At 38.3% G+C, this 230,686-nt stretch carries 198 protein-coding genes, 10 tRNA genes, 2 other RNA genes and 4 pseudogenes (2 of these 214 running past the window's edge); 101 read left to right on the top strand and 113 right to left on the bottom strand.

The annotated features are described in order from the left end of the window. Positions 1 to 144, top strand: partial view of a hypothetical protein gene (locus tag AC1M9E_RS09185; protein WP_481588997.1) — the 3' portion only. 54 nt of this gene lie to the left of the window's left edge; only the last 144 of its 198 coding nucleotides appear in the window; the start codon falls outside the window, past its left edge; its stop codon occupies positions 142 to 144. A 162-nt stretch (positions 145 to 306) separates the two neighbouring features. Here the strand turns inward: AC1M9E_RS09185 and AC1M9E_RS09190 are convergent. Both AC1M9E_RS09190 and AC1M9E_RS09195 read right to left on the bottom strand, forming a co-directional pair. Beyond that, positions 307 to 916 (bottom strand): annotated as a pseudogene (locus tag AC1M9E_RS09190) (HAD family hydrolase). 294 nt (positions 917 to 1,210) lie between these two features. Next, positions 1,211 to 1,591 (bottom strand): Mpo1-like protein, encoded by a 381-nt coding sequence (locus tag AC1M9E_RS09195; RefSeq protein ID WP_180028595.1) that lies wholly within the window; start codon positions 1,589 to 1,591, stop codon positions 1,211 to 1,213. Between the two features lie 214 nt (positions 1,592 to 1,805). On the opposite strand from AC1M9E_RS09195, the gene AC1M9E_RS09200 reads away from it, so the two are divergent. Further along, positions 1,806 to 3,272 carry a CYTH domain-containing protein gene (locus tag AC1M9E_RS09200; RefSeq protein ID WP_488224712.1) on the top strand — a complete coding sequence of 489 codons (1,467 nt, stop codon included), beginning with the start codon at positions 1,806 to 1,808 and terminating at the stop codon, positions 3,270 to 3,272. A 39-nt stretch (positions 3,273 to 3,311) separates the two neighbouring features. Here AC1M9E_RS09200 and AC1M9E_RS09205 read toward each other — a convergent pair whose 3' ends face one another. Next, positions 3,312 to 3,959, bottom strand: a complete 648-nt coding sequence (locus tag AC1M9E_RS09205; protein ID WP_481607667.1) for a TetR/AcrR family transcriptional regulator — start codon at positions 3,957 to 3,959, stop codon at positions 3,312 to 3,314. 117 nt (positions 3,960 to 4,076) lie between these two features. Here AC1M9E_RS09205 and AC1M9E_RS09210 point away from each other — a divergent pair, with 117 nt between their 5' ends. From AC1M9E_RS09210 to AC1M9E_RS09220, 3 genes are all read left to right on the top strand, one after another. Beyond that, complete coding sequence (locus AC1M9E_RS09210) at positions 4,077 to 5,315, top strand: MFS transporter (RefSeq protein ID WP_488224713.1); 1,239 nt, start codon at positions 4,077 to 4,079, stop codon at positions 5,313 to 5,315. Positions 5,316 to 5,706: 391 nt separating this feature from the next. Then, entirely contained in the window at positions 5,707 to 5,931 is a 225-nt protein-coding gene (locus AC1M9E_RS09215) for a hypothetical protein (RefSeq protein WP_488224714.1), read from the top strand. 383 nt (positions 5,932 to 6,314) lie between these two features. Then, a complete protein-coding gene (locus AC1M9E_RS09220; protein ID WP_092767123.1) occupies positions 6,315 to 7,004 on the top strand; it encodes an aspartate/glutamate racemase family protein in 690 nt (229 codons plus the stop codon). A 168-nt stretch (positions 7,005 to 7,172) separates the two neighbouring features. Here the strand turns inward: AC1M9E_RS09220 and AC1M9E_RS09225 are convergent, their stop codons facing one another. After that, entirely contained in the window at positions 7,173 to 8,882 is a 1,710-nt protein-coding gene (locus AC1M9E_RS09225; RefSeq protein ID WP_481607669.1) for an ATP-binding cassette domain-containing protein, read from the bottom strand. A gap of 144 nt (positions 8,883 to 9,026) precedes the next feature. Beyond that, complete coding sequence (locus AC1M9E_RS09230) at positions 9,027 to 9,659, bottom strand: hypothetical protein (protein ID WP_035268706.1); 633 nt, start codon at positions 9,657 to 9,659, stop codon at positions 9,027 to 9,029. A 115-nt stretch (positions 9,660 to 9,774) separates the two neighbouring features. On the opposite strand from AC1M9E_RS09230, the gene AC1M9E_RS09235 reads away from it, so the two are divergent. Together AC1M9E_RS09235 and AC1M9E_RS09240 are read left to right on the top strand one after the other, a co-directional pair. Further along, entirely contained in the window at positions 9,775 to 10,164 is a 390-nt protein-coding gene (locus AC1M9E_RS09235; RefSeq protein WP_092767127.1) for a DUF3144 domain-containing protein, read from the top strand. A 141-nt stretch (positions 10,165 to 10,305) separates the two neighbouring features. Beyond that, entirely contained in the window at positions 10,306 to 11,370 is a 1,065-nt protein-coding gene (locus AC1M9E_RS09240; RefSeq protein WP_481954493.1) for an amidohydrolase family protein, read from the top strand. Positions 11,371 to 11,423: 53 nt separating this feature from the next. On the opposite strand, the gene AC1M9E_RS09245 is transcribed toward AC1M9E_RS09240, so the two are convergent. The 5 genes from AC1M9E_RS09245 to AC1M9E_RS09265 form a co-directional block, all read right to left on the bottom strand. After that, a complete protein-coding gene (locus AC1M9E_RS09245; protein ID WP_481607672.1) occupies positions 11,424 to 14,213 on the bottom strand; it encodes a M16 family metallopeptidase in 2,790 nt (929 codons plus the stop codon). A 72-nt stretch (positions 14,214 to 14,285) separates the two neighbouring features. Further along, a complete protein-coding gene (locus AC1M9E_RS09250) occupies positions 14,286 to 15,113 on the bottom strand; it encodes a PhzF family phenazine biosynthesis protein (RefSeq protein ID WP_092767133.1) in 828 nt (275 codons plus the stop codon). 172 nt (positions 15,114 to 15,285) lie between these two features. Continuing rightward, on the bottom strand, positions 15,286 to 15,411 hold the full coding sequence (locus tag AC1M9E_RS09255) for a hypothetical protein (RefSeq protein ID WP_257219857.1): 126 nt from the start codon (positions 15,409 to 15,411) through the stop codon (positions 15,286 to 15,288). A gap of 104 nt (positions 15,412 to 15,515) precedes the next feature. Next, on the bottom strand, positions 15,516 to 15,707 hold the full coding sequence (locus tag AC1M9E_RS09260; RefSeq protein WP_035268717.1) for a hypothetical protein: 192 nt from the start codon (positions 15,705 to 15,707) through the stop codon (positions 15,516 to 15,518). Positions 15,708 to 15,941: 234 nt separating this feature from the next. Then, positions 15,942 to 16,493 (bottom strand): M23 family metallopeptidase, encoded by a 552-nt coding sequence (locus AC1M9E_RS09265; RefSeq protein WP_035268718.1) that lies wholly within the window; start codon positions 16,491 to 16,493, stop codon positions 15,942 to 15,944. A 304-nt stretch (positions 16,494 to 16,797) separates the two neighbouring features. Between AC1M9E_RS09265 and AC1M9E_RS09270 the strand changes: the two genes are divergently transcribed. After that, on the top strand, positions 16,798 to 17,580 hold the full coding sequence (locus AC1M9E_RS09270; RefSeq protein WP_035268720.1) for an rRNA large subunit pseudouridine synthase E: 783 nt from the start codon (positions 16,798 to 16,800) through the stop codon (positions 17,578 to 17,580). A gap of 127 nt (positions 17,581 to 17,707) precedes the next feature. Continuing rightward, entirely contained in the window at positions 17,708 to 18,103 is a 396-nt protein-coding gene (gene uraH, locus AC1M9E_RS09275) for a hydroxyisourate hydrolase (protein WP_481588988.1), read from the top strand. A gap of 16 nt (positions 18,104 to 18,119) precedes the next feature. Here uraH and AC1M9E_RS09280 read toward each other — a convergent pair whose 3' ends face one another. Both AC1M9E_RS09280 and AC1M9E_RS09285 read right to left on the bottom strand, forming a co-directional pair. Beyond that, a complete protein-coding gene (locus AC1M9E_RS09280; RefSeq protein WP_488224715.1) occupies positions 18,120 to 18,824 on the bottom strand; it encodes a hypothetical protein in 705 nt (234 codons plus the stop codon). A 128-nt stretch (positions 18,825 to 18,952) separates the two neighbouring features. Beyond that, positions 18,953 to 20,656 (bottom strand): M61 family metallopeptidase, encoded by a 1,704-nt coding sequence (locus AC1M9E_RS09285; RefSeq protein WP_488224716.1) that lies wholly within the window; start codon positions 20,654 to 20,656, stop codon positions 18,953 to 18,955. A 179-nt stretch (positions 20,657 to 20,835) separates the two neighbouring features. Between AC1M9E_RS09285 and AC1M9E_RS09290 the strand changes: the two genes are divergently transcribed. From AC1M9E_RS09290 to AC1M9E_RS09305, 4 genes are all read left to right on the top strand, one after another. Then, positions 20,836 to 22,146 carry a D-alanyl-D-alanine carboxypeptidase family protein gene (locus AC1M9E_RS09290; protein ID WP_488224717.1) on the top strand — a complete coding sequence of 437 codons (1,311 nt, stop codon included), beginning with the start codon at positions 20,836 to 20,838 and terminating at the stop codon, positions 22,144 to 22,146. Positions 22,147 to 22,268: 122 nt separating this feature from the next. Further along, positions 22,269 to 23,555, top strand: a complete 1,287-nt coding sequence (locus AC1M9E_RS09295) for an NAD(P)/FAD-dependent oxidoreductase (protein WP_481586420.1) — start codon at positions 22,269 to 22,271, stop codon at positions 23,553 to 23,555. A gap of 135 nt (positions 23,556 to 23,690) precedes the next feature. Continuing rightward, the gene (locus AC1M9E_RS09300) at positions 23,691 to 24,173 is read left to right on the top strand and encodes an FKBP-type peptidyl-prolyl cis-trans isomerase (RefSeq protein ID WP_092767151.1); all 483 of its coding nucleotides are present in this window, start codon (positions 23,691 to 23,693) and stop codon (positions 24,171 to 24,173) included. Positions 24,174 to 24,304: 131 nt separating this feature from the next. Then, positions 24,305 to 25,717, top strand: coding sequence for a cryptochrome/photolyase family protein (locus tag AC1M9E_RS09305; RefSeq protein ID WP_488224718.1), 1,413 nt, complete (start codon positions 24,305 to 24,307; stop codon positions 25,715 to 25,717). A 37-nt stretch (positions 25,718 to 25,754) separates the two neighbouring features. Here AC1M9E_RS09305 and AC1M9E_RS09310 read toward each other — a convergent pair whose 3' ends face one another. Together AC1M9E_RS09310 and yaaA are read right to left on the bottom strand one after the other, a co-directional pair. Continuing rightward, positions 25,755 to 26,339: an HD domain-containing protein gene (locus AC1M9E_RS09310; protein ID WP_488224719.1), complete on the bottom strand. Its 585-nt coding sequence runs from the start codon at positions 26,337 to 26,339 to the stop codon at positions 25,755 to 25,757. 33 nt (positions 26,340 to 26,372) lie between these two features. Further along, positions 26,373 to 27,152, bottom strand: a complete 780-nt coding sequence (gene yaaA, locus AC1M9E_RS09315) for a peroxide stress protein YaaA (protein ID WP_481595921.1) — start codon at positions 27,150 to 27,152, stop codon at positions 26,373 to 26,375. 123 nt (positions 27,153 to 27,275) lie between these two features. On the opposite strand from yaaA, the gene AC1M9E_RS09320 reads away from it, so the two are divergent. Continuing rightward, complete coding sequence (locus tag AC1M9E_RS09320) at positions 27,276 to 27,905, top strand: alpha/beta hydrolase (RefSeq protein ID WP_035267316.1); 630 nt, start codon at positions 27,276 to 27,278, stop codon at positions 27,903 to 27,905. A 67-nt stretch (positions 27,906 to 27,972) separates the two neighbouring features. Here the strand turns inward: AC1M9E_RS09320 and AC1M9E_RS09325 are convergent, their stop codons facing one another. The 4 genes from AC1M9E_RS09325 to AC1M9E_RS09340 all read right to left on the bottom strand — a co-directional run bounded on the left by AC1M9E_RS09325 (position 27,973) and on the right by AC1M9E_RS09340 (position 33,258). Next, positions 27,973 to 28,347, bottom strand: a complete 375-nt coding sequence (locus tag AC1M9E_RS09325; protein ID WP_488224720.1) for a hypothetical protein — start codon at positions 28,345 to 28,347, stop codon at positions 27,973 to 27,975. 111 nt (positions 28,348 to 28,458) lie between these two features. After that, positions 28,459 to 30,705 (bottom strand): bifunctional prephenate dehydrogenase/3-phosphoshikimate 1-carboxyvinyltransferase, encoded by a 2,247-nt coding sequence (locus AC1M9E_RS09330; protein WP_488224721.1) that lies wholly within the window; start codon positions 30,703 to 30,705, stop codon positions 28,459 to 28,461. 19 nt (positions 30,706 to 30,724) lie between these two features. Next, complete coding sequence (gene pheA, locus AC1M9E_RS09335) at positions 30,725 to 31,834, bottom strand: prephenate dehydratase (RefSeq protein ID WP_035267321.1); 1,110 nt, start codon at positions 31,832 to 31,834, stop codon at positions 30,725 to 30,727. 281 nt (positions 31,835 to 32,115) lie between these two features. Then, positions 32,116 to 33,258 carry an acyl-CoA dehydrogenase family protein gene (locus tag AC1M9E_RS09340; RefSeq protein ID WP_481607681.1) on the bottom strand — a complete coding sequence of 381 codons (1,143 nt, stop codon included), beginning with the start codon at positions 33,256 to 33,258 and terminating at the stop codon, positions 32,116 to 32,118. 211 nt (positions 33,259 to 33,469) lie between these two features. Between AC1M9E_RS09340 and AC1M9E_RS09345 the strand changes: the two genes are divergently transcribed. Beyond that, entirely contained in the window at positions 33,470 to 34,471 is a 1,002-nt protein-coding gene (locus AC1M9E_RS09345; RefSeq protein WP_481607682.1) for a glycosyl transferase family protein, read from the top strand. A 50-nt stretch (positions 34,472 to 34,521) separates the two neighbouring features. On the opposite strand, the gene AC1M9E_RS09350 is transcribed toward AC1M9E_RS09345, so the two are convergent. Then, positions 34,522 to 34,788: a YeaC family protein gene (locus tag AC1M9E_RS09350; RefSeq protein WP_035267325.1), complete on the bottom strand. Its 267-nt coding sequence runs from the start codon at positions 34,786 to 34,788 to the stop codon at positions 34,522 to 34,524. Between the two features lie 2 nt (positions 34,789 to 34,790). Beyond that, positions 34,791 to 35,732: an NAD(+) kinase gene (locus AC1M9E_RS09355; protein ID WP_092767167.1), complete on the bottom strand. Its 942-nt coding sequence runs from the start codon at positions 35,730 to 35,732 to the stop codon at positions 34,791 to 34,793. 227 nt (positions 35,733 to 35,959) lie between these two features. Here AC1M9E_RS09355 and mrcB point away from each other — a divergent pair, with 227 nt between their 5' ends. Further along, positions 35,960 to 38,356, top strand: a complete 2,397-nt coding sequence (gene mrcB, locus AC1M9E_RS09360) for a penicillin-binding protein 1B (RefSeq protein WP_092767169.1) — start codon at positions 35,960 to 35,962, stop codon at positions 38,354 to 38,356. A gap of 26 nt (positions 38,357 to 38,382) precedes the next feature. Continuing rightward, on the top strand, positions 38,383 to 38,952 hold the full coding sequence (locus AC1M9E_RS09365) for a tetratricopeptide repeat protein (protein ID WP_481607683.1): 570 nt from the start codon (positions 38,383 to 38,385) through the stop codon (positions 38,950 to 38,952). Between the two features lie 30 nt (positions 38,953 to 38,982). On the opposite strand, the gene AC1M9E_RS09370 is transcribed toward AC1M9E_RS09365, so the two are convergent. After that, positions 38,983 to 39,885 (bottom strand): thiamine phosphate synthase, encoded by a 903-nt coding sequence (locus tag AC1M9E_RS09370; protein WP_481607684.1) that lies wholly within the window; start codon positions 39,883 to 39,885, stop codon positions 38,983 to 38,985. Positions 39,886 to 40,021: 136 nt separating this feature from the next. Here AC1M9E_RS09370 and hemP point away from each other — a divergent pair, with 136 nt between their 5' ends. Then, positions 40,022 to 40,192: a hemin uptake protein HemP gene (gene hemP / locus AC1M9E_RS09375; RefSeq protein ID WP_035267337.1), complete on the top strand. Its 171-nt coding sequence runs from the start codon at positions 40,022 to 40,024 to the stop codon at positions 40,190 to 40,192. Between the two features lie 101 nt (positions 40,193 to 40,293). On the opposite strand, the gene AC1M9E_RS09380 is transcribed toward hemP, so the two are convergent. The 5 genes from AC1M9E_RS09380 to tsaA form a co-directional block, all read right to left on the bottom strand. Continuing rightward, positions 40,294 to 41,625, bottom strand: coding sequence for a sensor histidine kinase (locus tag AC1M9E_RS09380; protein ID WP_481607685.1), 1,332 nt, complete (start codon positions 41,623 to 41,625; stop codon positions 40,294 to 40,296). Between the two features lie 12 nt (positions 41,626 to 41,637). Continuing rightward, complete coding sequence (locus AC1M9E_RS09385; protein ID WP_481591355.1) at positions 41,638 to 42,303, bottom strand: response regulator transcription factor; 666 nt, start codon at positions 42,301 to 42,303, stop codon at positions 41,638 to 41,640. Positions 42,304 to 42,448: 145 nt separating this feature from the next. Then, positions 42,449 to 42,826, bottom strand: a complete 378-nt coding sequence (locus tag AC1M9E_RS09390; protein ID WP_481607686.1) for a NirD/YgiW/YdeI family stress tolerance protein — start codon at positions 42,824 to 42,826, stop codon at positions 42,449 to 42,451. Positions 42,827 to 42,928: 102 nt separating this feature from the next. Further along, a complete protein-coding gene (tfpB, locus tag AC1M9E_RS09395) occupies positions 42,929 to 44,686 on the bottom strand; it encodes a type IV pilus assembly ATPase TfpB (protein WP_481607687.1) in 1,758 nt (585 codons plus the stop codon). Between the two features lie 128 nt (positions 44,687 to 44,814). Further along, positions 44,815 to 45,534, bottom strand: a complete 720-nt coding sequence (gene tsaA, locus AC1M9E_RS09400) for a tRNA (N6-threonylcarbamoyladenosine(37)-N6)-methyltransferase TrmO (protein WP_481607688.1) — start codon at positions 45,532 to 45,534, stop codon at positions 44,815 to 44,817. Positions 45,535 to 45,639: 105 nt separating this feature from the next. On the opposite strand from tsaA, the gene AC1M9E_RS09405 reads away from it, so the two are divergent. Continuing rightward, a complete protein-coding gene (locus tag AC1M9E_RS09405; RefSeq protein WP_035267346.1) occupies positions 45,640 to 46,419 on the top strand; it encodes a ferredoxin--NADP reductase in 780 nt (259 codons plus the stop codon). 125 nt (positions 46,420 to 46,544) lie between these two features. On the opposite strand, the pseudogene AC1M9E_RS09410 reads toward AC1M9E_RS09405, so the two are convergent. After that, a pseudogene (locus tag AC1M9E_RS09410) lies at positions 46,545 to 47,719 on the bottom strand (IS3 family transposase). A gap of 185 nt (positions 47,720 to 47,904) precedes the next feature. Between AC1M9E_RS09410 and AC1M9E_RS09415 the strand changes: the two are divergent. From AC1M9E_RS09415 to AC1M9E_RS09435, 5 genes and pseudogenes are all read left to right on the top strand, one after another. Beyond that, positions 47,905 to 48,117 (top strand): annotated as a pseudogene (locus tag AC1M9E_RS09415) (AHH domain-containing protein); the annotation flags it as partial. Positions 48,118 to 48,122: 5 nt separating this feature from the next. Continuing rightward, complete coding sequence (locus AC1M9E_RS09420) at positions 48,123 to 48,668, top strand: hypothetical protein (protein WP_481607689.1); 546 nt, start codon at positions 48,123 to 48,125, stop codon at positions 48,666 to 48,668. Positions 48,669 to 48,877: 209 nt separating this feature from the next. After that, positions 48,878 to 49,306, top strand: coding sequence for a transposase family protein (locus tag AC1M9E_RS09425; RefSeq protein ID WP_481607690.1), 429 nt, complete (start codon positions 48,878 to 48,880; stop codon positions 49,304 to 49,306). Positions 49,307 to 49,314: 8 nt separating this feature from the next. Further along, positions 49,315 to 49,533, top strand: coding sequence for a hypothetical protein (locus AC1M9E_RS09430; protein ID WP_481607699.1), 219 nt, complete (start codon positions 49,315 to 49,317; stop codon positions 49,531 to 49,533). Between the two features lie 49 nt (positions 49,534 to 49,582). Next, positions 49,583 to 49,693 (top strand): hypothetical protein, encoded by a 111-nt coding sequence (locus AC1M9E_RS09435; RefSeq protein ID WP_481595909.1) that lies wholly within the window; start codon positions 49,583 to 49,585, stop codon positions 49,691 to 49,693. Positions 49,694 to 49,730: 37 nt separating this feature from the next. Here the strand turns inward: AC1M9E_RS09435 and AC1M9E_RS09440 are convergent, their stop codons facing one another. The 13 genes and pseudogenes from AC1M9E_RS09440 to cxpE form a co-directional block, all read right to left on the bottom strand. After that, the gene (locus AC1M9E_RS09440) at positions 49,731 to 49,991 is read right to left on the bottom strand and encodes a hypothetical protein (protein ID WP_481607691.1); all 261 of its coding nucleotides are present in this window, start codon (positions 49,989 to 49,991) and stop codon (positions 49,731 to 49,733) included. Between the two features lie 118 nt (positions 49,992 to 50,109). Continuing rightward, positions 50,110 to 52,293 (bottom strand): annotated as a pseudogene (locus tag AC1M9E_RS09445) (RHS repeat-associated core domain-containing protein); the annotation flags it as partial. Positions 52,294 to 52,415: 122 nt separating this feature from the next. Further along, a complete protein-coding gene (locus tag AC1M9E_RS09450; protein ID WP_092768994.1) occupies positions 52,416 to 53,129 on the bottom strand; it encodes a tetratricopeptide repeat protein in 714 nt (237 codons plus the stop codon). Positions 53,130 to 53,150: 21 nt separating this feature from the next. Then, positions 53,151 to 57,941 carry an RHS repeat-associated core domain-containing protein gene (locus AC1M9E_RS09455; RefSeq protein ID WP_488224722.1) on the bottom strand — a complete coding sequence of 1,597 codons (4,791 nt, stop codon included), beginning with the start codon at positions 57,939 to 57,941 and terminating at the stop codon, positions 53,151 to 53,153. A gap of 17 nt (positions 57,942 to 57,958) precedes the next feature. Then, complete coding sequence (locus AC1M9E_RS09460; protein ID WP_488224723.1) at positions 57,959 to 61,537, bottom strand: type VI secretion system Vgr family protein; 3,579 nt, start codon at positions 61,535 to 61,537, stop codon at positions 57,959 to 57,961. A 258-nt stretch (positions 61,538 to 61,795) separates the two neighbouring features. Beyond that, the gene (gene ahpF / locus AC1M9E_RS09465; RefSeq protein ID WP_481590248.1) at positions 61,796 to 63,361 is read right to left on the bottom strand and encodes an alkyl hydroperoxide reductase subunit F; all 1,566 of its coding nucleotides are present in this window, start codon (positions 63,359 to 63,361) and stop codon (positions 61,796 to 61,798) included. Between the two features lie 171 nt (positions 63,362 to 63,532). Then, positions 63,533 to 64,453 carry a hypothetical protein gene (locus AC1M9E_RS09470; RefSeq protein ID WP_481593039.1) on the bottom strand — a complete coding sequence of 307 codons (921 nt, stop codon included), beginning with the start codon at positions 64,451 to 64,453 and terminating at the stop codon, positions 63,533 to 63,535. Positions 64,454 to 64,470: 17 nt separating this feature from the next. Further along, on the bottom strand, positions 64,471 to 65,601 hold the full coding sequence (locus AC1M9E_RS09475; protein WP_488224724.1) for a toxic anion resistance protein: 1,131 nt from the start codon (positions 65,599 to 65,601) through the stop codon (positions 64,471 to 64,473). 8 nt (positions 65,602 to 65,609) lie between these two features. Further along, positions 65,610 to 66,392, bottom strand: coding sequence for a tellurium resistance protein (locus AC1M9E_RS09480; protein WP_488224725.1), 783 nt, complete (start codon positions 66,390 to 66,392; stop codon positions 65,610 to 65,612). A 127-nt stretch (positions 66,393 to 66,519) separates the two neighbouring features. After that, a complete protein-coding gene (locus tag AC1M9E_RS09485) occupies positions 66,520 to 68,931 on the bottom strand; it encodes a CSLREA domain-containing protein (RefSeq protein WP_488224726.1) in 2,412 nt (803 codons plus the stop codon). A 12-nt stretch (positions 68,932 to 68,943) separates the two neighbouring features. Continuing rightward, positions 68,944 to 70,734 carry a rhombotarget A gene (gene rbtA / locus AC1M9E_RS09490; protein ID WP_488224727.1) on the bottom strand — a complete coding sequence of 597 codons (1,791 nt, stop codon included), beginning with the start codon at positions 70,732 to 70,734 and terminating at the stop codon, positions 68,944 to 68,946. Between the two features lie 179 nt (positions 70,735 to 70,913). Then, positions 70,914 to 71,621, bottom strand: a complete 708-nt coding sequence (gene hda / locus AC1M9E_RS09495) for a DnaA regulatory inactivator Hda (RefSeq protein WP_035266869.1) — start codon at positions 71,619 to 71,621, stop codon at positions 70,914 to 70,916. Positions 71,622 to 71,636: 15 nt separating this feature from the next. Then, positions 71,637 to 72,860: a chloramphenicol efflux transporter CxpE gene (gene cxpE, locus AC1M9E_RS09500; protein WP_481951984.1), complete on the bottom strand. Its 1,224-nt coding sequence runs from the start codon at positions 72,858 to 72,860 to the stop codon at positions 71,637 to 71,639. Between the two features lie 135 nt (positions 72,861 to 72,995). Between cxpE and purM the strand changes: the two genes are divergently transcribed. Beyond that, complete coding sequence (gene purM / locus AC1M9E_RS09505; protein WP_035266866.1) at positions 72,996 to 74,066, top strand: phosphoribosylformylglycinamidine cyclo-ligase; 1,071 nt, start codon at positions 72,996 to 72,998, stop codon at positions 74,064 to 74,066. An 18-nt stretch (positions 74,067 to 74,084) separates the two neighbouring features. Next, positions 74,085 to 74,714, top strand: a complete 630-nt coding sequence (gene purN, locus AC1M9E_RS09510; RefSeq protein ID WP_481595881.1) for a phosphoribosylglycinamide formyltransferase — start codon at positions 74,085 to 74,087, stop codon at positions 74,712 to 74,714. Positions 74,715 to 74,729: 15 nt separating this feature from the next. Here purN and AC1M9E_RS09515 read toward each other — a convergent pair whose 3' ends face one another. After that, positions 74,730 to 75,539 (bottom strand): alpha/beta fold hydrolase, encoded by an 810-nt coding sequence (locus AC1M9E_RS09515; RefSeq protein WP_481607608.1) that lies wholly within the window; start codon positions 75,537 to 75,539, stop codon positions 74,730 to 74,732. Then, positions 75,536 to 76,549, bottom strand: coding sequence for a signal peptide peptidase SppA (sppA, locus tag AC1M9E_RS09520; RefSeq protein WP_035266860.1), 1,014 nt, complete (start codon positions 76,547 to 76,549; stop codon positions 75,536 to 75,538). The genes AC1M9E_RS09515 and sppA overlap by 4 nt, the downstream gene beginning before the upstream one ends. 131 nt (positions 76,550 to 76,680) lie before the next feature. Here sppA and AC1M9E_RS09525 point away from each other — a divergent pair, with 131 nt between their 5' ends. After that, positions 76,681 to 77,616, top strand: coding sequence for a lysophospholipid acyltransferase family protein (locus tag AC1M9E_RS09525; RefSeq protein WP_035266859.1), 936 nt, complete (start codon positions 76,681 to 76,683; stop codon positions 77,614 to 77,616). Here the strand turns inward: AC1M9E_RS09525 and AC1M9E_RS09530 are convergent. The 3 genes from AC1M9E_RS09530 to AC1M9E_RS09540 all read right to left on the bottom strand — a co-directional run bounded on the left by AC1M9E_RS09530 (position 77,613) and on the right by AC1M9E_RS09540 (position 82,090). Next, the gene (locus AC1M9E_RS09530; protein ID WP_488224728.1) at positions 77,613 to 80,102 is read right to left on the bottom strand and encodes a DNA internalization-related competence protein ComEC/Rec2; all 2,490 of its coding nucleotides are present in this window, start codon (positions 80,100 to 80,102) and stop codon (positions 77,613 to 77,615) included. The two genes, AC1M9E_RS09525 and AC1M9E_RS09530, sit on opposite strands and share 4 nt — an antisense overlap. Before the next feature lie 82 nt (positions 80,103 to 80,184). Then, on the bottom strand, positions 80,185 to 80,862 hold the full coding sequence (lolD, locus tag AC1M9E_RS09535; RefSeq protein WP_035266856.1) for a lipoprotein-releasing ABC transporter ATP-binding protein LolD: 678 nt from the start codon (positions 80,860 to 80,862) through the stop codon (positions 80,185 to 80,187). After that, positions 80,855 to 82,090: a lipoprotein-releasing ABC transporter permease subunit gene (locus AC1M9E_RS09540; protein WP_035266853.1), complete on the bottom strand. Its 1,236-nt coding sequence runs from the start codon at positions 82,088 to 82,090 to the stop codon at positions 80,855 to 80,857. The genes lolD and AC1M9E_RS09540 overlap by 8 nt, the downstream gene beginning before the upstream one ends. Before the next feature lie 23 nt (positions 82,091 to 82,113). Here AC1M9E_RS09540 and AC1M9E_RS09545 point away from each other — a divergent pair, with 23 nt between their 5' ends. After that, positions 82,114 to 82,689 carry a PilZ domain-containing protein gene (locus AC1M9E_RS09545; RefSeq protein WP_035266851.1) on the top strand — a complete coding sequence of 192 codons (576 nt, stop codon included), beginning with the start codon at positions 82,114 to 82,116 and terminating at the stop codon, positions 82,687 to 82,689. Between the two features lie 9 nt (positions 82,690 to 82,698). Here AC1M9E_RS09545 and AC1M9E_RS09550 read toward each other — a convergent pair whose 3' ends face one another. After that, a complete protein-coding gene (locus AC1M9E_RS09550; RefSeq protein ID WP_481607606.1) occupies positions 82,699 to 83,607 on the bottom strand; it encodes a DMT family transporter in 909 nt (302 codons plus the stop codon). 23 nt (positions 83,608 to 83,630) lie between these two features. Continuing rightward, positions 83,631 to 84,098: a YaiI/YqxD family protein gene (locus AC1M9E_RS09555; protein WP_035266848.1), complete on the bottom strand. Its 468-nt coding sequence runs from the start codon at positions 84,096 to 84,098 to the stop codon at positions 83,631 to 83,633. A gap of 269 nt (positions 84,099 to 84,367) precedes the next feature. On the opposite strand from AC1M9E_RS09555, the gene AC1M9E_RS09560 reads away from it, so the two are divergent. The 6 genes from AC1M9E_RS09560 to AC1M9E_RS09585 all read left to right on the top strand — a co-directional run bounded on the left by AC1M9E_RS09560 (position 84,368) and on the right by AC1M9E_RS09585 (position 88,036). Beyond that, positions 84,368 to 84,443, top strand: a tRNA-Glu gene (locus AC1M9E_RS09560). A gap of 108 nt (positions 84,444 to 84,551) precedes the next feature. Further along, entirely contained in the window at positions 84,552 to 85,964 is a 1,413-nt protein-coding gene (locus AC1M9E_RS09565; protein WP_481607605.1) for an amino acid permease, read from the top strand. 214 nt (positions 85,965 to 86,178) lie between these two features. Continuing rightward, positions 86,179 to 86,254 (top strand) — tRNA-Glu (locus tag AC1M9E_RS09570). Between the two features lie 24 nt (positions 86,255 to 86,278). Beyond that, a tRNA-Glu gene (locus tag AC1M9E_RS09575) sits at positions 86,279 to 86,354 on the top strand. Positions 86,355 to 86,399: 45 nt separating this feature from the next. Beyond that, positions 86,400 to 86,475 (top strand) — tRNA-Glu (locus AC1M9E_RS09580). Positions 86,476 to 86,632: 157 nt separating this feature from the next. Further along, entirely contained in the window at positions 86,633 to 88,036 is a 1,404-nt protein-coding gene (locus tag AC1M9E_RS09585; protein ID WP_481609781.1) for an iron-containing redox enzyme family protein, read from the top strand. A gap of 59 nt (positions 88,037 to 88,095) precedes the next feature. On the opposite strand, the gene AC1M9E_RS09590 is transcribed toward AC1M9E_RS09585, so the two are convergent. The 6 genes from AC1M9E_RS09590 to AC1M9E_RS09615 all read right to left on the bottom strand — a co-directional run bounded on the left by AC1M9E_RS09590 (position 88,096) and on the right by AC1M9E_RS09615 (position 98,193). After that, a complete protein-coding gene (locus AC1M9E_RS09590) occupies positions 88,096 to 89,340 on the bottom strand; it encodes an NADH:flavin oxidoreductase/NADH oxidase family protein (RefSeq protein ID WP_481590238.1) in 1,245 nt (414 codons plus the stop codon). A 102-nt stretch (positions 89,341 to 89,442) separates the two neighbouring features. Next, positions 89,443 to 91,020, bottom strand: a complete 1,578-nt coding sequence (locus tag AC1M9E_RS09595) for a dipeptide ABC transporter ATP-binding protein (RefSeq protein WP_488224729.1) — start codon at positions 91,018 to 91,020, stop codon at positions 89,443 to 89,445. Continuing rightward, positions 90,998 to 92,008 carry an ABC transporter permease gene (locus AC1M9E_RS09600; RefSeq protein ID WP_488224730.1) on the bottom strand — a complete coding sequence of 337 codons (1,011 nt, stop codon included), beginning with the start codon at positions 92,006 to 92,008 and terminating at the stop codon, positions 90,998 to 91,000. The genes AC1M9E_RS09595 and AC1M9E_RS09600 overlap by 23 nt, the downstream gene beginning before the upstream one ends. Positions 92,009 to 92,011: 3 nt before the next feature. Next, complete coding sequence (locus AC1M9E_RS09605) at positions 92,012 to 93,082, bottom strand: microcin C ABC transporter permease YejB (RefSeq protein ID WP_481607600.1); 1,071 nt, start codon at positions 93,080 to 93,082, stop codon at positions 92,012 to 92,014. An 11-nt stretch (positions 93,083 to 93,093) separates the two neighbouring features. Further along, entirely contained in the window at positions 93,094 to 94,941 is a 1,848-nt protein-coding gene (locus tag AC1M9E_RS09610) for an extracellular solute-binding protein (protein WP_488225208.1), read from the bottom strand. Positions 94,942 to 94,980: 39 nt separating this feature from the next. After that, positions 94,981 to 98,193 carry a LysM peptidoglycan-binding domain-containing protein gene (locus AC1M9E_RS09615; RefSeq protein ID WP_488224731.1) on the bottom strand — a complete coding sequence of 1,071 codons (3,213 nt, stop codon included), beginning with the start codon at positions 98,191 to 98,193 and terminating at the stop codon, positions 94,981 to 94,983. Positions 98,194 to 98,408: 215 nt separating this feature from the next. On the opposite strand from AC1M9E_RS09615, the gene dnaQ reads away from it, so the two are divergent. The 3 genes from dnaQ (at position 98,409) to nudC (ending at position 102,354) form a co-directional block, all read left to right on the top strand. Continuing rightward, positions 98,409 to 99,836 (top strand): DNA polymerase III subunit epsilon, encoded by a 1,428-nt coding sequence (gene dnaQ / locus AC1M9E_RS09620; protein ID WP_488224732.1) that lies wholly within the window; start codon positions 98,409 to 98,411, stop codon positions 99,834 to 99,836. A gap of 119 nt (positions 99,837 to 99,955) precedes the next feature. Continuing rightward, on the top strand, positions 99,956 to 101,596 hold the full coding sequence (locus tag AC1M9E_RS09625; protein ID WP_481607597.1) for a chemotaxis protein: 1,641 nt from the start codon (positions 99,956 to 99,958) through the stop codon (positions 101,594 to 101,596). Further along, positions 101,596 to 102,354, top strand: a complete 759-nt coding sequence (gene nudC, locus AC1M9E_RS09630; RefSeq protein WP_481607596.1) for an NAD(+) diphosphatase — start codon at positions 101,596 to 101,598, stop codon at positions 102,352 to 102,354. The genes AC1M9E_RS09625 and nudC overlap by 1 nt, the downstream gene beginning before the upstream one ends. 23 nt (positions 102,355 to 102,377) lie before the next feature. On the opposite strand, the gene AC1M9E_RS09635 is transcribed toward nudC, so the two are convergent. The 4 genes from AC1M9E_RS09635 to AC1M9E_RS09650 all read right to left on the bottom strand — a co-directional run bounded on the left by AC1M9E_RS09635 (position 102,378) and on the right by AC1M9E_RS09650 (position 105,376). Continuing rightward, entirely contained in the window at positions 102,378 to 103,259 is an 882-nt protein-coding gene (locus tag AC1M9E_RS09635; RefSeq protein ID WP_092766808.1) for an alpha/beta hydrolase, read from the bottom strand. Further along, positions 103,259 to 103,951, bottom strand: a complete 693-nt coding sequence (locus AC1M9E_RS09640) for a BON domain-containing protein (RefSeq protein ID WP_035266827.1) — start codon at positions 103,949 to 103,951, stop codon at positions 103,259 to 103,261. The genes AC1M9E_RS09635 and AC1M9E_RS09640 overlap by 1 nt, the downstream gene beginning before the upstream one ends. 64 nt (positions 103,952 to 104,015) lie before the next feature. Then, positions 104,016 to 104,432, bottom strand: coding sequence for a YraN family protein (locus AC1M9E_RS09645; protein ID WP_488224733.1), 417 nt, complete (start codon positions 104,430 to 104,432; stop codon positions 104,016 to 104,018). Positions 104,433 to 104,446: 14 nt separating this feature from the next. Beyond that, on the bottom strand, positions 104,447 to 105,376 hold the full coding sequence (locus tag AC1M9E_RS09650; protein ID WP_488224734.1) for a penicillin-binding protein activator: 930 nt from the start codon (positions 105,374 to 105,376) through the stop codon (positions 104,447 to 104,449). A gap of 11 nt (positions 105,377 to 105,387) precedes the next feature. On the opposite strand from AC1M9E_RS09650, the gene rsmI reads away from it, so the two are divergent. After that, on the top strand, positions 105,388 to 106,230 hold the full coding sequence (rsmI, locus tag AC1M9E_RS09655; RefSeq protein WP_481588939.1) for a 16S rRNA (cytidine(1402)-2'-O)-methyltransferase: 843 nt from the start codon (positions 105,388 to 105,390) through the stop codon (positions 106,228 to 106,230). Positions 106,231 to 106,270: 40 nt separating this feature from the next. Here rsmI and AC1M9E_RS09660 read toward each other — a convergent pair whose 3' ends face one another. From AC1M9E_RS09660 to AC1M9E_RS09680, 5 genes are all read right to left on the bottom strand, one after another. After that, positions 106,271 to 106,519 carry a hypothetical protein gene (locus AC1M9E_RS09660; RefSeq protein ID WP_035269751.1) on the bottom strand — a complete coding sequence of 83 codons (249 nt, stop codon included), beginning with the start codon at positions 106,517 to 106,519 and terminating at the stop codon, positions 106,271 to 106,273. Positions 106,520 to 106,689: 170 nt separating this feature from the next. Next, positions 106,690 to 107,928 carry an FAD-dependent monooxygenase gene (locus tag AC1M9E_RS09665; protein ID WP_481591808.1) on the bottom strand — a complete coding sequence of 413 codons (1,239 nt, stop codon included), beginning with the start codon at positions 107,926 to 107,928 and terminating at the stop codon, positions 106,690 to 106,692. After that, positions 107,925 to 109,133 (bottom strand): FAD-dependent oxidoreductase, encoded by a 1,209-nt coding sequence (locus AC1M9E_RS09670; RefSeq protein WP_481607593.1) that lies wholly within the window; start codon positions 109,131 to 109,133, stop codon positions 107,925 to 107,927. The genes AC1M9E_RS09665 and AC1M9E_RS09670 overlap by 4 nt, the downstream gene beginning before the upstream one ends. Positions 109,134 to 109,328: 195 nt before the next feature. Then, a complete protein-coding gene (pepP, locus tag AC1M9E_RS09675) occupies positions 109,329 to 110,648 on the bottom strand; it encodes a Xaa-Pro aminopeptidase (protein WP_481607592.1) in 1,320 nt (439 codons plus the stop codon). A gap of 82 nt (positions 110,649 to 110,730) precedes the next feature. After that, a complete protein-coding gene (locus tag AC1M9E_RS09680; protein WP_092766815.1) occupies positions 110,731 to 111,351 on the bottom strand; it encodes a UPF0149 family protein in 621 nt (206 codons plus the stop codon). A 65-nt stretch (positions 111,352 to 111,416) separates the two neighbouring features. On the opposite strand from AC1M9E_RS09680, the gene AC1M9E_RS09685 reads away from it, so the two are divergent. The 4 genes from AC1M9E_RS09685 (at position 111,417) to AC1M9E_RS09700 (ending at position 113,916) form a co-directional block, all read left to right on the top strand. Beyond that, positions 111,417 to 111,968, top strand: coding sequence for a hypothetical protein (locus tag AC1M9E_RS09685; protein ID WP_035269763.1), 552 nt, complete (start codon positions 111,417 to 111,419; stop codon positions 111,966 to 111,968). Positions 111,969 to 111,970: 2 nt separating this feature from the next. Next, positions 111,971 to 112,255 carry a cell division protein ZapA gene (locus AC1M9E_RS09690; protein WP_180027932.1) on the top strand — a complete coding sequence of 95 codons (285 nt, stop codon included), beginning with the start codon at positions 111,971 to 111,973 and terminating at the stop codon, positions 112,253 to 112,255. A 101-nt stretch (positions 112,256 to 112,356) separates the two neighbouring features. Then, a non-coding RNA gene (gene ssrS / locus AC1M9E_RS09695) (6S RNA) lies at positions 112,357 to 112,540 on the top strand. A 401-nt stretch (positions 112,541 to 112,941) separates the two neighbouring features. Continuing rightward, positions 112,942 to 113,916, top strand: a complete 975-nt coding sequence (locus AC1M9E_RS09700) for a hypothetical protein (protein ID WP_481607591.1) — start codon at positions 112,942 to 112,944, stop codon at positions 113,914 to 113,916. Positions 113,917 to 114,170: 254 nt separating this feature from the next. Here AC1M9E_RS09700 and AC1M9E_RS09705 read toward each other — a convergent pair whose 3' ends face one another. After that, positions 114,171 to 115,427, bottom strand: coding sequence for a putative solute-binding protein (locus AC1M9E_RS09705; RefSeq protein ID WP_481607590.1), 1,257 nt, complete (start codon positions 115,425 to 115,427; stop codon positions 114,171 to 114,173). 225 nt (positions 115,428 to 115,652) lie between these two features. On the opposite strand from AC1M9E_RS09705, the gene AC1M9E_RS09710 reads away from it, so the two are divergent. The 5 genes from AC1M9E_RS09710 (at position 115,653) to AC1M9E_RS09730 (ending at position 121,256) form a co-directional block, all read left to right on the top strand. After that, positions 115,653 to 116,267 (top strand): 5-formyltetrahydrofolate cyclo-ligase, encoded by a 615-nt coding sequence (locus AC1M9E_RS09710; RefSeq protein ID WP_481607589.1) that lies wholly within the window; start codon positions 115,653 to 115,655, stop codon positions 116,265 to 116,267. Between the two features lie 116 nt (positions 116,268 to 116,383). Next, positions 116,384 to 118,810: an endopeptidase La gene (gene lon / locus AC1M9E_RS09715; RefSeq protein ID WP_035269773.1), complete on the top strand. Its 2,427-nt coding sequence runs from the start codon at positions 116,384 to 116,386 to the stop codon at positions 118,808 to 118,810. A gap of 156 nt (positions 118,811 to 118,966) precedes the next feature. Then, a complete protein-coding gene (gene rlmH / locus AC1M9E_RS09720; protein ID WP_035268469.1) occupies positions 118,967 to 119,449 on the top strand; it encodes a 23S rRNA (pseudouridine(1915)-N(3))-methyltransferase RlmH in 483 nt (160 codons plus the stop codon). A 100-nt stretch (positions 119,450 to 119,549) separates the two neighbouring features. Further along, positions 119,550 to 120,326 carry a DODA-type extradiol aromatic ring-opening family dioxygenase gene (locus tag AC1M9E_RS09725; RefSeq protein WP_092766821.1) on the top strand — a complete coding sequence of 259 codons (777 nt, stop codon included), beginning with the start codon at positions 119,550 to 119,552 and terminating at the stop codon, positions 120,324 to 120,326. 153 nt (positions 120,327 to 120,479) lie between these two features. Then, on the top strand, positions 120,480 to 121,256 hold the full coding sequence (locus AC1M9E_RS09730) for a DUF4377 domain-containing protein (protein ID WP_481607588.1): 777 nt from the start codon (positions 120,480 to 120,482) through the stop codon (positions 121,254 to 121,256). Between the two features lie 51 nt (positions 121,257 to 121,307). On the opposite strand, the gene gdhA is transcribed toward AC1M9E_RS09730, so the two are convergent. Then, on the bottom strand, positions 121,308 to 122,651 hold the full coding sequence (gene gdhA / locus AC1M9E_RS09735; RefSeq protein WP_481586470.1) for an NADP-specific glutamate dehydrogenase: 1,344 nt from the start codon (positions 122,649 to 122,651) through the stop codon (positions 121,308 to 121,310). A gap of 336 nt (positions 122,652 to 122,987) precedes the next feature. Here gdhA and AC1M9E_RS09740 point away from each other — a divergent pair, with 336 nt between their 5' ends. Next, the gene (locus tag AC1M9E_RS09740; RefSeq protein ID WP_180027938.1) at positions 122,988 to 123,779 is read left to right on the top strand and encodes an RnfABCDGE type electron transport complex subunit B; all 792 of its coding nucleotides are present in this window, start codon (positions 122,988 to 122,990) and stop codon (positions 123,777 to 123,779) included. After that, on the top strand, positions 123,780 to 124,481 hold the full coding sequence (gene nth / locus AC1M9E_RS09745; protein ID WP_481597251.1) for an endonuclease III: 702 nt from the start codon (positions 123,780 to 123,782) through the stop codon (positions 124,479 to 124,481). Here nth and AC1M9E_RS09750 read toward each other — a convergent pair. The 4 genes from AC1M9E_RS09750 to AC1M9E_RS09765 all read right to left on the bottom strand — a co-directional run bounded on the left by AC1M9E_RS09750 (position 124,478) and on the right by AC1M9E_RS09765 (position 127,337). Further along, the gene (locus AC1M9E_RS09750) at positions 124,478 to 124,630 is read right to left on the bottom strand and encodes a hypothetical protein (protein ID WP_481607587.1); all 153 of its coding nucleotides are present in this window, start codon (positions 124,628 to 124,630) and stop codon (positions 124,478 to 124,480) included. The genes nth and AC1M9E_RS09750 overlap by 4 nt on opposite strands. Positions 124,631 to 124,705: 75 nt before the next feature. Then, positions 124,706 to 125,365: an adenylate kinase gene (adk, locus tag AC1M9E_RS09755; protein WP_035268488.1), complete on the bottom strand. Its 660-nt coding sequence runs from the start codon at positions 125,363 to 125,365 to the stop codon at positions 124,706 to 124,708. Positions 125,366 to 125,440: 75 nt separating this feature from the next. Beyond that, a complete protein-coding gene (locus tag AC1M9E_RS09760; RefSeq protein ID WP_035268489.1) occupies positions 125,441 to 126,757 on the bottom strand; it encodes a DUF445 domain-containing protein in 1,317 nt (438 codons plus the stop codon). 64 nt (positions 126,758 to 126,821) lie between these two features. Next, positions 126,822 to 127,337 carry a hypothetical protein gene (locus AC1M9E_RS09765; protein ID WP_035268492.1) on the bottom strand — a complete coding sequence of 172 codons (516 nt, stop codon included), beginning with the start codon at positions 127,335 to 127,337 and terminating at the stop codon, positions 126,822 to 126,824. Between the two features lie 236 nt (positions 127,338 to 127,573). On the opposite strand from AC1M9E_RS09765, the gene mrdA reads away from it, so the two are divergent. Together mrdA and rsmD are read left to right on the top strand one after the other, a co-directional pair. Next, positions 127,574 to 129,619 carry a penicillin-binding protein 2 gene (gene mrdA / locus AC1M9E_RS09770; protein ID WP_488224735.1) on the top strand — a complete coding sequence of 682 codons (2,046 nt, stop codon included), beginning with the start codon at positions 127,574 to 127,576 and terminating at the stop codon, positions 129,617 to 129,619. After that, positions 129,620 to 130,171 carry a 16S rRNA (guanine(966)-N(2))-methyltransferase RsmD gene (rsmD, locus tag AC1M9E_RS09775; protein WP_035268497.1) on the top strand — a complete coding sequence of 184 codons (552 nt, stop codon included), beginning with the start codon at positions 129,620 to 129,622 and terminating at the stop codon, positions 130,169 to 130,171. 4 nt (positions 130,172 to 130,175) lie between these two features. Here rsmD and AC1M9E_RS09780 read toward each other — a convergent pair whose 3' ends face one another. From AC1M9E_RS09780 to sdhC, 10 genes are all read right to left on the bottom strand, one after another. Continuing rightward, on the bottom strand, positions 130,176 to 130,655 hold the full coding sequence (locus AC1M9E_RS09780; protein WP_488224736.1) for a hypothetical protein: 480 nt from the start codon (positions 130,653 to 130,655) through the stop codon (positions 130,176 to 130,178). A gap of 77 nt (positions 130,656 to 130,732) precedes the next feature. Further along, a complete protein-coding gene (sucD, locus tag AC1M9E_RS09785; protein WP_035268498.1) occupies positions 130,733 to 131,623 on the bottom strand; it encodes a succinate--CoA ligase subunit alpha in 891 nt (296 codons plus the stop codon). Between the two features lie 12 nt (positions 131,624 to 131,635). Beyond that, on the bottom strand, positions 131,636 to 132,802 hold the full coding sequence (sucC, locus tag AC1M9E_RS09790; RefSeq protein WP_481593074.1) for an ADP-forming succinate--CoA ligase subunit beta: 1,167 nt from the start codon (positions 132,800 to 132,802) through the stop codon (positions 131,636 to 131,638). Positions 132,803 to 132,969: 167 nt separating this feature from the next. Then, the gene (gene lpdA, locus AC1M9E_RS09795) at positions 132,970 to 134,403 is read right to left on the bottom strand and encodes a dihydrolipoyl dehydrogenase (RefSeq protein WP_035268502.1); all 1,434 of its coding nucleotides are present in this window, start codon (positions 134,401 to 134,403) and stop codon (positions 132,970 to 132,972) included. A gap of 60 nt (positions 134,404 to 134,463) precedes the next feature. Beyond that, positions 134,464 to 135,675, bottom strand: coding sequence for a 2-oxoglutarate dehydrogenase complex dihydrolipoyllysine-residue succinyltransferase (odhB, locus tag AC1M9E_RS09800; protein ID WP_092766828.1), 1,212 nt, complete (start codon positions 135,673 to 135,675; stop codon positions 134,464 to 134,466). 17 nt (positions 135,676 to 135,692) lie between these two features. Further along, positions 135,693 to 138,515, bottom strand: a complete 2,823-nt coding sequence (locus AC1M9E_RS09805) for a 2-oxoglutarate dehydrogenase E1 component (RefSeq protein ID WP_481591793.1) — start codon at positions 138,513 to 138,515, stop codon at positions 135,693 to 135,695. Positions 138,516 to 139,254: 739 nt separating this feature from the next. Beyond that, positions 139,255 to 139,965 (bottom strand): succinate dehydrogenase iron-sulfur subunit, encoded by a 711-nt coding sequence (locus AC1M9E_RS09810; protein WP_035268507.1) that lies wholly within the window; start codon positions 139,963 to 139,965, stop codon positions 139,255 to 139,257. 14 nt (positions 139,966 to 139,979) lie between these two features. Then, positions 139,980 to 141,878, bottom strand: coding sequence for a succinate dehydrogenase flavoprotein subunit (gene sdhA, locus AC1M9E_RS09815; RefSeq protein WP_035268510.1), 1,899 nt, complete (start codon positions 141,876 to 141,878; stop codon positions 139,980 to 139,982). A 12-nt stretch (positions 141,879 to 141,890) separates the two neighbouring features. After that, entirely contained in the window at positions 141,891 to 142,256 is a 366-nt protein-coding gene (gene sdhD, locus AC1M9E_RS09820; RefSeq protein WP_035268511.1) for a succinate dehydrogenase, hydrophobic membrane anchor protein, read from the bottom strand. Continuing rightward, positions 142,256 to 142,654, bottom strand: coding sequence for a succinate dehydrogenase, cytochrome b556 subunit (gene sdhC, locus AC1M9E_RS09825; RefSeq protein WP_179997761.1), 399 nt, complete (start codon positions 142,652 to 142,654; stop codon positions 142,256 to 142,258). Before sdhC ends, sdhD begins: the two co-directional genes overlap by 1 nt. Positions 142,655 to 143,695: 1,041 nt before the next feature. Here sdhC and gltA point away from each other — a divergent pair. After that, positions 143,696 to 144,970 carry a citrate synthase gene (gene gltA, locus AC1M9E_RS09830; protein ID WP_035269948.1) on the top strand — a complete coding sequence of 425 codons (1,275 nt, stop codon included), beginning with the start codon at positions 143,696 to 143,698 and terminating at the stop codon, positions 144,968 to 144,970. Positions 144,971 to 145,127: 157 nt separating this feature from the next. Here gltA and AC1M9E_RS09835 read toward each other — a convergent pair whose 3' ends face one another. Genes AC1M9E_RS09835 through AC1M9E_RS09845 form a run of 3 tightly spaced genes read right to left on the bottom strand, consistent with a single transcriptional unit; the run spans position 145,128 to position 148,535 of the window. Continuing rightward, entirely contained in the window at positions 145,128 to 146,705 is a 1,578-nt protein-coding gene (locus tag AC1M9E_RS09835) for a flavin-containing monooxygenase (protein WP_488224737.1), read from the bottom strand. Positions 146,706 to 146,720: 15 nt separating this feature from the next. Then, complete coding sequence (locus AC1M9E_RS09840) at positions 146,721 to 147,566, bottom strand: SDR family NAD(P)-dependent oxidoreductase (protein WP_488224738.1); 846 nt, start codon at positions 147,564 to 147,566, stop codon at positions 146,721 to 146,723. A 15-nt stretch (positions 147,567 to 147,581) separates the two neighbouring features. After that, positions 147,582 to 148,535, bottom strand: a complete 954-nt coding sequence (locus tag AC1M9E_RS09845) for a metal-dependent hydrolase (protein ID WP_488224739.1) — start codon at positions 148,533 to 148,535, stop codon at positions 147,582 to 147,584. Between the two features lie 282 nt (positions 148,536 to 148,817). Between AC1M9E_RS09845 and AC1M9E_RS09850 the strand changes: the two genes are divergently transcribed. The 3 genes from AC1M9E_RS09850 to AC1M9E_RS09860 all read left to right on the top strand — a co-directional run bounded on the left by AC1M9E_RS09850 (position 148,818) and on the right by AC1M9E_RS09860 (position 152,285). Next, complete coding sequence (locus AC1M9E_RS09850) at positions 148,818 to 149,306, top strand: hypothetical protein (protein ID WP_488224740.1); 489 nt, start codon at positions 148,818 to 148,820, stop codon at positions 149,304 to 149,306. A gap of 341 nt (positions 149,307 to 149,647) precedes the next feature. Continuing rightward, positions 149,648 to 151,273, top strand: coding sequence for an NAD+ synthase (locus AC1M9E_RS09855; RefSeq protein WP_180027943.1), 1,626 nt, complete (start codon positions 149,648 to 149,650; stop codon positions 151,271 to 151,273). After that, on the top strand, positions 151,266 to 152,285 hold the full coding sequence (locus AC1M9E_RS09860; protein ID WP_488224741.1) for a hypothetical protein: 1,020 nt from the start codon (positions 151,266 to 151,268) through the stop codon (positions 152,283 to 152,285). Before AC1M9E_RS09855 ends, AC1M9E_RS09860 begins: the two co-directional genes overlap by 8 nt. 35 nt (positions 152,286 to 152,320) lie before the next feature. On the opposite strand, the gene AC1M9E_RS09865 is transcribed toward AC1M9E_RS09860, so the two are convergent. Continuing rightward, positions 152,321 to 152,397, bottom strand: a tRNA-Met gene (locus AC1M9E_RS09865). Between the two features lie 256 nt (positions 152,398 to 152,653). On the opposite strand from AC1M9E_RS09865, the gene AC1M9E_RS09870 reads away from it, so the two are divergent. Further along, entirely contained in the window at positions 152,654 to 152,962 is a 309-nt protein-coding gene (locus AC1M9E_RS09870; protein ID WP_488224742.1) for a hypothetical protein, read from the top strand. 57 nt (positions 152,963 to 153,019) lie between these two features. On the opposite strand, the gene AC1M9E_RS09875 is transcribed toward AC1M9E_RS09870, so the two are convergent. The 4 genes from AC1M9E_RS09875 to coaD form a co-directional block, all read right to left on the bottom strand. After that, positions 153,020 to 153,096 (bottom strand) — tRNA-Met (locus AC1M9E_RS09875). A 72-nt stretch (positions 153,097 to 153,168) separates the two neighbouring features. Continuing rightward, an RNA gene (gene rnpB, locus AC1M9E_RS09880) (RNase P RNA component class A) lies at positions 153,169 to 153,550 on the bottom strand. A 28-nt stretch (positions 153,551 to 153,578) separates the two neighbouring features. Further along, on the bottom strand, positions 153,579 to 153,842 hold the full coding sequence (locus AC1M9E_RS09885) for a YfhL family 4Fe-4S dicluster ferredoxin (RefSeq protein WP_092766836.1): 264 nt from the start codon (positions 153,840 to 153,842) through the stop codon (positions 153,579 to 153,581). Position 153,843: 1 nt separating this feature from the next. Then, positions 153,844 to 154,335, bottom strand: coding sequence for a pantetheine-phosphate adenylyltransferase (gene coaD, locus AC1M9E_RS09890; protein WP_035269911.1), 492 nt, complete (start codon positions 154,333 to 154,335; stop codon positions 153,844 to 153,846). 139 nt (positions 154,336 to 154,474) lie between these two features. Between coaD and smpB the strand changes: the two genes are divergently transcribed. Then, complete coding sequence (gene smpB / locus AC1M9E_RS09895) at positions 154,475 to 154,951, top strand: SsrA-binding protein SmpB (protein WP_035269908.1); 477 nt, start codon at positions 154,475 to 154,477, stop codon at positions 154,949 to 154,951. Between the two features lie 29 nt (positions 154,952 to 154,980). Here the strand turns inward: smpB and AC1M9E_RS09900 are convergent, their stop codons facing one another. From AC1M9E_RS09900 to rluD, 4 genes are all read right to left on the bottom strand, one after another. Beyond that, positions 154,981 to 156,300: a hypothetical protein gene (locus AC1M9E_RS09900; RefSeq protein WP_481595849.1), complete on the bottom strand. Its 1,320-nt coding sequence runs from the start codon at positions 156,298 to 156,300 to the stop codon at positions 154,981 to 154,983. 236 nt (positions 156,301 to 156,536) lie between these two features. Continuing rightward, positions 156,537 to 157,832, bottom strand: coding sequence for a hypothetical protein (locus AC1M9E_RS09905; RefSeq protein WP_488224743.1), 1,296 nt, complete (start codon positions 157,830 to 157,832; stop codon positions 156,537 to 156,539). 332 nt (positions 157,833 to 158,164) lie between these two features. Continuing rightward, on the bottom strand, positions 158,165 to 158,905 hold the full coding sequence (gene pgeF / locus AC1M9E_RS09910; RefSeq protein WP_488224744.1) for a peptidoglycan editing factor PgeF: 741 nt from the start codon (positions 158,903 to 158,905) through the stop codon (positions 158,165 to 158,167). A gap of 17 nt (positions 158,906 to 158,922) precedes the next feature. Next, entirely contained in the window at positions 158,923 to 159,975 is a 1,053-nt protein-coding gene (gene rluD, locus AC1M9E_RS09915; protein WP_481591785.1) for a 23S rRNA pseudouridine(1911/1915/1917) synthase RluD, read from the bottom strand. A 71-nt stretch (positions 159,976 to 160,046) separates the two neighbouring features. On the opposite strand from rluD, the gene AC1M9E_RS09920 reads away from it, so the two are divergent. Continuing rightward, positions 160,047 to 161,063, top strand: coding sequence for an outer membrane protein assembly factor BamD (locus tag AC1M9E_RS09920; protein WP_488224745.1), 1,017 nt, complete (start codon positions 160,047 to 160,049; stop codon positions 161,061 to 161,063). 129 nt (positions 161,064 to 161,192) lie between these two features. Then, complete coding sequence (locus AC1M9E_RS09925; RefSeq protein ID WP_481586485.1) at positions 161,193 to 163,088, top strand: DNA primase; 1,896 nt, start codon at positions 161,193 to 161,195, stop codon at positions 163,086 to 163,088. A 19-nt stretch (positions 163,089 to 163,107) separates the two neighbouring features. Here the strand turns inward: AC1M9E_RS09925 and hemA are convergent, their stop codons facing one another. After that, entirely contained in the window at positions 163,108 to 164,391 is a 1,284-nt protein-coding gene (gene hemA / locus AC1M9E_RS09930; RefSeq protein ID WP_481607576.1) for a glutamyl-tRNA reductase, read from the bottom strand. 76 nt (positions 164,392 to 164,467) lie between these two features. On the opposite strand from hemA, the gene AC1M9E_RS09935 reads away from it, so the two are divergent. The 11 genes from AC1M9E_RS09935 (at position 164,468) to panD (ending at position 170,571) form a co-directional block, all read left to right on the top strand. Beyond that, entirely contained in the window at positions 164,468 to 166,180 is a 1,713-nt protein-coding gene (locus AC1M9E_RS09935; RefSeq protein WP_481607575.1) for a tetratricopeptide repeat protein, read from the top strand. A gap of 6 nt (positions 166,181 to 166,186) precedes the next feature. Beyond that, positions 166,187 to 166,771, top strand: coding sequence for a lipoprotein insertase outer membrane protein LolB (gene lolB, locus AC1M9E_RS09940; RefSeq protein ID WP_481607574.1), 585 nt, complete (start codon positions 166,187 to 166,189; stop codon positions 166,769 to 166,771). Between the two features lie 12 nt (positions 166,772 to 166,783). After that, complete coding sequence (gene ispE, locus AC1M9E_RS09945) at positions 166,784 to 167,614, top strand: 4-(cytidine 5'-diphospho)-2-C-methyl-D-erythritol kinase (protein ID WP_481591781.1); 831 nt, start codon at positions 166,784 to 166,786, stop codon at positions 167,612 to 167,614. Positions 167,615 to 167,619: 5 nt separating this feature from the next. Then, positions 167,620 to 167,694 (top strand) — tRNA-Gln (locus tag AC1M9E_RS09950). A 31-nt stretch (positions 167,695 to 167,725) separates the two neighbouring features. Then, a tRNA-Gln gene (locus AC1M9E_RS09955) sits at positions 167,726 to 167,800 on the top strand. 19 nt (positions 167,801 to 167,819) lie between these two features. After that, positions 167,820 to 167,894: transfer RNA gene (locus AC1M9E_RS09960), tRNA-Gln, on the top strand. Between the two features lie 91 nt (positions 167,895 to 167,985). Next, positions 167,986 to 168,060, top strand: a tRNA-Gln gene (locus tag AC1M9E_RS09965). 36 nt (positions 168,061 to 168,096) lie between these two features. After that, complete coding sequence (locus AC1M9E_RS09970) at positions 168,097 to 169,050, top strand: ribose-phosphate pyrophosphokinase (RefSeq protein ID WP_035269283.1); 954 nt, start codon at positions 168,097 to 168,099, stop codon at positions 169,048 to 169,050. Between the two features lie 98 nt (positions 169,051 to 169,148). Beyond that, positions 169,149 to 169,445, top strand: a complete 297-nt coding sequence (gene rplY, locus AC1M9E_RS09975) for a 50S ribosomal protein L25 (protein ID WP_035269282.1) — start codon at positions 169,149 to 169,151, stop codon at positions 169,443 to 169,445. 19 nt (positions 169,446 to 169,464) lie between these two features. Then, complete coding sequence (gene pth, locus AC1M9E_RS09980; protein ID WP_481607573.1) at positions 169,465 to 170,043, top strand: aminoacyl-tRNA hydrolase; 579 nt, start codon at positions 169,465 to 169,467, stop codon at positions 170,041 to 170,043. 147 nt (positions 170,044 to 170,190) lie between these two features. Continuing rightward, the gene (panD, locus tag AC1M9E_RS09985) at positions 170,191 to 170,571 is read left to right on the top strand and encodes an aspartate 1-decarboxylase (RefSeq protein WP_035269276.1); all 381 of its coding nucleotides are present in this window, start codon (positions 170,191 to 170,193) and stop codon (positions 170,569 to 170,571) included. A gap of 58 nt (positions 170,572 to 170,629) precedes the next feature. Here panD and AC1M9E_RS09990 read toward each other — a convergent pair whose 3' ends face one another. Continuing rightward, complete coding sequence (locus AC1M9E_RS09990; RefSeq protein WP_180027954.1) at positions 170,630 to 171,136, bottom strand: DUF1289 domain-containing protein; 507 nt, start codon at positions 171,134 to 171,136, stop codon at positions 170,630 to 170,632. Between the two features lie 91 nt (positions 171,137 to 171,227). On the opposite strand from AC1M9E_RS09990, the gene trhO reads away from it, so the two are divergent. The 3 genes from trhO to AC1M9E_RS10005 all read left to right on the top strand — a co-directional run bounded on the left by trhO (position 171,228) and on the right by AC1M9E_RS10005 (position 173,373). Next, on the top strand, positions 171,228 to 172,160 hold the full coding sequence (gene trhO / locus AC1M9E_RS09995) for an oxygen-dependent tRNA uridine(34) hydroxylase TrhO (RefSeq protein ID WP_035270894.1): 933 nt from the start codon (positions 171,228 to 171,230) through the stop codon (positions 172,158 to 172,160). Between the two features lie 195 nt (positions 172,161 to 172,355). Continuing rightward, on the top strand, positions 172,356 to 172,697 hold the full coding sequence (locus AC1M9E_RS10000; protein ID WP_481607572.1) for a hypothetical protein: 342 nt from the start codon (positions 172,356 to 172,358) through the stop codon (positions 172,695 to 172,697). Between the two features lie 67 nt (positions 172,698 to 172,764). Continuing rightward, entirely contained in the window at positions 172,765 to 173,373 is a 609-nt protein-coding gene (locus AC1M9E_RS10005; RefSeq protein ID WP_481607571.1) for a DedA family protein, read from the top strand. 25 nt (positions 173,374 to 173,398) lie between these two features. On the opposite strand, the gene AC1M9E_RS10010 is transcribed toward AC1M9E_RS10005, so the two are convergent. Further along, positions 173,399 to 173,923, bottom strand: a complete 525-nt coding sequence (locus AC1M9E_RS10010) for a YecA/YgfB family protein (protein ID WP_179997742.1) — start codon at positions 173,921 to 173,923, stop codon at positions 173,399 to 173,401. A 66-nt stretch (positions 173,924 to 173,989) separates the two neighbouring features. Then, positions 173,990 to 174,196 (bottom strand): PA3496 family putative envelope integrity protein, encoded by a 207-nt coding sequence (locus tag AC1M9E_RS10015; RefSeq protein ID WP_092766845.1) that lies wholly within the window; start codon positions 174,194 to 174,196, stop codon positions 173,990 to 173,992. 351 nt (positions 174,197 to 174,547) lie between these two features. Between AC1M9E_RS10015 and rpoD the strand changes: the two genes are divergently transcribed. From rpoD to AC1M9E_RS10050, 7 genes are all read left to right on the top strand, one after another. Then, positions 174,548 to 176,431: an RNA polymerase sigma factor RpoD gene (gene rpoD / locus AC1M9E_RS10020; protein WP_488224746.1), complete on the top strand. Its 1,884-nt coding sequence runs from the start codon at positions 174,548 to 174,550 to the stop codon at positions 176,429 to 176,431. 127 nt (positions 176,432 to 176,558) lie between these two features. Further along, positions 176,559 to 176,846: a YbeD family protein gene (locus AC1M9E_RS10025; RefSeq protein WP_481607614.1), complete on the top strand. Its 288-nt coding sequence runs from the start codon at positions 176,559 to 176,561 to the stop codon at positions 176,844 to 176,846. A gap of 129 nt (positions 176,847 to 176,975) precedes the next feature. Then, positions 176,976 to 177,632 carry a lipoyl(octanoyl) transferase LipB gene (gene lipB / locus AC1M9E_RS10030; protein ID WP_035267889.1) on the top strand — a complete coding sequence of 219 codons (657 nt, stop codon included), beginning with the start codon at positions 176,976 to 176,978 and terminating at the stop codon, positions 177,630 to 177,632. Between the two features lie 77 nt (positions 177,633 to 177,709). Beyond that, positions 177,710 to 178,243, top strand: a complete 534-nt coding sequence (locus AC1M9E_RS10035; protein ID WP_035267888.1) for a hypothetical protein — start codon at positions 177,710 to 177,712, stop codon at positions 178,241 to 178,243. 2 nt (positions 178,244 to 178,245) lie between these two features. Continuing rightward, the gene (locus AC1M9E_RS10040; RefSeq protein ID WP_481607569.1) at positions 178,246 to 179,430 is read left to right on the top strand and encodes an iron-containing alcohol dehydrogenase; all 1,185 of its coding nucleotides are present in this window, start codon (positions 178,246 to 178,248) and stop codon (positions 179,428 to 179,430) included. 267 nt (positions 179,431 to 179,697) lie between these two features. Next, positions 179,698 to 181,092: an APC family permease gene (locus tag AC1M9E_RS10045; protein ID WP_035267885.1), complete on the top strand. Its 1,395-nt coding sequence runs from the start codon at positions 179,698 to 179,700 to the stop codon at positions 181,090 to 181,092. A 307-nt stretch (positions 181,093 to 181,399) separates the two neighbouring features. Continuing rightward, on the top strand, positions 181,400 to 182,917 hold the full coding sequence (locus AC1M9E_RS10050; RefSeq protein WP_481607568.1) for an outer membrane protein transport protein: 1,518 nt from the start codon (positions 181,400 to 181,402) through the stop codon (positions 182,915 to 182,917). 36 nt (positions 182,918 to 182,953) lie between these two features. On the opposite strand, the gene AC1M9E_RS10055 is transcribed toward AC1M9E_RS10050, so the two are convergent. Beyond that, on the bottom strand, positions 182,954 to 183,406 hold the full coding sequence (locus tag AC1M9E_RS10055; protein WP_481591775.1) for a hypothetical protein: 453 nt from the start codon (positions 183,404 to 183,406) through the stop codon (positions 182,954 to 182,956). 167 nt (positions 183,407 to 183,573) lie between these two features. Here AC1M9E_RS10055 and AC1M9E_RS10060 point away from each other — a divergent pair, with 167 nt between their 5' ends. Next, the gene (locus AC1M9E_RS10060; RefSeq protein ID WP_488224747.1) at positions 183,574 to 184,653 is read left to right on the top strand and encodes a hypothetical protein; all 1,080 of its coding nucleotides are present in this window, start codon (positions 183,574 to 183,576) and stop codon (positions 184,651 to 184,653) included. Positions 184,654 to 184,714: 61 nt separating this feature from the next. On the opposite strand, the gene AC1M9E_RS10065 is transcribed toward AC1M9E_RS10060, so the two are convergent. The 4 genes from AC1M9E_RS10065 to cysG form a co-directional block, all read right to left on the bottom strand. Then, positions 184,715 to 185,689 carry an isopenicillin N synthase family dioxygenase gene (locus AC1M9E_RS10065; protein WP_481607566.1) on the bottom strand — a complete coding sequence of 325 codons (975 nt, stop codon included), beginning with the start codon at positions 185,687 to 185,689 and terminating at the stop codon, positions 184,715 to 184,717. A gap of 108 nt (positions 185,690 to 185,797) precedes the next feature. After that, positions 185,798 to 187,132, bottom strand: coding sequence for a solute carrier family 23 protein (locus tag AC1M9E_RS10070; RefSeq protein ID WP_481607613.1), 1,335 nt, complete (start codon positions 187,130 to 187,132; stop codon positions 185,798 to 185,800). A 450-nt stretch (positions 187,133 to 187,582) separates the two neighbouring features. Further along, positions 187,583 to 188,062: a tRNA (cytidine(34)-2'-O)-methyltransferase gene (locus tag AC1M9E_RS10075; protein ID WP_035267879.1), complete on the bottom strand. Its 480-nt coding sequence runs from the start codon at positions 188,060 to 188,062 to the stop codon at positions 187,583 to 187,585. A 28-nt stretch (positions 188,063 to 188,090) separates the two neighbouring features. After that, positions 188,091 to 189,476, bottom strand: a complete 1,386-nt coding sequence (gene cysG, locus AC1M9E_RS10080; protein WP_481595839.1) for a siroheme synthase CysG — start codon at positions 189,474 to 189,476, stop codon at positions 188,091 to 188,093. Between the two features lie 199 nt (positions 189,477 to 189,675). Here cysG and AC1M9E_RS10085 point away from each other — a divergent pair, with 199 nt between their 5' ends. The 5 genes from AC1M9E_RS10085 to AC1M9E_RS10105 all read left to right on the top strand — a co-directional run bounded on the left by AC1M9E_RS10085 (position 189,676) and on the right by AC1M9E_RS10105 (position 194,688). After that, positions 189,676 to 190,926: a dienelactone hydrolase family protein gene (locus AC1M9E_RS10085; RefSeq protein ID WP_481595838.1), complete on the top strand. Its 1,251-nt coding sequence runs from the start codon at positions 189,676 to 189,678 to the stop codon at positions 190,924 to 190,926. A 45-nt stretch (positions 190,927 to 190,971) separates the two neighbouring features. Next, positions 190,972 to 191,493 (top strand): flavin reductase family protein, encoded by a 522-nt coding sequence (locus AC1M9E_RS10090; protein WP_179997732.1) that lies wholly within the window; start codon positions 190,972 to 190,974, stop codon positions 191,491 to 191,493. Positions 191,494 to 191,523: 30 nt separating this feature from the next. After that, positions 191,524 to 192,609, top strand: a complete 1,086-nt coding sequence (locus AC1M9E_RS10095) for an LLM class flavin-dependent oxidoreductase (RefSeq protein WP_179997731.1) — start codon at positions 191,524 to 191,526, stop codon at positions 192,607 to 192,609. A gap of 60 nt (positions 192,610 to 192,669) precedes the next feature. Continuing rightward, the gene (locus AC1M9E_RS10100) at positions 192,670 to 193,512 is read left to right on the top strand and encodes a hypothetical protein (RefSeq protein WP_035267867.1); all 843 of its coding nucleotides are present in this window, start codon (positions 192,670 to 192,672) and stop codon (positions 193,510 to 193,512) included. A gap of 156 nt (positions 193,513 to 193,668) precedes the next feature. Beyond that, positions 193,669 to 194,688, top strand: a complete 1,020-nt coding sequence (locus tag AC1M9E_RS10105) for an AraC family transcriptional regulator (RefSeq protein ID WP_481590631.1) — start codon at positions 193,669 to 193,671, stop codon at positions 194,686 to 194,688. A 57-nt stretch (positions 194,689 to 194,745) separates the two neighbouring features. On the opposite strand, the gene serS is transcribed toward AC1M9E_RS10105, so the two are convergent. The 5 genes from serS to rplU form a co-directional block, all read right to left on the bottom strand. Next, positions 194,746 to 196,017, bottom strand: a complete 1,272-nt coding sequence (gene serS, locus AC1M9E_RS10110) for a serine--tRNA ligase (protein ID WP_179997729.1) — start codon at positions 196,015 to 196,017, stop codon at positions 194,746 to 194,748. 112 nt (positions 196,018 to 196,129) lie between these two features. Further along, positions 196,130 to 196,915, bottom strand: coding sequence for an RsiV family protein (locus AC1M9E_RS10115; protein ID WP_481607564.1), 786 nt, complete (start codon positions 196,913 to 196,915; stop codon positions 196,130 to 196,132). 110 nt (positions 196,916 to 197,025) lie between these two features. Then, positions 197,026 to 197,724 (bottom strand): outer membrane lipoprotein periplasmic chaperone LolA, encoded by a 699-nt coding sequence (gene lolA / locus AC1M9E_RS10120; protein WP_035267863.1) that lies wholly within the window; start codon positions 197,722 to 197,724, stop codon positions 197,026 to 197,028. 217 nt (positions 197,725 to 197,941) lie between these two features. Beyond that, complete coding sequence (rpmA, locus tag AC1M9E_RS10125; RefSeq protein WP_035267862.1) at positions 197,942 to 198,199, bottom strand: 50S ribosomal protein L27; 258 nt, start codon at positions 198,197 to 198,199, stop codon at positions 197,942 to 197,944. Positions 198,200 to 198,218: 19 nt separating this feature from the next. Further along, entirely contained in the window at positions 198,219 to 198,530 is a 312-nt protein-coding gene (gene rplU, locus AC1M9E_RS10130; RefSeq protein ID WP_035267860.1) for a 50S ribosomal protein L21, read from the bottom strand. A gap of 407 nt (positions 198,531 to 198,937) precedes the next feature. Here rplU and sdsA point away from each other — a divergent pair, with 407 nt between their 5' ends. From sdsA to AC1M9E_RS10170, 8 genes are all read left to right on the top strand, one after another. Next, entirely contained in the window at positions 198,938 to 199,915 is a 978-nt protein-coding gene (gene sdsA, locus AC1M9E_RS10135) for an All-trans-nonaprenyl-diphosphate synthase (RefSeq protein ID WP_035267858.1), read from the top strand. Positions 199,916 to 199,938: 23 nt separating this feature from the next. After that, positions 199,939 to 201,990, top strand: a complete 2,052-nt coding sequence (locus AC1M9E_RS10140) for a site-specific recombinase (protein ID WP_481607563.1) — start codon at positions 199,939 to 199,941, stop codon at positions 201,988 to 201,990. A gap of 163 nt (positions 201,991 to 202,153) precedes the next feature. Next, positions 202,154 to 202,789 (top strand): phosphatase PAP2 family protein, encoded by a 636-nt coding sequence (locus AC1M9E_RS10145; RefSeq protein WP_035267854.1) that lies wholly within the window; start codon positions 202,154 to 202,156, stop codon positions 202,787 to 202,789. Next, positions 202,789 to 204,030 (top strand): efflux RND transporter periplasmic adaptor subunit, encoded by a 1,242-nt coding sequence (locus AC1M9E_RS10150; protein ID WP_035267853.1) that lies wholly within the window; start codon positions 202,789 to 202,791, stop codon positions 204,028 to 204,030. The genes AC1M9E_RS10145 and AC1M9E_RS10150 overlap by 1 nt, the downstream gene beginning before the upstream one ends. Positions 204,031 to 204,042: 12 nt before the next feature. Next, positions 204,043 to 207,219, top strand: coding sequence for an efflux RND transporter permease subunit (locus tag AC1M9E_RS10155; protein ID WP_481607562.1), 3,177 nt, complete (start codon positions 204,043 to 204,045; stop codon positions 207,217 to 207,219). Further along, positions 207,219 to 208,670, top strand: a complete 1,452-nt coding sequence (adeK, locus tag AC1M9E_RS10160; protein ID WP_035267849.1) for a multidrug efflux RND transporter AdeIJK outer membrane channel subunit AdeK — start codon at positions 207,219 to 207,221, stop codon at positions 208,668 to 208,670. Before AC1M9E_RS10155 ends, adeK begins: the two co-directional genes overlap by 1 nt. Positions 208,671 to 208,768: 98 nt before the next feature. After that, positions 208,769 to 209,119 carry a YbjQ family protein gene (locus AC1M9E_RS10165; protein ID WP_092766864.1) on the top strand — a complete coding sequence of 117 codons (351 nt, stop codon included), beginning with the start codon at positions 208,769 to 208,771 and terminating at the stop codon, positions 209,117 to 209,119. 9 nt (positions 209,120 to 209,128) lie between these two features. Continuing rightward, positions 209,129 to 209,569: a YbjQ family protein gene (locus tag AC1M9E_RS10170; RefSeq protein WP_092766865.1), complete on the top strand. Its 441-nt coding sequence runs from the start codon at positions 209,129 to 209,131 to the stop codon at positions 209,567 to 209,569. A 159-nt stretch (positions 209,570 to 209,728) separates the two neighbouring features. On the opposite strand, the gene AC1M9E_RS10175 is transcribed toward AC1M9E_RS10170, so the two are convergent. Continuing rightward, a complete protein-coding gene (locus tag AC1M9E_RS10175; RefSeq protein ID WP_035266703.1) occupies positions 209,729 to 210,535 on the bottom strand; it encodes an SDR family NAD(P)-dependent oxidoreductase in 807 nt (268 codons plus the stop codon). An 18-nt stretch (positions 210,536 to 210,553) separates the two neighbouring features. After that, positions 210,554 to 211,234 (bottom strand): hypothetical protein, encoded by a 681-nt coding sequence (locus AC1M9E_RS10180; RefSeq protein ID WP_481590626.1) that lies wholly within the window; start codon positions 211,232 to 211,234, stop codon positions 210,554 to 210,556. A 187-nt stretch (positions 211,235 to 211,421) separates the two neighbouring features. Here AC1M9E_RS10180 and AC1M9E_RS10185 point away from each other — a divergent pair, with 187 nt between their 5' ends. The 3 genes from AC1M9E_RS10185 to AC1M9E_RS10195 all read left to right on the top strand — a co-directional run bounded on the left by AC1M9E_RS10185 (position 211,422) and on the right by AC1M9E_RS10195 (position 215,748). Next, entirely contained in the window at positions 211,422 to 214,316 is a 2,895-nt protein-coding gene (locus AC1M9E_RS10185; RefSeq protein WP_488224748.1) for a valine--tRNA ligase, read from the top strand. A gap of 62 nt (positions 214,317 to 214,378) precedes the next feature. Then, positions 214,379 to 215,311: a GAF domain-containing protein gene (locus AC1M9E_RS10190; protein WP_488224749.1), complete on the top strand. Its 933-nt coding sequence runs from the start codon at positions 214,379 to 214,381 to the stop codon at positions 215,309 to 215,311. Continuing rightward, on the top strand, positions 215,308 to 215,748 hold the full coding sequence (locus AC1M9E_RS10195) for a Panacea domain-containing protein (protein ID WP_488224750.1): 441 nt from the start codon (positions 215,308 to 215,310) through the stop codon (positions 215,746 to 215,748). Before AC1M9E_RS10190 ends, AC1M9E_RS10195 begins: the two co-directional genes overlap by 4 nt. 99 nt (positions 215,749 to 215,847) lie before the next feature. Here the strand turns inward: AC1M9E_RS10195 and AC1M9E_RS10200 are convergent, their stop codons facing one another. The 5 genes from AC1M9E_RS10200 to AC1M9E_RS10220 all read right to left on the bottom strand — a co-directional run bounded on the left by AC1M9E_RS10200 (position 215,848) and on the right by AC1M9E_RS10220 (position 222,225). After that, positions 215,848 to 216,222, bottom strand: a complete 375-nt coding sequence (locus AC1M9E_RS10200; RefSeq protein ID WP_488224751.1) for an endonuclease domain-containing protein — start codon at positions 216,220 to 216,222, stop codon at positions 215,848 to 215,850. A 121-nt stretch (positions 216,223 to 216,343) separates the two neighbouring features. Next, positions 216,344 to 217,288, bottom strand: a complete 945-nt coding sequence (locus tag AC1M9E_RS10205; protein WP_488224752.1) for a hypothetical protein — start codon at positions 217,286 to 217,288, stop codon at positions 216,344 to 216,346. A gap of 269 nt (positions 217,289 to 217,557) precedes the next feature. Continuing rightward, positions 217,558 to 219,279: a thiamine pyrophosphate-dependent enzyme gene (locus tag AC1M9E_RS10210; protein WP_488224753.1), complete on the bottom strand. Its 1,722-nt coding sequence runs from the start codon at positions 219,277 to 219,279 to the stop codon at positions 217,558 to 217,560. A 188-nt stretch (positions 219,280 to 219,467) separates the two neighbouring features. Beyond that, a complete protein-coding gene (locus tag AC1M9E_RS10215; protein WP_488224754.1) occupies positions 219,468 to 220,505 on the bottom strand; it encodes a molecular chaperone DnaJ in 1,038 nt (345 codons plus the stop codon). Positions 220,506 to 220,563: 58 nt separating this feature from the next. Then, the gene (locus AC1M9E_RS10220; protein WP_481593897.1) at positions 220,564 to 222,225 is read right to left on the bottom strand and encodes a sensor domain-containing diguanylate cyclase; all 1,662 of its coding nucleotides are present in this window, start codon (positions 222,223 to 222,225) and stop codon (positions 220,564 to 220,566) included. A gap of 309 nt (positions 222,226 to 222,534) precedes the next feature. On the opposite strand from AC1M9E_RS10220, the gene AC1M9E_RS10225 reads away from it, so the two are divergent. Next, a complete protein-coding gene (locus AC1M9E_RS10225) occupies positions 222,535 to 223,212 on the top strand; it encodes a YetF domain-containing protein (RefSeq protein ID WP_092766869.1) in 678 nt (225 codons plus the stop codon). 82 nt (positions 223,213 to 223,294) lie between these two features. On the opposite strand, the gene AC1M9E_RS10230 is transcribed toward AC1M9E_RS10225, so the two are convergent. Next, the gene (locus tag AC1M9E_RS10230; RefSeq protein WP_488224755.1) at positions 223,295 to 224,287 is read right to left on the bottom strand and encodes an NAD(P)H-quinone oxidoreductase; all 993 of its coding nucleotides are present in this window, start codon (positions 224,285 to 224,287) and stop codon (positions 223,295 to 223,297) included. Positions 224,288 to 224,417: 130 nt separating this feature from the next. On the opposite strand from AC1M9E_RS10230, the gene AC1M9E_RS10235 reads away from it, so the two are divergent. The 3 genes from AC1M9E_RS10235 to AC1M9E_RS10245 all read left to right on the top strand — a co-directional run bounded on the left by AC1M9E_RS10235 (position 224,418) and on the right by AC1M9E_RS10245 (position 229,988). Then, positions 224,418 to 224,708, top strand: a complete 291-nt coding sequence (locus AC1M9E_RS10235) for a hypothetical protein (protein WP_179997712.1) — start codon at positions 224,418 to 224,420, stop codon at positions 224,706 to 224,708. Between the two features lie 138 nt (positions 224,709 to 224,846). Beyond that, positions 224,847 to 227,306, top strand: coding sequence for a glycerophosphodiester phosphodiesterase family protein (locus tag AC1M9E_RS10240; protein WP_488224756.1), 2,460 nt, complete (start codon positions 224,847 to 224,849; stop codon positions 227,304 to 227,306). A gap of 264 nt (positions 227,307 to 227,570) precedes the next feature. After that, entirely contained in the window at positions 227,571 to 229,988 is a 2,418-nt protein-coding gene (locus tag AC1M9E_RS10245; protein ID WP_488224757.1) for a glycerophosphodiester phosphodiesterase family protein, read from the top strand. A gap of 56 nt (positions 229,989 to 230,044) precedes the next feature. On the opposite strand, the gene AC1M9E_RS10250 is transcribed toward AC1M9E_RS10245, so the two are convergent. Continuing rightward, positions 230,045 to 230,686: the 3' portion of an SDR family oxidoreductase gene (locus AC1M9E_RS10250; RefSeq protein ID WP_481588891.1), read on the bottom strand. Its footprint extends 234 nt past the window's final position; 642 of the gene's 876 nt are visible here — the last part of the coding sequence; its start codon lies off the right edge, out of view; it ends in the stop codon at positions 230,045 to 230,047.

Below are 230,686 nucleotides of genomic sequence, written 5' to 3' on the forward strand. Positions count from 1 at the left end.
GACAGTATTCCTAGTAAGATTCAATCAGATCCATCACTAGAAAATAGAGAAAATATATTACTGATAGGAAAAGCTCTAAGTCATATTTTTGAACTCCAAAATAATATTTATAAAATTCGACCTGATTTAAAAAACTTAGGATGAGCTCTATTATGTTAAATAGTCGCATTTAATTATTTGATTCATCACTTAATCCATTCAATTCTATAAAAAAGTTATCATATGAGTTAATTATATCATTCATCATACGTCCTCTTTATTTATTCTATTGATGGCTCGCTCTAATTCATCATAATGATGAATACTCTAATCTGTAATAGGTTTTTTTAGTATTTGATTTGGGTGAAAAAAATAGTTTTCATACCAACATTTTTTGCACCTTCTATATCAGCTTTAAGATTGTCACCAATAAAAATACAATCAGAAGGTGAACAATTTAACTGGTAACAAGCATAAGCAAATATTTTTTTATCGGGCTTTCTTAAGTCAATCGCTTCTGAAACTATGATAGTCGAGAAATATTCGGTAAGACCTAAAGCATAAAAATTATGTTCCTGAAAGGGGCTTTTTCCATTGGAGACTAACCCAATCTTATATCCCTTTTGATAAAGATCTGAAATGACTTTTTGGACGTCATCAAAACCAATTGAAAATTTATTGAAATCAGTAATGTAAGAATTAAGTAATTCATCAACAGTAAATTTTTTATATTAAAATCTTTGATTAATTGACTGTAAACGATATCTTTCCAAACATTTCCATTATCATCCAATTCAATAAATTTTTTTATAAATGCATCTTTTAGTTCTTGTGGTACTAATTGGAAAAAATTTACTTGCCAACATATAAAACGAATAAGTGACTCATTCCTATTCAAAATAGTTTGATCCAAATCAAACAGAAGTATGTTTCGCATTAAAAATACTCACTCTCATAATAAAAGTTCTATATATAGTTCATCTTCTTTTTTCAGTATTATTTAAATTAACATAATATGTATTATATGCGGTTTAACAGAATAATACCGTTAACTCATCTAACTGAATACGTTAATTTTTTTATTTAATCCCAATATTTATAATTTGGATTTATTCATTGGATCTTAAGCCTTTCCAGCTATCATATAATCATATTTTTGTGTAGCTTTCTTAAAACATTTCATGACAAAAAAAGCCCAGAATCTGCTGAGCGTTTTTAACAATATATAAATTTAGCTATCAATTTTATCAAATTTACGATCTTTCAAACTCAAGTTTCCGCGCAAAATATCCGATAACATTCTCCAGTCTGAAATAAAGCTATACAACGGTTGTTTAAAGCTTGCTGGCTTATTTTTTTCAAAAACAAAATGCCCCACCCACGCGCATGCGTAGCCTGAAACTAATCCGTAGACTAGATATTTAGCTTTACGCTGACGAATCGCTTGAGTAAAAAAATAAATACCGATTGAGCTACCTGCTGCATGTAAACGACGACTCATAATGCTGCGGTGTTCAGTCAAATAAAAACGATAAAATTCTGAGTAATTCTTGATGGGTAATTGAAATTTAGCTTCTTCTTGCGATGAAGACGGCTCTACATAAGCATTCATTGTTGTATTCCTGTCCTTTTTTTGACCACCTTAATTCAAAAAATTGCACTTGAAAAGCTTATCTTACAAATATTGTGATTAATCATTCATTCAAGTAAATGTAAGTGAATTGTCAAGATTGTGGTTCTAACTGAATCAGTTACAATTCCCTTAAATTAAAAGGCAATCAAATGTCTTACTTCTATGAAAATGATTGATCAATTAGGAAAATCACATGCTTGAAATTGAATTAAAGTTTCAGATCCCAGAAGCTCGACGGAATGCGATTTTAAAAGCAATCGATCCAAAAAAGTCTGAACTCATTCAAATGCAAGCAAAGTACTATGACACTCCTGATCGCCTACTCTCTCAGCATGGGATAGCCATTCGACAACGTCTTGAAAATACCAATTGGGTTCAAACCTTAAAAGCGACGAAAAGTAAAAGCCATTTACACCGTTTCGAACATAATCATGATTTAGGTAATCTTGAGGCTGCACCGAATTTAGATTTATCTATTTATTCAGATAATTCCGAAGCTTATGAGGTCTTAAATGACGCATTGAAAGGTGATTTTGACCAATTAGTCTTGCAGTTTGAAACAGACATTCAACGTACAGTTCGAGTGATTAGCTTTGAAGATGCTGAAATTGAAGTGTGTCTAGATATTGGCGTTGTACGATCAGATGATCGAGAACATGAGATTCATGAAGTAGAGTTTGAACTCAAACAAGGAAAAGTTGAAACATTACTAGCGTTTAGTTTTGAGTGGGTCAAAAAATATCAACTTTGGCTAGACGTTCGCAGTAAGGCTGAGTTTGGTAATTTATTGGTTTCAAATTTAGTTGTAAGCCCAGCGCGAACTGAAAAAGAATGGATCGTTGCAAAAAAAGAAAGCGCAGAAAAAACGATTCGGATGATGATTGGTCATCATATGCAACATTTACTGCCGAATATTGCTGCGATTTCTGCGGAAGTGGCTGAACAGGAACACATCGAACAAGCACATATTGCTTTGAACTATTTGTTTTTAAGTCTATCTATTTTTAAAGACTGGACATCAAAGAGCACAGATAAATGGGCACATCAGTTATCTGCATTTAAAAATCATTTTGAAAACCTAAAACATTATGAGCATATGCAACACACCTTAGGCGCTATTCTGCAAAACCCTAAAACTGCTGAAATGCTCAGTAAAGATGTGCTCTACGCCCGAGAAAAATTAAACAACTTAGTCAAATCTACCCAAAACGTTCAACACTATCTTGAACTTTTGAGTTTTAGTTTAGGCAATTCCAAGAAGGTGCAAACCCAAGACCTCAAAACCTATGCTCAAAATACGCTTCAACAGCAGTATAAAGTTTTACAGGAATGTCTGAATGAAGCTGATCCTTCTAACTTTGAAAGTCTTGACCAATTGGCAATACATTTAAGTGAATTAAGATTCAGTTTCCCAGTCTTAACACAAATTTTTGATGTGAAAAATTTACAAAAATACGGCAAGGCGCTTAATGATGCACATTATGCAGCTGAACAATATCAAGTATTATCTTCCTCATCATCCTACTTACAGCAAACAGAATTAGAAGCCAGTGACTGGTTCGCCTTAGGTTGGTTGACGGCAAAGCAAGAAATTTACGCTGAAAAACTTTTGGAAGCGACTGAACAATTCCTAGTCAGTCGAAAATTTATCAAGTCATAAAATTCAAGTCAGAACTTTTCGTCAATGAGAAGTTCTGACTTAAAAATGATCCCAAGTTTGCATCGCCATGTGTACAACGCTTTCCAATTGTTCAAAAGTAGCCCCATCACGTGCTTGTAAGCTTAGTCCTTGTAAAATCGTCATATAATAATCTGTCATTGCCTGAATATTAGTTTGTGTACTAATTTCACCTGAGGCTTGGGCAGCTAATAATTTTTCTAGTAAATTCGATTTAGATAACTGTCTTTTTTCCGAAATTGATTGTTGTATTTGTTGATTTTGAATCGAACAGTTCATTGTCGACACGACCAACATACATCCTTTCGGTTTGTCTTTCTGCACCAGTCGTTTTAGATTCTCAATCAAATAAAGTTCCATTGCTAATTTTATGGAATGTGCATGTTTAAAAATCATTTCCATCGAGCATGATTCGTGCCTGAGATAATAGTCAATGCAACGATTAAAGAGCTCTGATTTATCACCATACGTACTATAAAGACTAGGTGCAGTGATTCCCATGGCGAATGTTAAATCACTCATTGAAGTAGCTTCATAACCGTATTTCCAAAATAGTGTCATGGCTTTTTCAAGTGCTTGTTCTTCATTAAAACACTTAGGACGTCCACGCCCCTTAGATATTGATTTGGCACTATCCATTTGATTTATTGGCTTTGAACTTTCCTGCATATTCAACCCAATTAATTTTATAATGATCATTAATAAATTAATTGACCCAGATCTTAAATTCAAATATTTTATTTTTATAACAATCATTATGAAATTATTTTCAAGGAGCGTTGGTCAATGAAATCTGAATCTCATCTGACTGAAACCGCTGTTAATTCTCCATCTCCTACAAAAAATCAAGGAAATTGGTTTGCTGTTATTACACTTTCTATCACCGCTTTTATATTAGTGACCAGTGAGTTTCTCCCTATTGGTGTGCTCAATGCAATCGCACTAGATCTCAACATTTCAGTCGGTACTGCTGGCCTGTTCATTACCCTTCCAGGCGTGATGGGTGCTTTCGCAGCACCGCTTATCTCGGTCTGGGTGAAGCAACTTGATCGACGCTATTTATTAATCGCACTCACAGCGGTCATGGTCATTGCAAATTTCATTACGAGCTATTCAGAAAGTTTCACTTGGATTCTATTGAGTCGCTTTTTCTTGGGTATCGCGATAGGCGGATTCTGGGCAACTGTAATCGCCTTAAGTGGTCGTGTTGCACCTCCTCACCTACCCATCGCCAAAGCAACAGCTATCGTCATGGCTGGCGTGACTCTGGCAACTGTGCTGGGTGTTCCGGTTGGAACATGGCTAAGTGAAATTTACGGTTGGCGTAATGCCTTTATGATCACCTCGGTGATTGGTGCCATTATTCTGTTTTTTGAAATTAAATTCCTACCGAAATTACCGCCGACTTCAGCTATTCAATATAGTGATCTACCCGCATTGTTTCGAGATCCAAAAGCTCGTAAAGGGTTAATCATTGTTTTATTTATCGGATTAGCGCATTTTTCAACATACAGTTACTTGGCGCCTTTCTATAAAAATGAAGCAGGATTTGATGGTTCAACCATCAGTTCTTTACTTCTTATTTATGGAGCAGCAGGCTTCGTAGGCAATGCATTCTCCGGTTATAGCAGCAATATCAATGTCCGCTATACACTTTTTGCTGTTGCATTGTGTTTAGCAATCGTATTCCTTACATTCCCTGTTTATGCCAAATTCTTAACTGGTGCATATATTCTTACAGCATTATGGGGTTTTGCTTTTGGTGCCTTTCCTACGACAGCCAATATCTGGATGTTTTTACATGCGCCACATGCGGTTGAAAAAGGGATGCCTCTTTTTGTCAGTATGTTCCAAATCATGATTGCAGCAGGCGCTTTATTTGGTGGTTTTATGGTAGATCACTTCAATACCAGTGCCTTAATTTACAGTGTTTTGATTTTTATCTCTTTAGCTGTAATTGCTGTATTTACACATAGTCGAGGATTGAATAATCCTAAAGCTCAGCAATGTACATCAATTAATTGAGTTGAGTTGAGTTGAGTTGAGTTGAGTTGAGTTGAGTTGAGTTGAGTTGAGTTGAGTTGAGTGTAATTTTTTACGCTCAATTCTTAAATAATTCTATGAAATATAAACTCATTTCGTTGAGTGAAATCAATTTAAGAAATTAACGCGCTAAATTCTCAACCATCATTCAAATCGATCAATGCACCAATTCGGTGACATTTGCACAAAAATGATGAATTTTTTCATGAAAAATCCGTTAATCACTCCTCCATATTATTAATTATACCTAAATTATATATTTATCATTATTTATTAGTTGGCATACAAAATGCATTCATTATGATGAGTCTATCGTTTAACGCTAGTTATTCGATTTACTTGAAAATAAAATCAAACATGAATGGTGAATACAATGAATAATTCAAATCCAACAACTTTAAAAGAACTTACATTAGATGAAATTGAAGCAGTATCTGGTGCAGGTTTAGTGACTAATTTGCTTGGTACTGTCGGCTCTCTTGTAGTATTAAAAGATCCTTTAGTGAAAATTGGCACTGGCGTAAATGAAACACTTAATGGAACAATTGATTCACTAGGATTAGGTGTATTAAAAGGTGTTGTAGACACGTTGATTTAATTTTAAAAATCTTATGAACAATAGACTTTTTAATCTTTCAAATCACTCATCAAAAGGCTCATGAATGAGCCTTTTGATTGATATCCTACAAGATTTTGAACTAGAATGCTCTATACATGGATTGTTCAGCAATACAATAATTTTCCTCTATTTATGGCATCTAAGTTCGGGGTTAATGTGAATTCTTCCGATGAGAAGCTTACTCAACCATAAGATTGGTAAATTCTGCTGCTAAACTTATATACATTCATCCCTAAAAATACACATCAAAAGCTGAACTTTTCTCACTTTGATTAAGTCATTATTTTAAAAAGTAGCAATTTCATACTCGATAATTTTCATTATATTGATAAATTAAATATTTAATTTTTAAAGGTGCGAACTTGAAGACAATTGGTTTATTAGGTGGAATGAGTTGGGAGTCGACTGATTTGTACTATCAACAAATCAATAAGATGGTTCAAACGAAACTTGGCAAGTTACACTCTGCTAAGGTTATTCTTATTAGCGTTGATTTCGCTGAAATTGAGGAGTTACAACGCAAAGGATTATGGGAAGATGCAGGAATCTATTTAAGAGATCAAGCCATACAATTAGAAAAAGCAGGTGCAGATGGCATAGTACTTTGTACAAATACAATGCACAAAGTAGCAACTTATATTGAGGAATCAACCAACATACCATTTATTCATATAGCAGATGCGACAGCCATGGAAATCATGAGCCAGAAAATTACAAAAATTGGGCTGCTTGGTACTGCATTTACGATGGAACAAGATTTTTATAAAAGCAGATTGGAGGAAAAAGGACTTAAAGTAATAACACCTAATAAAGCGAGTAGAAAAATTGTTCATGATATTATTTACAACGAATTATGTTTAGGCATAATTAGCGAAGCTTCGCAAAAGAAATATATTCATATTGTCGAAGAATTAATATCTTCTGGCGCTGAAGGAATCATTTTAGGATGCACTGAGATTTGTATGCTTATAGGAGATCTAAAATTCTCAGTCCCTCTATTTGATACAACTTCTATTCATGCGCAAGCAGCTGTAGATTTTGTATTATCATAAATATTTCATAGCATAAAAATCATTCAGCTCATGCTAAAAAATATTTAACTGACATCAAAATCGATCATCAAGTACATGAATCGTTGCTCAAGACTAAATTTAATCAAATTAATACATATTTTAAAAATCGCTTTTTTTGATTGATATTCATGCCACAACAATCATCATTTAATCCTCATCGATAGAATTTAGAATGATGTTGAAATCAATAATTTCATCTGCGATTTCTGTCGCCATACGTTCATGAGAAATCATAATGACCGTTTCAACTCGCTCTTGAATAATTTTTAAAATTTTCGAACTTGTTTTCTCATCTAAGGCTGCTGTAGGTTCATCTAAGATCAGAAGCTCTGGTTGTTTTAATAATGCACGAATGATGTTTAATCGTTGTTTTTCACCACCAGAGAAGTTTTTATAAATTTCTTGTATATCATCGTCTAACTCAATTTGATTTTTTTCCAGCAAATGGAGTAAATCGAACTCTTTTAGCCAATGTTTAAGCTCCTCATCAGAATATTTGATCTCAGTATTTTGAATCAAATTTTGTCTTAATGAGGTTGAATAAACGATCGGAGTTTGGCTGACCACAGCAATCTGATCAAATATCTTTTCTGAAAATACTGAAGTGATCTCTAAATTTCTAAAGAATAGTCGTCCAGATTTGATCTTTTCTATTCCCACCAAATAATTGAGGAAACTTGATTTTCCAATACCTGTTCGACCTTGAATTAAATATATTTTTCCACACACGATGTCTAAATTAAAATTTTCAATCGTCTGCTGACCTAGATCAAATGTCACATTTTGAAATGAATACGCCACCTCACTTTCTTTCTGTTCCTCAGCTGTTAGATCATTCGTACTGAATGACTCATGTTCCAATTCAAAATATTCTAGGTACTGATCAATAGCCACAATATGACCTTTCAAATGAATGATATTTTGAGACATCATCATTAACGGAATGGTTAAACCTATAATATAGGTACTGACTAAAACAAAATCACCTGAACTAAAACTTTGATATTCAAACATATAGACTGATAAAACCATGAATACCAAAAGAAAAAATGACACAAATAACAGTTGATATATCATGAGATACTGAAGTTTTTTATAGGTATCCTGAGTCTTTATTTTATAGTCATCGATTCTGCGGCTAAACTCTTCAAATTCGTAATATTTCGAATGACTGAGTTTGATATCATAACTTTGTTGGAGTTTTTCAATCACAAATTGATTCAGTTGATTTCGAGCACCATACATAATCGTAAAGATATCTTGTGTCTTAAAGGTAATGATGAGCGATAAAGCAACTGTACAAGCTGAGAATACGAAAAAATACACACCAAATTCAAGATTGATCGTATTTCCGAGCACATACACCATACCTAAGATTTTAAATACCGTAGGTACAATGACAAAAAATATAGTAAAAATAATTGTACCAAGTGCTTCACTGCCACGAATTAGATTTGCATTAAATACACCGATATCTTGTTGTCGTTGATCTTTTAATTTCAAATCAAGAAAATTAAATACTCCAGCTTTAAGCATGGATGCATCAACATTTCTGATCATCATAGACATGGCAAAATTATTTATATTCTTCATCCCCTCATTGATAAACCAAGCGAGTGCATAAGCAACGGCGAATAAATAGAGCAGATGAATTTGAAAAAAGTCTTGAATCGAATAGTAATGATCAGGTTCACTGGTCTGGTCAATCAGCAGCTTAAACAAATACGGTAAACCAACACTCGTACCAATAATTAAAATTTGAAGTATGGCTAAAACGAAGAATACACTTAATCCATTTTCATCATGTTGACGGAATAACATCCACGCCTTTTTAAATTGTTTAATCTTTTCAGTCATCATTCTTTAAATTAGTTATTTTTTATGATGACTATTTTAAACAATACTAATCAATAAGTTTGGATATTGATCGTAGAAGCTTTGTACTTATAAAGTAGCTAATCATTGATTCTAATGTCTAAAAACTAAGTTCAATCAGCTCAACTAACGATATTTACCATAAATACGCCACGTGTTGTTATCCGCCAATGGATCGCTATATGAGTCATTTCGTTGCTTACGTGGTTTATCGCGAGCATCAACCAACTCGAAATGAGGCTCAACACTTAAGACAATACCATTTACATAAAAACGTGTTCTCGTATATTCACTTTGCCCATGCTGAAATACATAAGTTCTTAAATCTATAAATTCGCGATGCGCAACTAATGCAGCAGTGTCATCATGATCCAACCAACGACTCATTGCCAAAACTTGTTCAGGTTCAAACTGTCCACACTTCTCTAATACACTAGCAATACCACGAAAAGTCTTTGATTCCTTTGCACGTGTTTTGTTAATGCGAATTCGGTCTACATGAAAATAAAACAGCGGTAAATTTAGATGACTTGGTAAATGAATGGCATCTAAAACCTCATCTTCCATAAAAGGTTGAAATAAATCTTGTGCCCTTTCGATTAGACCTGTCCACTGCTGGTAATAAGCAGCTACTTGCTCTTTGCTTCCATAATAAATGGGAAGACCTTCGACATTCGCAAGATCAACAGGTGGCCAAATATTCTGTCTCAGTAACGCAATATCACTTTTTAAACTTTGAACTGCGATAGCATCTTGCATAGAAAAGCTCATAAAAAAATTACTTAGGCTATTTTTAGATTAAGTGAAAGGTTTAGTTTATGCAAGCCTTTGCCTATAATAGTGCTTGAATTAAGTTATTTATTAGGAACAATTCATGGTTCAAAAGATTCAAGCGACTGATGTCACTGAAGAAGAAGCATTGAATGCGATTTTCTTCGAACGTGCTGATGAATTTATTAAGCAAGCCAATGAATTTTGCCGTGTTGAAAAAGGTTCTACTGTTAAACCAGCCGATGCTCGTGGTCAAGTCAGTGCTGCGATGCTATTTGGTACTGCTCGTTTTAATACATGGGTTGCTGCCAATAACTTTAAAGACGGCAATGAAATGCGTGATGCTAAAGAACAAGTGATGTCTTATATCATGCAACAGTTTCATATGATGCTTGAAGATAATTATGACGAATACTGCGAACAGTTTGAGAACTACCTTCGCTTCCGTCGTAATGAAGAGTTTCATGCAAATAAACATGACCACGAACATTAAATAGATTTGCATTGTGTGCATTGAGCCTCCTTTAGGGGGCTTTTTTAATGCTTAAACTCTAATATTCAAACGAAAATGCAATTCAAAAATTGATCAATTTCTCGTATGTTATTCTTATTGATGACTCAACTAAGGATAGCGATGAATCAACTCAACTTTCCCATCGTCGATGCACATATCCATCAATGGGATCCTTATCACACACCGCATGCTGCCGCTTTAGCTGTTAAACTTTTTGGAAAACATCCAAAAATCTTGGATAAAGTCGTTCGTCTCGTAAAACCTAAAGATTTAATAGAGACAGTAGGACTTACAGATTACATCACAGCACCCTATTTACCAGCGGATTACCACAAAGACATTGGACACTATACTGTGAGCCGTGTTGTACATGTCGAAGCCAGCTGGCATCATCAAAAAGGGACTGGCGTTGTAGAAGAAACGCAATTTATTCAACAGCTTCCTTTTTCTCAAGAAAACATCAAATTGGCTGGAATCGTTGCAACAGCTGATCCTCGTGAAAGTAATTTCAAAAAAATTCTTAAAATGCATAAAAAGGCATCTCGGCATTTTCGTGGTATTCGAAAAATGGCTGCACATCATGAAGATCCTGGAATTCATGCATGGAACGATGATCCCCACCTCTACACTGATCGAAAATTTTTAAAAGGTTTTGAAGCCTTAGCCCAGTACAATTTAAGCTTTGATGCTTGGGTTTATTCTAGCCAGCTTAAAGATGTTATTGCTTTGGCAAAACGTTTTCCTGAGACTTCGATTGTCTTAGACCATTTGGGCACACCAGCAGGTTTATTCGGCCCAGTAGGTAAACACACAGGAATCACCCAAACTGCGCGAGACAATATCTATTTCCACTGGAAAGAAGATCTTGCAGAATTAGCTCAATGTCCGAATGTATATACAAAAATGTCTGGACTCTTCATGCCTGTTTTAGGTCATCAATTTCATACACGACGAACACTAGCATCTAAACAACAAATCATTGAATTGGTCTCTCCTATGATTATTCATGCTTTACAATGTTTTGGGCCTTATCGTGTCATGTTTGCATCCAACTTCCCGATGGATAAAGTGAGCACATCACTCACAAATATCATTGATGCCTTTAGCGACATTGTCGCTACCTATAATTCAGATGTTGTTGAACAGATATTTTGTAAAAATGCGCAGCAATTTTATAAGCTTTAAAAAAAAGGCTCATTCACAATCGAATGAGCCTTTTTGAATCGTACATTGTGGTTCTAAGTTTTAGGCTTTGAAATCATTTCAGGTTGTGGTTTACCATACTGATCTGCCATAACTTCAACCAAAAACTCAGGCTTAATATATTTTTTGATCACTGCATCTATATCTTTCTTCGTCAGTTTTGCAAATGCCTGATCTCGTTCTAGTCTTGAAAGCTGTGTTTTATTTTGCTCAAGCTGACTGTTCAATCCACGATGAATACGGCGCTCATCCTCTAAATTCGTGACACGCTGTTTCATAATATTAGCTTTAGCCGCTTCAAGCTCTTGCTCCGTCACACCATTCTTTAATAAGTCAGTGAATACTTTATGCACACCTTGAGAAACTTGAGCTGATTTTCCTGCTGCATAATTAGCACTTACACCTAGAGCACCAGCATTGATAAAATTATCCAAACTCAAACTACTTCCAAAGCTGTAAACCAACGCATTTTTTTCACGTAACTCCATGGCAAGGCGTGATGATAATTGTGACTCGCCTAGAATATGGCTCAACACATATAATGCTTCTGCATCAGGATGATTATTACCAACTGGAATGGCAATAACCGCTTGATAATTACCAAATTGACGCTGTTCAGCCAGCGCATGAACTTTTTGAGCAGGATAATCTATATGACTGCCCTGCAAACGTTGGTATGGTTCTTTTGTCTTAGACTGACCTAAAGATGAATTCAAAAATTTCAGAATGGCTTTGTCATCAAAATCACCAGTCACCGATATTTGACCATTTTGAGTTGTAAAATACTTTTGGTACAAAGCTTTAATTTGATCATTGGTGATGGTTTCAATTTGCTGCTTTGCTAGCTCAGGTTCAAAATGATATCGCAAATCACCTGGTTCATATCGCTCTACGATTCTAGCGATAGTCAGTCCTGCAACAGTTTCAGGCTCTGTATATGGTCGATTTAATGACGATAATGTTTGCGATTTGATGAGGTCAAACTGACTTTGCTCAAATTTCGGATTATTCATAACGTCGACAATAAACTTGAAGAATTCTGGAAATTTTTCTTTCTTCGCAGATACGTTAATCACAATACCATTATCAACAGCTGAAGCAGATGCTCGACCACCCGCCTCGATTGATTTGTCTGCAATATCTTGCAGGCTATACTGCTCAGATGCTCTCAATAGCAAATAAGACATAAAGCCTAGTGCTTCACCTTGATGCTTGAGTGATTGTGCTGTCCCGAAATTTAAAGATATCGATGCGTAAGTTTTGTCATCGCGTGTTGACGTTGGGAATAGTGCATAATGCATCCCATTTTTCAAAATACCACGCTTGATTTTTTTCTCTAACTTTTCAACATACTGTTTGGAATTTTTTAAGTGCTCAGCCACTTCAGCCTTATACACAGCTGGGTCTTTTAAAGGCTCTTCTTGAGTTGCCACTTGATCTAAAGTTTTTGAATCTTGCTCATTAGCGTCTAGCTCGAGTGCCTTTTTTTGATCCTCAGGCGTAGGTTGTATGTCTCCCGAAATGCGATGCTCAGCAACCAAGAATTGATTTATTACTTGATTAACTTGATCGACATTTAAACTTTGTATCTCTGCTTGATCTTTAAAATATTTTGCCCAATCCCCATTGGATGAAACCACATAATCACTAATGAAACCGCCCACAGAAGAAGCATTGGTCATCATGCTCTCTTGACCATTTTTAATCATGTTTTTGACACGATTTAATTCTGTTTCATTAAATTGATGCTTTTTCTCAATTCCTTTCTCTAGAGAAAGGGCAACTTTTTTCTCGTCGTGATTAGGAGCATACACTGCCCCCATAAAAACAAGATTAAAATCTGGTGTTAACCATGTCGTCGATTGAACCTGTGTAGCCGTACCTGTTTCTACAATATCTTTGTACAAATGACCACTAGGTTGCATTGTAAATAAATAAGGTGCTAAAGCGAGTGCAGTCTGTGTTTTTTGCTGGGTGCCATTGAGATAAATATTGTATTTGCCTAAATCACTTCCCTTTTGCACGATAAATTGACGATCTTTGATCTTGGTCGAATCAAGCATTGGAACTTGGGTTGACTCAGGAATTTGACGCGCAGGAATTTGATTAAAATTTTTATCCACTGCTTTCAGGATATCCGCTTTATTAAATTTACCTGCAATCACTAGAACTGCATTATTCGGTGCATACCATTGTCGGTAAAATTGATTCAGTTCCTTCATGTTGATTGACTGAAGCTCAGCTAAATCACCAATTGGTAGACGACCAAGATACTGATTTCCGTAAGCAGATTTCCAAATTTGATCCATCAATACTGAAAAAGGTTGATCCATTCGAACCTCACGCTCTCGTTTTACGATTGCGATTTCTGACGGAACAAATTTTTCCTGAAGTACGAGCTTATCCATTCGCTCTGCCTCCAGATACAACATTTCATCAATGGCTTTTTTTTCTGGACGGATGACACTCATATACTGGGTAGAATAGTAGTCAGTCATCGCATTACTCATGAGCGTATGCTGATCTAGACGACGTTGAAACTCATCTCCTTTTACATTTTCTGTGCCTTTAAACGCGAGATGCTCAAGTAAATGTGCTAAACCACCTTTACCTTGTGGGTCATTCAAAGCTCCCGTTAAATACACCATATTCATAAAAATTTTATTTTCTTTAGGTATTGGTGCCAAAATTACCCGTAAACCATTTTCTAGTTTGTATTCTTCAATATTTTGTTCAGTCTTGACCAAAACAGGTTGTGCTAAACCGCTAGAACTGACCGCAACGATCATTAAAGTAAGTGAAAGTTTTTTAAAACGAGTTAGCATTGTTCTTCCAATTATTGATATAAAAAAATTGATCACACGCCTGACAAGGGTATGATCAATAGGGTTTATGCTTTAAAGGTAAATTTCAGCTTTCATATAAAGTTTGGCATAGCCAGAAATTTCAATTCTTTGATTCTCTTTAAGTTGGCAATACAACACGCCACCTCGTTCTGAGCTTTGAAAAGCAATAAGTTCTGTTTTATTCAATTTCTCAGCCCACAAGGGTGCTAATCCTGTATGCATAGAACCTGTTACAGGATCTTCATTGATGCCTTTATGTGGTGCAAAATAACGTGCCACATAATCATATTGTTCTGATGCTGCAGTTATAGCAATATCGGGATGATCGGATGCTGTAATACAAGTACTAACCTCATATGCTTCAGCAATTGCATTAATATTGGCAAAATTAGGTTTGGCATCAAGCACATCTTGTTCACTTTCCAAGACTAAAATATAAGCTTGTTGATTTAGATAAATTTCCTTGATTGGACGATCAACCACTTCTTTTAATAACTCAGGAAACTCTTCAGTTAAATGAGGGATTCGAACAGGAAAATTCATTGTAATTTTTCCATCATCTTGTCGAGTGATGGTAAAAATTCCTAAATCTTTGACATGAAATTTAATTTTTTTCGCTTGAGTATACTCATTAAAAAGTACATAACTGCTCGCTAAAGTGGCATGACCACAGAAATCGACTTCAACTTTAGGTGTAAACCAACGGATTTCATAATTTTCATCATCAATAATTTTAACAAAAGCCGTTTCAGCCAAATTATTTTCAAATGCAATATTTTGCATGAGTGATGTATCAAGCCATTCTTCACTGACCACTACAGCTGCAGGATTCCCCTTAAACAACGCTGTAGTAAAGGCATCAACTTGATACATTTTCATAAATACACCCTAATATTTCCAAACTTCTAATTGAGAATAATAATCTTTTATCATTTCAAATCATAGATTAATTTCAATCTTGACTATAAATTATTGCTTCACAAAGATTCGTTCATAAACTGTATATTTCTAATGATCTTCCATAAAAAAACCCTCACATGAGGGTCTTTTGCTATTTACGCTTTTTGAGCGCTTTCTTTAAATCTTTTAACTTAGATTCATGCTTAGAAATTTTCTTAAGTCTCGATTTAATTTGATCTTTTAAATCTTTAATTTTTAACTTGGACTTATTCGCCATATCTTATCTTCCTCGTGTCATTCACTTTAAATTGTTAATGCTTGAATTTACTGACAAGAATGGGCATTCATCCCTAAATTCCCATTCAATTCATGATTAATGGATTAACGATTTTGTTGATCTAAATCAGATTGCTGTTGTGATTGTTGACGGGACTGTTGCTGATTCTGCTGCTGTTGATCTTGTTGCTGTTGCTGCTGATTGGGTTGCTGTTGATGTGGCTGTTGACCTTGTTGACGTTGCTGGTGATTTTGTTGCTGTTGCTCATTTTGATCTTGATTGTATTGATTACTCATTTCATATCTCCATGATTATCAGATTTTGATACTGATCTTGAATTCTTTTTCACTTGAATTAGACCAATACAAATAACCATAACCCTTTTGCACGAAACTGCGAGCATAGAGCTGTATCAAAATACTGCATCGTAACTTCCATTGTGTAAGCTATTTAAATTTCAGAGGATTAAAATTGATATATGTTACGAGGCTTACAAGGCTCTCTCATTTGTTTACTTGTATTAACGAGACTTATTCCTCTGGTTTTAAATCTGGTTTTAAATATGGATATGGATTTGTAGCACCACTCGTTAAATAAATCCCATAATGTAAATGTGGAGGTGTATTGATCGCATTGCCAGTATTTCCCACATATCCTAATACTTCACCGACTTCAACCCAGTCACCTTCTTGGATGTGTGCTGCATATTCATCTAAATGTGCATAGTAATGGCGACTTAACTGAGGTCCTACCACCCAGATGACTTTACCTCCCAAACTATTTGTGCCGATACGACTTACAATACCTTGTGTTGTACTCAATACAGGCGTACCTCGTTTGGCAAAAATATCAATTCCTTGATGTGTACGACCATTTGAACGTGCTGCCCCCCAAGTATCTGCTATTTGAGTTACTTTGACTCCTTCAACGGGTATCGCCAACGGCTCTGTCAACGCTTGCTGTTGAAGTTTCCAGTATAAATATGGATATTGTATTCCTGCTGTTGCGCCTGAATTTGGGGGCTGACAAGCAGTAAGCATCCAACTGATTGCAATGAGTGATCCGATAATCCTTTTTTTCATATACAACCTAACATCTTAAATTGAGTTAAATTTTAGCGTCTGATCGACGTTTGCATTGTATTGTTTAAATTAAAAGCACTTGTCAGAAACCAATAAAAGCCTGCTTATACCGATTAAATCGTCAGAATTACATATTTTTTTTGATCAATACGATACTTTCTTTTTTGAATCACGCATAATAGTCACCAATTCCCCGATTTATTTTGTTTGACTTCAATGATCGAATCCTCAGATCAATTCAGGATGTTCATAAATTCTTGATAAGTCAGACCTTTCACTATTTGCACATTATTGAAGTTTTTATATGAAAATCGTCATTCTCAATAAACCTTATGGCGTTCTCTCCCAGTTTCGTAAAGACGAAGCGCATATGACAATGTCTGATTTCGTTGACGATCCGACTTTACGTCTTGCTGGACGTTTAGACATGGACTCTGAAGGTCTAGTGTTTTTAACCGACCATGGTGGTTTAAATCAGTACATTACCAACCCTGCCAATAAGAAATTTAAAACTTATTTGGTTCAAGTTGATGGTGATGTGACTGAAGAGGCTTTAGAACAGCTTCGTAAAGGTGTAGAGCTTAAAGACGGTATGACTCTACCCGCAAAAGCTGTAAAAGTTGAACAGCCTGAGTGGTTATGGGATCGTGATCCTCCTGTTCGTTTCCGTGCTTCTGTACCTACTTCTTGGGTTGAAATTTCGATTTGCGAAGGTCGTAACCGCCAAGTTCGACGTATGACTGCAGCAGTAGGTTTCCCAACTTTACGTCTTATTCGCACTAAAATTGGATCAATAGACTTAGTACAGATGGGTCTTGAATCTGGCGAAACTAGAGAAATTGAACCATTACTTTATCCTGACTTTCAAAATGTTCCTGCAGAAGAGCCATACCGCTCACGCTCTTATGTGAAGAAACCAGGCGGTACAGGTGGCAAGCCGATTAATAAGAAAGTCAATAAAGATGGTACTAAGAAAAAATCGGGTACTAAACGTATTTGGCAAATGGAAGAACATGAGAAACCACGTCGTAAGACCAATGGTACTACTCGCCCAAATACAAAAGCTCCACGTGGACGCGCACGCTAAGCTCAAGCTATTGTATAAAAAGTAAAAAGGATGCGATTGCATCCTTTTTTTATACATAAATTAACTTAAATAATCTCTCATTTTAAGTACACTTTTTCGATTATTTGCTTATTGTGAGTTGATACTTATGAAAAAATTTACGCTTGCTCTTTCAGGTTTTGCATTCTCAACATTCACTTTGGCAAATCCTTTAAGTGTTCATGTGCTTAATCAAGAAACTGGTCTTCCGTCTTCTAATATTGCAGTTACCCTTGAAGCGCAGCAGGGTGAAAAATGGATAAAGCTCAACGAAGCTAAAACGGATGAAAATGGTCGTATCAAGGCTCTATATCCAGCCGAAACAGATCTTCAAAAAGGTGTTTACAGAGTAACTTTTAAAACTGGTGACTGGTTTAAAGCAAATAACAAACGTACTTTCTTCCCAGAAGTGCCAGTGGTTTTTGTGATTGATGGTAGTTTAGATCATTACCATATTCCGTTGTTATTAAGTTCATATGGTTATTCAACCTATCGGGGTAATTGATTTTAGAAGACATCCTTCAATCTAAATCAATCCCTTTCTCTATCTTTTCTAGTAGCTCTGTCATATTGAGTTCAAATAAACCACTTGAGAAATCTTGTTTTTTATCTCCTAAGCGCCAACCTGAGTCAATTTTTTTTCTATGAAACTCTGGATAAAATTTACCAATTTGTGCAATGTTTCTAGCCATTGAATCCCAAAGTTCACCATGCTTAGGAGATACTTCGTTAGCAGTTATGCTCAAAAAATTAAAAAGTTCAAAAGACGATTCACAAATTTCATAAAAAGCTTTTTCTGCTAATGAATTATAAATTTTTTTATTATCCAATTGATCTTTTACTTCTTTTAAGAAAATTAAATGTTTTTTCTCAAATGGTAGGCAATAAATATAATGTTTATCCCAACTGTACGGATTACCATTTTTTGCTTCAATAATTAATATCAAAGCTTTATTTAATCTCTTTAACTTGGAGTTTTTAACTCTATTTTCTGGTAAATAAATATTTAAATACCAAAAAATTGAACTAACTAATATACCAATACTCAATGCATTTAATATGTTATTCCCTTCTGCAAATTGATAAAAAAAGCTTTCTAAAAAAGTACCTTGAATTAATGAAAATATAGGATCACTACTTGTCTTAAAATAAACTAACAATGATACTAAACATAAAACAACCATAGAGTAAAGTTGCTTCTTATTTTCAGAAAAATTATTTAACATTTTGATTTTGATAAAATTATATATAAGTATCATTATTATATTATCTGTTTTTAATTTTCAATTTTTTCATAAAACTTTTCAAAAAAAACCAGTGCATAAACACTGGTTTTTTTAAATCCTAAGTTAAATTAAGCTTTAAGCCATTTATCAACTTTAGATTGATCTGTAACCTTAAGTTCCACTTCAGTGAGTTCACTACCACCTGATTGAACTTCAAATTGCATTAATTCATCACGACGGAAAGCATGTACATTAAAAGTAACTTCCAATTTTGCATACTTGTCGAGTTGCTTAGTGGTCGCCTTTAAACCATCAACTGCGATGATAATATCATGAGCAGAAAGCCCAGCTTTAACACCAGCGCCATCACGACGAGCAGACTGAATTAATACACCTTCAGGTTTATCTACAAGTTTTAAACCAAATGGTAAAGATTTATCATGCTTTAAAACATAGTCTAAGCCAAATTCAGGGAACAACTGATCAAGCGGTAACTCATCCGTGGTATTAATCAAATGGTTAATTTGTTCAGACCAATCATCACCTGTTAATTCTTGGCATAGTTCATAGATGGTACGTTCATGAACCTGTATACCCTGTTGCGCATTTTCATACAGCTTACGCATCAATACATCAAGACTTGAACCTCTTAAACGTAAACCTAAATCTAGACACAGCGCTACTAAGCAACCCTTGTTATAGTAACTTGTGCCAGCATTGTTAGAGTTTTCATCTTGACGATAGAATTTGACCCATGCATCAAAACTTGACTCTGCAACAGTTTGAACAAAACGACCTGGATTTTGCAAATAACGATCGATCTGCGCCTTTAACAACTTCAAGTAAGATTCCTGAGAAATCACACCACTACGAAGTAGAATTAAATCATCATAGTAGGACGTAAAGCCTTCAAAAATCCATAACAAAGAGGTATAGCCTTCTTTGTCTAAATCATAATTCACAAAATTTTCAGGGCGAATAAATTTCACCAACCATGAATGAAAATATTCATGGCTACACAAACCTAAGAAACGCTGATAATCAACGGAAGGTTCAACAGGCTCATTGGACTTAGGTAGATCATCACGTGGAGAAATCAAACTGGTTGAGTTCGGATGCTCTAAACCACCATAACTGTTACCCGTCGCGATGGTCATAAAGGTGTAGTTTTCAAATGGTGCTGAACCAAACATGGATATTTCTGTCGCACAGATTTTCTCAATGTCTTGTTTCATACGTTCGACATTCATCGCATGTTTGCCAGAAACCACAAACTCATGTGGAATACCATTTGCTTCGAAAGCAAAACGAGTTTGATCTGCAAGCTCAAATGGTGCATCAATCAATTCAGCGTAGTTTTTTGCCTTAAGCGTATAGCGACCACGCACTAAACTTTTAGATGCCAATCCTGTAGCGAGTTGGAAATGTTTCAATTCATCTGGCAAAAATAACTCAACTTCTACCGCTTTATCTTCTTGTCCTTCTAAACCTAAACATGCACAAGCAGGATTAACATATAAGCGTGTTTCATCAACATAAGCACCACGTACTGAGAGGTCGTATGCATAGACGTCGTACTCAACCGTAATCAGCTCAAAATCAGTATTAAATAACTGCCACTTATTTTTTTCATTTTTACGAATCTTGAGTATTCGACCATCTTCATCATAGGCACGAACAGACTCAATATGTTTTGAAAACTCTCGAATGAGATAACTTCCTGGAATCCAAGTTGGCAAGCTCAATACTTGAGTTGGTTGAGCAACGAAACGAACAGTAACGTGAATGAGATGCTGACGAAAGTCGTCAAATTCGATCTGATAATGCAACATAATGTCTTAATTGAGAAACTATAGAACCAACTTGTATTTAGATTAGCATTTTTTTACTTGGAGTTGCGCGATTCGTATTAATTGTCTACAAATCTGACTAGAGTTTCAGAAAAAAAAGGCATAGCATGCGGTGTGCTTGATGATCTATGCCATTGGATTGGCTTATATAGGTAAACCCGTTGAAACTCTACTCTGCTCTACTCATAATTTTTAGTTTTTTTATAGTAAATATCACACATGCTTCCTTGTTCGAAGTTGCACCAGAAAGTTTAGAAGCTGAAGCATGGACTGTCTTAGATCCACAATCAGGTCAAGTCATTACTGAACACAATAGCCATGTCCAACGTGCACCAGCTTCGTTAACCAAAATGATGGTGGCTTACATCGCGCTGAAAGACATTCAAGCGGGTAAAATTAGCAAAAATGAAGTTATTACTGCCACACCAGTTGTCAATGTAGTTCAATGGGATGAGTCTCAGATGTATCTGAAGCCGACTCAACAAATTACGATTGATCAGCTTTTGGCAGGCTTAATTATCATGTCTGCCAACGATGCTGCTGTCACATTGGCTGAACGAATTTCAGGATCTGTGCCTGCATTTGTTCAACGCATGAATCAAGAAGCCAAAGCGCTTGGCATGAAAGATACAAACTTTGCCAATCCAGCGGGCATTACAATGGACATGCACTATTCAACAGCGCATGATTTGGCCGTGCTCGCACAAGCACTCACCAATGAAACACCCGATTACCTTGACTACTCGAAACAGCAAAGTTTTACTTACAATCAGCATTTTCATCGTGCAACAAATATTCTACTAAAACAAGATGCCACTGTTGATGGTTTGAAAACAGGGTTTACTCGTGCTGCAGGCTATAACCTTGCACTTACAGCCAATCGACCAACTCAACAATTTGACCTCAATCAAAGAAGACTTATTGTTGTGGTACTCGGTGCTCAAAGTGGCTTTAAACGCGCTGAAATCGCACATCAGCTTTTAAACCTATCCTATGCTTATACACGCAATGAAATTGCAATTAAAAAAAAGCAACTGATTGCTGAACTCCCTGTAGTCGCATCTACCTTAAAAATGTTCAGAGTCGAAACTAAAAAGCCAAGTATCGTGACGACCTCTTTGTATAACGCGAATCAAATGATTGATATGCGTAATTTTGACAATCAAACTCATCGTTTGATTCAAACAGATGCTTTTGGATTCACTTCAGCTCTTGAGCCTTTACAGCAAACTCAAACGCATATGAACGTCGAGCTACTAACACAATCATTAACCGCACCTATTGCGCAAATTCAGCAGTTGGCACGTATTCATATCTATCAAAATAACCGGCTCATTCAAACGGTAATGATTGAGGATGAACTTCAAATTGATGAAGCATCATGGTTTGAAAGTATTTTGAATTGGTTTAAACAATTATTTAGTTTTGGATCTAGCAGTACAAATCAAGCAAAAATCTATCCTTTAAACTGATTGCAGTTTTTTATTGTAAATCTGTAACTTGTAATACAAAAAGAACAATTCTTTTAAAAAAGAGATGGCATATTAACCCCATCTCTTTTTTATTTATGACGCTATAAAAATAGGAATATTAAATGTCGAATCTTCATCATATTGTCATTGTGGGTGGTGGTGCTGGTGGCTTAGAACTAGCAACACAACTGGGTGACACGCTGGGCAAATCGAAAAAAGCAAAAATTACATTAGTGGACCAAAAGCTCACACATATCTGGAAACCACTTTTACACGAAATTGCAGCAGGTACGTTGAGCCCTAGTGATGAAGAAACAAATTATTTTGGTCATGCTGCGAAGCATCATTATGAGTTTGTATTGGGTAAATTCGAACAATTAGATCGTGAAGCCAAGACCATTCAATTGCTCAAACCTGTTGCATCGACCTATGACCAATCGACTGATCATTTAACACTAAGTTATGACACTCTTATTCTGGCGGTTGGTTCGGTTTCCAATGATTTTAATACTTCAGGTGTGCAAGAACATTGTCACTATTTAGATAATCCAAAACAGGCTGAACAGTTCCAGCAGCATCTACTTCATCTTTATATCGAAGCTCAAAATAATAATGACCATCGTGAGCTGCATATTGGCATTATAGGTGCAGGTGCAACGGGCGTTGAGCTTGCAGCTGAATTAGTTCAAGCCAAACAAAACTTCTTTAAATACGGTCTTAATAAAATTGACCCTAAAAACGTCAAAATTTCACTAATTGAAGGCGCGGATCGTATTCTACCGGCTCTTTCTGAAAAAATGTCAGACCACAGCACTAAGCAGCTTAAGCGCATGAATGTGGATATTTTAACGTCTAAGCGTGTCGAAAAAGTGGATGCTGATCAAATTTACTTTAATGATGGAAGTTCAATTCCAGCACAATTAAAAGTTTGGGCTGCAGGCATTAAAACTCCAGCAGTGATTCAAAACCTAGAAGGCTTCGAAAAAGATCGTATGGGTCGCTTACACGTATTTGCAACACTCCAAACAAAAGCAGATCCGAATGTTTTTGCTTTCGGTGATTGCGCATACTGTATTTTAGATGCCCGTGAAACAGCTTTAGGACCGCGTGCGCAAGTTGCAAGTCAACAGGCTGCTTTCCTCGTTGATGCAATGAAAGCGCGAATTTCAGGAAGATCACAACCGATGTTCAATTTTTCTGACAAAGGTTCACTTGTGTCTTTAAGTGAGAATAAAGCAGTCGGCGAATTACTAGGTCAGGTCAATGTTCAAGGATTTGTGGCGAAGTCGATGTATGTATCGCTTTACCGACTGCATCAAGCCACGATTTATGGTTATGCACAGGCAGGATTACTCACAGCCAAAGATTTTGTGACCAGAAAAATAGCACCTAAAATCAAATTGCATTGAAAAATCTAAAAGACGCCCCAATGTAATATTTAAGCGTTATAAATTATCGAAACTGCATTTTTTTTAGAAAATTGTCTACAAAAATTGGTTTTCACTTTATGATGTACCCTTAAAATATTTGAATGGATCATTAACATGACAGTTATTGCAAATGACCTTGTGGTTTTATTTAACTATAAATTGACTAATGCAGAGGGTGAAACTCTCGATCAATCTCAAGGTGAACCACTTGCATATTTGCAAGGCGCTGGCAACATTATCCCTGGCTTAGAAAAAGCAATGTTAGGTAAAACGACTGGTGACAAATTCACAGTAACGATTCCTGCTGCTGAAGCTTATGGTGAGTACAACACTGATTTAGTTCAAGAAGTACCTAAACAAATGTTCCAAGGCGTAGACAACATCGAAGCTGGTATGCAATTCCAAGCGCAAACTGATGATGGCGTTCAAATTGTGACTGTTAAAGCTGTTGAAGGCGAAAACGTAATCGTTGATGCTAACTTCCCGCTTGCTGGTCAAGACTTAACATTTGATGTTGAAATCGTTGAAATCCGTGAAGCAACTCAAGAAGAGTTAGATCACGGTCACGTTCACGGTGTAGGTGGTCACCACCACTAAGATCTACGGATTTTAGGACAAAAAGGTGAAGCTTCTGCTTCGCCTTTTTTTTATGCAAAAAATTACAATGCTTAACGATTTAAATGATTCAAATTCTTATAATTTCCTGAGGATATTTGGATATTAATCATATGAATCTCATTTGGTTTCGTCAGGATTTAAGAGTTAGGGACAACTCGGCGTTAATGGAGGCAAACCGGCATGGGAATACTTGTGCATTGGTGATACTTTCGCCTGAACAATGGAAATTGCATGATGATGCAGTGATTAAAATTGACTTTTATCTTCGCCAACTTAAATCACTTGAAAGTGAGTTAAAGCAATTCAATATTCCACTTGTGGTAGAAATCGTTACCCAATGGGACGATGTACCAGCTAGATTATTAACTTTCGCAAATAAATATCAAATTACTGCGATACACGCCAACATTGAAATCGGCGTGAATGAGTTACATCGTGATGCGCAAGTCCAGACCTTATTAGAATCGCATCAAGTGACTGTCGAGTATTATCATGACCGCACAATTTTCCCACTTGGATCAATTCGCAATAAGAGTCGCCAGCCTTATCAAGTTTTTGGTGCTTATAAACGTGCATGCTATGAAATCTTGAATATCTCTGTTCCTCAACCACTCGCTGTACCGAAAGTACAGCCTCATGAGCTTATACAACGCTTTCATACTTCCAAAATTCCATCGATACATGATTTTTATCCTGATGCTCAGATTAAATATCAATGGCCTGTTGGAGAGTCATTTGCACTACAAATGCTCGAGAAATTTGTTGACGAGAATTTAGAGACCTACAAACAACAACGCGACTTTCCAAACATTAATACTACCAGTCAATTATCACCGTATTTAAATCTAGGAATTATTTCGATTCGACAATGTTTGGCTGCAATTTTTAGTCGCTCAAATGGCAATTTTCATCTCTACTCTGATGGTCAACAAACTTGGTTAGATGAGTTATTATGGCGAGAATTTTATCAACACATCCTGTTTGACTTTCCAAGATTATCGAAATATCAACCATTCAATTTAAATACGTCTAATGTGCCATGGCGTGATGCACCCGATGAATTAAATGCTTGGAAGTTTGGACAAACGGGTATTCCAATTGTGGACGCTGGAATCCGTCAAATGCTTCAAACAGGATGGATGCACAATCGTGTCAGAATGATTGTCGCCATGTTCCTTAGTAAGAATTTGCTCATCGACTGGCGTAAAGGCGAACAATGGTTTATGCAACATTTGATAGATGGGGATTTAGCGGCAAATAATGGTGGCTGGCAATGGTGTGCTTCAACAGGTACAGATGCTGTACCTTATTTCCGTATTTTTAACCCCATTAGTCAATCACAAAAATTTGATAGTCAAGGTGATTATATTCGCAAATGGATACCTGAATTAGCTCATCTTGATGCGAAAATCATTCATGAGCCTTATGCTAAATATCCGAATCTTAAACTCAATTATCCAAAACCTATTGTTGATTTAAAGATGAGTCGACAGCGCGCATTAGCTGCTTTCAAATCAGCCTAACGAATGCTCGCTCTAAATTTTGTTTGGCTTGATTTTCTTAAGTGTCATGAAAATATGCTGTTTTATAAATGGATTCCATTTGATAAAAGGTATTAAGAACTTCATTTCGTTTTAGTGTATAAATTTCAGAGGGTACCCAACTGAATTCTTGATGAATTTGCTGCTGATATTCTTCAAAACGTTTGGCGTTTGAACCGAGAATTGCAAGATCAATATCAAGTAAATAGTTAAGGTCTGAATCAACTGAAGCACGATGCTCTTTGGTCGCTAATATCCACTGATAAATTTTCTCACATCTCCTCATCTCCATGTGGGGAGATATGATGTTCAGCATCAGATCAGCACTTTGTTGTTCATTATCGTGTGCCTTAGGCTCATAAATGACATCATGAAACCAAAGAGCTATAGAGACTGATAAAGGTTCTTTTAAATTTGGTAGAACCAATTGTAAGTGATCCATACATTCAACGATATGCTGCACTGTATGATAGTGACGATGAGGCTCACTGTAATGAACTTCTAATCTATCAAGAATAGATATGGAATCCTCTGAGGATAGTTCAAGCTGTTGTGCAGTAGCGGCCCAGTATCTTCTCAACTGGTTTAAGTATGAATCAATCATCAGACACCTTGCCCCGCTACCGCCTATTTATTTTTAAGCCGCCTGCTCATCACGTTTAAAAATGAGCTCACCTTTCAAAGAACTTTCAGCATCGAAATAATAGCCGTCTGTATTGAATGATTTAAGATCATCCACAGTATTAGGTTTATTTTCGATAATATAACGTGCCATCAATCCACGCGCTTTTTTAGCATAGAAGCTTATCACTTTATATTTCCCATTTTTCTGGTCTAAAAACACGGGCTTGATAATTTCAGCTTCAATTTTGCTTTCTTTCACCGATTTATAATATTCATCGGATGCGATATTGACCAATAAATCACTCTTGGCTTCTGATAAGTCTTGATTGATCAATTGGGTAATTTCATCTCCCCAAAATTCATAAAGATTGTGACCTCGTGGATTTGCTAATTTCGTGCCCATTTCTAAACGATAGGGCATCATTAAATCCAGTGGTCGAAGTAATCCATAGAGACCTGATAGCATTCTTAAATGGCATTGAGCATATTCTAAATCAGCTTGCGTAAGCGAATACGCATCCAGACCTGTATAAACATCGCCCTTAAAGGCAAAGATTGCTTGGCGTGAATTTGATAAATCAAAGTCTGATTGCCAATCTCTAAAGCGTTCCACGTTAAGATTCGCAATTTTTTCACTCACACTCATTAATTTGGCGATTTCTGAAGCAGACAGTTTACGACTTACGTCTATAAGCTGTTGTGAGTGGTCAAGCAATCTTGGTAAAGTATGTTCATCAGTTGGAAGTGTAGATTCATAATCTAATGTCTTAGCAGGAGAAATTAAGGCAAACATAGAAACCTGATCAAAAAACAATTAATCAAACTATAACAGTAGACTTATTTTATTTCCAATTGTGTTTTTTTTAATTATTGACGTTAAAATATACGATTCTCCTGCACGTTAATCGGTATTTTTATGTCTGAACAAATGTTCATTCAAGGCCCTGTTGGCAAAATTGAGGTTTTTGTAGATTATCCTCAGTCTGAAGTAAAAGGATTTGCGGTCGTTTGTCACCCTCACCCGCTTCAAGGTGGTACTCCTCAGCACAAAGTTCCCACTCTGCTAGCTCAAATGTTCCTTGAGCGTGGTTATATCGTTTATCGTCCAAGTTTCCGTGGATCAGGTCAAAGTGAAGGGGTTCACGATGAAGGATTTGGTGAAACAGAAGATATTTTAGAAGTCATTCGTCAAGTACGTGCAAAACACCTTACATTGCCTTTCTATGTTGGAGGCTTTAGTTTTGGTGCACATGTTATGGCGAAGGCATATCATGCACTACCTCAAGAAATTCAACCTGAACAAGTCATTCTATGTGGTTTACCAACAGCCACAGTTGCTGGTATCCGTCACTATGTTACTCCGGCAATTAAAGGTGATATCCTGTTTATTCATGGTGAGGCAGATGAAGTCACTTTATTATCCGATTTAATTGAATGGGCAAAGCCTCAACGCCATATTATTACAGTGCTACCTGGTGCTAATCACTTCTTCACAGGTTATTTGAAGCAACTTCGCGTCGCGATCACTCGCTTCCTTACGGCTTAATATAAATATTACGTGTTTCAGAAAAACCCAGTGTAGATTCTTTACATTGGGTTTGTTTTATTCCTCGTTAGGATTTCCACTCTAGCGATTGGAACGACTCATCTTCTCTTAATGTCTGCTCTACTGCTTGCGCAAGTTGTTTAATCACACTCTGCGTCTCAATTTTTTGGAACCAATCCTGTTCCTCATCTGCATGCGCACTTATTTCACATACAAAATGTCCTTCGCCATCTGGTTGATTACAGTTCACCCCTAAAGCGATTGGGTGATCAGAGACACTGACTTCCAATTCATGCGGATTCGTAGTTTGAGTGTGAAATCCATGTTGCACTAACTGTTCAGATAACAATGCTGTAACGTAAATTTGTGCATTATCATGAGAATGACTTGAATGAGCCTTAGCGTATTTCGTTTGATCAACTAAAAATTGTAATTTTTTCATTTCCTCGTCCAAAGGCTTTTTAATTATATAGAATTAGAATAAGCAATATAAACAAAACAGCCAAGCTTTTGCTTGGCTGTTTGAAAAGAAATATACAAATCTTTGGTCGTATTATTCACTAACTTGAATAGATAAACCCGCTTGTTCAGTGAGTTGAGTAAATGTTGGGAAACTTGTTGCAACGGTTTCAGTTCCCACAATTTTAATTGCGCCTGAAGTACGCAGACCCGCAATGGAGAAACTCATGGCAATACGATGATCATGATGTGACTCAATTTCACCACCTGTAAAGATAGCAGACCAATCACCAGACTTACCTTTACCTTCAATAATAATGCCATCATCCGTAGGCGTACAATCAACACCCATGGTTTTCAATCCATCAGCCATCACTTGGATTCGATCGGACTCTTTTACACGAAGTTCAGCTGCACCAGTTAACACTGTTTGACCTTCAGCACAAGCTGCAGCAATAAATAATGCTGGGAATTCATCAATCGCTAAAGGTACTTGATCTTCAGGCATGTGGATGCCTTTCAAAGTACGAGTGCCACGAATTCGAATATCAGCGATTGGTTCACCACCTGCAATTCGTTCATTCTCGACTGAAATATCAGCCCCCATTTGCTTCAAAATTTCGATCACACCAGTACGAGTAGGGTTAATACCCACTGCCTCAAGTGTTACATCTGAATTTTCAGTAATGGCAGCACCCACCATAAAGAACGCAGCAGATGAAATATCTGAAGGCACTTGAATATTCGTGCCAACTAACTTACCACCACCTTTTAAAGATATACGGTTACCTTCAGTTTTCACATCATACCCAAATGCACGTAACATACGCTCAGAGTGATCACGTGTAGGTTCTGGCTCAGTCACCGACGTTACACCTTCTGCCCATAAACCAGCGAGCAAAATGCCAGACTTCACTTGTGCAGAAGCCATCGGTAAATCGTAATGAATACCTTTAAGTTGCTGATTACCTGTGATCGATACTGGCGGTGTGCCACGCTCACCCGTTGTTTGAATTTGAGCACCCATTTCACGGAGTGGCTTTGCAATACGTTCCATAGGACGTTTGCTCAACGATGCATCACCAGTCATTACTGAGTCAAATTTTTGCGCAGACAACATCCCTGACAGAAGACGCATTGAAGTTCCAGAGTTACCCATATAAAGCTCACTTGCTGGAGCTTTAAGGCCATGCATTCCTACACCATGAATCGTGACTTCACCATTTTTTGGACCTTCAATATTTACACCCATATCACGGAATGCTTGAAGTGTTGCTAAGGCATCTTCACCTTCTAAGAAACCAGTAACATGGGTTGTACCTTCAGCGATCGCACCAAACATGATTGAACGGTGTGACACAGATTTGTCACCTGGCACGCTAAATTTTCCAGAAAATGATTTAGCACCCGGCAGAATAGTAAATTGCTGTGTCACAGTTTTGTTCTCCATTAAAGGTTTCTTGGCAAGCATATGGTTAAAATGTTGGCGTGCTGCTTGAGCATGTCCAAGCAATCCCATGAGTGCTTTTGAATCTTCGTTTTCAATGAGCTGTCGAATATGAGTCAATTGGTTCTCAAATCCATCAACAGCATTCAAAATCGCTTTTTTATTGGCAAAGAATATGTCATGCCACATTTGTGGATCACTCGCCGCAATGCGAGAAAAGTCTCTGAAACCACCTGCTGCATACCGGAAAATGTCCAGATTATCTTCACGATTTGCAAGTTGCTCAACCAAATTGAATGCCATTAAATGTGGCAGATGACTTGTATGCGCAAGCACCTCATCATGCTTTTCCACATCCATACAAATTACTTCAGCTTGAGCAGCTTGCCATAACTGAATCAGTTTTTGCACTGCCCACTCAGCACTTGTTGCTAACGGCGTTAATATCACTTTGTGGTTAGCAAATAAATCTACTTTACCTGCATGAACACCAGTATGTTCAGCACCAGCTATTGGATGCCCTGGAACAAAACCTGCGGGTAACTGCTCACCAAAAACCGCAATTGCAGCCTCAACCACATTGCCTTTGGTACTGCCCACATCTGTAATTATAGTATCAGGAGTAATCACAGATTTGATCGAGTTTAATACAGATTGTGTAGCTCTCACGGGTAAAGCAAGAACAATTAAATCTGCATCAACCACTGCATCTTTGGCATCAGCATATCCTTCACTAATCAAACCTAAAGCTTTAGCATCTTCTAACGTTTGAACAGATCGCGTAGATGCCACAACATTTTCAGCAAGACCATGTGCTTGAATGACACGTGCTAAACTTGATCCAATCAATCCTAGCCCAATAAATGCAACTTTTTTAAATAAAGGTTGAGGCATATCTAAGTTTCAACTCTTTTTAAAGTACCGCAATTGGGTATGAACCAAGAACACGGATTTCTTTGACTAATGGACGAATTTCTTCGACAGCCGCACGTACGTTCTCTTGTTCGATATGCCCTTCTAAATCGATAAAGAATACATAAGCCCATTTTTCAGGCAAAGCAGGTCTTGTTTCGATACTGGTCAAGCTAATGTTATGTTTAGCGAACGGCGCTAAAATTTCTAATAACGCACCTGCACGGTCATGTGCAGAGATCAATAAAGAAGTTTTATCATTACCACTTTGTGGTACTTTTTCACGCCCAATAACTAAGAAGCGTGTTGTATTTTCTGGATTATCTTCAATATTGCTATGTAAAATTTCTAAATCATATAAGCTCGCAGCTGTTTCAGATGCGATTGCCGCAGAATGCCATTCATTACGGATACGGCGAGCAGCTTCAGCATTCGAACTCAAAGCCACACGTTCAACACCTGGATAATGAGCATCGAGCCAGCCACGACATTGAGCTAAAGTTTGTTGATGCGCATAGATTTGTTTAATGCTGTCTTTACGCGTATTTGAAGAAATCAAAAATTGATGATGAATACGTAATTCAACTTCACCAATCACATTTAAATGTGACGCTTTGAAACAATCAAGCGTGTGGTTAACCACGCCTTCTGATGAGTTCTCAACAGGAACTAAACCATAATGTGCACTGCCTGCTTCGACTTCACGGAACACTTCATCAATTGTAGGAAGTGGGCGTACAACCGCATCATGTCCAAAATGCTTCAGTACTGCCGAATGGGTGTAAGTTCCTACTGGACCAAGGAAAGCAATGCTTTGTGGTGCTTCTAAAGCAAGGCACGCAGACATAATTTCTCTAAACAAACGTGCCATCGTCACGTCAGATAAAGGACCTTCATTACGCTCCATCACATTACGCAAAACTTGTGCTTCACGCTCAGGACGATAAAACATTGGATTTTCTTCAGAAGCAAATTTTGCTTTTGCTACAGCTTCAGCAAGTCGTGCTCGACGGTTAATCAGTTGTTGGAGTTGTTGATCTACTGAGTCGATATCTTCGCGGATTTTAGCTAAGTCTAAAGAATTCGTCGTGTTTTGATCATCGTTGATCATTGTAATGTCGCCTTACAGAATCAGTTATGTAAACAGTATAACAATAGTTAGCTTTCAAATGTTAAGCAACCAAACTTTATGGCAATAAGACTTAAAAATATACAGTTGAAATAATCATCAATCCAATACGCGCTATAAATTAGAAAAAGACAAGAACATTGAATAGGATAGCTTTAATCTTTTTTTTAAAATCAGTTCGTTCTATAAGTTTTAAAAATTGAAAACACATTCGAATACATCTCGCTTGTATTCATCAAGCGAGATGTAAATACGGATAAAAATTAACGTCCTAGCATGCCACGTGCTACGATTTCTTTCATGATTTCGTTGGTTCCGCCGTAGATTCGTTGAATACGTGCATCCACAAAGAAGCGTGAAATAGGATATTCCGTCATATAGCCATAGCCACCAAAGAGTTGCAGTAGATTATCCGCCACTTTCATTTGCATATCTGTACTGAAACTTTTTAATGCAGCTGCTGTTTCAACATCCAATTTCCCTTCTTTATACAATGCTAGGTTTTGATTATAAAAAGCGGCTGTAGCCAGTTCATCGATTTTCGCTTGTGCTAAAACAAAACGAGAATTTTGGAATTGTCCAATTTTTTGACCAAAAGCCTGACGTTCTTGGACATATTGAACTGACACATCAATTGAACCTCGAATTGCTCCTAATGCTGTCGCAGCAATCGCTGTCCGCTCACGAGGTAATTCTTGCATCAAATATGCAAATCCCTGACCCGCTTGACCTAAAAGCTGATCAGCTGGAACTTTTACATTGTCAAAAAAGAGTTCCGAAGTATCTTGCGAATGCAAACCGATTTTGTCGAGATTTGTGCCTTTTTTAAACCCTTCTAAATGAGTATCAACCAATAGAAGTGAGACGCCTTTAGCACGTGCCTGAGGATCTGTTTTAACGGCAAGCACAACCAAGTCTGCATGCTGACCATTTGAAATAAAGGTTTTAGAGCCATTCAAAACATAATGATCACCATTCAAAATGGCATTCGTACGGATGGCTTGTAAATCAGAACCAGCACCTGGCTCTGTCATTCCAATTGCCCCGACCACTTCACCAGAAACCATTTTTGGCAACCAGTATTTTTTTTGTTCTTCGTTCGCGATGTGTAGAATATATGGTGCTGCAATTTCTGAGTGACATGAAATACCTGTCGATAATGCGCTATAACCTGCACGTGCCGACTCTTCAACCAACATTAAAGAATATTCTGTTGGAACACCATAACCACCATATTCTTCAGGAACATCTACGCACAAGAAGCCATTTTCACCAAGTGCATTCCACACTGAACGTGGCATTTTTCCTTCACGTTCCCACTGCTCATAATGAGGAGCAACGTGCTCACTCATAAAACGTTTGAAATTATCACGGAATAATTCTAAATCTGCATCATATGCCAACATTCTTGTGTTCCTTACATTTCATTTTTTTATAAGTATTCATGCTATCCCGTTTTTTTCCAGTTGTCATGGACAAAAGCGCTTGAAAATTCATACAATTTGGTCAGTCTCAAAAGCTAAAAATAATGCTTGATCATTGAATTTGATATTTAGCTTTTATTCGAAGCATCATTCCACGTTACACTGTCATTAAGAACATCCAACTGCATTGATCATGAATACAAAACGTAATTTATATAAAGACTTTGAACATCCATTTGCGCAATTTGTTCGTATTCTTGGCAAAGGAAAAAATGGTGCGCGATCACTGACCTATGAAGAAGCCTATCAAGCATTTGAGATGATTTTAAAAAATGAGGTATTAGACGTTCAGCTGGGTGCTTTTTTAATGCTTTTACGAGTGAAAGAAGAATCTGTAGATGAACTGGCTGGCTTTGTGCAAGCGACTCGTGATCAACTTAAATTTAGAGCTATTGATGTCGACCTAGACTGGTCTTCTTACGCGGGGAAACGCAAACACTATCCGTGGTTTATCTTATCGGCGTTAACCTTAGCAAAACATGGTCATCGTATTGTAATGCATGGGGCTTCTGGACATACCATTAATCGATTATATACAGAACAAGTTTTAGAGTATTTAGGTTATACCATTTGTCAAAATGAAAACGAAGTGACATCAGAACTTAATCAGCATAACTTTGCCTATATACCACTCGAAGTCATTTCACCTACCTTGAGTGACTTAATTGCATTACGCAATATCATGGGCTTACGCTCACCCATTCATACGCTTTCACGACTCATCAATCCCTTCAATGCCAAAGCCACTTTGCAAGCGATATTTCACCCTGCGTACCGCAGTTCTCATCAACAGACTGCCGCCAAATTAGGTTACGTTAACAGTGCGGTGATTAAAGGTGAAGGCGGTGAATTTGAACGAAACCCAGATGCAAAAACCTTAATTTGCGGTATACGAGACGGTGAACTGTATGAGCTTGAACTTCCGAAACTCACAGCTGATCGTTCAGCAATTGAAGAAGAGTTGAACTTAGATACTTTCAAAGAAGTATGGTTAGGTGATTCCCAACATACTTACGGAGAGGTGGCTGTTATTGAAACTATGGCAATCGCACTTTACACCATGAATGTGGCTGATACATTTACACAAGCGCAGACTTTGGCTCAAGAATACTGGCAATCACGTCATCGAGTTTAACTTCGGATTAAAAAAAGACACCATCAGGTGTCTTTTTTAAGCATAGAACATTATACAAAACGTATAGGTTGAAATTCTGGCTCTGGAACATGTGAATCACATTCATCACCTTCCTCTTTATGACCTTTATCAATATACCCTGATCTTTCTGTTTCTGGCAGATTTTTAGCTTCCCAAGCAATGACTGCTTGCATTGAAATCTGACGCTGCTCTTGAGTTAAAGCTACACCGTTTGGCCATTTACCGATTTCAACGGCAGTTCTTAAACGAGCAACGATGTCTGCATCCAAAACTGATAACATTTGTTCAATATTCATGTTTAGTCCTGCTGATGAAATGAATCGTAATCTTGATTCCATCCTAGTTTGGTACGACATGCCATATAAAAGTCGTATCCAGGTGGATGTAATAAAGTAAGTTTGAAAGGATGTTTGCGAATATGCAACCAATCACCTTCATTTAAAGAAACACTGTGTTGCCCATCAGCACTCACCATTGGCAACACTCGATTCTTACGAATTTGAATTTTAATTTCACTTTGACCACCCACCACAATCGGACGAGAAGAAAGCGTATGCGGGTGCATTGGCACTAGCGCGATCGCATCCATACTTGGGTGCAAAATTGGACCGCCACCAGAAAGTGCGTATGCTGTTGAACCCGTAGGTGTCGATACAATCAAACCATCACTGTGTTGGCGATAAACATATTGACCATCAATATGAAGATCAAACTCAATCATATGGACTGACTTACCTGAATGCAGCACCACATCATTCAATGCTATTGCATCATAAATCAGTTCATTTTTACTACGAACTTCGACTTCTAATAAAAAACGGCGATCTAGCTGAAACTCACCTTTCAAGACTTGATCTAATTTAAATAACACTTCTGTCGGTTTGATATCTGTTAGGAAACCTAAACGCCCACGGTTTACCCCGATGACGGGAGTATTGTATTTCACTAAAGATCTAGCCGCTTGAAGCAATGAACCATCACCACCTACGACAATCACCAAATCTGTAACTTCACCCAATAAAGCTCGACTGACCGTTTGCGAATTTTTATAAGGGACCAATTTAGCGGTTTCTGAATCAAAAACTGGATGCAAACCTAAACTAATCAAATGGTCATGAATTAGACTTAAAGTCTCAACCACAGATGATTTATCTGGTCGTCCAATTAATCCAATATTACGAAATGACTTTGCTGAAAGTTGCACGTATGCTACGGCTCCAGATGAATTGTTGAGTATCATATCATCATCATTCTGTGACTTACATATTTCAAGCCTGTTTCATGTTATGAATTTCACGAATAATTTCACATTTCCCCAACTTAAAATCTTAATTTTCTCCTTAATATTGAATTAGATAAATCATTACATTTATCTAAAAAAGGCATAAATTCACAGTTTAATTATTGCAAATTATAAAAAAGCTTCGCATGATGAGCGCAATAAAACAGGGTTTTGCTTTTTGATCTATGAAGTTTGAACGTGGTATTGGCTTAATTGCATTGATTTTCTCAGTGCTGGTGATTTCTGCATTTGTGGCTTTTAGTATTTATCTAATCCGTTTAGATAATATTATTCGCGATAAATTTGAAGGCAATCGTTGGGATATTCCAGCGAAAGTATATGCACGCCCCTTGGAAGTTTATGCTAATGCACCCGTTGAGCAACAAAACTTCATTCAAGAGCTAGGTCTGTTGGGTTATAAAAACGCTGAAGACTATACCAAGCCAGGTAATTTTTTGGTTCAAGGCAATACTATATATGTCCACACGCGTGGCTTCGATTTTGGTGATAGTGTAGAACCAGAACAAATCCTCCAAGTCAGTTTTGGCGCTAGTCAAATTTCAGAGATTAAAGCAACAAAACCATCGAGTACGGGGATTGCCCGTCTAGAACCAATGTTAGTTGGGGGAATCTACCCTCAACACAACGAGGACCGTGTTCTCATTAAACTCAATCGTGTTCCTAAACCTTTAATTCAAGCGCTTATTGCGACTGAAGACCGCAACTTCTATCATCATCACGGCGTCTCGTTTCGTGGTACAGCACGCGCAGTTGTAAGCAACGTTACTGGTGGTAAGCGTCAAGGTGGTTCTACACTCACACAGCAATTGGTTAAAAACTTTTATTTGACCCCTGAACGTACAATCAAACGTAAAGTGAATGAAGCCTTTATGGCGTTGTTGCTTGAGTTTCATTATGACAAAGATGAAATTCTGGAAGCATATTTGAATGAAGTTAATTTAGGACAAAATGGTAATTACTCGATCAATGGCTATGGTTTAGCGTCTCAATTTTATTTTGGTTTACCACTTAGAGAATTGAGTATAGCGCAACAGGCTTTCCTTGTCGGACTCGTTCAAGGTCCTAGCTTATACAATCCTTGGAGAAATCCTGAAAGTGCATTAAAACGCCGTAATGTTGTTCTAAACAATATGTTAGTCATGGGATATTTGACTGAAGAGCAATATGAAACTGAGTCAGCTAAACCTTTAAACGTGATTAAAAAACCGACTTTAGGCCCAGCTCGCTTCCCTGATTTCCTAGACATCGTTCGTCGTCAACTCAAAACAGAATACCAAGAAAGCGATTTAACGAAACAAGGTCTTCGAATTTTCACCACATTAGATCCAATCGCACAAATCAAAGTACAAAAATCATTTACAGATTCAGTATCAAGACTGTCTAAGACCAATCCTGCACGCTTGAAAGAGCTTCAAGGCGCGGTATTAGTTTCTCACCCTGAAAATGGTGAATTGATTGCAGCCGTAGGTTCAGTATCTGACTTCACAGGTTTTAACCGCGCAGTTGATGCAAAACGTCAGGTAGGCTCATTATTAAAACCTGTTATTTTCCTAACTGCTTTGGAATCTGGTCGTTATAACTGGGCGACGGCAATCGAAGACTCGCCAATTAGTGTGCCAGTCGATCGCAATCAGACTTGGACACCCAAAAATTATAGCGGAACTTCGTATGGTTACGTCCCAATGGTTCAAGCTTTAGCCAATTCGTATAACCTATCTACAGTTCGCTTAGGACAAGAATTTGGACTTTCTTCATTTACCAATCATTTAATGAAGTTTGGCGTGACTTCACCTATTCCAAATTACCCATCGATTTTCTTAGGGGCTGTTGAAATGTCGCCTATGGAAATCATGAATATTTATGGCAACTTTGCAACTGGAGGGTTTAAATATCCTACAAAATCTATCCGAACAGTTGTTGATACCAATGGTCAGCTCATTAATCGCTATAGTTTAAATGTTCAACAAACGATCGACCCATCGGCTGCTTATATTTTAAATTACGGATTACAACGTGTGATGTCGGCAGGTACAGGACGTGCTGCTTATAACGGCCTCGCTCCGAATCTAAATCTAGCGGGTAAATCAGGTACGACCAATGATACAAGAGATTCTTGGTTCGCGGGGTATTCAGGTAATCATTTGGCAGTTGTCTGGCTTGGATTAGATGACAATAAAGTCACAGGCTTAACGGGCTCATCTGGCGCTTTACCCGTGTGGACCAACGTAATGAAGCAACTGAAGCAAAAACCAGTCAATTTACGTCAACCTGATGAGGTACAATGGCATTGGATTGACTCAAATAGCGGCGAGCTTTCAGCACAAGGTTGTCAAGGTGCGCTCTATGTACCGATACTTAAATATACTGTTCCTCGTCGCGCAACAGCATGTGGCTTACCACACTACCAAGTAGAGCCGACTTACGTTCCTGAAACGAATGCAGAAGAAATTCCAGCAGAAGACAGCATCGACCAATATATTCGTGAGAGCGAAACAGAAATGGAACGGGATTTAAATACGAATGCCACTCGAGTACTTTCGAGTGGAAGTTATAATCCTTAAAATAAGTTTAGGAGGAGTTAAGGTTAATGAAAAAACTGAATTTTAGCGTACTATTCGCCAGCATATTACTCTTAGGCGGTTGCCAAACTTTAACCTCCCCTCAAAACTCACAACCGTCTCAGAAACCTAAACAACCTGAGACTAAAACAACACCATCTCAAAAAGATGCCGATGGTATTAAAATTACGCCTTATGATCGACCCGAGATTAAACGGGAACAATTACAAATTGTTATTCCTGAACAGAAAAGCTCAACTCAAAAATTCGATGATGGCCGCCAACTTCCCGCATTTAAAAATCTAATGCAACAAACCCATCATGCATTTCGTCAAGCAAAATGGAGTGAAGCTGAGAAAGCCGCACTCCAAGCACAAAGACTTGCCCCTCAATCTGCAGAGACCTATATGTATCTCGCGATGATTGCCAATCAAAAAAATGAGGCAAAAAATGCTGAATCGTTGGCAAAACGAGGTCTCAGTTATGCTCAAACAGCAACGATGAAGCGACAACTTTGGCAAATTATTTTGAAATCAGGTCAACTCCAAAAAAATCAAAAACTCATCCAAGAAGCACAAAACCAAATCAAGAAATTTTGATTTAAGCATGAGTTTTACTTTTTAATGCCTTTAAAAAGCACGAATACCAGCAATTCCATAAGCTCCATGTTGTATGGCCTGATCTAATAATTCAGGCTTCATACCGCCTAGCGCATAAACTGGTATATGTATATCTTTTGATAACAATTCAAACTGCGTCCAACCTAAGGGTGCTTGCTGAGGATGCGATGTTGTACACAGTACTGGACTTAAAAATATTGCATCAAAACCTAACGCTACAGCTCGACTGACACTAGAATGGTCATGACAGGATGCGATGCGTTTAATGCCCTTCCATTCCTCCATAAATGAATCAGAATTTAATTGCATCAATTGATCATGTTTAAATTGTACGGCAAATACTTTTTTCTGATTTGATTCTGATAATCCTATCCACACATCACGATTGATAATGAGCTGATCCAGTTGATTCTTCTGGTTGAGATGCAGCGCAAAATCTAAAGCATTTTTAGTTCTCAAATAGCTAACTCGATTAAGATCAATGATTGTATCGAGACGATCTATATTTTTTATTGCAATTTTATTCGGCCAGAGTAGTCGTTTAACAATGGCATCATTAGCTTTAGGAAAATTCAAAATGGTTAGTGCTGAACGATCATGCCATGTCCAAGGACTTTGAATATGATCTAGTAGAGACTGATCAACATAAGCCTGATAAATGTGTAATTTTACGATTAGATCTTCATATTCATGCGTAATAATATCGAATAAATAGACATGATCTAGAAAAATTCCCACCTCTTCTTGAACTTCACGCTTGCAAGCTTGTTCAGGAGTTTCACCTAACTCCACTTTTCCTCCAGGAAACTCAGCTTTATCCCCCTGATGTAAAGAGACTTCTCTCCATCCTACAAGAACTTGATTTTTGTGGAATAACAACGCTATAGAAACATTAAGTGTTTTTTTTGACATGATTTTCTTTCAAAAAATGAGTGCTTAATTGTAAGCATTTTATGTTTTTTTATAAATGAGAAAAATTATCGTTGACAGCTCTATTCGATAATGATTATCATTTAAATCGTTCACCACATACCACGGAGTCCAAGGAATGAACGCACCATTTAGCTTATTTACACGTAATAACGAAAACCACCAAGCATTACCAATGCTTCACTCAAATAATCTATTTGCTCTAGGCAGAGAAATTCGCATCATGCATGCAGGAGAAGAATATCGCCTTCGTCTCACACGAAATAATCGACTCATTTTGACAAAATAAAAATTCTAAAATTTGATAATAATAATCGTGGAACTAAGCAGTATGAATCAGCCCATACTGCTTCTTTAATTTTATTTCTTCAACTTTATAGACAATCGGTTTTAATGAAATTTTATTTCAACTTTTAAACCACCTAACTCTGATTTCTTAAATACAATCTCGGCTTGATGTAATTCGACAATTTTACGGCAAATTGATAATCCTAATCCTGAGCCCGTTGTACGTGTGCCTAACTGACGATAAAATCTTTCTCCCAGCCGATCAATCACTGTTTGCTCAATGCCGTGACCTTCATTTTCAATCACAAATAGAATTTCATTATTATTTTGTTTGATTAAAATATCAACGATTCCATTCTGTGGCGTATAGCGGATTGCATTATCGACTAAATTTCGAATGCAGCTAAACATTAACTCAGGATTTGCCTTAATCGCATGATTTCCTAACTCAGTTTTAAACTGAATATTTTTTTCTTGGCTCAAAGGTTGTACTGAATGTAAAACCTCTTTCGTCAAACGGTCTAAATCTATGGACTGTATCGGTACATCTTGCGTTGAAGACGGATCAAGTCTAGCCAACAAAAGTAAATTTTCTAAAATATTTGAGCCCCTACTCACATCTTTTAGAATCTGCTCTAAGTCTTGTGACAAATCCTCATGATCAGACTGGTATTTTCGTTTTAAAAGTTGTAACCGCATTTGAATCGCAGAAAGTGGCGACCTTAATTCATGGGATGCATCAGCTGTAAAACGTTGTTCCGCAGTAATTGCCCGATCTAAACGCTCCATCATTTGGTTTATTTGACTCACAATAGGTTGCAGTTCTTTTAGTTCTGGTTTTGAAGGTGTAATCGGTGATAAATCCTTAACAGTCTTTTGGGAAATTAATTTTGAAAGTTGGTGAATAGATCTAAACTGACGTCGTATAATAAAGTGTAGAATAAACCATTGAATGCCCCATAAAATAATGAGAACACCACCGTAGCCCAGCAAACTTTTGAATAACTGATCAACACGCGCTGACATGGGTTGAAGCATAGTTAGAATTTGCTGATCACTTTGCTCACTGTAATAACGAAATAATCGTCCTTCTAGCCAAACAAAACCAAAGTGATCATTCTGAAAAAACACCTTGGAACCAATTTGATTGAAAGCAAGGTCTTGGGATTCAATCAAAATAAGTTCATCGAGCTTTAATTCATATTTGATATCAAATTGTTCACTTAAATCATCTAACTCATTTCCCACATGACTTGAAATATCACTGACCAAAATCAAATCGGCGATTTCATCCATCATATTGTCATGGGTCTGCATGTTTTGGTAAAGCGAGATCACCAATAAAAGAATTAATGCGATAACGCCCGCCAACATCGAACTGAGCATTGAAGACTTAACAAGACGATTTTGTAAAGAAATAGGGTGCTGATGCAACGCTGTTCTACCTTAAGCCTGATCTAAATTCATTCTATAACCTAATCCGCGAATCGTTTTAATCATGGTTGAGCCTATTTTTTTCCGAATCTGATAAATAAAAACTTCAACTGCATTACTTTCGATTTCATCACCCCAAGCATATAAGGACTCTTCTAGTTGTTCACGTGTCACAACACGTTCAGGATGTTGCATCAACTTATATAAAATTTGGTACTCTTTCGCTGTGAGATTGACAATTTCTGAATTCAATTTAACAACTTTGGTTTGGGGGTCCAAACTCACGGATCCATACATTAGGATTTGAGACGTGCCTTTGTGCTGAGTACGTAATTGTGCTCTCACTCTCGCCGAGAGCTCATCTAAACTGAATGGTTTAACTAGATAATCATTAGCCCCCAAATCAAGTCCTCCAACACGATCTTGGATACTGTCTTGGGCTGTAATAAAAATAACTGGTGTATTGTGTTGGTGTTTTCTTAAATGTGTCAGAATGTCATCACCAGTTGCTTTCGGTAATCCACGATCAAGTAATAAACAATCATATTGATGCTGCTCAATTGCTAATATCGCATGATCTCCACGCTCGACCCAATCAACACTATATCCATCCATTTCTAACCAAGCTTTGATACTTTCAGCTTGTGACACATCATCTTCTGCTAACAATATACGCATGTCTCTCTTCACTAAGCCACAATTCATTCACTATAAAGTTTTTCAAAAAAAGATGCATAAAAAAACCACATTTCTGGAGAATGTGGTTTTTTGGTTTGAGTACTTAAAAGCCATAAATCAAATACTCAATTCAGTAGATAGCTCATTAAAATTGAACTTGATCTACATCAATTTCTACACGCTTAGCAGGCTTATAATCAATATCCACTTCACCAATTAATACAACAGGTGTTTTTGCAGAGATTGGTTTACCTTGCCAAAGTTCATCATCAATATCCACAGTGATCACACCCGTGCTATCGCGGAATTGATATTTTTCATCACCAGTTGCCTTAACAATATAGCCTTTTAATTTCACTGGGGTATCATCTTTGGCAGTTAAAGCATTTTTAACAGTCGTAATTGCTTGTGGTGCAATGGCTGCATGATTAACAGCACTTTGGTTCACTGCCGTATTAGCCATTGCAAATGTAGTTGCACCGACTAAAACTGTCGCGATTAAAGCTTGATTTAAAACTTTCATTTTCTATACCTTTTCATGTGATGTTTGTTTCGATGAAGCTATTAAAACAAACAAAGCTGAAGCGAATCTTAAGAAATATGAATATTTATTAATCTTTGACAATTAACTTAGTGGTACGACTCTTAGTACCTCTTCTAATGTCGTTACCCCTTCAAGGACTTTTCGAGCACCCGCAATACGCAACGGCTCTACACCTTCTTTTTTTGCGTGAGCACGTAATTCATCTAAATTAAGATTAGCACTGATTTTTTGTTTTGTTTCTAGAGACACAGGCATAAACTCATATATACCCACCCGACCCTTATACCCTGTGTGACGACAATGTTCACAACCTTTGGCATGATACACTTGAGCAGGCATCTTCACTAAATACCCATAGGTCAGATGTTCCCATTCTTGAGCATTAATTTCCCGTTTTTCTTTACAATGAGAACATAATTTTCTGACTAACCTTTGCGCCAATACCCCTAAGATTGTTGCCGCTGTTAAAAATGGCTGCACCCCTAGATCATGTAAACGAGTCAAGCTTGAAGGTGCATCGTTTGTATGAAGTGTTGAAAGTACGAGATGACCTGTTAACGCAGCTTGAATCGCCATATTCGCTGTATCTTGGTCTCGGATTTCCCCTACCATGATAATGTCTGGATCTTGGCGCATGAGGGCACGTACACCATCGGCAAAATGAAGATCAATTGCAGGGTTTACCTGCATCTGATTAAAGCTCGGCTCTATCATCTCGATAGGATCTTCAATCGTACAAACATTTAATTGCTCAGTCGCAAGTTGTTTCATTGATGAATACAGGGTTGTGGTTTTACCTGAACCAGTTGGACCTGTCACTAAAATGATGCCGTGACTATTTTTGGTAATGGCATTCCATTGTTCTAGCAGTTTTCCTTCAAAACCCAGTTGTTGGAAACTCCTCACTAATACTTCAGGATCAAAAATTCGCATTACCATTTTTTCGCCTGCTGCAGTAGGCAGAGTTGATAAACGCAGTTCAGTTTCTTGACCCTTAGGTGTACGCGTTTTTAAACGCCCATCCTGAGGACGTCGTTTTTCTGCAACGTTCATACGACCCAGAATTTTAATACGAGAAATTACTGCCGTGAGTGTATTGCTAGGCATGTTATAAATCGTATGCAGCACACCATCGATACGGAATCTAACACGTCCTTTCTCCGCACGAGGCTCAAGATGAATATCACTCGCACCCTGTTCAAAGGCAAATTGAAGCAACCAGTCGACTAATTTTACGATGTGCTGATCGTTGGCATCAGGATTTTGACTATCACCCAATTGTAAAAGGGATTCAACACCTCGGCTCTGTCGGTCGTAAGCTCCTGAATATTGAGAAGAGTTTACTGCTCGGCTCACTTGATAATATTCAATCAAGTAACGTTGTAACTGCTCTGGATTCAGTAAAACCTTAACAATTTTTTTAGGACTTAAACTCTTTTCTAAATTCTTAACCCAATCATCCAAGAATGGTTGATCTGTACCAATTAAGATCTGATCAGGATGCACCTCCACAGCAAGAATTTTATTTTTGAATGCATATTCTTGTGACATGACCTGAGTCAGTGCTGCAACATCTACTTTAAGCGGGTCGATCACATAATATTGGAGTTGTGTTTTTAATGCTAACCACTCACATAAGCGTTGCAATGTTAACTTATGTTGAGGTTGAACTTGATCTACCAATTCAAAATGAGCAATCCACTGCAATGGATGCCATTTAAATTGATCTTTTTGGCGGTGTCGGGTTTGTATGAGCAACTTATCTCGCTCTAAAATACGACCATCTTTTAGTAGTTGTTCTAAACACCATGTTGTATCAATTTCAAAATTAAAATTCATTCAAATTGCCCCATTCCTTGAGCCCAACTATAGCAAATTCTTTATTCAACATTAGCCTTTAGCCTATTCAGAATTTACAATTAAATTCATTAGATCAAATTCAGCTTTAAATACATCAGTCCAACAATTTATTCGTTTGCACAAAGTTCCAGTGCAACGATCTCAACCTCAGTATCCACTTTAAATTTGACATTTAAGAGGCCGAAACTTAGCCCATAAATTCGCTCAGGATCATTTTGATAAGATGGTCTTGGATCAAATGACAAAACTTGTTCCAATTCCTTTATTAAACTTTCAGCGACACATTGTTGATCCAACAGTTGATTTCGCTGAGTTTCAGCAGTTTTTGACCAAACAACTTTTTTTTGAATTGGCTTATCCTGTGCATAACCGCTCGTCGCCTCAACCACGGCATCAGAATATTGAATATATGGTTTGATATCGATAACGGGTGTTCCATCTAGTAAATCACTGCCAGACACATACAATCTCAAAGAATCACCTTCTTTAAAAAGTTTTTTGAATTGTACGACTGACATACCGATAGGTGCTGGACGGTACATGCTTCTTGTCGCAAAGACCCCCATTTTTTTATTTCCACCTAAACGTGGTGGTCTGACTTGTGGCTTAAATTTTTGATTATTCTGATTTTTATTATCGTGAAACTGCCAAATCAGCCATAAGTGACTGAAATCATGTATACCTTCAAAAGCCAATTCATCATTATATGGCGCCAATAGTTCAATATAACTTTCAACATTTACTAAATTTGGCTGACGTGGAATACCAAACTTTTCTTTGTAGGGAGATCTCATTATACCAATCACAGGTAAAGTCAGCTCATTCATAATCACTTTTTTTGATAAGCTCAATTAAATATATTCAGTTTATCGAGAATGGTTTTAGTTTAGAATAGCAAGCTGTTCTAATTTGATAATTTATTGAGACCTTTAATGGCTGCTTTTAACGTCGAAAAGATTACTCACGTACACCACTGGAATGACACATTATTCAGTTTTAAAACGACTCGCGATACAGCATTGCGTTTTAAAAATGGTCAATTTGTGATGATTGGTTTAGAAGTCAATGGCAAGCCTTTAATGCGTGCATATTCGATTGCTAGCGCGAACTATGAAGAAGAACTTGAGTTTTTCTCTATTAAAGTTCCAGATGGTCCTTTGACATCAATCCTACAAAAAGTAAAAGTTGGTGATGAAATTTTAGTTTCTAAAAAACCGACTGGTACACTTGTTCTTGATGATTTAAATCCTGGTAAAAACTTGTATCTTTTATCATCAGGTACTGGTTTAGCTCCTTTCCTTTCGACTATCCGTGATCCAGAAACTTATGAGCGTTTCGAGAAAATCATCGTTGTACACGGTACACGTTATATCTCAGAGTTGGCGTATCAAGACCTTATTCAAAATGAAATTCCAAACCATGAGTTCTTTGGGGAACTTGGTGCGAAAGAAAAGTTAATTTATTACCCAACAGTTACACGTGAAGACTTCCATACTCAAGGTCGTGTTACAACTGCGATTGAAACTGGTGCTCTTTTCGAGAAAATCGGCTTACCTCGTTTTAATCCTGAAACTGACCGTGCAATGTTATGTGGTTCTCCTGCATTCCTTGACGATGTAGCTGCACTTCTTGACCAACATGGCTTAAAAGAATCTCCACGTATGGGTGTTCTTGGTGATTATGTGATTGAACGTGCGTTTGTTGAAAAATAAAATTACGTACAATAAAAAAACCGAGCTTTTTTGCTCGGTTTTTTTATTGAGTGTTATATTTACCCTATTATTTAAATCGATTTTATCTTGATTTAACTCTGTAGTAACTTTATTCAGTGTAGAGGTCAACAAATATTGGACATAGTTTTAAGTTTTTGTTCAGCCTCACAAGGGCTGATGCCATCATTAAATTGATGTCGTCGAATCTGATTGTAATATTTCATCAGATACAGACCGATATCTAGCTTTGCTTCTTCAATTGAGTGATATCCGAGTTTAGGAATCCATTCAGTCTTAAGGCTCCTGAAGATTCGTTCTGTTGGAGCATTATCCCAACAGTTACCTTTTCGGCTCATACTTTGTCGCATGTCATAATGCTCTAACCTCTGTCGAACGAGATGACTTTTATATTGGCTACCTGAGAAGCATTGCTTCGCAAGAGAATGAAAGATGACACCAACAGGCTTTCCTCTACAATGCCATGCTTCATCTAAAGCCTTAATCACTAAATGCTGATCTGCTTTTGCTGATATAGACCAACCAATGATTCAACGTGCATATAAATTAAGAACGATAGCAAGGTAAGCCCATGTTTTACCTGTCCAAATATATGTAATATCGCTGCTCCAAGCATGGTTAGGTTGAGCAGGTTTAAATTGCCTATTTAATGTATTTGGGGCAACAGGAATATCATCAACATTGCTTTGATACTTGTGCCTCTTACGCTGTTTGGAAACAAGCCCCAATTCACGCATCAACTTACGTACCAAATAGCGCCCAACACTAATACCTTGATTCAGTAGCATTGATCGAATTCCACGACTGCCGAGAGAGCAACGACTCTGTCTAAAAAGACTCTTGATCATCACTTTAAGCTTGATGCGATCTGGATTCGAACTTTTACTTTTTGAACAGTAATGGTAGTAACTTGAACAAAGTACACCAAAGGCGTGACATAATAATTTAACAGAGCTTAGCTTTCTTAATTGATCGATCAACACATATGTTTGAATTCGTCTGACATTAAGAGAGCTGTAGCCTTTTTTAGAATAATCTTCTCCTGTTCGAGTTGATGAATACGAGCTTTAAGTTGCTGTATTTCTCTTTGCTCGGGAGTTAAAGCAGTGGCTGTTGGAGCTTGACCTGTACGTTCCAGTTGAAGTTGATCGACCAAACGTTTTAATGCTGTTTGTCCAACATCTAAAGCACGACAGGCTTGAGAAATTGAATAGCCTTGATCAAGCACAAGGCTAGCTGCCTCTAATTTGAATTCTGGAGTGAATGTTCGTCTTGTTTTCATTGAGCACCTCTTTGGTGAATACATTATCACCTAATTTAGTGTCCAACTTTATTAAACCACTACATGCGGTAGATTTCGTGTGTAGGCTTCTTCATTTGAAAATTATATGGCTGAAGAAGCCCTTAAGAATAGCTTTGTGCAACAAAGCCATTCATTAGTACAAAAAATCTTCAAAGGGTGGGTTTAATATAAACGGCGCAGAGAATGGTGTGCGATTATCAAATCATAGGGGGCCACATCAATATTACAGTATAAGGATTGAAAATTATTTGAATAACGTAAATCGTACCTATCCAAATATGACGAATGAAGAGGCAGCAAAGTACCTTGTTAACTTTAATCGTGAAATGAGAGTAACTTTGAGAAATATGGATAAGAAAGGGACAAGACTGGAGTAAGCGTAATGGCATTATATGATATTGAGAAATATGATGACTCTTTAACTTTTAGTAGTGATCATGTCGGTAGGTTGGATCAAGGCAGTGATGAGTTATCTTCTGATTGTAAAAAAGCTATACATATGTTTTTCGAAGAATTCTCGCAAGTAATCACATTGCTTGATTGGGATTATATAGCGATTGAGTTCTGGTTTGATGCGGGGCATTTATATTTATTTCCAGAAAAAATTGTTGACAAAACAATTGATTTTACTGATTTAGGGGCGACCGAAAGACTTGATCCTTATTTCACTCTTTGTCTTACATCGTATCTAAAGAAATTTGATGCCTTTGTTGAACATGATTATGGTAAGTTCTCTGATAATGAGCTTGAAGAATGGTATTTAGAAAATTGTAAAGAGGTTTTTGGCAGTGTTAGTCTTGCATTAAGTGATAGTACCCTTTCCAATTTTATTCTAAATGCCTTAAATAGGAAGCAAATTGTTTTTCGTTATTTTGGAACTTCTAGAAAAATTGAGTATGGAGAAAAAACTATTGCTTTGATAATGTGATACATATTGTAGATTTTTTACCATTGCAGGGGGAGAGAGGACGATGCTAATTTATTTTTTTCTTTAAAGCATCAATATCAATATTTTCAAACATAACTTTTCTCTGCAGTTGAATTCTTAAATAGATCTCTTTCATAAATCAAAAAACGATCTATCCCTTGCTGACTATTTGTACCGAATAATTTTAAATATTCATGCATAATGTGCGAATGAAATACATCGACTCAAAGAAGCTTTCTGAAACACAGTTTAAGCGATATACAGGCATCTCATGGTCAACCTTTGATTTAATGACTGAACAGCTAAAAATGCTTGTACCTGCTAAAGGTAGACCATCTAAGTTAAGTGTAGAAGATCAAATCCTTCTGTGCTTAAGTTATTGGCGTGAATATCGAACATTGTTTCATGTCGCAACGAGTTATGGTGTGTCAGAGCCTACTGCTTCAAGAATCGTCCGCCACGTAGAGGATTGCCTGATCAAGTCCAATCTATTTAATTTACCCAAGAGTTTGCCTGAAGGCGAAGGTATCGACTGGAATGTGGTGATCGTAGATGCCACAGAAATTCTAATACAAAGACCTAAAAAAAACAGAAGAAAAGCTATGGTGGTAAGAAGAAGGCACATACTTTTAAAGTAGAAGCCATTATCCATTATAGAACACAGCAAGTTCTGAGTTTATGCACGAGTCGTGGTGCTGTACATGATTTCGAGCTTTTCAAACGTAACCTGAATCAAATTCTTAAAGGGTCTTTTATCCTTTCAGATAAAGGCTATCAAGGGATTTATACGGTGTATCCAAATAGTCTATTGCCATTAAAAGCAAAAAAGCGCTGTAAACTACATCCTGTAGCTAAAACTTTATAACCAAGAAATCAATAAAAGAAGAATTGGGATTGAGCATGTATTTGGGACTTTGAAGACCTTCAAAATCCTTGCTGAGCGATATCGCAACCGTGGCAAAAGATTGGGATTAAGATTCAGTTTAATCGCAGGGATTTATAATTTAGAACTGAGTAAAAAATGATTTATGAAAGAACCCTAATTTAAAATATATTCCATCACTATTTCTTATCAATATAATTTGCTATTATCTCAATTAAAAAAACTCCTAAGCTAATTATTAACCCTACTCCAATACTTATAGCTAGTGCTAGCCCAATAGAACTGTCTTTACCATTTGATAGATCTGAGAAGACCATCAATAAAAACATAACTACAGCAATAATAATACCTCGTATAATAATATTAATAATCGGATGTTCTGTAGCTTTGAAATTCGCTATAAATACTCCCATGATTATTTCCACTAAAATTGTTAACATTACTTCACCTTATTTATTAGTTGATTTTTCTTTTTCAGTTGCAGCTTTAACTGCTCTTGAACCAGCTTGCCCCATGACTTGCTCATTCGCAAAAATAACCATGCCTGAAGCATTATTCTTAACAAACTTCCCTATATTTGGGGTATGCCACACTTTTCCAACCAACTTGCCCAAAACCAGCTGCTGCTGATGTTGTAGCTCCCCATCCACTCGTTACAGCACTAACGGCAGCGACTCCTCCAGTACGTACAAGATTAATATCTTTAACGCATCTACAAGTATATGCTTGGATACCAGCATCCATACCGCCACCTACTAACGCTGAAGTACCTGCTGCTTTAGCTACTGTAGCCGCAGTTAAACCTGCACCTTCTAATTGTGCTCCAGTACCAATAAGCGGTGCTACTTTCTGGGCAATTGGTGCAGCCACTCTACCTACAACTGGTGCAGCAGCAGATCCAGCTGCCGCAGTTCCTGCCACAACATAAGGTCCATAGCCTGCTACAGATGCTGCCGCCAAGTTATTATTACGTATTACACCTAATGATCTTAAAGTACGAGCATCCTCGGGTTTTCTAGCAAACCCAGACATTGTATTTGGGAATAGAAAGCCAATACCTAATCCCGATTTTTTTCCTTCTTCTGGCTGCAAGCCCATTGGATCAACCCACTGATTCGGATCACTTACATAAGCCGACGTGTTCATACCACCAAATAACCCTATCGGGTCTTTACTGATATAACGTGCACTATACGGTTCATAGTATCTGTAACGGTTGTAATGTAATCCTGTTTCCTCATCGTAATATTGCCCTTGGAAACGGATATCACTTTGTTCTAATGGGTTCTCTTGGTGCTTCACTTTGATCTGTTGTGTTTGTCCCCATGTATTCAGTGTTAACTCCCAGATACATTCACCTTGCTCATTACTTAAAGCTTAAGGTGTACCAACTTGGTCACAGTGGTAGAACGCAATCTGTTCTAACTCTGTTGGACTCTTCCTTGAGTCTGTTCTCCACACTGGATCTTTATGGATAGAATACGGTTCTGTTTTAAATCTTTCGTAATTCGGTGTTTCTATCAGTTGTATAAAGTGTTGATACCCTGCTTGGAATAGCGGTACAAAGCTATTCGGCTCATAGATATAGTGTTTGGTATAACTTTGACTATTTTGTTCTGTGTTATTTTTATCTGTTAATTTTGAACTGGTTTTTGATTCCCAAATCATTAAATCACCATCCCAGCCAAATAAGGTCAGGCTGTTATTTGATTTGTTGGCTTTATACAGGCGTCGCCCGAAGACATCGTAGCCATATTCAGTGATTTGCCCGTTGTGGTCGCTTTCGATTAAGCGATTTAAGTTGTCCCACTTCAGTTTCAACTGTTGGTCTGCCTGCTGGGTTTCAATCACATTACCTTGGGCATCGTATTTGTAGTGTTTGCCTTGATAGTGTTTCACCAAGTTGTTTTTGATTTCTGCACTTTGCGTTGCAACTGGATCTATTAAGTTGCCCGCTGGGTCAAAATGGTAACGTTCAGTTTGCTTTGAGCTTTGCGCTTGTATTAAGCGACCAATCGCATCGTATTGATAACTAAGTTTACCTTTTTGACTATCTTGAACTTGAGTCAACAAATAGTTGGCATCATAAGTGTATTGGCGTTGTGCCTGATGTTGTGTTCTATTGGCTGTTTCTTGTTCTACATATATGCGCTGTGCAATCAGTAATCCAACGTCGTTGTATTGGTTGCTTTGGCTTAAACCATTGGCAAGGTAACGTTCTGTTTCTCGGTGTAGGTCATCACGTTTAAAACCAACCATGTCTTTTTTATTTAGGGCAATACCGTAGATATGTCCTGATCCATAAGTTAAGTGGCTAATTTCCTGACCATCCGGACGAACAGTTTTGATGAGATTGCCGAGTTCATCGTATTCATAGCGTAGTACTGCAGTCATTGATTTCAGATTTGGCACTTGGTAGTGTTGGTGTTCTCTAACCAATTGTCCTATCGCATTATGGTAGAAGTCGTTTTGGCTCTGTTGGTTCTTTGCTTGAATTAACTGGCTATTCAGATTGTAAGTAAACTCTTCTGTTTGGTGTTGTTTGCTTTCGCGGTGGATGTAGGTTTTTGACGCAATTTGTCCGTCTTCATAGTAGCCAAATTGTGTGATGATATTCGGTTGTTGAATGTGGCTAAGTCGACCAAGCTCATCGTAACTATAGTGTTTTTCTTCACCATCAAAGGCTTGTTCTCGTGTGAGATAACCCTAAATATTGTATTCGAATACGTATTCTGCATGGTTTTAGTGGAATATATTGATTCAAAAAAAATTCTAAAACATCATATACCTAAACTTTCATTTACTAATTTTATAAATAAAAGTTATTTTTTGAAAGCTATATTACTGAATAGACTAAAAAGAACCTAATTCTCCAACTTATTCAATCGCTGTCTTGCAGCTAAATTACCTTGATCTGCTGATTTCTTTATCCAGAATTTAGCTAATTCGATATCTTTTTTTACACCTAGTCCCTCAGCATACATGCTGCCTATTAAATATTGACCATCAGGATCATCTTGTTCAGCTGCTAATTTAAACAAATCAAATGCCTTATGAATATTTTTTTCAATTCCATATCCATTTAAGTACATACTTCCTAGATTAACTTGTGCTACAGAATATCCCTGATTAGCTGATAATCTATACATTTCTACAGCCACTTCTAAATCTTTAGGAACTTGAATACCATCCCTATAATAGTTTGCAAGATTATTCAATGCTTTAGAATTATTTAACTGAGCTGATACAACATACCAATTTTTTGATTTTTCCAAATCTTGTAATTGTCCATATTCATTATTACTATAAATTACTCCTAAATTATATTGAGCATCAGAATCACCATTTTCAGCAGCTTTATTTAACCAAAATATAGCATCATTAATATTCCTCTTGAAATTATTATCTCCGTTTAAATATAAAACTCCTAAATTATACTGGGCAACAGTATCACCACCTTCTGCTTTTTTAATAAGCACTTCATATTTCTGATTATCTTGTGTTATTTTAGAAGAATTATGACATGCCGTTATAAATAAAAGGCTTAAAAAAATTATAACACAACTTATTTTTTTCATACTTAACCTTCTACATTAGAGTTAGAATAAACCATGATTTACTAAATCCAAAGTATGATAACCCATTTTACTTGGAACTTCAGCTGGTCTAGGTATAGGTGGTAATTTTAGATCTGTTGTCGTTTGCTTGCCTTCTGACAACTTGACTCCAGCTACTTTACCAGCAATGGCTTTTTGTGTATAACCATATGTAGTTTGATCATCATTTATTCCACTACAATACTGCTTTTTGCCAGTGGCACCACACCCTTCATAATATTTACCATCTTGCCTTTCTCCCCAAACATATTTCTTGTCCTTCATTATTGCAGCTCCCCCATACAATCCAACACTTCTTTCCAAATTACTTTCTATGACTCCATCACCCTTATAGCTGGCACATCCACCCCCCCCTACACCAGCTGCAACACTAGCACACATTGCTTTACCAGATGCAGCTTTCTCAATCAATGCGGTTACGTAATTTGGAGAAACTCCATTATTGGAATTTTTTCTATTTTTTTGATTTCTTTCATAAGTTCTTAGTGCATCATTTGCTCCTATTGAATGATTAAAACCATGATCGCTTTTTTGGAGTTGCAACCCCAGTGGATCGATCCACTGATTCGGATCACTTACATAAGCGAAGTTATTTAAACCACCTAATAGACTGATCGGATCTTTGCTTACATAGCGCGCACAAAATGGTTCGTAATATCTGTAACGGTTGTAATGTAATCCTGTTTCCTCATCGTAATATTGCCCTTGGAAACGGATATCACTTTTTTCTAATGGATTCTCTTGGTTCTTTGTTTTGATCTGTTGTGTTTGTCCCCATGTATTCAGTGTTAACTCCCAGATACATTCACCTTGCTCATTACTTAAAGCTTGAGGTGTACCAACTTGGTCACAGTGGTAGAACGCAATCTGTTCTAACTCTGTTGGACTCTTCCTTGAGTCTGTTCTCCACACTGGATCTTTATGGATGGAATACGGTTCTGTTTTAAATCTTTCGTAATTCGGTGTTTCTATCAGTTGTATAAAGTGTTGATACCCTGCTTGGAATAGCGGTACAAAGCTATTCGGCTCATAGATATAGTGTTTGGTATAACTTTGACTATTTTGTTCTGTGTTATTTTTATCTGTTAATTTTGAACTGGTTTTTGATTCCCAAATCATTAAATCACCATCCCAGCCAAATAAGGTCAGGCTGTTATTTGATTTGTTGGCTTTATACAGGCGTCGCCCGAAGACATCGTAGCCATATTCAGTGATTTGCCCGTTGTGGTCGCTTTCGATTAAGCGATTTAAGTTGTCCCACTTCAGTTTCAACTGTTGGTCTGCCTGCTGGGTTTCAATCACATTACCTTGGGCATCGTATTTGTAGTGTTTGCCTTGATAGTGTTTCACCAAGTTGTTTTTGATTTCTGCACTTTGCGTTGCAACTGGATCTATTAAGTTGCCCGCTGGGTCAAAATGGTAACGTTCAGTTTGCTTTGAGCTTTGCGCTTGTATTAAGCGACCAATCGCATCGTATTGATAACTAAGTTTACCTTTTTGACTATCTTGAACTTGAGTCAACAAATAGTTGGCATCATAAGTGTATTGGCGTTGTGCCTGATGTTGTGTTCTATTGGCTGTTTCTTGTTCTACATATATGCGCTGTGCAATCAGTAATCCAACGTCGTTGTATTGGTTGCTTTGGCTTAAACCATTGGCAAGGTAACGTTCTGTTTCTCGGTGTAGGTCATCACGTTTAAAACCAACCATGTCTTTTTTATTTAGGGCAATACCGTAGATATGTCCTGATCCATAAGTTAAGTGGCTAATTTCCTGACCATCCGGACGAACAGTTTTGATGAGATTGCCGAGTTCATCGTATTCATAGCGTAGTACTGCAGTCATTGATTTCAGATTTGGCACTTGGTAGTGTTGGTGTTCTCTAACCAATTGTCCTATCGCATTATGGTAGAAGTCGTTTTGGCTCTGTTGGTTCTTTGCTTGAATTAACTGGCTATTCAGATTGTAAGTAAACTCTTCTGTTTGGTGTTGTTTGCTTTCGCGGTGGATGTAGGTTTTTGACGCAATTTGTCCGTCTTCATAGTAGCCAAATTGTGTGATGATATTCGGTTGTTGAATGTGGCTAAGTCGACCAAGCTCATCGTAACTATAGTGTTTTTCTTCACCATCAAAGGCTTGTTCTCGTGTGAGATAACCATAACTGTTGTATTCGAATACATATTCTGCATGATTTTGGTTGATAAGTTTCTGTATACGCCCTTGTTTATCCCACTGATAGGCAATTTGGTGTTTGTTGGCATCAAGGCGTTTTTCTAATAGACCCACTGCATTGTAGTGGTATTGAGTCACCTGTCCTTTGGTATCAATGTGTTTGAGAAGGCTTCCTTCTTGGTCATGTTCAAAGTGTTCTTTTTGTCCATCTGGATAGATGATGGATTTAAGTTGTCCTTTGTCTATACCTTGATCACTATAGATGTATTGCACACCTGTTTGGTCTGCGGCTTGTTGTTGTTTAAGTTGTCCTTCTTCATCATATTGCCAAGCACTTTCTTTACCCGAACAATCGGTATATGACGTCATTTGCCCAAGGTCATTATACTGGATTTTTTTAGAGCCACCTTTGGCATCAGTAATTTCAATCAATTGACCTTCGGCATTGTATTTATATTGTGTTGTGTGACCCAATGGATTGATTTCTTTGGTCATCAAGCCATCTGCATTGTATTCGCGTTTCCAAATATGACCTTCAGGATCTTTTATTTCAGTTAGATTTTTATGTTCATCATAAGCAAATCGAATCACTCCGCCATTTGGTTGAATGATTTTAATCAGCAGACCTTCTTCATTGTATTGCTGTTGAGTTTCACGACCACTGTAATCAATCTCTCGAGTGATACGTTTATGTTGATCACGTGAATACCATTTTTCACGACCATCTGCTAATCGAATACGATAAGTAAAACCATCTAAATCAAAGTAGTAATAGGTCGGCACGTTGTAAGCATCATATACAGCGACTTGGCGCAGACGAGGATGCCATTTTAAAGTTGTTTTAAAGCTTCCATCATCCGCCCATTCTTCAATGGCTTTTGCATTTGGTTCATTCGAATCATAACGAATATTTTGACCACGACCTGATCGATCGGTATAACGTGTTAATTGATGATACGCATTGTATGAATACTGACGAGCGTGACCATTCTCATCATATGCTTCTACTAAATTTCCGTTATGATCGTACCCATAACGAGCAAGTGGTTGTTCTTGATCATCCACAAAAATAGCAATAATTTTTGCTTGATCATTGTAAGCAAATTTCAAAATTTGCTGAGTCTTCTTAAAATTAAAATGGACGGTTTGTAAATAAGCTTTGCCATTTAGCAAGATATAACGAAGATCGACTTGTTCTTGAGTTGATGAATTTCTCTCTTGCGTAAGCTGATAACTTTGACCTTGATCGAATGTACTAAATTGATAATCCCATTCTGTTCCAAAATTTAGGACTAATTCACCCTGTTCATTTAGATGTGTTGTAATACCTTGGAATGGAACTTCATAGGATTCACGCATAATGATCGATGGCAATTGTTGTTTTCTGCCTTTCGCATCAATAAACAAATAACCCTTTTCATTTGGAACAATCAAATTAGAAAAAGGCATTAACCAACGAGCACCCAAAGCACCGTTATCGAATTCCGCCATTTGGGAGTTATAAAGTCGATTGAATACTAATCCCAGCTTAGGTAGGCTGAAGTCTACATGGGAAACTCGTTCAGCACCTATAGAATAGCTAATACTATGAGCAGTATTGGTTTCAGCACTTGTTGTTGGTTCAGCTGGATTCAAACATGGAGGATCCATTAATGCATCTGCTTGCAAACTGACAAATTCAAGGATATCGCCCTCAGTTTGACGCTCAAACTCACCAGTTTGATTAATCGGAACACTGGCATTTCCCTTATTTTGATTATCTTGAATAGCCTTAAGTGTTTGTTGAATGAGCCAACCAAGACTGTATTGCAAGCTTGGGTTTGTCTGATTCTGCAAATCGTTACTAATCGAAGTAATCGCCTCTACAAGTAAATTTTCAAAATGACTCGGAGTTGATTCAATTTTAGGTGTTAAATCTGCTCGAGGCTCAACACTGAGTAAATCTATTAATGGTATTGCCCAATTTTGAAATTGTAAATTTGGATCTCTTTTTTCAGCTGATGCGCTCGATGTTATTTCCGTTACAACAGACGATGATGAAGATGATTGAAGAGATTTTAGAATCTGAACAGCCAAGGCATTTGCATTCGTTAATAAGTCCGCTAATTTAGCTTGTGTCTCTTTTAGATAGGTCTCTAAATTCCCTGCCATTCTTGCATTAAGATGTAATTCCATACGTCGAATGTCAGTTGACTTAATTTTACCATTTTCAGGATATAGACATTCAGCCATTAATCCTAAAATGGGACGTAAACCCATCCTTGCATGTGCTTCATGTTTAGGCTCTGCAAACAATCCAATTAAATTCGCACCAAGCAAAGCATTTCGTTGTATTGAAAGCACTTCTGTTTGAGGAGACATTGCATACAACAATAAATCAAGCACACTTCCACTTAAAGCATATATATTAGCTACAGTAGTTATATGGGCATTTGCTTTGACTTTAAGTAATGATGTTTGGCCACAGACCACAAGGAAATTTTCAATTTGATTAGCAATAACTTGTAAGTCAGCTACACTACTCACACTGTCTAAATTAAATACAGCAAGTTCAACACTCGATTGTGCATTATTAGAAACTTGTTCGTTTTCAGTTGCCATGACTAACCTATATATTTTTAATCTTTTAAGTTTTTCGCGTTATATTGTTCTAAATCAGGACGATCATTACTCGTTTTTAATCGAGTTGTTTCCGTATATTTAATGCCGCCAGATTGATAATATTTTTGTGAAATAAACTGATCATCTGCTGATGTTGAATTGTTTGTACTCACATCTACTTTATTCACTTGTATAGGCTTATTAATCTCAACAGTCTTTTGATTTGTTAACAATGGAGCTGGATTCGATTTCGTACTGATTCTTGTTGTTTCGGTATACGTTAATCCGCCAGATTGATAATATTTCTGTGCAATGTAGTCATCAGTTACAATGACCTTTTCAGATTGATTCGTAATATTTTCCTGATCCAATGCTGTATCAAAATTTGTATTTGGCATAAACCCAGTTGAATTCATAAAATTCGGAATCAACTTCGATGTGGCCTGCTGAGTTATAAAATCAACGCCTTGCGTACGAATCATATCTAGTGATTGAGAAGGATTTACTGCCATTTGGCTTATAGTCTTCAATTGATCAGGACTTAAACCTAAATTTAATTTTTCTGAAATTCCACCTAAAGTAGAACTTGCCACTTGATTTTTGAGTTGCCCAACAGTTTGGTCTGCTAGACCTTTTAAAGCATTCTTGCCTATATCCTTTAAATTCATACTATCAAGTTGAGTCAAATTATTTTTAACTTGAGCCATTAAATTCTGACCCAGCTGATTTAAGCTCGAGTTCACAAAATTAGATGCACCAGGAATTACTGCATCTGCCCAATCATAACTTCGCGAAAAATGACTTGATAATGCCCAAGGACTTCGCTCATCTTTATCAAAAATCACTTGTGCACCACCAGGAGCAATTCCTGTTACTTGAGCAAAACCATTCGCATCTAATTTCCCTGTTATTGTCTTCCCAAGAGAGTCAATAACTTTATATCCAGCTCCTTTAAAGAATTCACTTCCACCATAACTTCTTAAAAGATTCAATGCGCCTTTTAACGGTTGCATTGTTGGCAATTGAGCTGAAGTACTTACACTCGCTCCCGGCTTAAATAAATGCTGCCCCGCTTTGACTTCAAACTTACCAGCTGTGGTCGGTAAAACTCCCGAACTGCTAATTTCAATCTGTGAGCCGCCACCGATCAACACTATTTTTTTTGCCGCTTTAATTTCAATTCGATCTTCCGTGGAAATAATCTGCACACCCTTTCTAGCAATCAGATCAGCACCATCCCCTTGAGCTTGAATCTCGATCTTGCCTTTGCCTGCATACAGTCGTGCCCCTTCTTGCGCTGCAAATAAACTGATCTTTTTGCTGGCATGTCCGATGATGCTGTCTTGCGTGCTGGTGTTGTTAATGCTTCCTTGTGCAATCTGGTTGATCTGCCCATCTGCACTGAGGTGGATGTCTTCGTTACTTTCTACGGCAATTGAACTTGGTGAAGCCAAGAGCATGATCGCTTGTTTGAAAGCTGCGGCTTTGCTTTGGTCTTCGCTCTCTAAGTTCTTGAGATAGCCCTGTAGGTTTTCGAGTAAGCTGAGTGGATCAGTTTGTTGATTTTTTGCCACTTCACTTAAGGCTTTGGCGTTGTTTAAGCTACTTTCGAGTTGTTGTTTGGCTTCGCTTGCATCTAAATGGTTTGCTTTGGCTTGTTCTTGTTTGTAGGTGGAGATGAGTATGCCTTCGCCCGCTCGTACTGCACCCCATTGGTCAGTTCTGAGTTCGAAGCCTTCGCCTCGTCCTTCACTTTCTGCGGTTGCTTTGGGATGACTGAGATTCCCTAGGTTAAGTTGGCTCGCCCCGTGGGTGTTTTGCAGTTGGGTGGAGATTTGTCCTGTGGTGTCATCAAAGCGGAGTTGTCCATAACCTTCGCCTTGGACTTCTTTACTTTTAATCCCTGCGAGTTTTTTTGTGTCCGGCAGTTGGCCTTGACTGTCAAATCGGGTTGGGCTGCGTTGGGCTTCATGTAGGCGGCCCACCACAAAGGGACGGTCGATGTTGCCGTCAAAGAAGTCGATAACCACGATTTCATTGATTCGAGGAAGGAAGCGTGCGCCATAGCCTTCGCCTGCCCATGGGGTCAGTACATCGACCCAAGCTGAATCGGTATCGTTGTTGTTACTGCCTGCACCGCCATCAAATTGGTGGTCTTCTGCTCGGGTAAACAGGAAGCGTACTTTGATGCGTCCCCATTCATCGACATGGATTTCTTCTCCTGCAGGTCCCACCACTTTGGCGCGTTGCGGATGGGTGCTGGGTCGATGTTGTAAGGGGTTGTATTCGGGTACGGTTTTGATGTTGCGTCGTTGTAGGATGAGTTCGCTGGCTTGGCGTTCTTGATCCTTGTGGGTTGCTTGGTTGGTGTTTGTCTTGTGTTTTGGCGTCCATTGGCTGCGTTGTAGCAGTTGTTGGACTTGTTGGTCTAAGTCTTTGGGTAGGTTGTTTTGGTTGTAGTAGCGTTTGCCAACAATGAGGAATTCTTGGTCAGCTCCGCTGTGTTGTGCAATTTCTGGGTGTCCATCGAGTTTGAACCAGTAGCCGACTTGGCTGTCTCTGACGCTGGCTTTGGCGATGAATTGTTTGCTTTGTCCGGCGTAGTAGTCGCTGAGGTGTTGGTTGAGTTTTTCGACTTGGCTGTTGCCTGATGCGGTGGCTTGGTCTTCGCCTTTGAGGTCTTGGATCCATGCAGGGCTGATGTGCCATGCTTGTTCGAGGCCTAGGCTGGCATTGTCTTGGTGGTCACTGTGTTGGTGTTTGCTTTGGACTGAGCCTGCACCTTCTTCTTGTTCGAGGGCTGTGGCTTGCCAGCGTTGTAGGTGGACTGCGGTGGGTTCTAGGCTACGTTGTCCGATAAAGCTGGTGATGCTATCAAATTGTTCTGTCGCATCACTGCGGTGGTAGCGAATGTTGCGTCGGTTAAGGGCTTGGTATTGGCTGTTGTCGTCAATCAGGCGGAGCTTTTGTGCTTCGATCGGGCTGTTGTTGCTCGGTACAATCAGTTGGGCTTCATCAATGAGCCAGTTAATGCCTTCACTGCGTAGTAAGCGAGTCAGAAAGTCGTAGTCGCTTTCGTTGCTTTGCATGATGAAGGGTCGGATGTCGTATTGTTGTTGTAGTCCACTGTGGTCTAGGCTGAGGCTCGAGGCAAAGAGTGGGCTTTTGTTTTGCCATTCTTCAAAGAGGATTTCCACCACTTCGACCACGGATTTATTCATAAATACGCGGCTGTTGCGGCGTTTGTGCCACAAGTTTGTTGCATCGTTGAGCGTGAGTTTGTAGAGGGTCAGTGCCCCATCGCTTTGTCCTTGTGAGGCTTCGGTGATGATACCAGTGGTTCTAAACAGGGTTCCTTGATCAGTGACTTGATCGACGGCCACTTGTGTGCCGATGAATTGTTTGAGTGGAATTAAGGCATTGGTCGAGAGACAGATGAGTTCTGCTTGCACGCCTTCGTTAAGGACATGGCTGCCATCAATGCGTTGTAGGAAGACTTGGCTATTCAGTTGTGAATGACTGAATTGGATGTGGAGGGCTCTGTTTTGGGCGGTTAGGCCGAGCTGTTCCAATGCCGAAAAGATGTTGGCAAGCATGGTTATTATCTGTCTTTTATAATTTAGTAAGGCTAAAGAATTTCTTAATATTTAAACAAAAAACAGACACGATAAACAGGTCCTGTTACACAAAACACCCATTTATTGTGAAATAAAATTACAAATAAAATACAGATTTGATTTAGTAAATAATATAGATCAAGTTAATGATTACAAAAAAAGAGGCTGAAGTGTTAGCATCTTCAACCTCTGTAAACTACAAAACTAAGAACTTCTTATTTAAAGAATATGATTGAACTACTGTCCAGAACGAATGATGTAATCAAACGCTGACAGTGATGCTTTCGCGCCTTCACCAGTGGCAATGATGATTTGTTTATAAGGTACTGTTGTACAGTCACCCGCAGCAAATACACCTTTTACATTGGTTTCGTTGCGATCGTTAATCACAATCTCACCACGGTTGGTTAATTCAACTTGAGTTTCTTTTAAGAAATCCGTGTTGGGTAACAAACCGATTTGTACGAAGATCCCCGCCAATTCGACAGTGTGTTCTTCATCCGTCGCACGGTCTTTGTATTTCAGTGCAGTGACTTGTTTGCCATCACCCACAACTTCTGTAGACAACGCATTTTTGATGACAGTCGTGTTAGGTAAGCTGTTCAATTTATCTTGCAGAACTTGGTCAGCACGTAGTTTGGTATCAAACTCAACTAAAGTGACATGCTCAACAATACCAGCCAAGTCAATTGCCGCTTCAACACCAGAGTTACCACCACCGATCACAGCCACACGTTTACCTTTGAACAATGGGCCATCACAGTGTGGGCAGTACGCAACACCACGGGTTTTGTATTCTTGCTCACCTGGTACATTCATTTCTCTCCAACGTGCACCTGTAGACAGGATGACCGTTTTCGATTCAAGTTTTGCACCATTCTCTAAAGTCACTTCAACTAAACCGTTGGCAGTTTCATCCGCACCTTTGATGTCAGACACACGTTGTAAGTTCATGATGTCGACACCGTATTCACGAACATGTGCTTCCATTTCAGCCGCAAACTTAGGACCTTGCGTCTTTTGCACTGATGTAAAGTTTTCAATGTCCATGGTGTCCATGACCTGACCACCCATGCGCTCAGCAACGATTCCTGTACGGATACCTTTACGAGCCGCATAGATTGCAGATGTGTTACCTGCAGGACCACCACCGATCACAAGCACGTCAAATGCATCTTTGGCATTGAGTTTTTCAGCATCTTTCGCTGCAGAGTTAGTATCGAGCTTCGCAACAATTTCTTCCAATGTCATACGACCTTGACCAATATGTTCGTTGTCTTGGAACACCATTGGGACAGCCATGATTTTGCGTTCTTCTACTTCGTCTTGGAAGAATGCACCATCAATCATGGTTGCAGTTGTGCCAGGGTTGTAGATTGCGATCAAATTAAGTGCTTGAACCACATCTGGACAGTTATGACAGCTTAAAGATACGAATACGTCAAAGTCAGATTTGATTTCTAAAGCTTTGATGGATGCTAATACTTCATCAGATACTTTTGGTGCATAACCAGAAGTTTGTAGCAATGCCAAAATCAAAGAAGTGAACTCATGACCCATTGGTAAACCTGCGAAGAAGACACGCGGTTCTTCACCTGCTTTTGCAATACCAAAGCTCGGCGCACGTTTATTTTGACCATCAAAACGAGCTGTGACGAATGGAGACAGTGCAGCCACTTCTTCCACAAGTTCTTTGATTTTTGCAGATTTGTCTGAATCATTTAAAGTCGCAACCAATTCGATTGGACCCTCAAGGCGTTCTAAAAGCGTTTTTAATTGAGCTGAAGTATTTTGATCTAACATTGCTAACGTCTCCAAAGGAGTAATATTTATTTGATAAAGCTATATTAGAAGAAATACAAAAATAGGTAAAACAGTTAGTTTGCATAAAGACTATCGAAAAATTGAATTAAAAAATCATTCATTTAAAAATAAATGATTCTTTTATGATGGTCGTAACAGTACAAACTTTAACTATATCTCCAAACGTTGAGTGATCGTTTGAATTCTGCTTTTAAAACTACGAGCTAATCCAAAGAAAATAAGCATTAACAATAACATGATGGCTGAGAACACCATTAATATCATCTTGACGACTTCTGAAATTTGTCGTGCCTGATTTGCCCGATGATCTATCGCTTTTGCCCAAGGAGTAATAGATTGACCATAAACTTGTTGCTGCATTGACCATAACTGCTCTGCATTAAAACCATATTCGACAAACTGTTTTTCATTTCTTTCAGCTTGCGCAAGTCGAGCTAAATATGTAGTTGCTAGCTTGGTATCTTCAGGTTTGTGAATCAAAGCCACTTGCGCAAGGACGTAGGCTTGTATAATTGGATTGACCTGTTGTTCAGTCATGATGACAGCAATCTGACTTTCATGAATCGATTTATCATAATGACTTAATTGATATTGTTGTTCCAACGACTCATCATTCAAGTCATATTGAACATAGGTCAAACCTGACCAAATTAAAATGACAGCAATGAACCAACCAACAAACTTAAGTACAAATGATTGAAAGCGCACATAGAAAAAACGTATTTTCTTTAAAAAATGAACGATAAAAAAAGCACCAATGACTGAGCTAAATACTTTTAGAATGAACCAACCTAACCAAGATATCAAATTAAAAAAATAGTCAGGCTGATGTTGGTAAACGTTTACGACTTCATCTAAACTATGTGGCAAATGAAGCTGCTGAACAGTTTCACTCATACCCATAAAACCATAAATCATGTCCTGATGAATAAAAAGCGACACAACTGAAATAATGAGTACACTGGTACTCAAAAATCCCCATAAATTAAGTATGCGATTTCGTTTGTACAATTCAGGCAATCTTTTCTGAATCTCAGTCTGCGCCACAAGATATTCATTGGTTTTATTCAAATTTAAACCTCAAGAAATTAGTGTTTTGGCTGATTTTGACTCGAATCCAAAACAAGTTGTTGAAGATTTCCTTGCAAAGCCTTAATACGGATTGATGCCTCTTCACGTTTTTGCATCCCTTCTTTCTGAATACTAATAACATCATTCACTGTTTTAATGAGGGTATTTTGAACATGTTCAAGTGTTTCAATGTCAATCACTGAGCGTTGATTTGCTCGAGCAGTATCTACTGAGTTCTGGTGTAATAAATCTGCATTTCGTTTAAGTAACTCATTCGTCGCATCATCAATAGTATTAGCCAATTGGACGCTATTTTTTTGTTCCTGTAATGAAATCGCTAAACTAATTTGATTTTTCCAGGCAGGAAGCGTGATATTTTTTATCGCATAAAACTTATCAACCAACATTGAATTATTTGATTGAATAATTCGAATCATCGGTAATGTCTGCATCGCAGATTGTTGCAATACCTGTAAATCACTCACTCTTTTTTCCAAGTTGTTTGCTAAGTGATTTAAGTCGTAGATTTTTTGATTAGTTTGCGCATCTTGTTCTAGCGTACTTAATTCAGCTATTTGCTCCAGAACTTCTTGTTGTTTAATTTTCCCTGCAGCAATATAAACCCCTAATTGTTTATATTCGTCCTGCACACCATCAAACATACGATCCAATGTATTTACACGGTCTTTTAACCCTTGTTGAGAGGTTTCAATTTCTTTAACTAAAGCATCTATTTGTTCTTTAGTGGTATTGAACTTTTGATCAAAACTCTGTTTAGCACCCTTAAATCGATTTAAGATACTACCCAAGAAGCCTGAACTTTTAGCAGGACTTAAAATACTGTTTGTATTGAGCTGTTGAGCCACTGTAACGACTTCATTTAACTTTTGACCTGTTGCATCCAAATCTTTATTTTTAACTAGATCCAGTAATTCATCCGTATAAGTCGCTGTTTTAGTCGCGATATTTTTCCCATATTCAGCAACCGTAGCATGATTCATATCAGCTAGTTCTTGGTGAACTGATTCGACTGCTGCAAGGTCTGACGTCGTCAACCCAATTTCTTTTAAATCTAACTTGGAAAACTTTTCCTCCGTAGAGATTAAGCTTAAGGATTCATTTTTCTTTTGAATTGGAAAATCAGACATAACACACCTTATTCTTTAATTAGTGATTTTTTTAGAGATCGAATCAGTTGTTCGCGACTTTGATCTAACTTTTCAATATCGACTGCGCCATTTTTAATTTGAGTTTGCTCAAGATGATATTGCCAAGCTGGGATTAATACTTGCTGCGCTTCACGAAAACGATCCGTCAGAGTTAATGAAAGTTGTTGAGTCAATTGCATTTGCATGAGAGAAATATCATTGTTTGCTTGTACCGACTCTAATGTTTGTATTTTTTTAGCCAATCGCTCCTCAAAGTTATCGAGTGGATGGCGATGATGAGAAAAATCTGTGTATTCTGTTAAAAATTGTCTTGCTGCTTGAATGTAGCGCGCCATTTGCTCTCTTAAACCAACTGCTTGCTGAAATCGAGAACTAGACTTTTGGATTTCAATGTGAATACGTTGGGACAGCTGATCAGCATCTAGAATGAGTCTATCTAAATCACGAATATAAGAAATTTGACCCGCACCGAACTCCAAATCCAGACCTAGCCACTTTTGGAAAGCATTAAATTTTTTTTGTTTTAATTTCTTTTTGGATTGATTCAATTTTTGAATAATATCTGAAATTGTGTCGCTTAATTTTTTATTTAAAGTGGGGTCTATACCTACCAATAGAGCATTTTGTGCCTGCACAATATGTTCAGCATATAAATTAAGTTTAGACGAATCAGTCAATAAAGGAACAAGATCATGCCTCTTAATTGATAGCAAATCCGAAGGTTTAACTTCAATTTGATTTAAGGGTATAAGCTCATTAAAAGATGACATTGGTGTAATTTAAGAAAGTGATCAGCAATCTTCAAATGTAGCAATAAACTGTTCAAAATATACTAATTTTTGCAAAATATTACACAAAATCAAACACAAAAAAAGCCAGCAAATGCTGGCTTTTTTATTAATGAGGTTTAGATTTTCTCATTCTAAGCCAACTTAAACCAATGAGTCCTAAAAGCCCAAACCCACCTAGGCTACCCCCTCCACTCGCACGAGAACTTCCAGGCCCTGTTTCCGTATTTAGAACAGCTAATGTTCCCTCACCTGATGAAGCGCCGTCTGCGTCCAATACTGAGTACTTAAGATCATAGGAAAAGACATCCAAATTATTGTTCAACTGAACTCGAATGTTTCCACCATAGCACTTTTTAAAACGGTCATTAGCACATGGCTCTACCCGATCTGCGATAATTGAAACGGGATTCGGTACTCTTGCAAAATAAATTGATACCTCATCCCCATTAGCATTATGGTAAAACTCCTTTTTATTTGGAGGATTGATTGCATTTCTGTTGCCATCACCAGCATCACTCGCTTCAGCCAGTAAATTTACACTGATTTGAGTCGATTTTTTTGGATTGATTGTATATTCCACACGTTCAGGAACAGTTGGCACGATATTGATAAAATTACCAATTAAATATGCACTTGATGTTTTTTTACTGTCGCTTTTTGAAGTAAGCGTATATGTACAGAATTCAGAGTCTCCACTCGGTGTTATGCGACCATCTGTTCTATACATCACTATCTGCTTAAGCTGCGGTTTCCACTCACATTTCAACCGATCATCAAACTTACCTAAGAACGTTTTATCGATATCTAATTTCCCAACTCCCACAACCTCAACTTTGACATCATAATTATCAACATTAAGATGCTCAATTTTTCGCACCTTACCATCAGGAGAAACAAATTCATCCGGTAAATTCAATTTAAATGGATCGAACAAAATTGGACGATATTGATTAAGATTATTTAACTCATTCAAAAATGCTTTTTGATCGGTGAGCTCCTTATTATAATAATCAATCACTTCTTCTTTGGTTTCAGGATCGGCAATAGCTTCTTCGAATGCTTTAATTCTATTCTCAGTTGATTGCTTTATCTGAACCAGTGATTCATTTGCTTTACTTAAATTGGAAACAGTCAACTTTAATGTTTCTATCGCACCAATATCGCAAGTATTGGGAGTCGCATCTAAACTGTTGAGCGAGTCCAATCCAATCCGATTAATACCTCGTTGATCAAGCAGCGAACAACCATCAGTACCAAAATCAACTAAATCTGTACCACTAGAATTAATCTTCGGAAAAAAGACAGGATGAAAGTTAGTATTCTCATCATTAACTGGTAACGATGTTGAAAACAGATCATTGATACTCAATTGACTAACATCAAGACTATTTTTTTGTGCATTTTCTGACGCTTTTGCTGGTAGATCACAGTCTATAGATGGATTACTCAGTGGAATAGCATTTGCCAATAATTCAATACCTGCTGACTCAACTTGGCTCACATCACCGTGACTATATATACAGGCTTTAGCCTGATTAAAACCTATCACATTATGATTTAAGGCTTTTGCACCTGTATTTCCATACCAAAGCACAGATCGCGCGGTATTCGCGATAATCGTATTACTATCGAGCTTCAAAATAGAATTGGGACTCAAATTTATTTGCCCCCCATCTGTTAAACGATCACTAAATTGAAAAATTTGACCTTGTGTAGTATTTAATACATTGGAAGAGATTGTATTTGCTTGCAATTGAGTTGTAGGTTCACCACAAAATGAGAATAAACTGTTTGAAGCTGTATTTCCATTTTCGGTAATAGACATACGGGATAAATCAATCTTACGACGTGTGAACACAAGATTATCCAAACAAGACATCGCGATAACAGCGCCATGCTGAGCTGTATTACCACTCACCCACCCGACTGAATAACTTAAAGAGCTATCACTGTCATTCAAAAATATCGCTCCACCTCTTAATGCAGAAGAGCTAGTGATATTTACATTATATAAATCAGTCTCGCCTCCCAATAGCAAAGCGCCACCGTTGGTAGATGATTTACCATTTCTCAGCTCTATATTTCTTAAACTCAAACTCGGTCGATTTAGATTGGTCGTATTGAAAATGCGATGTGTATTTTGACCATTAATTATAGTTTGAATTTTAGTTTGCGCAGGATAACTATTTGAAATGACATTCGGTTTGGAATAATCGACAGGCTCTTTACCCCTAATAATCACTGAAGAAGTTGGCTGAAGCTCTGCATTCAAGCTATAGGTACCAGCTTCAAGCTGAATAATGTCAGTTTGTACTCGATCCGTATTACCTTTAGAACAACCTCCATAAGCTCGATTAATCGAAGCAGCCGTCAACGCTTCTCTGAGTGAACACTTTACATCATTAGTACCGTCTTCATCATCAAAGGTAGTGACATAAATTATTGTATCTTCAGCAGCCATCAAGGACATTGCAGAAAGGACTGCTAAGGTCAAAAAAGCTTTTCTACTTTTCAACATACGATTCCCTTATTATTTTTTTCTACGTATCGCGATTAAAGTCATCAGACCTAATACGGAGATTAGACCTAGCCCCCCACCAGAAGTTTTTACTTTATCGCTTGTATAAGTATCTCTGGGGTCTTGTTTAATGACAGTTGGAATTTCGATATAAGGATTCATTGACTCATTCAATTGACGTGTAGATACAACGACCAAAACTTTAAAATCATCAGTTCCGTGCCAATTCCCTTGAGGTGTATAAGTAAACTCTCCATTTTGGAGTAGTTCAGCTTTACCTTTACTAGGAGAGTTATTTTGTTGGATGATCATACAGCCCGCTTGCCATTCTTCTTTTTTGGGATGAGGTCCAACTAAGGCATCACATTGACTAGCAGGTATTAGCTCACCATCTCCTAGAAAATCATTAATATTTAACTTAACAATTTCTCCATAAAATATATCCTTGCCAAATCTGCCTGAAGACGTACTTGACTGAATAAGTTCGATTGCGCCTCGATCACACAAAATACGATCCTTACGTGTGTTGCCACGCTGATCAACTGTTTCACATGATGTACCATTTGAATCTGGTCCACGATTAATGATCGGAGAGTCTGTTAGTTGTCGATAACTAGGCAACACTCTTGGGCGGAAATATCCTAAAGCATAGCCAGAATAGACTTTGAACGGACATAAAATGCCAGATGAATTAACATCACATTCACCTTCTACATCAGTCCCAGCTAATAATGTGCGCTCGCCCAGTTTTTCTGAAGCTGTGCCCTCACAACCAAAACCATATAAATTATTGTTTAAATTTGATTGATCTATTGCAGTCTCTACACGACAGTCTCGATTGCCATTTTTTGCAATTATATTGTTAGTAAGCGATGCCTTCTTAAACGGTGCATTAAAAATCAAGCCAAAATCATTAAAGACCAGCGTATTGTTATTAAGTGCAATACCATCCTTCACATTGATAATATAGCCCTTATTATTAAAAATTGTTGAATTGATCACTTTGGCATAATTGAGATTGGTCACCTTAGTTTCATCTTCACTCAACAGTTTATGGCTATAAATTGCGAAACCTTCTGAATCTGTTGTTTTATTACCTTTAATAACAGAAGCACTAATGTCAAAATCAGGATATTCACTATACAAAACAGCACCTTGTTGTGCTTGATTGTTTTCCAATAACGAATTAACTAAATTCACTCGGGCGGAACGAATTTTGCTGGTTTCGGATTCAATAAATGATTCAACATTATAAATCGCACCGCCAAAATTCGCTTTACCATTGATAAGATGGCTCTTATCAAATTTTAGCCGTTCATAATTGAGAATTAACCCACCTTTGTCTTTGCATACAGATGCGGCACAACCTTGAAAGGTAATTTCGTAAAATTCCACACCAATTGCAGCATCTCTAATTTCATCATCAGCTTTAGGACGAATTCGCTCAATATGGAAAATTCGATCAGTACCCTTCATTGTTATGACGGCATTTTTTGTACCAGGAATATCGTCAACAATGGTAGTTTCATACTGCGTTCTAAAAACCATCGGTTTAGAGATGCGAACTTGCTCGTTTAGGAGATATTCTTTCGTAGATAAGATAATATTATCTGTGGCATCTTTACCACCACAGCCATTGAGACCTGCTTCAGGTTTACCCTGATTAATATATTCAATTGCTTCACGCAACGAACATTGATCATCATTTTTGGTGATATCTTCAGTGGTCGTAACCACAATATCTGCACTGAATACATGCCCTGTTGCACACAACAATACAAGACCTAAGCCCCGTCTGAGCATTACCATCTCCTTAATTTTTCTTTATTTTTTTAAGTAGCGAACTTTAATTATGTAGCGCTATTTGTCCATTTTGACTAATCTGTCACAAATTTTTAGAATTCTCAATTATTTTTAAGTAAAAAATTGCCGAGTTCAGATAAAGTCTACATTTTGAGTTTTGAATAACATTTAAAAAGCATTTAAGCACTATACTGATCGATGAGCGCGTAGATTTGCTTAAGGGTTGCGTTGGATAGCTTAACTTTTTCACCCTGTAGTAACTTTGATAATTGATCAACCGTTTGTAATAAGGTACTGGTCTGTATCGGGCCATTGGTCAGCAGATAATCAATAATTAAAGGATCAAAATGCACACCTTTACGATCTAACACAGAATGTAATAAGGCATAGCGGTCAGCGTAGGATTGACCTGTTGGCACTTTAACACTCACCGCTTGAGTTAATCTCGACTGAAGATCTGGTAATTCAAGTTTCAATTCAATTGGCGCAGATCTAGATGAAAAGACTAGTTGTCCTCCACCATCATTATTATTATTTATTAAATGAAATACCGCCTTTTGCCAATGCGGTACACCACTAATCGCTTCAATATCGTCTAGAGCGACCAAATCATAGCGATCCAATGAAGTAATCGCCTCAATTGGAGCATCGAGCAATTCTAGCAATGAAACTTTAATTGCAGATTTCCCCACATCTAGATATGAGTCACATATCGCAGTTAATAAGTGACTCTTACCTGTGCCCGCACCGCCATAAAGGTAAAATCGATTCATTAATCCAGCATGAAGTTGGCGAACTGCATCAATGACGGGTCCCCAACCTGGGCCGGAAAAATCACTGATCCGTGCATCAAGTTGAGGTTCTATATCAAGTTGCAGTTGCCGCATAAATGCTTGGTCACCTTAAGGTTCTTTATTTTGTTTCTGCACATCGATTTTCTCAGATGTTGCAATATCTTGTTGATTATTGATTGATTGTGGTTTGAGATCAAGCTCAATATCAACCTGATCGGTTTGGATTGTAATTTCACCACCACCATGATCAGCTACGGCAACAGGTGGCGTACCATAAATTGTACTCCTTTCATAAGTGTCACGTGCATGTCGAAGCAGTACCACGATTACAGCTGCAACAGGTAATGCAATCAACATACCCAAGAAACCAGCCAATTGTGCACCAGCCAATACAGCGAATACGACCGCTACTGGAGAAAGACCAATTTTATCTCCCAATAAGAATGGCTGAAGCACATAACCTTCAACAGCTTGCCCTACCATGAACACCACTGCAACTAAAAGGAGTTGAGTCCAATCCATACCAAATTGAAAGAAAGTTGCTATCACAGCAGCAATAATTCCTACTGCAAATCCTAAATATGGGATGATACTTGCCAAGCCTGCAATCATGCCAATAATCAAACCAACTTCCAGACCAATCAGTTGTAAACCAACAGCATAAACAATCCCCAAAAGGATCATCACGAGGAATTGTCCTTTTACAAATGCACCTAGTACGCTATGGCATTCACCTACGATTTCAAGCGTTGAAGCTTCATAAGGACGTGGAATGAGTCGACGCAAACTATTGAGCATTCGATCCCAATCTAAGAGGAAATAAAATGCAATAATTGGAATCAGTACAATTGTCCCACCAATCTGAATAAAATTCAGACCAGATTGTGCCAATTTGAGTGCCATCGCTTGGATACTGTCAGCACTATAATTGGTTTGAACATACTCCATAACAGCTGCTGAAATCTGGTCTACATCTAATTCTAGTGGCACTATATTGAAAGTATCTGATAACCACGGTAAGAAGCTATAATTTACCCAATGAACTACTTTCGGGATACTGGATTTAGCATACATTAGCTGTTCCCAAATTAATGGAACCAAATACCACATTGCCCATGTGATCACAACGCCAATACCAATAAATACCAAACTGATAGACAACCAACGAGGTAAACCTATCTTATGCAATCGATCAACCAATGGACTGAAAAGATAAGCTATTAAAAATGCACCAATAAATGGGATTACGACCGGTTTTAATAAGTATAAAATCCAGAGAAATAAAGCTATCCCTGCAAGGATAAAAACACGGCGTAGGGTACGATCTACCATAGAAACTCGCCTTTTTTAAGATTATTCGTTATGTAAAGGAAAATATTTTAGTAAAGATAACATTTTAGTGCATAAATAACATAAGAGTTTCGTATATTCAGGTTATAATCCCCGCGCGAATGCGGAGACTTCAATATGAGCAACTCAACTTCTACCCCAAACACTGGTTTAAGCTACAAAGATGCAGGTGTCGACATTGAGGCGGGCGACGCGTTAGTCGATCGTATCAAATCTGTCGCTAAACGCACGACTCGTCCTGAAGTAATGGGCGGTCTTGGTGGCTTCGGTGCACTTTGTAAAATTCCTAAAGGTTATGAAGAACCTGTTCTCGTATCTGGCACAGACGGTGTTGGTACAAAATTACGTTTAGCATTGAATTTAAACCGTCATGACACAATTGGTCAGGATTTGGTTGCAATGTGTGTGAACGATTTACTTGTCTGTGGTGCTGAACCACTCTTCTTCCTTGATTACTACGCAACTGGTCACCTCAATGTTGATGTCGCAGCAAATGTAGTGACAGGTATCGGTCAAGGTTGTGAACTTGCTGGATGTGCGTTGGTCGGTGGTGAAACTGCTGAAATGCCAGGCATGTATGAAGGTGAAGATTACGATTTAGCTGGTTTCTGTGTAGGTGTTGTAGAACAAAGTAAAATTATTGATGGCTCTAAAGTTAAAGCTGGTGACGTATTAGTTGGTGTTGCTTCAAGCGGCGCACACTCTAATGGCTACTCTCTTCTTCGTAAAATTTTAGATGTAAAAAATGTTGATTTAACTCAAATTGTTGATGGTCGTCCACTTGCTGATGTTGCAATGGAGCCAACTCGTATCTACGTTAAACCTATTTTAGAGCTTCTCAAACAGGTTGATGTTCACGCGATGGCACACATCACAGGTGGCGGTTTACCAGGTAACTTACCTCGCGTATTACCAAATGGTGCCCAAGCTGTAGTAAACGAATCTTCTTGGGAATGGCCTGAGCTGTTCAAACTTCTTCAACGTGAAGGTGGTGTAGAACAATTTGAAATGTACCGCACATTCAACTGTGGCGTAGGTATGGTTCTAGTTGTTGATGCTGCTGAAGCTGATAAAACAGTTGAAATCTTAAATCAACTCGGTGAAAAAGCATGGACAATGGGCCACATTGTTGACAATGCTGAATCTGTCGAAGGTGCAGACGAAAAAATTCGTGTGATCTTCGCTTAATCAGTTTATTGTTAAAACATGATTAAAATTGCTGTTTTAGTATCAGGTAACGGATCAAACCTACAAGCATTAATCGATGCAAACCTTTCAGGTCAAATCGTCGGTGTGATCTCGAATAAACCTGCTGCTTACGCACTTGAGCGTGCTGCTCATGCCAACATTGCAACTGCAGTGATTGAACATAAAAACTTCCCAGATCGTGAAGCATTTGATGATGTTATGCACCAGCAACTGCTCGACTGGGAAGCTGATCTTGTGGTTTTAGCGGGGTTTATGCGCATTTTAAGTGCTAAGTTCGTTAAAGCATGGGAGGGTAAAATGATCAATATCCACCCCTCTCTGCTGCCAAATTACAAAGGAATGCATACACATCAACGTGTATTGAATACTGGTGATCTATGGCATGGTTGCACAGTACATTATGTCACTGCAGAACTAGATGCAGGTCAAGCACTTGCTCAAGGCGTACTCAAAGTTTCTCACCATGATAATGTTGCATCTTTAGCAGATCGTGTACATCAACTTGAACATTTAATTTATCCTCAAGTTGTAGAATGGATTTGTAATCAAACCATTCAAGTCACATCCGAAGGCGTGCACTATAAAAATCAAATTTTGAAAGATCCAATACAGTTCTGTCATATTTGATTTAAAAAACGCAGCTTAGGCTGCGTTTTTTAGTGGCGTCAAAATAGTTTTTAAATGCGCAGCTAATTGCTCAGGATGTTCAAGTGGGAACATGTGCCCACCTTCAAAAATACTAAAAGGCACACCAAACTTTTTCCTCACTTTATGAGGGAATTTACGTGCTAAGAATGGACCTTCAGAAGCAACAATTAATTGAGTTGGAACTTTGAGCTTAGGTTGAGGCAGCCACCATAATGAAGGATTGGTTCTAAAAATATCCACTTCAATAGATTTTGGAATCGCCAATTCAACGCCGCCACGCGTTGGATCTTCAACTAATGCAAATTGAATATAGTTATTAAAACATTGCTCATCAAATGCTGCATATAATGCTTTGGGTCGAAGTAATGTTGCAGCCTGCTCACGACTATCCCAGTGATCACGTCGACGTTTAGACAATGCCGCTGGCGACATTTGATCCACTACTTTTAACTTTAAAGACTTTGCAATATGCATAGCAAATGATTCTAGCCCCATAATAAGAGGTGGATCGAGAAGAATAGTTTGACTAAAAAGTTCTGGGCATTTCAACGCAGCTTTGAACGTCAAAACTCCTCCTAAGGAGTGCCCGATACCAATCACTTTACGACCATGGGATTTCTGAACAATATTATCAATCACTTGCTGTGTCATACTTTCCCAGTGTTGATCTACAGGATAACGTTGATCAACACCAAGATTGGTCGTATAAATCACATCGAATTGATCAGACAAAGCATCAAAAAATTTTTGATAAACTTTCGATGGAACCCCGTTGGCATGAGCAAAATGGATCAATGGTTTCATTGGATTCGATTCACCTGCTCAGATTGAATCTGCTTGGAAATTGAAGAAGCAAAACCTTGACCAATTTCACTTCCAAGTCGTCCAAGCACAGAATCAAAGGGGCTGCGTTGAATAGTATAATCTACCGTTTTTTCGACTTTTAATTCACGTTTCAGTGTGTGAATACTGCCAATCCGATCTGCGATACCGAGCTTCACAGCCTGCTCACCAGTCCAAAACAAACCTGAAAATATAGCAGGGTCTTGCGATTTCAATTTATTGCCACGACCTTTTTTGACTGCATCAATAAAATGTTGATGAACATTATCCAATACACCTTGTACGTGTGCACGTTGTGCAGGATCAACTGGTTGTGTCATCGACAATAATGCTTTGTTCTCACCTGAAGTCATGGTGCGATCTTCAACGCCAAGTTTTTGCATCAAACCACTCACTCCATAGTTTGGCATAATGACGCCAATTGAGCCGACTAAACTTGATGGATTAACAATAATTTCATCCGCTGCAGACGCAATGTAATATGCACCTGAAGCACCTGTGTCACCAATTAATGCATAAAGTTTTTTATCTTTATAAACCGACTTTAAATATTGGATCTCTTGCCAAATTTCATCAGACTGAACTGGAGATCCACCCGGAGAGTTAATATTTAAAACAACAGCTTGCGATTGCTTGCTTTCAAATGCTTTTTTCAAACCTTTGATCGTATCTGCACTATTCACACTTTGCTGGTCTGCAGCAATCGTTCCTACAATATCGACTGTAGCAATATGCTGTGATGACACCGCACTATCAGTGGAAGTCGTTGAACAACTTTTCCCCATGACCAAAACTATAAACAACAGATATGCGAAAGTAAGAAATTTAAAAAAGATTCCCCAACGTCTTGCACGTCTCTGTTCTTCTACAGATGCGAGAACAGCTTTTTCTAAAATTTGCCATTCTTTTCCGTTCGGTTGGTTATTTGGTTTTTGATTTTCATTTTGTGGTTCAGGCGGCCAAGCGGACATACATACCATCCAAATTAAATTTAAGCTGACATTATATACAAGGAATGAGGTCAAACTATTTATAAGTCAAGATTTAACATATAATAAACCCAAATCACAATATTCTATGAACTTACCAAATTTTGAATCTAATGCCTGAAACCAAAACATCGACCACAACCCGCCTGTTAAATTTCTTCAGTCGCCGTCCGATTCGTTTTTCTCGTTTTTTTGCAAAAATGCTTGCAGGGCTGATTAATACGCTAAAAATTACAAAAACTACGAATACCATCCGCCTCAATATCGACATTTGCTTACCGCATCTTTCTGATGAAGAAAAACATTTAGTGACTCGTGCAGCGGTAAGAAACGAACTTCAATCTTATATGGAATTTTTTAGTATTTGGGGAAGCTCAAACGAAACCAATATTTCACGAATACGCAATGTCACTGGTGCTGAATATTTTCATGAAGCAATGGCTGAAAAGAAAGGTATTATTTTACTCGCACCACATTTTGGTACATGGGAAGTCATGAATGCGTGGTTCGCACAATATACTAAGATGACCATCATGTATAAACCCATCAAGAATGAAGAAGCAGATCAATTTGTGCGCCAGGCTCGTAGTCGAGAACAAGCAACTTTAGTCCCTACAGATGAGAGTGGTATAAGACAAATTTTTAAAGCCCTTAAATTAGGGGGGACAACTGTGATTCTTCCAGATCACAATCCTAAACACGGTGGTGAAATGATCGATTATTTCGGCATACCACTCGAGTCCAGTAATTTAAGTGCCAAACTCATCCAAAAAACTAAAGCCAAAGGCCTTTTGGTCTATGCAATTCGCAATGAAACTGAAGATTTTGATGTATTTATTGAACCAATGGATGCTTCGATTTATGAAGGCACTCCCGCTGATGGAACGTTAGTAATTCACCGTGCAATAGAAAGCCTGATTCATCGTTATCCTGAACATGCTCATTGGAGCTACAAACGTTTCCGTGCAAATCCTGATCTACATAACATTTATCGTATCCCTGCAGAACAAGCCAGAGCAAAAATAGAACAAGTCAGAAAAGCAAGTTAATCTATGGGGATATTCCGAGTTAACCACGCTTTTTGATCTCGATGATATCGAAATTGTACATCTCCGTTTTTATCGAAGGTCATTCGAATGCTGCCCTTCGATTGGGTATCGAGTAGCGGAATATTAAGCGCTTTTAAACGCTCTTTGACAACAGGATGTGGATGATTATAGCGGTTATCAAAACCAGCCGATGCAATGGCAATTTTAGGTTTGGTATTTTTTAAAAAGTCGTAAGATGAACTATGTCGACTGCCATGGTGTCCTAAGATTAAAATATCTACTTTAAGTTCAGGATACTGCTTTAAAATACTATACTCTGTCTCCCATCCTGCATCTCCCATAATCAGAATATGCTTAAAATCGTTAGCATAGGGTAATGTCAGATATATTACGCAAGAGAGCTCATTACGATTTTGACTGACAAAATTTAATTGTGATTCAGCTGGTGAGAGAAATTGTATATTTATCTTACCCAATTGCACCTGTTGATGCTGTCGACAATAATCAAATTTCACTTGCTGAAACCTATCATCTTTTTCATTTGAGATAACTTGATCAATTTGTATATGTTTTTCGATAGCGCTGTATGCACCAGCATGATCTTGATCAAGATGACTCATAAAAATTTGATCTAATTTTGATATGCCACGTTGAATTAAGAAAGGGACAACTACACTTTCTCCAATACTAAATGTATTCTCATCAAAGCTCCCGCCTGTATCAACTAAAGCATTTTTCCCTGATGACTGTAAGAGTATGGATTGCCCCTGCCCTATGTCTAAAATTTCAATGATATCGTATCCATCATCACGTTTAGGCATCAGCAATGCCACACCTAATACGGGTATCCATAATCGAGGGATTACATTCTTTGGCATAAAGAATATCAATACTGCTAAAGCGAGCAAAAACATTTGTGCTTTCGTTAGCGCCACCCATTTCAATGGATTGTCTAATATTAATCCCAACTTAGTCAGCAGCACCAAAAGCACCGATATCAACATATCAGCCAGATGAAATAAAAATAGACCAACAAAAGGAATAAAGCTGAGACAATAGCCCAGTACTTCTAATGGCACGATCAAGGTCCCAATCATTGGAACAGCAACTAAATTAGCAAATGGTGCAAGTAAAGAAATCTGTTGAAATATCAGTAAAGTGAATGGTAACAGTGCAATAAATATTTTCCATTGGGATTGCAAAAGTATTTTAAGATACATTTTTGCTTTATCTAGAAAATGATATTTGTTGATTAAAGCAGTGTTTTGCTGTTCATGAACGATCGTTTGGTATACACGAATCAAAATCAAACATGCGCCGTACGAAAGCCAAAATGCAGCAGATAAAATACTAAAAGGGTCTAAATAGAGCATTAAGCTCGCACTGATAAGTAATAGCACAAAAGGCTTAATCTTAAATTTAAATAAAATAGCGATACTAATTAGACAAACTGACAATGTAGTTCTTAGTGCAGGAATTTCGAGCCCTGAAAAAAAACTATAAATAATTACCCCACATACGAAAGGGATTAAAAGTAAATATGTTTTGGGAACTTTTAGAAAAATATGAGGACGAAAAATTGATACAAGATGCCCCATGAACCACGATAATAAACCAGCAAAAATTAGAACATGTGGACCTGAAATAGCCAATAAATGCGTAATGCCTAGTTTTTTAAATAATTCTTCTTGTTGCTCCGTCAGTAGACTCTTATCACCTGTGAGTAACGCGACTAGCAAACCCTTATTCCTGAATACTCCCTGTTCGATATCATCCCTAAAAGCTAAACGTGCTTTTTCAATGCTCAGGCTCAATCGTGCGATAAGGCTCCGATGCACATCGGTTGAAGATAAATAACCTTCAGAATATAACACCGCTTCACTTACAGGTACGATCCAATCTACACGCATTGTTCCAGCTATATTTTGCTGCAACAACCATTTCTCATGATCAAATACCCCATCTACTGCATAACTATGTGCGGGTCTTAATTTTCCCGTAACTTTATAATAGCGCCCTAGTTCTAATGTCGTATCAAGTTTTGACTCTCGCAAATATAATAATAGCGTTTGAGATTGTCCTTGCTTCTTGTCGATCACTTGCGCACGCTGCTGTATTGATCGACCTTCCTGATCCATTTTCAGCTGATTAATTTTATTGATATAGACAACTATTTCTTTTTCTTCAATATATTGAACACGTTTCTCTAAACGATCGTGTAAGGCTGTTTTTGCATGTTGATGCCCCAAAACAAATGTGATCAGACAAATTCCCGTTAGCACAAGCATTCTTGATGATGACTGGACAATACTTGAGGTGTGAGGATAAATGAATCGATCAGGTTGCCTCATTAATTGTACAAAGTAACCCATGATCAAAATGATACTTGCCATACCCAGCAAGAGAGTTGAATATTCAACTTCACCCTGAAAGCTGATCGTAGCAACACCAATGATCCAAAAGATGAGAATAAATATTAAAAACATCTAACTTTTATGTTTATTTTTCTTAAATAGATTAAAGCCCACCTAAGTGGGCTTTAACAAGACTGTTAATCGGATTTTTAGGCTATACCCACAATCCATCTTGCATATGCAAAATCTTATCAGCAGTTTGTGCGAGCTGCTCATCATGGGTCACGATGAGCATTGCCATATTAAATTCTTTACGCAGATCGGAAAGCAATTCAAAAATTGTGACGGCAGTCTTACGATCTAAATTTCCAGTAGGCTCATCTGCCATCATCAATTTAGGTTGAGCCACTAAAGCCCGTGCAAGCGCAACGCGTTGTCGCTCACCGCCAGATAACTCACCTGGTTTATGCGTTAAACGATGTGATAAACCCACTTTATTCAACAAATATTCTGCACGTTCTTTTACTTCTTTAAAATTTGCATCTTTACGTAACATCAGCGGCATTGATACATTTTCTAAAGCCGTAAACTCAGGAAGTAAATGGTGAAATTGATACACAAATCCGAGGTGTTCATTACGTAGGAAACCGCGTTCAGCTTCGCCTAAAGTGTCAAAACGCTGACCATTAAGCATCACTACACCTTCGGACGGACGATCAAGTCCCCCTAATACATGTAACAGCGTACTCTTACCCGAACCACTTGATCCAACAATTGAAACAAATTGTCCTTGCTCAACAACTAAATCCAATCCCTTAATCACTTCAACAGTTGATTTACCATCTGTAAAATGTTTATGAATATTTTTGGCTTCTAAGACAATATTACTCATAGCGTAAAGCCTCTGCTGGTTGAACTTTGGCAGCACGCAGCGCTGGATAAATTGTTGCAAGGAAACTTAGCGCTAGTGATAAGCTAACAATCACCACCACATCTTGCCAACGTAGATACGATGGTAAATAGTTAATGAAATATGCATCGAACAAATTTAGTCCAAAAGCAGTGTTCAACCAGCCAATAAATCCACTGATGCTCGTTGCAAAGATGATACCTAGTGCTGCTCCTGCCAGTGTTCCTACAACACCAATCACCGTACCCTGTACCATAAAAATCTTAGTGATCGTTGCTGGTGAAGCACCTAAGGTTCTTAAAATAGCAATGTCGGATTTTTTATCAGTAACCACCATCACCAATGAAGATACAATATTAAATGCTGCAACCAAGACAATCAGGAAAAGTAAAAGGCTGACCATTGCTTTTTCCATCTGAATGGCACTAAAGAGATTGCCGTGCGTATAAGTCCAATTTGATGGATAGAAATTGCCTGGTAAATCCATAACAACTTCTTCAGCGACTTGTGGTGCTTTGAAGATATCATCTAGCTTCATACGGATACCTTGTGCACCATCCGGCAGTCTCAACAGTGTCGAAGCATCATTTAGCGCGATGTAACCCATCATCGAGTCCACTTCCGCACCAATACTAAAAATACCGACAATTTTAAAACGTTTAAATCGTGGAACAACGCCAGCGGGTGATGGTGTCGCTTCAGGTAATACCAATGTTACATTGTCATTGAGACTTAAACCTAAAGCATCCGTCATCTGCTTGCCCAAAACAATCCCGAACTCACCTTTCTTTAATGAGTTGATGTCGCCTTGAACCATATGATTTTGAATAATAGATACATTTTTTTCATAGTCAGGCTCAATACCCGTGACCATTATCCCTGCAACCTGTCCTTGGGCTGTTAACATCCCCTGCAACTGTGTAAAAGGTGCAACACCCGTCACATGTTCATGTTGGTCTATTTTCTTTGCAAGCTCAGGCCAGTCTGTTAGAATTTGTGTAGAGGAAACAGTCGCTTGAGGTACCATTCCCAAGACACGGTTTTTTAATTCACGATCGAAACCGTTCATTACAGATAACACAGTAATGAGAACAGCGACGCCCAAAGTCAGACCGATCATGGAAACTAAAGCAATAAAAGAAATAAAGTGATTACTTCGCCGTGCGCGAGTGTATCTCAACCCTATATACAGCGAGATCGGTTTAAACATACCATCTAGTCCGAGGTGTTTTAATGGAAAATCTTCAGCATCAAAGTGGCAATATTGAAAGACGCGTCATGTCACGTATTGATGCTGCCTTAAGAATAAATTATCAGATCATCACTAAAGATGTCGCTTTGAATGATCCCTATGATTCAAATTTTGTACTACCGCGCTATTTTCTCTTACTTGCAGAATTAGATCAATTTGATCATGCGCTTATGTACGAATTAGAACAATTAAATCAAAAAGATCAACAAATTGCTCGGATATTATCCTTATTTAATCAAAAATTAAACCTGATTACGGGCTCACTTTACGACTCTATTGTACAAACCATGTTACCAGTACCTACTCAAGTCAATTTGTCTGAAACAGGTTTTAGTTTTTATGCTGAGCAACATATCCCTGAACAAACCTATATACACATCACATTGAGTCACCCTGAAAATGATTTTCATATCGCTGCAACTGCACAAGTTGTCTACAGCAATCAAGAAGAAAATGGGCTGTTTAGAACCGGTGCATATTTTCTAACGTTACATCCCCAAGACAAAGTAAAGTTGACAGAAGCCTTGAAGCATTTAAAAAACTCACAGAATCGCTGAGCATCCAACTTAAGGCTTTAATACTTTTTGTTTAAATTTCTGATTCGCTTCTATATCCCGATAAAAATACATAAACAATCCCAGAAGTAGGATCATTGCTCCCAGTATCATACCTAGCGTTAACTTCTCATGATTAAACGCGGCACCTATACCAAGCGCTAAAACTGGAGTCATTACATTTGTAAGGGACAATGTGGTGGGTTGGATTTTTTTGACCAAATAGAAATAACAAAACATAGCAACTAATGAAGCCATAACAACAGAATATATGATCGCAAGTAATGACTTCATTGAAGGTAATTCAGTAGGTAAATATTTCCATATAAATGGCACAATTAGACATGCAACGATGGTAGAAACCAGTATTGAACCTGTCGCCTGTGCCATCGGTGCTACATCAGCATTTATTTTTTTTACCCAAAAAATTGACATTGCGTATGAAAAAACGCTGAGCAACATTAAACCAATTCCAATGGGATGGATATGTTGTGATGATCCAGTAAAACTGATCACTACAAGCCCAGTAATCGCGACGATCATTCCTAACCATTGCAGCTTATGCAAATCTTGTTGAAAGATAAATTTTCCAATAAGCCCTGCCATAATTGGTGCTAATCCAAACATCAGTGCAATCATGCCAGAACTTAGATAATCAGTAGCTACATAAGTAAAAAATTGTGAACCAATCAAGCTAAATGAACCAGCAAAATAACTATGCAATGCAATTGAATTTAAAGGAAATTTTACCTTTAAAACAATGAGAAGCAATGCCGCGATAGGCAGTGCCAAGCCTAATCGAATCACCAATGCCCACATTAAATAAATATCTTCTACACTCCACACAATCGCAAGTGGAGTTGTTGCCCAGATGATGACCAATAAGGCATAAATGAGCATAAGTTTAGATTTTTCTGGCATGTGAACTCGATTGATAAGATAAATCAGGCAGTTTTTCTTTTTTGTTTTTGAATCGTTTGATCCAAAGCACTTGAAAATTCACGCTTATCTCTTTCTGAAATTGGCGGTGGTCCACCGGTTTGAACTCCAGCCCCTCTCAAAGTTTCCATAAAATCACGCAAATGTAATCGTGCCTTAATATTAGCTTCTGTCCAAATTTCACCACGTGGATGAATTGCAACGCCACCCTTTTCGATGACTTGAGCTGCTAGAGGAATATCCTGCGTCATGACAATATCATGTTCTTTCATACGTTCGATAATTTCTTTATCAGCTTGATCTGCTCCACTCATCACCTGTATTGAATTAATACGAACAGAAGGAGTTATTCCTACATTTTGATTGGCGACAAAAGTTACTTCAAGTTGATAACGATCAGAAGCTCTTAAAATGACTTCACGCAAAATTTTAGGTAATGCATCAGCATCGACCCAGAGTTTAAATGGCAACACGCCTCTTTCCTTCGTTGTCTTACCACGTCATCTTATCAAATTTTACAGATGGCTGGTTTGATATGATGAATATAAAGCGGATCGTTTTTTATAGTGAGGACCTTCTCTCCATGTTATTTAAATACATGAAAAATCTTATTGTTGTCAGTTTAATCAAAATTAAAACTAATTGATTGTTTTTGCTTAATGTATGAACGATTAAAACTTTTTTTGATACGAAGCTTTTGACAATTGAAATGTCTATCCTTAATATACAAGCACCTCGCAACGTCCCTATCGTCTAGAGGCCTAGGACATCGCCCTTTCACGGCGGTAACCGGGGTTCGAATCCCCGTAGGGACGCCATTATCGTTTCATACGATCACTCAATATTCAAAATTACTATTATTTCATTGAAGAATTGTAGTTTTTCACTACAATAACTCGCTTCATTTGTTTCGAATTTTCAATCCTATGCACTCATCTCCGAATGATGCTTCGCATCAGGGCAATTCTGCGCCTTTACAACGCGCTATGAGTACTCGACATCTGGTTATGATTTCGCTTGGCGGCGCAATCGGTACTGGACTTTTCTTAGGTTCGGGTGAAGTCATTGCACAAACGGGGCCTGTAGGTGCCATTATTTCTTATATCCTTGGCGGGATTATCGCCTACATGGTTATGCTGTGTTTAGGTGAGCTTGCCGTTCATATGCCTGAGTCTGGTTCGTTTGGTGCTTATGCCAAAAGATATATTGGACCAGGAACAGGCTATACCATCACTTGGTTATATTGGTTAACTTGGTCGGTTACTTTAGGAACTGAGTTTACAGCCGCCGCCCTCCTCATGCAGGAATGGTTCCCAGATAGTTCCATGTGGATGTGGACTATAGTCTTTGGTGTATTCGTATTTGTTTTAAATATGATTTCCACAAAATGGTTCGCAGAATCTGAATTTTGGCTGGCATTAGTTAAAGTTATTACTGTTGTTGCATTTATTCTCTTAGGCCTACTCGCAATTTTTGGCGTAATTGGCTATCAAGGTTACGAAACGGCGCCTTTATTTAGCAATTTAACGGCTCAAGGTTGGTTCCCTGAAGGTCTATTCCCAATTTTTGCTACGATGCTTATCGTAAACTTCGCATTCTCTGGAACAGAATTAATTGGGGTTGCTGCTGGTGAAACTAAAGACCCAGCTAAAAATGTTCCTAAAGCGATTAATACAGCGATTTTTCGTCTGTTGATTTTCTTCGTAGGTACAATCATTGTAGTAACGTCACTTCTTCCACATCAAGAAGCTGGCTTAGCTGCTGAAGGTGTGAGTAGCTCTCCATTTGTGACTGTTTTCCAGCATATTGGTATTCCCTATGCAGAAGATATCATCCGTTTTGTAATTATTACCGCTTTATTATCAGCTGCTAACTCTGGTTTGTTTGCTGCGTCACGCATGATGTGGTCTTTATCTTACAAAAAGCAGCTCCCTGTAGTATTTTCTAGAGTGAATGCACGTGGTATCCCTTATGTTGCAGTGATCGTGACAATGATCGGTGGGTTACCAGGCTTATTGTCAGAACAATTCGCACCTGAGACTATTTTTACCAATTTATTAGGTATTGCTGCTTTCACAATGGTCGTTGTGTGGATGAGTATTTGTTTAAGCCAATTTAATTTCAGACGCGATTGGTATAAGCAAGGGCGCAAAAAAGAAGAGCTGGGCTTTGCTGCTCCATTATTTCCAATTGTCCCAATCTTAGGTTTTGTGTTCTGTTTTATCACATGCTTAAGTATGGTATTTGATCCAAGTATGCGTATTAGCTTTTTCGGGTGTTTAGCGTTCATTGCTGTATGCTATGCCAGTTATTACCTGTTTTATCACGATAAATCTTGATTTTGAAATAGCGACTTCGGTCGCTATTTTTTTGCTTAGACAGTTCCTATTTTCCCAATGCTTTTCTAATATTTCTTGGAGATTTGATCTAAATTTAGCCTTTAAATTCAATATTGTTTTATTTTCATACGAACACACCATTTTTTTAATTTTTTTGCTGAAATGCGTTTGACACCCCCCTATTTTCACCCTATTATACGCCCACCTCTGAAACGTCCCTATCGTCTAGAGGCCTAGGACATCGCCCTTTCACGGCGGTAACCGGGGTTCGAATCCCCGTAGGGACGCCAATTTTCAGAAGTAGATTTTATTAAGTCCCTATCGTCTAGAGGCCTAGGACATCGCCCTTTCACGGCGGTAACCGGGGTTCGAATCCCCGTAGGGACGCCATTAATTTCAATTGAAATAACATGGTTTAAAATATATTTCTGCACTGTCCCTATCGTCTAGAGGCCTAGGACATCGCCCTTTCACGGCGGTAACCGGGGTTCGAATCCCCGTAGGGACGCCATATTCGAGATGATACATCTCATAAAAAAGCCCAAGCATTTAAGACTTGGGCTTTTTTTTATAACTTAGTCACCCTAAAAATCGAACACAAAATAAACAACATTATCATCTTTGCAGGTTATGGTGGTTTAAACCCTTAATAACGCTTGGAGAAGATGATGTTGGACAACACCGTACTTAATCCCCTAGCATCCCCATCACAATTAAATACAATTAGTCCTAAAACAAATAAAGACTGGGTTGAGTTTTTTTTAGACCCTAAAGTGAATCGTGAATGTAAAACAGAATATGCCGAAAGCTATGTTCTTTCACTATTCGATCAACTCAATACGACTCATTTATCGTGGATTGATCAGGTAGACCAAGTTAGGCAACATATACAACACGAACATGATCAAACTTGTTCTAAATTTCAAAGTTATCTAGATCAACGAAAATCAGGCCTTGGGCGTGACTACTTTCCAACCATCTCTCATGCTTTAGAGTTTTTATATAAAGTTGCTCCAGTTAAATATGCAGATGGCTCATGGCTATATTCATCTCTTACGCACCCCTCTTTGTTTGAGAACAAAGATCTAAGCTATATCTACTTAGAAGAACTTGGCTTGGGAGATGCTAAAGCAAATCATGTTTGCATGTATCAAAGCTTACTACGACATTTCGAGCTTGAACCGTACATTAATTATTTAGATGATATTTATTTTGAACAAGCCGCTGTTCAACTTGCTCTCGCATATATATCACATGATTTATTTCCACTGGTAATTGGATTTAACTTGGGTTATGAACAATTACCACTACACCTGTTAATCACCAATTATGAGTTAGCAGAACTTGGAATTGATCCTCATTATTTTAATATTCATATTACAATTGATAATGCACACAATGGACATGCTGAAAAATCAATACAGGCATTTATTGATCATTATCATCAAGCTCAAGATAAATCAAAATATCTTGAACTGGTGAAAATGGGTTTCCAAATGAATGATCTTGGCTTGAGCTCAACAAATATCATCCGAGAAATTGATCTGACTCAAAGCGTTTATCAACTTCTGCAAAGAAAAGCAGTTGTCGGTCAACATATCCATAACCAAAAATGTCAATTTAATGGCAGATCAATTAACGAATGGCTCGCTCAACCTGAATTAATATCTGAATTTATTCAAATCTTAATTGATAAACAATGGATTATTAAAAACAGGCCTGTCGAAGAAAGTCGTTTTTGGAAACTTATTCACGATAGTGATGGCAAAATGTTTGGTGTGTTTAATGCAACTGAGAAAATGCTGATCAAAGACTGGATTCAAGGGGAATCATTAACTGTTCGTTTAAAAAGAATGCCTGTAACAGGAGATCAAAACTGGCTATCAAAATACAATAATCAACATGAACTTGAACAGATCAAACATCAATGTCATTCATTAGATGATACAAACGATAAACTCGCATTATTAATTCCATATCTATCACCTTACTATCATCCACGAGCGATCGGATTATGGGCAACCCAAGAAGTCTCTAAGTTACTTTTCCCTTTTCAAACACTTGCGCTTTAGTTTTAACTCGCCGCATAAAATAAGGAGCCATAAAGGCTCCTTATATGTATTGATTTATACTATGCAGATTTTCTTGAATTAACTTTGCCCTGAATGATAGCCTTCACATTTCCTTTTGCATAATTCAGAAAAACTTTTAAAGGTGAAAGTTTTGGATTAGGTTGATTACCCTCACCAATCGCTTTGAATTGTGCCGCATACCAAATAATTTCCATAATTGCCATTTTATCAATAAATGGAATCCCTGTTTTAATTGGTTTTACTGCATATCTAACATCGTGTCCTGCAATCAAACGATCAGTTAAATCCGTTTCTACAGCGAGCGGGCGTGCAATTCCAATAAAGTCACATGCACCACTTTCTAAAGCATCATTCATCCCTTTAACGGTTCTGAATCCACCTGTAACCATCAGTTTGCATTTTACTTCTTGACGTATTTTCTCTGCGAAATCTAAAAAGTAAGCCTCACGTGCAATGGTACTTGCTTTACGCTGTTCAGCTTTAGCACCTGCCATTGCGGGCGCTTCATACGTACCGCCTGAAATTTCAATTAAATCGATTCCTGCATCATCAATAGCTTTAAATACTTGAATCACTTCTTCTTCAGTAATTCCACCTCGTTGAAAATCTGCGGAATTCAATTTCACTGAAACGATAAAATTCTCGGATGTTGCAGCTCGAACAGCTTTATAAATTTCTAATAAGAAACGCATACGATTTTCAATGCTGCCACCCCATTGATCATTACGCTTATTGGTCAGTGGCGATAGAAATTCACTGATTAAATATCCATGAGCACCGTGTAATTGAACACCTTCAAAGCCCGCTTTTTCGCAAATCGCTGCAGAGGTTGCAAACCTTTGGATTAGATCTAGGATTTCCTCATGCTCGAGAGCCCGTGGAGTAGCAAAGGTAGTAGCCAACATAGCACTAAATGGAACAGCAGACGGTGCAACAGTTTCTTTATTTAAGCCTTTAGGACACTGTCTGCCCGGATGAGACAATTGAACAAGCTGGACCATACCATAACGTTTACCTAGGTCAGCCCATGCCTTTAATTTAGGTAAATCTCGCTCATTTTCGACCACGACGACACCAGGCTCATTCTTCGCACGTAGATCAACCATCACATTTCCTGTGATTGAACACCCTAAACCTCCTCTTGCCCAAGCTTCATACAAGCCTGTGTGCAAATGATTTGGTTCACCAGCAGCATTCGCTAGAGCTTCACTCATTGCGCCTTTAATAATGCGATTTTTGAAAGTTGTATTGCGAATTTGAATCGGCTCAGCAATTTTACTCATCTTGAAGTTCTCAATTTTGTGCTTATCTAAACCTAAAACCAATTAGGCGTGACTTCCCTGAATTTCAGTCTAAAATTGACAATCCTTCTTGTCAAATAACTTTTATAAACTACTTTGTATAAGATGTTGCGTATAAGCATGAATCGGTGCACGGAATAAACGTTCTGTCTCTTGAATTTCTAAAACTTTTGCATCTTTCATCACCATAACTCGATGGCATAACGCTTTCACAATTTTCAGATCATGACTAATAAAGATGTAACTGATCCCTGTTCTCTGCTGTATAACTTGAAGTAATTTCACCAATTTTATTTGTGTATTGCGATCTAATGCAGATGTTGGCTCATCCAGAATGAGTAATTGAGGTTTCAGAATAAGTGCTCTGGCCAGCGATACTCTTTGTCGCTGTCCACCCGACATTTGATGAGGATAACGATCAAGAAATTCTTTTGTGAGATTAACCTCTTCAAGGGCTTGAATCGCGAGATTTAATTTTTCACTCTTTCTCATTTTTTTTAATCTTAACCCTTCAGTTAATAACGACAAAACATCCATTCTTGGATTGAGACTCGAAAAAGGATCTTGAAAAACGATTTGAAAATCTTTTCGATGCGCTCTAAGTTGCTTGTCAGACAACTGATTGAGATTGATACGATTTAATTCAATGGTACCTGTTGACTCTATGAGTCGTGCAAGCGCGAGTGCAGCACTGGTTTTTCCAGACCCACTTTCACCTACAATACCAAGCGACTCTCCTTGTTTAAGCTGGAAACTTAAATCTTCCACCGCTATAAATTGAGTTTTAAATACATTCAGAAAATTCAGCTTAGGTGGATACCGCACTCGAAGATGTTCAGTATTTAAAAGTTCTTTGGCCTGTTCACTGATAGGTGAAATCGAATCAAACTGCTGATTAAGGAGCAGTCGAGTAAATTCATGGCGAGGCTGCAGGAATATTTGAGAGACATCCCCCTGTTCAACTGTGACACCTTTAGACAAAACCAATACCTGATCAGCATATTGTTGCACCAACCTTAAATCATGACTAACCAAAACTAAGGCCATATTTTTTTGATGCGCTTGGTCTTTAATTAAATTTAAAATTTGCTTCTGTAGTGATACATCAAGGGCTGTTGTTGGTTCATCTGCAATTAAAATTTCAGGTTCCGAAATCAGAGCTGTTGCGATCATCACCCTTTGACGCTGTCCACCAGACAACTGATGTGGATATCGCTTGAGGATGTCTGATGAATTACCCAACCCTACATCACAAAGCACTTCTTCTATTTTTTTTCGAATGCCTTTTCTCTTAAGCCCCTTCAACCATAAAGGTTCTGAAATAATTTTTTCAATTGTATGTAATGGATTAAGTGCCGTCATTGGCTCTTGAAATATCATCGCGATCTTATTGCCACGTATTAAGCGCAACTGATCTTCGTGTTTTAGACGCAGATCTTCATTTTGAAATATGATTTCACCACTTAAGTCTAGAGCGCGATCTTGAAGACCTAGAAGACTTAGACAAGCTAGAGATTTTCCTGAACCACTTTCACCAACAATCGCTACTGTCTCACCCGCATTTAGCTTAAAAGACAAATCAGTTAAGATTTTTTGTTCATTCAACTGAATATTGAGCTTGTTGACTTCAAGTATTGGTTTAGCCTCTTGGATCAAATGCATCTCGAGCTGCCTCTCCAATATAAATAAGAATAGATAACACAACTGCTAGACTAAAAAATCCAGATAAAACCAACCACGGTGCTGATAGATTATTCTTACCCTGTAATAAAATTTCACCAATTGAAGCTGTATCAGGTGGCAAACCATAGCCCAGAAAATCCAAAGCTGTAAGTGCGGTAATATTAGCGGTAAGAATGAAAGGAAGCTGTGAGAGTGACGAACTTATAGCATTGGGTAAAATATGTTTGATAATAATTTGACTATCTGTAGCACCGAGTGATCTCGCAGCTCGCACATAGTCCAAATTTCTGGCTTTCAGAAACTCTGCACGAACAAGACCAACTAACGCAGTCCAACCAAACATTAGCATAATTAAAAACAGCCAATATACGCTTGGTGTAAACATGCTCACTAAGATCATCACAATAAATAACATTGGTAGACCACCCCACACCTCTAACAGCCTTTGACCGATCAGATCCAACCAACCGCCAAAGTAGCCTTGGATAGCACCAATGGTAATTCCTATGAATGCAGATCCAATAGTAAGTGCAATGCCGAACAGCAAAGAGATACGAATACCATATATTAATCTTGCCAAGACATCACGACCTTGATCATCTGTGCCTAACCAATTCACGGAGGTCGGTGGAGATGGTACAGCTTCTGCCAATTCATAATTAGGTGTTTGATATGAAAATGGGATGATAGGCCAAATCTGCCATCCATGCTCATTAATCAATTCTTGAACAGCTGGATCTTTATAATCAGCCTCAGTCTCAAAGACACCACCGAATGTTGTTTCAGGATAAGGCTTAAAAATTGGGAAATAAATTTCTTCTTTATAATAAATAAGTATAGGTTTTTCGTTGGCAATAAACTCTGCCCCCAAGGATAAAATAAAGATCGCGATAAATAAAATGAAGCTGAAGAATCCGAGTCGATGTGACTTAAATTTTGAAATTCGTTGATCGAAATGTGGAGACATTTTTTATGCTCCTTGACGATCAAAATTGATTCTTGGATCAATCAATTGATATAGAACATCACTGAGTAATCTCAAAATTAGACCGACCAACGTAAAGATAAACAATGTTCCAAAAATTACAGGATAATCACGCTGCTGAATTGCCTCAAATCCGAGCAATCCCAAACCATCAAGATTAAATATAATTTCTACAAATAGATTGCCAACAAAAAAAATTCCGATCAGTGCTTCAGGTAATCCTGCTATAACGATCAACATGGCGTTACGGAAAACATGATTGTATAAAACGCGTTGCTCGGTCAAACCTTTAGCACGAGCTGCCGTCACATATTGTTTATTTAATTCTTCCATAAAAGAGTATTTTGTTAGATATGTGAGGGTCGCAAATCCACCTAATATAATAGTAAGGACAGGCAATGTAAGATGCCAAAAATAATCTCTAACTTTATCAATAAAACTGAGTTCTGCAAAATTCTCAGAGACCAATCCTTGTAATGGGAACCATTGTAAATACGATCCCCCCGAAAAAATCATAATAAGTAGAATAGCAAATACAAAAGTTGGCACTGCATAACCTACCGCCAATATTAAGGAGGTCGTTTGATCAAACAGACTGCCATGTCTTTTCGCTTTGCAGATCCCTAGAGGAATGGCGATACTGTAGATCAGTAAGGTACTCCATAATCCAAGGGAGATCGTGACTGGCATTTTTTCCAAAATTAATGTTGTTACTGATTTATTTTTAAAAAAGCTCGTTCCAAAATCCAGTTGAAAATATCCTTTGAGCATTTGAAAAAAGCGCTCATGCACAGGGCGGTCAAATCCATATTGCGCTTTGATCTGCTCGACCATTTCAGGACTGAGTCCTCGCGTACCCTGATAATGACTCTGAAACTCATTAATTTGAGATGCCGAACCAGACACAACACCAATGCCTTGAAACTGCTCAGCTCTCTGTATTGCCTGTTCAACAGGTCCACCAGGAGCAATTTGAACGACGGCGAAATTGATGAGTAATATCAAAAATAAGGTGGGAATGATCAGCAAAAGTCGTTTAAGTATATAAAGCCCCATAAATTTAACCTTTAACGTGAGCCTTTACTTCGACCAAGATAAGTAGCCACTTTGCGAGCTTGCTGTTGATCTACCCACCAATAATCTTCACCAACAGCGAGTTTGGGTTTAATCTGTGGCTGTTTATACATATTCCAATACGCATACCATTCACGATCATTTCCATAAGTAAGTATCTGATAATATCCAGCACGTAATAAACGATCCAAGACACGTGTATTTAATATTAATTTTTCACGATTAGGTGCATGGATAATACGTTGTATAATTTCATCTATAACGCTATTTTTCACACCAGAAAAATTATAATTTCCCTCTTCATTTGCAGCATGACTACTCCAAAATTGCGCTTGCTCATTCCCAGGATTTAGTGACTGAGGCATCACCATCGTGGTTAAATCAAAATCATATTGACGCATCCGCTGTAAATATTGAGGCATATCGACTTGCCGAATCGAAACTTGAATACCCAATTTTTTTAAATTTCGAATATAAGGCATGAGCGTCCGTTGTAAGCCCTCTTGATGAAGAAGCAATTCTAATTGAATTGGTTTTCCATCACGCGCATGCAAACTACCATTTTTAAATGAATACCCCTGCTCAATTAAAATTTTCCGAGCAGTGAGTAAGCCTTTACGATTGTAACCTGTACCATCAGTGACGGGATATTTCCACGCTTTTAATACCCCTTCTCGTTGTAAAGGATGCAACCGAGATAAATAAGGTTTTAATATTGTTAACTCTTTTGGACTTGGGACTGACTTTGCTTCGAGCTCACTAAACTGAAAATGACTTTGTAAACGTTGATATTGTTGATAAAACAATGCTTTATTTTGCCATTCAAAGTCATAAGCATAGGTCATTGCTTGTCTAAAATAGATATCGTTTAGCGGTTTTTTTCGTGTGTTAAAAACGATACTTTGTGTCGGAGCAGGGTTTTGTAAAGCTACACTATATTTTTTAACCAACCCTGAGTTAAATGCTGGAAAGTTGTATTCCGTCTTCCATTTACGAGCAAATTTCTCTTGGTGAAATGTATATTGTCCAGCTTTAAATCCTTCAAATGCAATGTCCGAACTACGGTAATAAACATATTTAATTTGATCAAAATTATAACGACCACGATTTACAAGTAAATCCTTAGCCCAATAATGGGGATTACGCTGATAGGTAATACTACGACCAGCATCAAGATTTTTAATTTTATATGGCCCTGATCCTAAAATGGGTTTGAGTGTTGCTCGACTAAAATCTTTAGATTGCCAATCTTTTTTAGAAAAAATTGGCATCTGTGAAAGTATTGCTGGCATTTCAGTATTACTTTCTGATTTAAATACCATTTTTACGGCATGTTTAGACAGAACCTGAATTTTATCTAAATCAGACAAATACATCTGTAAACCGGGATTGGTTTTGGTTAAATACATTTCAAACGTGAATTTAACATCCTCAGCCAGTACAGGAGATCCATCACTAAATCGAGCACGTGGATTTAAATGAAAAATCACAAATTTTGTTCGGCTTGGATCAAACTGAATTTTCTCAGCCAAAAGTGGATAAAACACATTTGGTTCATCTAATGACTTGGAAAATAGCGTATCGAACAAGTAATTTGTACCTTCAACCCAACTTCCTTGCCCATTCATACCGTTTAGATTATCAAATGTCCCATCAGCTGCTTTCACCAACTTTCCACCCTTTGGTGCGTCTGGGTTGGCATATGGCATTGCATCTAAATTCAGATATTTCGGTTTTGACTGTAAAGCAATATAAGGCGTCGTTTGAAGATTTGCCCATGCACTGATATGAATGGGCAAGAAGAGGAAAATAAACTTTGCTTTTGACAAAGTTGATGAAATGCACATCTCGATATGAAATTCCTGATTGCTTAAGCAGACTTAAGAATGTGGAACTTTAATCGTAGCACCAATCTGTAAAGGTGTGTTTGGTTTCAAACCATTCATTTCTGCAAGCTGATCAATGTCTATACCAAATCGATTCGCAATTCTGTACAGGGAATCACCACTACGGACTTTATAATCTGTGACCACTTTAGGAACTTGAATAATTTGGCCTCTTTGCAATCCAGCACGTAGGTTTAACTTATTGAGATCTGCAAGTTCTTTTGCAGTCATGTCAAATCGTGTAGCAATAACATGAAGAGACTCGCCTGATTTGACAGCATAATCCTCTGTATCACGCGATTTTGATTGACGGACTGGTGTTTTTTCTGTACTTGCAGCCGTCTTTTCAACATCGCCACTTACTTTTAATTTTTGACCAATTTGAAGGACTGATCTCGCATTTAGATCATTCTGCGTAAGTAATGATTGAAGCGGCATATCATATTGTCGCGCAATACTTGCTAAGGTCTCTCCACTCTTCACAGTGTGAAACTCCACTTTCTCAGCAACCGAATTATTTCGTGTCGAACTCTGCTTAGTGGAAGCTTTATTTTCATCTTCTTTCAAATTCAGCTTTTGCCCAACTTGTAATCCAGCATTTGTTCGCAAGCCATTCATTTCTGCTAACCGTGCAACAGAAAGATTATATTTGCTTGCAATGGCATTCAGGCTATCGCCTGATTGAACAACATATTGCTCTGGTACTTTAGATCCCGCTGGTACTTTAATGGTTTGACCAACCATCAATCCTTTTTCAATATCCAAATTATTCAGTGTCGCCAACTCAACAACGGTTAACTTATGCGCATTTGCAATGTTGTACAACGTATCTCCTCGTTGTACGCGGTAAGTTTCAGTCTGAATTTCAGGTACAGTTTTAGCATTACTCGCGCGAGTTGTTGATGAAGCTGTAGCAGATTGCACTTCTTCTAAAGGAACATTAATTTTTTGACCCGCGTACAGGCTACTATCAGCTTTCAGTCCTGAGCTTAATGACGCTAACTCTTGAGTCGAAAGTCCATATCGATCAGCGATTAACTTTAAGTATTCGCCACGTTTAACCGTATAAGATTTCGTTTGGACCTTTGTTACAGCTTGTTCTGTTTTGCTTGATTTAGATGCTTGAGACTGGATTAGATTTAACTTCTGCCCAACCAGTAAATTACTATTGATAGTTAGACCATTCAATTCAGCCAATTGTTGGACACTCAAATCAAACTGGTTTGCAACACTAGTCAGACTATCATTTGCTTTTACAATATAACTTGCTGGCTTTATATCCGTTTTCTGAGCAGATGCTACTGGTTTAGCATCGTAGAGATATAGGGTCGCACCTACATATAAGGTTGCATTTGGATCTACTTGGTTCCATTTTGCAATATCTCTCCAACTTACGCCGTTTTTCATTGCAATAATTGCTAGCGTGTCACCAGGGAGTACCGTATACGTACTACGCTTACCCTTAGGTGGTTCTACAACCACTTCACTTTCAGTTTTCTTAAATGCCTTACCTTGATTAAGCTGGGCTTCCTCAGAAGTAGGCAAAGTACTTTCTGCTACAGATTTAGGATAAGCAAAGCCAACTTTAACTTCTGAACCTTGTCCTGCTGCCACAGATTGACTTGTTTGAATCGCAGTTAATTTAATCTTGCCATCCAACGGATCAACAATCTCAGTACCTTGGGGTGCAATGGCACTAATCTCTCTAACGACTTCCGCTTTTTCTGCTTCAGTGGCCTGTGGTTCAATGACCGAGGCAATAATTTGATCAGAACTCGTAGTTGTTGTGGTTTTTTCAGGTGCAATTGAAGCTAAGATTTTGGCTTTTTCTTCAGCAGTGATTTCTGGTTCTACACGTACAGGTTTAACATTTTGCGCCGGTGTAACAGCAACAGGTATACGAGGTGCGCTTGGCACCACTGCCGAAGCAGCAAAAGCTGCCAATGCATCAGAACCAGAAGGAGTCCTACCCTTCGAAGTTGAAATTGTTGTAGATACTGAAGGTGTTTGAGTATTATTAACTGGCTTCGCTGTTTGAGTTGCCAATACGGAAGCATTTGAAGCTTTTGGTGTATTTACTGTCGTTGTAATTGTGGTTGCTGGCGTAGATGTAGAAACAGGGCTTGAAGCGCTCGCCCATAGACCTGTACTGCTTGGTTTAAGTGCTTTAAGTTTACGATCAATATTTGGATTTAAATCTGCTGGAATTAAAATTCGCTGTGGACTTTGAGGATCAATAATATCACCACGATGCCCTGGATTCAGTTGATAAAGTTCTGCACGACTTAAGCCTGCCAAAGAAGCAATTTCGCTTAAACTCGCACCTGCTGGAACTGGAACTTCTCTAAAGTGAGGACGATTCGCAATTGGTGGTAATCTTACGCCATACTTTTCGGGGGATTTGATAATCTGTGCAACCGCAAGGAAACGAGGTACATAGTTCATTGTTTCTTGAGGTAAACGTAATGACCAATAATCTGTAGGCAAGCCAGCAGCCTTATTACGGTTAATCGCTTGTTGAATACGTCCAGGACCAGCGTTATAAGCCGCTAAAGCTAATTCCCATGAACCGAATTGGTTATATAAACTTCCTAAAAACTCGTAGGCTGCACGTGTAGACTCAACTACATCACGGCGTCCATCATACAAATTGGTCTGTCTTAATCCATAAATACGACCTGTACTTGGGATGAATTGCCACATCCCTGCAGCTGCCGCTGAACTCGTTGCAGCTGGATCATAGGAACTCTCAATGACGGGAAGTAAAGCAAGTTCTGTAGGTAATCCACGGCGCTCTGCTTCCTTTACAGTATGATAAAGATAACGAGAAGCTCGAGCGGATAAACGATCCAGATAAGGCTGACGCGTAATAAACCAACTTCTTTGAGCATCAATCCGTGGATCCCACTTTGTTTCATCCATTTTAAAACCAACGGTCATACGTTTCCAAACATCGCCGTGCTTTAAAATAAGTAAACGATCACCTTCAACTGCACGCATATCAGTTGCAGATAAAAGATCTTCAAGTGAATCTAAACTACTGGCATCTAACATGCCGAGTTGATTCGACTTTTGCGTCTTTGCGGAAGTGGGACTCGCTGTACAGCCAGTCATTACGCCTAATCCGGTTACTGCGGAAGTAATTACTGAAATTTTAAATAAAAAAGTTGCAGATGGCTGCCACACTGCGGTGGTTGTTTTAGACATACAAATTCCGAAAGACGCATAGTAAATTTATTGTATATAAGCCATTTTAGAGGAGCTGGTTGTTCAGGCAAGTCTCTTCTTGATGAGTAATTGCTTATAAATGTTACAAGACATTAAAAAATATCCAGTTATCGCACTGATGTTTCGCATTTACGTATACAATAAAATTTCCGAACTTGATGTTCAACACTTTATTCGATTGATTGGTTCAAACTATGTCTGAAATAACACTTTATGTTGATGGCGCATGTCGTGGTAATCCTGGGCTAGGTGGCTGGGGTGCTTACATCATCACTAAGGATACAGAACATAAAATATGTGGTGGTGAACCTGACACGACTAATAATCGTATGGAGTTAACAGCCGCAATCGAAGGAATTAAATTTTGTCCTGTTGATGCAAAGCTGATCATTTGGACAGATTCAAACTATGTAAAGCGTGGCATTACTGAATGGATCAGTGGTTGGAAAAAGAAAAATTGGAAAGACGTTAAAAATCCTGATTTATGGCAAACTTTGGACCAAGTTTGTCAAGGTCGAGATATTGAATGGAACTGGATTAAAGGTCATGCAGGACATTCAGGCAATGAAATGGCAGATCAGTTAGCTAATCAAGGCGCTGACCAAACGGCTGAACAATTAAAAAATTCCCTGCAAGCGAATGATAAAAAAAAACAGTCTGAAGATTGGTTGCTCAATGATCCGTTTGGTTTAGATCTCAATGATCAAAGTGAAGAAGTTGAAGAAGAAGTGGAAATTGATTTAGCAGAAAATGAAGATCAAGCTGAATACCGCACGGACGAAGTCACCTTTAACTCCTCAGATATTATTAAGACAGTTGATGCACAGGACTTAGATTCTGAATCTGTAGATCAAAGCGTTCCTCAGTTAGCTAAAAAATCGCATCCGCATATTGTGGTCACGCCTGCTCGTTTAAATTTACAAGGACCACGCCAACTGATTTTAGATACGGAAACTACAGGTTTTTATTATCAAGATACAGACCGTATTATCGAGGTGGGTGCGATTGAAATGATCAATCGTAAACTGACAGGAAGTTCAATTCACATTTATATCAATCCCCAAAAACCAGTCGGTGAATCTGAAGCAATTCACGGTATTTCTGATGATTTTTTGAAAGATAAACCTATATTTGAAGAAATCGCTGCTGAACTGTACAAGTACTTAAAAGGTGTAGAAATTATCGCACACAACGCAACTTTCGATATGAACTTCTTAGATATGGAGTTCAAACGTGCTGGCTTTGGTACGCTTTCAGAAGTCTGCGCAGTGACTGATACACTTGCAATGGCAAAAGCGAAACATCCAGGTCAAAAGAACTCATTGGATGCATTAGTGAAGCGCTACGAAGTTCCACAGCGTGATCGTACCTTCCACGGCGCTTTACTGGATGCAGAAATTCTGTCAGATGTTTATTTAGCCATGACAGGTGGTCAAGTTTCATTTGATATCGATGCACTCTCAGCGCATGATCATCATTCTGAAACTGGACAAAATCAGTACCAAAAAATTGAGGTAGATTTACCAATCATTTATGCTTCTGATGAGGAATTAGCAGCACACCAAAAATGGATCGAAGATTACCAAGAAAAAAATGGCGAGCCGTGCTTATTTGCTAAATAATCTTCCATCTGCTTGATTCATTTTGTAAAGTACGATCAGTTCGGCTATATTCATTTAGAGCAAAAATTCCCCTTCTCTGGGCTCTGAGCAAAATTAACGGCCAACATAGGTTTCGATCGATGTCTTATCAAAGTTCAATTTATTTTGACCCTACAGCATTACTTATTGTTAAAAAAGAAATTGATCAAATCATCGATCAGGTCGAAAATACAGTATCAGAGCTTATTGAGGATCAAACACTTCCTTTTGGGATAGATGACGCATTCATTCGACTTGAACAATCCAATCAAGTTTTTGCCATGATCGAGCTTCCTCATCTCGCACAACTTGCACACTACTGTGCGCAAGTCATGTCAAAGATGATGCAAAATCCAACTGCAAAAAACCTGAAATACGCTGCTGCATTAAGTGATGGTACAACGATGCTAAAGCGATATATCGAATTTATTTGCTTACGTGAAGTCGATGTCCCCCAATTTCTCTTAGATACACTTAACCATCTTGAGCGAGTATTGAACATCCCTTGCACAGCTTTGGGTAATGGAATTCAGACCACTCAGAAACAATTAACTTTAACACCGCAAGCTTCATCGAATCAGATTAATTCATCTGATTATTGGAATACACTATATAAAGATTGTTTAATAAAATTAGTGACGCAAAATGAAACTGAAGACGATTTTAATCGTTTTAAACTCATTGTAGATCATATAGCACTGCTCTCTCTTGAAACACCGAGTCAACAATATTGGCTTCTGATGCAAATCGCATTTAATCAACTTGACCAACTCATTCTCAGTGATGCACGCCTAAAATGGTTGGCTAAAGTTGGCAGTCAGATCCGAGAGTTTTTAAATGCACCCCAGTATTTTCAGGTCGATGAAACTGACTTTGCTAATGCTTTAGCGATTTGTATTAGCCAAGAAAACTACGATTCACAAATGCTTCGTGAGTATTTTCAAATCTCGGACAACATTTTGACTGATGTTCAACTACAAATTTTTAGTCGCCATCTGTTTGGACCTGATCAAAGAACAATCGATACCGTTGCTCACTTGATTACAGAAGAATTGAATCAATTAAGGTTAGATATTGAAAGTCACTATCAAAGTTTTACTGACGATCAAATTTTAGATATTCGCTTAAAGCTCTATCGTATGGCAAATATCTTTTTAGTGATGAATCTTAATGAAGCTTATGCAGAAATGAAACTGCAAGCAGATCATTTTCATCGAACCTATATTCAACAAAATGCCGATTTTGCTCAACGATTAATGAACAGCATGCTGTCGGCTATGAACTCTATCGGGATTTTGAAGCGAAATTTTGCACCAACTCGCATTCAACTTGATGTGAATAATATGAATATATCACTGGATCGGTTAGATGATGCGCATGAAACGCTGCAAAAAGAAGCTAGAATTCTCTTGCAAGAACTAGGGGATAAACTTTTTCAAAACAATGTTGTTCAAGACATAAATGATTTATTAAACATCACAACCAATTTAAGACAATTAAGCGGTGCTGCTCTATTTCTTGATGCTCAAATATTAAGTAATGCGCTAAAAAATAGTGCTGAGGCGGTTGAACACTATTACGATATTCAGAAATCACTCACCCCCCAACAACTTCAGCACATTCTAGATGTGCTTGCCAGTCTAGAACTTCATCTTGATGGCTTGAAGTATGATTATCCTATTCATAAATCAGTATCTGAGACTGCACTCATCAGCAGTCAAAAAATTAAAGCGGTTGCCTAATGTCTGAACTCTCTGTTGCTTATATTTTTAAACAACATCAACTTATCGTCGATGAAAACTTCCAATTACCACGTGTTGAACGTTTAGAGAGTGATCTGATTTTCCAATCTGGTGATCAAGTAATTGCACGAGATCTACATATTGAAGAAGCAATTCCTGAAGGTTATCAACTTGTGCCAATTCGACAGTTGATCACTCAATGGTCTAAGCAACAATTTGAACAAGCGAGTCGAGCAGTTCAATTATTAGAATGGCGTCGTAATCATAAATTTTGTAGTCATTGCGGTACAGAAACGGATGTGCACCATTCAGAATATGCCATGATCTGCCCAGCATGTAATTATCACCAATACCCTCGTGTTCAACCTTGTGTTATCACCGTAATCACACGAGGTGATAATGAAATTTTGCTGGCGAAAAATGCAAAAAATAAATCCAATATGTATGGATTGATTGCAGGTTTTGTCGAAGTTGGTGAAACTTTAGAAGAGGCTGTGCAACGCGAAACCATGGAAGAAATTGGTCTAAACGTTAAAAATATTCAATATCTTGCCAGCCAACCTTGGCCATTCCCAAGTAATTTAATGATTGCTTTTCGAGCCGAGTATGATTCAGGTGAAATTGTGCTTCAAGAAGATGAAATTAGTGATGCCCAATTCTTTAAATTTGATGACTTACCAGAAATTCCATTTGCAGGAAGTATTGCGCATGCCATGATTCAACATGTCATTCACAATACTCCTTTCAAATCTGAATAACTCAAATCCGAATCGTTATAGATTTATTTGAAGGACTCTTCTAAAACTTTCAGGATGAGAGATCGAGTTTTGAAGAGTCGATCAAATAATGTGGCAGTTGTTGCCATGATTGATACATGTCCAGTACGAGGCACCCGAATGAGCTGGCTATGATTCTCTACAGCTAACAGTGCTTGATGCATCTCTTCAGAATTATGATCTTTTACCAACGTATCTTGATCTGCTAGAAAAATATAGTGCTGAATATTATTTTTCTCTACAAAATAGTATGGCATCACCGCTTTGAAATTTACTGCTTTATCGAATGCATGTTCAGATAAATGATCACCTAGATAGTTAAAGTGATAGGGTCCAGCCAAACCAATCAACGCTTTAATTCGATCTCGTCCTTCAAAGTCAATGAATGAAGGATGGTAAATCAGTGACATCACATTAAAAGCACCAGCAGAATGTCCGATAAGCGCTATTTGATCTGCACAAATACCATATTTATCAGCACTTTTGATTAAATATTGAATTGAATCTGCAAGGTCAGTTACGTAACGAGGAAAAATATGTTCTGGCGCCAGATGATAGTTTATTACGGCGAGGTTATATCCAGCACGTGTCAAACTTTCTCCAAGAAACTTGTAATCGTCCTTACTTCCTCTACTCCATGCACCACCATGCACGAATATAACTAAAGGTTTATTCGCTGGCGCTTGGCAAACATAAAGATCCAGTCGTTGCCGAGCTTTAAGACCATAAGCAATATTTCTTTTTACAGAATAGCCTTTATTTGAGGTCAATTGATTTAATGCCAAACCACCCAAATTATATGGGCGAAAAGCATTCAGTTTTTGATTCAACTGGGTAAGTTTTAACTGAACTGATTTCGGAAAAAATTGCGCAATCTTATTCGACATTATTGGTAACTAACACCAGCATCAGGATCAATTGCAACGGGTGTTTCAACATAAGGTTGAGTACTCACCGCTGAAGGGTTCATAAGTGATGATGATTGAACACCTGCGCCTACTTGAGCAGATTCCACGTTATCAATCAAAGTAACAATTTTCGTGACATTCCCTACTCGTTGTAAAACTTCAATGAGATCTTGCTCTTCAGCTGTATTTAAGCGTCCCATCACATATAACACGCCATCTTCAGTATGAACCAAGACTTTACTGTCTGAAACAACTGGCGCACGCATAATTAAGCCACGTGTATTCGCTGTCGCAGTCGCATCTTGCATGATGGTAGAGTAACCAATTTGAGGACCAACTGTGATGTAATTATGAATAGATTTCACATCACTCATCGCTCGAACGTTATCTTCTGCTAACTGTTTCAAATGCGCATCAGGCACTTGACCTGTTAACAAGACATTACTGTGAAAGCTATTCACATTGACTCGAGATTGTTTAAAACGAGCATCCAATTTGTATAAATTGATCTTTGCTGTACGTTCAATTGAAGAGTCAATAAATACCTGACCTAAAGAACGAGCTCCACTCACCACCCCAACTGGTTCTGCGCCAGTTCCACCTGAAATAAAACTTGCACAGCCTGAAAGACTAGCAACACACGCCATCGAAATTACAATACGCTTCAACACTCAATCCGTCTCCTCGTGAAACTTGAATTTTTTCTATTGTTGGAAATGGCTTAGCTCATTCGGTTCATAGATTAATCAAGTCTGCATTTATTGTAAATGCATTTTCAATCCACTCGAGATCATAATCCATATCAGAAATTTCATGCTGTAACGGTTTTGCAATTTTTTTATGAAAATCAAAACAAAACACATCAAAACGATAATAAAACTCTGTATAGCTTGGAAATTTTTGAAGAAATGACATTGCTGTTTTCGCAATTTTAATTTGCTTGCTCGATGATATTGATTCTAGTGCTGAAGCATAGGTTGTTTTTGATCTGGCTTTGACCTCAACAAATATAAGCTCAAGATCACGTTGAGCCATCAGGTCTATCTCACCATAACGAGAATGAAAATTTCGAGCCAGCACAATATAACCCTGTGAGATCAAGACTTTTTCAGTTTGGTCTTCAGCCCATATACCTAATTGTTGAGAACTCATCCATTTAAGTCCTCTTAAATATTTTTTAATCTAAACCATGTTTTCTCGAAGCACGCAGGTTTTCTTTCGATCCGATGCTCTTTAAAACTCAAGTGCCCAGTCTGACCTTGAATTGATATTTGATCAGGATTCTTCGTTTTCAACATCAAATCCGCCAAACGCCAAACATCTTGACCGAAGGCATTGAGACGTTGGAATGCAGCAGTATTTTCTGTTGTTTGATTAGGTTTTTTTAAAAATTGAACCATGACTGGAACATCACAGAATTTAGTTCCCTTCGGAATATCCATATTATGATCAATAGCAAAAGCCTGAACATACAAACGTTTTGAAGGCTTATTCTTCAATGAGTTGATCCACGCCATACTGCCTAAAAGCAACACACCTTCATTTGACTTTATATCAGGCAATTGTTGGACTAGAGAAAATTTACCATGAAAATTTTTAAACACGGCATTTACAAAGCTTAAGCTCTCAGACTCAGTACCAGACTCACGCAAGATATAGAGATGCTGAACTCGATCACTTTCAATCTGTTTAATTAAAACTTGAGCATCATCAGTTTTCGATAAACTAAACTGCCACACTTTCACATGTTTTGAAGGAACTTCATTCAGTGCTAAAACAGGAATTTTAAGTGATTCTTTCATTATTGCTTCGACATCCTGTCTCGCTAGTGGACCAATAATAAGTTTGGTGTTTTGACTGACTTGCGTCTTTAGGATCTCTTTTAATCGTTTTTGATCCGAATTGACATATCTTATTGGTATTTCACTGTTCGACTTTTGATAAGCCTCATCAATACCATTTTTAATACTATTACTTGCTCGCGCCATAGGGCCTGAATCAGGTAAAATAACCAATACTTCCGCTTGGGCTTGGAAAATCATTCCACATAAGCCAATACCAATGAATTCTTTTTTTATTCTTAATAGATCCAACATGGAGAAACCTTATGAGTGCTCAGTTATTTGTTGTAGCGACGCCAATTGGGCACTTAGATGACATGACTTATCGAGCAATTGATGTTTTAAAGTCTGTCTCTCTTATCGCGGCAGAAGACACACGTCAGTCCGCTCTTTTAATGAAACACTATAATATCTCAACTCCGCTTACAGCGTGCCATGATCACAATGAAAGTAACAAAATTGATATAATTATCGATAAGTTAAAAAATGGTGAAAATGTTGCACTCGTCAGTGATGCAGGTACACCATTGATTAGTGATCCTGGTTTTAAATTGGTTCGTGCAGCTCAGGAGCATGGTATTCGTGTCGTTCCTGTTCCAGGTGCATGTGCAGCTATTGCAGCATTAAGCGCTGTAGGTCTACCCAGTGATCACTTTAGTTTTGAAGGATTTCTATCTTCGAAACAATCACAACGTCTTATTCAATTAAATAAACTGAAAGACAACACGCATACCATGATCATCTATGAGGCACCACATCGAATCCTAGACTCTGTAACGGATATGGTCTCTGTGTTCGGGGCTGACCGTGAAGTCGGGTTTGCACGTGAAATTACCAAAACCTTCGAAACAATCAAAAAAATGACCCTTGGAGATTTACAATCATTTATTGCAAATGATCATCACCAGCAAAAAGGTGAAATTGTACTGGTCATTGCTGGAGCAGCCACTGAAAAAGACATGCAGCAAGAAGAATTAGACAAATTACTCAATCGTTTATTGCAAGATTTATCTGTAAAAGCAGCATCTCAACTTGCAGCTGATCTCACCGGAATCAAAAAGAAAGTCGCATATCAACGCGCGCTAGAGCTCAGTGGTGCGAATGATTAAGCAAAATAAAAAAAGCACCATATTGATGGTGCTTTTTTTATTAATCTTTTATTGATTCATCAGGTGGAACTTCAGTAATACGACCACCACGTGCTAGAAAAGCAGCAACTTCATCTTCCAGTGCCTGACGTTGTTTGAGTTTAGCTGTCACTGTTAATGTTTCAGCTTCCGCGACATCGGCATCAGATACAGTAACGTCACTTACGGCCGCACCTTTTTCTGCTGCTTGTGATTCATTTTCGTCTACAACACTGTCTTCGTTGTCATCAAAATCATTTGCGTCTGTCATTTCAAACTCCCCATCAATGTTTTCACGCACCTGATTGGAACGTGCTTTGATTTTTAGAGAAATGTATCAAGCTCTTTATCTTTCGCATAGTATCTAAAGCACCTCATTTGTATATTTTTTAATCATATTGGTAAAAAAATATATACTGATGATTCTTTTTAGATCAGATTTCAATTCACTTGATATCTTGTATTACTGAGCTGACTCAAACCATTCGCTTGCGACATAAACGCCGATTTTAACGCACTGATATTTTCAACTTGTTTCAAACCAAAGTTTCTCGCCCAAACAATAGGAAAAACAGGAGCAGATTCCATCCACCCAATCATAGACATACTATGCATCATGGCATCGTTTTGAAATTTACGGCGATGCTCATATTTCAATAAAGTTTGCTCATGAGCCCAAACGCCACGTGCGTAGTCCGAAAGTAGCGCATCGCATAGAATTGCTGCATCTAGACAACCAATATTCACCCCCTGACCAGCAAGTGGATGAATAACATGGGCTGCATCACCAATTAGCGCTAAGCCATCTTTAATATAACGTTGAGCAGCTCGTGCTTTCAGTGGGAATTTTGCTCGAGGCGTTGCGGCTAATACTTTGCCCAACATATGATGACTCTCTCGTGTCAGTAATTGTACAAAATCTTCATCTGAGAGTGACGCAAATTCGTCTGCATAATCATCTGGTAAAGTCCATACAATGGATTGCCAATGACCATATTCTTGATCTTCTAAACTTGCCATTGGGAGAAAAGCCAGTGGCCCTGTTTCTAAGAAGATTTGTCTCGCAACATGTTGATGCGCTTGTTCCGTCTTGATTGCACAGCTAATACCAGCCTGATGATAATCCAAAACATCCAAATCAATCATGGCTTGTTCACGTACGAATGAGTTTGCACCATCCGCACCAATTAAAAGTTTCGTTTTCAATTGAGTTTGATCAGCGAGATGAAGAATCCAACAACCATTTCCTTGCTCAATACGTTTCACTTGAATCTGAGTACGGTAATCATCAATCTGGTCGATCATCATGCTCTGAATCGCAAGGTTCAAGATACTTGGTTCGACCATTGAACCTAATATTTGTGCTTGATCAGGTTTAGAATGCGCTGATGTTCCAAAATTGATTTCACCAAAGCCATTTTTGTTCCACACCTGCATTCCCGTGTAGGGTTGTTGACGAGCTAACTTTCCCCATACATCAACATGCTTAAGCAAATGAATAGTGGCTTGACTCAATGCAAGTACACGAGGATTCAATGATTTTAAGGTCTTCTCGTGATCCAATATCGGTGCTGCATCAAGTACAGTCGCTTGAACTCCACCTTTAGCCAACAATAAAGCCGTTAATCCACCAACTAAACCACCGCCCACAATCACGACATCTAAAATAGCATCATTCATGCTTTTAACCCCATTGCATAATTGGCAACGAGTGGCTTAATACCTGGAATATTTTCAAAGCACATTAGACCTGTATTTCGCACAAATTTTAGGATTGGATTTTGATTACTAAAGCCTCGCACCACAGAATCACAAAACTTGATCACACGTTGCTGATCTTTGAGTCGAGATTTTTCATACTCTTTCAGTACAGCAGCTTCACCTAAATCGGCATTTTTGATGACTTGTTGTTTTAAATATCGGGTCAATACATATGCATCACGCATACACAAATTAAAACCCTGACCTGCGACTGGATGAATCGTATGAGCAGCATTACCCATAAGTACAACTCGTCCTACTGCTTGTTTTTCAGCCAAAACCTGAGACAAAGGAAAACTAAATCTACGTCCAGTTTTCTCAAATTTTCCAGCTCGATCGCCATACGTTTTTTGAAGAGCATCTAAAAAATGCTGATCATTTCCATCACCTAGCCACTCTCCCTCAGTACCTTTAGGCACTGGCCAAACAACAGAGCGACGGTATTCACCAGGTAAAGGCAACAATGCTAAAGGACCAAGTGGGCTGAAACGTTCAAAACCGACATGGGAGTGAGGTTTGGATGTCTGCACTGTAGTGACAATCGCCACTTGATCATAATCATACACTGATGCACCAACACCGAGTGCTTTTCGACAGAAAGAATCACGTCCATCTGCTGCTATGACTAATTTGGATTGAAACTGCAAATGTTCATTCGCTTTTAATGCTGCAAGATAAGCTAAATTCTCATCCTGTTTAAGCGACGTCACTTGAACACCATCAATTAACTCAATGAGTGGATTTTTTTTGACCTCTGATAACAATACTCGTCCAAGCCATGCATTCTCAATCACTTGACCAAAGCTCTCTACTTTCTCTTGAGCCGCGATTAAACGTGCCTTACCGAAGCTTCCTTCTTCTGTGATATTTACTTCTAAAATAGGCGTTGCATATTGTTGCAGTGAATCCCAAATTTCCAATTCTTGATAAATTTGCACGCTTCGACGTGACAGCGCACTATTACGGGCATCAAAACTTGAATGATATGGTGCAAGGTTAGCATCATCATAGTTAGGATAGCTGATCGCCTCTAACAATTTCACTGCAATGTTAGTTTTAGCCAGCATAAGAGCAAGGCTTAATCCGACCATTCCACCACCGACAATGATGACTTCTTGTTGCATGTTTTGATCCTTATAAAAGCAAGCAATAGCTGCATACACATAAATTCTTAATCAAATTCATCTTACAATAAAGTTTTTACTTTTTATAATGAATTAGCGTTATTGAAGATGAAGCCATAATTCATTTTTCAATATTGAATATGACATTAAAAAAAAGCCGATGTTTCCATCGACTTTTTAGATTTGTGAAAATGGTTAACTCGCCATCAAGGCTTCGATATCTTCAATGGTTTTTACTACTTTAGCAGTCAGGTTTCTCGGTCCATCTTGAGTGACAACAATATCATCTTCAATGCGAATACCAATCCCTCTCCATTTTGGATCGACAGTTTCATCATCAGGGGCAATATATAAACCTGGTTCAATGGTCACCACCATACCTTCTTGATATGTTCGCCATTCTCCATCGACTTTATATGCCCCTACGTCATGAACATCCATGCCTAACCAGTGACCAGTTCCATGCATATAAAATTGACGATAGGCTTCTGTCTCAATGATTTCATCGAGATCACCCTGCATGATTCCAAGATTAAGCAAGCCTTGCACTAAAATACGAACAGCAACGTAGTGTGGCTCTTTATAAGAGTTACCAATTCTAACCGCATCTATTGCAGCGATTTGTGCATCGAGCACTATTTTATAGAGCGCCTTTTGTTCAGGATTAAATTTACCATTTACTGGAAACGTCCGTGTGATATCTGACGCGTAAAATTCATATTCACAAGCTGCATCTATTAAAACTAAATCGCCGTCATTAAGTTGTTTGTTATTTTCAACATAGTGCAATATACAAGCATTTTCACCACCACCCACAATACTGTTATACGATGGTACACAACCATTTTTACCAAAAATATAATTCAGCTCCGCTTCTAAAGCATATTCCATCATTCCTGGTCGTACAGATTTCATCGCTTGCGTATGTGCTTGAGCAGAAATATCAGATGCGATTTGCATTAACTCTATTTCTTTTGGCTCTTTGTGTAGACGCATCTCATCTAAAATTGTATCTAACTGAATCAATTGTGTCGGTGCAGCGGTACCACGTCGGCTTTCACCACTTGCTTCTGCAATCCATTTTGTAATTTTTGCATCAAAACTGGCTTGTTGACCAATTCTATAAAATAATCTTTCTTTTCCTTGAAGCTTTGCGATGATTTCTTCGTCTAGTAGATCAATCGCATAAGCTTCATCCGCATCATAATCATCGACTGCACCATCAATCCCTGCACGGTAACCTGTCCAGATTTCCATCTCTCGATTGCGTTCACGACAAAATAAACTGTAGGTATAACCTTCTTCTTCAGTATCAAATGTTTCAATTACAGCAACTGCTTCAGGCTCTGCAAATCCTGTTAGATAAAAAAAGCTGCTATCAGCGCGATATTTATAATCAGCATCACGATTTCTAAACATTTCTTCACGTGTTGCAATAATTGCAATGCTTCTTAGGCCTATTTCAGCGGCTAATTGATCACGTCGTTTTTGAAAATCTGATTGAGTAAGTTTCATATCTTTTCTGCAGCTTAGGCTATTTAATTTAAGAAAATACAGTACTACTTATATGTTAAGTAGTACTCTTGATTAAATGTAATCAACTTGGTCGATGAGGTGTAAACATCTCAACGACACTTTGCTCATTTTTTTTCGAAATTGTTGGTTTTACATGTTTCAGTAATGAGCTTTCTTCAACAGCAATCTTGGTTCGTCCAACAGATAAACTCACTGGAATTAATCGAACAAATTCATAAAGTTCTTGATAGCTAATTTCACCTTCTTCATCATTATCAGAATCTTCAAACTCGACTGCTGCAATATCTTGCAAGTGTTCAATCAACTCAGCTTCATCAGCACGAATATGCCCAGACGCTAATCCAAACCCCAATACCACTCCTGCACACCAATCTGCTAAAGCTTGAACACGCTCAGACAATACATGTTCATCATCAGGCAAAATGGGTAAATAATCTAATTCATCTTCTGATAAAGCATGCGAAACATCTTCAGATTCCTCAGCCAGTAAATTAAGCGCAGTAGGTTCTAATTGAGGCACATTCAATGTAGACAAAATTTGTATCCACTCCTCATGAGATGGCGGTTCAGTTACACAAACAATACCTGTAAGTAGACCATGTAACTCACTAGGACTAGTAATTTCCTCAATTGAACCGAATTGTTGGTTCCAATCTGTCCAACCTGAAATATCGTCTTGCATTCGCTTTTCCAATCTCTATACTTCTGTATATATTACCTTTGATTGCGAAACTACGCGACCTCGTTATGTTAGAACAATTACAGCGTTTACAAACGCATTTAGGCACGCTTAAACATCGTTTGTCCGAAACCGAACAAATGAATAGTTCTCTTGAAGCTAAGCAGAAAGAACTTCAGGAAACTCATCAAACTCAAACTGCTCAAAAAAATAGCGTCATCACTCAAAAGCAAGAACAGATTGAAAGTCTAAATGACAAATACAATCAATTGGATGGTATTTATAAAACTTTAAATCAAGATGCTACTGCTTTAGCAGAACGTTATAGTCGTTTAGAAAAGAGTTGTACTGATTTAAAAAATAGATTTCAGGAAATCTTGGCTGAAAGGAATGAGTTGAGAGTCATCAAAGAAAAAATGTTGGCTGAACAACGTCAAGCTCAAAAAGAAATTGATGAATTGAAGGCTGAAAATCAACGTTTAATCAAAAAAAATGAACTCGCTAAAACTAAGGTTGAGCAAATCATTCAACGATTGGCCATTTTAGGTACTGATCAAGATCATCATGCCCAAGAAATCCAACAATTAGAAAATCCGGCTGAACAAAATGAGGAAGCATAATTATGTCTGAAGTCGTTACAGTCGAGTTAAGACTAATTGAACAAACATTTAGACTTTCAACCACTCAAGATCGGAAAGATGATTTACAACGTGCTGGTGATTTGCTGAATGAGAAATTTCAAGAATTTCGTAGAAAAGCACCTAACGTAGAACACAATAAGCTCGTTATCATGGTGGCTTTAGAGCTTATGCAAGAAGTTTTAACAATGAACAAATCCTTACAAGAATATTCTCATTGTGAACGCTTACTTGCAACAATCTTGGAAGACGTTGAAAAAACTGTATAAATTTGATCTAAGTTTGCACAGTCAGTTTTACTGAGTGAATTATCACGCAAATAATGGGTACACCAAGGTTTGCCAATCTCACTCATTTCGTTATACTTAATTTAACTCTGGGATGTTCGCCAGCGGGTCTATTCCCCTGCCGATACTTAAACTTATGGATTGTGTTCTGTATATTTAGAGCGTATGCCCACCTCGAGTGGGAAACCCAGCAAGTATACGTCGCGTCCACCTTGAACTCGTCGGGTTCAGGGTAACGACACATGCAGCGGCATCTCCGGAGTCTTTATTTTATTTTTTCTTTTTTCTTATTTTTGAATAAACATCCTTGCGCTTTATCCCAAATTAATAATCAATATTAATAATTTTTGATTTTTATCACATTATTTTCACTATAAACAACTTATTAAACACTAATCTAAAACAAATATACTTAACTCTCAATATTATTTAATTATTTAAACCTATTGCTTTATATATATTTAACAATATAAAAAAATTGACATATTATTTGTAAATTTGGTTAATAATGACCTAGTAACTTTTCTAAAATTTAAATTATTATTCCCCATAATAGAAATTACACAAAAAGTATTTCATTTTAATGTCTTCTTATTGTTTAAAGACTTCATATTATTAGTCAAACATTATAAACAATGAGAATAGATTTATATTTAAAGGAAGAGAATATGTCTAAATTAGCAAAATTGGCTGGGGTTGCGAGTATTGCTGCAATACTAAGTGCATGTGGTGGTGGAAGTGAATCGAAGCTTGACACGCCAAATGATAATTATATTAAACCAGGCGATGTGAGCTCTACATTTATACCTTTTAAAGATAAGGATTTTTTAACAAAACTTAAAGAAAAGCTTGGTTTTTCAGAATCTTTGAATGTCATGGATGATCGATTTAATCAAGCATTAGGACATATGATTGGCGAAACATTGGGTGATGGACCCATTACTCGTACAGGTAGAGTAATTGAATTAACAGATCAAGGAACAAGTGCATTTACAATTTTTAGAAATTCAATTTGTACTGAGCTCACTAAAAGTGGAACTACTCAAACAATCAAGCTAAAAAGTGGTAATGATTCTTGTGCAACTAGTTTCGGCAAGGAAGTCGTAACATTTAAAGGAGGATCTATTTCGCTTACTGAAACATTAAGCTCTACCACAGTTGAGTTTAATAATGCGCTTTATACACCGTGGACTGATACATCTAAACTATATTTAGTCACTGGTAAAATTGTAAAAGATACAGTTGGTTCTAATGGCGCAATTTATTCTGTAAAAGATCCTTTAAAATTCCAGATTGTAGATAAAAATAACCCTAGCACTACATTGGAATATATGGGGCTACAGGATTATGAATACCGTTTTTTTGATGATCAATTACAAAGTGTGTCAAGTAAAGGTACAATCGTTGGCCAACCTAAAGATGCTAATTTTTCATATGCATTTAACTTCAGTGTAACTCAACCATTCGAAAAAGAGTGGTGGAGAATTTACCCGAAAGCAGGCGGTAAGTTAGAAATTATTGATGAGTACAATCAAAAGATTGTCGTTGAACAAACTAAAGATTATTCATCATCCGCATCAGTTCGCTTTAACTCAGGCGTGCCAACTAATGTATCTTGGAGCGATATCGTTAAAAAGAAATAGGCATAAAGCCCCCATCTGGGGGCTTTTTTAACCATTTAATTCCATGTGTTGCGCGTTCTCTGACATTCTAAGCTGCTCATAATGCACTGGATCATATGCGCATGCACTTATCAACAAAGTATAAGTAACTACTGCGATAAAAATTTTCATCTCACATTTACTCATGAACCAATATGTGGGTAATTTAAAGCATGGCTAAAAACAAATAAAACCGATTAAAATTATAAAAACCATCTATTTTTTTAGATTATTAGTTACTCATCTTGAAGCGCACACTCATAATTCTTAGGATCATCACTACATCGTATCTTTTTAAGGATAGACATCATTTCAGGATGATAATGCCCTTCTTTTGTCATCTGAATTCTAGCTTCGCGCATAATTTTCAAATATCCAGGTTTCTCAGCATCTCTAATATTCATCCAAAATTTAGGATCAATTTTAGATTCAGTTTGATCAATAAATTTATAAGCTGGTGTTAATTGCTTGGAAATAATCTCCCTTGCTATGGGCCCCATTCCAGCAGGAAATTTATTTCGATGCATAATCAATGTACCCGTCACTTGAACCAGTGGAAAACGAATAATTGCGCCTCGTACCTCGCCCTTGTTTGTCATTCCACGATAGAGTTCCAAAGGTTCAAATAAGATTGCAGGTGCTGCGATAATATCAACTTCCTTATTGTTGAATTTTCCGCCTACAGAAGTTAAATCCACTGAAACTGGTTGAGCACCAACATTTTGGACTAATTTTTTTTGGGTTGCGTCAAAACTCATTACAGCAACTTTTTTCCCAGCTGCTTTAGATAAAGTATCAATTTTACGATCATTTACCATAATATAAGCAGCACCTAAAGGCACAATACCGACAACCTCATAATCCTTATTGACCATTTTCGAGTCAAATTCAGGTCTTGCTAACAGCTGAATCACTTTAGTCAGTTGTTTATAGTTTTGAACTGCACCTATTGCATCAATACTTCCAACAAAAGAGTTGAATTGCTTAGCACGTAAATTACTTATTCCAGCACCATCACAACGTTTACTTCTAAAGTCTTCAGTTAAAACCCGTTCATCTGTATAGACTTTTAAATTAACTTCAGTGGATGTTTTTTGCTTTAATTTTGGATAATTCAAATCTATCTGCATTTGTAGCTTAGCCGTACGATTGACCGTCATTTGCACGCCGAAATCTTGAGCAACTTTAGCAATTCGTGGTAATTCACTCATATAGCTCGTCGCCTGCTCAAATGCTTCACCATGAGCACCGCTCGGTGAATACACACATAAGGTGACTTGTTTCGGAATCTGTTGCCAAACTTTTGGATCATTCAGTAGTTTTTTTATTTTATTCACAGAATGGCTGGACAGTGATAAATCCAACTTAGAGCTAGTTTGAGCATTTACATGATTTGTGATTAGACCAGAAAGACTAATTACTGTCGTGAGCATAACCATACGATAAGCATGCTTGCTCTTTTTAAATAGACTACCGTTTTTTTTATTTTTCATTATCGTTCCCTTTTCTATTCTTTATGATCAGAGCTTCATTGATCTGATAGAGTTCAGCTTATCGGCTTCAATTAAAAATTAAATTGACCCCAATCTTTTATTTGTTACACCTAGAGTAAATGAAAAATATACTATCGAAAATATTCAAATCAGGTTGAATAAACCTGAGTAAAAATCGATAAACTACTTACCCTTACACATGCACTTAGATTGGTACAGTTTGAAATGCAGTTGCAGACACAACTTTTAAGAAAAAATCTACGTTCTCGTAGAAGACAACTCTCAATTTTTACGCAACGACGTTCTGCTTTTCAGATTTTGTCAAAAATCCAATCTCATTCTAAATTTAAATCTGCACAAAAAATTGGGATTTATTTAGATGCATTCGGTGAAGTTCAAACACATATCCTAATCATGCATTGCTTTTCAAAGCATAAAGTCGTCTATCTCCCAAAAGTCTCCAGACTTGATTCAACTTTAAAATGGGTTCCAATTTCAAAGCATCAATATCTAAATAAACGTTTTACTAAACATAAATTAGGCATGTATGAGCCTATGCATAGATTGGGGCAAAATGTAAAACAACTTGATGTACTGTTGATGCCCCTTGTTGCGTGTGATCATCATGGAACACGTATGGGTATGGGAGGTGGCTTTTATGATAGAACGTTAAAGCATGCGAGCAATCACCCCTATCGCATCGGTTTAGCGCATGACTTTCAATTAATTTTAGATCCTTTAAATCGCCAGCCTTGGGATCAGCCATTAGATGAGTTAATCACCCCTAAAAAACGATTAAAATTCAAACGGAGAATATTAATTCACCCTAAATCCAACTGAATTTATCAAGATTAGTAGAAATAAATCGAATTTTATCGATTTTCACCCTTGTATTTTTTAAATTACACATCACTATAAAAATATGGCAACACCGTTGTCACTCATTAGGAGTGCTCATGACTGATATTATTATGAATGAAGAAAACTTAGAACTTCAGACCCCTAGCGTGTTACCGCTATTAGCTTTGCGTGATGTTGTGGTTTATCCACACATGCAAATTGCGCTTTTTGTCGGCCGTGAAAAATCGATTAAAGCAGTTGATGTAGCTCGTAACAGTGACAATTTAGTTTTTGTAGTAGCTCAACAAGATTCTCTTACAGAAGAAATTGATCACGACAATTTATATCAATACGGTACTGTCGCGAAGATTGTGCAAGTCGTAAATCATGAGAACGATGAAAACTGCATTAAGGTTTTAATCGAGGGTATTTATCGCTCTAAATTGATTAATATTTACGATCAAAACGATTATTTAGAAGCTGAGCACAGCCTTAGCCCAATGACGATCCGTATGGAATCGGCAACTCAACAAACTCGCCTCGAAGAATTACGTGGTCTTTTCAGCCAATACGCTGAAGCAAAACTACGTAATGCGCGTGAGTTAATTAATGCTGCAAATAAAATCGATGATTTATTGCAACTCATGTTCTTCGTCGCAACACGCGTGCCGTTAAATATCGAAGTGAAACAAAAATTCCTCGAACACGATGAATTTGAAGCTCATTTACAAGAGTTAATGACTTATTTGCTTCAACAGTCTGAAGAACAACAGATTGAGCAAAATTTACATGACAATGTAAAACGTCAAATGGAAAAGAATCAGCGCGAATATTTTCTAAATGAAAAAATGAAAGTTATTCAGCGTGAACTTTCTGACATGAATGGCGGTGCTGAAGATGACATTGCTGAGATAGAAAAACGCTTAGCTGAAGCGGATCTTCCTGAGCATGTTCGTAAAAAAGCAGAAGGTGAATTCCGTAAGCTCAAAGCAATGCAGCCTGCATCGAGTGAAGCAGCCGTAGTTCGTAATTACATCGAAACTATTTTAGATACACCATGGAATAAGGCGAGCAAAGTAAGTATCAATCTTGCTAAAGCTCAAGATATTCTTGATGCTGATCATTATGGTTTGGATGAAGTTAAAGAACGTATCGTTGAATATCTTGCTGTTCAGTCACGTGTAAAAAAACTACGTGGACCAGTATTGTGTCTCGTAGGTCCTCCTGGTGTAGGTAAAACCTCATTAGGTGAGTCTGTAGCTAAAGCAACAGGTCGCGAATTCGTTCGAATGGCACTTGGTGGTGTTCGTGATGAGGCTGAGATTCGTGGACATCGCAGAACTTATATTGGTGCGATGCCAGGTAAGATTGTGCAATCACTTTCTAAAGTCGGTGTAAAAAACCCTTTATTCCTACTCGATGAAATTGACAAAATGGCTCAAGATCATCGTGGTGATCCTGCATCTGCCTTGTTAGAAGTGCTTGATCCTTCACAGAATCACAAATTCAACGATCACTATCTCGATCTTGATCTTGATTTATCTGAAGTCATGTTTATTTGTACTGCAAACAGTATGAATATACCTGAAGCTTTGTTAGATCGTATGGAGGTCATTCGCCTTCCTGGTTATACAGAGGAAGAGAAAATCAATATTGCTGAGCGTTACTTAGTACCTAAAGCAATCAAGAATAATGGCTTACGTGCTAAGGAATTAAGTGTACACGAAGAAGCAATTCGAGATATCGTACAACGCTATACACGTGAAGCTGGTGTTCGAAGTTTAGAGCGTGAAGTCTCTAAAATCGCACGTAAAGTGGTTAAAGAAGCGGTTAGTAAAAAAGCGAAAAATCTTCAAATTGAAGTTAATTCGGCAAATCTACCTGACTACTTAGGGCCGCATAAATTCGATTTTGGTATGGCGGAAGAAGAAGCTCAAGTCGGTCGTGTTAATGGTCTAGCTTGGACTTCAGTTGGTGGTGAACTACTGACAATTGAAGTTGCAGCAATGAAAGGTAAAGGCAAATTTGTAACCACTGGTTCTTTAGGTGATGTTATGAAGGAGTCTATTACTGCAGCGATGACCGTAGTGCGTACACGAGCTGATGCTTTGGGTATCGATTCTACTCGCTTTGAAGAAACCGATATTCACGTGCACTTACCTGAAGGCGCTACGCCTAAAGATGGTCCTTCAGCTGGTCTTGCTTTGACGACAGCATTAGTTTCAGCGTTTACTGGCATTGCGATTCGACCTGATATTGCAATGACTGGTGAAACTAGCTTGAGTGGCCGTGCAATGCGTATTGGTGGTTTAAAGGAAAAATTACTGGCTGCACATCGTGGCGGTGTAAAAATGGTCTTTATTCCACAGGAAAATGCACGTGATTTAGTCGAAATTCCTGATAATGTGAAAGAAGGTTTAGATATCAAAGTTGTAAAATCAATTGATGAAATTTTACCACTAGCATTAACCTCTATGCCTAAACCATTAGTAAAAACACCCATTGTGAAAGCAGTTGACGAATCAAAATCTGCACGACACTAATCGGTCTTTTAAGTGAAGAAAGAGAGCTTAGGCTCTCTTTTTTTATAAGATATCAATGGATGCAAATTTAACAACTCATTATGTTTTAACTTTTGATTTTATAAATTCATCACTTTGAAATGTATAATATCGTGAAACTTCTAGTGACACATTTTCATGAAAATTCGTATCTTGACCATTGGTCAAAAAATGCCAGCATGGGTTCTTACTGGTTTTGAAGATTATTTCAAAAGAATTCAACCTTTTGTACAAACTCAAATTGTTGAGCTTCCTATGGCGAAACGCGGAAAGAATGACTCTGAAGCTGATATTTTAAAATACCGTAATATCGAAGGCGATAGCATTTTAAATGCACTGAAAGGAAATGAACTTTTAATTGCACTTGAAGTGGGAGGAAAAGAGTTTAGTACAGAAAAATTAGCTGAAACCATGAAAGGTTGGATGCTTGAAGGGAATGATGTTGTGCTCGCGATTGGTGGACCTGATGGACATTCTGATGCAGTTCGTAAAGCTGCTGCTTGGCACTGGTCTTTATCTAAATTAACGCTACCCCACCCTATGGTTCGCATTCTGTTGATTGAACAACTTTACCGTGCCATGAGCATTAATCATAACCATCCGTACCATCGTGCTGGATAATCGTTCCGAATTTGCAACATGATGTTCAAATTTAAATGGTTACTCTGACTTCTAAAATTTGCGATGATCACCTCATACATCTAAGAATGGAACCACCCTCATGACTATTCAAACGCTACCTGGCTTATTCATATCACATGGCTCTCCAATGCTGGCTTTGAATCCTGAACAGGTTGGTCCAGCTTTACATCGCTTGAGTCTCAATTTGCCCAAACCTAGAGCGATAATCGTCATGTCTGCGCATTGGGAAAGCAATGCACTCGAAGTAAGTACGGGGACCAGACCTGAAACATGGCACGATTTTCGAGGTTTCCCAGATGCACTCTATGAAATTCGCTATCCTGCCCCTGGTGCTCCAGATGTTGCTGAACAAGTTTTAAACTTATTCGCTGAGGCACAAATTACTGCACATGCCAATAGTACACGACCTCGTGATCATGGCGTATGGATGCCTTTATTACATATGTATCCAGAAGCTGATATCCCCGTAGTCGAAATCTCTTTACCCATGACGATGTCTGCTGAAGCGATATTTAAAATTGGTCAAGCTCTCGCTCCATTAAGAGATCAGCAAATATTATTAATTGGCTCGGGAAGCATTACTCATAATTTAAGAGAGCTTGCTTGGCATGGTGAAACGAGTGAAGTTCCAGAATGGGCATCAACTTTTAGAAACTACGTGGTGCAGCAGCTCACTCATTCGGATTATCCTGCTATTTTAGCGTGGAATACGATTCCTCATGTTCATCGTAACCACCCTACGATAGAACACTTTGCACCTTTATTTTTCTCTATGGGCACTGGTGATCGTTTTAGCATTGTACATAGTAGTTTTACCATGGGAGCTTTAGGAATGGATATTTATCGCTTTGATTGAGAGAAAATAAAATATCATTTTTTAAATGACAATCACGAAATAATCATCGATCAATGGATACATTTTGATACTGAAAAGTGCAGAATGTATCCATAATTTTTTAGATCTCCTGCGTTATCCTTCCTCGGATCAATACAATTTAGAAAGCTTGTTATGAAATTAAAATTAATTACCTTGGCTATTTTGCCTATCACACTTGCTGCGTGTCAGACTTCTGATCTACAAAAAGCTGGGGATTTAGCTGTGTCTGTGCTTCAACAACAAAATACTGATCAAACTCTCGCTGCATACCAATGGCAAGCCAATCCACAAAATGCGCCTCAACCAATCACTTTAAACTTCACCGCTGATAAAAAACTTTCAATTCATACGAGCTGCAATACTTTATTTGGCGGGTTTGAGCTAAAAAACAATACTATCGTAGCTGCTCAACTTGCATCTACCATGAAGGGATGTAATGGTTTGGCTGCCGAACAAGAACGCTTTGCTGGAAATCTATTTTCCCAAGCTGCTGTTCCTTTCGTGCTTAATTTAAATGATCGTGATAATCCAACGTTGACTTTGGTACAGCCGAATGGTGAAAAGATTATCTTCACGGGTAAAATGACACCTGAAACCAAATACAAAACTCAAGGTGAAACCATATTTCTTGAAATTTCGCCAGAAACTAAACAATGTACTGGTGTAGCTCCCCAAACTTGTCTACAAGTCAGAGAAATAAAATACAACGATAGTGGTATTAAAACGCAAGTCGATAAAGACTGGACTTTATTCTACGATCAAATTGAAGGTTTTTCACATAGTCCGAATGAACGTCAAATCATTCGTGTAAAACGTTATGAAATTAAAAATCCTGCTGCAGATCAATCAAAGTATGCTTATATTTTTGATATGGCTGTAGAGCGTGAAGCTGTAAAAGGTTCTTTATAAAGAATAAAAAACCGAGGCTAAGCCTCGGTTTTTTTATTTTTGAATATATTCTTAGAATACACCCTGAGCTAACATCGCATCAGCAACTTTTACGAAACCAGCAATGTTCGCACCATCTACATAATTCACAGTACCATCTTCTTGAGTACCGAATTTTACGCAGTTACGGTGAATTTCTTTCATGATTGCATGTAAACGCTCATCTACTTCTTCGAAAGACCAACCTAAACGAAGCGCATTTTGAGACATTTCAAGACCAGAAGTTGCAACACCACCTGCATTGGATGCCTTACCTGGAGCATATAGAATTTTTGCTTCAACGAATTTTTCAACTGCTGCAAGTGTAGAAGGCATATTTGCACCTTCAGCTACGCAAATCACACCATTTGCAAGCAATTTATCCGCATCATCAGCATCTAATTCATTTTGTGTTGCACATGGAAGTGCGATATCACACTTAATACCCCAAGGACGTTGCCCTTCAAGATATTCAAAACCATGCTTCGCTGCAAACTCAGAGATACGACCACGTTGAACGTTTTTAAGCTCCATTACTTCAGCTAAAAGCTCAGGAGTTAAACCGTCTTTAATGTATACAGTACCAGCTGAATCTGAAAGTGAAACAACTTTTGCGCCCAAATACATTGCTTTGTCAGCAGCAAACTGTGCAACGTTACCCGAACCAGAGATTGTAACTACTTTGTCTTTGAAACTGTCGTTACGAGTCTTAAGCATTTCCTCAGCGAAATACACTGTACCGTAACCAGTTGCTTCAGGGCGCGCTAGTGAACCACCAAAAGTTAAACCCTTACCTGTAAATACGCATGAAGTGTCATTGCTGAGCTTCTTCATCATACCCGCCATGTAACCAACTTCGCGGCCACCAACACCAATATCACCCGCAGGAATATCTGTGTCAGAACCTAAGTGACGGTATAACTCGATCATGAGTGCTTGGCAGAAACGCATGATTTCGCCTTCTGATTTACCTTTAGGGTCAAAATCAGAACCACCTTTACCACCACCCATTGGTAGTGTAGTTAACGCATTTTTGAAAGTCTGTTCAAAACCTAAGAATTTTAGGATTGAAAGGTTCACTGAAGGGTGGAAACGCATACCACCTTTGAATGGACCAATTGCTGAGTTGTACTGAACACGGAACGCACGGTTAACGTGTGTTTGACCTTGATCATCAACCCAAGAAACGCGGAATTGAATCGCACGTTCAGGTTCAACTAAACGTTCTAATAAACCATGAGCTGCATACTTAGGGTTCTTTTCAATAAAAGGCCATAAGCTTGTCATCACCTCTTCAACAGCTTGAAGAAATTCTGGTTGATGTGCATCACGTGTTTTAACGTAGTCTAGGAAGTCGTTAAGGCTGTTGTATTTCAACGCTTAATCCTCAGCAGAAAATGGATCAAAATTGGTCAAAATTTCAATATATTGATAAGTTTTGGCGCAAAGTATTAAATATCTTTTACAGGCACTGTACAATAGTTTTCATATTTTTTTTTAATATTTTTTTAATTTCAATTACTTAATTATAGTATTTAATAATTTTAAATTATCAAATTCATTACTTTTAATTATGAATTAATGCTTATTCGGCGCTTTTATTGCGCGATAAATGACCCATAACAGCGCACCCCAAACTAACACTAATCATGTTAAAATCATTCATATTTCGCACCTATGATCTCCTTTTCGCTTGATTAAGTTTTAACGTACATGCACGCACAAATCTCATTGATACAACAAGTTGATGCTTTCCTACCTCAAACCCAATGTGGTCTATGTGGCCACCGTGATGGTTGTTTACCTTATGCTAAAGCTATTGTAGAAGGAGAAGACGCGAATAAATGTGTCCCTGGCGGTCAACCTGTTGCTGACGCAATTGCTCACTTACTGAATCGCCCTAAGCTTAAAGCTGAAGAAAGCGTTTGGCCAATTCAATCTGATGGTCGCCCACAGCGTATGAAAGCGATCATACGTGAAGACGAGTGTATTGGTTGCACTAAATGCATCAGTGCTTGCCCTGTAGATGCCATCATTGGATCAGGAAAGTTAATGCATACTGTGTTAACTGATCTTTGTACTGGATGCGAATTATGTATACCACCTTGTCCAGTTGACTGTATCGATCTTGTTGAAGATTTACAGCCCATACCAAATGAGCAAGCCCGCATCCTAGAACAAAATGATCTTAGAAATCGTTATTATGCTCATATTCAACGTGAGGAAAATCGCAGTCTTCATCGCAAAGGTCCTGTCGTTAAAGCTGAAATTGATACTGCGCTTTTTGCTCAATTTTCAAAACAATTACAATCAGTACCTACTATTCAAACGATAAAAAAAACAGCGCTTCATAAGACATTAGATGCAAAATCTACAATCGAACTTGCCAAATTACGTACACAAATTAAAAAGCTTGAAAAACAACTTGCTGTACGTGAGAGTGTCGATAAGCAAGAGCAACTCAATACTTTATATGAAAAACTCAATTCAATTGAGGGTGTTTAAATGAACGTTAAAACACCTAAAACTGTAAAAAACATGACAAAAAACCAAATTCAAATTTTTTTTGAAAGATTAAGAGCTCAACGCCCAAACCCTAAAACAGAGCTGAATTATTCTTCACCCTTTGAGTTGTTAGTTGCTGTGACCTTATCAGCACAAGCCACTGATGTAAGCGTAAATAAGGCCACAGATAAGCTTTTCCCTGTAGCAAACACACCTGAAGCAATCTATGCCTTAGGTGTAGAAGGATTAAAATCTTATATTAAAACAATAGGTCTCTATAACTCTAAAGCTGAAAATGTCATCAAAGCTTGTGAAATATTGATTAAACAACACAACAGTACTGTTCCTAACAACCGTGCTGATTTAGAAGCACTTCCGGGCGTAGGTCGAAAAACTGCAAATGTGGTATTAAATACCGCTTTTGGTCAACCAACCATGGCCGTTGATACCCACATCTTTCGATTAGGTAATCGTACTGGACTTGCGGTAGGAAAAAATGTACTCGAAGTTGAACACCGTCTAGTTAAAGTGATTCCAAAAGAGTTTATTGTAGACGCTCATCATTGGTTAATTTTACATGGACGTTATTGCTGTATTGCGCGGAAGCCAAAGTGCAATGAATGTGTTGTGAGTGATGTGTGCAACTGGCCTGAACGTTTCGAATATGGAGCGACAAGACAGATCGATTTAAAACAGGTTTAACGATCAAGAGATTTTTTTTGATCTTTTTTCTCTTTATCTAATTTCATCTGTTTTTGACTATCGCGAAGTAATTTAAAACTTATAAATACCAAAAAAGACAATACTGCCAAGCATGCAAGCATCAATAAAATAATGGCAATATTTTTCACTTGTTTACCTTAACATCATAAAAAAGAAGCCCTAATATGACTTAGGGCTTCTTTTTTGTCAAAGCTGAATAATGGTTATTTAGTTTGATCTAAAATTGCAAAAAGTTCTTTTTGAACTTCTTCAATAGGACGAAGTCCATTCAACTTATCATACGTTGGCGCATTTTCACCTGAAGCTGCACGCCCTTGGTAAAAGCCAACCAACTGTTCAGTTTCAGTATGATACGAACCTAAGCGCTTACGAATTGTTTCTTCTTGGTCATCTGGACGCTGAACTAAATCTTCACCAGTTTCATCATCTTTGCCTTCCACTTTTGGTGGGTTGTAGACGATATGATAAACACGACCTGATGCTGGATGTTGGCGACGACCCGATAAGCGTTTAACGATTTCTTCATCAGGCACATCAATTTCGATCACGTGATCAATATCAATGCCTTCTTTTTCCAAAGCTTCAGCTTGAGGAATCGTACGAGGGAAACCATCAAAGATACAACCATTTGCACAATCTGGTTGTGCAATACGCTCTTTAACCAGACCAATAATCAGTTCGTCAGAAACTAGACCACCATTGTCCATTACAGATTTTGCCTGTAGACCGAGTTCAGTTCCTTCACGAATTGCAGCACGGAGCATATCACCGGTTGAAATTTGTGGGACATTGTAGCGCTTGCAGATCAACTGAGCTTGAGTACCTTTACCTGCTCCAGGTGGTCCGAGTAATATAATGCGCATAAATAAACATCCTCATTTTAACTATATCGACGATACTTGGTTAATGTCTTTGGTAGGCACCAATCCAGCATCTATTTATAAGAAAGCCACAAATAAATGAATCAGACCCGCGAAGAAACCTGTTACCCCACCTAGCACAATTAAGATCCATTCGTCTTCCTGGAATGCAGGACGTAATAGATTTTGAAACTCGCGCGGGGTTAATTCACGGATACGTTCTTTAAACATTTGATAGATTTTCTGTGCGCGGCTCGCATTAAAAGCTGGGTCGCATACAGGCACCATCGTAATTTCAATTGAGCGATCGATCAAGTCTGTCTTGAGTTTTGCATACTCTTTTGGACCTAAAGATAGCTGTAATGATGTACGAACCAATGGTGTTTCCATGATTTCATTGATATGACGTTTAACAATACGGCGTGTTTTGTCTTTTTTTCCACCATACATCATTTCCATCATAATAGATTTCAATGTAATCAAATCTTCAGTCACTACACGGGCAAATACATCAGATACTTCTTCTTGGCGCTTCATAAACGCACCTTGAATATTATAAGAACCAATGCGTGGAATGACAGGTTTTATCCAAGGGAATTTACGATCTTTCGTTAATTCAAAGAATTGTGGATAACGTATATAGTGTGGTTCAACTGGATTAAATACCATCCAAATTGCAATCCAATTTGTTAAAAAGCCCCAAATTGCTGCCCAGAATGGTACAGTCCAATGCCAAGGCACCACAAACCAAACGATCATTTGGAAGATACCGAAGAACATACCGATTAATGCACTGATATGCCAAATGAAGTTAATTTCTTTTTGACCCACTTTTAGGAACATATTGACCATCAATTGACGGTCGCCTTCCATTTGACTCACTACCATCGCACGCATATCCACGAGCGACTCAACATTTAAAGTTAATTCGGTTACGAGCTCTTTCAAAACATTTGGAAGTTGCTTATGTGCTTGCGCATAAATACGTCTCTTGATTGAGTAAGGTAAGTTTTCCCATAGAACCGCATTGCGATCCATCATCACTTCATCAATTAAGTGCTCTAACTCAAAGCCAACCTGTTCACCAATGATACGAGCAGTATCCTCGGGATCCATCGCATCTAAGAACTCTCGTAAGGAGCCAAGTTTTGATAGTGTATTGTCGGTAATAATACCCGATATACGTCCTGCCTTACGTGGAACAATTCCTTGCCATCCCACCGGAAGCGGACCTAAGTGAAAACCCCAAAACTTAATTGGATAAAACACCATCTTGAGTGCCATCCAGACGTGAGCCCAAGTCACAAATGCGGTTACTGGGATAATACTCAGTACTGCATAAAAATCAGGTCGATTGACGAAGGCTTGCCACAAATCACTCACATATCCAAACATTCATGACTCTCATATTCATATATCTAATTGCAGTCGAACTTGAGGTATAAAACCATAAAGCTTTCTAAAATCCTACACTTAAGGTGTAAGCAAACTGTAGTTCTGGTTTAGTTTCAAAAATCACTTGGTTTCCTTGCGTGATTTCCTCTCCTGCTTTTATCCCTACACTAAATGTACTAATTCTTTCTTTATTCAGCATGACATAAGATAAATCTATACCACCACCGAGTTGAGATTCCTTTTCACCATTGACTGTTTTTGATTTTAGATGACCAGCAAATGCACCTAAATAAAATCCATTTAAGTCCTTAGTTCCGAGAATTATTGGGTAACGAAAACCGACTTGAGCACCCACATCGTGGTCGTCATTTAAGAAAGCGCCAAGCTTTCCGTATCCAATACCGTATGGAGTGACGTATTCTAAATTCCCATGCGCTAACCGTTGTGTAACACCAGCACCCACATTTATTTTAGAAAATTGTTCTGGTTTCAATTTTGCTTCAGGATAAAACGATGAAAAATCTGCGTATGCTAAATTCCCTACCCACATCATGACAGCAAAGGAAACGATTTTTCTCATTATTTTCTCCATTTTCTCAAACTGAGAACAATATTATTATTCATCCATAGTGATTCGACTTTAACAGAATAATTTTCGTTCTTATATACAACAAGCTTTAAAATTAGTGTCTATTTGGTCAAATTTTAATTTTTATAACATACGAACTATTTATTAATTTTACAAATTTTATAGTCAATCTGAGTTAAAATACTTTGATATAAAGTCAGCTTTTACCCGCAAAAAAGTAAAGATCTATGAAGCAGCAGTTCCCACTGAAGAATGTACAACAAGAAAAGCGAATTTTTCGTAGTCGAGTGGTGTTTGCTATTTGCGTGGTAATATTTTTTTTACTTGTTCTATTGTCTCGATATGCTTATTTGCAAATTGTGCATTACGACCAGTTTAAAGATGCATCGGACAAAAACCGAATTCGTTTACAACCGATTTCCCCTGCCCGCGGTTATATTTTTGATCGTAACGGCATTCTACTGGCTGACAATTATCCAGTTTTTACGGCTACATTAAGTAAAGCGGATGTGCCTGATATTGAAGACACGGTAGAACGCCTTAGAAAGATTATTGACTTGAGCGAAGAAGACATTGAACGCTTCATGAGTCGTGTAAAAACCGCAAAAAAGACTGAACGTGTAACGCTTAAACTAAACTTAACTGAAACAGATATCGCTAAATTTAGCGAAGTAAAGTTTAAATTTCCTGGTGTTTCCATTGAAACCCAAATGACGCGTTATTACCCACATGGTGAATTATTTGCCCATGTTATTGGGTATGTCGGTCGTATTAATGATAAAGAACTTAAAAGCATTGATAAAGATGCTTACGCAGGCACAAACCTGATCGGTAAAATTGGCGTAGAAAAATTTTACGAAGACCTGTTGCATGGTTCACCTGGCTTTGAATCTATTGAGACAGATGCATTTGGTAATGTCTTACGGAAGTTAGGGCGTAAAGATTCTGTACGCGGTAATGACCTCTATTTATCACTTGATTATGGTCTCCAAACAGTAGCTGCTGAGCAACTTGCGGGGCGTCGTGGTGCAATTGTTGCAATGGATCCACGTACAGGTGAAATTTTGGCACTAGTTTCGAGTCCGAGTTTCAACCCCAATTTATTCGTGACTGGTATCAGTCATACAGACTATAGTGCACTGCGTGACAATTTAGATCAGCCGTTGTATAACCGCGCAGTTCAAGGGACCTATCCACCAGGTTCTACCATTAAGCCTATGGCTGCATTAGGGGGTATTCACTACGGTATTGTCGATTGGTCAACTGCTATTTCAGATCCAGGTTATTTCCACTTACCAGGAGACTCTCACAAATTCCGCGACTGGAAAAAAACGGGGCATGGTGTAGTCAATATGCATAAATCCATTGTTGTCTCTTGTGATACTTACTATTACGTTCTTTCTTACCAGATGGGGATTGATCGTATGAACACATGGATGCGTCAGTTTGGATTTGGTGAGAAAACGGGTGTAGACCTTCCTAGCGAAAGCACAGGCTTGTATCCTTCGCCAGAATGGAAAATGCGTACTCGCAATTCTAAATGGCTCAAAGGTGAAACAATCTCAGTCAGTATTGGGCAAGGTGCATTCACTTCTACCCCTTTACAACTCGCGATGGCAACTGCAATTACCGCAAATCATGGCGCCCATGTTACACCGCATGTATTGCGTGAAACCAAAGGAACAAAGCAATTCAAAGTCCACAATGCACCAGATTATAAAATTGCCTTCAATGGTACTGATGAAGATTGGATTAAGATGCGTGATGCCATGGTGGATGTGATCCAATCTGGAACAGGTAAAGGGATTCGTGGTGGACTGCAATATCAAATTGCGGGTAAAACAGGTACCGCTCAGGTCAAGAGTATTGCGCAAGGTAAAAAGTATAACGAAGCTTTATTAACTGAACGTCAACTCGATCACGGCTTATTTGTAGGCTTCGCCCCTGCCGACAACCCAGAAATAGCGATTGCAGTGATATGGGAAAATGGTCGTGGAGGTTCAGGAGCAACCGCGCTCGCACGTCCTGTATTAGATTATTGGTTACTCCATCGTGATCGTAAGCCAATAAAGCCGATGAATCATATTGTCAGCGGCGGCTTAATGACAGCAGGCATTAAGCCTGGTGAATTACCTAGCGGATCTACTAATTTGTCAGCCGATCCAAATGCACTTCCTCGTGAACTCCAAACATCACGTAACAGCAACAGTGCAACGAATGCAACGAATGCAACGAATGCAAACACTGACACTCAACGTAACACGAGTCAATAAATGAAAAATCAACTCCGCATCATTGGTGGTGAATGGAAACGCCGTGTATTACCTTTTGCCACTATTGAGGGTTTAAGACCAACACCAGATCGTGTACGCGAAACTTTATTTAATTGGTTAATGTGGGATATTCAACAAGCGCAGGTGCTAGATGTTTGCGCTGGATCTGGTGCATTAGGTTTTGAAGCGCTATCTCGAGGGGCAGCTCATGTCACGATGATCGAACCTAATTTAGAGCAAAATAAATTTTTAAAATCAAACTTAGCGCTTTTAAATGTGAATAATGCAAAACTGATTCAAAGCACTGCCCAAATCGCGCTAAAACAACTCTCAAACAATCAATTCGATGTAGTTTTTTTAGATCCTCCCTATAGTTTAAATCTTTGGGAGGAGTTGGCTTCATTGATTGACCCAAAACTCAAAGCAGATGCATTTATTTATGTCGAAGCCGATCAACCATTGTCATCACTTAATCTACCTTCTTCATGGCACCTCATAAAAGAAACCAAAGCTGGAACAGTTAAATCAGGCCTTTATCGAAAAATAGATTAGACATTTAAAATGTCTGATTCCAAAAAATCCGAATCAATCTGCCTCGATCGTAGGGAAACGAGGATAAAAACTCGTACCCTATCGTTTGATTCTGTTTCAGCAAATACTCAACACCATATCCAAACGTAATGCTTAATTGTTCCAGATTTGATAAGTCAAAATGACCTGTATCAAGTTTATTCTTCAATTCATTCCGATCAAAAGCCGTGAAATTAAAAAATTGAATACGTTCGGATTGAAAAATTGAATGCGTCAATACATCAAATCTCGAATATTCTTTATCATTTAATTCTGCAATCTTGGTCTGTTCACTATTTAAATCTTCTATGGCAGGCTCATAGTGAAGTTCTTGCTGAGCTTCAAAAAAATTAAAAATGAGATTTTGATCATTCGTATTTTCATCATGATCCAAGGAATTCGCGTGAACGGCAGAAATAGAAAAAATCATCAAAGCTTGTAAATAAAGTTTTAAATTTTGAATCATATTAATTTTACGTTTCTATATCTTATTATTATTTATGAAAAAAAGCCTCCACTCAGGAGGCTTTTTTACTTAAAGCATTAAGCTAGACCTTTTTCTTTAAGTACTTCTAGCATCGTTGAACCAAGTTCAGCTGGGCTACGTGTATATGCCATTCCAGCACGTTCAAACGCAGCGAATTTTTCTTCTGCCGTTCCTTTACCACCTGAAATAATAGCACCAGCATGACCCATTCGCTTACCTTTCGGTGCAGTCACACCAGCAATATAACCAACAACAGGTTTGGTCACATTTGATTGGATATATTCTGCTGCTTCTTCTTCAGCTGTACCACCAATCTCGCCAATCATAATAATTGCATCTGTGTCTGGATCATCTTGGAACAGTTTCAAAGCATCAATCTGATTCATACCAGGGATTGGATCTCCACCAATACCGATACACGTTGATTGACCTAATCCTAACTTCGTAGTTTGTGCAACAGCTTCATAGGTCAACGTACCAGAACGCGAAATAATACCGATTCGTCCTGGCTGATGAATATGTCCTGGCATAATACCAATCTTACATTCACCCGGCGTGATAACACCTGGACAGTTTGGACCCACTAAGCGAGTGCCATTTCCATTGGTTTCTAGATAGCGTTTCGCTTTCAGCATATCAATGGTTGGTACACCTTCAGTGATAACAACAATCAGTCCAACGCCAGAGTCAACTGCTTCAACGATAGAATCCAATACAAATGGTGCAGGAACGTAAATGACCGATGCATCAGCACCAGTCTCTTTCACTGCATCTTTCATTGTATTGAATACAGGTAGATTTAAATGAGTTTGACCGCCTTTACCTGGAGTCACACCGCCCACAACCTTAGTACCATAAGCCAAAGCTTGTTCTGAGTGGAATGTACCATTTTTACCCGTAAAGCCTTGTACCAATACTTTAGTGTCTTTATTAATTAATACGCTCATGATTGATACTCCTTATGCTTTTACTGCAGCAACAATTTTTTCTGCGGCATCAGATAAGCCGTTTGCAGAAATTAGTTTAAGACCAGATTCATCAAGTAATTTTGCACCTAGTTCTGCATTATTCCCTTCTAAGCGAACAACAACAGGCACTGTTACATTTACTTCTTGAACCGCTGCAATAATTGCTTCAGCAATCATGTCACAACGCACAATACCACCGAAGATATTGATCAGCACACCTTGTACTGACTGATCCGCTAAAATGATCTTGAATGCTTCAATTACACGCTCTTTGGTTGCGCCACCACCTACATCCAAGAAGTTTGCTGGTTGACCACCATAGAGTTTAATGATGTCCATGGTTGCCATTGCAAGACCTGCTCCATTCACCATACAACCAATATTACCTTCTAAAGCAACATAGTTAAGGTCAAACTCAGATGCCTTGAGCTCACGCTCATTTTCTTGCGATTTATCTCTTAAAACTGAAACTTCTGGCAAACGATATAAAGCATTCGAATCAATACCGACCTTGGCATCAACACACAAAATTTCACCATTTTCACGGACTGACAATGGATTAATTTCAAACAATGCGAAATCATTTTCTACGAACGCTTGATAAGCTGCAGACATAATTTTAACAAATTGATTAATCTGTTTATCTTTCAGCTCTAAAGCAAAAGCGACTTCACGAGCTTGGAAAGGAAGTAAGCCAACCAATGGATCTACTTCAACTTTAATAATTTTTTCTGGAGTTTCTTCAGCGACTTTTTCAATTTCGACACCACCTTCAGTAGAAGCCATGAAAGTAATACGACGTGATGAACGATCAACAACTGCGCCTAAATACAATTCACGCTCAACTGGATAGACATCTTCTGCAACGAGTACACTGTTAACTGGTTGCCCATTTGCATCCGTTTGATATGTAACTAAACGAGTACCAATAATTTGCGAAGCATATTCTTTTGCTTCATCAGCTGACTTAACGACTTTAACGCCGCCAGCTTTTCCACGCCCACCGGCATGTACTTGTGCTTTCATAACAGCGAATTTGCCGCCTAGCTGTTCAAATGCTTTTACTGCTTCCTCTGCATTTGTAGCGATGATGCCTTCCTGAACTGGCATACCATATTTTTTTAACAGCGATTTCGCCTGATACTCGTGTAAATTCATTGTTTTACCTTTTACTACTTTTCACTTTTTATGACACACCAATATTTAAACTTCCTTCGCAATAAATATTGGCATTTATTAAATTTAGTATTCTAGTTTTAGATGATTATTCAAACAAAAACAACCACCAAATGCAAAAAGAGCGGCCTCAGCCGCTCTTTTTTGTGTTATTTACGTTTACGCTGAATCGCGTGAATTGCTCGCCCATCTACTGCTAGCGCAGCTTCATGAACTACTTCAGAGAATGTTGGGTGACCAAATGTCATTAATTGAAGATCTTCAACGCTTGATACAAATTCAAGTGCGATCATACCTTGGTGAACGATATCAGACGCAGCAGGTCCAATCACGTGCATACCAAGCAAACGATCCGTTTTAGCGTCAGCAACAAATTTCACGAAACCAGCGTTTTCTCCTGCTGCCATCGCACGACCATTCGCTGCGAAACCAAATTGACCTGTTTTAACTTCGTGACCTTTTTCTTTCGCTTGTTCTTCTGTTAAACCAACCCACGCCGCTTCAGGGTGTGTATAGATCACAGAAATAATCGTGTCATAGTTCACTTGAGCTGCGTGACCATGAATACGTTCAACAGCCATTACGCCTTCTTCCATTGCTTTATGTGCAAGCATTGGACCACGTACTAAGTCACCAATTGCATATACACCTTCAACAGAAGTTGCACACCAATCATTTACTTCAACCAAACCACGTTCAGTAAGTTTAATGCCAGAATCTTCTGCTAATAAACCTTCTGCATACGCTTTACGACCCACGCAAACGATCAATTTGTCGAAAGTCTGAGTTTTGTCTTCGCCACCTTGAGTGTACTTAACTGTCACTTCACGACCATTGATTTCTGTACCAGCTACTTTTGCGCCAACACGAATATCAAGACCTTGCTTCGTTAATACTTTTTGGTAATCTTTAGCCAAAGCTTTATCAGCCATTGGTAAAAATGCATCCATTGCTTCAAAAACAACAACCTCTGCACCCAAACGACGCCATACTGATCCTAGTTCAAGACCAATGACACCTGCACCAATTACACCTAAACGTTTAGGTACTTCTTGGAATTCAAGCGCACCGGTAGAATCAACGATAAGATCTTGATCTACAGGAGCAACAGGAATATTTACAGGAACAGAACCAGAGGCAAGAATGACATATTTAGGTTCTAAAATTTGAGTTTCACCTTCATGTGGAACAAACTCAACTTTTTTACCAGCTAATAATTTACCTGTACCCTGCAACCATTCAATACCGTTACCTTTCAATAGGCCATCGATACCCATTGTAAGTTGGTTGACGATTTTATCTTTACGAGCAAGTAACTTTTGAAGATCGAATTTCACTTCGCCCGTTGTAATACCATGATCATCTAAATGATGAACAGTATCTTCATAACGATGTGAAGAGTCTAAAAGTGCTTTAGATGGGATACAACCCACGTTCAAGCAAGTACCACCTAAAGATGGTTTTCCTTTATGAATACGCTTTTCAATACATGCAACTTTGAAACCCAGTTGTGCTGCACGAATAGCAGCTTCATAACCACCTGGACCACCGCCGATTACTACTAAATCAAATTGTTGAGACATTCTTCTCTCCAAAAATGGGCCTAGAGGATCGCTCTAAGCCCATGGATTTATTTTTTAGAATTAAAGATCAAGGATAAGTTTAGCTGGTTCTTCTAACAATTCTTTGATTGTTACAAGGAAACCTACTGCTTCTTTACCATCAATTAAACGGTGGTCATAAGAAAGCGCTAAATACATCATTGGTAAGATTTCAACTTGACCATTTACCGCCATTGGACGCTCTTGGATTTTATGCATACCCAAAATTGCAGTTTGTGGCGTATTTAAAATTGGTGTTGAAAGCAATGAACCGAAAGTACCACCATTAGTGATCGTGAATGTACCACCTGTCATATCTTCAATGCCGAGCTTACCATCACGTGCTTTGAATGCGTAATCACGAATACCATTTTCTACTTCAGCATAGTTCATGCGATCAGTATCACGTAATACTGGAACTACTAAACCACGGTCAGAAGATACCGCTACACCGATGTCATAGTAACCGTGATAAACGATATCATCACCATCAATTGAAGCATTTACAGCTGGGTAGCGTTTAAGTGCTTCAGTTGCAGCTTTAACAAAGAATGACATAAAGCCTAAACGAGCACCATGACGCTTTTCAAAAGCATCTTTGTACTGAGCGCGCATGTCCATGATTGGCTTCATGTTGACTTCGTTGAACGTCGTTAACATTGCTGTTTCTTGCGTTGCAGCAAGTAAACGCTCAGCCACACGCTTACGAAGACGTGTCATAGGAACACGTTTTTCAATACGCTCACCTACAGCTACGCTTAATGGTGCAGCAGCAGGTTTAGATTGGTGATTCGCCACATCTTCTTTAGTGATACGGCCACCACGACCTGTACCTGAAACTTCTGATGCATTGATACCAGTTTCAGTTAATGCCTTACGAACAGCTGGAGCTTGGTCTTGAACAGGAGCTTGAGCACGTTCAACAACCGGAGCAGCACCCGCTTCTGTAGCAGCCGCAGCTTGTTCAACTTTCTCTTCAGATTGAACAGCTTGAGTTTGAGAAGCACCAGAAACAGCACCTGCTTCAAATGTAGCAATTACTTCATCAGAAAGAACTGTGTCGCCTTCGCCTTTAATGATATTTGCAATCGTACCATCTGCAGGAGCAACAACTTCAAGTACAACTTTATCCGTTTCGATATCACAGATCACTTCATCACGTGATACCGCTTCACCTGGTTGTTTGTGCCAAGTTGCAATTGTTCCGTCTGCAACTGACTCTGGGAATACCGGTGCTTTAATTTCGGTTGCCATTCTTAAGATTCTCCTGATTATTCTGCTACGATCGCAAGCGCTTCGTTAACGAGTTGTGCTTGTTGTTTTGCATGTAAATATGGTGAGCCACAAGCCGGTGCAGCAGATGCTTCACGTCCTGCATAGCTGATTTGAATTTTTTGACCTGACTTCATAACACCTTCGTATAAACGTGGTGCGATGAATAACCATGCGCCTTGGTTCTTCGGTTCTTCTTGCGCCCAAACAAGCTCTTTCATATTTGGATATTGTGCAAGTACTTCCGCTAAACGTGCTTCTGGATATGGGTACAATTGTTCAACACGAACAATAGCAGTGTTGTTCAATTCATTTTCACGACGTTTTTCAAGTAAATCGTAATAAACCTTACCACCGCAAAGCACTACACGAGTCACATCCAACTTATTAATGTTATCAACTTCATCAATCACAGTTTGGAAAGTTCCGTTCGCCAATTCATCAAGATTAGATACCGCTAATTTGTGACGTAATAATGACTTTGGAGACATGATAATCATTGGTTTACGAATTGGGCGAATCGCCTGACGACGTAAAGCATGGAAAATCTGTGCAGGAGTTGTAGGCGTCATCACTTGCATGTTTTCTTCAGCACATAGCTGTAAGAAACGCTCTAAACGTGCAGATGAGTGTTCTGGGCCTTGACCTTCAAAACCATGTGGAAGAAGCATCGTTAAACCACAAACGCGCTCCCACTTTGTCTCACCAGAAGCAATGAATTGGTCAATAACAACTTGAGCACAGTTCGCGAAGTCACCAAATTGTGCTTCCCAAATAATTAAGCTCTTAGGTAGAGTTGTTGCATAACCATATTCGAATGCCAATACTGCCATTTCAGACAATAATGAGTCATAAATCGCTGTACGCGGTTGATTTTCTTTAATATGGCAAAGTGGAATATACGTCGAACCGTCTACTTGGTTATGAAGCTTCGCATGACGATGCGAGAATGTACCACGACCAACATCTTCACCAGTTAAACGAACAAGATAACCCTCGTCCAATAACGAAGCATAAGCTAGAGTCTCAGCTGCACCCCAGTTCAATGGCATTTCACCAGTTTGCATTTTAAGACGATCATCGATCACCTTAGAAACTTGACGCTGCATCACGAAGCCTTCAGGAAGCTCACGCATTTTGCGACCAAGTTCTTTTAAACGCTCTTCAGGGAAAGTAGTATCCCAAACGTCAGTGTATTCGTGACCTAAGTATGGCGTCCAGTCAACGAACATTTTTTTATTCGGTTCAAGTACAAGTGCATTAGCAACATGTTTACCTGCTTCTAAATCAGCACGGTAATCTTCGATCATCTGATCTGCAGTCGCACGATCAATTACACCTTCTTGTACTAATTTGTCAGCATATAATGCACGAGTCGTCGTTTTCTTATTAATGACTTGATACATCATTGGCTGAGTTGCTGCTGGCTCATCTGCTTCATTGTGACCGCGACGACGGTAACAGAACATATCGATAACAACGTCTTTACGGAAAGTATGACGGAAATCATGTGCAAGTTGAGCAACAAACAATACAGCTTCAGGATCATCACCATTCACATGGAAGATTGGTGCCTGAATCATTTTCGCGATATCAGTACAGTATTCAGTAGAACGTGCATCACGTGGATCTGATGTTGTAAAACCAACTTGGTTATTGACAACAATATGAACTGTACCACCTACCGTATAACCACGTGTTTGTGACATTTGGAAGGTTTCTTGGTTCACACCTTGACCAGCAAATGCAGCATCACCATGTACGATTACTGGTAATACATCATCACCACCAATGTCTTTACGACGAACTTGACGAGCACGTACTGAACCTTCAACTACAGGCCCTACGATTTCTAAGTGTGATGGGTTAAATGCCAATGCCAAATGAACTTCGCCACCTGGAGTCATTACGTTTGACGAGAAACCTTGGTGATACTTAACGTCACCAGAACCTTTCTTGTGAAGTGATTTACCTTCAAATTCACCGAAAAGATCTGCTGGGTTTTTACCCATGATATTGACAAGCAAGTTGAGACGACCACGGTGTGGCATACCGATCACAACTTCTTTACATCCCACAGAACCTGCGCGTTGAATAACAGCATCAACCATCGGAATGAAAGATTCACCGCCTTCCACACCAAAGCGCTTAGCACCAACATACTTATTGCCTAAGTATTTCTCTAAGCCTTCAGCTGCAGTTAAACGTTCAAGAACATGTTTCTTTTGTTCTGCTGAAAAACCAAATTGACCTTTCACACCTTCAAGACGTTGTTGAATCCAACGTTTCTCTTTAGTGTCAACAATGTGCATATATTCAACACCAATAGAAGCGCAATACGTCGCCTCCATCGCATTGACCATTTCACCTAAAGTTGCTTCAGTTTTGCCAATTGCAAGATTACCTGTATTGAATACAGTATCTAAGTCAGATTTGGTTAAACCATGAGCCGCTAGATCAAGATCAGGCACTTCTTCTCGTTTTGCCAAACCTAATGGATCTAATTTTGCTTTTTGATGACCGCGGTTACGGTATGCAGCGATTAATTGTAATACGCCAATCTGACGACGCTCGTGCTCAGAACTAACTGAACTTTGAACGACAGGCTGAATACGGTTTGAGTTACGACCCAATAAAAGGAATTGCTCACGTACATTGCTGTGTGGTTGATCCCCTTTTGGGAACTTACCAAAGTATTCTTGCCAATCAGCACCGACTGATTCTGGAGCAACTAAATACTGCTCATAAAGTTCTTCAATATACGCTGCACTGTCAGCGGAAAGTTCAGTGTCAAGACGCAATGCGTCAGCAACTTCTTGCATTTGTGGACCCATTTCCTATTGCAAAACATTACAGGGAGCTTTCTAAGCTCGCCCATGATTGATAATGCCAAATCGGTAAATTGACATTCACCCATCTGGTACAAAAGACCATGGGGCGTATAGCATTAGAGAGTTTCTAATACCAATGACGAATCATAACGCCCTCATTGGCATCATCACTCATCTTTATACTCGATAAAATTACCGAGCAATTTTTGCAAATTGACTTAGAAAAAAATAAAAATATTAGTCTTTTCTAAAGCAACTTTTCAATTTCATTATCCCTGCTTTCAGCTTAACACCAAACCACCAAAATGTTGATTTAATGTACAGATTGAATAATATTCATGCTAAAAATTTTGTTCAAATCCTACCATGAACTTCACTTCAAACTGATTTTATTGACACATACCATTCATAAATTAGCTAAATACAACTATAAACCATTGAGATAATATAAGGTGCATTTAGATAAATTCTATTAAAATTCATAATTATTAGACTAAAGCCTAAAATTATAGATTTAAATACATGCAACTTGGATCATAAAACCGATATCTTAACATTTTAAAAAGATATTTGCAGATGCAAAACGTTTTCATTTATCCCTAAAGTGCATATTTTTTTATGATTGGGGCAAATCTAACCACTTCAACCAAAATATCTCGAAAACTAAATTTAACATCAAGTTTTGATTAAAAAAAAAGCACACCTAAGTGTGCTTTTTTTTGGAACAGCATTATCCAGCTTGATCTAACAACATGCTACGAATGTGACCAATCGCTTTTGTTGGATTTAGACCTTTAGGGCATACTGATACACAGTTCATGATACCTTTACAACGGAATAAACTGAAAGGATCGTCTAAACGAGCCAAACGGTCTTGAGTAGCAGTATCACGCGAATCAATAATGAAACGATATGCATTCAACAATGCTGAAGGACCCAAGAATTTATCAGGGTTCCACCAGAATGATGGGCAAGACGTTGAACAACATGCACAAAGAATACATTCATACAAACCATCAAGATGCTCACGCTCTTCTGGAGATTGTAAACGCTCTTTAGGTGGTGCAGGTTGATTATTAATCAAGAACGGTTGAATTTTGTCATACTGATCATAGAACTGATTCATGTCTACAACCAAGTCTTTGATTACTGGAAGACCTGGTAATGGACGAATAGTAATTACTTCTGGCAAATCGTTTAGGTTCCAAAGACACGCTAAACCATTTTTACCATTGATGTTTACACCATCTGAACCACAAATACCTTCACGGCATGAACGACGGAACGTTAAAGTTTCGTCTTGAACTTTCAATGCAAGTAGCGCATCAAGCAACATACGGTGCTTATCAGTCAACTCAAGCTTGAATGTTTGCATGTACGGTGCTTTATCCTTATCAGGATCGTAGCGGTAGATATTAAATGTACGAGTACCTCTACTCATCTTACTTCTCCCAATTAGAATGTACGTGGTTTAGGTGGAATAGCATCAACTGATAAAGGCTTGTAACGTACTGGCTTGTACTCAAGACGGTTATCAGCAGAGAACCATAAAGTATGCTTCATCCACTCATCATCACGACGGCCGTAAGGATATGCTGGATGATCTGGAGATTCTTCAAAATCTACAACAGTATGCGCACCACGACATTCTTTACGTGCAGCAGCAGAGATTAAGGTTGCTTTTGCAACTTCGTATAAGTTTTCCACTTCAAGTGCTTCAATACGCGCAGTATTAAATACTTTTGATTTGTCTTTTAAGTGGATATTACGGATACGAGGCTCAAGTGCCAGAATCTCTTTCACACCTTTTTCAAGAAGTTCAGTTGTACGGAATACACCTGCATGATCTTGAACGATATCGCGAATTGCATCAGCAACTTCTTGCGCATTCTCACCAGAAGTTGACTCATCTAAGCGACGGATACGCTCGACAGTTTGCTGAAGCACAGTTGTTGGAAGCGGCGCATATTCATCACCGTGATGCTTAGTCACATAGTCAATGATATGTTCGCCAGCAGCTTTACCAAATACAACTAAGTCAAGCAATGAGTTTGTACCTAAACGGTTAGCACCATGTACAGACACACATGAACATTCGCCAATCGCATAGAAACCTTTCACTGGTTTAGTGAAATTGCGATCCGCAGCATTGGTAGAATAAGTATCGCTGTCTTTGTCGTAATGTGCTTCTAGCGGAGTAGTTTCACGCGATTCAGGAACAACAACTTGACCATGAATGTTAGTTGGAATACCACCCATTTGGTAATGGATTGTTGGTACAACAGGAATTGGCTCTTTTGTGATGTCAACGTTCGCGAACTTCTTACCAATCTCAAATACAGATGGAAGACGTTTCATGATCGTATCAGCACCCAAGTGCGTCATATCAAGAAGGATATAATCACCTTTAGGACCACAACCACGGCCTTCTTTGATCTCTTGGTCCATAGAACGTGATACGAAGTCACGTGGTGCCAAGTCTTTCAAAGTTGGAGCATAACGCTCCATAAACGGTTCGCCGTCTTTGTTACGAAGGATTGCACCTTCACCACGACAACCTTCAGTTAACAATACGCCTGCGCCTGCAACACCCGTTGGGTGGAATTGCCAGAATTCCATATCTTGTAATGGAATACCTGCACGAGCAGCCATACCAAGACCATCACCAGTGTTGATATATGCGTTTGTAGATGCGCGGTAAACACGACCAGCACCACCCGTTGCGAACAATGTTGCTTTCGCTTGGAATACTGCAATTTTACCTGTTTCTTGGTCAATTGCTGTAACACCAAGTACATCACCTGCTTCATTACGGATCAAATCAAGCGCGATCCATTCTACGAAGAATTGTGTACCCATTTTCACGTTGCTTTGATAAAGCGTGTGAAGAAGTGCGTGACCTGTACGGTCGGCAGCAGCACAAGCACGAGGAACTGCTTTTTCACCATAGTTCGCAGAGTGACCACCGAATGGACGTTGGTAAATTGTGCCGTCAGCGTTACGATCAAATGGCATACCTAGATGTTCAAGTTCATATACAACTTGTGGCGCTTCACGAGTCATAAACTCAATTGCGTCTTGGTCACCTAACCAGTCAGAACCTTTTACTGTGTCATAGAAATGGTAGTGCCAGTTATCTTCTTGCATGTTACCAAGAGAAGCACCAATACCACCCTGTGCAGCTACAGTGTGAGAACGCGTTGGGAATACTTTAGTCAATACCGCAACTTTCAAACCAGCTTGAGCAAGTTGGTAAGAAGCACGCATACCAGAACCACCACCACCAACGATGACAGCATCGAAAGTTTCGTGTGGAATATTTGTATAATCTTCTTTAGGGTTTATAGCGCCCATGATTGTTTCCTATCAATTCGCCCAAAAAATCTGGATTGCCCAGATCGCATATGCAAATACAGCAATAATAACTGCTGAAGTCAGTACAAGGCGTAAACCTGATGCTGATGGACCCATTTGACGAGTCGTCACATAGTCAGTGAATACTTGCCACATACCAATCCATGCGTGTGCAACAAGAGATAAGACTGCCAATAAAGATAAAATCTTCATCGGTAATGTCATCATAAAGCCGTACCACTGTTCGAAGTTGAAACCACCATTACAAAGGATCCAACCAAACACCACAACAGTATAAACAGCTAAAACTACAGCACTTACACGCTGGATAAACCAATCGCGAGAACCTGAACCCGTTAAACCAGTAGCACTTTTCATTAGAGTACGATCCATACAAATGATGCAACGATACCAATTGCAGATAAAATTAATGCGATTGTTGCTGCTACACGACCACTTTGTAACTCTTCAGCGATACCCATATCAGCAAGCAAATGCTTGATACCTGCGATGAAGTGGTAGATTAAGCCAGCGACAAATACCCATACGATGAAGCGCACGATAAAGCTATCAAAAATAGCTTGAACTTGTGCAAAGCCCTCAGGAGAAGACAATGATTTGTCTAAGATCCATAAAAGAACTGGTACGAGTAAAAATACGATGACACCTGAAAGACGGTGTAAAATAGATGCAATAGCCACAGGGGATTTTAAGTTTACGTCTAAAACTTGACCCATGGACAAATTGACAGGTCTGTTGCTTTTCACAGCGGGCATCCTGTAGTTAAAAACTCCATCCGGAGTTTGTTGGAATTAATTCGAAGGAAAGCTGGCATTTGTTAGACAAATAAATTGTCTAAACCTTTATACGACACGGAATTATAAAACGTGCAATTTCAAATTACAAACCTACGAAGCAGGCGTCAACCATAAAATATTTTTAAATAAGAATCATTTACATCTACTTTCTTACAGTTAAGTCATCTCTCTATTTAAATACAAACACTAAGCCATTAATATTTATATCAATTTATTTTAATTTAGTGTTACTGAACTCAAATGTTCGATTTGTCTTAATTAGACTAAAGCACAACTCACTACAAAAATATATTTTTTTAAGAAATATAATATTTATTTTATTTTTCAAAAACTTAAAGAAAATTAAATCTCAAATAATTTGTACTTTTAAAACTAATTAGAAAAATAAATATTGCTCACATGGTCATTGTTTTTTTATCTAATTGAATTGAGTAATTTCAAATGTAAAAAAGGATAAAAATCATATGCACTTATAAATTAATTACAAAATAAACTTCATTTTCTAATGTTGAGCTCACCACTTAAAATGTAATGAAACATTATAAATTAGACACTTTTTAATCAATTAGTAAATAAAGTGAAAAAAAATATTTCATTGTCATTTTTGGTGTATTTATTCAGTCTATCATCTTAAAAAAACTGACAAATTCTATAAACAATCGCTTTTCACAACCTTTAACATATTGATAAAAGGTATTAATAATCAAGCATTACTTGGTTTAAATCATCAAAATATGCACGTTTTTGTCTTTTTTTTTATGCCACTACCGTTGAAATTGTCTTATTATACGGCGGCGCTAGTGAAAAGCAGATAAATTCCTACTGATTAACTGAGTTTAGAACCAGTCACTTTAGGTCGTCATTTTTATCCATAAGTATAATTGACAATTTTTGACTACTCACTAAGCTTAGAGCAAATTTTGAAACCGTCTAACTCACGGATTACAACAGATTATTTCGGGTTAGATAAAACATTCACCAGGACAGGAGATCTATTGAATGTCTGAAGCAACTGGCAAAAAAGCCGTATTACAGCTTGATGGCAAAGAAATTGAATTACCAATTTACAGCGGCACATTGGGCCCAGATGTAATCGACGTTAAAGATGTATTGGCCGCAGGTCACTTCACTTTTGATCCTGGTTTTATGGCTACAGCGTCTTGCGAGTCTAAAATCACATTTATCGATGGTAATAAAGGTGTTCTATTACACCGTGGTTATCCAATCGACCAACTAGCTACTAAAGCTGATTATTTAGAAACTTGCTACTTATTATTAAATGGTGAGCTTCCTACAGCTGAGCAAAAAGAAGAGTTTGACGCTAAAGTTCGTAACCACACCATGGTTCACGATCAAGTTAGCCGCTTCTATAACGGTTTCCGCCGTGATGCACACCCTATGGCGATTATGGTTGGTGTTGTTGGTGCGTTATCAGCGTTCTATCACAACAACCTTGATATCGAAAATGTTGATCACCGTGAAATTACTGCGATCCGTTTGATTGCTAAAATTCCTACCCTTGCTGCGTGGAGCTACAAGTATACTGTTGGTCAACCATTCGTTTACCCACGTAATGACTTAAGCTATGCAGAAAACTTCTTGTACATGATGTTTGCTACTCCAGCAGATCGTGATTACAAAGTTAACCCTATTCTTGCAAAAGCAATGGATCGTATCTTCACGCTTCATGCTGACCATGAACAAAATGCTTCTACGTCTACAGTACGTTTAGCTGGTTCTACTGGTGCTAATCCGTATGCATGTATCGCTGCTGGTATCTCTGCACTTTGGGGCCCTGCTCACGGTGGTGCAAACGAAGCTGTTCTTAAGATGCTTGATGAAATCGGCTCTGTAGAAAACGTTGCTGGCTTCATGGAAAAAGTGAAGACTAAAGAAGTTAAACTTATGGGCTTCGGTCACCGTGTTTATAAAAACTTCGATCCACGTGCTAAAGTAATGAAAGAAACTTGTGATGAAGTTCTTGGTGCTTTAGGTATCAATGATCCACAGTTAGCTTTAGCAATGGAATTGGAGCGTATCGCACTTTCTGATGAATACTTCATCAAGCGTAACCTTTATCCAAACGTTGACTTCTATTCAGGTATCATCCTTAAAGCGATTGGTATCCCAACAGAAATGTTCACTGTAATCTTCGCACTTGCACGTACTGTTGGTTGGATCAGCCACTGGTTAGAAATGCACAGCGGCCCATACAAGATTGGACGTCCTCGTCAACTTTACACTGGCGAAGTTCAACGCGATATCGTTCGTTAATTCGAACTGCGTCGACAGTCAAAAAACCACCCTTTGGGTGGTTTTTTATTATCTGATTAACAACAAAATATTGTTTTCAGCCCTGATGAAATAGAAACCTCGTATATCTAGAATATCTACAAACAAAAAAAAGCCTGATTAAATCAGGCTTTTTTGATCAGTGTTGTGAATAATCATCCAAATTTAATGAGCTTAACTGCTGTTTTAATTTTGCAAGAGACCATGGCCATGCTGCAAAATTACGACCATTTTCATCCAAATAGTAACTCTTACAGCCCCCTGCATTAAATACAGTGGTTTTAAGATGCTTTTGAACCAATTGATTATGTCGCTTAACAACGTCGTCTTTAATCACAAGCTTGTTAATATTTTGCTTTTTGATCTTTAGTAGGCCATCAAGAATATAATCTAATTGAGCTTCAGCAATACCAATAAATGAGTCATAAACCAGAATATTTGGTCCTAGCACCAAAAATGCATTTGGTACATTGGTAATACTTGCACCTAAATAAGCTTCTGGTGAACTATTTTTCCAGCGATCTGCTAAGAGCTTCCCATCCATATCGTAAATGCGTTTACCAATTGGCGGATGCGATACCTCAAAACCCGTACCCCAAATGATGACATCTACTTCATGACGCTCACCATTGGCCGCAACGACCGTATTCCCATCAATCTCAACCAACCCCTCATTGATTAGTTTCACATTATCTTGTTGCAATGCTGGATAGTAATTGTTGGCAAATAAAAGACGTTTACAGCCAATATCAAAATTTGGTGTGACTTTTTTTCTTAATTCATCATCTTGAATTTGCAACTTCAATAATTGTTTGCTTAAGAAATTCACAGGCTTCAGCACTTTCGGATTACGCAAACCAAAGTTAATGCCATTTAAAATTTGGGCAATACTGCTCCGCCAAGTGGATTGAATAACGGGAAATTTCTGGATCAGTGATTTCGCTTGATCATTCAAATTCATATCAGCTTTTGGCAACACCCAAGGTGCTGTACGCTGAAACACAAAGAGTTCTTTCGCTAATGGCTGAACCTGAGGAATAAATTGAATCGCTGAAGCACCTGTACCAATAACAGCAATACGTTTACCTTTCAGATCGTACTCATGATTCCATCTTGCAGAGTGAAACATTTCCCCCTTGAAACTTTCTATGCCCTTAATTTTTGGAAATGATGGCTCAGTAATCGGTCCCGTTGTAAAGATTACCGTTTTTGCTAGATACTTTCCTTGAGAAGTTTCTAACGACCACTGCGCCTTCTCGTTATCCCAACGTGCTGTTTTTAATTCATGATTAAATTGGATTTTTTCAGTCAGTTGATGCTTCTCAACCACTTCCTCAAGATAACTTAAGATTTCTGGCTGCTTGGCAAACAAATGACTCCATTTGTGACTTGGCGAAAAGGAAAAAGAATATAAGGCTGAAGGAACATCACATCCACATCCTGGATAATTATTATCGCGCCATGTACCACCAACTCGGTTCGCTTTTTCCAGCACAATGTAGTCGCGATATCCTGCCTGATTCATTTTATATGCCGCAGCGATACCGGAAATACCTGCACCAACAACAATCGTGTCATACACCTTTTGTAATTGTTCGACTTTAAGTTCTTTATCTGCGTTATTTTTTTTCTTTACTTTTACTTCTGCTTTTTCAGATTGATCAGCAGTTTGAATTTTTAAATCTGCATTGCTCTCTAATTCGTTATCGAGTGTCATTCTTTTATCTCTCTATTATTTTACAAAACGCTTAAACCATGGATAACCTACACCTAACATTTTGGCATATAAGGTCGGTGAAGCACGCTTCATCAACCAAAATAATTTCGCGTCTGGTTGTGGAATCGTATAAAGAATGCCTTTATCTAAATTGTTTAAGGTTTTTTGTGCAACTTGATCGCTTGTGACAAATGAATGATTCTGCAATAAATCATCCGCTAAACCCGAGTAATTGGAAGGTAATCGCCCATTCTTCATAATATTAGTAGGTACTAAAGTTGGGCAAAGCACATTCACACGGATATTATCTTGATGTAGTTCTGCAGATAACGTTTCAGATAATGCAAGTACACTAGATTTCGTCACATTATAAGCTGTCATTTCAGGTGCAGCTGTAAATCCTGCTGCTGAAGCAACATTAATAATTGCCCCATAACCTTGTTGTTTAAACTTCGGTACAAAAAAGTGGCAACCATGAATCACGCCCCATAAGTTGACATGCATACACCATTGCCAATCTTCTAGTGTTATCTCATCAAACTTACCACCTAACCCCACGCCAGCATTATTAATAACAAGTGTCACAGGATGATTAAAAAGGTTTTCTGCTTGATTCGCCAATCGCTCAACATCTTCCTTTTTTCCCACATCGCAGGATTCAGCAAATGCTTTTTGCCCTGTGGTCTGAGAAATCAGCTGAACAGTTTCTTCAGCTGCAGCTAAATTAATATCAGCACACACCACTTGACCACCACGTTTTGCAATTTCCAATGCAAAACTGCGTCCAATACCACTTCCAGCACCCGTTACCACAGCATAAGCCTGATGGCTCGGTTTAATTTTATTCTTAAAAAAAAGCATGAACTATCCTTATTCTTATACCTTTAAAGCAGGGATGAATTCCTTCGTAAAGTATGGTGTTAAAATACCATCCACTGGATTTAATAAACGTTCTTTGTAGTACTCTAAAAACGCTGATGTATCATGATCATTCGGATGGAAGTCTGGTTTGAGATATTCGAAAATATGTTTGAGCGAACTGCCATAAACACCATCTTTTAGACCAAAAATCAAACCTACACTTCGGTACATATCTTTGTAATAACTTAAACTGATTAGATTTGATGGCTTACGATAAAATGGCACAATTAATGATGCAGCAGAAATCAGCACTAAAATCGTAATAAGCGCTGGGAAAAAGCCTGCTATTCTTAATGCATAGTTACTTGAAAGAAGTTGGAACACGTCATATGCAATATCTTTATGCTCTGATTCCTCAAGCATATGCCACATCCAAATTGCGCGTTGTTTCTCATCTTGAGATTCGAAGAAAATATGCTCATGATTCATCATGTATTCAGCAAGCACTGCGGTAAAATGCTCAATCCCAGCCATAAGCGATAATTTCATTGGCTGAGGCAACCGATTAAAACCATATTCAAAAACGTGATGCGCCAGAAATCTAAACAATTTGACAGGCAAATCTGCCTTTAAAAAAGCGTCATTTAATTCTTCATGAAGTTTAGAATGTAAAGCTTCTTGCCCAATCAGCGCTGTCACTCTTTGCTTGAGTAATGGATCATGAATAAAGTCACGATGATAACGTGCTGTATCAATAACGAGATCCTCACCATAGGTTAAAAAAATTGAAAGTGAGGCAAAGTAAGCACTTGCTAATTCCGCATTCAAATAAAATTTTGGATCAATCTTTTGATGATCAAAATCAAATTTCATATGACGAATTGGAATAGCTTTTGATTGATTCTCAGGATCAAATTTAGAACCGTTTAGAAATTTAGAAATTTTTTTTAGTGGCTGAGTTAATAACATGGCGAACCTTCTCTTTTATCTCAGTGAATAAATTCAAATAATGTGAATTCTTCGACGTTTCTAAAAAATTAAGATAAAAAGACGAAATAGCCATTTGCATAATAAATCTTTAGAGATGGCATAATTGCTCATTCATCAAGATTGTCTAACAAAATTATTAAGTTTTAATCAGTAAATACCATTTCATTATCATTAAAGGTCAACACCATTTTTAACAAGTAATGATTCCAAATAGTGATATTTTGAATGTCACATAAACTTTAAGTAGATTAAGAAATAAGTATGATATTGTGGATGCCACTTATTTTAAAATGGATAAAATTTGACGCTTTTAGATGTAGATCACTCACCCAAGGTGAAATCACGTTGAGCCAAAGTGTCTTTGGTGATCTTATAGATTATGACAGGGTGAAAATCATGAATCATCCGTTTCTACCGTGGCAACCCTCAGCGGTATTTATGGCACCAAAGGGCTATTTGCATATTCGTAACAAACATTTCAAAACTGACTATTCGAAAGAAAATAAAATCTATCAAGGAATTTTCATTCACGAGATGACTCATATTTTACAACACCAACAAGGACAAAATGTTTTGCTCAAAGGCGCTTTTCTGCAAAGTGCGTATTTTATTTCCTTCAAAAAGTATAATCCTTATGCCTATAAATTTGACCCTAAAAAAAATTTCAATGACTACAACATTGAACAACAAGGCGATATAGCTAGAGATATATTTTTGAATAAGATTCCGAATATTATTTTTAATCAATAAAAATTGTAAAATTAAAAGAATATTTTTTATTCAAGCTATTGATTTGTGAATCAGAAACACCATATCAGCTTTGACATCTGATTTACTGTGTCGCAAATCCATTACGATTTAATTTTTTATGTACAAACAATGGCAAAAGCTAGTATCTACTTTTATTTTAGATAGAATACATATGAATCGTAGTTTTTGCTGTGCAAGAAATAAGATCTTTTATCATGTTTTAATGATGTAAATTTGAGCCATTTGGCAGTTATGTAATATCACATACACACAGCTGAATAATTACTCCAATAAAATCAGCACGTGCTGTATATAAACCTATAGGATAGGACTTGGTTTAAATGAATAGTTTTAAAGTTTCTCTTGCTCAATTCTCTCCATTTGTCGGCAATTTAGAAGCCAATGTTCAACGAATGATTGGACTCGCTAACGAAGCCAAACAGCAAAATGCCAATATCATTGTGTTTCCTGAACTTTCGACCATTGGTTATCCTGCAGAGGATCTCCTACTTCGTCCAAGCCTAAGCAAACGTACAGCATCAGCTTTCGAAAAACTGGCTGAAGTGAAAGACATTGTGATGGTATTTGGTTTTGTTAATCAAGCTGATTCGGGTGCACGCTATAACTCTGCAGCCGTTATGAAAGATGGGCAAGTGTTAGGTATTTATAACAAGCAAAATTTACCAAATTATAGTGTTTTTGATGAAAAGAGATATTTCGCTGAGGGTCATCAACACCTTGTATTTGAGTACTTAGGACATAAATTCGGTGTATTAATTTGCGAAGATGTCTGGACACTTGAGAGTGTTCAACAACTTGCCAAACTGAATGTTGAAACTGTTCTTGTGTTAAATGCCTCACCATACGAAGTTGGAAAACCTCAACACCGTGTTGTTACGCTTAAAGAGTTAGCTAAACAATTGAATCTCAATCTTGTTTATGTCAACCAAGTAGGCGGGCAAGATGATCTCATTTTCGACGGAACAAGTTTCGTTGTGAATGCAAATGGTGAAGTTGTACTTGAAGCACCAAGCTTTAAAGAAGACCTTTTTCATGTTGAATATGAAGCAGAGCTTAAATCTTTTAAAGCCGCTACCAAAGCACCTGCATTAGATACGATTGCAGAAATTTACCAAGCTTTGGTTTTGGCAACACGAGATTATGTACAACGCTCAGGTTTCCCTGGTGTCATTCTTGGTCTCTCTGGTGGTATCGACTCAGCACTCACCCTTGCAATCGCTGTCGATGCTATTGGAGCAGATAAAGTTCAAGCTGTTATGATGCCTTACACATATACCTCTCAAATTAGTGTTGAAGACGCGACTGAGCAGGCAAAACGTATGGGAGTCACTTTTGGTATTGCGGAAATTCACCCAATCGTCAACAGCTTTATGCAGACATTACACCCATTCTTCGGCAATTCTCCTGCTGATGCAACTGAGGAAAATTTACAAGCTCGCGCACGCGGCACCTTATTAATGGGTCTGTCGAATAAATTTGGTAATCTTGTTTTATCTACAGGTAACAAATCTGAATTATCTGTTGGTTACTGCACACTGTACGGTGATATGGTCGGTGGTTTTGCTGTACTTAAAGATGTTTATAAAACGATTGTATTTGAGTTAGCAAAATACCGTAATAGTTTGGAAGATACGCCTGTAATCCCTGAACGTGTGATTACTCGCCCACCTTCTGCTGAATTGCGCCCTGATCAAAAAGATCAAGACTCTTTACCACCTTACGATGTTCTTGATGCAATTTTATATGCATATATTGAAGAAGATCAGAGTCTTGAAGATATTATTTCTAAAGGTTTTGATCGAGATATCGTGACTAAAGTCATTGGATTGGTTGATCGCAACGAATATAAGCGCCGTCAGGGTGCAATTGGTCCACGTATATCCTCTCGTGCGTTTAGCCGCGAACGCCGCTATCCAATCGTAAATGGATGGAAAGCAGGTGTCTAACTCGACACAACTCAATCAATTTGCTCAAGCACTTATGCTTGAGCAAATTCGGTTTACGCAACAGTATTTATTAAATGCTGAATCTAATGCTGTACTAGACACGTTTGTTTCACAGGCTTATGCTCAGTTCAATCGAATCAAACTAAAAGACATTGTAAATCTTGAACAACTTCATGCTGTTGTTTCAAAATATGCTTTTGAATTAAATCTTGGACCTGATTTACTAGAGTTTATTGGCGCAGTTGCACAACGTATTTACCTTCATTTAAAGGATTCAAATGCTTTAATCGGAGATTTAATTTCTGACCATGATTTTGGGCTATGGCTAAATAAAATTCTTGAATTAGATCAAGTACGTTATGGTTTAAAACAACAAATTTTAAGTAATGAGAAGGCACATGCAGTAAGTCTTCAATTAGCAAATCAAATTTTAGAAAAATATACACCTTGGCTGGATAGGCTTCGAAAAAATAAAGTTCAAAATAATACGGTCAAATCAAAGATTTTTAATTTTCTCCAAGATCAGCAACAAACATTAGAGTTAAAACTAGAATCCCAACTTGCAAATGCAATATTGGTTCAATTAGGCGAAATTATCACACTGCCTCAAAATGAACTTTATGAAATCATTCAACATATTTGGTCAGATCTCCAATTTCAAAAAATTTCAGCTCAGCTTGAGCAGATTGAAGCCATTGACGTCGAAGATTTTTTTATTCTGGTCTATGAAACCTGGAGAAATTTACGCCAATCCGCTGAGATTCAGTCCATCATTTTAGAAGTGGTTGATGAGTTCTATGAATATTTTAGTGATTACAGTTTACAAGCTTTACTTACGGCTGTTGGACTAACTCAAGAAGATTTAGTGATCGAAGCCCATCGTTTTGCACCTCAACTTATCACCATGTTAAATGATTTTGGCATTCTAGAACAATTAATTCAAAGTTTGATTCAGCCTTTTTATCAAGCACAATCTACACTTGACCTTATTTCAGGGCATTTTGAGAAATAAAAAAAAGACCATGCGGTGAGCATGGTCTATAAAAATGGTGGCTATGACGGGACTTGAACCTGTGACCCCCGCATTATGAGTGCGGTGCTCTAACCAACTGAGCTACATAGCCGTAAACTGTGTGCGCATTATCTTAAGTTATCGTTGTATCGTCAAGCATACGAAAGCACTAATGATCACCCTTTATACAAATAAACCTTATTTGAACAAAATTAATCCATAATTATATGATTTTATTGTAATAGTAAGGTTTCAATAACATCAAAATCATGCTCAATCCTCAATATTTTATTCTCATATGCTGTTTAATCCTTGTGAGCGGATGCCAAACGATTCATCCCATATTTGTGAATTATCACGGTGTACGCATGGATGTAGCTCAATGGATCAATGCTCAAAATTTTATAACCATGCAACAAAAACGAACTCTAGTTCAATTAAGCCGTGCTCAACAAAAGCTCGTGCATATTGATGTCATTCCTGAAGATCATAAAATTGCCGTGAGTAAAGAGAATGCGGTTGCTCTTCATTGTGCACAGCTTTATTTGTCTGAGCAAAAAATTGAAAGCTTGCAAAATATTGTGTTTTCAAATGTAAATCAGACAGCCGTTTTAGCACAATTTGAACAAGAGTTTCCAAAAATTAAGCTAGATTCTCAGCTTATTCAGTGCCAATGAAAACTCAAGATTTCACACATAAAAAAAGACCACACTAGTGAGTGTGGTCTATAAAAATGGTGGCTATGACGGGACTTGAACCTGTGACCCCCGCATTATGAGTGCGGTGCTCTAACCAACTGAGCTACATAGCCGTAAACTGTGGGCGCATTATCTACTTGATTGATGTATCCGTCAAGTAATATCGGCACTGTTTGATCAAAATTTGTTGAAGTGAGCCGATAAGCCGGGTTCTGTCTAGAACGATCATTCCTCTAGGCATACAATCACTCATATGCTCAAGCGACCTACCCGAATCCAGTATGGGCCATACCTTAAGGATTCCTATTTGGTCTTGCTTCAGGTGGGGTTTACCATGCCATGAACTGTTACCAGTCATGCGGTGCGCTCTTACCGCACCCTTTCACCCTTACCATATTCTAGGCTAAACCGAAGTTCAGTTGCAAAATGGCGGTCTACTCTCTGCTGCACTTTCCGTAGGCTTACGCCTCCCAGGCGTTACCTGGCACCTTGCCCGATGAAGCCCGGACTTTCCTCCCCTGCTTTAGTCACGAAGACCTTCACAGCAGCGATCGTCTGGCTCACTTCAAGTGGCGCATCTTAACAAACTTTGAGATCAATTGCTCGTGCTTTTTTGAGCAATTAGTTTTTTATACTTTTCCAGCAATTCAACCTCAGATTCCACATGATTAGGATCTTTAGGAATACAGTCTACTGGGCAGAATAATGAACACTGGGGTTGGTCATGATGACCAACACATTCAGTACATAGGTTCGGATCAATTTCATAGATCAGTTCACCCATATAAATCGCTTCATTTGGGCATACAGGCTCACAAACGTCACAATTGATGCACTCATCCGTAATAATTAAAGACACTCTACCAACCTTGCTGATGCTTACGTTCAAATGCCTCAACAACTGCTTTTGGCACAAATTTCGTCACATCACCTTTCAAACGTGCAATTTCACGAACTAACGTGGATGAAATAAACGAGTATTGCTCTGACGGCGTTAAAAATACAGCTTCAAAATTTGAATCTAATTGACGATTCATATTTGCAAGTTGAAACTCATATTCAAAGTCAGATACTGCTCTTAAACCTCTGAGTACAGCTGTTGCCTTTTGCTCTTGAAAAAAATTCACCAACAAACCATCAAAACCAACAAATTCTACGTTATCTAAATGGCTTAATGATGATTTTGCAAGCGCAACTCGCTCATCTAAACTAAACACTGGATTTTTGTGATGACCAATTGCAATCGCAACTACAACTTCATCAAACATTTTTGCAGCACGAGAGACAAGATCAATATGACCATTGGTAATAGGATCGAATGTTCCCGGATAGATGACACGAGTTTTAGACATCCATTTATACTCTAAGATTATTATGTAGGCGCATAGTTTAACAAAAACTCAATTCACACGCACACTTGTTGACAGTGAAATGACTTCACCTCAAGCCAAGTTTGAGGCAAAATAGGCCTAATCTTGGAATATTTGTATTATGTCGAAATCGATTGTAGTTAAAAAAAATAATAGTGGCACTATTGCGCTAAATAAACGTGCACGTCACGATTATTTTATTGAGGAAAAATTTGAAGCTGGTTTAGCGTTACAAGGTTGGGAAGTAAAATCTCTTCGCGCTGGACGCATGAGTATCACGGAAAGCTATATTATTTTCAAAAATAATGAAGCTTATTTATTTGGTGCTCAAATTCAACCTCTTCTTTCTGCTTCAACTCATATCGTTCCCGAAGCAACACGTACTCGTAAGCTACTTCTTTCACGTCGTGAACTCGAGAAACTCCAAGGGGCGATCAATCAAAAAGGTTACACATGTGTACCTTTGGCGTGCTATTGGAAAGGTCGTTTAGTCAAACTCGAAATTGCGCTTGTTAAAGGTAAACAGTTACACGACAAACGTGCCACTGAAAAAGACCGCGATTGGCAGCGTGATAAAGCAAGAATTTTTCATAAATAAAAAAACCGCTCATATGAGCGGTTTTTTTATTAACAGAACCTTAAACTTCCATAACAGTTTGGAGCAAAGGTTTGATTTTTAAGTTGTAGATCTTTTAATGGAAAATTTACATTGGTATTCGGCAAATGAACATTTCCAACACCAAGTTTGTCACCAAACAGACAATCAAGTGCATTACAAGATGGAGGATTTCGACTGATATAATCACTGATTGGTCCAACCACTTGTTTTAACACATCATTTGTAATATCAATACGCTTCTCAGGTGTAACATCTCCAATATTGATCGAATCATTAAATGCCATCCACCAACCTTGCTGTGCAGCAACATCAGCATTTGGCCACCAGATCTCACTATTTTGAACAGAGAGTGAGAATGGATTGTTTACAGGGATTTTATGAATTAAACCTAGATTTTGATCTACCGTAATGTTGGCTTTTAAGCCCGTAATGTTACCACTGACCTCTTTTTGCAAATTCAGCAATCCTACCCCTAGCACTTGGATATTGGCCTTGAGATCACCACCAAAATTCAACTGATTAATATTGGCAACACCTGTCAGCTGTGCAGAACTCATTCGAGTACCAGAGACCGTAGTGCCATTGATTTGAATTGGTGCTGTCGTTTCTTGTAATGCTAGATTATAACTATCCGATTTAAAATCGAGTGTCAGAGTAGGTGCAATAATACAAATCACACAAATTCTTGCATTCACTTTTCCATTAATGGTTTGACCAGTATCGGCATAAGTCATACTTCGAGCATTAGTATAGCCCATACCCTGAGTGGGATTAATTTTTAAATAACCACTGAGTGAGTTAATACCATTCGGTTTGTCAGAGTTTTCATCACCAAGCGTCAGTAAACCTAATACTTTTTCAGCACTGAGACGCAAACCCACAACTTCTCGAGTTGATGCAGATGTTGGATTTTTTACCGCAAACTCTAAAAATGGATTGGTTAGCTTGGCTGAAGAACCCGCACGACCCTCTCTAGTGTCTGACATACCACTCAAACTCAGATTTTCGATATCAATATCACATCCACCTGCTCCATTAATACCACCACAGCCAAGTTGTAAATGCTTAATATTTGCATTGAGTTCTATATCTGCTTCCATTCCAAGCTTATAAAAGCCAACGCCTTTACCTCGCATATTGTTTGCCCCGTCATTGGGATCAATATAACTCATACTTAATAAAGCTTGACCGTTTGTCGCAGATAACTCTTCATCAGTCATCATTTTTAAATCATTCTGAATGTTATTAGCAGTTGCAGACAAAGGAATCAACACTAAGCAAGATGTTGATAAAATCAATTTGATAGAAACAAGTAAACTCTTCAACATTAGAGTCTCCGTATTATTTTTATTCAGGCTTAATCCATAAGCAACAGCATTACTATCTATAAATTAATGAAAAAAATAAAGAGGCTTAAAACTTGCTAAAAGAATTAAAATATAGAAATTAAAATAAAATTGAATATTTTCTAGAGACTTACATCACATTATTAATTTTTAAAATGTGATATATATTTCAATTTATCCGATGAAGTGCAAACTTAAAACTCAAGTATATCTCTTATTTAACAGAATTTTAAACTTCCATAACAGTTTGGGGCAAAGGATTGATTTTTTAACTGTAAGTTTACCAAATCCATATTCACTCTTGAATTTGTTAATGGAACCTCACCTAATCTAAAATTACCTGCTAAACAACTTGTTGCTAAAAAACCACATTCGATTGGATTAGCCTGTAAATAATTACTAATTAGCGGTACAACTTGTTTAATCACTGCATCTGTCACAACCACTTTTTGACTCGGAGTAACATTACCTATATCAATTGGGTCCTCGATTGAAAGCCACCAACCTGTCTGAGCAGCAACACTCGCTCCAGTCCAATGTATATCTTGTTTTTGCATCGATAGAGAAAATGGATTGCTCAAAGGTAAGCGGTGAATATATCCAAGGTTCTCTGAAACTTTAACATCTACATTTAGGTTTGAAACATTACCCGTAATGTCACCAGATAGTGGTATAGGCACAAGCCCCCAGAGTTTAGCACTTGCAGAAATTTTCCCTGACAATGCAATGTTATCTATTCGAGCAACACCTGTTAAATAAACATTTGACATTCTGTTACCACTAATAGTTTGGCCATTAATTTTTAAAGAGCCGCTTCCCTCAGCTAAATTTAAAGCATAATCATTAGACGTAAAGTCTGCACTTACGAAACCTGTTGTACTCTTTGCTTTTCCGTAAACTAATTCTCCAAGATTGTTAAAATTTACAGCAGAACGAGCTGCTGTTGTCGCAGTTCCAACAGCGTCCTTAATCTTCAGATAGCCACTTAAACTATTGATACCATTTGGTTTTTCAGAGTTCTCACTACCAAGCGTTAATAATCCTAGTACTTTTTCTGCACTTAAACGAACACCAACCATTTCACGTGTGGAAGCTGAATCTGGGTTTTTTATAGCAAACTCTAAAAATGGATTGGTTAGTTGGGCACTTGATTGGACTCGTCCTTCACGAGTTTCTGCAACCCCTGACAAACTTAAGTTATCGATATCAATATCACAACCGTTTGCACCATTTACTCCACCGCATCCAAGTTGCAATCTTTTGATGTTAGCATTTAAATCTAATTGGGCTTCCATTCCCATTTTATAAAATCCAATATTTTGACCAGAATTCTTATTGACGGAATCTGCAGGTGAAATATAGCTTAAGCTCATGAGTGCTTTACCTTCAACATGTGAAAGTTCAGCGTCAGTCAGTTCTTGCATTGGAGCAGCATACGCTAATGTTATTGAAGTCAATCCATAGATGACAGGAATACAAAAAGTTCTTGATTTCGCGAATCCTATTAAGATCATCATTGTCTCCACAATTTTTTATTTTTATGTCTTGTCTAACAAAAAGACAATGTAATATTCACTATTATATAAATTTTTACTATCAAATTGTGATTGATCTAACATTTTTTGTATTTGAATAATTCATATTTAAAAAAAATGGTCTAGTAATGAATCACTTATATCAACTTAGCAACTTGTAAATTAATGTATTTTTATTTAAATCTTTCATTTAAATAAACAACAGATCGAAGTGATTAAATAAAATCTCAAACATAAGTAAAGATGATGAGCTTTAAGAAAGTCATCATTTAAATACCCAGACGATCTGCTTGAAACTAAATAAATTCTTTTCACTCCATGAAGACAAATGTCGCCATGCGGCCGGTTTTTGAATTACGGCGATGAGAATAATATGTTTGATCCTCCGTGTAGCTACATCGCTCACCTCCAAGAACCTGTTCCACCCCTAAACTTTTCAATATATGGCGAGCAATCGCATACAGATCTGCGTAATACTTACCCTCTAGATCTCCCTTTTGAAATGCTGAACTTAATTCTGGAATCCTATCGCAGAATGTGTGCATTACTTCTTCACCCACTTCAAAGCATGGCTGACTAATTGCCGCACCTAACCACGCCCAAGAGGGTTGAGTGCTCATGGCATTGACTGTATTTTCAATAATGCCATTTGCCAATCCTCGCCAACCTGCATGCAAATTAGCGACTTCAGTACCATCTTTGTTACCGAGAACCACCGGTAAACAATCTGCCGTCATCATCATTAATGCATGTTGTTTTTGCTGTGTCACTAAACCATCGCCATTTAGGGCGTGTAAGCTCATGTCATCATTTACAACGTGACAGATTGTACTGTGCGTTTGGTTCATCCAAGTTAATCGATTCACCCCATAGACTGAAAAGTCATTTAACAAGCTCATTCTATGCCGATGAACACGTTCTGGTTGATCATTTACATGCAACGCCAAGTTAAAACCTTCTAAATCAGTCTGTGGTGTTTTCAGTGCGTGAGGGTGACTCAATTCTGTTTGTCCTACCACGACACCTTTGGGCAAATCTTGCACAATTTGCATGTAAACTTTCCTTTAATTTAGTAAGCCTTATTTTCCGTACGAAGAGTCTCAAGTAATGCTGTGAAATCTTCAGGCCATGGTGCTTCAAACATCATTTCTTCACCTGTCCGTGGATGTATTAACCCCAATTTTGATGCATGAAGCGCTTGACGTCTAAACTCTCGTAAATGAGTAGCAAGTTTTTCCGAAGCACCCGCAGGTACTTTGACACGACTGACATAAACTGGATCACCGACCAAAGGGAAACCAATATAAGTGAAATGCACACGAATCTGATGAGTACGTCCAGTTTCTAATTGTGCTTGAACACGTGTGAAATTTTGGAATCTTTCTTTCACATTATAGTGAGTCACGGCATCACGACCACCTGGTAAGATCGCCATTTTTACACGATCTACAGGATGACGTTTAATCGGCTCATCAATTTTACCGCCTGCAATAATATTGCCATAACAAATTAAATCATAAATTCGATAAACTGATTTTTTCGCTAACTGTTTACTTAAGGAAAATTGAGCTTCTAAATTTTTAGCTACAACCAAGAGACCACTGGTATCTTTATCGATACGGTGTACTAGACCAGCTCGAGATAATTCTGCTGATTTTGGAAAATGATATAAAAGAGCATTAACCAAAGTACCATTCGGGTTTCCTGCACCAGGATGTACAACCATCCCCACTGGCTTGTTAATGACTAAGATATCATCATCTTCATAAATAATATCTAAGGGAATATTTTCAGGTTGGCTGGTGACTTGGGCTTCAAGCTCTACATTAAGCGTGAGTAGCTCATTCCCTTCACTTTTATATTTTGGTTTCACAACTTGACCATTTACCAACAAATGACCATCCTTCAACCATTGTTTCAATTTTTCACGCGAAAATTCGTTCCAAGCGAGGGCTGCAACTTGATCTATTCGCTGACCAAGAGAACTCTCATCCACTTGAAATTGCAACGATAAACGTGTTGCAGTTGGGGCTGAAGTATGGTTATCTGCATCCTCAGAATCTTCAAGTAAATTGATGTCGATTTCTGGGAAATTAGAATTAGAAGTTTGTGCTGAAGTCATTTGCTCATTCGGACAAAAGTGGTTTAATAGTGCAATTGTAGCCTATTGCCCGTATAAACAGAGGAATTTTTATGTCGCTACCACGTTATAAAGTTACAATGCTTGCTTTATCGCTAGGCTTAGCAGCAACATTTGTGGGCTGTAGCAGTAATCCCAAGAAGGATGTTGTGGATACTGGACCTAAATCAACCGAACAATCTTATTTCGATAAAGCACAAAAAGCATTAGATCGTGGTCAATATAGCGATGCAGCACAATCATTAGAAGCAATTGAAACTTATTACCCTACAGGTCAATATACTCAACAAGCTCAACTCGATCTTTTATATGCTCGTTTTCAACAAAAAGACTATGAAGCTGTTATTGCGCTAGCAGACCGTTTTATTCGTTTAAATCCTCAACATCCTAATGTTGATTATGCTTACTATGTTCGTGGTGTGGCGAATATGGAGCAAAACTATGATGGTCTCATCCGCTATACATCACTCCAACAGGCTCATCGTGATGTCAGCTATTTAAAAGTTGCATATCAAAATTTTGTTGATTTCATTCGTCGTTTCCCAAGTAGTCAGTATGCTGTAGATGCTGCTCAGCGCATGAAATTTATTAGTCAAGAACTTGCTGAAAGTGAAATGAATGCGGCTCGCTTTAACTTAAAGCGTAAAGCTTGGCTTGCAGCAGTTGAGCGTGGACAATGGGTTGTGGAACATTTTCCTCAAACACCTCAAGTACCAGAAGCGCTTGCAACGATTGCTTACGGATACGATAAACTCGGTGACAAGGCAACATCTCAACAATACGTTGAAGTGCTAAAGCTAAACTACCCTCATCTTGTGAAGTCTAATGGTGAGGTCGATTTACGCGCAGCACGTAAAGATGGAAGTTGGTTAAATCGTGCAACCTTGGGTATTTTAGGTCGTGAAGCACGCAGTCAAACAACGGCTGAAGTATCAGCAGAGCAATCTGACAACACCAATACACAACCCGGTTTATTGAATCGCTTAAGCTTTGGCTTGCTTGGTAATAAAGATCACAATGTGGAAAGTGCGCCAGCAAATGAAAGTATGTACGACCCACAGCGTCAATAATCCATTCTTACGAATCAAAAAAGGTGGGATTACCCACCTTTTTTATTGCATGGCTTTATTTATCGTCTTAAGTGTTTAGGATAGACTTAATTCAATCACTTTAGTCCTCATTCTTATGGCTTTTTAATTATGGCAATTCCACAACATACGATTGATCAAATTTTAGATCGAACTGACATCGTCGATCTTATTGGCCAACGTGTGAAATTAAAAAAGTCAGGTCGTACCTATTCAGGCTGTTGTCCTTTTCATCAAGAGAAAACACCTTCTTTTCACGTCTACCGTGATAAGCAATATTTCCACTGTTTCGGTTGCCAAGCCAACGGAAATGCTATTCGCTTTATGATGGATATTGATAATCGCAATTTCATCGAGGTGATTAAAGACCTGGCAAGCCAAACCGGTATCGAATTACCTAAAGACAATCAAGATAATAAAAAACTCTCATACAAGAGAGAACCTATTAAACCTAACCCAGAAAAGCAACCGCAGGCACCCATTGAAGCAGATGCAGGAGAAATCATTTCTCCGCCTGCTTCAGCTTTTGATGTAGATCCTTTTGAAGCATTTCAAAACTATGAATTCGATGAGTATCAATTTAATTCAGATGACTTGAATTCAGTTGAGGTCGCACCTGAAGGTAATTTATACGATCTTCTTGAAAATGTTGCTTTATTTTATGAAAAACAACTTCCAAATAGCCAAATTGCGCAACAGTATTTTCAGCGACGCGGACTAAGTGATACCACGATTAAGTATTGGCGATTAGGTTATGCGCCAGAAGATTGGCAACATCTTGAAAAAGCATTTCCGCAAGATATTGAAGGATTAAAACTACTCGGTTTGATCAGAACCAGTGATTCTGGTCGTGATTTTGATCTACTACGAGAACGTGTCATTTTTCCTATACGTGATGCAAAAGGTCGCGTTGTCGGATTTGGTGGACGAGCATTGAATGACGAGATCAAACCCAAATATATCAACTCGCCTGACTCTGAAGTTTTCCATAAAAACCAACTACTCTATGGCTTATATGAAGGTCGTAAGCTCAAAGCCAATCATTGGTTAATGGTTGAAGGTTACATGGATGTCATCGCATTACAGCAAGCTGGCATTCCTGGCGCAGTTGCCACCTTGGGGACGGCGAGCAATGCTGATCATTTGAATCTATTATTTAAACAAAACAATCAGTTAACTATTGCTTTTGATGGTGATTCGGCTGGTCAAAAAGCAGCTCGACGCACTTTAGAAATTGCACTTCCCCTCTTAAATGATGGTCGTGAACTGAAATTTTTTATTCTACCTGCGGAGCATGATCCTGACTCATTAGTTCGTAAGGACGGTGTTGAAACTTTCAATCGACTTTGGCAACAATCACCACTCTTATCAGAGTTTGCTTTTTCTCTTCTCAGTCAACAATATCAAATCAATACACCTGAAGGTAAAAGTCAGGTCATGGCTGAGTTAAATCAACTCACCAATCTGATGCCTAAGCAAGGTTCGTATCGCTATTTGATTCGTCAATATTTCAAAGAGAAATTAGGATTCAATAAAAAGTGGCAGCCTCAAGTGAGTCTTGACGCTTCATTATCATTTAATATTCGCACACGAGATGAAGATTTCGCAGTGGCAATGTTAATGTACCATCCTTTTCTTTATATTCATTTTGAAGTATTACGCGCAGTGATTCCTGAAGATGAATTGCTTGCAAAAGTATTAAAAATCTTTAATGTCATTTTTGATGATCTGCCAGATGACCAAGAGTTGGCGAGTTATTATATTTTGGGTGCATGTAGCCCATTTCATCATGAACTCTCTGAGATTTTAAAACGTACCAATATTCAAACACTCACTGAAGCCCCTGAAATGGCTGATAAACTTGCCTCAGAATACTCGCTTTCACTTCAAGAAAAATATCTGAGAATCAAATTTAAAGCAGCAAAATCATTAAACGAGTCTAAAAACTTAAGACAACAACTGAATGAGCTAACCAAAAAAATTGGACTACGCTTACTACATGAATAAATAAAAGCGGTCAGTGCTTTTATTTTTTTAGTTTTCGCTGAGCACTAAAAATATCTTCTAAATGTTCTTTAATCGTTTCATAGACATCAGGATTTTCATCTTTAGCGACTTCTCTGAGTAAGATGGAAGTAGGATGTAATAGCTTTTGCGTCAAACGATGAGCCATTTCCTGCATGACAATGGCTGCATCATCGCCAGAGGCTAAACGATCTAATGCATGGTTTAATTCAAATGCTTTAACTTTATCTCCATGAGCACGATACTCACTAATTGTCGCTCCAGCTTGTGAAACTTTCTGCTGAGTCACCAATTGTGTTGCTAGTTGATTGACCATCACTTCAGCTTCAACAGCGGCTTGGCGTCGCTGCGCTAAGTTTTCATCAATAACACCTTGAAGATCGTCCACCCCATAAAGGTAAACCCCATCCAAACTTTCAACCTTAGATTCAATATCGCGAGGAACAGCCAAATCCACCATCAACATTTGACGGTAACGACGTTTTTTGAGTGCTGACTTAACATCTTGATAGGAAATGACCTGATGTAAACTTCCTGTACAACTTGAAATCACATCAGCGCGATGTAAATTTTGAGCTAAATCAACAAAAGGAATAATTTCTACCGCAACGCGATGTGATATTTCTTGCGCTAAAATTTCCGCCCGTTCCTGACCACGGTTACAAATTAAAATTTTAGCAACGCCCATTTCGGCTAAATGCTTTGCAACCAAGCTATTCATTTCACCTGCTGCAACCACCATAACGCTTAATTGTTCAGGCTTACTAAAAACTTGTAGTGCTAACTGTGCTACCGCATAACCCATGGATACAGCATGACTACCGACCGCTGTTTCTGAACGCACTTTCTTAGCAGCATAAAATGCATATTCGAAAATACGATTTAAATTTTGTGAAACAACTTCAGACTCTTTTGCTAAATTAAGTGCAGACTTAACTTGCCCCATAATCTGAGGCTCTCCAAGCATGAGTGAATCTAATCCTGATGCAACACGCATCAAATGTGTCACAGCATCTGTATTTTCATAACGGTAAATATGATTTTGTAATTGTTTTACATCAATGCCATTTTTTTGAGCGAGCCAATCTAATACCATCTCCGCATTATCAGCGATGGCGTAGACTTCAGTACGATTACAGGTTGACACCACAACCATATCGTTCAGCTGGTCATGGTGACTTTGTTCAGCCAACAATAGTTTTAACTTTTCAGGGTTAAAAGCAACTTGCTCTCGTAATTCAACTGAGGCTGTTTGATGGTTGACACCCAATGCAAAGAAAGACATATCAGATCATCAATTGGCTAAATTTATGCTATTGTGCAATAACGGTGTCATAAAAAGCAGTACTTGGATAAAAAAATTGCGTCAAACAATGAGCCGCACAACCGGCATGACAATTCGACAGTATTCTACCACACTCTTGTTAGTGAGTAGCATGACTTACAGTGCTCATATTAGAGCATCTGGAGAATTTTACCATGCCAATTTAAATCATAAAGTTTTACAACAGGCTATGGTTGCAGAATTTGCTTTAGCTGCACATGACACACCGACTGCTTTACACAACTATACCGTACTTGCAATCCAAACCAGTTCAACAGCTTTAAAACAACGTGCACTTAACGTCGCACTCGAACAAAACGACTTACAAGCCGCTTTAGATATTGCAACCCATTGGGTCGTGCAAGAACCCAAAGATGTACCTGCAAAATTCTATCTTGCGCATATCGCATTAAAGTCACACGAATATGAACTTGCTGCTGATGTGCTCGATGATATTTTAAATTTAGATCCTGAATCAGATTTAGAACAAATTCTTGAAGGAATTTCTCCGGAATCCCCTGAGGATCGAGCATATTTATTAAACACTTTGCGTAATAGTAAAACGCGTAACAATCCTTCAATTCTCGTTTTGATTGCGAGTTTACAAGCACAAAATAATGAAATCGAAAATGCCTTAATTACTTTAAATAAAGCATTAAAAAAACGCCCCAAATCAACAGGGTTTATCTTACTGAAAGCCAACTTACTCATGGCTTTAGGCAACGAAGAAGAGACGCTAAAATGGTTTGAAAAAAGTGCTCGTAAAAATCGTAATAATTTAGAGCTAAGTCTGGCTGAAATCCGCTACTTAATTAAACTGAATAAAAATGAACAGGCGTTAAGCAAATTAAAACGCATCATAAAAAAATGGCCTGATTCGGAAGAAGCTCTTTTTATCGCTGGTCTAACCTCAATTGATCTCAAAGAATATGAGCTTGCTGAACAGTATTTAGTCGAACTACGTGCATCTGGACAGTATCAAAATGATGCTTATTTTTATTTGGCATTAAATGCTGAACGAAAACAACATTTTGAAACAGCTAAAGCTTATTATCGACTTGTAGATGGTAATTTATATATGGTTTCTAGACGAAATCTAATTTCAATCTATGACAAACAAAATCGCTTAAGTGATGCGCTGCGCTTTCTGACTCAGGAACGGGTGAATTACCCCCAATATGCGAGTTTCTTATATCAAGCACAAGCTGAAATACTCAAAAAAATGGGCAATAACAAAGCTGCCTTGGGCTTACTCAAAGAAGCGGCTAAAAACTTAACTGATGACCCTGAAATTTTATATTCTCAAGTCTTATTACTTGATCCATTTACGGATCGCGATCAATTAGATGAATTGCTTAAAAAATTACTCACGATCGAACCCAATAGTCCAACATATCTGAATGCGTATGCATATACTCTGGCGTTGCAAAATCGTCGTTTAGATGAGGCGAGACAATATGCCGAACAAGCTTTAGACAATGCCCCAGAACAAGCATCTATCTTAGATACCTTAGGCTATATCTGCTTTCTTCAAAACGATTTTGACACTTCCACCCGTGTACTTGCGAAAGCATATCAACTCAGCCAAAGTCCAAATATCGGCATTCGATATGCTAAATCGCTTTATATGCTGGGTTCACTGGAAGAATTTAGCCAAGTGTTACATCAACTCCATAAAAATCATCCAAATCATCCTCAATTGGATCAACTCGATAGTTTATTGTTGCCACAAAATATCAAAAAGAGTTAATACTGTATGATCTTAAATTTAAAATCATTATTCCTGATTGCCACAAGTAGTGCGCTTCTTGGGTTAACTGGCTGTCAAGCAATTCAAACTCAACCATCACCGCCAACAACGCAAAACCTTGAACAATCAAATCAATTTAATCTTCAGGGTAAAATTGGCGTTAAGACCCCCAAGCAATCAGGCAGTGCTTTTTTTACTTGGCAACAGCAAGATGAACAGTTTGATATCGAGTTAAGCGGAATTCTTGGAGTCGGTAAAACTCAAATCTCAGGTCAACCTGGTCAAGTGACACTGAACAGTGCCAAAACTGGTGAAATTACAGCCAACTCACCTGAAGAGTTATTGTTTCGTGCAACAGGTTGGGAAGCACCAATTACTTATTTAGTCGATTGGGTACAAGCTAAGCAAGCGACTGAAGAAGCTGAAATTCAAAAAGACGAATCGATGCGAATCAGTGAAATTAAAGAACAAGGTTGGCATATTCAATTATCTTACAACGGTCAATCTACACAACCAAACCGTTTGATTTTAAAGCAACAACTTGAAGATGGAACTGAAAATCGTATTACAATGGTAATTCAAAATCGTTAAGTTTGATTATTTATGATTCGTGTACCCTCCCCTGCAAAACTGAATTTGTTTTTACACATTACGGGGCGCCGTGAAAATGGTTACCATGAGTTGCAAACTATTTTTCAGTTGATAGATCTTTGTGATTGGATGGAATTTACTCCAATCTCTAACCAATCTATCTCCATTTCAGGCCTATCAGAAGTAAGTCTTGAACAAAATTTGATTTATCGTGCAATGATGATGCTGAAACCCTATGCCAAAAGTGAAAAATTAGGCATTCATGTCAACATCGAAAAAAATATACCGATGGGTGCAGGACTCGGTGGTGGCTCTTCAAATGCGGCTACCGCGTTATTAATCATGAATCAACTTTGGCAATGTGGCTTAAATCGTAATCAATTAGCAGAAATTGGTGTACAACTGGGTGCTGATGTTCCCATCTTCATCCATGGTCGTAATGCATGGGCAGAAGGTATTGGTGAACACTTAACATTCATAGACTTAGATCAAAAACAATACATTGTGTTAAAACCTGACTGTTTTATCAGCACTCAACTGCTTTTTTCACAAAAATCGTTGACAAGAGACACGAAGACCTCTAAATTTTGCGCCTATCAGATAAAGCCATCTGATTTCAGAAATAACTTTGAACCTCTGGCAAGAAGTCTATATGCTGAAGTCGATGAAGCAATGCAATATTTAGATCAGTTCGGTGTTGCAAAACTTACAGGTACAGGTGCTTGTGTTTTTACTGAAGTAACGACTGAAATGAACATTGATGACATTCTTGCTCATTCACCTTGTAAAGCTTACTTAGTGAATAGTTTAGAACAATCACCATTGAATCAAATCATCGTTTAAATGATAGGGGCGTCGCCAAGTGGTAAGGCAGCGGGTTTTGATCTCGCCATCCGTTGGTTCGAATCCAGCCGCCCCTGCCATCATTTTCACCTGTAAGATGTATCGTGTTTTAGGGGCGTCGCCAAGTGGTAAGGCAGCGGGTTTTGATCTCGCCATCCGTTGGTTCGAATCCAGCCGCCCCTGCCATTAAACACAACATCGATTTAGGGGCGTCGCCAAGTGGTAAGGCAGCGGGTTTTGATCTCGCCATCCGTTGGTTCGAATCCAGCCGCCCCTGCCAATTTAGTTCAAAAAGACAGAACATTGGTATCATGAGTTGAGTCAAACAATCTTGACAAACCCATACAAAACCATTAAAGTTCTGCCGCATTAGGGGCGTCGCCAAGTGGTAAGGCAGCGGGTTTTGATCTCGCCATCCGTTGGTTCGAATCCAGCCGCCCCTGCCATCTCATTCTATACATTTCAACCGCCAAGGGTGCTTCATGCCCAATCTTGTCGTTTTTAGTGGAACTGCGCATCCACAATTCGCCCAAAAAGTCGTTAGCCACTTGCATATCCCTCTAGGTGCTGCATCTGTAGGTCAATTCTCTGATGGTGAAATCGCTGTCGAAATCACTGAGAATGTCCGTGGTAAAGACGTATTCATCGTTCAGCCTACTTGTGCTCCAACTAATGATAACCTTATGGAAATCTTAGTAATGGCAGATGCATTGCGTCGTGCAAGTGCTGGTCGTATCACTGCTGTGATTCCTTATTTCGGTTATGCTCGCCAAGACCGTCGTCCTCGTTCTTCACGTGTTCCAATTACTGCAAAAGTAGTAGCAGATATGCTAACAACTGTAGGTATTGACCGTGTTGTGATGATCGATCTTCATGCTGACCAAATTCAAGGTTTCTTCGACATCCCTGTAGACAACATTTACGGTACGCCAGCGCTTTTAGCTGACTTACGTCAACAGTCTCATGACAACCTTATGGTTGTTTCGCCAGACGTTGGTGGTGTTGTTCGTGCTCGTGCTGTTGCGAAACAAATGGGCGATATCGATTTAGCTATCATCGACAAACGTCGTCAAAAAGCAAATGAATCACAAGTGATGCATTTGATTGGTGATGTTAAAGATCGCGACTGTGTGATCGTTGATGACATGGTTGATACAGCTGGTACTTTATGTAAAGCCGCTGATGCATTGAAGACTTTTGGTGCGCGTCGTGTCGTAGCATATGCTACTCACCCTGTTTTATCTGGTAAAGCGATCGAGAATTTGAAAAACTCTGTTATCGACGAACTTGTTGTGACAGATACAATTCCGCTTTCAGAAGAAGCTTTAGCTCTTGGTAAGATTCGCCAAGTTTCAGTTGCGAGTATGGTTGCTGAAACAATTCGTCGTATTAACAACGAAGAATCTATTAGCGCAATGTTTGATTCTTATCTATAATAGAGCGCTAAAATTTTAAAGCCCTGCCTTTTGGTAGGGCTTTCTATCACTAGATCGGTCGCAGATCTAGTTCACTTAACTTAAATAGGATGTCTCTCATGGCAAACTTCGTATTAAATGCAGTAGCACGTGAAGAAGCAGTACAAGGGAAAGGTGCGAGCCGCCGCCTTCGTCTTCAATCTAAAGTTCCTGCTATCATCTATGGTGGTGATGCTGCACCTGTAGCGATTACACTTGAGCTTCGTCAGCTTGTTAAATACTTAGAAGACAACGCTTTCTTTGAAGAAGTAATTGAAATTGATGTTGATGGTAAAGTTGAAAGCGTTAAAATCCAAGCTTTACAACGTCACCCAGCTAAAAACACTCCAATGCACGCTGACTTCAAACGCGCATAAGTGTTGATGGTGTAAATTAGTGTCTCATATTTCACTGATTGTTGGTTTGGGCAACCCTGGTAAAGAGTATGCTCAAACCCGCCATAATGCAGGCTTCTGGTATGTAGAACGTCTTGCAGAACAATATGGCATAACACTTAAAAATGACCCTAAGTTTAATGGATTAAGTGGTCGCGGTAATGTAGAAGGACAAGATGTTCGACTTTTATTACCTTCAACCTTTATGAACCGTTCTGGTCAAAGTGTTGTACCCTTCGCAAAATTCTACCAAATCTCTCCAGAAGCAATGCTTATTGCTCACGATGAACTTGATATGGATCCAGGTATCATTCGCCTCAAAACGGGTGGTGGTCATGGTGGTCATAACGGTTTACGTGACGTTGTTCCTCATACTGGCCCTAACTTCCATCGTTTACGTATTGGAATTGGACACCCTGGATCAAAAGACCGTGTATCAGGTCATGTTCTAGGTAAAGCACCCTCAAGTGAACAAACGCTCATTGACGATGCAATTCATCACGCACTAAGTCGTACAAAATTATTAGTGAATGGTGAAATTCAGCAGGCAATGAATCAAATAAATGCCTACAAGCCGTAGTTGATAAATTTAATTTTTGTTCAACAATTTTTCTTGCCACGATGAAAATTTGAGGGCAAAATGCGCTTTCAAATGCTTCACCCAAATTAAAAAACTGTTGTTTCTAGATAATAAAACAATCTTAGAACAACTCAGGAGACGCTTCCCATGCTATCTCGTTTATTAAAAGCTAAAATCCACCGTGCAGTTGTAACACAAGCTGAACTTCATTATGAAGGTTCATGTGCAATTGATGGTGTATTACTAGATTTAGCTGGTATTCGTGAATATGAAGAAATTCATATTTGGAATGTAACTAATGGCAAGCGTTTTACAACTTACGCAATCCGTGGTGAAGAAAACTCAGGCATTATTTCTGTAAATGGTGGTGCTGCTCACCAAGCAGATTTAGGTGACATTATTATTATCGCGACTTTCGGTGATTTTACTGTTGCAGAAGCTGATGCACATAAACCACGTTTGGTTTATGCAAATCCAGATAACACTGTGAATCACACAGCAAATTGTATTCCTGTCCAAGTTGCTTAATGATTGACTAAAAACTCGCTTACTTGAGCGAGTTTTTTTATAACAAATTATCATAGAATTACTCTTCATCCACCAACTGCAAGCTCTGGCTAATCCCATCTGCTCTTAACCAAGCTAATTCATAACTGGCATTCGCCAAAGCTAGAACCCGACGTTCAAACTCAGTCCAGATCGGTTTAACATGTGGAGCTGAAATACCTAAACCACTCTGCTCTGCTAAATGCTTGTTTTTTTCACAAATTTTAAGCGCATGATATAATTTTCGGCCTTTTGAAGCATTCTCCAATACTCGGATTCTTTTTGATTCAATGAATTTTTCCACCTCAGAAAGTTGAGCATGAGGAAGCATTGGAACCAAAATTTGATCCAGTTGTTGATCTAAACGTTTCCAAATACTCAGTCGTTGTTCCTCATTATAAGTATTCCACTGAATTACTTCGTGATTAAAACGTCGACAACCACGACATACCGCATCACCAAACACTGTTGAACAACGTCCCGCACATGGTGTTAATGAAGGGATTCGACGCGCTGTATTCAAAACATTTTCCTCATATAAAACCATAAATTTTCTATGGCTTTCTCGCATATTTTCAAAAATCGCGTTAGAATACGCGCCTGATTTTATCCCTATATTAATACATTTGGAGTACTCCATGAACGCTACTGTAGAACAGCTTGCACCTGTAGAACAGCAAGCGACCACTGGTTGGGTTGTTGCGGCACTTTATCAATTTAAAGAAGTTGAAGATTCTCTAGCACTTCAACAAAAATTACTTGAGTTGGTAAAAACCATCAACCTATGCGGTACTCTTATTGTTGCCCATGAAGGGATTAACGGAACAGTTGCAGGTGACCGCCATGCAATTGATGTCATTCATCAATTCCTTTTAAATGAAGGATTTAATGACATGGAATATAAAGAGTCACACAGTGACGAAAAACCATTCCGTAAAATGAAAATCAAACATAAAAAAGAAATCGTGACTTTAGGTGTTCCAGTGAAACCACGCGACTTGGTTGGTCACTATCTAGACCCTAAAGAATGGAACGAACTCATTGCACGTGATGACGTGATCTTAGTCGATACAAGAAATGATTACGAGTACAAAGCAGGCACATTCAAAGGGGCAATTGATCCAAAAACTGAAACGTTCCGCGAATTCCCTGAATATGTAAAAAACAATCTTGAACAGCATAAAGATAAAAAGATTGCCATGTTTTGTACAGGCGGGATTCGTTGTGAAAAATCAACTTCACTACTTCTTCAAGAAGGCTTTAAAGAGGTATATCACCTCAAAGGTGGTATTCTTAAATATTTAGAAGAAACCCCTCCTGAAGAAAGTTTATGGGAAGGTGAATGCTTTGTTTTTGATGGTCGTACTGCGGTTACACACGGAGTGGAAGAAGGTCAAAATGTGAAGTGCCATGCTTGTGGTTGGCCATTAACCCCCGAAGAAGTAGCATTACCAAGTTACGAACATGGCGTATCATGTGTTTATTGTATCGATAAAACAACAGAAAAGCAGAAAGAAGGTTTCCGTATGCGCCAGTCTCAGATTATTGCTGCAAAACGTAAACGCCTCTAAATAAAAAATATTTTATTTAACTTACAAAAGCGTTGTCTACATTACAGTGTAGATGACGCTTTTTACATTGAACAAACAAAATTTCAATTCTGATATATCACCATTACAAAGTTATTTTATAACAACACAAAACACATGAAGTCATTCAGATAAATTTAATACGAAGGAAATAAATTTAGCTCAAGGATGAAAATCATGAATCGATTGCCATTCAAATATCTTCCTATTCAACGGAATTTTGCTCACCATAATCATTTAGATCGTGTATCAGCTGTACCGACACATTTAAAATTTATATATATCGATTCACATAATTCTGATGTTAGATTGCATATACGTAACCAATCCCATTATTTTATCGTAACGTTAGGTGCTTGTATCGGCGCAATTATTGCTTTAGCAATCGGTTTTCAGATGAGAGATTCAATGACTCTTGTCTTCATCATCAGCGTAACGCCCCTTCTCGTCAGCTATATCCTACGAGAAGTCTATGTTCATACACTTATACAAATTCAACACCCTGAATTAATGCATTAACTTAATTTCACTGTATTTTTTCTTAAAAACCTCTAGCATAGGTTTAACTTTAAAATACAAATCACTTATGAAAGATTGGATCATTTCAGTGATGGAGCAATTGGGCTATTTCGGCATTGCTCTATTGATGTTTCTCGATAATGTTTTTCCACCTATACCCTCAGAGATTATTATGCCTTCAGCTGGCTATACCGCTTCTCAGGGTCAATTACTTTTGATCGGTGTCATTATTTCAGGAAGTATAGGTTCACTCTCAGCTGCCGCTACGCTGTATTGGTTAGGACGTAAGATCTCTGATCAAAAGCTCTATGCGTTCGTTGAGAAATATGGCAAGTATTTATTTATTAAAGTAGCTGATGTTGATAAATCATTAGAATGGTTTGAAAGATATGGACATCGAATCGTTTTTTTTGGACGTATGGTTCCAGCAGTACGATCTCTTATTAGCATACCTGCAGGCATGAGCAAAATGCCTTTTGCAAAGTTTATGTTTTATAGTGGTTTAGGCACGGTTATATGGACCACCTTTTTAGCATATGTGGGTTATTATTTTGGAAATAATTCTGAAATGATGCACAAAATATTTAGCCAAGTAAGCTATCTCATTCTCGCTATTGTGATCAGCATAATCATTTGGATTGTGTACCGCAGACAAAAAAGAAAGAACTCAAAATAAAAAAGCACCTTACGGTGCTTTTTAATTAGTTCGGCGTATGATACATCAAATACAATTCATTCAAGTTATCTGGAATTTCTTCTGCAAGCTCATCCATCAATTGACCGTTACGGCGGAAAGATTCCATTTGAGGATCTTCTTCGTCAACACCACTAAACACCATAATTGGCAGAGTAAGATCAACCAATTGCTCTTCAAACTCAGGTGTGAACCATGCATCTTCATTCAAGAACATTGCATCGACAAAGCCTACACTCCAATCCCCAAGGCTTGACTCTACATCTGCTTCTTCAATTTCAAAAGGAAATTCAATACCTTCTTCATTGGCAAGTTTTTGACGTAAATCTTCTAACCAAAGTTTAATTTGAGCTACGATCTCTGCAGGCACTTTCTTTTGATTATTGTCAAATAATTCATCCAACCAACGATCAAATTGAGGACCTACAGCTGTCGCACACAAAAAACCATGAGTTGCAGCAAAATCTAGACCATGCTCATTTTGGTCGCCATCTAAGTAGTCACTTAACAAGTCTAAATCTAATGCACTCATTGTATTTCCAAAGGTTGTATCTTAATTCCGTAGAATAACATTTTAGATCAGGATACCCAATCTAATTTAGTCTTCATCATCGTCGAAATCATCATCGTCAAAATCATATTCAAGATCTTTCAATTCACGATCTAAACGACGCTGTGCAAGTAAGTCATCAATCAAGCGACGCTTTTCTAATGATTCTTTGGCGCTAATTTTGCTCGTAGTTTCATCAAAACTAACATCATCATCACCGTAGTTATCATCTAGTTCAAAATCTGTAGAAGACACTAAAACTACCTCATGTGTGAAAAAATGAATGGGGCTAGGCGCTATTTATCTTTGTTCAGAATACTTGTCAAGTTTTATTTTATTTTTCGCTGATATTTATACAAATTTTAGTTTTTTTTGGACAAAAAAATATGTCATTATTTAATCAAGGATCAGAGCCTTATTGCTGGTTTAAAATAAAAAGCATGATGTGCTTGAAATCAACAATTTTGACCCAATATTGACTTAAACAACTTAATTCATTGGTTTTCAAAACCAATTATACTGAGTTAATACGATACTAAAGATAAGTTAATTGTGCTAGAATGCACGGTTTTTCCCCGCCACAGATTCAACGAGAAGAGAGCAAAGATGAGCGATATGCATTCCCCTACTTCACAAGTAGCGGCTCTGATTAGCCGAGGCAAAGAACAAGGTTACTTAACCTACGCTGAGGTTAACGATCATCTCCCAGACTCGATCACTGAAAGCGAACAGATTGAAGATATCATTCAGATGCTTCAAGACGTTGGTATTCCTGTACACGAACGTGCGCCAGAATCTGACGATGCAATGTTTGATGGTAGTAGCGCAGAAACGACTGACGAAGTTGCTGAAGAAGAAGCAGCTGCAGTTTTAGCATCTGTAGAAAATGAGCCTGGTCGTACAACTGACCCTGTTCGTATGTATATGCGAGAAATGGGAACAGTTGAACTGTTGACTCGTGAAGGCGAAATTCAGATTGCAAAACGTATCGAAGAAGGTATTCGTGACGTTTTAAACTCAATTGCTTATTGGCCAAATGCGGTTGAAGTTGTATTACAAGAATATAAAGATTACGAAACTGGCGAGCGTCGTTTAGCCGATATCCTTTCAGGCTATTTAGATCCAGAGTCTGATGAAGAAATTCCAGAAGTTTTAGAAGAAGTTGATGCTGATCTTGAAGAAGAAACAGAGACTAAACCAACTAAAGATGTAAAACTTGATGACGATGATGATGAAGAGTCTGAAAGTGATGATGATTCTGAGGGTGATTCAGGTCCAGACCCTGAAATCGCAAAAGTGCGTTTTGCAGAGTTAGAAGCTGCGTGGAATGCGACTAAAGATGCGATCGCAAAACATGGTCGTAACAGTAAAGAAGGTAAAGCAGCTCTTGAGTCGCTCGCAACCGTCTTTATGATGTTTAAGTTCACACCACGTTTGTTTGACATCATTTCTGAAATGATTCGTGGCACGCATGAACAAATTCGTACAGCAGAACGTGAAGTAATGCGCTACGCAGTTCGTCGTGGTCGTATGGATCGTACTCAATTCCGTACAACGTTCCCTGGTCAAGAATCAAACCCATCTTGGTTAGATGAGCAAATTGCTAAAGCCACTGCTGACCAAAAACCATACTTAGAGAAAGTACGCCCTGACGTTCTTGCTTTCCAACAAAAAATCGCTGATATCGAAAAAGATCTAGACCTTACTGTACTTGAAATTAAAGATATTTCTAAACGTATGGCGATTGGTGAAGCAAAAGCACGTCGTGCTAAAAAAGAAATGGTTGAGGCGAACTTACGTTTGGTCATCTCCATTGCGAAAAAATATACCAACCGTGGTTTACAGTTCCTCGATCTGATTCAGGAAGGTAACATCGGCTTGATGAAAGCCGTAGATAAGTTTGAATACCGTCGTGGTTATAAGTTCTCGACTTATGCAACTTGGTGGATTCGTCAGGCGATTACACGTTCAATTGCTGACCAAGCACGTACGATTCGTATCCCTGTACATATGATTGAAACCATTAACAAGATCAACCGCGTATCTCGTCAATTGCTTCAAGAAATGGGACGTGAACCTACGCCTGAAGAGTTAGGTGAACGCCTTGAAATGGATGAAGTCAAAGTTCGTAAAGTGCTTAAGATCGCTAAAGAACCAATTTCGATGGAGACACCGATCGGTGATGATGAAGACTCACATCTTGGTGACTTCATTGAAGATGGTAACATCACTTCACCAGTTGATGCTGCAACTTCAGAAGGCTTGAAAGAAGCAACACGTGAGGTACTTGAAAACCTCACTGAACGTGAAGCTAAAGTCTTGAAGATGCGTTTTGGTATTGATATGCCGACGGACCACACGTTGGAAGAAGTTGGTAAACAGTTTGATGTAACACGCGAACGTATTCGTCAGATTGAAGCAAAAGCGTTACGTAAATTACGTCATCCATCGCGTTCTGAACATTTACGCTCGTTCCTTGAGAATGACTAATCTACCCATAGGATAATACAGGCTTGAATATGGGGGACACTCCCCCATAATATAAAGCATGTAGCAAATAATTCTAAATACCTGCGCCTAGCAGGTATTTTTACTAATGAGGTGTCCTATGACTGACATGATCGATCGCACTCCATCACGCGAACTACAAGAACATCTTTGGGTGTTTCCGATGGATTATCCAATTAAATTGATTGGTCTTGCAGGTGAGGATTTACGCAAAGCCGTGAATGACATTTTTGTTAAACATTTCCCTGATTTTGATGGGAATGCAATGACAGTGACACCATCGCGTACAGGCAAGTATCATTCAATTACTGCGCAACTTCGTTTTGAAGAGCTTGAGCAAGTACATCAAGTATATGCAGACTTGGCTGCTTGCCCTTTAATTAGAACTGCACTTTGATAAAAAAACACGCTTCATGCGTGTTTTTTTATGTTTGTTAATTATTCATCAAGTATGTGCCTAGGTCACACTTAATTCAACAATATTGTCTATAATAAAACTCATTTTTGAATGTGAGCCTTAACCTCCGTGGATGTCAAAACCAAACCTCAATTGATTATTCGTCACTATACCCAAACCACTTCTTATGAAGATCGCTTCCAAGAAATGAAGCTGATGACAGAACAGCGTGACGAACAAACAGCAGATGAATTTTGGATTTTGCAGCACAATTCTGTGCTTACCCAAGGACAAGCTGGCAAACCAGAACATATATTAGTGCCTAGCCATATCCCAGTTGTTCAAACTGATCGTGGTGGACAAGTCACTTGGCATGGTCCAGGACAATTAGTTGCATATTTTATGTTTGATTTAAATCGATTAGGCTGGAATGTCCGTACTTTAGTCAGCTATGCAGAAAATGTCATGATCGATTTATTAAAAAAATACGGTATCGAAGCTTATGCTAAACCAGATGCACCTGGTGTTTATGTTGATGGTAGAAAAATTGGATCTCTGGGCTTTAAAATCCGAAAAGGTCGCAGTTATCATGGACTCTCACTTAATATAGATTGTGACCTGGAAGGCTTCCAAACTATTAATCCATGTGGTTATGCAGGTCTTGAAATGGTCAGAATCTCTGATTTGATAAATCCCTACCCAAGTTTTGATATGTTAGTTCAAGACCTCATTGCCTATCTAAAAAAAAGTGACCTGTTCAGTCAAATTATCGTGAATGATCATTAAAACTCCTTTACTTTGTCATTAGATAATTTTAGAGTATTTACTCTAAATTATAAAACTATGTGATAAGGGACAAGTGAGTGATTTCTATTAACTCTGTAAAGCCCGCGCTAGAACAAGCTTATGTCAAACTCATGCTTGACGTGATTGGCAGAGGCTTAGCGATGGCAAGTCAAGTCGATGAAGAAATAAAACAGGAAATTGCTAAATTTCCTGTCGGCTTCACGATTTCAATGGACGTTTTCAACAGTGATGCAGCATTTATTGCACAAGTGAATCCACAACATCAACTTGTCTTAATCGACCATGCATCAAAAAAACCAGATTTAACGATTACCTTTAAACATATGCATCATGCTTTTTTGGTATTTTCTTTCCAAGAAAGTACTGCACAAGCATTTGCAAATGACCGTATGATTGCTGATGGCGATTTAGGTCATGCAATACGTTTAGTGCGTTGTCTGAATAAAATGGAAGCCCTTATTCTTCCAAAATTAGTCGCTGAACTTGCAGTCAAAGAATATCCGGTCAATCTGTCATTAAAAGAAAAATTGACAGGTGCAGCAAATATTTATCTCAAAGTTGCTCAGTCATATATTAAAGGGAGTGCTTAAGCATGGCTAAACCATATTATGAATTTTTCTGTCCAGTTAAAGTGATTGCTGGTAATGCTGCGCTTGAACACATTCCATTTGAGCTAGATTCAATGGGTTCAAAAAAACCACTCATCATCACAGACAAAGGCGTACGTGCCAATGGTCTACTTGAACCAGTGGAAGCTGCTTTTGCAGCGACAGAAGTAAAAATTGGCTCAATTTTTGATGAAGTTCCACCGGACTCAAGTTTAGAAACAGTAAAAGCCGTGACTGAGATGTATCGTAACAATCAATGCGATGCCATCATTGCAATTGGTGGTGGTTCAGTCATCGACACAGCAAAAGCTGCCAATATTCTCGTCTCGGAAGGAGGCGATGATCTGCTGAAATATTCAGGAGCTCACAACCTACCTCGCCCATTAAAGCCTTTTTTTGTTATCCCAACAACATCAGGTACAGGCTCTGAAGTCACGATGGTTGCTGTGGTTTCAGATACAGCGAATAATCAAAAAATGGCATTTGCTTCAAAATATTTAATGCCTAGTGCTGCAATTTTAGATCCACGTATGACTTTAACATTACCTCCACACCTGACAGCAATGACAGGAATGGATGCAATGACACATGCAGTTGAGGCCTATACGTGTTTGGCAGCGAATCCTATCAGTGATGCTTACGCTACTGCTGCAATTAAAAAAATTAGTGAAAACTTGTTTAAAGTTTTGGAAAATCCAAAAGATGCTGATGCCCGTTTAGAACTTGCTCAAGCATCAACCATGGCTGGAATTGCATTCTCAAATGCAATGGTCGGTATTGTTCACTCCCTTGGACACGCTCTAGGTGCAGTTGCTCACTTACCACATGGTTTGTGCATGAACTTATTCCTCCCTTATGTGCTCGATTACAACAAGGATGTTAATGGCGATAAGATTGCTGATCTGTTACTACCGCTTGCAGGTACTGATATCTATGCACAGATACCAGCAAATCAACGTGCAGATAAAGCTATTGCGATTATCAACACAATGCGTGATCGCATTTATGATTTAACTAAACTGCCACGTACATTACGTGAGACAGGCAAAGTTACCCAATCTCAATTAGATGAAGTTGCCGAAAAAGCGTTAAATGACGGATCTATCATTTTCAACCCTAAAGAAGCGACATTAAAAGATTTGAAATCTATCTTAGAAAAAGCTTGGTAAATTTCTCAAAATAAGTAAAGATACGCTTAAAACTAGCCTGATGTTTTTTTAGACATCAGGCTTTTCATTTGTTAGTTGTTTTAACTCATGAGTTCAATACCTTTGGCATAAATCCTGCTAAAAAAACTCGCACAAACTACTGACAAACTGCATCAATTTGGTTTAGATTGGCGCACTTTTTAAAAAACATTAGGGGGGATCGTTCGTCTCAAACGATCCTTAATTGATTTGACTGATCCTTGATCAACGATTAAGAGGATAAAGCCGTTGACTAATATAACTGGGACTCAATCGGCAGCTAAACTGCAAAAAACGCTAGGACTCTGGCACATCATTATTATCGGTTTAGCTTATATTCAGCCAATGACGTTGTTTGATACTTTCGGTTTGGTATCAGAAGAAAGTAATTTCCACGTTCCTACATCATATATTTTTGCACTTGTTGCAATCCTACTGACTTCATTGAGTTATGGTCATATGATCCGTAGATATCCATCTTCAGGTTCAGCGTATACCTATGCTCAAAAATCTATCCACCCTAACGTTGGTTTTATGGTTGGCTGGTCATCATGGTTAGATTACCTGCTCTCACCCATGGTCAACATCATCCTTGCGGTGATTTATCTTGAGGCTTTATTCCCTGATGTCAATCATTGGGTCTGGGTCATTGTGTTAACAGCATTTATGACAGGTATTAACCTTCGTGGTGCGCGATTTGTTGCAAATTTCAACAGCTTAATTGTATTCGTACAATTAATTGTGATCGCTGTATTTACATGGATGGTCTATACCAAACTCCAAATGGGATATAACGCGGATGGTCCAATCTCTGCTGAACAACGCTACCAACTTTGGAGTTTAGAACCATTTTGGAATGAGTTAACTTCAGTGGGTGCCTTGATCACAGGTGCGACATTACTCTGCTTCTCATTCACAGGATTTGACTCACTCAGTTCTCTCGCTGAAGAAACTAAAGATACTGAGAAAACGCTACCAAAAGCGATTTTCTTAACTGCTTTAATTGCAGGGATTATCTTTATCGTCAGCACTTACTTCATGCAGATCTATTTCCCTAATAATCCGGGATCATACTTCCAGAATATTGCAGAAACTCAACCTGAAATTTTGTTGTTGGTTGGTGGATCTTTGTTCCAGTCTTATGTGCTTGCATTTGCCATCATTACTGTTATGGCATCAGGTATTTCTGCACATGCAGGTGTATCACGCCTTATGTATGTTATGGGACGCGATGGTGTCATCAATAAGAAAATTTTTGGTCACATCAGCCCTAAAAACTTCACTCCATCATATAACATCATGATTGTAGGTGCAGTCGCATTAACCGCTGGTTTTATGGATTTAGACTTTGTCATTTCATTAATTAGCTTCGGTGCGTTAACAGCATTTAGCTTTGTGAACTTATCTGTTATCTCACGCTATGCGTTACGCGATGGTCGTACTAAAACAGCGAAAGAAATTATTAATTTCGTTATCGTACCATTACTCGGCTTTATTGCAGTATTTGCATTGTGGTTAGAGGTCGATCAAGCATCGCTTAAATATGGTTTGATTTGGGCGATTGGTGGTATTTTGTATTTAGGTTATAAAACCAAAGGCTTTAAATACCCTGCTCCACAACATGATGAGTTTAATGATCGTTAAAAATTGATTTTTTAGAAAAGGCGCTTAGGCGCCTTTTTTTATCATGGAAATTGACCAAAATGATCAAACATCAATCAAAATCTCTTATTTAAAAAATAAACTCTACATCATAATATGCAGCTTTATTTCAAAATAATGAGACAAATAACACATTTAAACGCAAATACATGAAATTAAATAAAAAATGATTGGCAAAAAATTACATATTTGTCAGGATACTCATTGACCAAAAATTACACGATGTGTATAAAGAGCAAAATATTTGAGTAAAAGCTCTAATAATATTCATTACACAGGGAATGTAATAATGCGTTTGAATACACTTACTGGGGCGATTTTGGTCGCAATGTTTCCAACCGCGGGCGCTTATGCTGCAGCTATGGATCGTTCAGGCCAATCGATGAATGGCTTTTTACAGTCAGGAAACTATGTAGATTTTAGTTATTCAATTTTGGATGCTGATCTTTCAGGAACAATGAGAACTGAACCTTCGGGCCCTGCTTCTGCAGGATTAAGAGACCCGAATGGTTGGAATATGCCTACAGCAGATGATATTAATGCAGGTGGGGAAATTGCGGGCTCAAATTTAAGTGATATTGCTGACACGTTCGGATTTGCAAATATTAATTTAAAATTTCAAGTAACTGACAATATTTCATTAGGTTTAATTTATGACCAACCTTTCGGAGCAAAAGCCTCTTATTCAAATTCTGATAAAAAACATTCCAGAGTCAACAGCTCAGGACGATTGCCATTAGGTGACCTTGAATCTGCGACAAAATATGGTGCATTTCACAGTGAGTATGGCAGTACAGAGGCTGAAGTTTCGACAAATAGTTTATCTCTAGTCGTAGGCTTCCAACCTAATGAACACCTTAATTTTTATGCAGGCCCAGTTTATCAAACAGTAAAAGGTGATCTTAGTTTACAAGGAACTGCTTACAGTCTGTTAGGTGGTTATTTATGTAATTCACAGACTAGTGGTGTAGCACTGTGTAGTACTTTTAAGGAAAAAGGTACAGGTTCAAGAGATCTTCTTGGTCGTGATACAAGAAAAGATTATCAAGGCTATAAAGCAAGTATGCCTGAAGAAGGTGCTTTTGGTTGGCTAGCGGGTGCTGCATTTCAAATTCCTGAAATTGCATTAAGAGCTTCATTAACCTACAGGTCAAAAATTTCTTATTCAGTTCAAGCTGAAGAAAGTATGCCTGAAGTGATTACAGATACATTACCTATTGTACATCCTGGGTGGCATATTGTAGATAAAATTGGGGCACTTGGTACCGACTACCAATATACAGAAGGTAAAACCTCAGCATCAACTCCACAATCAGTTAACCTTGATTTCCAATCAGGTATCATGGCTGATACATTAGCTTATATCAATTTACGTTGGGTAGATTGGTCTGAGTTCAAAATCCGTCCATACAAATTTGGAGTTTTAACTTCTTCTATTACGGAGGGACAAGGTAAAGGACCTCGTGGTTTCGACTTAATCGCTTATGAAAAAGATCAAATATCTGCAACATTCGGTATCGCAAGAAAATTAAATGAAAAACTCGCATTGACCATTATCGGAGGATGGGACTCTGGTGCAGGTGAATATGTTTCTACCTTAGGTCCATCTGAAGGTTTTTGGAGTGCAGGATTAGGTGGTCAGTACAGCTTTAATAAAAATACATTCATTCAAGCGGGTGCACGATATTTTTGGTTAGGTGATGCAAAAGCTCAATCTGCTAGTTGGTTCGGAACCGATCGCTATGATGCAGATTTTAAAGACAATACAGCTATTGGATATAGCTTTAAAATTGGTTACCGTTTCTAGAGTTTAAAAAGCACGGATTTTTCATCCGTGCTTTTTTTAAATTAATCGACAACTAAAACCTAATTTAGTATCAATTTGATTATCTTTGAATCCTAAATACTCAATAAACCTATTTCGATCATCCACAATTTTCTGTTCATCTATAGACATACGATGGCGATTTTTTTGCGCTAAAGAATATGTTTCATCTACAGAAGCTTGATATATATGACATAATTCAAGCTGTTTCTTACTTTTTAACACCAAATTTTTTCCTGTCCGCTCGAAATCATTTCGTTTTAACGCCGCACTCCAATTTTCCAAATTTTTGAACATTTTTGCTTTCATCTGAGCTAATGCTTGATCGATTTCCTGTTGAGTCAATGGATTAATATTATTTAAATCCGCTTGTTCTTTATTTTCATTTTGTGCCATCACTTTAGAGGTCGTCATTCCTGCACAGATGATTACTATAATTCCATAGCTGTATTTTTTAATGTTTTTAATCATACATCCCCGTATCTAATTTATTTCGATAAATTTATGTTCGTATTAGACAACTGATATTTTAAAAAAGCCATTTTAATAATGTAATAGATTGAAATATTAAGGGATTAAGGCATTTTTTTTGCATTATCAATTCACTGATTTAATTATATATTTTTGGTATTGAATTTATGAAAAAAATGTTTCCATTAGGCTGTGCTGGACTAGGCATACAAGCCTCATCATTTGAACATCCAGTATCTCTTGAAGAACCATCAATAATGGAAAAATTCGATCTACTTGCAGAATCGAGCGTGTGGGATTTTATCGATCACATTCCGACTCATCGTGAAATGATTGATGATTACATTAAAGGGAGTCAAAAATACAATATTCCAGTTTATTCAGGTTACGGATGCTATATTTGGGGAGAACATGAAAAAATATTCAAAGAAAATATCGAGCTTACATGTGCCGTAGGCGCCAAATACCACAACATTATGCTTGCAGCAAAAGACAGTAAATTCAACTATCTTAATGATCAACAAGTTGCTGATGCCTATTTATATTTTTATGAGTATGCTCAAAGTAAGGGTATAACCATTACCTTTGAAAATCACGTAGATAATTGGTCTGAAGATTATCGCCGGGTAGAGAAAGTTGCAGCTTTAGTCAATCATCAAGGTATTCCATTTAAATTGGCGATGGACTATAGCCACTGTATTTTCAAAATCGAAAATCCAATCGAATCTTATATCTCTTTTCAACATGACCAAGAAGCGATTAGAAAGCTTGATCCTTTCAACTGCGATAGTTTTGCAGATGATTGGTTAAATCAAAATTTGGTACATTGGGGGCAAATACGTCCTGCGGTTCCAAACGGGCCATTAAATACATGGTCCCAAGAATACAGCCCATGGGAAGGTCACGGTCTTAATCGCCCTGGAAGAGGCATTCAATACCCATTTAGGCAGCCACCAAAAAATGCGTGTCCCCATGATGAATGGCATGCATATAAATTAAGCTGCACCCAAGAGCTCATTCGCAAGATGATTGACCATTATTTGGATCATGAGGATACAAATATTGAAATCATGACCGTGGATAATATTAATTTATGGTCCTATGGTTTGGGTTGGAAATATAATATGTTTGCAGATAGCTGCGACATAGCGCGCTATATTAGACAAATATATGCGGAAAGAGCATCAATTCATTATGCTAAAAAAGGGCTAAGTTCTGAGGACTTTATCAATCAATATCGCTCATAAATCATTAGAATAATTAAAAAAAAAGCATTATATAGATAATGCTTTTTTTGTATCGCGAGATTTAAGCTACTGCATTCTCTTCCGCTTTTTTATATGAACGATTATACATTTCTTCTAAATGCTCCCCTACTGTACATGGTGCATATAAAGGTAATTCACCTTCTTTCAATGTTCCTGGAACTGGCTCAATCACAGCGTGATAGTCTGGTTCATAAAAAAATGGAATTGAGTAACGATAAGCACCATTTGAAAAACTATTTTTTACTCGATGTGGATTGGAGTGATATAGACCATTGGTCCATTTTGGAATCATATCACCTAGATTAACTACAAATGTTCCTTCAATTGGTGGTGCTGCAACCCACTCTCCGTCAGGCATGCACACTTCTAATCCGCCTATTTGATCTTGTGCCAAAATGGTGACTGACCCCCAATCTGTATGCGCGCCAACGCCATATGTTTCATCATCATCTCTAGGTGTAGTTGGATAACGCAACATACGTAATGTTCCCATAGGATCTTTACTAGAAGCATCAAAATAGTTCGATGGCAGATTTAACGTTAATGCTAAAAGTTGCATCAGAAAATTTGCCAGTTTATACATTTCATCGATGTACTCCTGACAAATCAATTCACATTGAGGTAATTCTTCAGGCCACTGATTTGGACCATAGTTTTGATATTTAGCGATTGCAAAAGGATGATCTTGAGGATAATTACGACCACAATAAAACCCTTCTTTATAATCTGGCTTGCCGTAAGGGTCTAATTGCTGACCATTTAGTTTATCAAATCCACGGAATCCAAAAAAATTACGTACATCATATTTTTGCTTAACGTCTTCTGGAAGCGCCAATAATTCTTTTGCTAATGCAAACTGTCGCGTCATCATTTCCAAAGGAACTGTATGATTCTTCACATAGAAAAAACCTGAATGCATCGCAGCTTTTCTCAGTTCAGCAACTGCACGTTTAGTCGCCTCACTTTCTGGTTTGTTTATATCTACGCCTGCTAAATCAATTACTGGTATTCCCATTTTTATCCCCTTGTATCAGGTATACATCTTTTACGTTTTCATTATCTTGCTGAAACTTTCGACAATTTAGGATTGACTAAAATTTGTCTTAAAAGCTAAGTCTCAAACTTAAGTTTTTTCTGGTACAACGTCTGCTACTATTTGATTCTGCTTTTGATTAGCTCGATTAAAAATCAGATTTAGAATAATTCCCGCAAATGTCGCCGTTGTAATGCCGCCGAGATCAAGTCCACTAACCATAATCGAATAGTTCCCTGCGCCCATAATCACAGTCACTGATGCCACAATAATGTTGCCGTTTTGAGTAAAATCGACTTTATTTTCGATCCAGATTTTCGCACCAGCGATTACAATTAAGCCGAAAACAATCATTGAAGTCCCTGTCAAAATTGCGACAGGTAATGTGCTAATGAGTGCTCCAAATTTTGGTGATAATCCCAGAATAATGGCGACAATACCCGCAATTACAAAAACCACTGTAGAGTAAATACGCGTTGCCGCCATGACCCCAATATTCTCTGCATATGTAGTTAATCCTGTTCCTCCTACTGCACCAGACATAGAGGTACATACCCCATCTGCCAAAAATGCTCTACCCATATAGGGTGTAATATTTTTGCCTGTCATTTCACTTACAACTTTGAAATGCGCAAGATTTTCAGCAATAAGAATAAATGCGATAGGTAGAATCAGCAGAATTGCATTCATTTGAAATTCAGGTTGATATAAAGTTGGTAAACCAAACCATGCCGCATTTGAAACCGAGCTAAAATCGATTGGTTTGCCCATTCCCATCATGTTAGCTAAAACAAAATATACAAGATACGAAACTATCAAACCCACCAATAGCAATAATCGTCTCAACATTCCTCTTGTAAATACTGCGACACCACCAATACACATTGCGGTCAATAAAGCCATCCATGTATCAAACTCATTACCTGATACGGCTTTAATCGCCCCAGGTGCTAAATTTAATCCAACAATCATAATGATTGCACCAGCAACAACTGGTGGTAAAAGATTCTCCATCCATTGAGAACCCGTTTTCATTACAAGTAAACCCATCAAGGCATAGAAAATACCACATACCACTATTGCACCTAAGGCAATCCCAATATTTGGATTTAACCCTGAACCGGTATAGCCTGTTACAGCAATCACAGCACCAATAAAAGCAAAACTACCCCCAAGATAGCTTGGCACTCTCCCACCTGTGATAAGGAAAAATAATATCGTGCCTATACCAGATAACAGGATCGTTAGACTAGGATCAAACCCCATGAGCAGCGGTGCCAACACTGTTGCACCAAACATGGCAAATGTATGTTGAAGTCCAAGTACAATACTTTGTCCTGTAGGCAAGTACTCGTTCATGGCAACGGGAGTTTTTTCAATATCTCCTTGAAAAGGAGTAAATTTGGAAAACCAATTCTCTTTCATCACATACCACCCCATTGGTAATGTGAGCCAATGTCGAACATCTTTAGACATTGGCTGTACAATGATAAATTCATTTCGTTTAAGTACAAATCACAGTTCGTCTATCAAATTTATCGGAACCATATATTCACTTTAACTAAGCAACAAATATACCAATTGGTCGAATTTCTAATATTTCGTTTGGTTGGCAGCTAGTTTAAGATCAACAAAAATAAAACCTAATACTCTGTTTTATATAAATATTAATTTCATTAACAAATGAAAAAATTTGACCGTTTTGTATATTTTTTAGACTTTTACTCAAAAAAATTGGATTCCCGAAATATAAAATAAAATCGTATTTAAAATCATTATTTTAATTTTATTCTTAATGAATATTTCATCATATTAGCCAAGTTTTACTAAACTTTTATGCATTAAAAAAGGTCACCTTTCGATGACCTTACTGACTTAAGTTAAATCTTTAAATCCTTGTTGTCGCCATGCTTCATAAACAATCACTGCCGTAGCATTAGATAAATTTAAGCTTCTAGAATTTGGCGCCATGGGCAAACGAATCCAATGTTGCTTTGGGAACATCATACGAACATGTTCAGGTAGTCCGCGCGTTTCAGGCCCCATGAGTAAAGCAACTGGCCTATTCAGATTCGAGGTATGTGGTGTTTCGGTACCTTTGGTCGTTAAAGGATAAATCGAATCTTGATCCACACCTTGACTCGCTAGATTTTCCAGACATGCTTCAATATTATCCCATATCTGCATGCGAGCCCATTCATGGTAATCTAATCCAGCACGCTTTAACTTCTTATCATCCAGCTCAAAACCTAGCGGTTTGACCAAATGTAATTGTGCTCCTGTATTTGCACATAAACGGATAATGTTTCCTGTATTTGCAGGAATTTCTGGTTCGTATAAAACAACATGAATCACAATAATTTCTCAACTTTATAGCAGACTTTTACAGTTCGTCTTGCCATTTCAACTGTTCTCTTAATTTCACCACCTCACCAATAATGGTCAAAGTTGGCGCCTGAATTTGATTTTCTAACACTTTCGAAGCGATATCTGCCAAAGTCCCCACAACAACTTTTTGTTCTGGTGTCGTACCTTTAGAAATTAAAGCAACAGGCATGTCTGCTCGTTGACCATGTTGAATAAGCTTTTCACAGATTTTTTCTAATCCAACAAGCCCCATGTACAGTACCAATGTTTGGTGTTCATACACGAGTTCATTCCATGGAAGTTCAGGAGAACCTTCCTTCAAATGTCCAGTCAAGAAGCGAACACTTTGTGCGTAATCACGATGAGTTAAAGGGATACCCGCATATGCTGAACACCCTGATGCTGCGGTAATTCCGGGAACGACCTGAAATGAAATTCCTGCCTCATAGAGTTCTTGAATTTCCTCACCACCTCGCCCAAAAATAAAAGGATCTCCTCCTTTTAAACGGCAGACACGTTTGCCTTCATTCGCATATTTCACGAGTAAAGCATTAATACCTTCTTGTGGAACAGCATGATTTGACCTTGCTTTACCCACATAGATTTTTTCAGCATCCCGGCGGCATAACTCCATAATAGCACCAGAAACTAAACGGTCATAAATCACAACATCTGCTTGTTGCATCAACCTTAAAGCTTTGAGTGTGAGAAGCTCGGGATCACCTGGACCTGCCCCAACTAAATAAACTTCACCTTTGGGTTTGTTCCATTCTATTAAAGACTGATGAATAATTTTTTCTGCTTCAGCCAGATTATTATTAAATACACGCTCTTTGAAAGGTCCAGCATACAGCTCTTCCCAAAAGATACGGCGTTCATCAGGATTTTCAATTTTTTGTTTTACACGTTTTCGCCATTCACCAGAGATTTTAGCTAATGTTCCGATTCCATGCGGGATTACAGTCTCAAGTTGAGTTCTAATCTGTCTGGACAATACTGGGGATGTCCCATTACTCGCAATTGAAATAACAAGTGGAGAGCGATCAACAATTGCAGGGACCATAAATCGGCAATGTGGTGGATCATCAACACTATTCACCAATACATTTAAGTTTTCACATTCTTCAAAAACTTGTTGATTCACTAAAGGCTGATCTGTGGCAGCAATCACTAAACGGTAATCGTTTAATTTTAAATCGTGATCTTCAAAATGAGCTTGAATATATTGACCAGAGCTTTTCTCGACAATTTCTAAAAGTTGCGCCTCAATCTCAGGTGAAATAACCGAAATTTTTGCTCCTGATTTTTGCAGTAACAGTGCTTTGCGATAAGCAATATGCCCTCCACCGACAATCAAACAAGGTTGCTGCTGCAATTTTAATGAAATTGGAAAAATATCCACTGAATCGATCCTCATATGCCCACTCTATTTTAGCACCTTCTCCACGACTCAAGCTGCTTAAAAGTAAGCAAGTGGTAGCTTTTTTAACAGATGCATATCGATGAAGGGACCTAAAACGGATAAAACTTGAACTCTATTTGGATAGTCAAAAATCCTGCTGATGCCGATGATAAGTTCAACAGTAAAGGAGATTATCGAGATGGCTGGTTCATATATTGATGTACATTCATCAGCAGGTTCATTTAAAGCATATCTTTCAGTACCTGAAGCAGGTAAAGGTCCTGGTCTTGTGTTATGTCAGGAAATTTTCGGTGTTAATGAAGTTATGCGTCAAAAGGCAGACTTTTTGGCTGAAGAAGGTTATACCGTTATTGTTCCTGATTTATTTTGGCGTATTCAACCTAATGTAGAACTCGGTTATACCGAAGAAGACTTTCAAAAAGCATATGACTTATATACTCAATTTAATCAAGATCTGGGTATTGAGGATATCAAATCTACAATTGAAACACTCAAATCCCTTGAAACAGTTGATCAAGATGCAGGTACTGGATTGGTCGGATACTGCCTAGGCGGTAAATTGGCATATCTCGCAGCTTGCCGCATTCCAGATTTAAAGTGTTCTGTTTCTTACTACGGTGTAGGAATCGAGCAAAACCTAGAAGAAGCAGTCAACATTCAATCCAAACTGGTTCTTCATTTTGCTGAACAAGATCAATTCTGTGATTCTAACACTCGTGAACAAATCCTACTTGCTCTGCAAAACAACTCAAAAGTCGAAACATATATTTATCCAGATGTCGATCATGCCTTTGCTCGCCCACAGAGTATGCATTATCACAAGCCTAGTGCACTCATGGCACATGAAAGAACCATTACAGCTTTACGCAAAGCAATAGGACCAAATTACGACCTTGCTGCGCTATGGGAAGAGCATGTTCGATTTGAATTTGACACTCGAAATGTTCCAGACACGATGGCAACAATGGTGGCAGAGCCTTATGTCAATCACATTCCAACATTGACAGGTGGCGTCGGCTACAAACAATTAGCTCGCTTCTATCAATACCATTTTGTTCATAACAATCCAAAAGATATGAAACTGACGCCTATTTCACGAACTGTAGGCGCAACTCAAGTCGTTGATGAATTCATTATGAGTTTCACTCATGATGAGGAAATTGATTGGTTAATTCCTGGAATTAAACCGACGGGAAAATATGTAGAGATTCCAATGCTCGGCATTATCAAGTTCCGTGGACCGAAACTATGTCATGAGCATATCTATTGGGATCAGGCAAGTTTACTGGTGCAAATTGGCGTATTAGATCCAACTGGACTACCTGTTGCAGGTGTTGAAACTGCCAAGAAACTTTTAGATGAAACTTTACCCTCAAATGAACTGATGCCAACTTGGCCATCCAGTGAAAATAAACCGATTGGCGAATAAAGGAACTCATTCTGACAATCAGAATTAAGATGAAGGATTATGATCATGTTAAATGAAATGACACCTGTAATACAGTTGGAGCAACGCTCGTTACGCCAACTCTTGGGTCAGTATGCAACTGGGATTACAGTAGTAACTGCATTAGATTCAAATCATAAAAAAATTGGAATGACAGCGAACTCATTTACTTCTGTATCGCTTGATCCACCTTTAATTTTATGGAACATCGCAAAATCTGCGACACATTTCGAAGATTTCAAACAGGCAGAATATTTTGCCATCAATATCTTGAGTGAAGATCAGTATCAAGAGTCTAAGCATTTCTCAAAATCTTCTGATGACAAATTCGAAGGCTTAGATGACGTTGATGAGTATATGGGCATCCCCATTCTAAATAAATCCTTAACCACTTTTGTTTGTCGTCAGTATGAGCTTCATGAAGCTGGGGATCACTACATTATTGTGGGACAAATTGAAGCCTGCCGTAATCAGCTTGGAAATCCATTGGTGTTCCATAACGGGCAATATAAACAAGCAAATCTTCATCAAGCATTTGCTGGTGTATAGCGAATTCACGAAATTTAAGGATTTTTTAAAATGAATCAACATCACTTTTTCAATGATAATCGCTTTCTACTCGGCTCATTTGCTTCTAACTGCTCAGGTGGAATGACCATTTCAACTCTTGAAGATCGATGGAGTGCGAGCTGGGAAAAGAATCTCGAACTTGGAAAAATGCTAGATGAAGCTGGTATCGACTTCATGTTACCGATTGCTCGCTTTACAGGCTATGGCGGTGAAACAGACTTTCAGGGAACAATTTTAGAGACCATGACTTGGGCGGCCGCATTATTGGCTTTAACCAAAGACATTACAGTTTTTGCGACAATTCAGACTGTCCCCAATCATCCAGTTGTAGTTGCCAAGCAGATTGCAACGCTATCTGAGATTAGTCAAGGTCGTATTGGACTCAACATTGTTGCAGGCTGGAATAAACCTGAATATGAAGCACTCGGTCTACATTTACCTGATGATCACGAAACTCGTTATGGTTATGCACAAGACTGGTATGACCTGATTAAAAAAGTATGGACCAGTGAAGAAAAATTTGATTTTGAAAGTAAGTTTTTCAAAACCAAAGGAACTTATGGAAAACCAAAACCACTTGTACATCCGCCTATCTTCAATGCTGCTGGTTCAAAAAATGGACGTGAATTTGCCGTTAATAATGCGGACTTTCTTTTTACACCAGCTTCAGACTTGGGCAGAAGCAAGATTGAAATTGATGAGCTTAAACAAGCAGGTCGCGACGTAAACCGAGAAGTCAATGTGATGACCTTCTCCCATGTCATTTGCAGACCTACACAAGAGGAAGCCAAAGCAGAATGGGATCGTCAATTAAACAATGCTGATACTGTTGCCGTTGACAATCTGATGAGCTTAATGTTTGCACATGCTCAAAGTTTCCCAAAAGAGGTTCAACAATCCATTCGTGATGCAATGAGTGTAGGCCATGGTGGCTTTCCATTAGTCGGTACACCTGAACAAGTCGCGCAAGGTATTTTAGATTTACATGAAGCTGGTTTTAGAGGAACGACTCTTTCATTCCTCGATTATAGCCGCGAATTTCCGTATTTCCGTGATCATGTTTTACCAATTTTGGAAAAGCATAATATTCGTTAATCCACCACTTAAGCCGACCGTTTCACTGTCGGCTTATTTATTTTAAGAGGGAATTTAGCTGTGAATTATATTTTAAAGGGGTTATTCACTGGATCAATCTGCTTTGCATTAGGCACTGCAGTTCAAGCGGCAAATTGGAGTGATACTTCACTGGCTGTCAGTTATGGTCAAGATTTCTCAGAACCATTTAAAGACGGTGATTTTGACAAATATATTTTTAGTCTTGTACACCTAAGCGGCTATAAATATGGCACCAATTTTTTTCAACTCAATATGCATCAATCCTCAGCTGAACCAAATGCAAACAAAGCTTCTGGTCGAGGAGCTCAAGAGGCATATGCAATTTATCGTCATACCTTAGATATCCCAAGTATCACGCAACACAAACCGAATGATTCTAGTTGGTTCAAGACATATGGTTTTACAGTAGGTTTTGACTGGAATACAAAGAATGATGATTATGGTTCAAATCGACAAATGTATGTTGCTGGTCCAAGTGTTACATTAAATACACCAGGCTATCTTAATCTCAGTTTGCTAGGCTATTACGAGAGCAATGATGCTAATGTACTGAGTAAAAAATATACCTATGATCCTTACTTAGCACTTCAAGTGCTTTGGGATTTTCCTATTATGCAATCGAATTGGAATTATCAAGGCATAGGTGTTTGGATGAGTACCAAAGGGAAAGATCCTTTTGGTGAGCCTACCGCCAGTGAAATCTTTGTAGACATGTCTTTAATGTATTCTTTACTTAAAGATAAATCTGCCAATCAACCAAAATTGAAAGCTGGGATTGCTTATCAATACTGGAAAAATAAATATGGTAATGATGCATCTGGTGTTGCTGGTTCAGGAGCGACCGCGAGTAGCCCTATGTTACGTGTCGCTTACCACTTTTAAATAACATATCAAATTAATCTAATTTAGTACCAAAAGAGTATTTTTATATTCTACTATTTTAGATTAATTTATTTATTTGAGATAAAACAAAAAAAGCAAAATCATGGATTGATTTTTGCATAAGTAATGATAAGCAAGCTAAGGATAGAGGTATTTATGTATAGCCAGCAACACAGGTCTATTTCTACGATTCAATCACATACGCAGAATATTCATGATGCCAACCATTGTCTTGATTTAATCATTGGCCCACATGATTTAGTCGATTTTAATCAATATGAACCATTGGATTTTAGTTTTAATGGATCGCAAATCGGTCGTATGATTATTGGGGATTTAACATATGGTAAAGATGTAATTTTCAAAACGCATACGCATGAAAATATGAACCACTTTTGTATAACGCGCCCTAAAAATGGGCGACCACTATTTAAAAAAGATGGTCAAACTTTTTACGCCTGTTATGATCAAGCATCCATTGTTTCACCTGAAGATAAATTTGAACTAATTATTGACAAAGACTGTGTGCAAACATTCATTTCTTTTTCAAAGACTTTTGTTGAAAAAATACTTTCAGATTTAATCTCTCAGCCAGTTACCGAACCTTTGGTATTTCAAAATGTGATGGATCAAAACAACCCGAAAATTAAAGCATGGTGGGATTTAATTGACAGTATTAAAAATTTCACAAACAATTTTACCAATACTTCATTTTTTCAAGAAATGCGCTCAGATTTTGAATATATTATTGTGAAGTCATTATTATTATCTCAACCCAATAACTATAGTGATTTAATTTATAAAAATACTTTAGATTATCCTGACTTCTTTACTCGCTTGTTAGAATTCATACAAAAAAATATACATCAAAAAATTGAAATTTCAGATTTAGAATATGCATCTGGATTAAGCAAAAAAAAGCTGAATACAATTTTCAAAAAATATTTAAAATGCAGTCCAAATGCTTATATACGCCATTACCGACTTAAATGTATTTATAATGAAATTTCACAGTCTACGCATAAAATTAATATTACTGAAATTGCTTATAAATGGGGTGTTACACATTTAGGTCGTTTTTCACTTGAGTATAAAGATGCATTTGGCGAAAAACCGAGTGAGACCTTAAAAAAAATTATTGAAAGGCAAACAGGCAGTGCTCAACTCATTCATTAAAACACTCAAAAAAAAAAAAGCTAACTCAATTGAGTTAGCTTTTTTGTGTTTTATCGATTAATCGATAAAACTTTGTCCACCCATATAAGGACGCAAGACTTCAGGAATCTCAATCGAACCATCTTCTCGTTGATAATTTTCCATTACCGCGAGCAAAGTACGACCAACTGCTAAACCTGAACCATTCAAAGTATGAACAAACTCTGTTTTCTTTTGATCAGCACGGTAACGAGCTTTCATACGACGAGCCTGGAAATCCCCCATGTTTGAACACGATGAAATTTCACGATAGGTATTTTGGCTTGGTACCCAAACTTCTAAGTCATAAGTCTTCGTTGCACCAAAGCCCATATCACCACCGCATAAGATGATTTTGCGATATGGCAATCCAAGCGCCTGTAAAATACCCTCAGCATGCCCTGTTAACTCTTCCAATGCTTGCATAGAGTCTTCAGGTTTAACAATTTGAACCATTTCAACTTTGTCAAATTGGTGCTGACGAATCAAACCGCGTGTATCACGACCATAAGAACCAGCTTCACTACGGAAACAAGGTGTATGAGCAGCATATTTTAACGGTAGACGCTCAGGATCAATAATCTCATCACGCACAAAGTTAGTCACAGGTACTTCAGCAGTTGGGATCAAGTAATATTCTTTGTCACCTTGAAGCTTGAACAAATCTTCTTCAAATTTAGGCAACTGACCAGTTCCACGTAATGAATCAGCATTTACTAAATACGGTACATAAGCTTCTGTATAGCCATTTTTCAATGTATGTGTATCTAACATGAACTGCGTTAGTGCACGTTGTAAACGTGCAAGCGGGCCCTTGAGCACACTGAAACGAGTACCTGTTAACTTAGTCGCTGTTTCAAACTCGAGTCCACCCATCCACTCACCAAGATCAGTGTGATCTTTAATTTCAAAGTTGAATTCACGAGGCGTACCCCATTTTAAAATTTCAACGTTGTCATTCTCATCTTTGCCCTCTGGCACCGACTCATGAGGTAGGTTTGGAATAGAAAGTGATTTTGCTTCAATTTCAGCTTGTAGTTCTGTTAACGCAAGCTCAGCGGCTTTAATTTCATCTCCGATCGCGCTCATACGAGCCATGATTTCAGAGGCATCACCACCTGCTTTTTTGATTTGACCAACTTGTTTAGCACCCGAATTACGTTCTGCTTGTAAAGCTTCAGTCTTAGACTGAATTTCTTTACGACGAGCCTCTAAAGATGCCCATTCTTCTACGTTGAGTTGCACGCCACGTTTAGCTAAGGCTAAATTTACAGCCTCTATATTATTTCTAAGTAATTTCGGGTCGATCATGGTTAATCTTTTCAGGGAAAAAAACTGCATATAGTGTAAGCGCTTCGTTGAAAAAAATACAGTCGAAGCGCTGACAGCTGAAGCTTATTGAATCAAATTAAAATAGAGTCAATTACTCAGCAGCGAGTTTGGGTAGGTTTGGAAGATATTCTGACTGTATCAAACCATTCACACTCACATAAGGTAAAGTGAGTTCAGACATTCCTTCAGCATAGGACGCGAGTTCATACAGCGGATAAACAAAGACGATACCATCAACTCCGTAATAGAAATTGTCACTTAATTCGAGTTTATCTTGTTCAATATTGTGATCTGTAAGCCACATACTATTAGCACTATAAAGTGTTTCTAATAGCTTTTTATTTTGACCTTTCACAATTAAATCTTGTAGTGCTATTCTTTTTTTAGTTTTTAAATCGAAATGAACATATTCTTTGTGGTACATCCCATGTGCTGCACCAGCAGGATATACATAGCTCAGATATTCAAAACTCGCTATATTCTGATGTTGACTTAAATAACGTACCACAGTCTGACTCTGACTCAACTTCAGCGGATCCACAGTAGTTGTCTCTGTATTCTTAGTAGCCGATTGGAATGGTATAGGGTCTGCTTTTTCAATTCGATTTTTAAAATACGTATTAATCCACGGATGATTAGTTTCAACCGTTTGGAATGAATATTCTGTACACCCTGCCTCATCGCATACTTGCTTCTGTTTAGGCTTTAATTCGACGTTCTTCGATTCGATATACCAAGATTCTGATTGTTTTGCTTGCACAGCAGTCTCATTGCTTTTTTTAGTTTCTGCATCAGATTGAGGCTGACAAGCGCCTAACATGATCATTGATGCACAAATAACACTCAATTTTCCAAACCGATTCATGTGTTTTAGCATATAGCCTCCAATAAAAATGAGTGTTTAACACAGAGACTATAAATTCTAGATGACATGAATTCAGTTGAAATTTGTAGTTAAAAAAAGCAGCGATAAACGCTGCTTTTATATTATTGGTCAATAATGTCTGTGCCTTTAGGAGGTGTAAAGTTAAATGTTGAATCCGGAATACCTGCATTCACTTTCACATTACTAAATTTAACGTGTGTAGTTTGTCCTAATGAATCTTCTAAAATCATTAAGCTTGGCGCTTTATTTGCACCGAAACTAATGGTCAGACTCTGAAAGGCACCATCTTTCTGCTTAGGATATAACGTGTAATAAGTTTTAGCTTTATTTGGCTGTGTTACACGATATGACTGCATAATTTGGTTGGTATTACCAGACAATAATAATGCTGGTGTATTGGCAACTTGCTCATCCATATTTTGACGAATTGCCTGCTGTAGATCTGGGTCATAGATCCAAATCATCTTTCCAGAAGTCACAATTGTTTGTTTTGCTGGTGCTGTAGTTTCCCAATAGAACTTACCTGGACGAGCAACTTTCATCACCCCAGTAAAAGTCTGATTCATATGTTGAGCACTCAAACCTTGTTTTTGTGGTGCTTTACTAGATTTAGTTGCTTTCGTTGTTTGTTCAAAATTTGCCGTTAAACTTTTTATTCCGTTTAATTGACGAACCAAGTTTGCGGTCGCTTGTTGCTCCGAAGCAGCCACTGGCGCTGCGAAAACTTGAGTGCTTGCGACTGGTGCCATCATTGCAGCACTCATTGTAATTGCACCAATCGTTTTACGAAGCATTGTCATGATCCCACCTTTTGTTATTGATCATCATTTGATATGGAGTCATCTTAAACCAAATTTGATCGCTAATAATTGAGAAAATAAGAACTTTTGTATTGTTATTTAGCTAAATTGTTGAAAATACTTCATCATGATGAAGATTCACTTCAGTTCAAAAACTTTCTTTCAGATATAAAAAAACCCACTCAAGAGTGGGTTTTTTGGTTATGCCTGATAAAACTTATACAGTTTCAACAGATACATAACGACGGCCAAATTGACCTTTAACTTCGAATTTGATCACGCCATCAGCGGTAGCAAATAAAGTATGGTCACGACCCATACCAACGTTAGCACCAGCGTGGAACTCTGTACCACGTTGACGAACGATAATGTTACCAGCAGTCACAGCTTGACCACCGAACATTTTAACACCTAACATTTTAGGATTTGAGTCACGACCGTTACGTGTCGAACCACCGGCTTTTTTAGTTGCCATGTCTATTTACTCCTCGTAATTAGCCTGAAATAGCTGTAATTTTCAACTCAGTGAACCATTGACGGTGACCTTGTTGTTTACGATAGTGTTTACGACGACGCATTTTGATGATGCGGATTTTGTCGTGACGACCATGGCTAACTACTTCAGCAGTTACTTTAGCACCAGCAACAACTGGAGCACCAATTTGAATGCTATCACCGTTCACTAACATTAATACGTCATCAAACGTAATAGTAGAACCAGTTTCAGCTTTCAATAATTCAACTTTAAGGGTTTCACCCTCAACAACACGGTGTTGTTTACCACCGCTTTGGATTACTGCGTACATAATGTACTCCAACAGGCCCGTGTCGTCGTGCCGATAAAGGAATATATCGATCTTAAAACGAACGCCACTGGGGGTTATTCAAGGGCAAGGATTTTAAGTGATAATGAAATAAACAACAAGGTCTTTTGTCTAAAAGTTAACTTTCATCCCGAAATATCTATTTCTTACATGAAAATAACAATTTGCTGATTGATTAAACTATATTTATTCACAAAATGAACTACTTCGAATATCAAATAACGTATCAAGTTTTATTGGTATTATGAAGATTAAATCACAAACATGAATAGAAACTGAACAACATTAAGAAAATCATGCATATTCATGTGGCAAAGCGACCAAAACTTTCACTTAAATTGTTACACTAGCTGAGTAACATCTACTGTTTGTATAAGGACTTCATTGTTATGGCCATCGATTTTAAGCAAGACATTCTCGCACCTGTTGCTACAGACTTTGCTGCGATGGACCAACTTATTAATGAAGGAATCAGCTCTAAAGTTGCTTTGGTGATGTCAGTCAGCAAACATGTGGTTGAGGCAGGTGGTAAACGCATGCGTCCTATTATGTGTTTATTGGCTGCTCGCGCTTGCGGTGAAACCAACCTAGAGCATGCCCAAAAGTTAGCTGCAATTATTGAAATGCTGCATACCGCTACACTGGTACATGATGATGTCGTAGATGAGTCTGGGTTACGCCGTGGTCGTCCTACAGCGAATGCAACATGGAATAACCAAACCGCTGTACTTGTTGGAGACTTCCTGATTTCTAGAGCTTTCGATTTGCTCGTAGATTTGAACAATATGGTGTTATTAAAAGACTTCTCAACAGGAACATGTGAAATTGCCGAAGGAGAAGTACTTCAACTGCAATCTCAACATCAACCTGAAACCACTGAAGCGACGTATTTAGATATTATTCACGGCAAAACATCTCGTTTGTTTGAATTGGCGACTGAAGGCGCTGCGATTCTTGCCAATCAACATCAATATCGTGAAGCACTCAGAAAATACGCAGGTCATTTCGGGAATGCATTTCAAATCATAGATGACATACTCGATTACACCTCTGACGCAGAAACACTTGGTAAAAATATTGGCGATGACTTAATGGAAGGTAAGCCAACACTGCCACTGATTGCTGCTCTACAAAAAACTTCTGGAGCAGAGCACGATATTATCCGTCGTAGCATCACTACAGGTGGTACTGAACATTTGGATCAAGTGATTCAGATTGTTCAAAACTCTGGTGCACTAGATTACTGTCGCGAACGTGCTGTTGAAGAAACTACAGCAGCTCGTGAGGCATTGTTACAACTGCCTGAAAGTATTTATCGTCAAGCGCTTGATAATTTGGCGCAATTAGCATTAGATCGAATCCAATAAACTTCAACTAAAAAAATTTGCGTATGCATATAAACTTTAATGATCTTTTTAAACAAATGCAGGAGCAACTTGACCATCATCAAGCTGCTCCAAACGAAAACATACTCATTGAACTCGTTAATCGCATCCGTCCATCAGACAGTTATAACCTAGAAGAAATTAATCAAAAATTTCAGGCGTTGATACAAGCGTTATTAATTACGCCGACTGCAGCCACCACTTTTCAAGCCTATATCGTTCATCTGATCAATCGCTATAAACAAACCACTATTTATGCGGACAGTGGGATTCTTTCTCTAGATGGTTTTTGGAATCAGTTGGGTCAACGAATGGGAGCGCATGTTCTTCCCCTTTTGACCGATGAAACTGATTTAAAAGATTTAGTCTTCCGTGTCTTTCATTTACGTAGCGATAAATATTGGCTAGAAAATATTGAAGATCAGCAATGGATTCAGTTTTTTCAGATTGTCAATCAAAGTAATGGCAGCTTAGATGCAAAATTTGGCATCAAACGCGACATGATTAAAGCCATTACAGTTTTATCTTACCGTATCAGCGGTATTGGACTTTATCCTGAGTTTATTAATGCACAACCAGAACTGACTGAATATGAGTCACCTTTTTTGGTGCAGAATCGTGAAATCATTGAATTTATTGAGCTATACAAAAAACATTATAGTGAAGCTGATGATCTTACTGAAATGGTCGTACCCGACGCCAACCAGGCTTTGGTGATGATTGAGCAGTGTCGCGATGTTGTTTTAAAGATTCGTCGTGCTACGAAAAGAATTGGGGTGAGTTTAAGTCTCACTTATTTATTGTCTTTGCTTGAGCAATGTTTAGATCGTATTGAACTATTACTGAACTTATTGACTGAAACTGGAAAAGTTCAATACTTAGCACTAGCTGAGTTATGTCAAGATTTAGTTGCGGCTCACTATGAGGAGCGAAGTGTTCGAGAGCTTTTAAAAACAAACAGTGAATTAATCGCATTACAAGTCACTGAAAATGCCAGTAAAACAGGCGAACATTATGTAAGCACCAATAAAGCTGGTTTCTTCAGTATGTACAAATCAGCCGCAGGTGCAGGCGTCATTATCGCTATCATGGCGACCTTGAAGATTCTCACTGCGCGCATCGCCATGGCACCTATCATGCAAGCCTTCGCGTATAGCATGAACTATGCATTAGGTTTCATGTTGATCCATGTACTGCATTTTACCGTTGCAACCAAACAACCTGCTATGACTGCAGCTGCCCTAGCCGCGACAGTTCAACAAAAGAAAGGGTCTCGAACTGCACAAATTGCAGAACTTGCTGCACTGATTATCAATATTATCCGTACGCAGTTTGTCGCTATTCTCGGCAATATTTCCATTGCAATTCCGGTTGCAGCATTGATCACCATGATGTGGCCGTTGATTCTGGGTGAACAATTACTCAATCACAGTAAAGCAACATATTTACTTCATAGTTTGAATCCTTTTACATCCCTAGCAGTCCCACATGCAGCTATTGCAGGTGTATGTCTATTTTTATCTGGTTTGATCGCAGGTTACTTCGACAACATGGCAGTGTATCGTAAAGTCGGACCTCGCTTAAAAGCACATCATCGTCTAAAAAACTGGCTAGGTGCTGACAGACTTGAAAAGTTTGCAAACTATATTGAACGTAATTTAGGAGCACTAGCCGGGAATTTCCTGTTCGGAATCATGCTAGGCAGCATGGGGACAATTGGCTTTATTCTTGGTCTGCCTTTAGATATTCGTCATATTGCCTTTGCTTCAGCAAACTTTATGCAGGGCCTATTGAGTATCAATGGCACGCCTGAAATAGGGCTCATTATTGTTTCATTCCTTGGTGTATTATTAATTGGTTTGACCAACTTATTTGTCAGCTTTAGTCTCACTATTATTGTGGCATTACGCGCACGACGTGTTCGTTTTGAACAATGGAAACCTCTGGCAAAATTAGTATTTACTCACTTTGTTACACGACCAATGGACTTTTTCTGGCCCCCAAAACAACCTTTAGAGGTCGAAGATCCAATTTCACCAAAGAAATCTTCTCATTAGATATTTGTGTTATTTTTTGTGCTAAAAATAAGATGCACATTGTAATGAAATTACTATAAATTATGCTTTTACACTGACTTGAAAAAAAGTGTACTGGCGAGTACACTTTGACGCATTCATGCAATAAATGTATGCCACTATAATATAACTTAGGTTATTTTATATGCCTTACTTACTGATTTTAATAGGTTGTTTAGGAATAACGATAAGTAGTATAGGAATCTATATTCCAACGATACAACAGCTCGATCTCACTGCTGTTTCATGGATGAGTCAACACCGCAATCCCCTCATAGATGGAATTGCGGTTTTATTGTCTCATGTTGGCGGTTTACCGATCATGCTGATGTGCGTGGCGATTTGGACCTTACAGCAATGGCGATTAAAACAATATGCTAACTGTCTATTTATCTCACTTGGTCTCGTTGGTGGTGCCTGTCTTGGCTGGTTACTCAAATATGCTTTCGACCGACCTCGTCCAAATGCAATTTATCAAATCGTTGAAACTTATGGAGCCGCATTTCCAAGCGCACATAGTCTCTATGCAGCAGTGATTGCTGGTTTGATGATCATGATCTTTCGAAACCATCATCAAAGTAGAATCATTTTTGTCGCTGCCTGTATATGGTTTGTTGGCATGGGTTTTTCACGGGTTTATCTCGGTGCTCATTACCCGACAGATGTTGTTGCAGGTTGGAGTATTGCGTTGATATGGCTGACTATACTGTGGTTAGTCCTATCACAACGGATAGCAAAGCAAACAATTATTTTTAGAGAAAAATCTAACGAGGTGGAATAATGATGTCGGCAAAGCTTTGGGCCCCTGCCCTCACTGCTTGTGCTCTTGCAACAAGTATTGCACTTGTGGGTTGTAGCAAAGATCCAAAAGATGCAGAGCAAGCCGCTGCACAACAGCAAATGCCGCCAACTGAAGTTGGTGTCATCGTTGCTCAACCACAAAGTGTTGAACAAACTGTCGAGCTTTCGGGTCGAACTTCAGCCTATCAAATTTCTGAAGTACGTCCGCAAGCAAGCGGTGTGATTTTAAAGCGTCTGTTTGCTGAAGGTAGTTTTGTCCGTGAAGGACAACCTCTGTACGAAATTGATGCAAATACCAACCGTGCGAACTTAGACAGTGCAAAAGCAGCCTTAGTTCGTCAAAAAGCCAATCTCAATGCGCTTCAAGTTAAAGCTGACCGTTATCGCCAACTTGTCGGTATCAATGCTGTGTCTAAGCAAGAATTTGATGATCTACAAGCACAAGTTAAATTGGCACAAGCAGATGTTGCAGCTTCAGAAGCAGCGGTGAAAAATGCGCAGATTAACTTAGGTTATTCTACTGTTCGCTCACCAATTTCAGGGCAATCAGGTCGCTCTAGTGTGACTGCAGGTGCATTGGTAACGGCTAATCAACCTGAAGCATTGGTAACAATCCAACAGCTTGATCCAATCTATGTCGATATCAACCAATCAAGTGCTGAGCTTCTTCGTTTACGTCAACAGTTGAGTCAAGGCAGCATCGACCGCAGCAACAATACTAAAGTTCGTTTAAAACTTGAAGATGGCAGCATCTACCCTATTGAAGGTAATCTTGCATTCTCTGATGCAAGTGTAAATCCAGAAACAGGGACAGTTACCCTACGTGCTGTGTTCTCAAATCCGAACCAATTATTATTGCCAGGAATGTTCACTAATGCTCAAATTGTGCAAGGTGTAATTCCTAATGCGATTTTAGTGCCTCAAGCGGCTGTGACCCGTACACCAACAGGTCAAGCGACTGCGATGATCGTGAATGCGAAAGGTGCAGTTGAAGTACGTCCAATTGAGACTGCAGGTGTGCAAGGTAAAGATTGGATTGTGACCAAAGGTCTAAATACAGGTGACAAGGTCATTGTAGATGGTGTGGCGAAAGTTAAACCTGAACAACAAGTTGTAGCTAAACCTTATCAACCTCAAGCTGCAGCACCTCAAGCCGGCAAAGATGGTCAACAAGCAAAGCCAGCAGCTCAATCTGAACAAAAAGCTACTTCAAATGCATAAGGAGTAGACTGAATGGCTCACTTTTTTATCCATCGCCCAATTTTCGCTTGGGTGATTGCATTGGTCATCATGTTGGCGGGTATTTTATCCCTCACCAAGATGCCAATTGCGCAATACCCAACGATTGCACCACCAACGGTATCGATTTCTGCATCATATCCGGGTGCATCTGCTGAAACTGTAGAAAACACAGTAACGCAAATTATTGAACAACAAATGAATGGCTTGGATGGGTTACGTTACATCTCATCTAACAGTGCTGGTAATGGACAAGCTTCCATTACTCTAAACTTTGAACAAGGTATCGATCCTGATATTGCACAGGTACAAGTTCAAAATAAACTTCAATCAGCGACTGCACTTTTGCCTGAAGACGTACAACGTCAAGGTTTAAAAGTTACTAAGTCTGGCGCAAGCTTCTTACAAGTTATTGCGTTTTATTCTGAGTCAGATGCATTAGATGCAAATGACATTAAAGACTATGTAAACTCAAATATCTCTGAACCACTTAGCCGTGTGACTGGTGTGGGTGAAGTGCAAGTATTTGGTGGTTCATATGCTATGCGAATTTGGATGGACCCATCCAAAATGGCCAACCTGCAAGTTACACCGAGTGATATTGCAAATGCATTAAGAACTCAGAATGCGCAAGTGGCGGTAGGTCAGTTAGGTGGTGCACCTTCTGTACAAGGTCAAGTTTTAAATGCGACTGTAACTGCTCAAAGTCTTTTACAAACACCTGAACAATTTTCAAATATTTTCCTTAAGAACTCACCAAATGGTGCACAAGTTCGTTTAGGTGATGTCGCTAAAATTGAATTAGGTGCAGACAACTACGCATTTGACTCTAAATTTAATGGTCAACCTGCAGGTGGTGTAGCGATTCGTTTGGCAACGGGTGCAAACGCATTAGATACAGCCCAAGCGATTGAAGATCGTTTAAAAGAATTACGTCCAAACTACCCAACAGGTATGGTGGACAAACTTGCTTTTGATACAACACCATTTATTGAGCTCTCAATTAAAAGTGTTGTGAAAACCTTAATTGAAGCGATTATCCTCGTATTCTTGGTCATGTTCTTGTTCCTACAAAACTGGCGTGCAACCATTATTCCAACAATGGCTGTTCCAGTGGTTGTATTGGGTACATTTGCCGTGATCAACATGTTCGGATTCTCGATCAACACATTAACCATGTTCGCTATGGTTCTCGCCATTGGTCTTCTGGTGGATGATGCGATTGTCGTCGTAGAAAACGTTGAACGTGTGATGGCAGAAGAGCATCTTGAGCCTGTGGAAGCGACTGAAAAGTCGATGGGACAGATCTCTGGTGCATTGATTGGTATTACCTCTGTCTTAACTGCAGTATTCGTACCTATGGCATTCATGGGGGGTACGACAGGTGTAATTTATCGTCAGTTCTCTATCACGCTCGTTACAGCAATGATTCTTTCATTGATTGTTGCATTAACCTTTACCCCTGCATTGTGTGCGACCATGTTGAAAAAACATGATGTCAACAAACCTCAAAGCAATAACATTTTTGCCCGTTTCTTCCGTTGGTTTAACAATGGTTTTGACAAAATTTCGGTGAAATATCAAAACGGCGTAAACCGTTTAACACATGCCAAGCTATTTGCAGGATTGGTCTATGGTGTTGTGATTGCTGTGATGGGCTGGTTATTTGTCAACCTTCCTTCTTCATTCTTACCAGATGAAGACCAAGGTGTGGTGATGACACTCGTTCAGCTACCACCAAATGCAACGCTTGAACGCACTGGCAAAACAATTGATCAAATGACAGGCTTCTTCCTCAACAACGAGAAAGAACATGTTGAATCTGTATTTAGTGTTGCTGGTTTCTCGTTCACGGGTATTGGTCAAAATGCGGGTCTTGCCTTCATTAAGTTGAAAGACTGGAAAGACCGTACCTCTCCTGAATCTCAGGTCGGTGCAATTATCCAACGTGGTATGGCACTGAATATGATTGTGAAAGATGCCAGCTATATCATGCCTCTTCAACTTCCAGCAATGCCGGAGTTGGGCGTGAGTGCAGGCTTTAACCTACAGTTAAAAGCAGCTGCAGGTCAAAGTCACGAGCAATTATTAGCAGCACGTAATGCTGTACTCGGCTTAGCTTCTCAAGATCAGCGCTTAACAGGTGTTCGTCCTAACGGACAAGAAGATACGCCTCAATATCGTGTCATCGTCGATCATGCTCAAGCAGGTGCTATGGGAGTCAGCATTGCTGAAATCAATAGTACGATGGGTATGGCATGGGGTGGTTCATACATTAATGACTTCATCGATCGTGGTCGTGTGAAAAAAGTGTATGTCCAAGGTGAAGCGAGCTCTCGTATGATGCCTGAAGACTTAGACAAGTGGTATGTCCGCAATAACCAAGGTACGATGGTTCCATTCTCAGCGTTCGCAACAGGCGAATGGACTTATGGTTCACCACGTTTAGAGCGTTATAACGGCGTTTCTTCCATGAACATCACAGGTACTCCAGCTCCAGGTGTGAGTTCGGGTGATGCAATGGCCGCGGTTGAAGAAATCATTGCAAAGCTTCCTTCAATGGGCTTACAAGGCTTCGATTACGAATGGACAGGTTTATCTCTCGAAGAACGTGAGTCTGGCGCACAAGCACCATTCCTTTATGCTCTTTCTTTATTGATTGTCTTCCTCTGCTTGGCAGCCTTATATGAAAGTTGGTCTATCCCATTCTCTGTACTCATGGTTGTGCCATTGGGTATTGTTGGTGCACTTGCCTTAACATTCTTGGGAATGATTATTTTGAAAGATCCAAACCTTTCAAATAACATCTACTTCCAAGTGGCGATTATTGCCGTGATTGGTTTGTCCGCGAAGAATGCGATCTTGATTGTAGAGTTTGCGAAAGAGCTTCAAGATCAAGGTGAAGAACTCTTCGAAGCAACCTTGCATGCCGCGAAAATGCGTTTGCGTCCAATCATTATGACCACATTGGCTTTCGGTTTTGGTGTTCTTCCTCTAGCTCTCGCTTCTGGCGCAGGTGCAGGAAGTCAACATTCCGTGGGTTATGGTGTACTTGGTGGTGTAATCAGCTCAACACTTTTAGGGATCTTCTTTATTCCAGTGTTCTATGTATGGATCCGAAGTATCTTTAAAACAAAACCAAAACAAAATAAACAGGAGCAAATTTCGTGATGCAAAACGTATGGTCTATTACAGGTCGTAGCATTGCGGTATCTGCAATTGCGCTTGCTTTGACAGCATGTCAAAGCATGCGTGGTCCAGAACCGGTCACTCAAGCCAATATTCCAGGAAGTTATCTTGGCAATGCTTCTGGTCCATCTATTGCGGAGCAAGGTTATAAGGATTTTTTTGTAGATCAACGCTTAATCCAAGTTTTGGATTTAGCCTTGGCAAATAACCGTGATCTTCGTAAAGCGACGCTAAATATCGAATTAGCACGTCAACAATTTCAAATCAGCCAAAACAATCAATTGCCTACGATTGGTGCAAGTGGTGGTGTTTTACGACAAGACACGGTCAATTCGCCAAGCCCAGTAACAACCTATAATGTAGGTTTAGGTTTAACGGCTTATGAAATTGATTTTTGGGGTCGTGTTAGAAGCTTGAAAGACAATGCCCTAGACACTTATCTTTCAACTGCAAGCGCACGTGATGCCACTCAAATAGCCTTGATTAGCCAAACAGCTCAAGCTTGGTTGGCTTACTCATATGCGCAAGCGAATCTTAAACTCGCTGAACAGACACTGAAAGCTCAACTTGAATCTTACAATCTCAACAAAAAACGTTTTGATGTGGGAATCGACAGTGAAGTTCCGCTTCGTCAGGCTCAAGTTTCTGTTGAGACGGCACGTGGCGATGTTGCTGAATACAAGACTCAAATTGCACAAGCGGTTAATGCGTTAAACCTCCTTGTAGGTCAACCACTACCTGACAATTTATTGCCTAAAGAGAGAATCACACGTGTGACATCAACCACTGCTTTTGCGGCTGGTTTGCCAAGTGATCTACTCAACAACCGTCCAGATGTTAAAGCGGCTGAATATCAGCTAAGTGCGGCTGGTGCGAATATCGGTGCTGCAAAAGCGCGTTTATTCCCAACCATTAGCCTCACAGGTTCAGCAGGTTATGCATCAACAGACTTAAGTGATTTATTCAAGTCTGGCGCTTTTGTTTGGTCTGTTGGTCCTAGTCTAGATATACCAATCTTTGACTGGGGTACACGTCGTGCCAATATTAAAGTCTCTGAAACACAGCAACAGATCGCATTGTCTGATTATGAAAAATCAATTCAATCTGCGTTCCGTGAAGTGAATGATGCTTTGGCAGTGCGTCAAAATATCGGTGAACGTTTAACTGCACAACGCCGTTTAGTTGATGCGACCAATACAACCTACAAACTCTCAAATGCCCGCTTCCGCGCTGGTATTGACAGTTTCTTAACTGTATTAGATGCGCAACGTACATCGTATAGTGCTGAGCAAGGTTTATTGCTGCTTGAACAAGCGAACCTTAACAACCAAATCGAGCTCTATAAATCACTCGGTGGTGGCTTAAAAACTAATACTACGGATCAAGTGATTTATCAGCCTTCAAGCTCAGATTTAAAATACGACAAGAAGTAATTTTTTGTTTGAATAAAGCTCACTTCGGTGGGCTTTTTTATTGTCCCAAATACTGATATTTTGTCATTAATTATCCTTTTTATCACGACTTCAATCACATGCTGTTAAGTAATTTAGAATCTGTACCTGGTCATCAAATTCAACAACAATTTGACGTGGTATATGGTAGTACCGTCAGAAGTAAACACGTTGGACGTGATTTACTCGCAGGACTTAAGAATATCGTCGGTGGAGAACTTACCGCATACACGGAATTACTTGAAGAGTCTCGTCAAGAAGCAATGAACCGTATGATTGATAAAGCGCGTGGCTTAGGGGCGAATGCGATTGTCGGAATTCGTTTCTCGACTTCCAATATTACCCAAGGTGCTTCCGAATTATTTGTTTATGGCACAGCTGTGTATGTCACACCGAATGCACCTAAAATTCCTGATCCATTCACCTCTTAAGGATTCGTTATGGATGGTATCATTTTTCAGGTGGTTATCTTTCTCATCCTATTTTGTATTGGATTTGGATTTGGTCGCTATAATGAACAAAAGCATCTTAAGCAACTTGATGAACAAGAAGCGCGCTTAGCTTATATCAAGTTAGATAGTCAGCGTTTTAAAACTTCTGAAAACCATGGACAAATGATCAGCAGTAATGTTGTGATTTCGCATGATTATTTTAAGTTTGTACTTGCGCAAATCCAAAATTTCTTTGGTGGACGCTTACGCAGTTATGAAAGTATTGTTGAACGTGCAAGACGTGAAGCTATTGTTAGACTTAAACTTGAAGCTGAAAAAATGGGCGCAACTGAAATCTTAGGGTTAAGACTCAGCACCACAGATTTAGGACTTCAAGGTGGAATGGTTGAAGTATTCGCTTACGGAACTGCTATACAAAAGAGAGACTAAAAGTCTCTCTTTTTCTTTACAGGTATGTAGTAGTCACTCAAGCCGTACACTTTACTTGAGGAGTCTTTAAATCCCTTATCACTCGCATGATCATTGAGATAAAAACCCAAACATAGTTGATTAAATTTTTCTCATCGATAAGTGCATGATCATTAAAATTTACTTTACTTTCATTTTTCGGATCATTCGATACAGTATTGCTGGTGATAACCGTGAAATAAAGACGCCTAATTTTTCTTTTGCCCCACCCACGACAATATACTCATCCCCTTTCAATAATGCCTGTACGGTTTGTTTAGCAAATTCCTCTGCTTCTAAACCATTTTCAATAGCCTCATCTTGATAACCTTGGGGCTTTCCTTCACCGTTTAATGCGTTAAAGGACACATTGGTTTTCACAAATCCTGGGAAAATTACCGAGACACCCACACCATCTTGCGCAACTTCAGCACGTAAGCTATTCGCCCACATATGAATCGCACCTTTGGCTGCCGAATAAGTCGCACGATATTGTGTGCCCAATAACCCAGCGACACTTGAGATAAAGGCAATTCGTCCTGACTTCTGTTGCTGAAAAGTCGGCAAAACCGTTTTAGTTAAAAAGACTTGAGAAAAATAATCAACTTCCATGATCGCACGTTCAGTTTGCATGGTCGTATCTTTAATTAATGCACGTTGTGATAGACCTGCATTATTGATTAACCAATCAATACGTCCCTTTTGTTGGAGAACTTGTTCATAAGCATGACGAACTTGGGATTCATCTGTGATATCCGCTTTAATGGAAATATGTCGTTCTGGGTGCGCCAAAGACTGTCTAACCGTTTCTAGCTCTTCAAAACGACGAGCCGTCAAAATAACCTGTGCCCCTAAACTGGCACATTCAGCAGCCAACGCTTTACCAAGACCCGATGATGCGCCTGTAATCCATACCACTTTCTGATCAAGCTGTTCCAACTTTGCCATTCCCTTTATCCTTATGGTTTAAGCATTTAATTTTGCTTTTTGCTGTCCTTCATTATCAAGAAAAACCAAAAAATGGTCAAAGTACTTCACGATACTTTGTGCATCATGAATTTTGCTTAAATTTTCAAATCGCTTATACCCTAATCCTGTGGTCAGACTGATCACACCATTTAAGGTTTTATCCACCACCATATTAAATTTCAGCATTTTTTTAGGTTCACGAATTAAGCTCGTAACGCCTTGATCAACCACTTTAGTGAAGGCTTTTAAGCCAGGAGCAACATATTGATTTTGACCTTCACGCATACGTTCTGCACAGCCCAGTAACTCATTCACAATAACTTTTTCAACTGGGTATGAAATATAGTATTTTCCATCTTGTTCATACATCAAACTTTGTACATGATTCACCATAGGCATTAAGCGATCATTACCAAAAAATGATACCGACCAAGGCATGTATTTCAAGATTGCATCTTGCACTTGTTTCAATACTTTTGCTGAGTCTTGATCCTTTGCATTAGAATCTTTGACCAGTGTGCCAAAGGCTTGATCAATAATCTCACAAGCAATTTTGGACAGATTATCTCCAAGAATTTTAGCTTGCGCTTCACGATCTCCTGCATTGAGTTTTTGGTGAATGGTTTGATATTGCTGATAAGTTTCAGGTTGTAAGCGCAAAGAAATAGTATAAGTCATGCGATTGTTATCCTTTATTGTCTGGCCGATTCCGCGAGTTGACGCTGGCTTTAGTGTTATTCAAAATCAATTACTGTTCGATTGTGTGTGATTTGAAACGAGAATGCATTTGCTTAACGTGCCTCTCCATGCATTTTTTTTGCTACAATAGATGCAATTTTTTATCTACTTTTGATCTGTTCGAACTATGACTGATTCAGCGCAAAATATTGCTACAACCTACGATCCGACCGAGATCGAGAAAAAATGGTACCAAACTTGGGAAGAACGCGGTTACTTTAAGCCGTCTGAAAAAGGCGAGTCTTTCTGTATCATGATTCCGCCACCAAACGTCACTGGTAGCTTGCACATGGGTCATGGTTTTAACAATGCCATCATGGATGCTTTGACACGTCATAAGCGTATGTCTGGCTTTAACACGCTTTGGCAACCGGGTACTGACCACGCAGGTATCGCAACGCAAATGGTTGTAGAGCGTCAGTTGGGTGCACAAGGCGTAAGCCGTCATGACTTGGGTCGTGAAAAGTTCATCGAAAAAGTATGGGAATGGAAAGAACAATCTGGCGGTAATATTACCCGTCAAATCCGTCGTTTAGGTTCTTCTGTAGATTGGTCTCGTGAACGTTTCACCATGGATGAAGGTTTATCAAACGCTGTTAAAGAAGTGTTTGTAAAACTTCACGAAGATGGTTTGATCTACCGTGGTAAACGCCTTGTAAACTGGGATCCAAAATTACAAACTGCCCTTTCTGACTTAGAAGTTGAGTCTGATAAAGAAGAACAAGGTTCACTGTGGCACTTCAAATATTTCTTTGAAGACAAGTCACTTCGCACGCACGATGGTAAAGATCACATTGTTGTAGCAACGACTCGTCCTGAAACATTGTTAGGTGATACAGCCGTTGCGGTTGCACTTGATGATGAACGTTATGCGCATCTTGTAGGTCAAAACATCATCCTACCAATTACAGGTCGTGCGGTTCCTATCGTTAAAGATGAATATGTTGATAAAGAATTCGGTACAGGCTGTGTAAAAATCACCCCTGCGCATGACTTCAATGACTACGAAGTAGGTAAACGCTGCGAATTACCAATCATCAACATCTTCAACAAAAATGCTGAAGTACTTGCTGAGTTTGAATACATCGAAAAAGCGGGCGAGCAAATTTCTAAAACCATCCCTGCACCTGTGGACTATGTTGGTTTAGAGCGTTTTGAAGCGCGTAAGAAGTTAGTAGAGCAAGCGGAAGCTGAAGGCTGGTTAGACCAAATTCAACCGTACACATTGAAGCCACCTCGCGGTGACCGTTCAGGTGTAATCGTTGAGCCATTATTAACAGACCAATGGTATGTGAAGATTGCGCCACTTGCTGAACCTGCAATTGAAGCAGTTCAAGATGGCCGTATCAAGTTCGTACCTGAGCAGTACAGCAACATGTACATGGCTTGGATGAACAACATTCAAGACTGGTGTATCTCTCGTCAATTGTGGTGGGGTCACCGTATTCCTGCTTGGTACGATGCGGAAGGTAATGTTTACGTTGGTCGCAATGAAGCTGAAGTTCGTGAGAAAAACAACATTCCTGCCGATGTTCAATTAGATCAAGATGAAGATGTACTTGATACATGGTTCTCATCGGGTCTTTGGACATTCTCAACTTTAGGTTGGACGGGTAATGAAGCGAAAGATAAAGAAAACTATTTCTTAAATACTTTCCACCCGACTGATGTTCTTGTAACAGGTTTCGACATCATCTTCTTCTGGGTTGCTCGTATGATAATGCTTACGATGCACTTCATGAAAAATGAAGATGGTACGCCACAAGTACCGTTCAAAACTGTGTATGTTCACGGTTTGGTACGTGATGGCGAAGGTCAGAAGATGTCTAAATCTAAGGGTAATGTACTTGATCCACTCGATTTGATTGATGGTGTTGATCTTGAAACTTTAGTACAAAAACGTACTACAGGTTTGATGAACCCGAAACAAGCGGCGAAAATTGAAAAATCAACTCGTAAAGAATTCCCTGAAGGTATTCAATCTTACGGTACAGACGCGGTTCGTTTCACATTCTGTGCGCTTGCAAACACTGGTCGTGACATCAAGTTCGACATGAAACGTGTTGAAGGCTACCGTAACTTTGCGAACAAAATCTGGAACGCTACTCGTTTCGTGATGATGAACTGCGAAGAGCAAGTGATTGGTATCGATGCTCGTCAAGACCTTTGGGAATTGCCTGAACAATGGATCGTAAGCCGTCTACAAAAAGCGGAACAAGCAGTGCAAACAGCATTTGCAACGTACCGTTTAGACTTGGCTGCACAAGCGATTTACGAGTTCATTTGGAATGAATACTGTGACTGGTATGTAGAGCTGACTAAGCCTGTTCTGAATGATGAAAATGTATCGGTTGAGCGTAAAGCTGAAGTGCGTCGTGTTCTTCTTTCTGTGATGGAAGCATCTTTACGTTTGGCACATCCATTAATGCCTTACTTAACAGAAGAAATTTGGCAAACGCTTGCGCCGAAGTTAAACATTTCTGGCGAAACGATTATGCTGGCGCAGTACCCTGTTGCTGACCAAGCGTTAATTAATGAACAAGCTGAAGCTGATATGCAATGGCTTCAAGGTTTGATTGGTGCGGTACGTAATATCCGTGGTGAGATGGGCTTAGGTAATGCTCGCTTGTTGCCTGTTCTGCTTCAAAACACGACGGATAGCGAGAAAGCGCAGATTGCTCGTATTGAGCCACTCTTTAAAGCATTGGCAAAAGTTGAAAGCATTACCTTCCTAGCTGATGCTGAACAACCACCATTGTCTTCATCAAGTGTTGTCGGTCATGTGTCTGTATTCGTTCCAATGAAGGGCTTAATTGACCCGAAAGCGGAATTGGGTCGTCTACAAAAAGACTTAGACAAGGTTCAAAAACAGCATGACCAAATTGCAACTAAACTTTCTAATGAAGGTTTTGTGGCAAAAGCACCTGCGGCTGTGGTTGAAGGCGAGAAAGTAAAACTTGCTGAGTTTGCGGATCAGTTAGCGAAGATTAAAGCGAATATGGAGCAGATTGCAGCGCTTTAATGTGTTGTTAGTTTGATCTAATTTGTGTATAAAGGGCTGATTATTCAGCCCTTTATTAATTCATGAATGTTAAGAAAGAAAGTTGGCGTGTGCGTTCTGTTAAATATCTAGAAAACAACTACCACCATCTATATAAAAACTTTGAAGCTTTAATACTTTTTCTATTAAGTGCATATTGTCTTGCTGATTTCACGACTCTAAAAAGTGATATAACTTCATTAATACATTCACTTCATGAAGACGAAATTAGTACTTGGTCAATTCTCATAAAGATTCTTAAATCTTATCCATTCTATCTAATCATTATCTTAATGGGTTTTTCTATTTTTATTACTCGTAAAATAAGTAATGAAACCAAAACATTAGAAGCAGAAAATCAGTCTTTGCGATCTCAAATTGATGCACAAAAATCGGAAATTGATACTACAACAGCTCAATTAAATGAAGCAGAAGAAGCGATTGATAATTTAAAAGACAATAATCTTGAAACATCTTTTGAAATAGGTAGCAAGTTCATTGCATATTTATTTCAGAAATGGGGACTCACCTCAAGAGAGCGCATAAGCCTCTATTTAGAAGTCGATGGACACTTTGTATTGAGTGCTCGTTATGCTGTTGATGCAAAGTTTACAGAAATTCATCGTAGACAATTTCCAATTGACCAAGGAATTATTGGTGACTGTTGGCGTTTAAAACGAAGATTTATTAAAAACTATCCTCAGAACAATCAACAATACATTAGAGAATGTACTAAACATAATTTTACTGAATCAGAAGTCAAATCATTTACAATGAAAAGTAAAAGTATTATCGGTTTTCCTATCTATAGAGATGAATTTGAGGTGTGTGGTGTACTAATCATAGAATCCACACAGGTTGATTGGAATTTTGATGAAGATAGTAAATTAACTGATGAATATAGAATACTTTTTAGGCAATTTCTTGTACATTATGAAAAAACAATAAATGCTTGTCAAAGGGAGGTAGCAAAATGAATCAATCATTAAATGATTTAATTAAATATTTTTGCAGTATGTACCCCCACTCTCAAGAGCTTTCCAAAGCACGCTTAACAAAGATGATTTATTTAGCTGATTGGGAGAACTTTAAATTATCAAACAACCAATTATCTAATATTAAATGGTATTTTGATAATTTTGGACCATATGTAACAGATGTTGTGGACACAGCTTATAACGACCCTGATGTACGATTAGTATCTACACGTACAATTTATGGCACTGAAAAAACTCTTATTGAATATAAGGGCTCTACTCCTATTTTAGATGAGTCAGTAAAAAAAATTCTCGATCAAGTTATTGAATCTACAAAAGCTTTATCTTGGAAAAACTTTATTGAGTATGTATATGCAACGCCCCCAATAAAACAGTCGACAAGATACAACTATTTGGATTTTTCCAATTTTATTTAACCCTCACCCCAGCCCTCTCCCATAGGGAGAGGGAGCTGTCATTTGATTTAACACCTATATGAATTTGGCGATGAATTTCCCTCTCCTTTTAGGAGAGGGTTAGGGAGAGGTATTTTTTAATTCAGTGCACACTTGCCACAAATCCGCTAACACCACATCCGTCCGCCCCAACACATTACAATTCCAATACCGAACTACAGTTAAATTCAAAGTCTCTAAAAACTTCGTGCGTTCAGCATCATATTCAATCGCATCATCAGTACCATGCTGACTACCATCCAGCTCAATCACCAAACCAATTTCATGACAGTAAAAGTCTACAATATATGGTTTGATCACATGCTGACGGCGAAATTTAAGATTCATAAATCGCTTGGCACGTAGAAGTTGCCACATCAGATTTTCAGCATCGGTGGCGGTGTGGCGCATAGATTTGGCAAAGATCAGTAATTGAGGATCGAGCTTCTTGTTCATGTTGGATTTAATTTTTATTATTTTCTCTAGATTATCAAATTTTAGAACCTCTCCCTAGCTCTCTCCTACAAGGAGAGAGAACTTTTCATTATGATCTTTATTATTTTTTGCTTGAATTAAGTTAAATCATAAATTGAATGAAAGGATCGTTATAACCTTCATCAACTTCAAACCCTGCTTTCTTGATCTCCTGCTCTTCTTCCTTACGAGCCAATAAACACTCTTCTCTGTATTTTTCTAGTTTTATTTGTTTTTCATTGATTGATAATTCATCTAGATATAAATCATCAGCACCATAAAAACTTAAAGCACTGTATATTGAAGCTAAGTACCGTATCTCAAATGTGGCTGAGTAATCACGGTTATAAAAAATAGAAATTTCAAAATCCCCCACATAAAAGTAACTATCAAGAGATAAAAAGTCTTCGGATTCTAATACAGATTTAAATTCATCAAATTGAATGAGATCAGGGGCGAGACAAGTATGATCACCAGAAACTAGAATTTTGTTGTAGTCTTCTTTTTTATAACGAATATCATCTAGACCAAAATAGTTTTGACATCCTAAATCAAGTAAATCCTGCATAAAGCGTTTGTAATCTTGAAAAGCATCTTCTAATGAACTATTCGCTTTCGACCACCTTTGCTCGAACTCAATTCCCTCAATGATCTCATTGGTTTGTTTAAGGGAAAGATCATAGACTTTTTCAAATTGGAAACTCTTACTATTCAGTTCTAAATTCAGCTCAATATTCCTTTCATAAGGATCATCACCAAAATTACAAGCATAATAACAATATCGATTATTTTTGGGTTCTTGTACGGTTTCAACACTCATTACACGATTTTGGTTTTTAAAGCGAATGAAACTATCCTGTGCCAATGAAATGACGACTGTTGAAGCATCAGTTAAATCCACTTTAACAAAACCTGACCGACTCTTAGGCTCTTGATTCTCCTGTTGAGCTTCGACAACGGTACAGTGCGTTAAATTTGAACCAAATAATTTATAAGCTGTGAATAATATTGCAACCACAATAAAAGCTAAGATGATGAAAAAACTCATTTATTCTTTTTCTCTTTTTGTATGTATATAAAAATGAATGAACATTTAATTTAGACATAAGTCTTGTCATCTTTAAAATAACGTACCTTACTGCACTTATTCAAACTAAAAATAAAAAAAACTAAAATATCCCACATTCCAACAACATCCCGATACCACTCTCTTCCGTCATAGACATCAACCAAAGCTTCTTCAAGCCTAGCAGATATAAATATCCCGTGAGTACTTGAAGAAACTGTCATAAAAAATGATTAAAGAGACGAACGATTTTATTTTATAAAATTATTCACGATTAGATCTTTTACCTCATCTCCTCGACCAGCTAAAACCGCCTTCATCGCATACAATGAAGTCGCCTTCACTTGCTCAAATTTTGGTTCTGGTGGCATCACCAACTCTACAGGGTTGGTATGAATATCAATTAGTGCAGGACCATCATGAGCTAAAAATTTCTGAATAGCTGCTTCCAAACCATGACCATCTTTTTGAGTCATGCCATAAATCCCGATCGCTTCAGCGACTTTGCCAAAATCAGGGTTCGCTAATTTGGTAAAATTATCCAGTAAGCCATCAACTTTTTGTTCAAGCTCTACAAAATTGAGCGAATGGTTATTAAAGACAACAATTTTGATCGGCAACTTTTCCTGTACGATGGTCATGAGATCACCCAACAGCATACTCAGACCACCATCACCACATAGCGCAATCACCTGACGTTCAGGAAAGGCTTTTTTAATCCCGAGTGCTTGAGGCATCGAGTTTGCCATCGTACCGTGCAGTAAACTACATAGCAATTTACGCTTACCATAGGTATCGATGTGACGAAGCATCCATAGTTTCGATGAGCCTGCATCTCCAGTGAAAAATGCATCATCATCTGCATATTTGTTGAGAAGCGCCACCACATATTGCGGGTGGATCAAACCATCTTTACCTATACGCTCTTCTTTCAAACGAACTGCATCTGCAACTTTCTTTAAATCTAAGCACTCTTGAATAAAGTGTTGGTTCTGCTTGTTTTCAACTAAAGGGATTAATGCACGCAGCGTTGGTGCAATATGTCCAACAGCACCAAAATCTATAGGATAGCGACGACCTAAATGAGTAGCATCGACATCGATTTGAATAATCTTCGCGTGTTTAGGATAAAACTGTGGCCACGCAAAGTCCGTTCCAAGCAGTAACAATACCTCACTATGATTAATCGCATGTAAGGCTGCTTTATTGCCATACATACCATTCATCCCCATATTATGAGGATTATCATATTCAATAAAATGTTTTGCACGTGAGGTATGCACAACGGGTGCATTTAATTTTTTCGAAAGTTCAACCACTTCATCGTGAGCATGCTGAGCTCCAATACCCGCATAAATCGTGACTTTTTGATGAGCATTGATGAAGTTTTTAATCTGATCAAGTTCAGCAGGATTAGGCGTAGTTTCAGGCTGCGGATGATGTACCCTGAAATCCAATGATTCCTGAATATATTGACTGCTGATATTGGTTGGCATAATGACCACCGCTACGCCACATTTATTCAATGCTGCCTGACAGGCCAATGTCATCACATGTCTGACTTGACTGGCTGCTTTGATCTCCTCGCAATATACAGAACAACTTTTATAAATTTCTTTAAAGTCGACATATTGGGGAAAATCTAAATAGCCTGCTTGTTCGGTTGAAAGTTGGCTTGCGATCAAAACCACAGGCGCACCATTACGGTGTGATTCGTACAGACCATTAATAAAATGCAAGCTTCCAGGACCACATGAGCCAGCACATACTGTTAAATTGCCACTCATCAATGAATCTGCACCTGCTGCAAATGCACCTACTTCTTCATGGCGAACATTGATCCATTGAATAGAACTACGCGATAAAGAATCGGTAAAGTGATTAAGCGTATCTCCAACGATGCCGTAACAGTGCTTTACGCCGACTTGTTCCAACACTTCAATCATAATGTCTGAGACTTTTTTACTTTTCATGTTATTCCTAGTTTTAGTTTTTAGAGCATTATCGTTATATTATGATCAATACATCAAATAAATGCGACAAAATACACATTTTATATAAATTATAATATTAATTTTTTAATAATAGGACAATCAACCATTGAGAAATACGGAATGAGTAGATGTCAGTAACAGCTATTTATAGCTCGTATGTTTTGGATTCAAAGAAGTGAATGTTCAATCAAAAATGCTAACCCGGAAGCTTTTGACATATCCATTAAACGCTGCTTTTCCAATTTGAGTTGTTGTTTTAACGATGAAACATCTTGATCAATCTGTGAAGAGAGCTTTTCAATATTTAAAGCACCTTTAGTTTTTTGTACTTCAATTTTTGCCTTGTTTGACCACACTAAGCTATTAATCAATATCTGGATTTGCTTTTCTAAAGTTAAACTCTGTGCTTGCAATACTTGTTGATAGTACTTCAATTGATCTTGATGAATAGCTTTCTGTATACCGACTTGAAGTTGCTCGACTTCAAGTTGTAACTTCAATAGCGTGAATAAGTCCTCTTGTTCATAAGCTTCATTAACACGTTGTAATAATGCCGTCTTTGCAGCCTTTTTGGATTCATCCGGTTCACGGTCTGGATGAATGATAGATGCAGTTTTGAGATATACTGTTTTCAGAGATTGATTCACTAACTTTTCTGCTTCGGCTTGTTTATCTTGCTGCCGTTTAAGTTTGGCTTGCTGCCTTGCTTGTTGATACTGCGCTTTGTCCCATAACGAATCGTCATCAATCGTTGAATCATTTTGTTCACCATGAGCATCTGGTGCTTGACTAGATTCGAAGTTGTTCTTTTTATCTTGCTTATTTCGTGGTTGAGCAAACACCTGTTCAAAATAAATATGTAATTTTTTAACTGTCTCATGTTGAGTTTCATTGAGCATATTTGATTTGCTCAACATTTGGGTCAAGTTAAAACACTTCTCTTCCATAACCTTTTGAGACGACTTATTTAAATCAATTTGACTTAGGCTATTCCATAGACTTTGTAATTGCTGAAACAGAACTTGATAAACATCACGATAGACAGGAATAAGTTTCTTCTGCGTGTAGGTACGAATTTCTTCTTGGGCGTGTTGCCATGCGGATAATTGTAATTTTTGCTGCTCAATCTGATTAATCAAAACCCGTAGCTTATGATCTTGAACAAGTTGTGCAGAAGAACTGGATTGAATTTCGAATGAAGTCACGTCAGGTGTTTAGTCCAATGAGAGAATACTGAGTTTAACAAAATGTGGATGCTTTATTTTAAGCATCGATCACAGTTTGATTTCGACCATTGGCTTTTGCTTGATAAAGATGTCGATCTGCTCGTTTAAGAATGGCATAAGCATCAGCATCGTTGAGATCAGTCACACTGACACCAATACTGACGGTCAAAGTTTTCTCTGCCAAAATAACAGCTTGTTCCACCAATGTACGAATTTTCTCTGCCAAAACTTGCGCACCCATCAGATGTGTTGCAGGCAATAAAATTACAAATTCTTCACCACCATAACGTGCCACAAAATCGGTTTCACGCGTTGCTTGATCAAGGATTTTTGCTACTTGTTGTAACACTTGATCCCCTTGATCATGACCATATTGATCGTTGACTTGCTTAAAATAATCGACATCCAATATAAGTGCTGCATAGCCAATTTGATTTCTTTTATGTTGACCAAACAAGTATTCAAGTTGTTCGTTTAAAGCACGGCGATTGTGTAAACCTGTTAATGCGTCATGTCGTGACAATCGAATCAACTCAAGATTAGCCAATTCAAGTGCTCGAGTGCGCTCTTGAACCTTACGCTCTAGAGATTGGTTTGCCTCAAGCAATTGTTGTTTCTGTTCCAATAAGGTTTGCGTCATGCTTTGTAGAGAATGTGATAATCCTTGGATTTCACGGATGCTGCTTTGACTATGAAATGCCGTATGCACGTCTCCCTGTTCGACCGCATAAGCCGATTTAGCTAAAGCCTCAATGGGTCTGCTCAATTTATTGGCAAGTTGATAAATCACATAAAAGATAAATAGCGAGACGAATAAACCAATCAGGAAGATTTTGAACTGCAAATCACGCATATCTGCCAAAGCAATCGCCAAAGGTTGACGAATTACCACATGCCAACCAATATCACTTTTAGTCTCGGACTCCACCGCAATATTTGCGGTTAAGAAATCCTGCCCTTCATTCCAATCATCAATATAATAAAGTGCATCGTTGACTTTAAGTTGAGGTGGCTTGACTCGTCCAATACTTTTAAATGGATACAGCAGTTCACCCTGTTTGTTTAAGATAAAGACTTCTATGCCACGCTGAGATGCTGTTTGAGATAATGCTTTATTGAGAATATGACGTGCCCACTCCCAATCTGCATGTGCAGCTAACACTCCTTTTAATTTTTGAGTATTTGGATCATAGATTGGTGTTGCGAAATCAATAAAACGCATCGGCTCATGAGGATTTAAAGCTTGAATTTTTTTTGCCAATAACACAGCTTCATGCACATCACCTAAGTATGTACCCTGTAAACCTGCCTTAAACCATGGCCGTGAAGAAACGTTTTCACCTTCAAGAATACCATCCGCAGCAATTTGTACATCACCGTTTAAATCTGTTACCCCCATCCAAGCATAATAGACATACGCATTTTTGACTTGTTCCAAGCGTGTACGAACACGTGGATCATCTAGACTTGCTTCTGAAAAGAATGGAGATTGGCTGAGCAGCACCATTTCGCGCTCGCGTTCGGCAAGAGAAGCTGCCAAGGCATTACTGATATTTTTTGCTGCGACATGTAGGGTCTGTCCACTGGCTTTAGCCAAGTGCTGAGATGCGATATTTCCAATATACAGCGATACGCATATCCCAAGGATAATGGTTAATCCAGCAAATATGAACAGAACGCGATTACGGAATGAATCCAAAATACACCTTAACTCTTGGTTAAACACCGAAACATGCAACCATAAGAATATAACAGAATATTACAAATACATAACAAACATTTCGGATCATTGTAATGAATAAAAAATGCCAACCTTATCTCATATATTCAAAATCCTGATTAACATTAACAACTGTAATTCCACTCCCTATCTTTTAAACAACATGATTTAATATTCAAGTCACGCACCACATCTACATAAAGTCATAATAATTCGACAATAATTCTGTATTTCTTTTTTTTGGCGCTTGATAGCTTAAGTAGAATCACCTAGAAAATTGAGGAACAAATGGATTTTGCTTCTATCTTTTTTTACGACACCACATGGGTATTTGTTTTCGAAATTTTAATCCGATGTGTGGTGATGTATTTACTCATCATTCTTTTTCTTCGTTTGACTGGCAAGCGAGGGGTTAGACAACTCTCCATCTTTGAAGTTGCCATTATTCTTTGTCTTGGATCAATTGCTGGAGATCCAATGTTTACGGAGGATTTACCCTTAATTCAAGCCGTAGTCGTCATGAGTGTGATCATCTTGCTTTACCGCACCACAACGTGGTTAATGATGAAATATCAGCCTTTCGAAGACTTAGTCGAAGGTAAATCCTGTTACATCGTAAAAGATGGCATGCTCGTCCTTGAAGCATTCAAGCGAGGTAATATGTCGCATGATGAGTTCTTTTCGGAAATGCGTCGTCAATCCGTTGAGCATTTAGGTCAAATTCGAGTCGGTCTATTAGAGTCCGATGGGAATTTCAGTATTTTGTTTTATCCCGATGAGCAAGTTAAATATGGCTTACCAATTTTTCCAGATCAAGCTCAATCAATATACAAGGTAAAACCTAGCGTAATATATGCGTGTACACATTGCGGATTCTGTACTGAACTTCAACAACCACTTCAAGATTGTCCGCGCTGTTCTTGCCAAGATTGGACACAAGCAATCAACAGTCTAAGAATTGGTTAGCAGATGAATAATCTACAGTCTGTTGGGACGAAGCAGATTATTCATCCTCAGCGCTGACTCAATCGAACATAGGTGGTTGAGATTAATCCAAGACTTTCACCACAATTTTACCAATGTGATCACCTGCATCCATTGCCAAATGAGCCGCTTGAATCTCATCAAAATTAAAAGTTTTATAGATCATCGGTAGACATTCACCTTTTGCCCATAACGGCGCAACATGTGTCTTTAAATCTTGAGCGATTTTGGCTTTTTCTGCTGTGGTACGTGCACGCATGGTTGAGCCAGTAATGGTTAAACGCTTCATCATGATTTGACCTAATTTTACGCCGTCAGCTTTAGCTCCTCCAAGAAATGCGATATAAACCAAACGCCCATCACGACGTAATACATTCAAGTTTTGGGCTAAATAAGGCGCTCCAACCATATCTAAGACAATATCTACGCCATTTTCTTCTGTCGCTTGCTGAATGACCTGTTCAAAGTCTTCCGTTTTATAATTAATTGCATGCGTCAAATCTTGAATTGCTTTTACTTTCTCATCTGAGCCAACAGTCGCAAAAGTTTTTAAGCCAAATGCTTTACACAACATTAATGCTGTTGTTCCAATCCCACTGGTTCCGCCATGGATTAAAGCCGTTTCCCCCGCTTTAGCTTTGCCCATTTGAAAAATATTCGCCCAAACGGTAAAAAATGTTTCTGGAATTGCAGCAGCTTGAATATGACTCACCCCTGCAGGAATATTAATCAGCTGAGATTCAGGCACCACACAGTATTCCGCATAACCACCACCATTGGTAAGTCCACACACTTGATCCCCCACCTGATAGACGTTTACCTCAGCCCCTACTGCAACGACTTCCCCTGATACCTCTAACCCAGGTACAGGTGTGACCCCTTTAGGCATTGGATATAAACCTTGGCGCTGTAAAATATCAGGACGGTTAATGCCGAAAGCATGTACTTTCACCAAGACTTCATTGTCTTTAGGTTGCGGAATATCAACCGTTTCATAAGCCAACTTCTCAACGCCGCCTGGTTCAGTAATGATCACATGTTGCATGCTTTGTGCCATAATCAAATCCTTTATTTACAATACTTTTCATTCATTTCAATCAATTTCATCATAGTTGATCGCATTGATAAAGTCCTGTATTACTTATGTATAAGGATGAAAACGAATCATTATTTTTGGGGAAAATAATATGCGTTACTTGCTGCAATTTATTTTGCCATGCAGTTTTGCTGCCTTGGTCATCATCTGTTGGACTTTTTTGTTAAGTTTTCCATGGGATTCAGCAGTGATTGCGATGACCTATTTCCAAATTGGGCTGGTGTTGTTATTGCTTTATGTTGAGTATGATGCGAGCAAAGTGGATGGTGCAGCAGGTTGGACTTTTTTAGTTTTCTGTTTTTTTGAAATGATATTGTTCGTCGCTTTGGGGATCATTCGTGTCATTGTTGGTGGATGGCAAGTTTTAGATCTTTTATTTTGAGCTGTGCCTCAGACACGAATATTAAAATAACTCAATAACACAAACAAATCTTCGTATTTTTTTGATTTACAACGGAATTGTAACCTTAATATCTTAGATTTTAAGGTCGTCATGGATCGTACACTCGAGAATTTTAAAATGAAAAAGCAGACTCTAGTTGTCACACTATCGCTCATGCTCGGTTTAGCAGGATGCTCTGGGGAAGATCAAGCTAAATCAACCTTACCAAATACTCCTGAGCCACCCATACCAATTCAACCTGAAGATCCAAAACCATCCCTACCACCAGATCTCGAACCTGAAACACCGATCAATGTTCCACAACCAAACACTTATTTAAATCTGGATTTTACTGAACTTTATTCAATACCTTCTGATTGGAATATTCTGCCTTCAAATCCAGGTAGCATTCAATTTAAAGAAGGTGCCTTACTGATTGATGGTCGCAAAGATTTAACCAAACCCACTACCATCATGTTAAGTTCGGATTTTCAAAAGCTTCGCAACTATAAAATTGAGTTAGAATTTGAATACCTTGAGCGTAATAACGGTACTCGTTGGGGAAGTATTATTTATAGAGCTTCAGATGTGTTTGCTCAACCTGAATATACACCATACTACCAATTTGCTATTCGTGCAGATGCATCTGCTTATAATGGTCTAGAACTCGCACTTAGACGCTCAAATAACACATGGAATGTCATCAATACATCCAAATTCGAATCAAACATTGCTTTAAATACACCTTATAAAGCTACAGTTGTTGTTCATGATCAACGTGTTCGTCATTACTTGAATGATCAATTGGTTTTTGATGGTGAATTACCCACCAACCTAAACCAAGGTGCCATTGGACTTTCAGCAGCAGGATTGCTGATGAAGGTCAACACAATACGGGTGATTGAACAACTTGATGCTCTCCCTACTCAAGATCGGATCACAGATGTCATTGATCACAAATATCCAGTTGCAATGGCGCCCGCTTTAGCACAACCAGCCGACTCATCAACAAATGATAACGCTCATACCGCCACTTATATTGCTTACCAACTTGATGAACAATTATTTTTAAAAGATTTCGACAATAAGACCTCGATGCACCTCAGAAGTCTTCTTTCTGATCAAACCAAAAGAACACTTCCTCTTCTGCATATCGACTCTGAAAACACACTGGCTGAATTAAGATCTTTGTCTTCAGATTATGATTTTAGTGATGTCACGCTAGTCTCTGATGATCCATATCTATTAAGAAAAGCGCGTGTGGAGATTCCAGAAATCCGTACAGCATTGGACTGGTCTGAAAAGGGCAATTTGATTTCAGATCAAAATAGTGTTGTGAAAATTGCACAGGCAACCAATACATCACTTTCTAAAATTGTGATTTTACCAGCCCATTTGGTTCAGTCTCATGTAGTTGCACACTTGCAACGTTTATTGATCACACCTTGGGCAGGTTTTACCCACAATATTTCTGGACAGACCAGTCCTAAGCTTGATGCCTATCAAGCTGCTGAGATATTAACAACAGGCGTAAATGGCATTTATACACATCAGCCTGAATTATTTCATTCCATCATGCGCTCAATGGCGCCCAACACCCTACTTCGTAAACCACTCATTACAGGTCATCGTGGAATTCCATCTCAAGTTGATGAAAATACCCTTGAAGGTATTCTTAAGGCGATAGAGGTTGGTGCTGATGCCGTGGAATATGATGTCTATCTGACGAAAGATGACCATGTCGTTTTAATGCATGATAAATCGGTTTTACGCACAACGGGTATCGCAAAAAATATTGAGAACATGACGCTCGAAGAAGTTCGTAAACTAAAAACGACCGGGCAGCGACTTGCCATACCGACGATGGATGAAGTATTGGCTGCAGTAGTTAAAAAGTACCCACATGTCACCAATTTTATCGAGATTAAGAGTGCAAAACCCGAAATAATTTTAAAAATTAAAGATTTACTTGATAAATATGATGCATATGGTCAAGCCATTGTCATAAGTTTTGATGGGCAACAAATTCTTGAAATGAAGAACACTCTAAAAGGTGTATCAACGGGTTTATTGGTATATCCACCAAAGGAACAAACTACTTTTCTAAACATTCGAAGAATTTTGGAAACAACACGACAATTTTCTTCAACATTCAATCCGAATTATAGTGGTTTGAATCAGGACGTCATGTATCTGGCAAGTTTACGTGGGGTGACCTTCTGGCCTTGGACGTTCCGTTTAATAAAAAATGATTTCTATCGTATGTACATTCAAGGTACACATGGGTTGACCACAGATTATGCGCAAGATGCATCTAATTTTGTGGTCAAAATTAAAACTCCACGACAAATAACAGCAACTGTTGGTCAACCTTTACAAATCGCTGGGCAAAAATTAACGCAACTGGGTCAATCTAGTTACCAAAGCTTCAATACGATGCTCGTACTACCAGGCTCTGCAAAATATAGTCTAAATGGTCAATCTGTGAGTTTCAGTGAACGTGGTACAGCCTATGTCATGCCAAGCTACCAATACACCATAGCACCCAATTTCACCTATACCATCTATGCAAAACCCGTGACTGTGACCATTCAATAAGCACATCACATTGATATTTGGAGACCAATTCAGTTCGCTGAGTTGGTTTTTTTCGAAAATCGCATTTTCCCTCATCTTTTCATAAGATTTCAACTGAACTTTTAATGATGTTCACCGCTTAAACACGACAGTATTTAAAACTGATGAATTTCATAAATATTTAATATGTAATATTTTTTTTACTTTATGACAAATCCATAGAATTGTCATTTTATGTACTTAGATTGTGTCTCGCTTAGGGACATACTTTTCGAGTACTTTTTAATGATGAAATTTACAACACTGACGTCAGCAATATTATTAACATTAAGCTTAACGGCTTGCTCCGATGATGATCAAAAAAATGCTGTATCAAATCCAGATCAAACGGAAAATCCTAATCCATCTCCTGAACCTGAAACACCAGAAATTGAAGTTCCTGTACCCAAAATACTTTTTGAAGAAAATTTCAATGCTTTAACTGCTATTCCAAACAATTGGACTCAACTTCGTAGCAATCCAGGGAATATTGAAGTTAAAGATGGAGCACTATTCATCAATGGTACGGCGCACGATACTCAAATGACGACCATTATGTTGCCAAATGAACTACAGCAACATCGTAATTATCGTATTGATATGGATTTTGCGTTCTTAGAAAAGAACAATGGTGGTCGTTGGGGTAGCGTGATTTATCGTGCCGCTGATCAATATGCTGATCCAGCTTTTACTCCATACTATCAATTCGCATTTCGTGTTGATGCAACCGCTGCAAGTGGTCTTGAACTTTCTATGCGTCAACCTAACAACACATGGAATGTTTTACAGAAATCTGCATATAAAGAGAATTTTGAGTTAAATAAAACCTACAAAGCAACAGTCATCGTACATGGCCAACGCGTACGCCATTATATTAATGATGAACTCGTACTCGATAGCACGCTACCTTACAATTTAAATCAGGGTGGCATTGGCATTTCTACAGCTGGCGCTTTGATGCGTGTAGATTCAATTAAAGTGACTGAGCAACTTGAAGCCCTACCAGAGTCTAATCGAGTTACAGATCTAATCGATCAGCAATTGCCAGTCTCTATGGCACCAGCACTCGCTCAGCCTGCTGGCGCAACTACACTGAACTCAGCTCCATTAGCAACTCATGTTGCCTACCAACTGGATGAGCAACTCAATCTTCTTAACCAAGATCAAAAGAAAATTACTCATTTAAAAGATTATTTAAATGATTCAACACGACGTCATATTCCGCTATTAACGATCAATTCAGAAAAAACAATTCGTAATCTGAAAACGTTGACAGAAAACTATGATCTCGCTGATATCACCTTGGTGTCGGATCAGCCTGAACTCTTACGTAAAGCTCGTGTTGAAATCCCTGTATTGCGTACAGCACTCGACTATTCAAAACAATCTGGTTTAACCAATAGTAAATCAGATATTGTAAAAATTGCGCATAATACAAACTCTTCTTTATCAAAAATTGTCATTTTACCGCCGCACTTAGTGCAATCCGAAGTCGTATCTCATCTACAACGCTTATTGATTACACCTTGGGCAAGCACACTTCCAGATCAAAAAGAAAGCATTGATGCATTCAAAGCGGCTGATATTTTAAGCACAGGGATTAATGGGATCTATACACAACAGCCAGATGTTTTCCAAAACATTATGAAGCAGATGGCACCGAATACCCTGTTAAGAAAACCCCTGATCACAGGCCACCGTGGCATTCCAGCTTTAGAGGATGAAAATACTTTAGAAGGAACAATTAAAGCTATTGAGGTGGGTGCTGACGCAGTTGAATATGATGTTTATCTATCGAAAGATGGTCATGTTTTCCTGATGCATGATGGAACATTAACTCGTACCACAGGTGATAATAGAAATACTGAAGATCTTACCTTAGCTGAAATTCGTCAGTTACGAACGATTCCCAATGGTCGCCCAGTTCCAACCATGGATGAGGTTTTGGCTGCAGTCAAAAAATACCCCCATGTGACCAATTTCATCGAAATTAAAAGTGCTAAGCCTGAAATTGTATCGAAGATTAAAGAACTTTTAGATAAGCACAATGCCTATGATCAATCGATTGTCATCAGTTTTAATGGTGATCAAATCTTACAGATGAAAAATACCTTACCGGGTGTTTCTACAGGCTTCTTAACGAGTACGCCGAACGCACAAAGCAATATTGTAAACACACGTCGAATATTAGACGCGACTCAAAAATATTCTTCTACATTTAACCCGTCTTTTGCAGGATTAAGCAAAGAGTTAATGTCAATGGCGAGCTTACGTGGCGTAACTTTCTGGCCTTGGACATTCCGTACCAATAAAGATGATTTTAATCGTATGTATGTACAAGGAACACATGGCTTAACCACCGATTATGCTCATGAATCTTCTGATTTAGTCGTCAAGATCAATACTCCAGGTCAAATTACTGCGAAAGTGGGACAGCCTGTTGTTTTTAGTGGAGAAAAAGTTACTCAAATAGGTAAGGCTTCAGCACAAAACTTTAATTCAATGATTGTTCTGCCTGGTTCTGCCAAATATAGTAAAAATGGTCAGTCGATTACGTTTAGTGAAAAAGGCAAAGCCTATGTCATGCCGAGCTATCAATACACGATTGCTCCGAATTATAGCTATACCCTGTACGGTAAGCCCGTGACAGTCACGATTCAGTAAGAAACTTTAAATTTACATGCCCAATTGTTAAGTTTAAAGCTTCAATTGGGCATTTCTTATTTTTTTAAATTTTGAATCACTTCGGGTAAAAAAGAACGGTGAAATCCATCATAGGCTTGATTATTCTCAGCCGGACTTAATGGAAATATACGTGTGCCTTGAGAAGCTGCGCCATCAATCCGTATCGTGACACCCGATATAAATTTAGACGCTTCAGACAACAAATAGACGATCGCTGATGATACTTCAGCTTCTGTTCCCATGCGTTGCAAAGGAACTTTCTCCGCCATACTTGGAATCACTTTTTCAGCCATTTCACCAGTATATGTATCCATACCTGATGACAAAATCCATCCAGGTGCTACGGCGTTCACGCGAACTCCTGATTTACCCCATTCGACAGCAGCTGTCTTGGTCAGATTATCGACCCCTGCACGAGCTGCGCCTGAATGTCCCATATTCGGCATACCTCCCCACATATCAGCAGTCATGTTGACAATACTTCCACCATGCTTATTCATCCACTGATTGTAAGCTTCGCGCATAAGATAGAATGTAGCGTGTAGATTGTTTCGAATGACAGCATCAAATCCATTGGCTGAGATTTTTTCTAAATGCGCTGGAAATTGTCCGCCTGCATTATTCACCAAGCCATCAACTCGTCCGAATTTTTCAATTACTTCGCTAATCATGGCTTT

Source organism: Acinetobacter sp. 24-47-47, from assembly GCF_057737035.1.

Coding starts and splice junctions, on each gene's coding strand:
- pgeF (WP_488224744.1), bottom strand. CDS start 158,905: ATGCAAATTGTGCAAGATTTGCCCAAAGGTGTCGTGGTAGGACAAACA.
- AC1M9E_RS10145 (WP_035267854.1), top strand. CDS start 202,154: ATGCCTTACTTACTGATTTTAATAGGTTGTTTAGGAATAACGATAAGT.
- AC1M9E_RS10000 (WP_481607572.1), top strand. CDS start 172,356: ATGAATCGATTGCCATTCAAATATCTTCCTATTCAACGGAATTTTGCT.
- AC1M9E_RS09900 (WP_481595849.1), bottom strand. CDS start 156,300: ATGTTGAAGAGTTTACTTGTTTCTATCAAATTGATTTTATCAACATCT.
- AC1M9E_RS09475 (WP_488224724.1), bottom strand. CDS start 65,601: ATGTCTGATTTTCCAATTCAAAAGAAAAATGAATCCTTAAGCTTAATC.
- AC1M9E_RS09530 (WP_488224728.1), bottom strand. CDS start 80,102: ATGTTTTTAATATTTATTCTCATCTTTTGGATCATTGGTGTTGCTACG.
- AC1M9E_RS09340 (WP_481607681.1), bottom strand. CDS start 33,258: ATGTTGGCATATGATGCAGATTTAGAATTATTCCGTGATAATTTCAAA.
- pepP (WP_481607592.1), bottom strand. CDS start 110,648: ATGAAACTTACTCAATCAGATTTTCAAAAACGACGTGATCAATTAGCC.
- AC1M9E_RS10175 (WP_035266703.1), bottom strand. CDS start 210,535: ATGGCAAAGTTGGAACAGCTTGATCAGAAAGTGGTATGGATTACAGGC.
- AC1M9E_RS10005 (WP_481607571.1), top strand. CDS start 172,765: ATGAAAGATTGGATCATTTCAGTGATGGAGCAATTGGGCTATTTCGGC.
- AC1M9E_RS10230 (WP_488224755.1), bottom strand. CDS start 224,287: ATGGCACAAAGCATGCAACATGTGATCATTACTGAACCAGGCGGCGTT.
- AC1M9E_RS09285 (WP_488224716.1), bottom strand. CDS start 20,656: ATGTTGCATTATCAGATCGAATTTGACGACTTTCGTCAGCATCTCATT.
- AC1M9E_RS09540 (WP_035266853.1), bottom strand. CDS start 82,090: ATGTTTAAACCGATCTCGCTGTATATAGGGTTGAGATACACTCGCGCA.
- AC1M9E_RS09925 (WP_481586485.1), top strand. CDS start 161,193: ATGGCAATTCCACAACATACGATTGATCAAATTTTAGATCGAACTGAC.
- AC1M9E_RS09835 (WP_488224737.1), bottom strand. CDS start 146,705: ATGACACTCGATAACGAATTAGAGAGCAATGCAGATTTAAAAATTCAA.
- AC1M9E_RS09310 (WP_488224719.1), bottom strand. CDS start 26,339: ATGATTGATTCATACTTAAACCAGTTGAGAAGATACTGGGCCGCTACT.
- hemP (WP_035267337.1), top strand. CDS start 40,022: ATGAACGCACCATTTAGCTTATTTACACGTAATAACGAAAACCACCAA.
- AC1M9E_RS09210 (WP_488224713.1), top strand. CDS start 4,077: ATGAAATCTGAATCTCATCTGACTGAAACCGCTGTTAATTCTCCATCT.
- AC1M9E_RS09550 (WP_481607606.1), bottom strand. CDS start 83,607: ATGCCAGAAAAATCTAAACTTATGCTCATTTATGCCTTATTGGTCATC.
- AC1M9E_RS10060 (WP_488224747.1), top strand. CDS start 183,574: ATGAAAAAAATGTTTCCATTAGGCTGTGCTGGACTAGGCATACAAGCC.
- AC1M9E_RS09760 (WP_035268489.1), bottom strand. CDS start 126,757: ATGTTTGGATATGTGAGTGATTTGTGGCAAGCCTTCGTCAATCGACCT.
- purM (WP_035266866.1), top strand. CDS start 72,996: ATGAGCAACTCAACTTCTACCCCAAACACTGGTTTAAGCTACAAAGAT.
- AC1M9E_RS09780 (WP_488224736.1), bottom strand. CDS start 130,655: ATGATTCAAAATTTAAAACTTTATTTACAAGCTTTGATGATTTTTTCT.
- AC1M9E_RS09260 (WP_035268717.1), bottom strand. CDS start 15,707: ATGAGTAATCAATACAATCAAGATCAAAATGAGCAACAGCAACAAAAT.
- AC1M9E_RS09265 (WP_035268718.1), bottom strand. CDS start 16,493: ATGAAAAAAAGGATTATCGGATCACTCATTGCAATCAGTTGGATGCTT.
- AC1M9E_RS09250 (WP_092767133.1), bottom strand. CDS start 15,113: ATGAAAATGTATCAAGTTGATGCCTTTACTACAGCGTTGTTTAAGGGG.
- AC1M9E_RS09525 (WP_035266859.1), top strand. CDS start 76,681: ATGCCTGAAACCAAAACATCGACCACAACCCGCCTGTTAAATTTCTTC.
- AC1M9E_RS09855 (WP_180027943.1), top strand. CDS start 149,648: ATGAATAGTTTTAAAGTTTCTCTTGCTCAATTCTCTCCATTTGTCGGC.
- ispE (WP_481591781.1), top strand. CDS start 166,784: ATGATTCGTGTACCCTCCCCTGCAAAACTGAATTTGTTTTTACACATT.
- mrcB (WP_092767169.1), top strand. CDS start 35,960: ATGAAGTTTGAACGTGGTATTGGCTTAATTGCATTGATTTTCTCAGTG.
- purN (WP_481595881.1), top strand. CDS start 74,085: ATGATTAAAATTGCTGTTTTAGTATCAGGTAACGGATCAAACCTACAA.
- ahpF (WP_481590248.1), bottom strand. CDS start 63,361: ATGTTAGATCAAAATACTTCAGCTCAATTAAAAACGCTTTTAGAACGC.
- AC1M9E_RS09205 (WP_481607667.1), bottom strand. CDS start 3,959: ATGCAGGAAAGTTCAAAGCCAATAAATCAAATGGATAGTGCCAAATCA.
- AC1M9E_RS09460 (WP_488224723.1), bottom strand. CDS start 61,537: ATGCTTGCCAACATCTTTTCGGCATTGGAACAGCTCGGCCTAACCGCC.
- lon (WP_035269773.1), top strand. CDS start 116,384: ATGACTGATATTATTATGAATGAAGAAAACTTAGAACTTCAGACCCCT.
- AC1M9E_RS09700 (WP_481607591.1), top strand. CDS start 112,942: ATGTCTAAATTAGCAAAATTGGCTGGGGTTGCGAGTATTGCTGCAATA.
- AC1M9E_RS09730 (WP_481607588.1), top strand. CDS start 120,480: ATGAAATTAAAATTAATTACCTTGGCTATTTTGCCTATCACACTTGCT.
- sdhC (WP_179997761.1), bottom strand. CDS start 142,654: ATGCCCGCTGTGAAAAGCAACAGACCTGTCAATTTGTCCATGGGTCAA.
- AC1M9E_RS10190 (WP_488224749.1), top strand. CDS start 214,379: ATGAATGTTAAGAAAGAAAGTTGGCGTGTGCGTTCTGTTAAATATCTA.
- AC1M9E_RS10225 (WP_092766869.1), top strand. CDS start 222,535: ATGGATTTTGCTTCTATCTTTTTTTACGACACCACATGGGTATTTGTT.
- lolA (WP_035267863.1), bottom strand. CDS start 197,724: ATGACAATGCTTCGTAAAACGATTGGTGCAATTACAATGAGTGCTGCA.
- AC1M9E_RS09635 (WP_092766808.1), bottom strand. CDS start 103,259: ATGTCGAATAAGATTGCGCAATTTTTTCCGAAATCAGTTCAGTTAAAA.
- hemA (WP_481607576.1), bottom strand. CDS start 164,391: ATGTCTTTCTTTGCATTGGGTGTCAACCATCAAACAGCCTCAGTTGAA.
- AC1M9E_RS09840 (WP_488224738.1), bottom strand. CDS start 147,566: ATGCTTTTTTTTAAGAATAAAATTAAACCGAGCCATCAGGCTTATGCT.
- AC1M9E_RS09455 (WP_488224722.1), bottom strand. CDS start 57,941: ATGGCAACTGAAAACGAACAAGTTTCTAATAATGCACAATCGAGTGTT.
- AC1M9E_RS10235 (WP_179997712.1), top strand. CDS start 224,418: ATGCGTTACTTGCTGCAATTTATTTTGCCATGCAGTTTTGCTGCCTTG.
- nth (WP_481597251.1), top strand. CDS start 123,780: ATGAACGTTAAAACACCTAAAACTGTAAAAAACATGACAAAAAACCAA.
- cxpE (WP_481951984.1), bottom strand. CDS start 72,860: ATGGTAGATCGTACCCTACGCCGTGTTTTTATCCTTGCAGGGATAGCT.
- lolD (WP_035266856.1), bottom strand. CDS start 80,862: ATGAGTAATATTGTCTTAGAAGCCAAAAATATTCATAAACATTTTACA.
- AC1M9E_RS09270 (WP_035268720.1), top strand. CDS start 16,798: ATGAAAATCGTCATTCTCAATAAACCTTATGGCGTTCTCTCCCAGTTT.
- AC1M9E_RS10245 (WP_488224757.1), top strand. CDS start 227,571: ATGATGAAATTTACAACACTGACGTCAGCAATATTATTAACATTAAGC.
- AC1M9E_RS10105 (WP_481590631.1), top strand. CDS start 193,669: ATGTATAGCCAGCAACACAGGTCTATTTCTACGATTCAATCACATACG.
- AC1M9E_RS09295 (WP_481586420.1), top strand. CDS start 22,269: ATGTCGAATCTTCATCATATTGTCATTGTGGGTGGTGGTGCTGGTGGC.
- AC1M9E_RS10155 (WP_481607562.1), top strand. CDS start 204,043: ATGGCTCACTTTTTTATCCATCGCCCAATTTTCGCTTGGGTGATTGCA.
- AC1M9E_RS09280 (WP_488224715.1), bottom strand. CDS start 18,824: ATGTTAAATAATTTTTCTGAAAATAAGAAGCAACTTTACTCTATGGTT.
- AC1M9E_RS09690 (WP_180027932.1), top strand. CDS start 111,971: ATGTCTGAAGTCGTTACAGTCGAGTTAAGACTAATTGAACAAACATTT.
- AC1M9E_RS09805 (WP_481591793.1), bottom strand. CDS start 138,515: ATGCAAGAAGTTGCTGACGCATTGCGTCTTGACACTGAACTTTCCGCT.
- AC1M9E_RS10210 (WP_488224753.1), bottom strand. CDS start 219,279: ATGAAAAGTAAAAAAGTCTCAGACATTATGATTGAAGTGTTGGAACAA.
- rplY (WP_035269282.1), top strand. CDS start 169,149: ATGGCAAACTTCGTATTAAATGCAGTAGCACGTGAAGAAGCAGTACAA.
- AC1M9E_RS09235 (WP_092767127.1), top strand. CDS start 9,775: ATGGTTCAAAAGATTCAAGCGACTGATGTCACTGAAGAAGAAGCATTG.
- lolB (WP_481607574.1), top strand. CDS start 166,187: ATGATCTTAAATTTAAAATCATTATTCCTGATTGCCACAAGTAGTGCG.
- AC1M9E_RS09420 (WP_481607689.1), top strand. CDS start 48,123: ATGGCATTATATGATATTGAGAAATATGATGACTCTTTAACTTTTAGT.
- rplU (WP_035267860.1), bottom strand. CDS start 198,530: ATGTACGCAGTAATCCAAAGCGGTGGTAAACAACACCGTGTTGTTGAG.
- serS (WP_179997729.1), bottom strand. CDS start 196,017: ATGATCGACCCGAAATTACTTAGAAATAATATAGAGGCTGTAAATTTA.
- AC1M9E_RS09365 (WP_481607683.1), top strand. CDS start 38,383: ATGAAAAAACTGAATTTTAGCGTACTATTCGCCAGCATATTACTCTTA.
- hda (WP_035266869.1), bottom strand. CDS start 71,621: ATGCGGCAACTGCAACTTGATATAGAACCTCAACTTGATGCACGGATC.
- AC1M9E_RS09425 (WP_481607690.1), top strand. CDS start 48,878: ATGAAATACATCGACTCAAAGAAGCTTTCTGAAACACAGTTTAAGCGA.
- AC1M9E_RS09370 (WP_481607684.1), bottom strand. CDS start 39,885: ATGTCAAAAAAAACACTTAATGTTTCTATAGCGTTGTTATTCCACAAA.
- AC1M9E_RS09585 (WP_481609781.1), top strand. CDS start 86,633: ATGTTGGACAACACCGTACTTAATCCCCTAGCATCCCCATCACAATTA.
- AC1M9E_RS10140 (WP_481607563.1), top strand. CDS start 199,939: ATGCATATAAACTTTAATGATCTTTTTAAACAAATGCAGGAGCAACTT.
- lpdA (WP_035268502.1), bottom strand. CDS start 134,403: ATGTCTCAACAATTTGATTTAGTAGTAATCGGCGGTGGTCCAGGTGGT.
- AC1M9E_RS09905 (WP_488224743.1), bottom strand. CDS start 157,832: ATGATCTTAATAGGATTCGCGAAATCAAGAACTTTTTGTATTCCTGTC.
- uraH (WP_481588988.1), top strand. CDS start 17,708: ATGAAAAAATTTACGCTTGCTCTTTCAGGTTTTGCATTCTCAACATTC.
- AC1M9E_RS10050 (WP_481607568.1), top strand. CDS start 181,400: ATGCGTTTGAATACACTTACTGGGGCGATTTTGGTCGCAATGTTTCCA.
- AC1M9E_RS09245 (WP_481607672.1), bottom strand. CDS start 14,213: ATGCTAACTCGTTTTAAAAAACTTTCACTTACTTTAATGATCGTTGCG.
- AC1M9E_RS09990 (WP_180027954.1), bottom strand. CDS start 171,136: ATGGTTTTATATGAGGAAAATGTTTTGAATACAGCGCGTCGAATCCCT.
- AC1M9E_RS09810 (WP_035268507.1), bottom strand. CDS start 139,965: ATGAGTAGAGGTACTCGTACATTTAATATCTACCGCTACGATCCTGAT.
- sdhD (WP_035268511.1), bottom strand. CDS start 142,256: ATGAAAAGTGCTACTGGTTTAACGGGTTCAGGTTCTCGCGATTGGTTT.
- rbtA (WP_488224727.1), bottom strand. CDS start 70,734: ATGCTCAGACGGGGCTTAGGTCTTGTATTGTTGTGTGCAACAGGGCAT.
- AC1M9E_RS09230 (WP_035268706.1), bottom strand. CDS start 9,659: ATGCAAGATGCTATCGCAGTTCAAAGTTTAAAAAGTGATATTGCGTTA.
- AC1M9E_RS09670 (WP_481607593.1), bottom strand. CDS start 109,133: ATGCAACAAGAAGTCATCATTGTCGGTGGTGGAATGGTCGGATTAAGC.
- AC1M9E_RS09320 (WP_035267316.1), top strand. CDS start 27,276: ATGTCTGAACAAATGTTCATTCAAGGCCCTGTTGGCAAAATTGAGGTT.
- AC1M9E_RS10180 (WP_481590626.1), bottom strand. CDS start 211,234: ATGACTTATACTATTTCTTTGCGCTTACAACCTGAAACTTATCAGCAA.
- rpoD (WP_488224746.1), top strand. CDS start 174,548: ATGAGCGATATGCATTCCCCTACTTCACAAGTAGCGGCTCTGATTAGC.
- AC1M9E_RS09545 (WP_035266851.1), top strand. CDS start 82,114: ATGGAAAATCTTCAGCATCAAAGTGGCAATATTGAAAGACGCGTCATG.
- AC1M9E_RS09850 (WP_488224740.1), top strand. CDS start 148,818: ATGATATTGTGGATGCCACTTATTTTAAAATGGATAAAATTTGACGCT.
- mrdA (WP_488224735.1), top strand. CDS start 127,574: ATGAAGCAGCAGTTCCCACTGAAGAATGTACAACAAGAAAAGCGAATT.
- adeK (WP_035267849.1), top strand. CDS start 207,219: ATGCAAAACGTATGGTCTATTACAGGTCGTAGCATTGCGGTATCTGCA.
- AC1M9E_RS09305 (WP_488224718.1), top strand. CDS start 24,305: ATGAATCTCATTTGGTTTCGTCAGGATTTAAGAGTTAGGGACAACTCG.
- AC1M9E_RS10065 (WP_481607566.1), bottom strand. CDS start 185,689: ATGGGAATACCAGTAATTGATTTAGCAGGCGTAGATATAAACAAACCA.
- AC1M9E_RS09710 (WP_481607589.1), top strand. CDS start 115,653: ATGCAGTTGCAGACACAACTTTTAAGAAAAAATCTACGTTCTCGTAGA.
- AC1M9E_RS09450 (WP_092768994.1), bottom strand. CDS start 53,129: ATGAAAAAAATAAGTTGTGTTATAATTTTTTTAAGCCTTTTATTTATA.
- sdsA (WP_035267858.1), top strand. CDS start 198,938: ATGGCCATCGATTTTAAGCAAGACATTCTCGCACCTGTTGCTACAGAC.
- rlmH (WP_035268469.1), top strand. CDS start 118,967: ATGAAAATTCGTATCTTGACCATTGGTCAAAAAATGCCAGCATGGGTT.
- AC1M9E_RS09355 (WP_092767167.1), bottom strand. CDS start 35,732: ATGATACTCAACAATTCATCTGGAGCCGTAGCATACGTGCAACTTTCA.
- smpB (WP_035269908.1), top strand. CDS start 154,475: ATGTCGAAATCGATTGTAGTTAAAAAAAATAATAGTGGCACTATTGCG.
- AC1M9E_RS10165 (WP_092766864.1), top strand. CDS start 208,769: ATGCTGTTAAGTAATTTAGAATCTGTACCTGGTCATCAAATTCAACAA.
- AC1M9E_RS09680 (WP_092766815.1), bottom strand. CDS start 111,351: ATGCAAGACGATATTTCAGGTTGGACAGATTGGAACCAACAATTCGGT.
- AC1M9E_RS10205 (WP_488224752.1), bottom strand. CDS start 217,288: ATGAGTTTTTTCATCATCTTAGCTTTTATTGTGGTTGCAATATTATTC.
- yaaA (WP_481595921.1), bottom strand. CDS start 27,152: ATGTTTGCCTTAATTTCTCCTGCTAAGACATTAGATTATGAATCTACA.
- AC1M9E_RS09200 (WP_488224712.1), top strand. CDS start 1,806: ATGCTTGAAATTGAATTAAAGTTTCAGATCCCAGAAGCTCGACGGAAT.
- AC1M9E_RS09480 (WP_488224725.1), bottom strand. CDS start 66,392: ATGTCATCTTTTAATGAGCTTATACCCTTAAATCAAATTGAAGTTAAA.
- rluD (WP_481591785.1), bottom strand. CDS start 159,975: ATGACTTCAGCACAAACTTCTAATTCTAATTTCCCAGAAATCGACATC.
- AC1M9E_RS10185 (WP_488224748.1), top strand. CDS start 211,422: ATGACTGATTCAGCGCAAAATATTGCTACAACCTACGATCCGACCGAG.
- AC1M9E_RS09350 (WP_035267325.1), bottom strand. CDS start 34,788: ATGAATATTGAACAAATGTTATCAGTTTTGGATGCAGACATCGTTGCT.
- sucD (WP_035268498.1), bottom strand. CDS start 131,623: ATGAGCGTATTAATTAATAAAGACACTAAAGTATTGGTACAAGGCTTT.
- tsaA (WP_481607688.1), bottom strand. CDS start 45,534: ATGAATGAGCTGACTTTACCTGTGATTGGTATAATGAGATCTCCCTAC.
- AC1M9E_RS09300 (WP_092767151.1), top strand. CDS start 23,691: ATGACAGTTATTGCAAATGACCTTGTGGTTTTATTTAACTATAAATTG.
- AC1M9E_RS10150 (WP_035267853.1), top strand. CDS start 202,789: ATGATGTCGGCAAAGCTTTGGGCCCCTGCCCTCACTGCTTGTGCTCTT.
- AC1M9E_RS09970 (WP_035269283.1), top strand. CDS start 168,097: ATGCCCAATCTTGTCGTTTTTAGTGGAACTGCGCATCCACAATTCGCC.
- AC1M9E_RS09215 (WP_488224714.1), top strand. CDS start 5,707: ATGAATAATTCAAATCCAACAACTTTAAAAGAACTTACATTAGATGAA.
- dnaQ (WP_488224732.1), top strand. CDS start 98,409: ATGTCTGAAATAACACTTTATGTTGATGGCGCATGTCGTGGTAATCCT.
- adk (WP_035268488.1), bottom strand. CDS start 125,365: ATGCGCATTATATTACTCGGACCACCTGGAGCAGGTAAAGGTACTCAA.
- rsmI (WP_481588939.1), top strand. CDS start 105,388: ATGAGTGCTCAGTTATTTGTTGTAGCGACGCCAATTGGGCACTTAGAT.
- pheA (WP_035267321.1), bottom strand. CDS start 31,834: ATGATCAACGATGATCAAAACACGACGAATTCTTTAGACTTAGCTAAA.
- AC1M9E_RS09195 (WP_180028595.1), bottom strand. CDS start 1,591: ATGAATGCTTATGTAGAGCCGTCTTCATCGCAAGAAGAAGCTAAATTT.
- AC1M9E_RS09405 (WP_035267346.1), top strand. CDS start 45,640: ATGGCTGCTTTTAACGTCGAAAAGATTACTCACGTACACCACTGGAAT.
- AC1M9E_RS09440 (WP_481607691.1), bottom strand. CDS start 49,991: ATGTTAACAATTTTAGTGGAAATAATCATGGGAGTATTTATAGCGAAT.
- AC1M9E_RS10025 (WP_481607614.1), top strand. CDS start 176,559: ATGATCGATCGCACTCCATCACGCGAACTACAAGAACATCTTTGGGTG.
- AC1M9E_RS09330 (WP_488224721.1), bottom strand. CDS start 30,705: ATGCCTCAACCTTTATTTAAAAAAGTTGCATTTATTGGGCTAGGATTG.
- AC1M9E_RS09390 (WP_481607686.1), bottom strand. CDS start 42,826: ATGAAAGTTTTAAATCAAGCTTTAATCGCGACAGTTTTAGTCGGTGCA.
- AC1M9E_RS09605 (WP_481607600.1), bottom strand. CDS start 93,082: ATGGGGCTTTATATACTTAAACGACTTTTGCTGATCATTCCCACCTTA.
- AC1M9E_RS09765 (WP_035268492.1), bottom strand. CDS start 127,337: ATGAGAAAAATCGTTTCCTTTGCTGTCATGATGTGGGTAGGGAATTTA.
- AC1M9E_RS09725 (WP_092766821.1), top strand. CDS start 119,550: ATGACTATTCAAACGCTACCTGGCTTATTCATATCACATGGCTCTCCA.
- AC1M9E_RS09650 (WP_488224734.1), bottom strand. CDS start 105,376: ATGTTGGATCTATTAAGAATAAAAAAAGAATTCATTGGTATTGGCTTA.
- AC1M9E_RS09665 (WP_481591808.1), bottom strand. CDS start 107,928: ATGAATGATGCTATTTTAGATGTCGTGATTGTGGGCGGTGGTTTAGTT.
- coaD (WP_035269911.1), bottom strand. CDS start 154,335: ATGTCTAAAACTCGTGTCATCTATCCGGGAACATTCGATCCTATTACC.
- sucC (WP_481593074.1), bottom strand. CDS start 132,802: ATGAATTTACACGAGTATCAGGCGAAATCGCTGTTAAAAAAATATGGT.
- AC1M9E_RS09845 (WP_488224739.1), bottom strand. CDS start 148,535: ATGTTATTAACTCAGCCACTAAAAAAAATTTCTAAATTTCTAAACGGT.
- trhO (WP_035270894.1), top strand. CDS start 171,228: ATGAACGCTACTGTAGAACAGCTTGCACCTGTAGAACAGCAAGCGACC.
- odhB (WP_092766828.1), bottom strand. CDS start 135,675: ATGGCAACCGAAATTAAAGCACCGGTATTCCCAGAGTCAGTTGCAGAC.
- AC1M9E_RS10170 (WP_092766865.1), top strand. CDS start 209,129: ATGGATGGTATCATTTTTCAGGTGGTTATCTTTCTCATCCTATTTTGT.
- rpmA (WP_035267862.1), bottom strand. CDS start 198,199: ATGGCAACTAAAAAAGCCGGTGGTTCGACACGTAACGGTCGTGACTCA.
- AC1M9E_RS09255 (WP_257219857.1), bottom strand. CDS start 15,411: ATGGCGAATAAGTCCAAGTTAAAAATTAAAGATTTAAAAGATCAAATT.
- AC1M9E_RS09920 (WP_488224745.1), top strand. CDS start 160,047: ATGTCGCTACCACGTTATAAAGTTACAATGCTTGCTTTATCGCTAGGC.
- AC1M9E_RS10200 (WP_488224751.1), bottom strand. CDS start 216,222: ATGAACAAGAAGCTCGATCCTCAATTACTGATCTTTGCCAAATCTATG.
- AC1M9E_RS09325 (WP_488224720.1), bottom strand. CDS start 28,347: ATGAAAAAATTACAATTTTTAGTTGATCAAACGAAATACGCTAAGGCT.
- AC1M9E_RS09595 (WP_488224729.1), bottom strand. CDS start 91,020: ATGCATTTGATCCAAGAGGCTAAACCAATACTTGAAGTCAACAAGCTC.
- AC1M9E_RS09600 (WP_488224730.1), bottom strand. CDS start 92,008: ATGTCTCCACATTTCGATCAACGAATTTCAAAATTTAAGTCACATCGA.
- AC1M9E_RS10040 (WP_481607569.1), top strand. CDS start 178,246: ATGGCTAAACCATATTATGAATTTTTCTGTCCAGTTAAAGTGATTGCT.
- AC1M9E_RS10115 (WP_481607564.1), bottom strand. CDS start 196,915: ATGCTAAAACACATGAATCGGTTTGGAAAATTGAGTGTTATTTGTGCA.
- AC1M9E_RS09645 (WP_488224733.1), bottom strand. CDS start 104,432: ATGAGTTCTCAACAATTAGGTATATGGGCTGAAGACCAAACTGAAAAA.
- nudC (WP_481607596.1), top strand. CDS start 101,596: ATGTCTGAACTCTCTGTTGCTTATATTTTTAAACAACATCAACTTATC.
- AC1M9E_RS09625 (WP_481607597.1), top strand. CDS start 99,956: ATGTCTTATCAAAGTTCAATTTATTTTGACCCTACAGCATTACTTATT.
- AC1M9E_RS10055 (WP_481591775.1), bottom strand. CDS start 183,406: ATGATTAAAAACATTAAAAAATACAGCTATGGAATTATAGTAATCATC.
- AC1M9E_RS09740 (WP_180027938.1), top strand. CDS start 122,988: ATGCACGCACAAATCTCATTGATACAACAAGTTGATGCTTTCCTACCT.
- AC1M9E_RS09615 (WP_488224731.1), bottom strand. CDS start 98,193: ATGTCTAAAACAACCACCGCAGTGTGGCAGCCATCTGCAACTTTTTTA.
- AC1M9E_RS09685 (WP_035269763.1), top strand. CDS start 111,417: ATGTTAGAACAATTACAGCGTTTACAAACGCATTTAGGCACGCTTAAA.
- AC1M9E_RS10240 (WP_488224756.1), top strand. CDS start 224,847: ATGAAAAAGCAGACTCTAGTTGTCACACTATCGCTCATGCTCGGTTTA.
- panD (WP_035269276.1), top strand. CDS start 170,191: ATGCTATCTCGTTTATTAAAAGCTAAAATCCACCGTGCAGTTGTAACA.
- AC1M9E_RS09485 (WP_488224726.1), bottom strand. CDS start 68,931: ATGTTGAAAAGTAGAAAAGCTTTTTTGACCTTAGCAGTCCTTTCTGCA.
- AC1M9E_RS09870 (WP_488224742.1), top strand. CDS start 152,654: ATGGATGTAGCTCAATGGATCAATGCTCAAAATTTTATAACCATGCAA.
- AC1M9E_RS09515 (WP_481607608.1), bottom strand. CDS start 75,539: ATGAAACCATTGATCCATTTTGCTCATGCCAACGGGGTTCCATCGAAA.
- tfpB (WP_481607687.1), bottom strand. CDS start 44,686: ATGAATTTTAATTTTGAAATTGATACAACATGGTGTTTAGAACAACTA.
- AC1M9E_RS09240 (WP_481954493.1), top strand. CDS start 10,306: ATGAATCAACTCAACTTTCCCATCGTCGATGCACATATCCATCAATGG.
- AC1M9E_RS09385 (WP_481591355.1), bottom strand. CDS start 42,303: ATGCGTATATTGTTAGCAGAAGATGATGTGTCACAAGCTGAAAGTATC.
- AC1M9E_RS09225 (WP_481607669.1), bottom strand. CDS start 8,882: ATGACTGAAAAGATTAAACAATTTAAAAAGGCGTGGATGTTATTCCGT.
- AC1M9E_RS10090 (WP_179997732.1), top strand. CDS start 190,972: ATGTTAAATGAAATGACACCTGTAATACAGTTGGAGCAACGCTCGTTA.
- sppA (WP_035266860.1), bottom strand. CDS start 76,549: ATGTCCGCTTGGCCGCCTGAACCACAAAATGAAAATCAAAAACCAAAT.
- AC1M9E_RS09345 (WP_481607682.1), top strand. CDS start 33,470: ATGAATACAAAACGTAATTTATATAAAGACTTTGAACATCCATTTGCG.
- AC1M9E_RS09590 (WP_481590238.1), bottom strand. CDS start 89,340: ATGAGTAAAATTGCTGAGCCGATTCAAATTCGCAATACAACTTTCAAA.
- gltA (WP_035269948.1), top strand. CDS start 143,696: ATGTCTGAAGCAACTGGCAAAAAAGCCGTATTACAGCTTGATGGCAAA.
- AC1M9E_RS10010 (WP_179997742.1), bottom strand. CDS start 173,923: ATGAGTGCATTAGATTTAGACTTGTTAAGTGACTACTTAGATGGCGAC.
- AC1M9E_RS10070 (WP_481607613.1), bottom strand. CDS start 187,132: ATGAAAGAGAATTGGTTTTCCAAATTTACTCCTTTTCAAGGAGATATT.
- rsmD (WP_035268497.1), top strand. CDS start 129,620: ATGAAAAATCAACTCCGCATCATTGGTGGTGAATGGAAACGCCGTGTA.
- AC1M9E_RS09705 (WP_481607590.1), bottom strand. CDS start 115,427: ATGAAAAATAAAAAAAACGGTAGTCTATTTAAAAAGAGCAAGCATGCT.
- sdhA (WP_035268510.1), bottom strand. CDS start 141,878: ATGGGCGCTATAAACCCTAAAGAAGATTATACAAATATTCCACACGAA.
- AC1M9E_RS09660 (WP_035269751.1), bottom strand. CDS start 106,519: ATGACAGACGCAAATGATTTTGATGACAACGAAGACAGTGTTGTAGAC.
- AC1M9E_RS10195 (WP_488224750.1), top strand. CDS start 215,308: ATGAATCAATCATTAAATGATTTAATTAAATATTTTTGCAGTATGTAC.
- AC1M9E_RS09565 (WP_481607605.1), top strand. CDS start 84,552: ATGCACTCATCTCCGAATGATGCTTCGCATCAGGGCAATTCTGCGCCT.
- AC1M9E_RS10085 (WP_481595838.1), top strand. CDS start 189,676: ATGGCTGGTTCATATATTGATGTACATTCATCAGCAGGTTCATTTAAA.
- AC1M9E_RS10095 (WP_179997731.1), top strand. CDS start 191,524: ATGAATCAACATCACTTTTTCAATGATAATCGCTTTCTACTCGGCTCA.